This is a genomic window from Mycobacterium sp. C31M (assembly GCF_053345865.1).
Window position 1 is genome coordinate 113979 of the sequence record NZ_JBKFAX010000001.1, and the last position, 230686, is coordinate 344664.

208 protein-coding genes and 2 pseudogenes (2 of these 210 only partly in view) are annotated in these 230686 nt (G+C 67.7%); 105 read left to right on the plus strand and 105 right to left on the minus strand.

The window, feature by feature from the left end; translation table 11 throughout:
- The 4 genes in view from ACLBYA_RS00560 to ACLBYA_RS00575 are tightly spaced (at most 11 nt apart) and all read left to right on the plus strand, a layout consistent with a single transcriptional unit that may run on beyond the window.
- Nucleotides 1-521 carry the 3' portion of an ABC transporter permease gene (locus ACLBYA_RS00560; RefSeq protein WP_447707409.1) on the plus strand. 457 nt of this gene lie to the left of the window's left edge, so the window shows 521 of its 978 coding nt (coding positions 458-978); its start codon lies off the left edge, out of view; it ends in the stop codon at nt 519-521.
- The gene (locus ACLBYA_RS00565; RefSeq protein ID WP_447707410.1) at nt 518-1396 is read left to right on the plus strand and encodes an ABC transporter permease; all 879 of its coding nucleotides are present in this window, start codon (nt 518-520) and stop codon (nt 1394-1396) included. The genes ACLBYA_RS00560 and ACLBYA_RS00565 overlap by 4 nt, the downstream gene beginning before the upstream one ends.
- On the plus strand, nt 1393-3225 hold the full coding sequence (locus ACLBYA_RS00570) for a dipeptide ABC transporter ATP-binding protein (RefSeq protein WP_447707411.1): 1833 nt from the start codon (nt 1393-1395) through the stop codon (nt 3223-3225). The genes ACLBYA_RS00565 and ACLBYA_RS00570 overlap by 4 nt, the downstream gene beginning before the upstream one ends.
- Nucleotides 3226-3236: 11 nt before the next feature.
- On the plus strand, nt 3237-4901 hold the full coding sequence (locus tag ACLBYA_RS00575) for an ABC transporter family substrate-binding protein (protein WP_447707412.1): 1665 nt from the start codon (nt 3237-3239) through the stop codon (nt 4899-4901).
- Here ACLBYA_RS00575 and ACLBYA_RS00580 read toward each other — a convergent pair.
- A complete protein-coding gene (locus ACLBYA_RS00580) occupies nt 4891-6129 on the minus strand; it encodes an alpha/beta fold hydrolase (protein WP_447707413.1) in 1239 nt (412 codons plus the stop codon). The two genes, ACLBYA_RS00575 and ACLBYA_RS00580, sit on opposite strands and share 11 nt — an antisense overlap.
- A gap of 113 nt (nt 6130-6242) precedes the next feature.
- Between ACLBYA_RS00580 and ACLBYA_RS00585 the strand changes: the two genes are divergently transcribed.
- Together ACLBYA_RS00585 and ACLBYA_RS00590 are read left to right on the plus strand one after the other, a co-directional pair.
- On the plus strand, nt 6243-7445 hold the full coding sequence (locus ACLBYA_RS00585; RefSeq protein WP_447707414.1) for an acyl-CoA dehydrogenase family protein: 1203 nt from the start codon (nt 6243-6245) through the stop codon (nt 7443-7445).
- A gap of 75 nt (nt 7446-7520) precedes the next feature.
- Nucleotides 7521-8873 carry an LLM class flavin-dependent oxidoreductase gene (locus ACLBYA_RS00590; RefSeq protein WP_447707415.1) on the plus strand — a complete coding sequence of 451 codons (1353 nt, stop codon included), beginning with the start codon at nt 7521-7523 and terminating at the stop codon, nt 8871-8873.
- On the opposite strand, the gene ACLBYA_RS00595 is transcribed toward ACLBYA_RS00590, so the two are convergent.
- Together ACLBYA_RS00595 and ACLBYA_RS00600 are read right to left on the minus strand one after the other, a co-directional pair.
- Nucleotides 8870-11488 (minus strand): AAA family ATPase, encoded by a 2619-nt coding sequence (locus ACLBYA_RS00595; protein WP_447707416.1) that lies wholly within the window; start codon nt 11486-11488, stop codon nt 8870-8872. The two genes, ACLBYA_RS00590 and ACLBYA_RS00595, sit on opposite strands and share 4 nt — an antisense overlap.
- Nucleotides 11485-12642, minus strand: a complete 1158-nt coding sequence (locus tag ACLBYA_RS00600; protein WP_447707417.1) for a metallophosphoesterase family protein — start codon at nt 12640-12642, stop codon at nt 11485-11487. Before ACLBYA_RS00600 ends, ACLBYA_RS00595 begins: the two co-directional genes overlap by 4 nt.
- A 92-nt stretch (nt 12643-12734) precedes the next feature.
- Between ACLBYA_RS00600 and ACLBYA_RS00605 the strand changes: the two genes are divergently transcribed.
- On the plus strand, nt 12735-13235 hold the full coding sequence (locus ACLBYA_RS00605; RefSeq protein WP_447707758.1) for a SixA phosphatase family protein: 501 nt from the start codon (nt 12735-12737) through the stop codon (nt 13233-13235).
- A gap of 4 nt (nt 13236-13239) precedes the next feature.
- Here the strand turns inward: ACLBYA_RS00605 and ACLBYA_RS00610 are convergent, their stop codons facing one another.
- A complete protein-coding gene (locus ACLBYA_RS00610; RefSeq protein WP_447707418.1) occupies nt 13240-13782 on the minus strand; it encodes a DUF3558 domain-containing protein in 543 nt (180 codons plus the stop codon).
- Nucleotides 13783-13787: 5 nt separating this feature from the next.
- Nucleotides 13788-14318, minus strand: coding sequence for a DUF3558 domain-containing protein (locus tag ACLBYA_RS00615; protein ID WP_447707759.1), 531 nt, complete (start codon nt 14316-14318; stop codon nt 13788-13790).
- Between the two features lie 156 nt (nt 14319-14474).
- Here ACLBYA_RS00615 and ACLBYA_RS00620 point away from each other — a divergent pair, with 156 nt between their 5' ends.
- The 3 genes from ACLBYA_RS00620 (at nt 14475) to ACLBYA_RS00630 (ending at nt 20403) form a co-directional block, all read left to right on the plus strand.
- Entirely contained in the window at nt 14475-16199 is a 1725-nt protein-coding gene (locus tag ACLBYA_RS00620) for an ABC transporter ATP-binding protein (RefSeq protein WP_447707419.1), read from the plus strand.
- 61 nt (nt 16200-16260) lie between these two features.
- Nucleotides 16261-18144, plus strand: coding sequence for an ABC transporter ATP-binding protein (locus tag ACLBYA_RS00625; protein WP_447707420.1), 1884 nt, complete (start codon nt 16261-16263; stop codon nt 18142-18144).
- Nucleotides 18145-18210: 66 nt separating this feature from the next.
- Complete coding sequence (locus tag ACLBYA_RS00630) at nt 18211-20403, plus strand: molybdopterin-containing oxidoreductase family protein (RefSeq protein ID WP_447707421.1); 2193 nt, start codon at nt 18211-18213, stop codon at nt 20401-20403.
- Here ACLBYA_RS00630 and ACLBYA_RS00635 read toward each other — a convergent pair.
- Both ACLBYA_RS00635 and ACLBYA_RS00640 read right to left on the minus strand, forming a co-directional pair.
- A complete protein-coding gene (locus tag ACLBYA_RS00635; protein ID WP_447707422.1) occupies nt 20377-20889 on the minus strand; it encodes a hypothetical protein in 513 nt (170 codons plus the stop codon). The genes ACLBYA_RS00630 and ACLBYA_RS00635 overlap by 27 nt on opposite strands.
- Before the next feature lie 135 nt (nt 20890-21024).
- On the minus strand, nt 21025-21225 hold the full coding sequence (locus ACLBYA_RS00640; RefSeq protein ID WP_447707423.1) for a hypothetical protein: 201 nt from the start codon (nt 21223-21225) through the stop codon (nt 21025-21027).
- 68 nt (nt 21226-21293) lie between these two features.
- Here ACLBYA_RS00640 and ACLBYA_RS00645 point away from each other — a divergent pair, with 68 nt between their 5' ends.
- Entirely contained in the window at nt 21294-22172 is an 879-nt protein-coding gene (locus ACLBYA_RS00645) for an AIM24 family protein (protein WP_447707424.1), read from the plus strand.
- Here ACLBYA_RS00645 and ACLBYA_RS00650 read toward each other — a convergent pair whose 3' ends face one another.
- Nucleotides 22173-22805: a DUF305 domain-containing protein gene (locus ACLBYA_RS00650; RefSeq protein WP_447707425.1), complete on the minus strand. Its 633-nt coding sequence runs from the start codon at nt 22803-22805 to the stop codon at nt 22173-22175. It abuts the gene before it with no gap.
- Nucleotides 22806-22866: 61 nt separating this feature from the next.
- Here ACLBYA_RS00650 and ACLBYA_RS00655 point away from each other — a divergent pair, with 61 nt between their 5' ends.
- Complete coding sequence (locus tag ACLBYA_RS00655) at nt 22867-23076, plus strand: copper ion binding protein (RefSeq protein ID WP_447707426.1); 210 nt, start codon at nt 22867-22869, stop codon at nt 23074-23076.
- A 73-nt stretch (nt 23077-23149) separates the two neighbouring features.
- A complete protein-coding gene (locus tag ACLBYA_RS00660; protein WP_447707427.1) occupies nt 23150-25357 on the plus strand; it encodes a heavy metal translocating P-type ATPase in 2208 nt (735 codons plus the stop codon).
- Here ACLBYA_RS00660 and ACLBYA_RS00665 read toward each other — a convergent pair.
- Nucleotides 25354-26472, minus strand: a complete 1119-nt coding sequence (locus ACLBYA_RS00665; RefSeq protein WP_447707428.1) for an adenylate cyclase regulatory domain-containing protein — start codon at nt 26470-26472, stop codon at nt 25354-25356. The two genes, ACLBYA_RS00660 and ACLBYA_RS00665, sit on opposite strands and share 4 nt — an antisense overlap.
- A gap of 38 nt (nt 26473-26510) precedes the next feature.
- Here ACLBYA_RS00665 and ACLBYA_RS00670 point away from each other — a divergent pair, with 38 nt between their 5' ends.
- On the plus strand, nt 26511-26999 hold the full coding sequence (locus ACLBYA_RS00670; protein ID WP_447707429.1) for a DNA-deoxyinosine glycosylase: 489 nt from the start codon (nt 26511-26513) through the stop codon (nt 26997-26999).
- On the opposite strand, the gene ACLBYA_RS00675 is transcribed toward ACLBYA_RS00670, so the two are convergent.
- Together ACLBYA_RS00675 and ACLBYA_RS00680 are read right to left on the minus strand one after the other, a co-directional pair.
- Nucleotides 26996-27259: a ribosomal protein L7/L12 gene (locus tag ACLBYA_RS00675; protein ID WP_447707430.1), complete on the minus strand. Its 264-nt coding sequence runs from the start codon at nt 27257-27259 to the stop codon at nt 26996-26998. The two genes, ACLBYA_RS00670 and ACLBYA_RS00675, sit on opposite strands and share 4 nt — an antisense overlap.
- Before the next feature lie 10 nt (nt 27260-27269).
- Nucleotides 27270-28643: an amidase gene (locus tag ACLBYA_RS00680; protein WP_447707431.1), complete on the minus strand. Its 1374-nt coding sequence runs from the start codon at nt 28641-28643 to the stop codon at nt 27270-27272.
- 42 nt (nt 28644-28685) lie between these two features.
- Between ACLBYA_RS00680 and ACLBYA_RS00685 the strand changes: the two genes are divergently transcribed.
- Both ACLBYA_RS00685 and ACLBYA_RS00690 read left to right on the plus strand, forming a co-directional pair.
- The gene (locus ACLBYA_RS00685; protein ID WP_447707432.1) at nt 28686-29123 is read left to right on the plus strand and encodes an HIT family protein; all 438 of its coding nucleotides are present in this window, start codon (nt 28686-28688) and stop codon (nt 29121-29123) included.
- Between the two features lie 3 nt (nt 29124-29126).
- Entirely contained in the window at nt 29127-29576 is a 450-nt protein-coding gene (locus tag ACLBYA_RS00690; RefSeq protein ID WP_447707433.1) for a nitroreductase family deazaflavin-dependent oxidoreductase, read from the plus strand.
- Here the strand turns inward: ACLBYA_RS00690 and ACLBYA_RS00695 are convergent.
- Nucleotides 29573-30625 (minus strand): LLM class flavin-dependent oxidoreductase, encoded by a 1053-nt coding sequence (locus ACLBYA_RS00695; RefSeq protein WP_447707434.1) that lies wholly within the window; start codon nt 30623-30625, stop codon nt 29573-29575. The genes ACLBYA_RS00690 and ACLBYA_RS00695 overlap by 4 nt on opposite strands.
- Before the next feature lie 78 nt (nt 30626-30703).
- Nucleotides 30704-31525, minus strand: coding sequence for a uracil-DNA glycosylase (locus tag ACLBYA_RS00700; RefSeq protein ID WP_447707435.1), 822 nt, complete (start codon nt 31523-31525; stop codon nt 30704-30706).
- 76 nt (nt 31526-31601) lie between these two features.
- On the opposite strand from ACLBYA_RS00700, the gene ACLBYA_RS00705 reads away from it, so the two are divergent.
- From ACLBYA_RS00705 to ACLBYA_RS00720, 4 genes are all read left to right on the plus strand, one after another.
- The gene (locus ACLBYA_RS00705) at nt 31602-32837 is read left to right on the plus strand and encodes an MFS transporter (protein ID WP_447707436.1); all 1236 of its coding nucleotides are present in this window, start codon (nt 31602-31604) and stop codon (nt 32835-32837) included.
- Nucleotides 32838-32962: 125 nt separating this feature from the next.
- Nucleotides 32963-35500: a LuxR C-terminal-related transcriptional regulator gene (locus ACLBYA_RS00710; protein ID WP_447707437.1), complete on the plus strand. Its 2538-nt coding sequence runs from the start codon at nt 32963-32965 to the stop codon at nt 35498-35500.
- A gap of 10 nt (nt 35501-35510) precedes the next feature.
- On the plus strand, nt 35511-36875 hold the full coding sequence (locus tag ACLBYA_RS00715; protein ID WP_447707438.1) for an FAD-binding oxidoreductase: 1365 nt from the start codon (nt 35511-35513) through the stop codon (nt 36873-36875).
- A 20-nt stretch (nt 36876-36895) separates the two neighbouring features.
- Nucleotides 36896-39232, plus strand: a complete 2337-nt coding sequence (locus tag ACLBYA_RS00720) for an arylsulfatase (RefSeq protein WP_447707439.1) — start codon at nt 36896-36898, stop codon at nt 39230-39232.
- A 4-nt stretch (nt 39233-39236) separates the two neighbouring features.
- Here the strand turns inward: ACLBYA_RS00720 and ACLBYA_RS00725 are convergent, their stop codons facing one another.
- Nucleotides 39237-40664, minus strand: coding sequence for an aldehyde dehydrogenase family protein (locus ACLBYA_RS00725; RefSeq protein WP_447707440.1), 1428 nt, complete (start codon nt 40662-40664; stop codon nt 39237-39239).
- A 202-nt stretch (nt 40665-40866) separates the two neighbouring features.
- Between ACLBYA_RS00725 and ACLBYA_RS00730 the strand changes: the two genes are divergently transcribed.
- Nucleotides 40867-41544, plus strand: a complete 678-nt coding sequence (locus tag ACLBYA_RS00730; RefSeq protein WP_447707441.1) for a histidine phosphatase family protein — start codon at nt 40867-40869, stop codon at nt 41542-41544.
- A 4-nt stretch (nt 41545-41548) separates the two neighbouring features.
- Here the strand turns inward: ACLBYA_RS00730 and ACLBYA_RS00735 are convergent, their stop codons facing one another.
- From ACLBYA_RS00735 to ACLBYA_RS00750, 4 genes are all read right to left on the minus strand, one after another.
- Complete coding sequence (locus ACLBYA_RS00735; RefSeq protein ID WP_447707442.1) at nt 41549-43306, minus strand: metallophosphoesterase family protein; 1758 nt, start codon at nt 43304-43306, stop codon at nt 41549-41551.
- Nucleotides 43307-43358: 52 nt separating this feature from the next.
- Complete coding sequence (locus tag ACLBYA_RS00740) at nt 43359-45095, minus strand: ABC transporter ATP-binding protein (RefSeq protein ID WP_447707443.1); 1737 nt, start codon at nt 45093-45095, stop codon at nt 43359-43361.
- Nucleotides 45092-47698 carry an ABC transporter ATP-binding protein/permease gene (locus tag ACLBYA_RS00745; protein ID WP_447707444.1) on the minus strand — a complete coding sequence of 869 codons (2607 nt, stop codon included), beginning with the start codon at nt 47696-47698 and terminating at the stop codon, nt 45092-45094. Before ACLBYA_RS00745 ends, ACLBYA_RS00740 begins: the two co-directional genes overlap by 4 nt.
- Before the next feature lie 96 nt (nt 47699-47794).
- Complete coding sequence (locus tag ACLBYA_RS00750) at nt 47795-48562, minus strand: carbon-nitrogen hydrolase family protein (RefSeq protein WP_447707445.1); 768 nt, start codon at nt 48560-48562, stop codon at nt 47795-47797.
- 83 nt (nt 48563-48645) lie between these two features.
- Here ACLBYA_RS00750 and ACLBYA_RS00755 point away from each other — a divergent pair, with 83 nt between their 5' ends.
- Genes ACLBYA_RS00755 through ACLBYA_RS00765 form a run of 3 tightly spaced genes read left to right on the plus strand, consistent with a single transcriptional unit; the run spans nt 48646 to nt 51709 of the window.
- Nucleotides 48646-49863: a hypothetical protein gene (locus ACLBYA_RS00755; RefSeq protein ID WP_447707446.1), complete on the plus strand. Its 1218-nt coding sequence runs from the start codon at nt 48646-48648 to the stop codon at nt 49861-49863.
- 32 nt (nt 49864-49895) lie between these two features.
- The gene (locus ACLBYA_RS00760; RefSeq protein ID WP_447707447.1) at nt 49896-51125 is read left to right on the plus strand and encodes a cytochrome P450; all 1230 of its coding nucleotides are present in this window, start codon (nt 49896-49898) and stop codon (nt 51123-51125) included.
- Complete coding sequence (locus ACLBYA_RS00765) at nt 51122-51709, plus strand: TetR/AcrR family transcriptional regulator (RefSeq protein ID WP_447707448.1); 588 nt, start codon at nt 51122-51124, stop codon at nt 51707-51709. The genes ACLBYA_RS00760 and ACLBYA_RS00765 overlap by 4 nt, the downstream gene beginning before the upstream one ends.
- Here ACLBYA_RS00765 and ACLBYA_RS00770 read toward each other — a convergent pair.
- From ACLBYA_RS00770 to ACLBYA_RS00780, 3 genes are read right to left on the minus strand one after another with little or no spacing between them, the layout of a single operon-like run.
- Entirely contained in the window at nt 51681-52400 is a 720-nt protein-coding gene (locus ACLBYA_RS00770) for a siderophore-interacting protein (RefSeq protein ID WP_447707449.1), read from the minus strand. The genes ACLBYA_RS00765 and ACLBYA_RS00770 overlap by 29 nt on opposite strands.
- Nucleotides 52401-52439: 39 nt before the next feature.
- Nucleotides 52440-53600: an acyltransferase family protein gene (locus ACLBYA_RS00775; RefSeq protein ID WP_447707450.1), complete on the minus strand. Its 1161-nt coding sequence runs from the start codon at nt 53598-53600 to the stop codon at nt 52440-52442.
- A complete protein-coding gene (locus ACLBYA_RS00780) occupies nt 53597-55288 on the minus strand; it encodes a DEAD/DEAH box helicase (RefSeq protein ID WP_447707451.1) in 1692 nt (563 codons plus the stop codon). The genes ACLBYA_RS00775 and ACLBYA_RS00780 overlap by 4 nt, the downstream gene beginning before the upstream one ends.
- A gap of 80 nt (nt 55289-55368) precedes the next feature.
- Here ACLBYA_RS00780 and ACLBYA_RS00785 point away from each other — a divergent pair, with 80 nt between their 5' ends.
- Nucleotides 55369-55908 (plus strand): LppP/LprE family lipoprotein, encoded by a 540-nt coding sequence (locus tag ACLBYA_RS00785; RefSeq protein WP_447707760.1) that lies wholly within the window; start codon nt 55369-55371, stop codon nt 55906-55908.
- Nucleotides 55909-56071: 163 nt separating this feature from the next.
- Nucleotides 56072-59479: a TM0106 family RecB-like putative nuclease gene (locus ACLBYA_RS00790; protein WP_447707452.1), complete on the plus strand. Its 3408-nt coding sequence runs from the start codon at nt 56072-56074 to the stop codon at nt 59477-59479.
- Here the strand turns inward: ACLBYA_RS00790 and ACLBYA_RS00795 are convergent.
- Together ACLBYA_RS00795 and ACLBYA_RS00800 are read right to left on the minus strand one after the other, a co-directional pair.
- Nucleotides 59476-61311 carry an MFS transporter gene (locus ACLBYA_RS00795; protein ID WP_447707761.1) on the minus strand — a complete coding sequence of 612 codons (1836 nt, stop codon included), beginning with the start codon at nt 61309-61311 and terminating at the stop codon, nt 59476-59478. The two genes, ACLBYA_RS00790 and ACLBYA_RS00795, sit on opposite strands and share 4 nt — an antisense overlap.
- A gap of 108 nt (nt 61312-61419) precedes the next feature.
- On the minus strand, nt 61420-62604 hold the full coding sequence (locus tag ACLBYA_RS00800; protein WP_447707762.1) for a multidrug effflux MFS transporter: 1185 nt from the start codon (nt 62602-62604) through the stop codon (nt 61420-61422).
- 287 nt (nt 62605-62891) lie between these two features.
- Here ACLBYA_RS00800 and ACLBYA_RS00805 point away from each other — a divergent pair, with 287 nt between their 5' ends.
- The gene (locus ACLBYA_RS00805) at nt 62892-63644 is read left to right on the plus strand and encodes a hypothetical protein (protein WP_447707453.1); all 753 of its coding nucleotides are present in this window, start codon (nt 62892-62894) and stop codon (nt 63642-63644) included.
- A gap of 117 nt (nt 63645-63761) precedes the next feature.
- Entirely contained in the window at nt 63762-67541 is a 3780-nt protein-coding gene (locus ACLBYA_RS00810; RefSeq protein WP_447707763.1) for a multifunctional oxoglutarate decarboxylase/oxoglutarate dehydrogenase thiamine pyrophosphate-binding subunit/dihydrolipoyllysine-residue succinyltransferase subunit, read from the plus strand.
- Nucleotides 67542-67614: 73 nt separating this feature from the next.
- Here ACLBYA_RS00810 and ACLBYA_RS00815 read toward each other — a convergent pair whose 3' ends face one another.
- The gene (locus ACLBYA_RS00815) at nt 67615-67971 is read right to left on the minus strand and encodes a DUF732 domain-containing protein (protein WP_447707454.1); all 357 of its coding nucleotides are present in this window, start codon (nt 67969-67971) and stop codon (nt 67615-67617) included.
- 157 nt (nt 67972-68128) lie between these two features.
- Here ACLBYA_RS00815 and ACLBYA_RS00820 point away from each other — a divergent pair, with 157 nt between their 5' ends.
- Complete coding sequence (locus ACLBYA_RS00820; RefSeq protein WP_447707455.1) at nt 68129-68953, plus strand: SDR family NAD(P)-dependent oxidoreductase; 825 nt, start codon at nt 68129-68131, stop codon at nt 68951-68953.
- Here the strand turns inward: ACLBYA_RS00820 and ACLBYA_RS00825 are convergent.
- Both ACLBYA_RS00825 and ACLBYA_RS00830 read right to left on the minus strand, forming a co-directional pair.
- Nucleotides 68950-69783: a hypothetical protein gene (locus ACLBYA_RS00825; protein WP_447707456.1), complete on the minus strand. Its 834-nt coding sequence runs from the start codon at nt 69781-69783 to the stop codon at nt 68950-68952. The two genes, ACLBYA_RS00820 and ACLBYA_RS00825, sit on opposite strands and share 4 nt — an antisense overlap.
- Before the next feature lie 5 nt (nt 69784-69788).
- Entirely contained in the window at nt 69789-70958 is a 1170-nt protein-coding gene (locus ACLBYA_RS00830) for an NAD(P)-dependent malic enzyme (protein ID WP_447707457.1), read from the minus strand.
- A gap of 122 nt (nt 70959-71080) precedes the next feature.
- Here ACLBYA_RS00830 and corA point away from each other — a divergent pair, with 122 nt between their 5' ends.
- Nucleotides 71081-72190, plus strand: coding sequence for a magnesium/cobalt transporter CorA (corA, locus tag ACLBYA_RS00835; protein ID WP_447707458.1), 1110 nt, complete (start codon nt 71081-71083; stop codon nt 72188-72190).
- Nucleotides 72191-72255: 65 nt separating this feature from the next.
- On the opposite strand, the gene ACLBYA_RS00840 is transcribed toward corA, so the two are convergent.
- The 6 genes from ACLBYA_RS00840 to ACLBYA_RS00865 form a co-directional block, all read right to left on the minus strand.
- Nucleotides 72256-72849, minus strand: coding sequence for a suppressor of fused domain protein (locus tag ACLBYA_RS00840; protein WP_447707459.1), 594 nt, complete (start codon nt 72847-72849; stop codon nt 72256-72258).
- Complete coding sequence (locus ACLBYA_RS00845) at nt 72849-74021, minus strand: ABC transporter ATP-binding protein (RefSeq protein WP_447707460.1); 1173 nt, start codon at nt 74019-74021, stop codon at nt 72849-72851. Before ACLBYA_RS00845 ends, ACLBYA_RS00840 begins: the two co-directional genes overlap by 1 nt.
- 3 nt (nt 74022-74024) lie before the next feature.
- Entirely contained in the window at nt 74025-74849 is an 825-nt protein-coding gene (locus ACLBYA_RS00850; protein ID WP_447707764.1) for a carbohydrate ABC transporter permease, read from the minus strand.
- Nucleotides 74850-74861: 12 nt separating this feature from the next.
- Nucleotides 74862-75758, minus strand: a complete 897-nt coding sequence (locus ACLBYA_RS00855) for a carbohydrate ABC transporter permease (RefSeq protein ID WP_447707461.1) — start codon at nt 75756-75758, stop codon at nt 74862-74864.
- Nucleotides 75755-77122 (minus strand): ABC transporter substrate-binding protein, encoded by a 1368-nt coding sequence (locus ACLBYA_RS00860; RefSeq protein WP_447707462.1) that lies wholly within the window; start codon nt 77120-77122, stop codon nt 75755-75757. The genes ACLBYA_RS00855 and ACLBYA_RS00860 overlap by 4 nt, the downstream gene beginning before the upstream one ends.
- 176 nt (nt 77123-77298) lie before the next feature.
- On the minus strand, nt 77299-77811 hold the full coding sequence (locus ACLBYA_RS00865; RefSeq protein ID WP_447707463.1) for a general stress protein: 513 nt from the start codon (nt 77809-77811) through the stop codon (nt 77299-77301).
- Nucleotides 77812-77960: 149 nt separating this feature from the next.
- Between ACLBYA_RS00865 and ACLBYA_RS00870 the strand changes: the two genes are divergently transcribed.
- Together ACLBYA_RS00870 and ACLBYA_RS00875 are read left to right on the plus strand one after the other, a co-directional pair.
- A complete protein-coding gene (locus ACLBYA_RS00870) occupies nt 77961-78725 on the plus strand; it encodes a DUF4190 domain-containing protein (protein ID WP_447707464.1) in 765 nt (254 codons plus the stop codon).
- Nucleotides 78722-79096, plus strand: a complete 375-nt coding sequence (locus ACLBYA_RS00875) for a DUF4190 domain-containing protein (protein WP_447707465.1) — start codon at nt 78722-78724, stop codon at nt 79094-79096. Before ACLBYA_RS00870 ends, ACLBYA_RS00875 begins: the two co-directional genes overlap by 4 nt.
- Here ACLBYA_RS00875 and ACLBYA_RS00880 read toward each other — a convergent pair.
- Complete coding sequence (locus ACLBYA_RS00880; RefSeq protein ID WP_447707466.1) at nt 79093-80049, minus strand: HpcH/HpaI aldolase/citrate lyase family protein; 957 nt, start codon at nt 80047-80049, stop codon at nt 79093-79095. The two genes, ACLBYA_RS00875 and ACLBYA_RS00880, sit on opposite strands and share 4 nt — an antisense overlap.
- Nucleotides 80050-80074: 25 nt before the next feature.
- Between ACLBYA_RS00880 and ACLBYA_RS00885 the strand changes: the two genes are divergently transcribed.
- The 4 genes from ACLBYA_RS00885 to ACLBYA_RS00900 all read left to right on the plus strand — a co-directional run bounded on the left by ACLBYA_RS00885 (nt 80075) and on the right by ACLBYA_RS00900 (nt 84742).
- A complete protein-coding gene (locus ACLBYA_RS00885) occupies nt 80075-81373 on the plus strand; it encodes a magnesium transporter MgtE N-terminal domain-containing protein (RefSeq protein ID WP_447707467.1) in 1299 nt (432 codons plus the stop codon).
- 143 nt (nt 81374-81516) lie between these two features.
- Nucleotides 81517-82080, plus strand: coding sequence for a DUF1003 domain-containing protein (locus tag ACLBYA_RS00890; RefSeq protein WP_447707468.1), 564 nt, complete (start codon nt 81517-81519; stop codon nt 82078-82080).
- An 83-nt stretch (nt 82081-82163) separates the two neighbouring features.
- Nucleotides 82164-83498 (plus strand): lytic transglycosylase domain-containing protein, encoded by a 1335-nt coding sequence (locus ACLBYA_RS00895; RefSeq protein WP_447707469.1) that lies wholly within the window; start codon nt 82164-82166, stop codon nt 83496-83498.
- A gap of 101 nt (nt 83499-83599) precedes the next feature.
- Complete coding sequence (locus tag ACLBYA_RS00900) at nt 83600-84742, plus strand: Mrp/NBP35 family ATP-binding protein (RefSeq protein ID WP_447707470.1); 1143 nt, start codon at nt 83600-83602, stop codon at nt 84740-84742.
- Here the strand turns inward: ACLBYA_RS00900 and tatB are convergent.
- The 4 genes from tatB to sigE form a co-directional block, all read right to left on the minus strand.
- Nucleotides 84739-85137 (minus strand): Sec-independent protein translocase protein TatB, encoded by a 399-nt coding sequence (tatB, locus tag ACLBYA_RS00905; RefSeq protein ID WP_447707471.1) that lies wholly within the window; start codon nt 85135-85137, stop codon nt 84739-84741. The two genes, ACLBYA_RS00900 and tatB, sit on opposite strands and share 4 nt — an antisense overlap.
- Nucleotides 85138-85139: 2 nt before the next feature.
- Nucleotides 85140-86630 carry a serine protease HtrA gene (gene htrA / locus ACLBYA_RS00910; RefSeq protein ID WP_447707472.1) on the minus strand — a complete coding sequence of 497 codons (1491 nt, stop codon included), beginning with the start codon at nt 86628-86630 and terminating at the stop codon, nt 85140-85142.
- Between the two features lie 70 nt (nt 86631-86700).
- Nucleotides 86701-87096, minus strand: coding sequence for an anti-sigma E factor RseA (rseA, locus tag ACLBYA_RS00915; protein ID WP_447707473.1), 396 nt, complete (start codon nt 87094-87096; stop codon nt 86701-86703).
- An 89-nt stretch (nt 87097-87185) separates the two neighbouring features.
- Entirely contained in the window at nt 87186-87860 is a 675-nt protein-coding gene (gene sigE, locus ACLBYA_RS00920) for an RNA polymerase sigma factor SigE (RefSeq protein ID WP_447707474.1), read from the minus strand.
- A gap of 269 nt (nt 87861-88129) precedes the next feature.
- Here sigE and ACLBYA_RS00925 point away from each other — a divergent pair, with 269 nt between their 5' ends.
- The 6 genes and pseudogenes from ACLBYA_RS00925 to ACLBYA_RS00950 all read left to right on the plus strand — a co-directional run bounded on the left by ACLBYA_RS00925 (nt 88130) and on the right by ACLBYA_RS00950 (nt 93760).
- Complete coding sequence (locus ACLBYA_RS00925; RefSeq protein WP_447707475.1) at nt 88130-88771, plus strand: O-methyltransferase; 642 nt, start codon at nt 88130-88132, stop codon at nt 88769-88771.
- A 180-nt stretch (nt 88772-88951) separates the two neighbouring features.
- Nucleotides 88952-89832, plus strand: a pseudogene (locus ACLBYA_RS00930) (hypothetical protein).
- A gap of 103 nt (nt 89833-89935) precedes the next feature.
- Entirely contained in the window at nt 89936-90598 is a 663-nt protein-coding gene (locus ACLBYA_RS00935) for a TetR family transcriptional regulator (protein ID WP_447707476.1), read from the plus strand.
- Nucleotides 90595-91485 carry an ATP-binding cassette domain-containing protein gene (locus ACLBYA_RS00940; RefSeq protein ID WP_447707477.1) on the plus strand — a complete coding sequence of 297 codons (891 nt, stop codon included), beginning with the start codon at nt 90595-90597 and terminating at the stop codon, nt 91483-91485. Before ACLBYA_RS00935 ends, ACLBYA_RS00940 begins: the two co-directional genes overlap by 4 nt.
- Nucleotides 91485-93101: an ABC transporter permease gene (locus ACLBYA_RS00945; RefSeq protein ID WP_447707478.1), complete on the plus strand. Its 1617-nt coding sequence runs from the start codon at nt 91485-91487 to the stop codon at nt 93099-93101. Before ACLBYA_RS00940 ends, ACLBYA_RS00945 begins: the two co-directional genes overlap by 1 nt.
- The gene (locus tag ACLBYA_RS00950; protein ID WP_447707479.1) at nt 93098-93760 is read left to right on the plus strand and encodes a methyltransferase family protein; all 663 of its coding nucleotides are present in this window, start codon (nt 93098-93100) and stop codon (nt 93758-93760) included. Before ACLBYA_RS00945 ends, ACLBYA_RS00950 begins: the two co-directional genes overlap by 4 nt.
- Here the strand turns inward: ACLBYA_RS00950 and ACLBYA_RS00955 are convergent.
- On the minus strand, nt 93748-95277 hold the full coding sequence (locus ACLBYA_RS00955) for a GMC family oxidoreductase (RefSeq protein ID WP_447707480.1): 1530 nt from the start codon (nt 95275-95277) through the stop codon (nt 93748-93750). The two genes, ACLBYA_RS00950 and ACLBYA_RS00955, sit on opposite strands and share 13 nt — an antisense overlap.
- Before the next feature lie 96 nt (nt 95278-95373).
- On the opposite strand from ACLBYA_RS00955, the gene ACLBYA_RS00960 reads away from it, so the two are divergent.
- A complete protein-coding gene (locus tag ACLBYA_RS00960) occupies nt 95374-96261 on the plus strand; it encodes a MerR family transcriptional regulator (RefSeq protein ID WP_447707481.1) in 888 nt (295 codons plus the stop codon).
- Here the strand turns inward: ACLBYA_RS00960 and ACLBYA_RS00965 are convergent.
- On the minus strand, nt 96204-97025 hold the full coding sequence (locus ACLBYA_RS00965; protein ID WP_447707482.1) for an alpha/beta fold hydrolase: 822 nt from the start codon (nt 97023-97025) through the stop codon (nt 96204-96206). The two genes, ACLBYA_RS00960 and ACLBYA_RS00965, sit on opposite strands and share 58 nt — an antisense overlap.
- A 65-nt stretch (nt 97026-97090) precedes the next feature.
- Between ACLBYA_RS00965 and ACLBYA_RS00970 the strand changes: the two genes are divergently transcribed.
- On the plus strand, nt 97091-97690 hold the full coding sequence (locus ACLBYA_RS00970; RefSeq protein ID WP_447707483.1) for a DUF4126 domain-containing protein: 600 nt from the start codon (nt 97091-97093) through the stop codon (nt 97688-97690).
- On the opposite strand, the gene ACLBYA_RS00975 is transcribed toward ACLBYA_RS00970, so the two are convergent.
- Together ACLBYA_RS00975 and glgC are read right to left on the minus strand one after the other, a co-directional pair.
- Nucleotides 97663-98847, minus strand: coding sequence for a diguanylate cyclase domain-containing protein (locus ACLBYA_RS00975; RefSeq protein WP_447707484.1), 1185 nt, complete (start codon nt 98845-98847; stop codon nt 97663-97665). The genes ACLBYA_RS00970 and ACLBYA_RS00975 overlap by 28 nt on opposite strands.
- The gene (gene glgC / locus ACLBYA_RS00980; protein WP_447707485.1) at nt 98838-100052 is read right to left on the minus strand and encodes a glucose-1-phosphate adenylyltransferase; all 1215 of its coding nucleotides are present in this window, start codon (nt 100050-100052) and stop codon (nt 98838-98840) included. Before glgC ends, ACLBYA_RS00975 begins: the two co-directional genes overlap by 10 nt.
- 142 nt (nt 100053-100194) lie before the next feature.
- Between glgC and glgA the strand changes: the two genes are divergently transcribed.
- Nucleotides 100195-101358, plus strand: coding sequence for a glycogen synthase (gene glgA, locus ACLBYA_RS00985; RefSeq protein WP_447707765.1), 1164 nt, complete (start codon nt 100195-100197; stop codon nt 101356-101358).
- A gap of 35 nt (nt 101359-101393) precedes the next feature.
- Here the strand turns inward: glgA and ACLBYA_RS00990 are convergent, their stop codons facing one another.
- The 5 genes from ACLBYA_RS00990 to folP form a co-directional block, all read right to left on the minus strand.
- Nucleotides 101394-101561, minus strand: coding sequence for a DUF3117 domain-containing protein (locus tag ACLBYA_RS00990; RefSeq protein ID WP_003406247.1), 168 nt, complete (start codon nt 101559-101561; stop codon nt 101394-101396).
- Nucleotides 101562-101726: 165 nt separating this feature from the next.
- Entirely contained in the window at nt 101727-102308 is a 582-nt protein-coding gene (locus ACLBYA_RS00995) for a DNA-3-methyladenine glycosylase I (RefSeq protein ID WP_447707486.1), read from the minus strand.
- Nucleotides 102305-102661 carry a DivIVA domain-containing protein gene (locus ACLBYA_RS01000; RefSeq protein ID WP_447707487.1) on the minus strand — a complete coding sequence of 119 codons (357 nt, stop codon included), beginning with the start codon at nt 102659-102661 and terminating at the stop codon, nt 102305-102307. Before ACLBYA_RS01000 ends, ACLBYA_RS00995 begins: the two co-directional genes overlap by 4 nt.
- A 67-nt stretch (nt 102662-102728) precedes the next feature.
- On the minus strand, nt 102729-103640 hold the full coding sequence (locus ACLBYA_RS01005) for a glucosyl-3-phosphoglycerate synthase (RefSeq protein WP_447707766.1): 912 nt from the start codon (nt 103638-103640) through the stop codon (nt 102729-102731).
- Between the two features lie 56 nt (nt 103641-103696).
- Complete coding sequence (gene folP, locus ACLBYA_RS01010; RefSeq protein ID WP_447707767.1) at nt 103697-104521, minus strand: dihydropteroate synthase; 825 nt, start codon at nt 104519-104521, stop codon at nt 103697-103699.
- 250 nt (nt 104522-104771) lie between these two features.
- Here folP and ACLBYA_RS01015 point away from each other — a divergent pair, with 250 nt between their 5' ends.
- A complete protein-coding gene (locus ACLBYA_RS01015; protein WP_447707488.1) occupies nt 104772-105842 on the plus strand; it encodes an NAD(P)-dependent alcohol dehydrogenase in 1071 nt (356 codons plus the stop codon).
- 72 nt (nt 105843-105914) lie between these two features.
- Here the strand turns inward: ACLBYA_RS01015 and fadD6 are convergent, their stop codons facing one another.
- Together fadD6 and ACLBYA_RS01025 are read right to left on the minus strand one after the other, a co-directional pair.
- Nucleotides 105915-107687, minus strand: a complete 1773-nt coding sequence (gene fadD6 / locus ACLBYA_RS01020) for a long-chain-acyl-CoA synthetase FadD6 (RefSeq protein WP_447707489.1) — start codon at nt 107685-107687, stop codon at nt 105915-105917.
- Nucleotides 107688-107698: 11 nt separating this feature from the next.
- Nucleotides 107699-108253, minus strand: a complete 555-nt coding sequence (locus ACLBYA_RS01025; protein WP_447707490.1) for an LOG family protein — start codon at nt 108251-108253, stop codon at nt 107699-107701.
- A gap of 346 nt (nt 108254-108599) precedes the next feature.
- On the opposite strand from ACLBYA_RS01025, the gene ACLBYA_RS01030 reads away from it, so the two are divergent.
- The 3 genes and pseudogenes from ACLBYA_RS01030 (at nt 108600) to ACLBYA_RS01040 (ending at nt 110981) form a co-directional block, all read left to right on the plus strand.
- Nucleotides 108600-108860 carry a hypothetical protein gene (locus tag ACLBYA_RS01030; RefSeq protein ID WP_447707491.1) on the plus strand — a complete coding sequence of 87 codons (261 nt, stop codon included), beginning with the start codon at nt 108600-108602 and terminating at the stop codon, nt 108858-108860.
- Nucleotides 108861-108928: 68 nt separating this feature from the next.
- Nucleotides 108929-110146, plus strand: a pseudogene (locus tag ACLBYA_RS01035) (AAA family ATPase); the annotation flags it as partial.
- A 73-nt stretch (nt 110147-110219) separates the two neighbouring features.
- Complete coding sequence (locus ACLBYA_RS01040; RefSeq protein WP_447707492.1) at nt 110220-110981, plus strand: ESX-1 secretion-associated protein; 762 nt, start codon at nt 110220-110222, stop codon at nt 110979-110981.
- Here ACLBYA_RS01040 and ACLBYA_RS01045 read toward each other — a convergent pair.
- Together ACLBYA_RS01045 and dapE are read right to left on the minus strand one after the other, a co-directional pair.
- Nucleotides 110978-112579: an ABC-F family ATP-binding cassette domain-containing protein gene (locus ACLBYA_RS01045; RefSeq protein WP_447707493.1), complete on the minus strand. Its 1602-nt coding sequence runs from the start codon at nt 112577-112579 to the stop codon at nt 110978-110980. The genes ACLBYA_RS01040 and ACLBYA_RS01045 overlap by 4 nt on opposite strands.
- A gap of 106 nt (nt 112580-112685) precedes the next feature.
- Complete coding sequence (gene dapE / locus ACLBYA_RS01050; protein ID WP_447707494.1) at nt 112686-113753, minus strand: succinyl-diaminopimelate desuccinylase; 1068 nt, start codon at nt 113751-113753, stop codon at nt 112686-112688.
- 34 nt (nt 113754-113787) lie between these two features.
- On the opposite strand from dapE, the gene dapD reads away from it, so the two are divergent.
- Nucleotides 113788-114732 carry a 2,3,4,5-tetrahydropyridine-2,6-dicarboxylate N-succinyltransferase gene (gene dapD / locus ACLBYA_RS01055; protein ID WP_447707495.1) on the plus strand — a complete coding sequence of 315 codons (945 nt, stop codon included), beginning with the start codon at nt 113788-113790 and terminating at the stop codon, nt 114730-114732.
- Between the two features lie 13 nt (nt 114733-114745).
- Here the strand turns inward: dapD and ACLBYA_RS01060 are convergent, their stop codons facing one another.
- Entirely contained in the window at nt 114746-115084 is a 339-nt protein-coding gene (locus tag ACLBYA_RS01060; protein WP_447707496.1) for a VOC family protein, read from the minus strand.
- A 150-nt stretch (nt 115085-115234) separates the two neighbouring features.
- Nucleotides 115235-116635: an acyl-CoA synthetase gene (locus ACLBYA_RS01065; RefSeq protein ID WP_447707497.1), complete on the minus strand. Its 1401-nt coding sequence runs from the start codon at nt 116633-116635 to the stop codon at nt 115235-115237.
- Between the two features lie 23 nt (nt 116636-116658).
- On the opposite strand from ACLBYA_RS01065, the gene ACLBYA_RS01070 reads away from it, so the two are divergent.
- From ACLBYA_RS01070 to ACLBYA_RS01085, 4 genes are all read left to right on the plus strand, one after another.
- Nucleotides 116659-117198: an NUDIX domain-containing protein gene (locus ACLBYA_RS01070; RefSeq protein WP_447707498.1), complete on the plus strand. Its 540-nt coding sequence runs from the start codon at nt 116659-116661 to the stop codon at nt 117196-117198.
- Between the two features lie 122 nt (nt 117199-117320).
- Nucleotides 117321-117812, plus strand: coding sequence for an Rv2253 family sensor-like surface protein (locus tag ACLBYA_RS01075; protein ID WP_447707499.1), 492 nt, complete (start codon nt 117321-117323; stop codon nt 117810-117812).
- Nucleotides 117813-117876: 64 nt separating this feature from the next.
- Nucleotides 117877-119517, plus strand: a complete 1641-nt coding sequence (locus ACLBYA_RS01080) for a nucleobase:cation symporter-2 family protein (RefSeq protein WP_447707500.1) — start codon at nt 117877-117879, stop codon at nt 119515-119517.
- A gap of 123 nt (nt 119518-119640) precedes the next feature.
- A complete protein-coding gene (locus ACLBYA_RS01085) occupies nt 119641-120036 on the plus strand; it encodes a YybH family protein (protein WP_447707501.1) in 396 nt (131 codons plus the stop codon).
- On the opposite strand, the gene ACLBYA_RS01090 is transcribed toward ACLBYA_RS01085, so the two are convergent.
- Complete coding sequence (locus ACLBYA_RS01090; protein ID WP_447707502.1) at nt 120033-120707, minus strand: GntR family transcriptional regulator; 675 nt, start codon at nt 120705-120707, stop codon at nt 120033-120035. The two genes, ACLBYA_RS01085 and ACLBYA_RS01090, sit on opposite strands and share 4 nt — an antisense overlap.
- A gap of 129 nt (nt 120708-120836) precedes the next feature.
- On the opposite strand from ACLBYA_RS01090, the gene ACLBYA_RS01095 reads away from it, so the two are divergent.
- Genes ACLBYA_RS01095 through ACLBYA_RS01105 form a run of 3 tightly spaced genes read left to right on the plus strand, consistent with a single transcriptional unit; the run spans nt 120837 to nt 125851 of the window.
- Nucleotides 120837-122489: an L-lactate permease gene (locus tag ACLBYA_RS01095; RefSeq protein ID WP_447707503.1), complete on the plus strand. Its 1653-nt coding sequence runs from the start codon at nt 120837-120839 to the stop codon at nt 122487-122489.
- Nucleotides 122489-125314 (plus strand): FAD-binding and (Fe-S)-binding domain-containing protein, encoded by a 2826-nt coding sequence (locus ACLBYA_RS01100; RefSeq protein WP_447707504.1) that lies wholly within the window; start codon nt 122489-122491, stop codon nt 125312-125314. The genes ACLBYA_RS01095 and ACLBYA_RS01100 overlap by 1 nt, the downstream gene beginning before the upstream one ends.
- Nucleotides 125315-125329: 15 nt before the next feature.
- Nucleotides 125330-125851 (plus strand): pyridoxamine 5'-phosphate oxidase family protein, encoded by a 522-nt coding sequence (locus ACLBYA_RS01105; protein WP_447707505.1) that lies wholly within the window; start codon nt 125330-125332, stop codon nt 125849-125851.
- Here the strand turns inward: ACLBYA_RS01105 and rfbD are convergent.
- Nucleotides 125824-126705 carry a dTDP-4-dehydrorhamnose reductase gene (gene rfbD, locus ACLBYA_RS01110; RefSeq protein ID WP_447707506.1) on the minus strand — a complete coding sequence of 294 codons (882 nt, stop codon included), beginning with the start codon at nt 126703-126705 and terminating at the stop codon, nt 125824-125826. The genes ACLBYA_RS01105 and rfbD overlap by 28 nt on opposite strands.
- A gap of 578 nt (nt 126706-127283) precedes the next feature.
- Here rfbD and ACLBYA_RS01115 point away from each other — a divergent pair.
- Entirely contained in the window at nt 127284-129635 is a 2352-nt protein-coding gene (locus ACLBYA_RS01115; protein ID WP_447707507.1) for a polysaccharide lyase, read from the plus strand.
- On the opposite strand, the gene ACLBYA_RS01120 is transcribed toward ACLBYA_RS01115, so the two are convergent.
- Entirely contained in the window at nt 129630-130178 is a 549-nt protein-coding gene (locus ACLBYA_RS01120) for a dTDP-4-dehydrorhamnose 3,5-epimerase family protein (RefSeq protein ID WP_447707508.1), read from the minus strand. The genes ACLBYA_RS01115 and ACLBYA_RS01120 overlap by 6 nt on opposite strands.
- Nucleotides 130179-130245: 67 nt before the next feature.
- Here ACLBYA_RS01120 and rfbB point away from each other — a divergent pair, with 67 nt between their 5' ends.
- The 5 genes from rfbB (at nt 130246) to ACLBYA_RS01145 (ending at nt 135319) form a co-directional block, all read left to right on the plus strand.
- Nucleotides 130246-131238: a dTDP-glucose 4,6-dehydratase gene (gene rfbB, locus ACLBYA_RS01125; protein WP_447707509.1), complete on the plus strand. Its 993-nt coding sequence runs from the start codon at nt 130246-130248 to the stop codon at nt 131236-131238.
- Nucleotides 131235-131843: a dTDP-4-dehydrorhamnose 3,5-epimerase gene (rfbC, locus tag ACLBYA_RS01130; protein WP_447707510.1), complete on the plus strand. Its 609-nt coding sequence runs from the start codon at nt 131235-131237 to the stop codon at nt 131841-131843. The genes rfbB and rfbC overlap by 4 nt, the downstream gene beginning before the upstream one ends.
- A 398-nt stretch (nt 131844-132241) precedes the next feature.
- On the plus strand, nt 132242-133270 hold the full coding sequence (locus ACLBYA_RS01135) for an NAD-dependent epimerase/dehydratase family protein (RefSeq protein WP_447707511.1): 1029 nt from the start codon (nt 132242-132244) through the stop codon (nt 133268-133270).
- The gene (locus ACLBYA_RS01140) at nt 133263-134345 is read left to right on the plus strand and encodes a transferase (RefSeq protein ID WP_447707512.1); all 1083 of its coding nucleotides are present in this window, start codon (nt 133263-133265) and stop codon (nt 134343-134345) included. The genes ACLBYA_RS01135 and ACLBYA_RS01140 overlap by 8 nt, the downstream gene beginning before the upstream one ends.
- A complete protein-coding gene (locus tag ACLBYA_RS01145; protein ID WP_447707513.1) occupies nt 134342-135319 on the plus strand; it encodes a TIGR03621 family F420-dependent LLM class oxidoreductase in 978 nt (325 codons plus the stop codon). The genes ACLBYA_RS01140 and ACLBYA_RS01145 overlap by 4 nt, the downstream gene beginning before the upstream one ends.
- A gap of 100 nt (nt 135320-135419) precedes the next feature.
- On the opposite strand, the gene ACLBYA_RS01150 is transcribed toward ACLBYA_RS01145, so the two are convergent.
- Nucleotides 135420-136772 carry a polysaccharide biosynthesis tyrosine autokinase gene (locus tag ACLBYA_RS01150; RefSeq protein WP_447707514.1) on the minus strand — a complete coding sequence of 451 codons (1353 nt, stop codon included), beginning with the start codon at nt 136770-136772 and terminating at the stop codon, nt 135420-135422.
- Between the two features lie 206 nt (nt 136773-136978).
- Here ACLBYA_RS01150 and ACLBYA_RS01155 point away from each other — a divergent pair, with 206 nt between their 5' ends.
- The gene (locus ACLBYA_RS01155) at nt 136979-138310 is read left to right on the plus strand and encodes a glycoside hydrolase family 140 protein (protein WP_447707515.1); all 1332 of its coding nucleotides are present in this window, start codon (nt 136979-136981) and stop codon (nt 138308-138310) included.
- A gap of 7 nt (nt 138311-138317) precedes the next feature.
- Here ACLBYA_RS01155 and ACLBYA_RS01160 read toward each other — a convergent pair whose 3' ends face one another.
- From ACLBYA_RS01160 to ACLBYA_RS01220, 13 genes are all read right to left on the minus strand, one after another.
- Entirely contained in the window at nt 138318-139775 is a 1458-nt protein-coding gene (locus tag ACLBYA_RS01160) for a glycosyl hydrolase family 28-related protein (protein WP_447707516.1), read from the minus strand.
- The gene (locus tag ACLBYA_RS01165; protein WP_447707517.1) at nt 139768-141117 is read right to left on the minus strand and encodes an O-antigen ligase family protein; all 1350 of its coding nucleotides are present in this window, start codon (nt 141115-141117) and stop codon (nt 139768-139770) included. The genes ACLBYA_RS01160 and ACLBYA_RS01165 overlap by 8 nt, the downstream gene beginning before the upstream one ends.
- Entirely contained in the window at nt 141117-141818 is a 702-nt protein-coding gene (locus tag ACLBYA_RS01170; protein ID WP_447707518.1) for an SGNH/GDSL hydrolase family protein, read from the minus strand. The genes ACLBYA_RS01165 and ACLBYA_RS01170 overlap by 1 nt, the downstream gene beginning before the upstream one ends.
- Nucleotides 141818-142495, minus strand: a complete 678-nt coding sequence (locus tag ACLBYA_RS01175) for an acyltransferase (protein ID WP_447707519.1) — start codon at nt 142493-142495, stop codon at nt 141818-141820. The genes ACLBYA_RS01170 and ACLBYA_RS01175 overlap by 1 nt, the downstream gene beginning before the upstream one ends.
- 1 nt (nt 142496) lies before the next feature.
- Nucleotides 142497-143747, minus strand: a complete 1251-nt coding sequence (locus ACLBYA_RS01180; RefSeq protein ID WP_447707520.1) for a hypothetical protein — start codon at nt 143745-143747, stop codon at nt 142497-142499.
- Nucleotides 143725-144711: a glycosyltransferase gene (locus ACLBYA_RS01185; RefSeq protein ID WP_447707521.1), complete on the minus strand. Its 987-nt coding sequence runs from the start codon at nt 144709-144711 to the stop codon at nt 143725-143727. The genes ACLBYA_RS01180 and ACLBYA_RS01185 overlap by 23 nt, the downstream gene beginning before the upstream one ends.
- Nucleotides 144708-145853 (minus strand): glycosyltransferase family 4 protein, encoded by a 1146-nt coding sequence (locus ACLBYA_RS01190; protein ID WP_447707522.1) that lies wholly within the window; start codon nt 145851-145853, stop codon nt 144708-144710. Before ACLBYA_RS01190 ends, ACLBYA_RS01185 begins: the two co-directional genes overlap by 4 nt.
- Entirely contained in the window at nt 145850-146992 is a 1143-nt protein-coding gene (locus ACLBYA_RS01195; RefSeq protein WP_447707523.1) for a glycosyltransferase, read from the minus strand. Before ACLBYA_RS01195 ends, ACLBYA_RS01190 begins: the two co-directional genes overlap by 4 nt.
- A 17-nt stretch (nt 146993-147009) precedes the next feature.
- Nucleotides 147010-148245, minus strand: coding sequence for a methyltransferase domain-containing protein (locus tag ACLBYA_RS01200; RefSeq protein WP_447707524.1), 1236 nt, complete (start codon nt 148243-148245; stop codon nt 147010-147012).
- Nucleotides 148246-148248: 3 nt separating this feature from the next.
- On the minus strand, nt 148249-149016 hold the full coding sequence (gene rfbF / locus ACLBYA_RS01205; protein WP_447707525.1) for a glucose-1-phosphate cytidylyltransferase: 768 nt from the start codon (nt 149014-149016) through the stop codon (nt 148249-148251).
- 55 nt (nt 149017-149071) lie between these two features.
- Nucleotides 149072-149968, minus strand: a complete 897-nt coding sequence (rfbA, locus tag ACLBYA_RS01210) for a glucose-1-phosphate thymidylyltransferase RfbA (RefSeq protein ID WP_447707526.1) — start codon at nt 149966-149968, stop codon at nt 149072-149074.
- On the minus strand, nt 149968-151455 hold the full coding sequence (locus ACLBYA_RS01215) for a sugar transferase (RefSeq protein ID WP_447707768.1): 1488 nt from the start codon (nt 151453-151455) through the stop codon (nt 149968-149970). Before ACLBYA_RS01215 ends, rfbA begins: the two co-directional genes overlap by 1 nt.
- 1050 nt (nt 151456-152505) lie before the next feature.
- Nucleotides 152506-155937 (minus strand): bifunctional proline dehydrogenase/L-glutamate gamma-semialdehyde dehydrogenase, encoded by a 3432-nt coding sequence (locus tag ACLBYA_RS01220; protein ID WP_447707527.1) that lies wholly within the window; start codon nt 155935-155937, stop codon nt 152506-152508.
- Nucleotides 155938-156006: 69 nt separating this feature from the next.
- Here ACLBYA_RS01220 and ACLBYA_RS01225 point away from each other — a divergent pair, with 69 nt between their 5' ends.
- The 5 genes from ACLBYA_RS01225 (at nt 156007) to ACLBYA_RS01245 (ending at nt 161138) form a co-directional block, all read left to right on the plus strand.
- Entirely contained in the window at nt 156007-156933 is a 927-nt protein-coding gene (locus ACLBYA_RS01225) for a LysR substrate-binding domain-containing protein (RefSeq protein ID WP_447707528.1), read from the plus strand.
- Between the two features lie 85 nt (nt 156934-157018).
- Nucleotides 157019-158482: a carotenoid oxygenase family protein gene (locus ACLBYA_RS01230; RefSeq protein WP_447707529.1), complete on the plus strand. Its 1464-nt coding sequence runs from the start codon at nt 157019-157021 to the stop codon at nt 158480-158482.
- 10 nt (nt 158483-158492) lie between these two features.
- A complete protein-coding gene (locus ACLBYA_RS01235; RefSeq protein ID WP_447707530.1) occupies nt 158493-159662 on the plus strand; it encodes a sensor histidine kinase in 1170 nt (389 codons plus the stop codon).
- A 61-nt stretch (nt 159663-159723) separates the two neighbouring features.
- A complete protein-coding gene (locus ACLBYA_RS01240; protein ID WP_447707531.1) occupies nt 159724-160347 on the plus strand; it encodes a response regulator in 624 nt (207 codons plus the stop codon).
- 20 nt (nt 160348-160367) lie between these two features.
- Nucleotides 160368-161138 (plus strand): endo alpha-1,4 polygalactosaminidase, encoded by a 771-nt coding sequence (locus tag ACLBYA_RS01245; protein ID WP_447707532.1) that lies wholly within the window; start codon nt 160368-160370, stop codon nt 161136-161138.
- Nucleotide 161139: 1 nt separating this feature from the next.
- On the opposite strand, the gene dapC is transcribed toward ACLBYA_RS01245, so the two are convergent.
- Nucleotides 161140-162240: a succinyldiaminopimelate transaminase gene (gene dapC / locus ACLBYA_RS01250; protein ID WP_447707769.1), complete on the minus strand. Its 1101-nt coding sequence runs from the start codon at nt 162238-162240 to the stop codon at nt 161140-161142.
- 5 nt (nt 162241-162245) lie between these two features.
- On the minus strand, nt 162246-162566 hold the full coding sequence (gene fdxA, locus ACLBYA_RS01255) for a ferredoxin (RefSeq protein ID WP_447707533.1): 321 nt from the start codon (nt 162564-162566) through the stop codon (nt 162246-162248).
- A gap of 267 nt (nt 162567-162833) precedes the next feature.
- Here fdxA and ACLBYA_RS01260 point away from each other — a divergent pair, with 267 nt between their 5' ends.
- The gene (locus tag ACLBYA_RS01260; RefSeq protein ID WP_447707534.1) at nt 162834-163379 is read left to right on the plus strand and encodes a PadR family transcriptional regulator; all 546 of its coding nucleotides are present in this window, start codon (nt 162834-162836) and stop codon (nt 163377-163379) included.
- Nucleotides 163376-165394: an FAD-dependent oxidoreductase gene (locus ACLBYA_RS01265; protein ID WP_447707535.1), complete on the plus strand. Its 2019-nt coding sequence runs from the start codon at nt 163376-163378 to the stop codon at nt 165392-165394. The genes ACLBYA_RS01260 and ACLBYA_RS01265 overlap by 4 nt, the downstream gene beginning before the upstream one ends.
- A 20-nt stretch (nt 165395-165414) precedes the next feature.
- On the opposite strand, the gene ACLBYA_RS01270 is transcribed toward ACLBYA_RS01265, so the two are convergent.
- The 3 genes from ACLBYA_RS01270 to ACLBYA_RS01280 form a co-directional block, all read right to left on the minus strand.
- Nucleotides 165415-165963: a YceI family protein gene (locus tag ACLBYA_RS01270; RefSeq protein WP_447707536.1), complete on the minus strand. Its 549-nt coding sequence runs from the start codon at nt 165961-165963 to the stop codon at nt 165415-165417.
- 82 nt (nt 165964-166045) lie between these two features.
- Nucleotides 166046-168814 carry an AAA family ATPase gene (locus ACLBYA_RS01275; protein WP_447707537.1) on the minus strand — a complete coding sequence of 923 codons (2769 nt, stop codon included), beginning with the start codon at nt 168812-168814 and terminating at the stop codon, nt 166046-166048.
- A gap of 33 nt (nt 168815-168847) precedes the next feature.
- Nucleotides 168848-171415: a bifunctional FO biosynthesis protein CofGH gene (locus ACLBYA_RS01280; protein WP_447707538.1), complete on the minus strand. Its 2568-nt coding sequence runs from the start codon at nt 171413-171415 to the stop codon at nt 168848-168850.
- Between the two features lie 186 nt (nt 171416-171601).
- On the opposite strand from ACLBYA_RS01280, the gene ACLBYA_RS01285 reads away from it, so the two are divergent.
- Entirely contained in the window at nt 171602-172738 is a 1137-nt protein-coding gene (locus ACLBYA_RS01285) for a hypothetical protein (RefSeq protein WP_447707539.1), read from the plus strand.
- A 68-nt stretch (nt 172739-172806) separates the two neighbouring features.
- On the opposite strand, the gene ACLBYA_RS01290 is transcribed toward ACLBYA_RS01285, so the two are convergent.
- Complete coding sequence (locus ACLBYA_RS01290) at nt 172807-173154, minus strand: hypothetical protein (protein ID WP_447707540.1); 348 nt, start codon at nt 173152-173154, stop codon at nt 172807-172809.
- Between the two features lie 163 nt (nt 173155-173317).
- Complete coding sequence (gene mshB, locus ACLBYA_RS01295; protein ID WP_447707541.1) at nt 173318-174181, minus strand: N-acetyl-1-D-myo-inositol-2-amino-2-deoxy-alpha-D-glucopyranoside deacetylase; 864 nt, start codon at nt 174179-174181, stop codon at nt 173318-173320.
- Between the two features lie 17 nt (nt 174182-174198).
- Here mshB and ACLBYA_RS01300 point away from each other — a divergent pair, with 17 nt between their 5' ends.
- Nucleotides 174199-175434 (plus strand): chloride channel protein, encoded by a 1236-nt coding sequence (locus tag ACLBYA_RS01300; protein ID WP_447707542.1) that lies wholly within the window; start codon nt 174199-174201, stop codon nt 175432-175434.
- Nucleotides 175435-175480: 46 nt separating this feature from the next.
- The gene (locus ACLBYA_RS01305; RefSeq protein ID WP_447707543.1) at nt 175481-177172 is read left to right on the plus strand and encodes a dihydroxyacetone kinase subunit DhaK; all 1692 of its coding nucleotides are present in this window, start codon (nt 175481-175483) and stop codon (nt 177170-177172) included.
- Between the two features lie 2 nt (nt 177173-177174).
- On the opposite strand, the gene ACLBYA_RS01310 is transcribed toward ACLBYA_RS01305, so the two are convergent.
- The gene (locus tag ACLBYA_RS01310; RefSeq protein WP_447707770.1) at nt 177175-179022 is read right to left on the minus strand and encodes an ABC transporter family substrate-binding protein; all 1848 of its coding nucleotides are present in this window, start codon (nt 179020-179022) and stop codon (nt 177175-177177) included.
- 59 nt (nt 179023-179081) lie between these two features.
- Complete coding sequence (gene typA / locus ACLBYA_RS01315) at nt 179082-180989, minus strand: translational GTPase TypA (RefSeq protein WP_447707544.1); 1908 nt, start codon at nt 180987-180989, stop codon at nt 179082-179084.
- A 64-nt stretch (nt 180990-181053) separates the two neighbouring features.
- Between typA and ACLBYA_RS01320 the strand changes: the two genes are divergently transcribed.
- On the plus strand, nt 181054-181215 hold the full coding sequence (locus tag ACLBYA_RS01320; RefSeq protein WP_447707545.1) for a hypothetical protein: 162 nt from the start codon (nt 181054-181056) through the stop codon (nt 181213-181215).
- 82 nt (nt 181216-181297) lie between these two features.
- Complete coding sequence (locus ACLBYA_RS01325) at nt 181298-181564, plus strand: hypothetical protein (RefSeq protein WP_447707546.1); 267 nt, start codon at nt 181298-181300, stop codon at nt 181562-181564.
- Nucleotides 181565-181620: 56 nt separating this feature from the next.
- On the opposite strand, the gene ACLBYA_RS01330 is transcribed toward ACLBYA_RS01325, so the two are convergent.
- Complete coding sequence (locus tag ACLBYA_RS01330) at nt 181621-182025, minus strand: hypothetical protein (protein WP_447707547.1); 405 nt, start codon at nt 182023-182025, stop codon at nt 181621-181623.
- On the opposite strand from ACLBYA_RS01330, the gene ACLBYA_RS01335 reads away from it, so the two are divergent.
- Both ACLBYA_RS01335 and ACLBYA_RS01340 read left to right on the plus strand, forming a co-directional pair.
- A complete protein-coding gene (locus tag ACLBYA_RS01335) occupies nt 182020-182202 on the plus strand; it encodes a DUF6745 domain-containing protein (RefSeq protein ID WP_447707548.1) in 183 nt (60 codons plus the stop codon). The genes ACLBYA_RS01330 and ACLBYA_RS01335 overlap by 6 nt on opposite strands.
- A gap of 182 nt (nt 182203-182384) precedes the next feature.
- Nucleotides 182385-182768 (plus strand): hypothetical protein, encoded by a 384-nt coding sequence (locus tag ACLBYA_RS01340; RefSeq protein WP_447707549.1) that lies wholly within the window; start codon nt 182385-182387, stop codon nt 182766-182768.
- A 555-nt stretch (nt 182769-183323) separates the two neighbouring features.
- Here ACLBYA_RS01340 and ACLBYA_RS01345 read toward each other — a convergent pair.
- Nucleotides 183324-183713 (minus strand): (deoxy)nucleoside triphosphate pyrophosphohydrolase, encoded by a 390-nt coding sequence (locus tag ACLBYA_RS01345; RefSeq protein WP_447707550.1) that lies wholly within the window; start codon nt 183711-183713, stop codon nt 183324-183326.
- A gap of 27 nt (nt 183714-183740) precedes the next feature.
- Here ACLBYA_RS01345 and ACLBYA_RS01350 point away from each other — a divergent pair, with 27 nt between their 5' ends.
- Complete coding sequence (locus ACLBYA_RS01350; protein ID WP_447707551.1) at nt 183741-184025, plus strand: 4a-hydroxytetrahydrobiopterin dehydratase; 285 nt, start codon at nt 183741-183743, stop codon at nt 184023-184025.
- Here ACLBYA_RS01350 and ACLBYA_RS01355 read toward each other — a convergent pair.
- Nucleotides 183970-185217, minus strand: coding sequence for a mannosyltransferase (locus ACLBYA_RS01355; protein WP_447707771.1), 1248 nt, complete (start codon nt 185215-185217; stop codon nt 183970-183972). The genes ACLBYA_RS01350 and ACLBYA_RS01355 overlap by 56 nt on opposite strands.
- Before the next feature lie 172 nt (nt 185218-185389).
- Here ACLBYA_RS01355 and ACLBYA_RS01360 point away from each other — a divergent pair, with 172 nt between their 5' ends.
- Complete coding sequence (locus tag ACLBYA_RS01360; protein ID WP_447707552.1) at nt 185390-185944, plus strand: hypothetical protein; 555 nt, start codon at nt 185390-185392, stop codon at nt 185942-185944.
- Nucleotides 185945-185988: 44 nt separating this feature from the next.
- A complete protein-coding gene (locus ACLBYA_RS01365) occupies nt 185989-186966 on the plus strand; it encodes an Rv1157c family protein (RefSeq protein WP_447707553.1) in 978 nt (325 codons plus the stop codon).
- Between the two features lie 9 nt (nt 186967-186975).
- Here the strand turns inward: ACLBYA_RS01365 and ACLBYA_RS01370 are convergent, their stop codons facing one another.
- The gene (locus ACLBYA_RS01370) at nt 186976-187125 is read right to left on the minus strand and encodes a DUF1059 domain-containing protein (protein ID WP_447707554.1); all 150 of its coding nucleotides are present in this window, start codon (nt 187123-187125) and stop codon (nt 186976-186978) included.
- 35 nt (nt 187126-187160) lie between these two features.
- Here ACLBYA_RS01370 and ACLBYA_RS01375 point away from each other — a divergent pair, with 35 nt between their 5' ends.
- A complete protein-coding gene (locus tag ACLBYA_RS01375) occupies nt 187161-187814 on the plus strand; it encodes a nitroreductase family protein (protein ID WP_447707555.1) in 654 nt (217 codons plus the stop codon).
- A gap of 23 nt (nt 187815-187837) precedes the next feature.
- On the opposite strand, the gene ACLBYA_RS01380 is transcribed toward ACLBYA_RS01375, so the two are convergent.
- Nucleotides 187838-188416, minus strand: coding sequence for an HhH-GPD-type base excision DNA repair protein (locus ACLBYA_RS01380; RefSeq protein ID WP_447707556.1), 579 nt, complete (start codon nt 188414-188416; stop codon nt 187838-187840).
- A 91-nt stretch (nt 188417-188507) separates the two neighbouring features.
- Between ACLBYA_RS01380 and ACLBYA_RS01385 the strand changes: the two genes are divergently transcribed.
- The 10 genes from ACLBYA_RS01385 to ACLBYA_RS01430 all read left to right on the plus strand — a co-directional run bounded on the left by ACLBYA_RS01385 (nt 188508) and on the right by ACLBYA_RS01430 (nt 197748).
- Nucleotides 188508-188804 carry a DUF732 domain-containing protein gene (locus tag ACLBYA_RS01385; protein WP_447707557.1) on the plus strand — a complete coding sequence of 99 codons (297 nt, stop codon included), beginning with the start codon at nt 188508-188510 and terminating at the stop codon, nt 188802-188804.
- A 27-nt stretch (nt 188805-188831) separates the two neighbouring features.
- The gene (locus ACLBYA_RS01390; protein WP_447707558.1) at nt 188832-190067 is read left to right on the plus strand and encodes a sensor histidine kinase; all 1236 of its coding nucleotides are present in this window, start codon (nt 188832-188834) and stop codon (nt 190065-190067) included.
- Nucleotides 190064-190840 carry a LytR/AlgR family response regulator transcription factor gene (locus tag ACLBYA_RS01395; protein WP_447707559.1) on the plus strand — a complete coding sequence of 259 codons (777 nt, stop codon included), beginning with the start codon at nt 190064-190066 and terminating at the stop codon, nt 190838-190840. Before ACLBYA_RS01390 ends, ACLBYA_RS01395 begins: the two co-directional genes overlap by 4 nt.
- The gene (locus ACLBYA_RS01400) at nt 190833-191192 is read left to right on the plus strand and encodes a hypothetical protein (protein WP_447707560.1); all 360 of its coding nucleotides are present in this window, start codon (nt 190833-190835) and stop codon (nt 191190-191192) included. Before ACLBYA_RS01395 ends, ACLBYA_RS01400 begins: the two co-directional genes overlap by 8 nt.
- Nucleotides 191189-192931 carry a sodium/solute symporter gene (locus ACLBYA_RS01405; RefSeq protein ID WP_447707561.1) on the plus strand — a complete coding sequence of 581 codons (1743 nt, stop codon included), beginning with the start codon at nt 191189-191191 and terminating at the stop codon, nt 192929-192931. The genes ACLBYA_RS01400 and ACLBYA_RS01405 overlap by 4 nt, the downstream gene beginning before the upstream one ends.
- Before the next feature lie 35 nt (nt 192932-192966).
- Nucleotides 192967-193560 (plus strand): TetR/AcrR family transcriptional regulator, encoded by a 594-nt coding sequence (locus ACLBYA_RS01410; RefSeq protein ID WP_447707562.1) that lies wholly within the window; start codon nt 192967-192969, stop codon nt 193558-193560.
- Between the two features lie 55 nt (nt 193561-193615).
- Nucleotides 193616-194332: a DUF2306 domain-containing protein gene (locus ACLBYA_RS01415; RefSeq protein ID WP_447707563.1), complete on the plus strand. Its 717-nt coding sequence runs from the start codon at nt 193616-193618 to the stop codon at nt 194330-194332.
- Between the two features lie 174 nt (nt 194333-194506).
- Nucleotides 194507-194797, plus strand: a complete 291-nt coding sequence (locus tag ACLBYA_RS01420; protein ID WP_447707772.1) for a DUF485 domain-containing protein — start codon at nt 194507-194509, stop codon at nt 194795-194797.
- Nucleotides 194798-194844: 47 nt separating this feature from the next.
- Nucleotides 194845-196425, plus strand: coding sequence for a solute symporter family protein (locus ACLBYA_RS01425; protein ID WP_447707773.1), 1581 nt, complete (start codon nt 194845-194847; stop codon nt 196423-196425).
- A 114-nt stretch (nt 196426-196539) separates the two neighbouring features.
- Nucleotides 196540-197748 carry an MFS transporter gene (locus tag ACLBYA_RS01430; RefSeq protein WP_447707564.1) on the plus strand — a complete coding sequence of 403 codons (1209 nt, stop codon included), beginning with the start codon at nt 196540-196542 and terminating at the stop codon, nt 197746-197748.
- Between the two features lie 55 nt (nt 197749-197803).
- On the opposite strand, the gene ACLBYA_RS01435 is transcribed toward ACLBYA_RS01430, so the two are convergent.
- Both ACLBYA_RS01435 and ACLBYA_RS01440 read right to left on the minus strand, forming a co-directional pair.
- Complete coding sequence (locus tag ACLBYA_RS01435) at nt 197804-197974, minus strand: DUF5302 domain-containing protein (protein WP_447707565.1); 171 nt, start codon at nt 197972-197974, stop codon at nt 197804-197806.
- Between the two features lie 19 nt (nt 197975-197993).
- Entirely contained in the window at nt 197994-198437 is a 444-nt protein-coding gene (locus ACLBYA_RS01440; protein ID WP_447707566.1) for a PPOX class F420-dependent oxidoreductase, read from the minus strand.
- Nucleotides 198438-198468: 31 nt separating this feature from the next.
- Between ACLBYA_RS01440 and ACLBYA_RS01445 the strand changes: the two genes are divergently transcribed.
- On the plus strand, nt 198469-199299 hold the full coding sequence (locus ACLBYA_RS01445) for a class I SAM-dependent methyltransferase (protein WP_447707567.1): 831 nt from the start codon (nt 198469-198471) through the stop codon (nt 199297-199299).
- A gap of 10 nt (nt 199300-199309) precedes the next feature.
- Nucleotides 199310-200143, plus strand: coding sequence for a class I SAM-dependent methyltransferase (locus ACLBYA_RS01450; protein ID WP_447707568.1), 834 nt, complete (start codon nt 199310-199312; stop codon nt 200141-200143).
- Here ACLBYA_RS01450 and ACLBYA_RS01455 read toward each other — a convergent pair.
- Nucleotides 200061-201575: a flavin-containing monooxygenase gene (locus ACLBYA_RS01455; RefSeq protein ID WP_447707569.1), complete on the minus strand. Its 1515-nt coding sequence runs from the start codon at nt 201573-201575 to the stop codon at nt 200061-200063. The two genes, ACLBYA_RS01450 and ACLBYA_RS01455, sit on opposite strands and share 83 nt — an antisense overlap.
- Before the next feature lie 100 nt (nt 201576-201675).
- Between ACLBYA_RS01455 and ACLBYA_RS01460 the strand changes: the two genes are divergently transcribed.
- Both ACLBYA_RS01460 and ACLBYA_RS01465 read left to right on the plus strand, forming a co-directional pair.
- A complete protein-coding gene (locus ACLBYA_RS01460; protein WP_447707570.1) occupies nt 201676-202863 on the plus strand; it encodes a PucR family transcriptional regulator in 1188 nt (395 codons plus the stop codon).
- Nucleotides 202864-203244: 381 nt separating this feature from the next.
- Nucleotides 203245-204402 carry a heme-binding protein gene (locus tag ACLBYA_RS01465; protein ID WP_447707571.1) on the plus strand — a complete coding sequence of 386 codons (1158 nt, stop codon included), beginning with the start codon at nt 203245-203247 and terminating at the stop codon, nt 204400-204402.
- Here ACLBYA_RS01465 and ACLBYA_RS01470 read toward each other — a convergent pair.
- A complete protein-coding gene (locus ACLBYA_RS01470) occupies nt 204399-204764 on the minus strand; it encodes a GntR family transcriptional regulator (RefSeq protein WP_447707774.1) in 366 nt (121 codons plus the stop codon). The genes ACLBYA_RS01465 and ACLBYA_RS01470 overlap by 4 nt on opposite strands.
- 36 nt (nt 204765-204800) lie before the next feature.
- On the opposite strand from ACLBYA_RS01470, the gene ACLBYA_RS01475 reads away from it, so the two are divergent.
- Nucleotides 204801-205514 carry an NAD-dependent deacylase gene (locus ACLBYA_RS01475; RefSeq protein ID WP_447707572.1) on the plus strand — a complete coding sequence of 238 codons (714 nt, stop codon included), beginning with the start codon at nt 204801-204803 and terminating at the stop codon, nt 205512-205514.
- A 5-nt stretch (nt 205515-205519) separates the two neighbouring features.
- Here ACLBYA_RS01475 and ACLBYA_RS01480 read toward each other — a convergent pair whose 3' ends face one another.
- Genes ACLBYA_RS01480 through ACLBYA_RS01490 form a run of 3 tightly spaced genes read right to left on the minus strand, consistent with a single transcriptional unit; the run spans nt 205520 to nt 209095 of the window.
- Nucleotides 205520-206149: a class I SAM-dependent methyltransferase gene (locus ACLBYA_RS01480; protein WP_447707573.1), complete on the minus strand. Its 630-nt coding sequence runs from the start codon at nt 206147-206149 to the stop codon at nt 205520-205522.
- A complete protein-coding gene (locus ACLBYA_RS01485; protein WP_447707574.1) occupies nt 206146-206823 on the minus strand; it encodes a TetR/AcrR family transcriptional regulator in 678 nt (225 codons plus the stop codon). The genes ACLBYA_RS01480 and ACLBYA_RS01485 overlap by 4 nt, the downstream gene beginning before the upstream one ends.
- A gap of 1 nt (nt 206824) precedes the next feature.
- On the minus strand, nt 206825-209095 hold the full coding sequence (locus ACLBYA_RS01490) for an MMPL family transporter (protein ID WP_447707575.1): 2271 nt from the start codon (nt 209093-209095) through the stop codon (nt 206825-206827).
- Between the two features lie 425 nt (nt 209096-209520).
- Here ACLBYA_RS01490 and ACLBYA_RS01495 point away from each other — a divergent pair, with 425 nt between their 5' ends.
- Nucleotides 209521-209643 carry a hypothetical protein gene (locus tag ACLBYA_RS01495; RefSeq protein WP_090363461.1) on the plus strand — a complete coding sequence of 41 codons (123 nt, stop codon included), beginning with the start codon at nt 209521-209523 and terminating at the stop codon, nt 209641-209643.
- Between the two features lie 191 nt (nt 209644-209834).
- On the opposite strand, the gene ACLBYA_RS01500 is transcribed toward ACLBYA_RS01495, so the two are convergent.
- The 3 genes from ACLBYA_RS01500 to ACLBYA_RS01510 are packed head-to-tail and all read right to left on the minus strand — an operon-like array spanning nt 209835 to nt 212723.
- Nucleotides 209835-210836: an NAD(P)H-dependent flavin oxidoreductase gene (locus tag ACLBYA_RS01500; protein ID WP_447707576.1), complete on the minus strand. Its 1002-nt coding sequence runs from the start codon at nt 210834-210836 to the stop codon at nt 209835-209837.
- A 22-nt stretch (nt 210837-210858) separates the two neighbouring features.
- Complete coding sequence (locus tag ACLBYA_RS01505) at nt 210859-211614, minus strand: 3-hydroxyacyl-CoA dehydrogenase (RefSeq protein ID WP_447707577.1); 756 nt, start codon at nt 211612-211614, stop codon at nt 210859-210861.
- 26 nt (nt 211615-211640) lie between these two features.
- Nucleotides 211641-212723: a CaiB/BaiF CoA transferase family protein gene (locus tag ACLBYA_RS01510; protein ID WP_447707578.1), complete on the minus strand. Its 1083-nt coding sequence runs from the start codon at nt 212721-212723 to the stop codon at nt 211641-211643.
- Between the two features lie 114 nt (nt 212724-212837).
- On the opposite strand from ACLBYA_RS01510, the gene ACLBYA_RS01515 reads away from it, so the two are divergent.
- Both ACLBYA_RS01515 and tet(V) read left to right on the plus strand, forming a co-directional pair.
- The gene (locus ACLBYA_RS01515) at nt 212838-213632 is read left to right on the plus strand and encodes an enoyl-CoA hydratase (protein WP_447707579.1); all 795 of its coding nucleotides are present in this window, start codon (nt 212838-212840) and stop codon (nt 213630-213632) included.
- A gap of 48 nt (nt 213633-213680) precedes the next feature.
- On the plus strand, nt 213681-214940 hold the full coding sequence (gene tet(V), locus ACLBYA_RS01520) for a tetracycline efflux MFS transporter Tet(V) (protein ID WP_447707775.1): 1260 nt from the start codon (nt 213681-213683) through the stop codon (nt 214938-214940).
- Between the two features lie 55 nt (nt 214941-214995).
- On the opposite strand, the gene ACLBYA_RS01525 is transcribed toward tet(V), so the two are convergent.
- Genes ACLBYA_RS01525 through ACLBYA_RS01535 form a run of 3 tightly spaced genes read right to left on the minus strand, consistent with a single transcriptional unit; the run spans nt 214996 to nt 217798 of the window.
- On the minus strand, nt 214996-215676 hold the full coding sequence (locus ACLBYA_RS01525; protein WP_447707580.1) for a CPBP family intramembrane glutamic endopeptidase: 681 nt from the start codon (nt 215674-215676) through the stop codon (nt 214996-214998).
- Entirely contained in the window at nt 215673-216785 is a 1113-nt protein-coding gene (locus ACLBYA_RS01530) for an NAD(P)H-binding protein (protein ID WP_447707581.1), read from the minus strand. Before ACLBYA_RS01530 ends, ACLBYA_RS01525 begins: the two co-directional genes overlap by 4 nt.
- Nucleotides 216786-216841: 56 nt before the next feature.
- Nucleotides 216842-217798, minus strand: coding sequence for a GlxA family transcriptional regulator (locus ACLBYA_RS01535; protein WP_447707582.1), 957 nt, complete (start codon nt 217796-217798; stop codon nt 216842-216844).
- Between the two features lie 82 nt (nt 217799-217880).
- Here ACLBYA_RS01535 and ACLBYA_RS01540 point away from each other — a divergent pair, with 82 nt between their 5' ends.
- Entirely contained in the window at nt 217881-219128 is a 1248-nt protein-coding gene (locus ACLBYA_RS01540) for an MFS transporter (protein ID WP_447707583.1), read from the plus strand.
- Between the two features lie 181 nt (nt 219129-219309).
- Nucleotides 219310-220071 carry a fasciclin domain-containing protein gene (locus ACLBYA_RS01545; protein WP_447707584.1) on the plus strand — a complete coding sequence of 254 codons (762 nt, stop codon included), beginning with the start codon at nt 219310-219312 and terminating at the stop codon, nt 220069-220071.
- A 92-nt stretch (nt 220072-220163) separates the two neighbouring features.
- Here ACLBYA_RS01545 and ACLBYA_RS01550 read toward each other — a convergent pair whose 3' ends face one another.
- Genes ACLBYA_RS01550 through ACLBYA_RS01560 form a run of 3 tightly spaced genes read right to left on the minus strand, consistent with a single transcriptional unit; the run spans nt 220164 to nt 223263 of the window.
- The gene (locus tag ACLBYA_RS01550; protein ID WP_447707585.1) at nt 220164-221306 is read right to left on the minus strand and encodes an acyl-CoA dehydrogenase family protein; all 1143 of its coding nucleotides are present in this window, start codon (nt 221304-221306) and stop codon (nt 220164-220166) included.
- 11 nt (nt 221307-221317) lie between these two features.
- Nucleotides 221318-222106: an enoyl-CoA hydratase-related protein gene (locus ACLBYA_RS01555; protein ID WP_447707586.1), complete on the minus strand. Its 789-nt coding sequence runs from the start codon at nt 222104-222106 to the stop codon at nt 221318-221320.
- Nucleotides 222103-223263 (minus strand): thiolase family protein, encoded by a 1161-nt coding sequence (locus tag ACLBYA_RS01560; RefSeq protein ID WP_447707587.1) that lies wholly within the window; start codon nt 223261-223263, stop codon nt 222103-222105. The genes ACLBYA_RS01555 and ACLBYA_RS01560 overlap by 4 nt, the downstream gene beginning before the upstream one ends.
- A 237-nt stretch (nt 223264-223500) precedes the next feature.
- On the opposite strand from ACLBYA_RS01560, the gene ACLBYA_RS01565 reads away from it, so the two are divergent.
- Nucleotides 223501-224298 carry a FadR/GntR family transcriptional regulator gene (locus ACLBYA_RS01565; protein WP_447707588.1) on the plus strand — a complete coding sequence of 266 codons (798 nt, stop codon included), beginning with the start codon at nt 223501-223503 and terminating at the stop codon, nt 224296-224298.
- Here ACLBYA_RS01565 and ACLBYA_RS01570 read toward each other — a convergent pair.
- The 3 genes from ACLBYA_RS01570 to ACLBYA_RS01580 form a co-directional block, all read right to left on the minus strand.
- Nucleotides 224273-226018, minus strand: a complete 1746-nt coding sequence (locus ACLBYA_RS01570) for a DUF3556 domain-containing protein (protein ID WP_447707589.1) — start codon at nt 226016-226018, stop codon at nt 224273-224275. The genes ACLBYA_RS01565 and ACLBYA_RS01570 overlap by 26 nt on opposite strands.
- Before the next feature lie 98 nt (nt 226019-226116).
- The gene (locus ACLBYA_RS01575; protein ID WP_447707590.1) at nt 226117-226632 is read right to left on the minus strand and encodes a DoxX family protein; all 516 of its coding nucleotides are present in this window, start codon (nt 226630-226632) and stop codon (nt 226117-226119) included.
- 22 nt (nt 226633-226654) lie between these two features.
- Complete coding sequence (locus ACLBYA_RS01580) at nt 226655-227404, minus strand: SDR family NAD(P)-dependent oxidoreductase (protein WP_447707591.1); 750 nt, start codon at nt 227402-227404, stop codon at nt 226655-226657.
- Nucleotides 227405-227428: 24 nt separating this feature from the next.
- On the opposite strand from ACLBYA_RS01580, the gene ACLBYA_RS01585 reads away from it, so the two are divergent.
- Together ACLBYA_RS01585 and ACLBYA_RS01590 are read left to right on the plus strand one after the other, a co-directional pair.
- A complete protein-coding gene (locus ACLBYA_RS01585; protein WP_447707592.1) occupies nt 227429-228031 on the plus strand; it encodes a TetR/AcrR family transcriptional regulator in 603 nt (200 codons plus the stop codon).
- Nucleotides 228031-228429: a RidA family protein gene (locus tag ACLBYA_RS01590; RefSeq protein WP_447707593.1), complete on the plus strand. Its 399-nt coding sequence runs from the start codon at nt 228031-228033 to the stop codon at nt 228427-228429. The genes ACLBYA_RS01585 and ACLBYA_RS01590 overlap by 1 nt, the downstream gene beginning before the upstream one ends.
- A 40-nt stretch (nt 228430-228469) precedes the next feature.
- Here ACLBYA_RS01590 and ACLBYA_RS01595 read toward each other — a convergent pair whose 3' ends face one another.
- The 3 genes in view from ACLBYA_RS01595 to ACLBYA_RS01605 are tightly spaced (at most 4 nt apart) and all read right to left on the minus strand, a layout consistent with a single transcriptional unit that may run on beyond the window.
- Complete coding sequence (locus ACLBYA_RS01595; RefSeq protein ID WP_447707594.1) at nt 228470-229723, minus strand: WS/DGAT domain-containing protein; 1254 nt, start codon at nt 229721-229723, stop codon at nt 228470-228472.
- Complete coding sequence (locus ACLBYA_RS01600) at nt 229713-230615, minus strand: alpha/beta fold hydrolase (RefSeq protein ID WP_447707595.1); 903 nt, start codon at nt 230613-230615, stop codon at nt 229713-229715. Before ACLBYA_RS01600 ends, ACLBYA_RS01595 begins: the two co-directional genes overlap by 11 nt.
- Before the next feature lie 4 nt (nt 230616-230619).
- A protein-coding gene (locus ACLBYA_RS01605) for a hypothetical protein (RefSeq protein WP_447707596.1) crosses the window boundary here: on the minus strand, nt 230620-230686 show its 3' portion. Its footprint extends 554 nt past the window's final position; the window shows 67 of its 621 coding nt (coding positions 555-621); the start codon falls outside the window, past its right edge; its stop codon occupies nt 230620-230622.

Below are 230686 nucleotides of genomic sequence, written 5' to 3' on the forward strand. Positions count from 1 at the left end.
TCGGTGCCCTGAAGGTCAACGCGGTGCTCGGCGTGCAATTGTTCGAATACACCGGGGAAACCTCCCCCGATGCCGTCGGTGGAGTCTGGAACCAGCTGGTCGACCGACTACAGCATCTGGTGCTGCCCACCTTCACGCTCGCGCTGGGGGCGATCGCCGGGTTCAGTCGATATCAACGCAACGCGATGCTCGACGTGCTCGGACAGGACTTCATCCGCACGGCACGGGCCAAGGGCCTGACGCGGCGACGAGCGCTGTTCAAACACGGGCTACGGACCGCGTTGATCCCGATGGCCACCCTGTTCGCGTACGGTGTCGGCGGCCTGTTCACCGGTTCGGTTTTCGTGGAACGGATCTTCGGCTGGCACGGAATCGGTGAATGGTTCGTCCAGGGGATCACCAGCCAGGACACCAACATCGTCGTCGCCGTCGTCCTGTTCTCCGGGTTGACGATCCTGCTCGCCGGTCTGCTGTCGGACATCTTCTATGCCGCGCTCGACCCCCGGGTGCGGGTCTCATGACCGACTATCAGTTCGTCTCGCGCCGCACGCTCGTCGCGCGACGCTTTGTGCGCAATACCCCCGCGGTGCTGTCGCTGGTGGTGCTGACCCTGCTGTTCGTCAGCGCCTGGGCACTGCCCCCGCTGCTGCCCTACTCGCACACCGACCTGGACTACTACGCACTGCAACAGCCGCCGAACACCGCACATTGGTTCGGCACCAACGCGATCGGACAGGATCTGTTGGCCCAGACCCTGCGCGGGATGCAGAAGTCGCTGCTGATCGGGTTGGCGGTCGCCTTCATCTCCACCATCATCGCCGCCACCGTCGGCACCATCGCCGGCTATTTCGGCGGCTGGCGCGACCGCACCCTGATGTGGCTGGTCGACCTGCTGCTGGTGGTACCGAGCTTCCTGCTGATCGCGATCGTCACACCACGTACCCGCGAGTCCGGCTCCATCCTGTGGCTGATCCTGCTGCTGTCGGCGTTCAGTTGGATGATCAGCTCACGCATCGTGCGCGGTATGACGATGAGCCTGCGTGAACGCGAATTCGTCTCGGCCGCACGCTACATGGGGGTATCCAACTGGCGGATCATCGTCCGCCACATCGTGCCCAACGTCGCGTCGATCCTGATCATCGACACCGCACTGAACGTCGGGTTGGCCGTCCTTGCCGAAACCGGCTTGAGCTTCCTGGGATTCGGCGTGCAGCCACCCGACGTGTCGCTGGGCACCCTGATCGCCGACGGCACCCGCTCGGTGACGACGTTCCCGTGGGTGTTCCTGTTCCCGGCGGGTGTGCTGGTGCTGATCGTGTTGTGCGCCAACCTGGTCGGTGACGGCCTGCGTGACGCGCTGGATCCGGCCGCACGACCGGGAAGGCGGCGCAAGTGACGTTGCTCGAGGTGTCCGACCTGCGGGTCGACTTCCCCGGCGAGACCGAGACCGTCGCCGCGGTGCGGGGACTGAACTACACCGTCGCCGCGGGTGAGGTGGTGGCCCTGGTCGGGGAATCCGGAGCGGGCAAATCCGCCGGCGCGATGGCCGTCGTCGGATTGCTGCCCGAGTTCGCCGAGGTGTCCGGGTCGGTGAAGTTGTCCGGTGAGGAACTGATCGGGCTGCCCGATACAGCGATGTCCCGGATTCGCGGCGCCCGGATCGGCACCGTGTTCCAGGATCCGATGTCGGCGCTGACCCCGGTCTACACAGTGGGAGACCAGATCGCCGAGGCCATCCGGATCCACCACCGCGATGTCGGTGCGCGGCAGGCCCGTACCCGTGCGATCGAACTCCTCGAGCTTGTCGGCATCCGGCAACCCGAACAGCGGGCCCGCGCCTTCCCGCACGAACTGTCCGGTGGTGAGCGGCAACGGGTCGTCATCGCCATCGCCATCGCCAACGACCCGGATCTGCTGATCTGCGACGAGCCGACCACCGCACTGGATGTCACGGTGCAGGCCCAGATCCTCAATGTGCTGCGCACCGCCCGCGATGTCACCGGCGCCGGCGTACTGATCATCACCCACGACCTGGGGGTGGTCGCCGAGTTCGCCGACCGCGCACTGGTCATGTACGCGGGCCGGGCGGTGGAGACCGCGCCGGTGGGTGAGCTGTACCGGCATCGCCGGATGCCTTATACGGCCGGACTACTCGGCTCGGTACCGCGTCTGGACGCCCCCCGCGGCGAACGTCTGGTGCCCATCCCCGGCGCTCCCCCGTCGCTGGCTTCGCTGCCCCCGGGATGCCCGTTCACCCCGCGCTGCCCCCTGGCGATCGACGCCTGCCACACGGGAGAACCGGAACTGGTGTCCGTCGGCCCGGGCCACCAGGTGGCGTGCATCAGGCATACCCACGTGAGCGGACGCAGCGCGGCCGAGATCTACGGCGTGTCGACCGCGGCGGAGAGTGCCGGCACCGATTCCGGCGATGTGGTGCTGCGGGTCTCCGAGCTGTCCAAGACCTACACGTTGACCAAGGGGGTGGTGTTGCGCCGCCGGATCGGCGAGGTCCGCGCGGTCGACGGCGTCAGCTTCGAATTGGAGGCGGGCCGCACGCTGGGCATCGTCGGGGAATCCGGTTCCGGCAAGTCGACCACGCTGCACCAGATCCTGGATCTGGCCGCACCCGAGTCCGGCAGCATCGAGGTGCTCGGCACCGATGTGGCCACCCTGGACCGGCAGCGCCGACGTGCGCTGCGTGGCAACCTGCAGGTGGTGTTCCAGGATCCGGTGGCCTCGCTGGACCCGCGGCTCCCGGTGTTCGATGTGTTGGCAGAGCCGCTGCGCGCCAACGGTTTCAACCGCAGCGATACCGAGTCACGGGTCGCCGAACTGCTCGAACTGGTCGGGTTGCGCCGCGAATACGCCGGCCGCTATCCGGCCGAGTTCTCCGGCGGGCAGAAGCAGCGCATCGGCATCGCCCGGGCGTTGGCGCTGCAGCCCAAGATCCTGGCACTCGACGAACCGGTGTCCGCGCTGGATGTGTCGATCCAGGCCGGCATCATCAACCTGCTGCTTGATCTGCAGGAGCGATTCGGACTGGCGTATCTGTTCGTCAGCCACGACCTGTCGGTGGTGCGGCACCTCGCGCACCGCGTCGCGGTCATGCACAAGGGCAGCATCGTCGAGCAGGGCGAAAGCGAGCAGATCTTCGAGCACCCGCAGCACGAGTACACCCGCCGTCTGCTGGCGGCGGTACCACGCCCCTCACCCGATCCCGATTAGAGTCGGATCGCATGAGTGCGATTTCGCGTCTGCTGGCCGCCGCGTCGGTCACGGTGCTGGCCCTGACCGGTTGTTCGTCCCCGGACACCTCGGTGCCGTCGGCCGGCGGTAATGCCGAGATCGGCGCGACCGCCGATATCAACCCGCAGGACCCGACCACACTTCAGCAGGGCGGGAATCTGCGACTCGCACTGAGCGGATTCCCACCCAATTTCAACTACCTGCATGTCGACGGCAATCTCGGCGAGTTGGGGCGGATGCTGCGGGCCACCTTGCCGCGCGCATTCTTCATCAAACCCGACGGTGAGATGACGGTGAACAACGACTATTTCACCGACGTCGAACTCACCAGCACCGAACCGCAGGTGGTGACCTACACGATCAATCCCAAGGCGGTCTGGTCGGACGGCACGCCGATCACCTGGGAGGACATGGCCGCCCAGATCAACGCGACCAGCGGGAAGGACGACCGGTTCCTGTTCGCCTCGCCCAACGGCAGCGAGCGGGTGGCCTCGGTGACCAAGGGCGTCGACGACCGGCAGGCGGTCATCACCTTCGACAGGCACTTCGCCGACTGGCGCGGGATGTTCGCCGGTAACGCCATGCTGGCGCCCAAGGCCGTCACGTCCGACCCGGAGGCGTTCAACCGGGGCTTCCTGAACGGTCCGTCGGTCTCGGCCGGCCCGTTCATGATCAGCTCCGTCGACCGGGCTGCGCAGCGGATCGTGTTGACCCGCAACCCGAAATGGTGGGGTACACCGCCACTGCTGGACTCGATCACCTACACCGTCCTCGATGACGCCGCGGTGATCCCGGCCCTGCAGAACAATGCGCTCGACTCGGTCGGGCTGGCCTCGCTGGACGATCTGGAAAATGCGCGGCGCACACCGGGTGTCACCATCCGCCGGGCGCCGGCACCCAACTGGTACCACTTCACCATCAACGGCAACAAGGGCGCCATCCTGAGCGATCCCGGGCTGCGCACCGCCATCGCCAAGGGGCTGGACCGCCAAGCCATCGCCGCGGTCACCCAGCGCGGATTGGCCGACACCCCGACGGCGCTGAACAACCACATCTACCTGGCCGGCCAGGAGGGCTACCAGGACAACAGCATCGCCTTCGATCCGGAGGCGGCCAAGGCCGAACTCGACGCCCTGGGCTGGACGCTCAACGGGCAGTTCCGCGAGAAGGACGGTCGCCAGCTCAAGATCCGCAACGTCTTCTACGACGGTCAGAGCACCCGCGCGGTCGCCCAGATCGCGCAGAACCAGTTGGCGCAGATCGGGGTCAACCTGGAACTGGTGCCCGCCGCCGGTGGCGACCTGTTCCCCAAGTACGTCACCGTCAGCAACTTCGACATGGCGCAATTCGCCTGGGGTGGTGACGCTTTCCCGTTGGCCAGCCTGACCCAGATCTACGCGGCCCAGGGCGAGAGCAATTACGGCAAGATCGGCAGCCCCGAGATCGACGCCAAGATCGAGGAGACGCTGTCCGAGCTCGACCCGGCCAAGGCCCGCGATCTGGCCAACGAACTGGACAAGATGATCTGGGCCGAGGGCCACGGTCTGCCGCTGTTCCAGGCACCGGGCAATGTCGCCGTACGCAGCAATCTGGCCAACTACGGGCCGACCGGCATCGGCGATATCAACTACTCGACGATCGGCTTCATGAAGTAGCCAGCCGCGGCACCCCGTCGGGCACCACCGCCTCGGCCTTGGCGGCCAGCGCGACGCTGCGGACCAGTAGCCGGATCGTCAGGTTGGCCGGCAGCCGGTCCAGTTCGGCTGCCCGCGCGGCGAGTTCACCGATGCGGCCGTCGGCGACGGCCGCACAGATCTGCAGCGCGGCGTGTTCGCGGGTGTCCAGGATGCTGTGCCCGGCGGTCGGCAGCTCGACGAGCGTGGCGTCGGGCAACAGGTTGGCGATCTGATGGGCCACCGCGGGTGGTGTGGTCAGATCGCGACCGCCGGACAGCACTGCCGTCGGCCAGTCGAAACGCGGCATCGCGGCAACCAGGTCGTACGGTTCGGCGACGAATTCGACATCGCCGGAGGCGATCTCACGCAGCGCAACGGCCGGATCGATCGGGCCGCCGTCCGGGGTGGCACCGTAGTTCAGTTCGCGGTAGGCGATGCGCTCCACCAGATCGGGCTCATGGTGGAACGACGTCTCGCGTTCCAGCAGCAACCGGGTGCCCAGTCCGACCGCCGACCACAACCAGTCATGGCCGGCCAGCAGCAGATCCAGCTGCCTGCGCAAGACCTCAGGGCCGGCCAGTTCGTAGAGCCCGACGGCCCGCAGCACCGCGGTGGGACCGAAGCTGCCCCGCTCGACGAGGCGACGCACCTTGTCCGCCAGGTCGGCGGTGCCGGGTTCACCGTCCCAGAGCACCTGCCGGATGTGGGTCCGTGATTCGGCGATGTCGTCGGCCGACAGCAGCGGCGAGTCCAGCACCATGCCGGCGACCCGGCCAGGGTGCCGGACACCCATACCGGCCGCCAGGTAGGTGCCGTAGGACGTGCCGTAGATGTGTGCGGTGTCGACCCCGGCGTCGTCGAGGACTGCGGCGATATCGTCGACGGCGGCGTCCACGGTCAGCGCCTCTGCGGGCAGGTCGCGGCCGTCGTCGTCCTGGCGGGACAGCCCGACCCCGCGGTGCTCGACCATGATCAGGTCCAGGCCGGCGGTGGCGGCGTGACGGCGGAACGCGCGGTACAGGGCCACCGACGCGGCGCCCGGACCACCCGGGATGACGACGATCGGGTGTCCCGATTTGCGGCCGGACCGCACGTAGAAGACATCGAACTGCTGGTCACCACCGGGGCACATCGGGCGGCGCACCGGCCGTACACCGGGGAGAGCGGCGAGCCTGTCGTGGGCCCGGCGGCGCCTGGTCGTGGTCATCACCGTCCATTCTGCCCCGCTGTGAGGTGCGGGGGCGGCGAGGGCAGATTCTCAGGATCGCGGTGATCGCAAGCGGTGCGTCCTTCCGCGTGACCTCGGTACTACTTGTTGACATGACGACCGTCGCGAACAGCAACCGCATACTGCCCGGGTCCGCCGCATGGAAGGATCTGCTGAGCGGTATCGCCGCCGGGTCCCGGGACCGAGACCTCAACGACGAGAACCCTTTTGACCAGGTAGCCGCCCTGAAGCGGGCCGGTTTCGGCACCCTGCGGCTGCCGGTGGCGCTCGGCGGGGCAGGCCTGACTGTGCCGCAACTGTTCTCGGCCGTGATCGATGTAGCCCAGGCCGATCCGATTGTCGCCCATATCTTCCGGGCGCATTTCTGGTTCGTCGAGGAGCGGCTGCGGTCGCAGGCAGGCAAGTGGCTGGACCTGGCGGCGCAGGGCAAGATCTTCGGCAACGCATTCAGCGAGAAGGGCAGCAACGCCGTCGGCAGCCTGGTCTTCAACACCCGCCTGCTGCCCGCTCCCGACGGCGGATTCCGGCTCGACGGTGAGAAGTACTACAGCACCGGCACGCTGTTCTCCGACTTTCTGACCACCACCGCGACCACCGATCACGACTCGGTGGCCACCGTGGTGGTGCCCGCGGACCGCGCCGGGGTACAGATCATCGACGACTGGGACGGCTTCGGACAGCGCCGCACCGGTACCGGCACCACGACGTTCACCGGGGTCGCGGTGGCCGCCGACGAGGTGCTCAGCGACAGCCCCTATGACGCCGCGCCGGTGCCGACGGTGCAGTACGCGTCGCTGCAGCTTTATATCCATGCGGTGGTGGCCGGTGTGCTGGCCAATGTCGTCGACGACGGGGTCGCGCTGCTGCGGTCCCGGGAGCGCAGTTTCAGCCATGCCCTGGCCGAGAACCCGGCCGATGACCCGCTGCTGCAACGGCAGCTGGGCGAGCTGGCATCGGTGGCCTATATCGCCCGCGCCGCGGTGCTCGACGCCGCCGAGGCGATCGCCGCGGCCACCGAGAGCGAAGTCGACGGGGTGCCCGACGCCGCGTTGGCAACCGAGGCCCAGCTACGGGTGGCCAAGGTCAAGGTGCACCTCGACGATGTCGCCCCGGTGGCCGCGACCCGGCTGCTGGAGCTGGGCGGGGCCAGCGCGTCGAGCCGACAGCGCAACCTGGACCGGCACTGGCGCAACATCCGCACCATCACCCTGCACAACCCGGTCGGACTCAAGGCCCGGGTGATCGGACAGAACCTGCTGCACGACACCCCGGTCCCGGCCAACGCCTACTTCTAGACACGCGATTTCGGCGCGGTTTCGTACGGCATGCGTACGCGACCGCGCCGAAATCACAAAGAAAGGTGACCAATCATGCCCAAGCAACTGCACCTCGGCGGATTCCAGATCGCGTCCCAGGTCACCCACAGCCACGCCGCGTGGCGTCACCCCGGCAGCGACACCGACTTCACCACACCCGAGTACTACCACCGCATCGGGCGGATCCTGGAGCGCGGCAAGTTCGACTTCGTCTTCTTCGCCGACCTGTTGGCCGCGCCGGCACAGTACGGCCGCGATATCACCGAACCGCTGCGGCGGGGTACGCAGGCCACCGCGACACTGGACCCGTCGATCGTGGCGGCCAGCATCGGCGCGGTCACCTCGAAGCTCGGTGTGGCGATCACGAAGTCTGCGACCTTCTTCCATCCCTATGAGCTGGCCCGCATCTTCGCCAGCCTCGATCACATCACCCGGGGTCGGGTGGCGTGGAACATCGTCACCTCGCTGACGGCCAGTGAGGCGCAGAACTTCGGCCAGGACAGCCATCTGGATCACGAGTTCCGCTATGAGCGGGCCGAGGAGTTCGTCCGCACCGCGGTCGAACTGTGGTCGTCCTGGGAACCGGACGCCCTCGTGGCGGACAAGGCCAGCGGGGTGTTCGCCGACCCGGACAAGATCCGCCGGGTCGAGCATGACGGCACCTATTTCCGCACCCGTGGCCCGCTGAATGTGCCGCGGTCACCGCAGGGCCGGCCGGTGCTGATCCAGGCCGGGTCCTCGAACACCGGCCGCGATTTCGCCGCGCGGTGGGCCGAGGCGATCTTCGAGATCGACCCCACACCGGAGGGCCGGCGCGCCTACTACGACGACATCAAGTCGCGGGCAAGCAATTTCGGACGGAACCCGGACGAGGTGCTGATTTTCCCGGCGTTCATCCCGTTCATCGGCGAGACCGAGTCGATCGCCCGGGAGAAGCAGGCCTTCCACAACGAATTGGCCGACCCGATCTCCGGGCTGATCACCCTGTCCGTGCACACCGACCACGACTTCTCCCAGTACGACCTGGACGCGCCGGTCGAGGATGTCCAGGTGACCGGCACGCAGGGACTGTTCGACACCGCCCGCCGGGTGGCCAACCGGGACAACCTGACCTTGCGCGATATCGGCAAGTGGTACGCCCAGGGGGTGCTGCTGCCCCAGTTCGTGGGCACCGCGGTGCAGGTCGCCGATCAGATCGAGGCATCGTTCACCGCGGGCGAGGCCGACGGATTCATGGTGTCGGCCGCCCAGAGCCCGGGCACCTTCAACGATTTCGTCGATTACGTGGTGCCGGAACTGCAGCGGCGCAGGCTGTTCCGCACCGAGTACACCGGTGACACGTTGCGCGATCACCTGGGTCTGAGCGCACTGCCCGCCGGGGCCGGCCGGGTGGAGGCCGTCGCTTAGGCGGTCAGCTCGATCAGCTGGGCCTCGCCGATACCGGCGTAGCGGTCCGGGCTGCAGGTCAGCACGATGACCTGACCGTCACCACCGACGGAGTCGAACACCGAGGCCATCTTGGTCAGCCGGTCGGGGTCGGTGAACCCGAGCGCGTCGTCGATGACGACCGGCACGGTGTCCTCCTTGGCGACCAGTGATGCGCAGGCCAGCCGAGCGACGATGCCGATCTGTTCCTTGGCGCCGCCGGAGAGCGATTCATAGGAGACGGTGGTGCCGTCGAGGGTGCGGCTGCGGATGGTGAGATCGGTGTCGATATCCACCTCGAAGTCCGCGCCGAACACCAGCCGGCCCAGGCGTTCGATCTCGGTGCGGAACGGCTCGACGTACCGCTGCCGGGCGGATTCGCGGTGTCGCAGCATGACGGTGCGCAGCAGCGCCGCCGCACGGGCGCGCCGACCGACCCGCAGGAATTCGCCGTGGGCGTGCTCGCGTTCGGTCTCGGCGTCATCGAGCGCACCGCGGCGGCCTTGACTGCCATAGACCTTGAGTTGGGCCGAGAGCTCGGTCAGCGCGGTCTGGGCGTCTGACCGCTCGGTGTGCAACCGCTGCACAGCCGTTGTCGCCGAGGCCAGTTCGGCCGCGACCACCTCGGGGTTCGCCTGGGCCAGCTCGGCCTCTACCTGTGCCAGCTCGGCGGCGGCCACGGCGGCGCGTTCACCGTCGACCTCGCTCTGCAGGCTCAGCTGGTCGTCGGCGGCGGTCAGCCGGGCCGCGGCGAGTCGCTGGGTGGCCCCGGCCAGTTCGGACTGAGCGGTCTGCAGCTTCTCACGCAGCACCCCGGCCGCGACGGCCGCTTCGTTGCACTGTCCGGCCGCCGAGGCGGCGAGCTCACGCAGGATGTTGGCCTGCTGCACCGCCGCGCCGTGCGCATCGACGGCGGCGGCGAGTGCGGCACGCGCGGTGTCGGTGTCACCGGTGATTTCAGCCTGGCCGGCGGTCAGTGCGGCATGCCGGGCGCGCAGTTGTTCCGCGCTCTCCTCACCGGTCAGTGCGGACACGGTGGCGCGCAGCGTATCGCCGGTGGCGCGCAGCTCTCGGCGCCGCTCGTCGAGGGCACGGGCCGCGTCGATGTCCGTTACCCCGACCTCCGACAGTGCCGCGGCCAGGTTGCTTTGGGCGGTTTCGAGTTCGGCGTGGGTCTGCAGCGCATCGACACCCGGGACCACCCGGGCCCGCAGCACCCCGGGCACCTCGACGGTGGTCGGCTCCGCGACGGCGATCCCCCAGTCCTGTCCGGGTGCCAGGTCGGCGGTGCTATCGGTACAGCGCACCTGGACGTCGGCGAGCGCCACGAGTTCCAGTCGCGCCGAGGCCAGTTCGGCACGACCGGCGGCGCGTTCGACCACCCGTGCGGTCGATTCGATACCTTTCATCAGCGCATCGGTCATCGGGTTGCCGGCCGCCTCGCGGTCGACCTCGGCGAGTTCGGCGGCGGCGGTGTCCAGCTTGCCGATCCGGACCGCCAGTCGCGCCGCCTCGTCGCGCGCGACCCGCGCGGCGACATCCGCACGGGCGGCCTCGACGGTGGTGGCCGCCGCGGTGACGACCTCGCGAGCCCGCCCGGCCGCCTCCTCGGCGGCCTCGGCGGCGTGGCGGGCACTGGTGTGCGTTTGAGCGGATTCGGCCGCGGTGGTCACCAGTTCGGCGGCGGCGGTGGAGCGTTCGTCGATGGTGATGCGCAACCGGCGACGCTCGGTGACCGCGGCGACGGCGGCCGCGTGGGTGGCTGCGGCCGCATCGGCGATGACCTTGGCGGTATCGCGACGTTGCACCAGCTGCTCGACCGCGCCGGCGGCCTCGCGTGCTGCGGCACAACGGGTCTCGGCACCGTCCACCGCGCCGGCCAGAGTGGCCAGTTCGACGCTCAGCGACGCGTGTCGTGCCACGGCGCGCTCCACCTCCCCCAGGGCCGCGGTGCACTGGGTGACAGCGTCACCGGCTGCACGCAAGCGACTGTTGGCGGCGGCCCAGACCCCGGTGGGGCGGCCGGTGGCGGTGAAGTAGCTCAGGTATTCGCCCTCGATCTTGTCGATCAACAGCGGGTCGTGATCACCGCGGTCCACGGCGTCATCGGCGGCTCCGGCGGCCACATCAAGTGCCCGCGACAGCGCATCGCACCCGGACAGGTCGACCGGTGCGGTGGCCGAGGACTGCAGCACACGCTGGGCCTGCCACAGCGCGGTGTCGACCGTCTCGTCCAGGATCGCCAGCACCCGGTCGTGCGCCTCGTCGCCGGTCAGCTGGCGACGCGTCGGCGCCAGCTCGGTGAGCACGGTCTCCGCCTTCTTGTGGAAGCGCTTGCGGTAGATGAACTGGTAAGGGCCGGTGGAGATTTCGGCCTGCACCTCGGCACCGACATCGGCGTGGGTGGGCTTGACCGCCTTGACCTCCTTCTTCGAGGAGCGGTCCTTGACGGTCAGCAACAGATCGAGCGCCTCGATCATCGAGGACTTGCCGATCTCGTTGGCGCCGCTGATCACCACGACACCGCGGTCGGGGAACTCGATGTCGCGGTGCGCCACCCCGCGGTAGTTGGTCAGGACGAGCCGGTGCAATCTCATGCCACGCTCCCCTCGGTCAGTCGCAGCAGCAGCGCCAGCGCCGAGCGGGCATCGTCGGCGTCGGCCCCATCGGTACGGGCGGCGGCGACCAGTTCGGCCACCGCGTCGGTGGCGAAACCGCCGATCGGCAGGTCGTCGAACTCACCGTCGGCAGGCAGCACCACCACATCGCAGTGTCGATCCCAGGTCCGCAGCGAGGCGAACAGTCGGGTGTAACGGTCCAGGCAGGCATCGAGTTTGGCCTTGTCGCCGACGGTCAGCGAACCGGTGAGCACCAGCCGCACGACGGTGCGCTCCTTGTCGGCCAGCTGATCCAGGTTGATGTCCAACCCGGCGATATCGCGATCGTCGTTCACGTCGTGGCGCAGGGTGACGAACCGCCACCTGCCCACCCGGCGGGCCGTGACCTCGACCGGGTGCGCGGGGTCGTCCTCGTCGATATCGACCACCAGGACATGACCGGGGTCGGTCTCGATATCGTCGTAGTTGGTGACCTCCGGTGAACCGGAGTACCACACCCGGCCGCTGTCTCCGACCTGCGTGCGGGAATGCTTGTCCCCCAAGGCCACATAGTGCACCGCGCCGTCGTCCAGCGCCTGCTCGACACCGGCGAGCCGGATCAGCGACGGCTTGGCCGGATCGGGGTCGAGCACGTCGACACCGCCGTGCGCGACGAGCACCCGCAGTGTGCCGTCGGCCGGGACGCCGGCGGTGACCGCGGCGGCCAGATCGGTGGTCGGCATCTTGGAACGCCAAGGGGCGGCGAGGATCTGCACCCCGGGACGGACATCGACGGCGCCGTCGCGGTCCAGCACGATCACATTGTCGGGCTTTTCGGCGAGGAACAGCGCGCTGGTGTACACCGAACCGGCATCGAGCTGATCGTGATTGCCGGGCAGCAGGTAGACCGGGACCTCGATGGCGCGCATGGCCTCCAGCGCGAGGCTGACCTCACGCGGGGCCAACTGGTTGTCCTCGAAGACATCACCGGCGACGACCACGAACTCGGCGCCGACCTCGGCGGCCACCGCGCCCAGCCCGGCCACGACCTCCCGGCGGGCCGCGGCGTACCGCGACTGTGCTTCTCCGCCACCGGCGCTGAGGAAGTGCCGCGTCATCCCGAGCTGCCAGTCGGCGGTGTGCAGAAAGCGCATCGGTGCACTCCTTTCCAAGTCGTCCCACGTGCTGCAGCGAGTCTAGGTCCGGTGTCCGACAAGTCCCGGGACCTGCACCGGCATGGCCTAACCTGGATGCGATGAAGACCCTGTTGCTGCTGCGTCACGCCAAATCGGATTACCCGTCCGGGGTCGGGGATCACGAGCGGCCACTGGCGCCGCGCGGGGTCCGGGAAGCCGCACTGGCCGGGGACTGGTTGCGTGCCAGTGCACCGGCGGTCGACGCGGTGCTGTGCTCGACGGCGACCCGGACCCGACAGACCTTGGAGCGCAGCGGGATCGATGCCCCGGTGCGCTTCGTCGAGCGGATCTACGACTCGACGCCGGGCATCGTGCTGGCCGAGGTCAACGGTGTCGACGATGCCGTCGAGACATTGCTGGTGATCGGTCACGAGCCGGTGATGTCGGGGTTGACACTCGGGCTGGCCGGTCCCGGCAGCGACCCGGCGGCCGTCGCCGAGGTCGAGTCGAAGTACCCGACGTCGGCGATGGCCATGTTGACGGTGCCGGGCTCATGGCGCGACCTGCAGTTGGGCGCGGCCCAGCTGGCCGCGTTCCATATTCCGCGGTAGTGGCCTAGGAGTTGGTGGCCAGCGTCAGCTCCATGAGCTTGACCGCCATACCGCACGCGTCGATGCCCGGTGCCTGCGGGTTCACCCACCAGCCGACCACGCCGCTGGCGTCGCTGGCCACGCCGCAGGCGTTGTTGTCGTTGGGGTTGCGCATCACGATCGACTGCACGCCGGCGATGCGGCGTTCCTCGACGGGGAACTTCAGCTCGTCGGCGACCTGACGTTCGTAGTCCAGGCTGCCGGTCTCGAACCAGAACCGGGTGATGTCGACGAGGCCTGCCGGGTTGGCGGCCTGCCAGCGGCAAACCGCGCCGACGAAGGTGCTCTGGATGTCCAGCGGATCGGCCCCCACCGTCTCGGCGAGGATGTCCGTGGTGAGGACATCACACTCCTTCAGCAGGTTCGGGTAGGTCCGCTCGGAATCGTTGTTACGCGGCCCGGCGCCGGACGACTTGATGGCCGTACCGTCGACAGCTCGCGAACAACCACCGAGCACCATGGTCAGGGCCGCGAGCACCGCAAGGACCACCGTCAGGGGACGTTTCATCCGGGTCATCCTCCGGCATTCACGATCGACTGGCGGGTCAGCTCCTTGGCGACCTCGCACGCATCCGGGAACGGTTTCTGGGTATAGCTGACCGACCATTCGATGAAGTCGTCACCGAAGCCGATGCCGATCTCACACAGGTTCTGGCCCAGCACCAGGTCCTCGCCGATGCCGATGAAGCCGTCGTGACCCTCGATGCTGATGTCCTCCACACTGGCGCGGGACAGCTCCATGGTCTTGCGTTCGCGCCCCATCGGGCTGCCCCGGAAGTGGGTGAACGAAAAGTGCGGGCCGATGATCCCGCCGCCGACGAGCCACTGGCAACCCACCGAGGTACGGGCGGTGTTGACCAGTCCACGAACCTCGGTCAGCTGGGCCACGGTCTCGTCGCTCAGCCCGCCGCATTCCGGGAACACCGGACCGTGCTGGGCCTCGGGGGCGGCCTCGGCGGTCGAAGACACCGCAGGTGAAGCCGGGTCATCGGAACTGGAGCACGCGGCGACGACGGGCAGCAGCGCAGTGGCGGCAACCAGCATCTTCGCCGCACTACTGAGTCGGCCGTCACCGTGTCGGAAGGTCACGACATGCACTGTAGCGGCCACCCGGACGTACGCCGTCGACATACGGACTGACCTGCTTTGACGTGTCTCGCCCTCCCCGGACCGTGCGCCGGGGTGTGCGACAGTAGCCAGATGCTGCTGGCCTTGGTACGCCGCTATGTGCGGCCCTACCGCGGGCTGCTCGGCATCGTCGCGGCACTGCAGGTCATCAGCACGCTGGCGTCGCTGTACCTTCCGACCGTCAACGCCGCGATCATCGACGAGGGTGTCGCCAAGGGTGACACCGATCGGATCGTGCACCTCGGTCTGGTGATGCTGGGGGTCACCGCACTGCAGGTGGTGTGCGCGGTGGGCGCGGTGTTCTTCGGGTCCCGGGCCGCGATCGGGTTCGGCCGCGATCTGCGTGGCGCCGTCTTCGGGCACGTGCTCGGTTTCTCGGCCACCGAGACCGCGCGCTTCGGCGCGCCGACCCTGCTGACCCGCACCACCAATGACGTCCAGCAGATCCAGTTGCTGGTGCAGATGACCGCCACCATGCTGATCACCGCGCCCATCATGGGAGTCGGTGGTATCGCGATGGCGGTGCACCAGGATGCCGGGCTGTCCTGGCTGTTGTTGATCAGCGTGCCGGTGCTGGCGGGCGCGAACTGGTGGGTGGTGTCCAAGCTGCTGCCGATCTTCCGGTCCATGCAAAAGCTGATCGACAACATCAACCGGGTGATGCGCGAGCAGCTGTCGGGTATCCGGGTGGTGCGGGCGTTCGCGCGTGAACCGCTGGAGCGCCGGCGGTTCGACGAGGCCAACGTGGCCCTGGCCGACACCGCGCTGACCGCCGGCCGTTGGCAGGCGCTGATGCTGCCGGCGACCACGCTGGTCATCAACATCTCCAGCGTCGCGCTGATCTGGTTCGGCGGCATGCGCATCGACGCCGGGCAGATGCAGGTCGGCTCGTTGATCGCGTTTTTGGCCTACTTCATGCAGATCCTGATGGCGGTCCTGTTGGCCACCCTGCTGCTGGTGCTGCTGCCCCGGGCCTCGGCCTGTGCCGAACGGATCACCGAGGTGCTGGCCACCGAACCGCAGGTCAAAAGCCCGGCCGACCCGACGGTGGTCGGCACCGTCCGCGGTGAAATCAGCTTGGATGCGGCGAGCTTCAGCTATCCCGGTGCGGACCGCGCTGTGGTGCAGGGTGTTTCGCTGACGGCACGTCCCGGGACGGTCACCGCGATCGTCGGCGGTACCGGATCGGGTAAGTCGACGCTGTTGGCGTTGGTCTGCCGGCTCTACGACGTCACCGGCGGCGCGGTGCGCCTGGACGGCGTCGACGTGCGCGATCACGATACCGAAGACCTCTGGGCGGCAATCGGGTTGGTGCCGCAGCGCGGGTACCTCTTCTCCGGGACAGTGGCCGAGAATCTGCGGTACGGGCGCGCCGATGCGAGCGAGACCGATATGTGGGAGGCGTTACGCATCGCCGCCGCCGACGATTTCGTGCGGGCTCATCCGGACGGTCTGCAGATGCGGGTGGCGCAGGCCGGGATCAACTTCTCCGGGGGCCAGCGCCAGCGCCTGGCCATCGCCCGCGCCGCGATCCGGCGCCCGGCGGTGTATCTGTTCGACGATGCGTTCTCGGCGTTGGATGTTCGTACCGATGCCCGGGTACGCGCGGCGCTGCGGGCCGCGGCGGCCGAGGCGACGGTGATCATCGTGTCGCAGCGGATATCGACCGTGGCGGAGGCCGACCAGGTGATCGTGCTCGCCGACGGTGCCGTGGTCGGAACGGGCACCCACGAGTCGCTGCAGCGGGACTGCCCGACCTATGTGGAGTTCGTGGACTCGCAGGCGGTGCGGTCATGAGCGCAGCTTGCAAGCGAATCATCGGCCGATCATGTGAGGCCCGAACTTGTGAGGGGCTCGCATGACCAGGGCGATGCGCGGGATGGAACCGCCCACGAGGCGCTCCCGGGATTTCACCGGCTCGGCGATTCGGCTGGTGAAACGCCTGACCCCACAACGGAGTCTGACCGCGCTGGTCATCGCGCTGGCGGTCGGCGGGATCGCGATCGGCGTCATCGGACCGCGAATTCTGGGGCATGCCACCGATCTGCTGTTCAACGGCGTGATCGGGCGCGGCCTGCCGGCCGGGCTGAGCAAGGAGCAGGCCATCGAGGCGGCCCGGGCCCGCGGTGATGACAGTTTGGCCGACCTGCTGTCCGGGATGAACGTGATCCCGGGCCAGGGTGTCGATTTCGCCGCGGTGGCGCGCACCCTGCTGTTGGCGCTGGGTTTGTATCTTCTTGCCGCGCTGCTGGTATGGCTGCAGGCACGGATCCTGAACGTGGTGATCCAGCGGACCATGATGGGCATCCGCACGGAGATCCAGCACAAGGTGCACCGGCTGCCGTTGTCGTATGTCGACGGCCGCCAGCGCGGCGAACTGCTCAGCCGGGTCACCAATGATGTCGACAATGTGCAGTCCTCGCTGGGCATGGCGATCAGCCAGTTGCTGACCTCGATGATCACCGTCGTAGCCGTGTTGGTGATGATGTTGACGATCTCACCGCTGCTGACGTTGATCACGGTGCTGACTGTTCCGCTGTCGTTGTTGGCGACCCGGGCCATCACCCACCGGTCGGCCAAGCTGTTCGCCGAGCAGTGGGCCAATACCGGCCGGCTGAACGCCCATATCGAGGAGACCTACAGCGGTTTCACGGTGGTGAAGACCTACGGGCATCGGGCGTCCGCCGCCGAGCAGTTCGACCGGCTCAACGCCGAGGTGCACCGGACCAGCCTCGGGGCCCAGTTCCTGTCGGGGCTGGTCGGGCCCGCCACCACGTTCATCGGCAATCTCAGTTACGTCGCGGTCGCCGTCGTCGGCGGTATCCAGGTCGCGACCGGACAGATCACGCTGGGCAGCATCCAGGCGTTCATCCAGTATGTGCGGCAGTTCAACCAGCCGCTGACCCAGGTGGCGGCGATGTACAACGCGCTGCAGTCCGGGATCGCCAGCGCCGAACGCATCTTCGAACTGCTCGATGCCCCCGAGGAATCCCCCGACCCGGTCGGCGAGGTGCCCCGCGATGGGCCGGGCCGGGTGGAGTTCGAACGGGTGTCCTTCGGCTACCGACCCGACACCCCGGTCATCCACGAGTTGTCGCTGGTCGCCGAACCCGGGTCGACGGTGGCGATCGTCGGGCCGACCGGGGCGGGCAAGACCACCCTGGTGAATCTGTTGATGCGGTTCTACGACGTCGACACCGGCCGGATCACCATCGACGGTGTCGACATCGCGTCGATGCCCCGAGCGACGCTGCGATCACGCATCGGCATGGTGCTGCAGGACACCTGGTTGTTCGGGGGCACCATCTACGACAACATCGCCTATGGCCGGCCGGAGGCCACCGAGTCCGAGGTGCACGCCGCCGCCCGCGCCGCATATGTCGACCGGTTCGTGCAGGCACTGCCCGAGGGTTACCAGACCCGCGTCGGCGATGACGGTGGGGCGATCAGTGCCGGCGAGAAGCAGCTCATCACCATCGCCCGAGCGGTGCTGGCCAGGCCGCAGCTGCTGATCCTGGACGAGGCGACCAGTTCGGTGGACACCCGCACCGAACTGTCGATCCAGCAGGCGATGGCCGAGCTGCGCAGGGACCGGACCAGTTTCATCATCGCGCATCGCCTGTCCACCATCCGCGACGCGGACCAGATCGTGGTGGTGGAGGCGGGCCGGATCATCGAGCGCGGTACCCATGACGAGCTGCTGGCACGGCACGGGGAGTACTGGGCGATGGCACGGGCCTGAGATTCAAGCGGTCTGCTCAATCGGATTCGCCGGACAACTGCGGAACCCGTTGAGCACTATGGGGATATGCCCCACACCGTGCACACCTTCTGCCGGTACTGCCTGGCGTCGTGCGGGGTGACGGTTACCGTCGAGGACAACCGCGTCCACAAGATCGCCGCCGACAAGGACAACCCGCACAGTTGGCGGGACTTCTGCGCCAAGGGACGCACCGCCGCCGAGGTCGTCGAACATCCACGGCGCCTGCTCACCCCGATGCGGCGGGTCGGCGAGCGGTACGTCGAGGCCTCCTGGGACGAGGCGATCGCCGATATCGCGGACCGGATGAACCGGCTGATCGCCGCCGACGGCCCCGACGCGGTGGGCGCCTACTACGGCAACCCGGCCGGCTACTCGGCCTCCAATCTGGTGTTCATGAACGGGTGGCTGGACGCCGTCGGCACCTACAACCGCTACGCCGTCGGATCGGTCGATCAGAACGCCGTCCACGTGGTGGCCGAGGCGATGTACGGATCATCGCTGCTGGTGCCGGTGTCCGATGTCGACAATTGCGATTTCTTCCTGCTGATCGGCGCGAATCCGGCTGTCAGCGCCTGGAACTGGCTTGAATCGGTGCCGGGTGGGTGGCGTCGGGCGCTGGACCGGCAGCGTGGCGGCGCCCGGGTCGTGGTGGTCGATCCGGTGCACACGGAGACTGCGGACCGGGCCGACCTGCATCTGGCCATCCGGCCGGGTCAGGATTGGGCGCTGCTGCTGGGGATGGTCAAGACCATCCTCGACGAGGGTCTGGAACACCGCGGTGACTGCGCCGATCTGGCGGCCGGAATGCCCGCGCTGCGGGCACTGGTCACCGGGCTGGACTACGACGAGCTTGCCGCCCGCTGCGACCTGCCCCGCACACAGATCGAGCAGTTGGCAAGGGATTTCGCGGGTGCCGAGGCCGCGATGGCGATCACCCGCACCGGGGTCTCCCTGCAGGAGGCGGGCACCGTCGCCGAATGGCTGGGGCAGGTGCTCAATGTGATCACCGGACGGATGGACCGGCCCGGCGGGCGGCGTTTCGAGCGTGGTTACGTCGACACCCTGCGGCTGGCCGGTCTGGCCGCGACGAAACCACACCGCAGCCGGGTCGCCGGGCGGGATCTGGTGGCCGGGGCGCATGCTTTGGCGGAGCTTCCCGACGAGATCCGCACACCCGGGCCGGGCCGTGTCCGGGCGCTGCTCATCAACGCAGGAAACCCGGTCATCTCCGGGCCGGACGGCGCCAAACTCGATGCCGCCCTTGCCGAATTGGATCTGCTGGTGGCCATCGACTTCGTGCAGCGCGAGAGCCACCGGCACGCGCACTGGCTGCTGCCCGCGGTGCACTGGCTCGAACGCGATGACCTGTTGGCCCTGACCAGCGGGATGCGTGACGAACCGTTTGTACAGTACGGGCGCCGGGCTGTCGATCCGCCGCCGCAGGCCCGTGAGGAGTGGCAGATCTTCGTCGATCTGGCACTGGCCATGAAGCGGCCGCTGTTCGGCGCCCGCGGGCTGAACAGGTTCGTCGCGGCCAGTCGCCGGGTGGCCCGATTGACCGGCCGGCCCGGGTGGGCGTTCAGCCCGCGGTGGCTGGACCGGCTGATGGTCGCGTCGGCACGCCGGGTGAACGGCCGCCGGCTGCGCTGGCGCGACGTGCGGGATCACCCGCACGGCCTGGTGCTGGGCCCGCCCGAGTACGGGCATTTTCGCAGCGCCTTGCGCACCCCCGACCGCCGGGTCCACGTCGCGCCACCGGAGTTCGTCACGCGGGCAAATGAATTGCTCGCCGCGCCGCGCACCGAGCCGACCTCGGATTACCCGCTGCTGCTGGGCAACCGACGGGATCGGCACGGGATGAACTCCTGGCTCAACGAGCTGCCCGGCCTGCACCCCGCGGGTCGACACAATGTCGCCCACATCCACCCCGAGGATGCCGCGGCACTGGGTATTGCCGACGGGGATCGTGTCAGGGTGTGCTCGCCGTTGGCTGCGGTCGAGACGGTCGCGGCACTGTCGGACCGGCCGCGTCGCGGCCTTGTGGTGCTGGAACATGGCTGGGGTTCAAGGGTTTTCGATCCACGCTGCGATGCGGCACCGGTGTCCCACGGCGTCAACCGCAATCTGCTGGTCGACGGCGCCGCGATGGATCCGCTGTCGCAGACCTCGGCACTCGGTGGCGCGCACGTCCGACTGGAGCGGTGCGCAGGGTTAGAGCCCGGGGCCTTCGGCGCGTAGATCGTCGACGGCGGTCATCGCGTCACGCAGCTTGGCCAGCCATTCATCGGCATGCTCGCCGACCAGCTTCACCGACCAGGCCAGCGCGTCGGAACGCGAGCGTGCGACGCCGGCGTCGACCAGCGTGTCGAGCACCTGGCGTTCGGGTTGACGCAGCCGGGTCATCACCGGCACGGCGATGTGGGTGAACAGCGTGCGGTCGGCACCGGCCTGCACACCCCAGGACACCTTGCGACCGAACCGGTCCTGGGCTTCCTCGGCGATGCGGATGCGCTCACCGCGGCTGTCCTCGCGGAACTTGGCGACCCGCCCGGAGCGCCGGGAGCTGGTCTCGTCCTCGCCAACAGCGGGCAGCGTTCCGATCACGGTGATCTCTTCACGGTCGACGACGACCTCGGGGTCGCCGTCGAACCAGCCGTCGGGCAGCCGCCCGGCGAACCACTCTGCGGCCTCCTCGGCGGGCCGCGCGCGATGATGGTGTCTCATGATTACATGATTACACCGTTACAAAGGTGTGGGCACACCGTTCGCCGACAGCGAAGCCACCTGCCGAGCGACCGCAAAATGTCATCCATCGCGGCGTGTCGGCGTACCGACACGGTCACTCGCGACCGGAAGAGCTCAGCGCCGCAGCAACGCGACCCCGCCGCCGAGCACCAGGGCCACCAGCAGCAGCGCCGCCCACCCCGCACCGGCCAGCCACCACACCGCGATCAGTCCAATGATCGCGGGCGAGGCCAGGAAGAGCACCATCCCCGGATGCTCCTTGACCACTGCCAGAGCGCTCTTGGCCCGTACCCGGTCGATCTCGTCACCTGCCATACACCTAAGAATGCCAGCCTGAAGTGATTTGATACTGGTCAAATCGACCGAACGTTGAGGAGTGCACGGTGAGTGGTCAGTGGTTACGGGATCCGGAGGGTCGTTTCGAGTACCGCTGGTACGACGGCCAGAACTGGACCGATCAGGTTTCCCATCAGGGTCAGGTGTTCCCCGCCCCGCTGGGCCCCCCGCCCGGTGGCGGTGCACCCGCCCCCGCCCAGCAGGCCGAACCGCACCCCGAGGCGGCGCAGGCCCAGCCGCAGCCCCAGGGTGACGGCTTCTCCGGTATCAGTGGCGATCTCATCGACGGGCGCTTCAGCGAGAAGGAAAACGTCGCGATCGCCAACCAGAACGAGAAGCTGCTCCGGGTGCGCCTGGGCGAGCCGTTCATGGCGCGGCAGGGTTCGATGGTTGCCTACCAGGGCAATGTCGACTTCGCGTTCGAGGGCGGCGGTGCGGGCAAGTTCCTCAAGAAGGCGCTGACCGGTGATGGGCTGCCGCTGATGCGTGTCCAGGGTCAGGGCGACGTGTTCCTGGCCGACCAGGCCAACTACGTGCACATCCTGAAGCTGAGCAACGCCGGCCTGTCCATCAGCGGGAAGAACGTACTGGCGTTCTCCGCGGGTCTGGACTGGAACATCGAACGGGTCAAGGGTGGCAGCATCGCCGCCGGCGGCCTGTTCAACACCACCCTGCGCGGCAGCGGGTGGGTGGCGCTGACCACGGACGGCCCGCCGGTGGTGCTCAACGCCGCCGAGGCCCCCACCTTCGCCGACACCAATGCGGTGGTGGCGTGGTCGGCGAGTCTGCAGACCCAGCTCAAGACGAGCTTCAAGGCGGGGGCGCTGATCGGGCGCGGTTCCGGCGAGGCCGTCCAGGTCGGTTTCCACGGCCAGGGTTTCGTGATCGTGCAGCCCTCGGAGGGCATCACGATCCCGGTGCAGTAACTAACTGCCCGCCAGGATCGAGCGCATCTCCTCGATCTCCTTCTGCTGGCTGTCGATGATGGCGTGCGCCATCTCGATGGCCGCAGGATAGGCGCCCCCGTCGATCTCGGCCTGCGCCATGGTGACCGCGCCCTCGTGGTGGGCGATCATCTGGTTCAGGAACAGCTCGGCGGCCTCCGGACCGGGCGCCTGCCGCAGTTTCTCGATATCGGCGGGGGCGACCATGCCGTCCATCGATCCGTGATCCATGGCAGGCATCGGCGGGTTGCCCCACTCGTCGAGCCAGCCCTGCATCTGTTCGATCTCGGGCGCCTGGGCGGCCCGGATCTGCTCGGCGAGGGTGACCACCCGGGCGTCCACATCGGACTTGGCGAGCAGAATGTCCACCATTTCCACCGCCTGGCTGTGATGCGGAATCATGTGCTGCGCGAACGCCACATCCTCGGCGTTGTGCGATTCGGCACCGTCAGCCGCCGGACCCGGATCCGCGCCGCTGCCGGTGTGGCTGGTGCCGTGGCTGTGGTCGGTGTGACCGTCGCCGGCCTGGCCCGACTCCTCCGGTTGACTCGTACAGCCCGCCAGTAGCAGGACGGCGGCCGCACCCGTTGCGATCGCCATCGCCGACTTCCTCATGTGATCCTCCTTGCCGGACGTGGATGTTTACCCATACCCCCTACCGGTATATCATGGCGGTATGAACACGGTCCTACAGGTACAAGGTATGAGCTGCGATCACTGCGTTAAGGCCATCACCGCGGCGGTCGGCCCGCTCCCGGGCGTGACCTCGGTGGATGTCGACATCGCCGCGAGCCAGGTCACGGTCGGCGGGATCGCCGATGCGGAGACCATCGCGGCCGCCATCGAGGACGCCGGCTACGACGTGAGCTCCTCGGTTTCGCCTTGAGCCCGCGTAGACGAGCGATCGTGAGGATCGCAGCGAGGCACGAGCGAGGACCGGAGCGATCAAGAGGCAAGCCATGAGCACGGTCACCCTCGACGTCGGCGGTATGACCTGTGCGTCGTGTGCCGCTCGGATCGAGAAGCGGCTCAATCGGATCGAGGGTGTCGAAGCGAGCGTGAACTTCGCCACCGAACAGGCGAAGGTCGACTTCCCGGACACCGTCACACCCGCGGAGCTGGTGGCCGCCGTCGAGGCCACCGGGTACAGCGCCACGCTGCCCACCCCCGAAGCAGCGGCCGAGGAGACCACCGAGCCCGACGAGTCCGCCCCCTGGCGACAGCGCCTGCTGATCTCGACCGCGCTGACGTTGCCGGTGGTCGCCCTGTCGATGATCCCGGTACTGCAGTTCGACAACTGGCAGTGGTTGACGCTGACGCTCGCCTCGCCGGTGGTGGTGTGGGGCGCCTGGCCGTTCCACCGCGCCGCGTGGACCAACCTGCGCCACGGCGCCGCGACCATGGACACCCTGATCTCGGTGGGCGTCATCGCGGCGTACCTGTGGTCGCTGTGGGCGCTGTTCTTCACCCACGCCGGGATGCCCGGGATGAAGATGCCGTTCGAGTTCATCTCGCGCAGCGACGACCCGCACATCTACCTGGAGGTGGCCGCCGCAGTCACCACCTTCCTGCTCGCCGGGCGGTATTTCGAGGCGCGGGCCAAACGGCAGTCCGGGGCCGCGCTGCGGGCGCTGTTGCAGATGGGCGCCAAGGATGTCGCCGTCCTGCGTGACGGACACGAAACCAGACTTCCGATAAGCCAACTCGCCGTCGGCGACATCTTCGTGGTGCGCCCCGGCGAGAAGATCGCCACCGACGGTGTGGTGACCGCGGGCGCCTCCGCGGTGGACGCGTCGATGCTCACCGGCGAACCGGTGCCGGTCGAGGTCACCACGGGTGACACCGTCGTCGGCGCCACCGTCAACGTGAGCGGACGCCTCGAGGTCCGTGCCACCCATATCGGCGCCGACACCCAGCTGGCCCAGATGGCCCAGATGGTCAGCGACGCGCAGAACGGCAAGGCCGAGGTGCAGCGGCTGGCGGATCGGGTGTCGGCGGTGTTCGTGCCGACCGTGCTGGTGCTGTCGGTGCTGACGCTGTTCGGCTGGTTGCTGTCCGGTGGTTCGCCCGCCGCGGCTTTCACCGCCGCGGTCGCGGTACTGATCATCGCCTGCCCGTGCGCCCTGGGCCTGGCCACCCCGACCGCACTGCTGGTGGGGACCGGCCGGGGTGCGCAGCTGGGCATCCTGATCAAGGGCCCGCAGGTGCTGGAGTCCACCCGCCGCGTCGACACCGTCGTGCTGGACAAGACCGGCACGGTGACCACCGGCCGGATGTCGGTGGTCGACGTGCACGTCCCCGACGGCGAGTCGGTCGACGAGATCGTCGCGCTGGTCGGTGCGCTGGAACACGGATCGGAGCATCCGATCGCGCGCGCCATCGCCGAATACGCTGCCCAGCGCGGCCCGCTCCCGGCGGTGGACGGCTTCGAGAATCACGGTGGGCTCGGTGTCACCGGAGTGGTCGACGGGCACGCCGTCGCGGCGGGCCGGGCCGGCTGGCTGCGCCAGGACTGGTCGCTGGACACCCCACCGGACCTGGTGGCACTCGCGGATGCGGCCGCCACCCAGGGGCACACCCCGATCTGGTTTGCTGCCGATGGCCGGATCCGTGCCGTCATCGTCGTGGCCGACACCATCAAGGACACTGCCGCCCAAGCCATTTCCGGCTTCCGCGAGCTGGGACTGACCCCGGTGCTGCTGACCGGCGACAACAAGCGCGCCGCCGAGTCGGTTGCCGCTCAACTCGGTATCGAGACCGTGGTCGCCGAGGTACTCCCCGCGGGCAAGGTGTTCGTCATCCAGGCGCTGCAGGCCGACGGCAAGGTCGTCGCCATGGTGGGCGACGGGGTCAACGACGCACCGGCACTGGCGCAGGCCGACCTGGGGCTGGCCATGGGCACCGGTACCGATGTCGCCATCGAGGCCTCGGATCTGACGCTGGTGCGCGGGGATCTGCGGGCCGCCGTCGATGCGATCCGGTTGTCGCGCGCCACCTTACGCACCATCAAGGGCAACCTTTTCTGGGCGTTCGCCTATAACGTGGCGGCCCTGCCGCTGGCGGCCGCCGGGCTGCTGAACCCGTTGATCGCCGGTGCGGCGATGGCTTTCAGTTCGGTTTTCGTGGTGACCAACAGCCTACGGCTGCGCCGTTTTCGGGCGGCCTAGGTCTGCACGTAGCGCGCCCGGAACACCTTCACGTCATCTTTGATGCCCTTGAGCCGCTTGGCGCCCGCGAACGACCATTCGATACCGGCGTCCTCGCCGATCGCGTCGCGCACGGGTTCGGTGACCAGCACCGCGCCCGAGCGCGCGGCACCGGTGACCCGGCTGGCCAGGTTGACCGGGCTGCCGAACCAGTCACCGCCTCGGTTGACCGCCATCCCGGAGGCCAAACCCACCCGCAGCCGCGGAAACTCGTCATCGGCACCGGCGGCCTCCAACAACGCCAGCATCGATGTCAGCAGCGCGACGGGTTCCGGGCTGACCAGCATGACGGCGTCGCCGATCGATTTGATGAACCGCACCGGTGACGCCACCACCTCGTGGGTGGCCTCGACGAGTCGGTTCGCCAGTCCCTCCAACTCCTCCGGCGGTACCGCCTCGCCCAGTTTGGTGAAGCCGACCAGATCCGCGAATGCGATGGTCACCTCCCGCGCACCCGGCAGCGGCCGGCCCTCGGCCCGCTCCCCCGCGGTCACCGCGTCGGTCTCCATGGTGCGCCGCAACTCCAGGCGCAACATGTCCTCGATCATCGGCCCGAGTAGCGGATTCACCTGGCGCAGCAATGCTTCGGAGGCGACCGCGACATCGAGTTCACTGACCCCAGGCGCCATCACCGCCGACATGGAGGTGAAGCGCATGGCCTCGGCGGTCTTGGACAGCCCGTCGGCCAACGCCCGGACGACCAGCACGATGTTGTCCTCGTCGATGCCCATATCGGCGAACCGCTTTGCGTACCGGGCGATCTCGCCGTCCACCCGAAGATGCGCGGCCTCGGCCGGGTCGTCCACCCGCGGCACGCCGAGCGCACGCTGGATGCGTTGCAACAACGCCAGGTCGATACCGGTGCTGTCACAGATATCGCGTGCGGACACGAAATCACCGTCGTCACCGAGCATGCGCCGCGACGCCAACAGCACCGGTGCGTCGGCGTCCCGGATCTGCTCGACCGTCACGCCCTGGTCCAACAGCCACGGGATCAGTTCGGCCCGATCGGTGCGGGCCCTGCCCGTCAGGCCGTCGAGCAGGCCGGACGCCTCCACATCGAAGTCGTTACCCACCGTGCCAACCTATACCGGCTGCGGGCATCATTTGGGCGGTGAGCGAATTGCTGCACGGCTTGGCGCCGATCATCGGCCCTGCACCCCGGGTGTTGGTGCTCGGCAACATGCCGAGCGTGATCTCGCTGGCGACCCGGCAGTACTACGGCAACCCGCGTAACAGCTTCTGGCGGATCTGCGCGGACCTGTTCGATGTCGACGCCGACGCGCCGTACGAGCAGCGCACGGCGGCGCTGGTCGCCGAGCGAGTCGCGGTCTGGGACGTGCTGCGTGAGTGCCGCCGCATCGGCAGCCTGGATGCGGCGGTGGAACCGGACAGCATGGTGCCCAATGCCATCGGTGCGCTCCTACAGGACAATCGGAGTATCGAACTCATCGCATTCAACGGCGGTGCGGCGGCCCGCAACCATCACAAACTGGTCCACGATGCACCCGATGTGCCCACCGTGACGCTGCCGTCGACCAGCCCGGCGCACACCATCGCGTACGGCACGAAACTGGCCGCCTGGCGGGCGGCGCTCGGTTAGGCCAGTCGGTCGACGATGTTCTTGGCCTCGCGCAGTGACAGCCCGGACTCGTCGCGCAGCAGTTTGACCGCCGCTATCTTGTTGCCGCCGAGCGCGAGTCGCCGCACCATCTCACTGACCTGCCCCTCGGTGCCCGAGGACATGGTGATCTCACCCGGCGGCGGCCCGGCCCCCAGTGCCCGCTCCAGGGCAGCCACCCGTCGTTCGAGTTCGTCGACCCGACGCTGCAGGTCACCCTCGGAGCCGCCGAACAGTCCCATACCCGCCAATCTAGGACACCCGGGGGCGCCGGTGTGCCCACGGCCGGGCAGTCTCGATCTGAGCCGCCAGCGACAACAGGGTCGACTCGTCGAAGGGGCGCCCCATCAGCTGGATCGAGGTGGGGATGCCGTCGGTGTCGAGATCCCAGGGCACGGTCGCGGCCGGCTGCCCGGTCACATTGCACATCGCCTGGAACGGCACCCGTGCGGCCACCATCGCCAGTGTCGAGACGGCGCCACGACGCTGATAGGCACCCACCCGGGACGGGCCGGTGGCGGTTCCCGGGGTCAGCACCACGTCGACATCGTCGAAGATGGCCAGCGCCCGGGCCGACAGCGCCGGCTCGGCGGCCCGGATCGCGGCCAGTCGGCGCTCGCTGATCAGTCCACCGATCCGGGCGAACGCCCGGGTGCGGGCGTCGAGGCGGTCGGGGTGTGGCAGTGCGCGGACGTCGTCGTAGACGCCACGGAAATACCGCGGCAGGGCATGGCCGTAGACCGCACCCGCCGGGTAGTCGGGGTCGCGACGCACCACCTGATGGCCCAGTTCGCGCAGTAGTGCGGCCGCACCTTCGACAGCGGCGCGCTGCGCGGCACCGACGCGGGCGGTGAGCAGCGGCGGGATCTTGGTGCTGACCGCGATCCGCAACCGGCCGGGTTCGCGGGCCGCCGCGCCCGTGAAATCCGCACCCTCGGTGGTGGCGTCGAGGAACAGGGCGGCATCCTCGACGGTCCGCGCGATGGGCCCGTAGGCAACCAGGCCGCACCAGGCCCCGTCGTGTGGCGCCATCGGCACCCGGTCTTTTTGCGGTTTGATGCCGAACAACCCGCCCCAGGCCGCCGGGATCCGGATCGAGCCCATCCCGTCGGAACCCAGCGCGAGCGCCGCCAACCCGGCGGCGACCGCGGCACCGCTGCCGCCACTGCTGCCGCCCGGGGCGTACTCCGGATTCCACGGGTTGCGGGTGGACCCGAAGGTCAGCGTCTCGGTGAAGGGCCAGATCATCAGCTCGGGCACCGCGGTCTTGCCGAGAAACACCGCACCGGCCGCCCGCAACCGGCGCACCACCTCGGCATCGACGGTCGCGGACGGGCCGTGCGCGCTGCTGCCGAAACAGGTCAGCTCGCCGGCGATATCGGTGTCATCCTTGATCGCGACGGGCACACCCAGCAGCGGTGCGCGTTCCCCGGCATCGATGCGGGCCTGCGCCGCGACGGCCTGCGCACGCGCCGCATCGGCGAGAACGATTCGGTAGGTACGTAATTCGGGATCGATCCGGGTGATCCGGTCCAGGTACATCTCGACCAGCTCGGGCGCGGTCACCTGCCCGGCAGCCAACGCCCTGGCCTGTGCGGCGGCGCCGGCGAACGCGATATCGGTCATGACCGGCCACCGTAGCCGCAACGGCCGGGTTACGGTGGCGACATGTCCTGCGTGTTCTGCGCCATCGTGGCCGGCGAGGCCCCCGCCATCCGCATCCACGAGGATGCCGACCTGCTCGCGATCCTCGATATCCGGCCGTTCACCCGCGGCCACACCCTGGTGATCCCGAAACAGCACACGGTGGATCTGACCGACACCCCGGCCGACACGGTCGCGGCGATGTCCGCGCTGGGTCAGCGGATCGCCCAGGCCGCCCGGGTGTCCGGGCTGCATGCCGACGGCAACAACATCGCGATCAACGACGGCAAGGCGGCGTTCCAGAGCGTGTTCCACATCCACCTGCACGTCGTGCCGCGCCGCAGTGGCGACAAGCTGTCGTTCGCCAAGGGCATGTTGGTGCGCCGCGACCCCGATCGCGAGGAATCCGGCAGACTGCTGCGCGCGGCACTGGCGCAATCAGATGACGCCAGCCACGATTGACCCATGGGTATGCCTGCCTGGGAGCGCTATATCGGTCTCCCCCTCCTGATGCTGCACGACAAGCTCTACAAGGCCACCGACGGCAAGATCGGACGCACCATCCCGTTCGGTCCGCCGGCGCTGATCCTGCACACCGTCGGCGCCAAGACCGGTCTGGCGCGGGCGAATTCGCTGACCTACGCCCGCGACGGCGCCGACTACCTGGTGGTCGCGTCCAAGGGCGGTGAGCCCACCGCACCCGGCTGGTATCACAACCTGAAGGCCAACCCGGCCGTCGAGATCAACGTCGGCCCCAAACGCATTCCGGTGACCGCCCGGGCGGTGTTCCCCGACGATCCCGACTTCGACCGGCTGTGGAAGATCGCCAACAATATGCTCGGGAACAAGGACCGCTACATCGGCTACCAGAAGCGCACGTCGCGCCCGATCCCGGTCGTGGTGCTGAGCCCTTAGAGCAGTTCCTTCGCCAACAACTCCAGGGTGCGTTCGCGGGCCGGTGCCGTCACGGCATCGGTGCCGCGCAGCGCCGAGCCGACGGGGTTGACCATCACCTCGTCGACATCGAATTCGGCTGCCATGGCGCGGATCTGGTCGGCTGCCTGCCCTGGGTCTCCGACGATGGTGCGGGCCCGGCCCGAGTCGACGATCAGCTGCTCCTGCGGGGACAGATCGGCGGCCTCGGCGTCCTCGACCAGGTCGAGCGGGCCCAGCGGGCGGCCGGTGCGCAGCCGCGCCATCATCTGCAGGTTGGGCAGCAGCAGCCGGTGCGCCTCGTCGCCGCTGTCGGCGACCGACGCATTCACGGTCAGGAAGGTCACCGGCCGGGCCAGTAACGGACTGGGCCGGAACTCGGCGCGGTAGGTGGCCAACGCCTCTGCGGTGCCCTGCCCGGAGAAATGGTTGGCAAAGACATACGGCAGCCCCTTGGCCGCGGCCAGGTGCGCCGAATACATCGACGAGCCCAGCAGCCACAGGGTGCACTCACCGATGGCGGCCGGGGTGGCCTTCAAGGTGTAGTCCTGCTGGGCGAGCATGCCGCGGGACAGCTCGACCCGGGCGCCCTGGGCGCTCATCAGCGCCGCCACGTGGTCGAGGTATTCGGGGAAGCGTTCGATGTCCTCGTCGTTGTGGGCGCGCGAGCCGCGCAGCGCCATCGAGGTCACCGGGTCCGAACCCGGGGCGCGGCCGATCCCGAGGTCGACGCGGCCCGGGGCCACGGCCTCCAGCAGTGCGAACTGTTCGGCGACGGCCAGCGGCGCGTGGTTGGGCAGCATCACCCCACCCGAGCCCAGCCTGATGCGCGCGGTCTGGTTGGCCAGATAGGCCAGCAGCACGGGCGGGCTGGTCGCCGCGACGGCGGGCATGTTGTGGTGTTCGGCCACCCAGTACCGGGTGTATCCCAACCGGTCGGCGGTCTGAGCGACCCGCACCGTAGCCGCCACCGCGTCCGCGGTGCTCTGATCGGTGCGGACAGGGACCAGGTCGAGGACAGAAAGACGCATTGAACACACAACGCCACCGGTCACCCGTTTCGTTCCCGCCCGCCCCGGCGATTTGTGCACATCCAGTAACGGAGCGCGTTACTCGATGTGCGCAAGTTCCGCGGCGGTGGTGCACACGTCGTCGAGCATCGCCGGGGTCAGCCGGCCGGTGAACATGTTCTGCTGGCTCGGGTGATAGCAGCCCAGTAGCACCGCGCCCGAAGCCAACCGCACCGCGGCGCCGTGCTCGAACACCGGTTTGGGCTGCCCGGTCAGCTCGTCGGCCAGTAACCCGAGCGCCACCTGCCAGGCGAAGGTGCCCAGTGCCACCACCACCCGGACATGCCGGGCCACCAGCTGCCATTCCGCGGCCAACCACGGCGCACAGGTCTCCCGTTCGGCCGGGGTCGGTTTGTTGGCCGGCGGCGCGCAGCGCACCGGTGCCACGATGCGGACCGTGCTGCTGCGCAACCCGTCGGCGGCGTCGACGCTGACGCCCGCGTTGACCAGACCGGCCCGGTGCAGCGCCGCGAACAGCTGGTCACCGGACCGGTCACCGGTGAACACCCGGCCGGTGCGGTTGGCGCCGTGCGCCGCAGGCGCCAACCCGACGATCAGCACCCGCGGGCGACGCGCACCCCAGCCCGGGACCGGACGCCCCCAGTAGGGCTCGTCGGCATAGGCCCGGCGCTTGGTGACGGCGACGTCCTCACGCCAGTCGACCAGCCGCGGGCAGGCCCGGCACACACTCACCGCGGCATCGAGGGCCGCAAGGGTCTGCGCGGCGGCTGCCAGCGCCACCACCTCGGCGGTGTCATGTGCCACCGGCGTGGTCGGGGTGGCCGGATCGCCGGGCCAGCCCGTGCCCGGCGGCACCGGCGAGACGAACGGCCGCCGGTTCCGGGGATGGCGGTCAGGCATGATGCCATCCTGCAACGCCCGCGCGAAAATCGATCGCCCGGCGGTCGATTCCGCGCTAGATTCGCCGCGATATCTGATGAGCACCCGTAGCCGTGGCCCGGCGTTCCTGATCCTGTTCGCCGCGCTGACGGCCGGTGCCGGCAACGGCATCTCGATGGTCGCGTTCCCCTGGCTGGTGCTGCAGCGCAACGGTTCGGCGTTCGAGGCCTCCCTGGTGGCGATGGCGGGCACGCTGCCACTGCTGGCCTCGACGGTGATCGCCGGGGCGGCGGTCGACTACATCGGCCGGCGCCGGGTGTCGATGATCTCCGATCTGCTGTCGGGGCTGTCGGTCGCGGCGGTCCCGGTGATCGCGCTGGCGTTCGGCGCGGATGCCGTCAACGTCGCCGTGCTGGCCGCGCTGGCCGCCCTCGGTGCGGCGTTCGACCCGGCCGGGATGACCGCGCGCGAGACGATGCTGCCCGAGGCCGCCAAACGGGCCCGCTGGACCCTGGATCACGCCAACAGCGTCTACGAGGCGGTGTTCAACCTCGCCTACATCGTCGGGCCCGGTATCGGCGGCATGCTGATCGCCACCATCGGCGGTATCGAGACCATGTGGGTCACCGCGGCCCTGTTCGGCTGCTCGATCGTGGCGATCTCGGTGCTGCGTCTGGAGGGTGCCGGCAAGCCGGACCGCACCGAACTGCCCGACCGGGTGTGGGCCGGTGTGGTGGAGGGCCTGTCGTTCGTATGGAACCTGAAGGTGCTGCGGACGCTGGCCCTGATCGATCTGACCGTCACCGGCCTCTACGTGCCGATGGAGGCCGTGCTGTTCCCCAAGTACTTCACCGACCGCAACGAGCCGGCCCAGCTGGGCTGGGTGCTGATGGCGCTGTCGGTGGGCGGGTTGATCGGCGCGCTGAGCTACGCGGTGCTCTCGAGATACGTCAAGCGGCGCACCACCATGCTGATCGCCGTCATCACCCTGGGGGTGGCGATGACGATCATCGCGTTCCTGCCGCCGCTGCCGCTGATTCTGGCGCTCTCGGCCGTCGTCGGCTTCGTCTACGGACCGATCCAGCCGATCTACAACTACGTCATGCAGACCCGGGCACCGGCCCATCTGCGTGGCCGGGTGGTCGGGGTGATGGGGTCGTTGGCCTACGCCGCGGGTCCGCTGGGCCTGCTGTTGGCCGGCCCACTGGCCGATACCGCGGGTCTGCACATCACCTTCCTGGCGCTGTCGGTGCCGATGCTGCTTATGGGTCTGGTGGCCATCGGGCTGCCCTCGTTGCGCGAGCTGGACCGCGACCCGGGACCCGGTCGGTAGTCCACCCCGCGCCGAAACCATGCGTTTGTCCTGCACAGCGCCGGTTGGGCTCCTACGCTGTGCGCGTGCGGTTTAGGTGGCCACTGGTCGGGAGAACGGCAGAAACACAGATCATTCGGCATGCGGTGACGGCACCGGACCTGCGCGGCATCGTGGTGTCCGGCCCGGCCGGGGTAGGTAAGAGCCGTGTCGTGCGCGAGGCGCTGCACGGTGCCCGTCCGCAGTGGATCGTCGGCACCACCGCCGCCCGGGAACTGCCGCTGGGTGCGTTCGCTGCGTGGGCGCCCGACCCCGACGGGGACCGTCTGCAGCTGGTCCGGGGCGTGATCGACGCGGTGACCGCCACACCCAACGGTGCGCCCGCACTCATCGGTGTCGACGACGCGCAACTGCTCGACGATCTGTCCGCGTTCGTGCTGCACCAGATCGTGCAGCGCGGTGCCGGCCGGGTGGTGCTGACGGTGCGTGACGGTGAGCCCGTGCCGGACCCGGTCCGCGAGATCTGGAAGGACCACCCGTTCGACCGCCTGGAGCTGCGCCCGCTGCGCCAGACCGAGAGCGCCGAACTGCTCAGCGCGGCGCTCGACGGGCCGGTGGATCCCGATGCCGCGCAACGACTCTGGGATCTGACCCGGGGCAATGCGCTGTACCTGCGCAATATCGTCGAGCAGGAGCTCTCCGACGGTCGTCTCGAGATGCGCGACGGTCGCTGGCAGTGGGTGGGCCAGCCGGTGCTGCCGACCAATCTGGTCGAGTTGATCGAATCCCGCTTCCGGGACCTGGCGCCGGCCGTCGGCGAGGTGATCGACGCGCTCGCGGTTGCCGAACCGCTGGAACTGTCCGTCCTGCAACGGATCACCTCGGTCGACGCGGTGGAAGAGGCCAACGTCCGCGAGCTGGTCGTCTTGGGTGACACCGCCGGTGGTGTGGAGGCGCGCATCTCGCATCCGCTGTACGGCGAGCTACGCCGGACCCGGACCCCGGTGGCCAGCCTGCGCCGGTTGCGCGGGCGCATCGCGACCGAACTCGCCACCGGCGACGGCGACGATATGCGGCTGACGGTGCGGCGCGCGACGCTGAGCGTCGATTCCGACCTCGCCCCGGACCCGGAGATGCTGGTGACCGCCGCCCGCGGCGCCATCCGGCTGGCCGACCTGACGCTGGCCGAACGGTTGGCGACCGCCGCCGAACACGCCGGCGCCGGGCCCGAGGCCGCCTACCTGCGGGCCCATGCCCTGTCCTGGCTGTTCCGCGGCCAGCAGGCCGAGGATGTACTCGCCGGTACCGATGACGCGGGACTGCCCGATGCCGAACGGGCCCGGTTCGCGCATCTGCGCGCCTCGAATCTCCTGTGGGCGCTGCAGCGGCCGACCGAAGCCAAGGCGCATATCGACTCGGTGTCCGCGGACTTGGACATCCACGGCACCCACCTGCTCGACGCGTTCCGCACCGTGTACTGGTGGGCGATGGACCAGCCCGCGAAGGCCGAATCTGTCGCGGAATCGGTTGATCTGGAATCACTTCCCGAAGTCGTCGCCGCGGAGACCGCGTGGGCGCTGGCCACCATCGCCGCCGATGCCGGGCGCACCGGCGCGGCGCTGAACCTGGTCAGCGCCGGGCTGCGGACTTCCACACACGCCGTCGACACCCCGCACATCCGGTTCAACCTGGCCGATTCGGCGTTGACGGCGTTCATCCTGTCCGGCCTGCTCGCCGATGCCGAGCGAGCTGCCGTGCGCGCTCAGGCCGAGGCCACCGACCTGCCCGGCGTCGCGCATTCACTGGGGCCCGCGATCGCGGCGCGCGCCGCCCTGGCCTGCGGCCAGATCACCTCGTCCACCGCACTTTTCGATCAGGTGTCCGTCGTCCTGGCCGGGCACGCGACGGGCTGGGGCTTCCGCTACAACATCGCCCGGGCGACCGCGCTGGCGATGCGCGGATCGGGCAACGAGGCCGCCGAAATCCTCGACCGACTCGACACGCTGCCACGTAGCTTCCGCCAACTGGACTACGAGCGCAGCCTGGGCAGGGCGTGGGTATCGGCGAGCCAGGGTGCCCTGCACGAAGCGATCGGGATCCTGTGGGCGGCGGCCGACGCCGCCGCCGGGAAGAACCAGTTCGCCGCCGAGGTGCTGCTGCGGCAGACCGCGACACAGTTCGGCGACCGCACCCAGGGCGACCGGCTCGGCGAACTGGCCACCTTGGTGGAGGGCCCGCGGGCGCCGTTGGCGGCCCGGTTCGCCGCCGCACTGCATGCCGGGGACACCGACGAACTGACCTCGGTGTCCGAGGAATTCGAGCAGATGGGCGACCGGGTGGCCGCCGTCGATGCCGCCGCGCACGCGGCCATCGTGCACCGCAACGCGGACCGTAAGGGCTCGGCGTTGACATGCTCGGGCCGGGCCGACACGCTGGCCGCCGAATGCGGGGTCAGCACACCCGCCCAGGAACAGGCCAGCGAGCGGATTCCGCTGACCGCCCGGGAACGTGAGGTGGTGGCCGTGCTCGCCTCGATGACCCCGATGCCGAGCAACCGGGTGATCGCCGATCGGTTGACGCTGTCGGTGCGCACCGTGGAGGGCCATATCCTGCGGGCGATGGCCAAGACCGGAACCACCACCCGGGCCGAACTGGCCGAACTGTTCCGTCGACGCCGCCCCTAGACTTGCGCCCGTGAGTTCCGCGTTGGACGGCCTGATCGCCGCATTGCCCGAGGGCACCGTCGTCACCGATCCCGATATCGTCGCCTCCTACCGGCAGGACCGCGCCGCCGACCCGGATGCCGGGACCGCACTGGCGGTGCTGCGGCCCCGCGGCACGGCCGAGGTACAGACCATCGTGCGGTGGGCGGCGCAGCACGGTGTCGCCGTCATCCCGCGCGGGGCGGGCACCGGTCTGTCCGGCGGGGCGACCGCCCAGGACGGCAGCGTGGTGCTGTCCACCGAGCGGATGCGCGATATCAGCGTCGACACCGCGACCCGCACCGCGGTGGCCCAACCCGGCCTACTCAACGCCGAGGTGAAGAAGGTCGTCGCCGAACACGGCCTGTGGTACCCGCCGGACCCGTCCTCGTTCGAGATCTGCAGCATCGGCGGCAACATCGCCACCAACGCCGGCGGTCTGTGCTGCGTCAAATACGGAGTCACCACCGACTATGTGCTGGGCCTGGAAGTGGTGCTGGCCGACGGCACCGCGGTGCGCCTCGGCGGTCCGCGCCTGAAAGATGTTGCCGGACTGAGCCTGACCAAGCTGTTCGTCGGCAGTGAGGGCACGCTCGGCATCATCACCGAGGTCACGTTGCGACTGCTGCCGCCCCAGCACACCCCGTGCACCGTGGTGGCGACCTTCGACTCGGTGGAAGCTGCCACTGAAGCTGTTGTTGCGGTGACCGCACGTATCCGGCCGTCGATGCTGGAGTTCATGGACGCCGCGGCGATCAACGCCGTCGAGGACAAACTGAAGATGGGCCTGGACCGCAGCGCGGCCGCGATGATGGTGGCCGCCTCCGACGACCGTGGCCCGGCCGGCGCCGAGGATGCCGAGTTCATGGCCCGGGTGTTCTCCGAAGCCGGTGCGACGGAGGTGTTCTCGACATCGGATCCGGCCGAGGGCGAGGCCTTCGTGGTGGCCCGCCGCTACGCCATCCCCGCGGTGGAGGCCAAGGGCTCGCTGCTCTTGGAGGATGTCGGGGTTCCGCTACCCGCGCTCTCGCACCTGGTCGCCGGGATCGAGAAGATCGCCGCCCAGCACGACCTACTGATCTCGGTGATCGCCCATGCCGGTGACGGCAACACCCACCCGCTCATCGTGTTCGATCCCGCCGACGCCGGTATGGCGCGACGGGCCGAGGTCGCCTTCGGCGAGATCATGGACCTGGCGGTGTCGCTGGGTGGCACCATCACCGGCGAGCACGGTGTGGGACGGCTCAAGAAACCTTGGTTGGCAGGATATCTGGGGCCTGAAGCCATGGACCTGAACCGTCGGATCAAGGCGGCGCTGGACCCGGCAGGCATACTGAATCCGGGGGCCGGAATCTAGACGGGAGCATCGTGGAGCCTGTGCACTTCCAAGGCGCGGTCGAGGCCGACATCAGGGACTCCACCCCGGACTGGGGGCCGTACCGCACCGCGACGGCGCCGGCGGGCGCACCCAATGTGCTCTATCTGCTGTTCGACGATATCGGCATCGCCACCTGGGATTGTTTCGGCGGCCTGGTCGAGATGCCGAACATCACCCGGATTGCCGAGCGCGGGATCCGGTTGAGCCAGTTCCACACCACCGCGCTGTGTTCGCCCACCCGCGCCGCGCTGTTGACCGGGCGTAACCCGACGAGCGTCGGGGTGGCCTCGGTGCTCAACATGGCCGACGGGTACCCGGGACATCACGGCCGCATCCCGCCGGAATCGGCGATGATCTCGGAGGTGTTGAGCGAACGCGGCTGGTCCACCTATGCCGTCGGGAAATGGCACCTGGCCCCGATCGAGGACTGCCATGCCGCAGGGTCGCGTCGGTACTGGCCACTGCGCCGGGGCTTCGACCGCTTCTACGGATTCCTCGACGGGATGACCGACCAGTGGTATCCCAGCCTGGTCCGCGACAATCAGCCGATCGATCCGCCGGCCACGCCGGAAGAGGGCTACCACCTGTCCAAGGACCTCGCCGACAACGCCATCGAGTTCCTGCGCGACCACCGCGCCGGTGCACCCGACAAACCCTGGTTCATGTACCTGTGCCCCGGTGCCGGGCACTCACCCCATCAGGTGGACAGTACCTGGGCCGACCGGTACCGCGGCACGTTCGACATGGGCTATGAACGCTACCGCGAGATCGTGTTGGCCAACCAGCACCGGCTCGGCCTGCTCCCACCGGAAACTGGCCTGTCCCCGATGAATCCGTACGCCGATGCCCACAGCCCGGACGGTATCGAGTGGCCGGCCGGTGAGAACGTCACCCCGTGGGACTCGCTCACCGACGACGAGAAGCGCGTGTCATGCCGGATGGCCGAGGTGTTCGCCGGGTTCCTGAGCTACACCGATGCGCAGATCGGGCGCATCCTGGATCATCTGGAAACCACCGGGGCACTGGACAATACGATCGTGGTCATCATGTCGGACAACGGAGCCAGCGGCGAGGGCGGACCGGACGGCACACTGGCCGAGTCGGTGCCGATGTTCGGCGGTACCGACACCACCGCGGAGCGGGTGCGGCGGTTACCCGAATTCGGTGGCCCGGCAACGCAGATGAACTACTCCAATGGCTGGGCGATGGCCTTCAACACGCCCTACAAGCTCTACAAGCGTTATGCCTCGCACGAGGGGGGCATCGCTGACCCGTGTGTGATCTCCTGGCCGGCCGGACTGGCGGCCCGCGGGCTGACATCCGATCGGTACACCCATGTCAGCGATGTCACGCCCACGCTCTATGACCTGTTGGGCATCGGTGCGGTCGACACCGTCGGCGGTATCGCCCAGACACCGCTGGAGGGCACCAGTTTTGCGGCCGCACTGCATGATCCGTCGGCCGAAACCGGCAAAAGCACGCAGTTCTACTCGATGTTGGGCACCCGCGGCCTCTGGCATGACGGCTGGTTCGCCAACACCGTGCACCCGCCCACGGCGGCCGGTCCGCGCGGCTGGTCGGCGTTCGACCGCGACCGTTGGGAACTGTTCCACATCGCCGCCGACCGCAGCCAGTGCCACGACCTCGCCGCCGAACACCCCGCGAAACTGGCCGAGCTGCAGGCGTTGTGGCACGAGCAGGCAGTCGCCCACCACGCCTACCCGCTCAGCGACCTGAGCGTCGGGGAGATCATCGGCCGCGCGCTCGCGGAGATCGGCGAACCACCTCGGCAGGCGATCCTGCTGCCGGGCGCTCCGGCCGGGCACACCGCATTCCGCGGCCTCGTCCGGGGGCGTTCCTTCACGTTGCACACCGCGGTGGCCGTGTCCGACGATGCCGAGGGCGTCCTGTTCTCTCAGGGATCGCGTCATGGTGGCCAGGCGCTGTTCGTCGCCGACTCCCGGCCGACCTACGTGTGCAACCACGCGGGAACCGAGCAGACCGTCGTCTCCGCTGCGCCGATCCCGGCCGGCACGCACGTTCTCGCGGTCACGTTCACCCGTACCGGCAGCGTGGACGGCACGCCGGACGTGATCGGCGATGTCACCATGACGGTGGACGACCATGTTGTCGGAACTGCGGAGGGCCTCCGGATGGCCGGGATGGACATCCTGCAAAGGATCTGCGCGGGGCGCAGTGTCGCCTATTCGGTATCGGCGCAGTACAGCTCGCCGTTCCCGTTCCGCGGCGGCAGCTTCGACGAGATCGTCCTCGACTTCCACGATGCGGACCACAGCGCGGGACCGCCCACCGAGACCGTCTTCGCGGCGGACTGAGGGGCTAGGGAGCCGGCGTGTAACCGACGGCAGCCTTCACCTCGAGATACTCGTGGAAGCCGAAATCGCCCCGCTCGCGCCCATTTCCGCTCGATTTGTACCCGCCGAACGGGGCGTTGATATCGAAGGCATGATTGATCGCGACAGAGCCCGCCCGGATGCGCCGGGCCACCGCCCGGGCAGCCTCGATATCGGCGGCCCAGACATAGCCGGCCAGCCCGTACTCGGTGTCGTTGGCGATCGCGATCGCCTCGTCGAGATCGTCGTAGCCCAGGATGCACAGCACCGGTCCGAAGATCTCCTCGCGGGCGATGGTCATATCGTTGGAGACCCGGGCGAACACCGTCGGCTTCACGTAGTAGCCGGTGCTCAGACCGTCAGGGCGGCCCAACCCGCCGACCACGAGTTCGGCCCCGGCGTCGATGCCCTGAGAGATCAGGCCCTGGATCTTGTCGAACTGCACCTTCGAGGCGACCGGACCGATGGCCTTGTCGTCGGCCAGATCCCCGACGACGACGGATGCGCCGACCTCGCGGGCAATGGCGATCGCCTCGTCCATCCGAGAATTCGGGACCAGCATGCGCGACGGCGCATTACAACTCTGCCCGCTGTTGAGCATCATCGCCGACACCCCGGCACCGACACCGGTCGCGAACGAGTCGTCGTCGAGCACGATGTTGGGGCTCTTGCCGCCGAGTTCCTGACTGACGCGTTTCACCGTCGGTGCTGCGTTGCGCGCGACCTCGATACCTGCGCGGGTCGATCCGGTGAAGGACACCATGTCGATATCGGGGTGGCTGGACAGAGCCGCACCGACGCCGGGTCCGTCGCCGTGCACAAGATTGAACACACCCGCGGGAACGCCTGCGGCGTCCACGATCTCGGCGAAGATCTGCCCCGAGTACGGCGCCACCTCGGAGGGTTTGAGCACCATGGTGCAGCCGGCCGCCAGCGCCGGATAAACCTTGGCCGCGATCTGGTTGAGCGGCCAGTTCCACGGGGTGATCAGTCCGCAGACACCGATGGGCTCCTTGATCACCCGGGTGCTGCCGCGGTCGGTTTCGAACTCGAACCCGGTGAGCGCCTCGATGGCCGACGCGAGATGACCGAGGCCCAGATTGACCTGCAGTCCGCCGGATAGTCCGGGAGGGGCACCCATCTCCTCGGCGACCGCGTCGGCGAGGTCGGGCAGCCGGCTCTGGTACTCGGCGAGGATCGCACCCAGCACCGCCAGCCGCTCCTCCCGACTGGTCTGTGACCAGTCCGCGAACGCGCGACGTGCCGTGGTGACGGCCTTGTCCACATCGGCCGCCGAGCCGAGCGCGATACGGCCCGAGACCTCTTCGGTACGCGGATTGTCGACCTCGAGGGTCGCCGAGCCGACGGGATCGACCCACTGACCGTCGATATAGAACCGGAGGTATTCACGCATGGGGACAGCCTTCCTTGTCGGCGCGGCACGCGGGGCCGGTTCGGGACAGGATGTGCGCGCAGATGTCGCGTTCAAGTCGCGCTCCGACGGCGCGGCCGCGGGCCGTTTGGCCTCGTAGAGCGCCGCCGCCGGGCGGGCTGTCCGGCGGCCTCCGGCCGAGGTCGCAAACATCCGCATCCAGTCACCGCCCTAGACTCATGCCATGGGTGTCGTCTATCTGGTCCGGCACGGGCAGGCCAATCCGGCGGCGTACGGCATGGCGTCCCGGGAGGCCGGTACCGGCGGCCTGACCGAGAAGGGTCGGGCACAGGCCAAGAGCACCGGCGTGTGGCTGGCCGAACGCACCGGCACGGTCACCGCGGCGGTCTCGGGTGCGCTCGCCCGGCAACGTGAGACGTTGGAGTTGATCCTGCCCGCCCTGGACGTCGACACCGGGCCTACCGGCGTCCGCTGCGACCCGGGCTGGGACGAATACGATATGGACGCCATCCTGGGCGGAGGTGAACGGGCTGCCACCGGGGTCGGTAAGGATCTACAGCGCGAGATCGACGCGGCGTTGGTCGACTGGGTGGCCGGAGCGCCGGTTCCCGGCGGAGAAACCTACGGACAGTACCGGGATCGCTGCGCCGCGGCGTTCGAGGCGGTGCGCTCCGACTCCGGTAGCGGGCGCACCGTGGTGGTCGCGTCGTCGGCGGGCACCATCTGTCAGGTGCTCGCCGCGCAGTTGGGTCTCGACGGCGCCGGCTGGATCCGGCTGTCCCGCACGATGATCAACGCATCGATCACCAAACTGATCGTCGGTGGCCGCGGCGCGTCGGTGGTGTCGATCAACGAACACGGTCATCTCGAGGGCGGCGCGGACCTGATGACCTTCCGCTGAGCGGTCACAGCGCGAACTCGTCGAACCGGATCGCGCCGGCCGCGGTATCGGTCATGTCGACGTACCAACTGGTGACCGTTCCGGTGCCGGTGTGCAGCGCCTGGAACACGATCAGATCGTTGTTGCCGATGTATGGTTCGCCGCGCCGTGGCGCACGGGTCGGCAGCACCGGCATGAGGCCACCCGGATTACCCTGGGCCAGATAGTTCTTCGCATTCCACGGTGACGGTGGAACGGTGCGTTGTGCCCCCGAGATCGGCAGGAAAGCGCCATAGCTGTTGCCGGTGTTGGACGCCTCCAGATAGTTGACGCCGCCGGGTGAGACGAACCGGTTCCACAGGTGGCTGTGGCCGTTGTACACCAGATCTACGCCGGCGTCCTCGAACAGCGGCGCCACGTCGCGGACCAGGATGTTCTGTTCTGCCGGGTACTCGTAGCGGATACCGGTCAGTCGGCCGGCGTCATCGTGTTCCTCGATGCGCTGGGGATGGGCGAACGGCGGCATGGCGTTCTCGCCGAGGCTGTTCGGCCCCTCGTGCAGCATCACCACGGTGTAGCGGGCCGCCCGGAACTCCGGCGAGTCCAGTTCTGCCTTCAGCCAACGATATTGCGCCGAGCCGACTCTCAGATCCTCGAAGACGAACTCGCCGTACCCCTGCGCCAGCGGGTCGCTCAGGTTGCTCGTCGCCTCCCGGTAGCGCGTGCTGCCGGCGGCGTCGACACTATCGGCGCGCCAGATGCGGGTGGCGAACAGGGTCACCAGCCGGATGTCGCCCACCGTGGTGGCGTAATACCGTTGCCCGCAGGGCAGCGTGAAGATCTCCTCGAAAGTGGTCGTCGACCACGAATTATCGTGCACCCATTGCACTTTGCCCGCTGCCCCGCCGCGGTAGGCCGCTTCGGCCACCGCCCGGGGCACCGGATTGCCGAAGGAGTCGTCCAGCGAACTGTGCCCGGCGCGGCGGCCCTGTACCTCGTGGTTGCCGACGGCCGGGTACAGCGGCGCATTCTGCAGGATCGCCGCACCGCGGTACACGGTGCCGTCGGTGGCCTCACGGCCGCCGCGACCCTGCATCGCCGGGAAGAACGCCGAGCCGCGTTGATCGTCGAACCATTCCGAGGCACGGTCGGGGACGTTGACCAGATCACCGGGCATGAACACCGCGTCGATGGGCCCGAGTTCGGCGGCGATGGTGCGCTCGGCCCACTCCAGGTTGGCCGGGGTGTTGACCATCAGCTGGTGATCTGAGGTCAGCATGATCACCGCGGGCTCGCCCGCCACCAGCGGCCCACGGGCACTGTGCGTTCCCGATACCGCCGCGGTGTCACCGTGCACGCTGACCACCCGGTAGGGCAGCCGCGCACCGGCGGGCACCGCGATCCTCGCGCTGTGCCGGAACACATCCCGGTCGGCGATGCCGGTCACCGGTTTGCGGTCGGCCGGCAGTCGTGAATCGGCGTCCTCGCCGACCTGGGACAGCTTCGTCGTCGACGCGGTGTACACCTCGACATCGGGTGCCCCGGCGTCGAGTGCCTGCCGGATCTGCCTGTCGGACAGCGCACCGACCCCGGGCCCCACCAGGACATGGTGCGCATCACCGCCGAATTCGGTGAACCAGGCGACCTCGGTGACCTCCGGAGCGGGGCGCTGCAGGAACGGATCGGTCAGCAGGACAGCCGTTTTCTGTGCCTGCACCGGTGCCACCCCCGTCACCGCACAGATCGCCACACACCCGAGTATCACGCAGGTCCGCAGGTTCACGCATCCCAGCGTGGGCCACCGGGGTGAACAGCCGGTGGACGGGACGGGTTTGTCAGGAGTTCTGCGCGACGATCTGCCAGTCCGAGGCGGAGCGCTGCTGCGCCCAGAACTGGGCGAAACGACCGCCGGTGGCGAGCAGTTCGTCGATGGTGCCGTCCTCGACGATGCGACCGGCATCGACAAACAGCACCCGGTCGGCGCGGCGGATGCTGGCCAGCCGGTGCGCCACGATCACCCGGGTGCGGGGGCGGACATCGGCGGTCAGCGCATCGACAACGGCCGCCTCGTTCTCGGTGTCCAACGCGCTGGTGGCCTCGTCGACGAGCAGCACCGGCGCCGGCTTGACCAGTGCCCGGGCGATGCTGACCCGCTGCCGCTCGCCGCCGGACAACGCCGACCCGGCCTCCCCCACCGAGGTCTGCTCGCCGTCGGGCAGCCGCGCCGACAGCTCGTCGACCCGCGCCAGTCTGGTTGCCGCCGCCAGGGTTTGCGCATCGGCCGCCGGATCACCGACCAGGATGTTGTCGCGCAGCGAACCGTCGAACAGGTACGGGTGCTGGAACACCACACTGACCGCGGCGCGGCGCGCCACCGGATCCAGGTCGGCCAGGTCGACACCGTCGAAGCGCACCCGGCCGGTGTCCGGACCGTGCAGACCGGCGATCAGCGCCAGGATGGTGCTCTTACCGGATCCGGAGGGGCCCACGATGGCCGTCGTGCTCCCCGGTTCCAGGGCGAAGCTGACATCGTCGAGCACGGGTGCGCCGCCGTAACCGAAGGTGACGCCCTCGAATTCAATACGCGGTGCGGTGTCACCGGCGCGGACACCGGTCCCGCCCGACTGCGCCGGCGCGTCGAGCACCTGCTGGATCCGGCCGAGGGTCGCGCGGGTGGACTCCAGCGCCCCGGACAGTTCGCTGAGGATCGTGAACGGTTCGAGATAGCGGGCGATGACGACGATGAGCGCGATGGCCTCGGGGACCGACAGGTCGCCGCGCACGGTGAGCAGCGTTGTCGCCGTGGCGAACACGATCAATGCCAGTTGCGAGGCCAGACTGAACAGCAGCTGGCCGGGCACCTGCATGGTGAGCAACTTCAGACTGGCGCCGTGCTGTGCCTCCAGCGCAGAGCCGACCAGGCTGCGGGCCGGCTCGACGCGGCGGGCGGCCCGCAAGGCCTGCTGGGTGCGGGCGAACTCGATGATGCGTTCGGTGAAGGCGGTGTTCGCAGCCGACGCCACCCGGTCGGCGGTCCGGGTCAACCGTCCGGCCAGCCACAGCGCGCCGAGCAGCACCACGACACCGATCAGCGCCGCCAGGCCCAGCGGTACCGAGATCGCCAGCAGCGCCACCGCGATCGCGGCCGGCAGCAGCACGGCACCGATCAGCGGGGTCAACAGGTTGACCACGAGCCCGACCAGTTCGGGCCCGGTCGCGGCGATGGCCTGGCGGGTGGCGGCGGTGTTGTCGTGCGAGAACCAGTCCAGCTTGATATCCGGCAGCCGGTCGGCCATATCGTGCTGGGTGCTGTCGAGCACCGCGAAGCCGATGTCGAAACCCAGCTTGGCGGTGGCGGTGTCGACGATCCACCCGGCCACGGTCAGCGCGGTCAACCAGCCCAGCCAGACCCACGCGTCGGCCGGCGTCGGGCTGAACAGCGCGGCCACCAGTGGCACCAGCAGCACCACGCCGACCGCACGCAGCAGCACCGACAGGACCGTCAGCACCGTGTACAGCCCCACCTTGGACCGTCGGTCGCCTGGGATAAGGGCCAGCAGGGTACGGATCATCGGGTGGCCTCCTGTCCCACGGGCACGGCACGACCGGAATCCCACAGCGATTTGTAGCGTCCCCCGGCGGCGAGCAGCTCGTCATGGGTTCCGGATTCGGCGACCGCGCCGTCGTCGAGCACCACGATCTGATCGGCATGAGTGATGGTGTGCAACCGGTGCGCGATGACGAGCACGGTGCGGTCCCTGGTCAATCGGTTGAGCGCCTGCTGGACAAGGTATTCCGATTCCGGATCGGCGAAGGCGGTGGCCTCGTCCAGGATCAGCACCGGGGTATCGGCCAGGATGGCCCGGGCGATGGTGAGGCGCTGGCGCTCACCGCCGGAGAGTCCCGATCCGGCTCCGAGCACGGTGTCATAACCCTCCGGCATCCGTTCGATCCGATCGTGGATCTGGGCGTCCCGGGCGGCCGCGGTGACCCGGTCCGGGTCGGCATCTGGTACCGCCAGGGCGATGTTCTCGGCGGCGGTGCCGTGCACCAGCTGGGTCTCCTGCAGCACGAAGCCGATCCGCCGGTACAGCTCGTCGGCCGCCAGGGTGCGGATATCGTCGCCGCCGATGCTGATGGTGCCCTGCTGCACATCGTGGAAACGCGCCAACAGCGCGGCCAGTGTGGACTTCCCGGATCCGGACGGGCCGACCAATGCGGTGACCGTGCCGGGTTTCAGGGTCAGGGTGAGGTCCTTGATGACGGGCACCTCGGGCCGGTAGCCGAAGGTGACCCGGTCGAAGACCACCGTCTGCCCGGCGCTCGCGCCGGTGGTGCCGGCGGGCTGTGCGGTCACCGGTGCGTCATCGCGGACGGTGAGTTCGGTTTCGTCGAGCACGCTCTGCACCCGTCGGGCGGCCAGCATGCCGCCCTGGATCCCGGCCAGCCCATACCCGATGCCCAGCAGCCGGGCGCCGAAGGTCGTGCCCAGCAACAAGAATGGCAGCAGGTTGACCGGGTCCAGACGACCGCTGACCACCAGCGGGGTGCCGACGGCCATGATCAGCCAGAGGAAGGTGGTGGGCCGGGTCACCAGGTCCATCAATGTTTTCTTGCCGATGAACGGCCGCTGCCAGTCGACGAGGAAGCCGATGTAGTCGTCGAGGCGGTTGCGGAAGCTGGAAGACGCGGCGCCACCGAAGATCCGGACCACCGGCTGGCCCTCCAGGTAGGCGCCGGCCTCGCCGCTCATCCGTTCGGCCCATTTGGGAGCCTGCACGATCTTGTTGCCGGACTGGATCGTCATGACCGACATCAGCACCAGGTAGACCAGCACCGGACCGAACAGCACCAATGCGATGCGCCAGTCCACGACGAACAGGTAGACCAGCACGGCGACCGGCGCGATGACAGCGGCCACCGCATCGGGAATGGCATGGGTGATCAGGTAGTGCAACGACAACGTGTCATCCTGCACCAACTGTTTGACCGAGCCCGATCCGCGGGCGGTGAACCAACCCAGCGGCAGCCGGGACAGCTTGGTCAACAGTTGGCCACGCAGCTCACGGGCGAATTGGGCGTCGACGCGGTGCAGCCACAGCGCCAGCGCCGCGGTCAGCACGGTGCCGGTACCCAACAACACGACCGCGGCAATGCCCAAGTCCCACAACCGGTCCGCGTCGGCGCCGGTGAGCAGCAGCCGGGCCAGTTCCACCAGCAGCACAAACGGGGCTAGTTCGATCAGGGTGATCAGCGCCTGCAGCACACCGGAGATGATCAGCTTGGACTTCAGCGGTGCGAGCAGTCGACCGGCGGCTTGCGCCTTCCAGGTGCCTCCGGCAGGCGCCGCCGCAGTGGCCTGCGCCGCGACGCGCTTGGGTGCCTGCGTCGGGGTGGTCCTGGACGTCGCTGGCTGCTCGTCGCCGCGCTTGCTGCCCATCGCCCGGCCCTCGGTCCAGTAGGCCTGGGCGTGAATTTCCTGCTTGGGAAATCCGAACTCGTCGCGCAACCGGGTACGCAGTGCCTTGAGGGCGCCGGCCTCCGGGCCGGCCCAGGCGTACCAGTTGGACCAGTCCCGGGATTCGATGGCCGCGGCGAGTGCCTCGGCGTCCTCGCGGGAAACCCGATGGACACGCAGCCGCGGGTGTTCGGCGAGCGGGATCAGCAGATCGTCGTCGTGGTGCTGTTCCAGATACAGCTCGATCGGAATATCGTGCGGGACCGCACCGATGATGCCGTTGATGGCGGGCTGGGAGGCCGTGTCGCCGATCAGCAGGTAACCCGCGGGCCGGTCGACCGGATCCTCGGCGACCGAGAAGCCCTTGGATCCCATCACCATCGCGGCGATGGTGGCGCCGGGCGCGACACCGGCCGCCCAGGTCGAGGCCGGCCCGGCCGGTTCGTGCAGCACGACGTCGATGGAGAAGTGGCCGGTGGCCGGATCGGACTCCGAGATCGTGTAGGCACGCTGGAACTCGGTGTCGGTGCCGTCGGGATCGGGGAACCAGAACCGCAGCCAGGAGGTCGGCTCGGCGGCGGAGTCCTCGAACACCGTCGGCGACACCATCCGGATGCGTAGGCAGTGCGGCGCCAGCCATTCGGTGCCCAGCACGGTGACCTCGTGATCGCGTGCGCCGAATCCGCGCATCATCACGCCCTGGAATCCGCGTGCCACAGCGCTCTCCTCCCCGGCGCGATACTGCGCGCCTGTTCGGAGCAAGGCTAGCCTTACTTGCCGCCGCATCCGGGTGCACCTCGGCACCCCGGGTGCTCAGCCGTACAGTTCGGGCCTGCGCAGGCTCAGGTACTGCACCGATTCGCCCAGCGCGCTGTGCAGCGGCAGGTCCACGGTGATCACCGTGTCCTCGCGGCCGGCCTCGGCCAGCACCCGGCCGTCGGCGTCGATGGCCCGGCTGCCGCCGTTGAACCGGTGCGGGTCCTCGTCACCGCTGCGGTTGACGTAGATCAGCGGCAGCCGGTTCTCCAGGGCGCGGGCCTGGCTGGCGATCAGGTGGTCGTTGTACAGCGGGTCCATGTTGGCCGCAATGGCGATCAGGATCTCGGCCCCGGCGTCGGCCAGGGTGCGGGCCACCTCGGGGAACTCGATATCGAAGCAGATCATCAGGCCGGCCTTCAGTCCGCCGACCTTTGCCACCAACAGCTCGTCGCCGGCGGTGAAGGCGCCGGCCTCGTCGGCGAACAGGTGGGTCTTGCGGTAGTTGGCCACGATCGCGCCGGAGCTGTCGATGACCACCATCGAATTGAATCTGACGGGCTCGACGTATCCGCCGACGAAGGCCGTACCGGCCCGGGCGCAGCTCGCGGCGATCTCCGCGAAGGCCTGTTCCGCCGGGCGGGCGAGGTCGTCGAGGTCATCGGTCTGATAGCCGGTCAGGGCCAGTTCCGGGACCACCACCAGATCGGCGTCGGCGTGCTCGGAGATCAGTGCGGCCAGCCGTGCGCTGTTCTGCTCGATATCCCGCGACGCGACGTCGAGTTGCGCGAGTGCGACGCGAAGTGTGGAGCGAGTGTCGGCCATTTGAACATTGTCTCCGATCCGCGCGCAGATACGGCTGTAGCTGACTAGGCTGCGCATCGCTGGGCTTTGCTGGGGAGGCAAATATGGCACCGGATCGGCGGAGGAATTCGGAGCACGCGCGGTGGCGCATCGGGGTGCTGTTGGTGGCGCTCGGCATCGGCGCCGCCATCGCCGGCGGGGCCGGGGTCGCCCACGCCGACGAGGCCGCGGGTGCGCCGTCGACGAGCGCGTCATCGACGGAATCGCGGCCCGACACGTCGACACCGGACACGCCCACCGTCGCGCGGTCCACGGCCGGTGACGACGAGGACGCTCCCAAGCCCGGGTCGCGGCGCCACACCACCGCAGCCGAATCGCGAGAGTCCGACGAGTCCGAGGAGTCCGAGCCCGCCGCGGTCCGCCGGTCGGCGCCACGCACCGCGCGCACCGCACCCCTGACCGCGACCCGCCCCGAGGCTCCCGCAGCCGTCGTCACGGTCCAGCCGGAACCCGAACCCGCTGTCGCGCCGACGGTCCCGTCCCCCACCGACGCGGCGAGCACGCCGTACGGTGATATCGGCAAGTGGATGCTGACGTGGGGCGACCGGATCGCGAACTGGGGCGGCAAGAAATACCAGGGCCGGACACTGTTCGAGGCCGTCAACGTCATCATCGTCGACCCGAACTCCACCTCGACAGCCCAGGCCGCCGATCGACTGAACAAGGCGATGTTCCGGTCCGGGTTCCCGGCCCAGCCGTTGCACAGCTTCGGGTTCCGGGGCCGCATCGACGACGTGACCTACGGCCAGCGCCCCAAGGGGCTGCTGCTGAGCTACTCCAACGACTTCTTCCTGCGCCCCAACGATCACGGCCGCATCTTCGGGCCCGATCCGGTCCAGACCGATACGGGCTTTGTGTGGAGCGCGGCGTTCAGCACCGAGAAGGTGGGCTTCACCGGGTGGCTGCCCGGGCACGTCTACGTGTCGTCGAACCGGGCCCGGGACTCGCTGGCCACGGCGCTGGTGAACAGCGGGCAGGCCACATTCGGCGGCATGGTGCCGCTGGACAACGCGTACAACACCGCGACGACGACCACGGGTGACCATGACGGGTTCGCCGTCGTGCTGGTGCTGACCGGGATCGGTGGGCCACCCCGGCGGGAGATGCTGGTCAGCCTGCCGGGCGAGGTGGCCTCGGGGCTGACGTCGGCGTCCTCACCCGCGCGGACCTGTCCGGCGTTCCCGGCAACGGCGGTGTCGCTGCAATGTCCGACTCGGAGCGACCACACTGAGAGCGTCACATCACGATCCCGCACCTATTGACATTCAACGCCCAACTGTCGTACTCATAAGACATGACAGCCCATGTGTCTCACACGGCGCCGCCGGTCTTTCAGCTCGGCTCCGCCGAAACCTGGCCCGACCCGTGGCCGATGTACCGCGCCCTGCGCGACCACGACCCGGTCCAGCACGTCGAGCCGGGTGACTATTACGTGATGTCCCGGCACGCCGACATCTGGGCCGCCGCACGGGATCACCGCACCTTCTCCTCCGCCCAGGGCCTGACCGTGAACTACGGCGAGCTGGAGATGATCGGCCTCGCCGACAACCCGCCGATGGTCATGCAGGATCCGCCGGTGCACACCGAGTTCCGCAAGCTGGTGTCGCGCGGGTTCACCCCGCGCCAGGTCGAGGCCGTCGAGCCCAAGGTCCGCGAGTTCGTCGTCGAGCGCATCGAGGGGTTGCGCGCGAACGGCGGTGGGGACATCGTCGCCGAGTTGTTCAAGCCGCTGCCGTCGATGGTCGTCGCACACTACCTCGGGGTGCCCGAGGAAGACCGCGGCCAGTTCGACGGCTGGACCGACGCCATCGTCGCCGCCAACACCGCAGACGGCGGGATCGGCGGCGCGCTGGAGACTCTCGGTGATGCGCTCGGCGGGATGATGGCCTACTTCACCGCGCTCATCGAGAAACGCCGCGTCGAACCCGAGGACGATACGGTCTCGCATCTGGTGGCCGCCGGCCAGGAAGAAGGAGCCGCCGACGTCGTCGATCTGCTCTCGATCCTGGCCTTCACCTTCACCATGGTCACCGGCGGCAACGACACCACCACCGGGATGCTCGGCGGGTCGGTGCAGCTGCTGCACCGCCATCCCGAACAGCGCCGCCTACTGGTCGAAAACCCGAATCTGATACCGGATTCCGTCGACGAGTTCCTGCGGCTGACCTCCCCCGTCCAAGGTCTGGCACGCACCACCACTTGTGATGTCACGGTCGCGGACACCACCATCCCGGAGGGCCGCCGGGTGCTGCTGCTCTACGGCTCGGGCAATCACGATGAGCGCCAGTACGGAACGGACGCCGAGGAATTGGACGTCCGGCGTAAACCGCGCAACATCCTGACCTTCAGCCATGGCGCGCATCACTGCCTGGGCGCGGCCGCGGCCCGCATGCAGTCGCGGGTCGCGCTGGAGGAACTGCTCACCCGGATACCGGATTTTGAGGTCGATCTGGACAACGTGGTGTGGGCCGGTGGCAGCTACGTGAGACGCCCGTTGTCGGTGCCGTTTACAGTCCTACAATGAGCGATTGGCTGGCGGACCGGCGGACCGAGGCGGCGTCCGAACGCATTCTCGACGCGGCCGAGCAGTTGTTCACCCACCATGACGCGGCGGGTGTCGGGATGAACGAGATCGCCCGTGCCGCAGGATGTTCGCGCGCGACGCTGTACCGCTACTTCGAGAACCGCGATGTGCTCTACACAGCGTACGTGCACCGGGAGACGCACCGGCTGTTCGCCGAGATCGGTGCCCGCCTGGCCGAGATCAGCGGTGCGCACGACCCATTGGTCGAAGGCGCCCTGCTGGCGCTGCGCCGGGTCCGCGAAACCCCGGCGCTGGCCTCCTGGTTCGCCGCGACAGCCAGCCCGATCGGCGGCCAGATGGCCGACCGGTCGGAGGTCATCCACACCCTCGTCGAGGGATTCCTGATCGGACTCGGTGACGATCAGCCGGCTGTCACGCTGCGGGCACGCTGGCTGGTGCGGGTGCTGATCTCACTGCTGCAATTCCCCGGACACGACGACGCCGACGAGCGCACCATGCTGGCGACGTTCGTGGCGCCGACGGTCGGCGGGTTTGTCAGGCAGCCCAGTACGCGCGTGCCTTGACCGCCTTGCGGGGAATCTTGTAGTCGTCACGCAGCACCTTGGCCACCGCGCGGGTGGTGCGGTTGTCACAGGCCACCCAGCCGAAGTGGTCCGGCGCGTCGAAGGCCGCCTCGGCGACGGCCTTGACCAGTGCGGCACCGTTGCCCTCGCGATCGATCCAGGTGACATCGGCTCGGCCGGTGGGGATTTCGCGGTCATCGTCGTGCGCGGACTCCAGGAAGACCTGCGCCGGTGCATCACCGATCGCTTCCAGCAGTGAGTTGATCGCCGGCAGCGAGGCCGCATCGCCGACGATGACATACCCGGCCGGCGCGGGTTCCGGGATCGAGAAATCGCTGCCCAATACCGTCACCTCCAGGGTGTCGCCGACCGCGGCATCGCGCGCCCACCGGGTGGCGATACCCTCATGCATGGCGAAATCGATGTCCACCGTGCCGGTTTCGGGATTCGGGTTGACCAGGGTGTATCCGCGCTGGTGCGCGCGCCAACCGTCGGGGAACCAGCCCCGGACCCACATGGTCGGGTGGATCGCACGCTCGGTGAGCAATTCCGGTCCGGTGAAGTGCAGCCGCAGAAAATTCGGCGTGATCTCGGTCCGGCCGGTGACGGTCAGCGTGTAGTCGCCGCCCTGCCACAACTTGACCAGGGCACCTTCGATACCGCGTTCCGGTTTCAGATTCAGGTCGATCATCTGCCCTCCTAAGTCGATACTTAGGTAAGCATACCCTTACTATGATTCGGCGCGGTCGCGCACGCGGGTCAGTCGGTGCAGGAGCCAGGACACCGGGATGGTGACCGCCATGGTGCCGAAGAACAGCGCCCACATCGACCCGGTGTAGATGTGGAAGCCCAAGATCTCCACCATCACCAGTTCCATCAGGATCAGGTGGACCAGGAAGATCTCGTAGGAGATCTCGCCGAGGAACACCATCGGCCGACTGGCCATCAACCGGTAGTACCAGCCCGGTTTCTCGGTGCCCGAGGGCAGCGCCAGCGGTGCCACCACCAATGTCGCGATGGCCATGTAGAACACCGTCTTGACCACCGCCTCGCTCAACAACGCCGGCGAGGTGGTGGGCGCGCCGGCCAGCGGTGTCGAGGCGATCAGATAGCAGATCGCCGCGAGCGGCAGGCAGACCAGGGCGTACGCGCGGGCGTCGCCGGTGAATTCCAGCACCGTCAGCAGCATCCCGCCGACAAACCAGGCCAGATACGTCGGCAGCCACAGCGGTGCGGCGTCGGGCAGGAAGTCGGTCGTGTGCACCAGCCACAGCCAGGCCGGGCTGATCGCGAACAGCGCCGTCAACCCCGCCAGCAACAGCCCGGGCCGCCACCGCCGCCGGCACAGCACGACCAGCAACAGCCAGGCCAGCACCGGCAGCGCCAGGTAGAACGAGACCTCGACCGCAAGGCTCCACATCTGCGTCATGCCCTGGTGCAGAAAGGTGTACACGTAGTTGTCGGTGTAGATCTGGGTCAGGGTCAGGTTGCGCAGCAACCCTTCGGCGGTGTGTCCGGGGTTGGGGCCGGCCTCGCGGAAGTGGTACAGCGTGTAGGCCACCGCGACGGTGACGACGTAGGCGGGCATGATGCGTCGCACCCGGTGCCATGCGTAGCGGCGCACCGACGGCGCGGGTCCACCCGAGGCTGCGGCGCGTACCCACGGCCGGAACAACAGGAAACCGGAGAGCACAAAGAAGATCGGCACCCCGATCTCGGCGCGCGACCAGAACGAACCCCAGAAACCCTGCGGGTACTTACCGGTGGTGTACGCCGCGTGGGTCAGCACCACCAACAGCGCGGCGACCGCACGGACCCCGGTGAGCGCAGCGACCCGGCCGGTGGCCGAGACGGACTCCAGACCACCTTGGGCGGCGCGCTGCAGCGTCACGAGTCCTTGCGGCGGGGCTTGCTGTTGCCGCTCCCGCGGTCGGGTTGCAGGTTGATCAGCATCCCCTGGATGCGGGTGTTCTCCAGCTTCTTGTAGACCTCACGTGGCAGCTTGGCGGGCAGTTCCACCAGCGAGTGGTCGACCTTGATGTTGATATGACCGAAATCGCTGCGGTTCAGGCCGCCCTCGTTGGCGATGGCGCCGACGATCGCGCCCGGTGCCACCTTGTGCCGCTTACCGACCGCGATCCGGTAGGTCGCCAGATCGCTGCGGGTGCTGTGCTTCTTGCGTCCGGGCCCGTCCTCGCGCGGCGCACGCTCGGTGCGCTCCTTGCGCTTCTCCGGCGGCGGCTCGGTCATCAGGAACGCTTCGCCGTCACGGGACAGCAACGCCAGCGCGGCCGCGATATCGGCCATCGGGACGTCGTTGTCGCGCTCGTAGTCCTCGATGAGGCGACGGAACAGATCGATGCCCGGCTTGTTCAGCCCCTCGCTGATCGAGTCGCGGAACTTGTTGACCCGCTGCTCGTTGACATCGTCGACCGACGGCAACTGGATCTCGACGAGCTTCTGCCGGGTGACCCGCTCGATCGAATTGAGCAGGTGGCGTTCCCGTGGCGTCACGAACAGCAGCGCGGTGCCCGAACGCCCGGCGCGGCCGGTGCGACCGATGCGGTGCACATAGGACTCGGGGTCGTGCGGGATGTCGTAGTTCACCACGTGACTGATGCGTTCCACGTCCAGACCACGCGCCGCCACGTCGGTGGCGACCAGGATGTCGATGGCACCGCTCTTGAGCGACGCGATGGTGCGCTCACGCTGGGCCTGCGGGATGTCGCCGTTGATCGCCGCGGCGGCGAATCCGCGCGCGCGCAGCTTCTCGGCGACCTCCTCGGTGGCCTGCTTGGTACGGACGAACACGATCATCGCGTCGCCCTCCTCGACCTCCAGCAGCCGGGTCAGCGCGTCCATCTTGCGCGGGTAGGACACCTGCAGATAGCGCTGGGTGATGTTCTCGGCGGTCTGCGTCTTCGCCTTGACCGTCACCTCGACCGGGTCGTGCAGGTACTTGCTGGTGATCTTCTTGATCGCCGGCGGCATGGTGGCCGAGAACAGCGCCACCTGCTTGTACTCGGGGGTGTCGGCCAGGATGCGCTCGACGTCCTCGGCGAAGCCCATCTGCAGCATCTCGTCGGCCTCGTCGAGCACCAGGTAATCCAGGTGCGAGAGGTCCAGACTGCCCTTCTCCAGATGGTCGATCACGCGCCCCGGGGTACCGACCACGATCTGCGCGCCGCGGCGCAGCCCCGACAGCTGCGGGCCATAGGACGAACCGCCGTAGATGGGCAGCACCTGCACGCCAGGCAGGTGCGCGCCGTACCGACCGAAAGCCTCGGCGACCTGCAACGCGAGCTCACGCGTCGGCGCCAGCACCAGAGCCTGGGTGTTCTTGCTCGCGGGGTCGATCTTGGACAGGATCGGGATGGCGAACGCCGCCGTCTTACCCGTTCCGGTCTGGGCCAGGCCGACCACATCGGAGCCTTCGAGCATGGGCGGAATGGTGGCGGCCTGGATCGCCGACGGCGACTCGTAGCCGACATCGGCGACGGCCTGCAGCACCGAAGGGTGAATCTGCAGGTCAGCGAAGGTCAGTTCGGGGGCGGGGCTGGGTTCATCGTGCGACGTCATTTCATGAGCAGTCTAAAGCGTGCGAGGCGCCACACCGGGACGGACCGGGCACACCGGTACCGTGCGGTGTTGTGAGGTCGATGGTTCTGGGCGCGTCGGTGGCGGCCGCACTGCTGCTGGCGGGCTGCGGATCCAGTGATTCCACGGTCTCCAAGACCCCGGACGCCCCGGCCCCGGCGCCGCCGAGCAGCACCGTCGCCGCACCGCCGCCCGCCCCGGCCCCGGCGCCCACCCCGGCCGCCGACCCGTGTGCGGTGAACCTGGCCGCGCCCGAGGTCGTGCGCGCGGTGTCCGAGCTGCCCCGGGATCCGCGCAGCAACCAGCCGTGGAGCCCGGAACCGTTGGCAGGCAACTACAACGAGTGTGCGCAGCTGTCGGTGGTGATCGTCAAGGCCAACACCAACGCCGAGAACGCCAACACCCGCGCGGTGATGTTCCATCTGGGCAAGTTCATCCCCACCGGGGTGCCCGACACCTACGGCTTCAACGATGTGGACGCCGCGGCCAGCACCGGCGACACCGTCGCGCTGCGCTACACCGCCGGGGTTCCGGGCCTGGACAGCGTGGTGCGCTTCCGCTGGAACGGCGCCGGGGTCGAACTGATCGGCAACACCGGCTGAGCCGTTCGCCGGGCCCACTCGATTTTCCCGCCTCAGCCTGCGCGCTCACCACTGGCGAAACTCGCGTACCCGTCATGGGCAAGCGCATTCCAACAACGGGTACGCGAGTTTCGCCGGGGTGCGGGTGACCGGCGGTGTCGGGGGCCTCCCCTAGCCTGGATGCGTGTTCAGGGACCCGGGGACAGAAGGCCTTGTCATCTACAGCGCCTCCGACCTCGCAGCTGCCGCCCGCTGCGAATACGCCCTGCTGCGCGCGTTCGACGCCCACCTGGGCCGTGGCCCGAAGATCACCGGCGACGACGACCTGTTGGCCCGCGCCGCCGAACTCGGCGACGATCACGAACAACGCCACCTCGACCAGCTGCGCGAGGATGTCGAGGTCACCGTGATCGGCCGGCCGCGCTACACCGTCGCCGGGCTGACCGCGGCCGCCGAACAGACCATGGCCGCCATCGACCGTCGCGCCCCCGCGATCTATCAGGCCGCCATGTTCGACGGCCGCTTCGCCGGCTTCGCCGACTTCCTCACCCTGGACGGCGACCGGTACCGGCTGCGCGATACCAAGCTGGCCCGTTCGGTGAAGGTGGAGGCGCTGCTGCAGCTGGCCGCCTACGCCGACACCCTCGCCACCGCCGGAGTACCGGTGGCCGACGAGATCGACCTGCTGCTCGGCAACGGCGCCGTGTCCAGCTACCGGGTCGAGGAACTGCTGCCGGTGTACCGGCCCCGCCGCGACGCGCTGCAGCGACTGCTCGACGAACACCTCGCAAGTGATGCGCCGGTGTCCTGGACCGACACCGGTGTGCGGGCCTGTTTCCGGTGCGCCGAGTGCAGTGAGCAGGTCAAGACGACCGATGACCTGCTGCTGGTCGCCGGCATGCGGGTGAGCCAGCGGGCCCGGCTGCTCGACGTCGGCATCACCACCGTGCACGCCCTGGCCGCCCATGACGGGCCGGTGCCCGAGCTGTCCACCCGCACCGTCACCGCGCTGACAGCGCAGGCCCGGCTGCAGATCGCCGACCGGGTCGTCGAGAACGGAAACACCAAACCACCGTTCGAGGTGGTCGACCCGCAACCGTTGATGGTGCTGCCCGACGCCGACAAGGGTGACCTGTTCTTCGATTTCGAGGGCGACCCGCTGTGGACGGTCAACGGCACCGATTGGGGCCTGGAATACCTGTGGGGTGTGCTGACCGTCAACGACGAGTTCACGCCGTACTGGGCGCACGACCGGCCCAGCGAGAAGCAGGCCCTGCAGGACTTTCTGGCGATGGTACGCAAACGGCGCAGGCGCTACCCCAACATGCACATCTACCACTACGCGGCGTACGAGAAGAGCACGCTGCTGCGGCTGGCCGGTCGGTACGGGGTCGGCGAGGACGATGTCGACGATCTGCTGCGCAACGGTGTGCTGGTCGACCTGTACCCCTTGGTGCGCAAGAGCATTCGTGTCGGCACCGAGAGCTACAGCATCAAGTATCTGGAACCGCTGTACATGGGCAACGAGTTGCGCAGCGGCGAGGTCACCACCGCCACCGACTCGATCACCCAGTACGCCAAGTACTGCGCGCTCGCGGCCGACGACCGCGCCGACGATGCCGCGGTGGTACTCAAGGAGATCGAGGACTACAACCGCTACGACTGCCGCTCCACCCGACGGCTGCGCGACTGGCTGGTGGCCCGCGCCATCGAATCCGCGGTACCGCCGCGCGGCCCGCAACGGGTGCGCGATACCGCCGCGGCAGCCACCGTCGAGGTCGCCGATGACACCGAACGCAAGCTCATGCGTTTCGCCGGCGACGGCACCGAGGACCGCACCGTCGAGCAGACCGCGGTCGCCATGCTGTCGGCGGCCCGCGGCTACCACAAGCGCGAGGACAAACCGTTCTGGTGGGCACATTTCGACCGCGTCAACAATCCTGTCGACGAATGGTCGGACAACAGTGATGTGTTCGTCGCCGACCATGCCGAGGTCGTCGCCGACTGGCACACCCCGCCACGGGCCCGCAAACCGCAGCGGCACATCCGCCTGCGCGGCGAGTTGGCCAACGGTGGCCTCGGCGGGGAGATGTTCGCGCTGTACGACCCGCCGTCACCGGCCGGGTTGTCCGAGGACCCCGACCGGCGCGCGTTCGGCAATGTGGTCGTCAACGGATGCGACAACCCTGACGCGCCAACCGAAGTCGTCGTCGTCGAGAAACACAGCGAGCCCTTCGACCGGCTGCCGTTCGCGCTCACCCCGTCCGGCCCGATCAACACCCGACCGCTGCAGGAATCGATCGGCGACACCGCGGCACTGGTCGCGGCCGGGCTGCCGAATCTGCCCGCCGATGCCGTCACCGACATCCTGCTGCGCCGGCCACCCCGCACCGCCCGCGGCGGCCCGCTGCCGGCGACCGGCGTCATCGTCGACGATATGACCACAGCCCTACTGGATCTGGACTCCTCGTACCTGGCGGTGCACGGCCCGCCCGGCACCGGCAAGACCTACACCTCGGCCGCGGTGATCGCCCGACTTGTCGCCGAGCACGGCTGGCGGGTGGGGGTCGTCGCCCAGTCGCATGCCGTGGTGGAGAACCTGTTGGGCGGGGTGCTCGACGCCGGGATCGCGGCCGAGCGTGTCGGCAAGAAGAAGAGCCCCGACAAACCCTGGCGCGAAATCCCCGAGAAGGACTACCCGGCGTTCATCACCGAAACCGACGGCTGCGTGATCGGCGGCACCGCGTGGGATTTCGCGAATGCCGGCCGGGTCCCACGCGGCGCCCTGGACCTGCTGGTCATCGAGGAGGCCGGCCAGTACAGCCTGGCCAACACCATCGCCGTCGCGTCGGCGGCACGCAACCTGCTGCTGCTCGGCGACCCGCAGCAGCTGCCCCAGGTGAGCCAGGGCACCCACCCCGAGCCGGTCGACGAGTCCGCACTCGGCTGGCTGGTGGACGGGCACGCCACCCTGCCCGAGGAGCGCGGATACTTCCTGGACCGCTCCTACCGGATGCATCCCGACGTGTGCCGCCCGGTGTCACGGCTGTCCTATGACGGCCGGCTGCAGGCGCAGGAGCAGGTCAGCGCCGCGCGCCGGCTCGACGGGATCGACCCCGGTGTGCACACGCTGGCCATCGAGCACGCGGGCAACTCCACCGACAGCCCCGAGGAAGCGGACACGATCGTCGCCGATATCCAGGCTCGGCTGGGCAGCGCGTGGACCGACGAAAAGGGCACCGTCGCACTGGATCAGCAGCATGTGCTGGTCGTGACGCCGTACAACGCGCAGGTGGTCGCACTGCGCCGCAGACTCGACTATGCCGGGCTCGACGGTGTCGAGGTGGGCACCGTCGACAAATTCCAGGGCCGCCAGGCGCCGCTGGTGTACATCTCGATGACCGCGTCCTCGGCCGAGGACGTTCCCCGCGGAGTCGGGTTCCTGCTCAACCGGAACCGGCTCAATGTTGCGATCAGCCGGGCCAAGTACGCCGCGCTGATCGTACGGTCGTCGACGTTGACCGACTATCTGCCCTCGACCCCGGGCGGCCTGATCGAACTGGGCGCCTTCCTGGCGCTGTCGGACAACTAATCCTCGCGGGAATGCCTGCCGCGCCGCGCGTGCCGGCCGGGCGCGGGTTGCTCGGTGACATCGAGCACCAGCGGCTGCAACGTATCCAGCCGGGTGGGGGCATCGGAATGAAAACCGTTGCGGGGTAACTGATCGTCGACCGGCTCGGCGAGGAAACCGCCCCAGGACTGCAACCGTTCGGTGGGCTCCTCGAGCTCGAGTGGAACTTCCTCGATCTCGGGCTCCACGATCACCGCGGGCACCACATCCGTGGGCCGGTCATCGGGTACGGCGACCGGCGGCCAGTCCACGGTGTACTCGATGTAGTCATCGTCGTCGACCGTCCAGTCCTCGTCCAGCGAATGCTGTTCGTCGACCGGTGGTGCGTCCGGTGGCGGCAGGTCCTCGGTGGGCACGACCGGAGCGGCGCCGCGCAGGAAGATCGCCCCGACCACGCCGAACAGCGCGATGAAGGCCGGCAGCAGCAGCGACTGGGACAGCGCCGCCGAGAACGGCGCCTCCAGGAAGGACGGCAGCTCGGCGGCCTGCCCTTCGGCCGGCACGGGCTGCGCCTCGCCGCCGAGTTCGGCGCCGATCCGACTCGTCATGAACGCGGCCATCGCGGCGCTGCCCAGCACCGCCCCGATCTGGCGGGTGGCGTTGTACACACCGGACCCGGCACCGGCCGACTCGGGCGGCAGATTGCGGGTGGCGGTGGCCGCCAGCGGCGACCAGATGAAGGCCATCCCGACACCCATCACGGTGAGCGGCACCAGCAGCCGCCAGATCGGGGTCGTCGCCGTCATCTCGAAGGACAGCCAGGTGATCCCGATGGCCAGCAGCGAGAACCCGAACCCGATGATCGGTGTCGGATGGCGGCGGTCGACGATGCGCCCGACAAACGGTGCCAGCACGCCGGAGGCAATCGCCATCGGCGCGGTCAGCAGCGCCGAGCGGGTGTAAGACAAGCCCAGGACCGTCGGGGCGTAGAACATCACCGGCAGGATCATCGCGGTGACAGCGAAGCCGATGACGGCGACACCGATCGTGGACAGCGTGAAATCCCGGTCGGCGAAGATGCGCAGCGGAATCAGTGGTTCGCGGGGGTTGACCGACTGCCAGTAGACGAAGACGACCATCAGCGCCAGACCGATCGCGATCATCGCCCAGATCCACGGCTCCCAGTCGTGGGTCTGCCCCTCCTGAAGGGCGAAGACCACAAAGAACATCGCCAGTCCGGACAGCGCGACACCGATCAGGTCCAGATCGTGATTCTTGGTGGGCAGGATCGGCACCAGCCACCAGGCCAGCGCGAGCCCGATGATGCCGATCGGCACGTTGACGAAGAAGATCCACTGCCAGCCGAGCCCGTCGATCAGCACCCCACCGGCGATCGGACCGACCAGCGTGGCCACCCCGGCAGTCGCGCCCCACACACTCATCGCCACCCCCCGGCCGGCGGCCGGGAAGATCCGGGTGATCATCGACAGCGTCTGCGGTGTCAGCAGGGCCGCACCCAGACCTTGCACCACGCGGGCGGCGATCAGCATCTCGATCGAGTCGGCCAGCCCGCACCACAGCGACGCGGCGGTGAAGACCGCTAGACCGATCAGGTAGAGGTTCTTGGGTCCGTAACGGTCACCCAGTCGGCCCGCCACCAACAGCGGGACGGCGTAGGCCAGCAGGTAGGCACTGGTCACCCAGATGACACCGTCATAGTCGGTGCCCAAGGCCTCCATGATCGGCTTGTTGGCGATCGCGACGATGGTCGAATCGACCAGGATCATGAAGAAGCCGACGAGCATCGCCCACAGCGCGTGCCAGGGGTTGACCGGCCGGGCCTGCCCGGTCATCCGGGAGGCCGCCGCGGTACGTCGGTCGGTGGGGTTCTCGAACATCTACTCGTCATAGGGGAATTGGCGACCCGCCCGACGCTACGGTCCGCCCGGTGTCCCGACAAGTCAGACCGGTTCGACAGCGATTTCGTCGACGATCTCGGGCTCGTCATGCGCGGCCGCCGGCGACCCGACGGTCAGCAGGCCGGCCAGCGCCACCGCCGAACCGACCAGCATCACCAGAGCCAGCGCGAACTCACTGTTACCGAGCACCCCGACCAGTGGGGCCACCGCGGCACCGATGCCGAACTGGGCGGCGCCCAGCATTGCGGCCGCCGTACCGGCAGCCTCCGAATGCCGGGACAACGCGACCGCCGGGGCGTTGGGCAGCACCAGGCCCATCCCACCGAGGAGCACCAGCACCGGCACCAGGAAGCCGGCCAGCCCACCGACGCCGGTGAGGGCCAGCACGACGAACACGGCACCGGCGACCACCGAGACGGCGAGCGCGACGATCATGATCCGCTGCGGGGCGAACCGGCGCAGCAGCACGACATTGGACTGGGTCGACCCGATCAGGATGATCGCGCCGGCCGCAAAGACCAGGGCGAAGGCCTGCTGGTTCAGGCCGTAGTCACCCTGCAGCACAAACGGCGCGGCGGCGATATAGCCGAACAGTCCGGCCATGCCCAGCCCGGCGACGAGCACAAGGGTGACGAAGCGGGCGTCGCGCAGCAGTGCGCCGTACGTGGCGGCGATACCGCCGACCTGCAGCGGACGCCGATGCGATACCGGCAGAGTCTCCGGCAGCGCCAGCGCACCGATCAGCAGCAGGCCACCGGCGAGCACCACCAGGACCGCGAAGACCCAATGCCAGGAGGCGTGCAGCAGCACCGCCGCGCCCAGCGACGGTGCGACCACCGGGGCCACCCCGAGGACCAGGATGAGCCGTGACATCACCGTCGCGGCCGCCGAGTCGACATACAGGTCACCCACCACCGCCACGGCCACCACCGCGGCGGCCGCCGCACCGAAGCCCTGCAGCACCCGGCCGGCGCCGAGCACCGCGATGTTCGGCGCAAACAGACAGATCAGCGAGGCCACCATGTGCAACACGATGCCGACCATCAAGGGTTTGCGGCGTCCGAGGGAATCCGACAGCGGACCGATCACGAGCTGTCCGACGGCGAGACCGGCCAACGTGCCGGTCAGCGTGAGCTGCACGACCGAGGACGACACGGACAGGTCCTCGGCGATCCGCGGCAGCGCGGGCAGATACATGTCGATGGTCAACGGTCCGAGCGCCACCATCAGGCCCAGGACGGTGATCAACCGGATCCGGCTGGGCGCCTTCAGATCAGTTGTCACGCCCAGGGATGCTGTCACGACCAGACCCAGCGTCGCACCGGAGTTTTTTCTTCCCGGTCGCGCCGATAGTGACTCACATCACCCAACCGTCGGAATCGGGCACTCAGACGACCCTCCCGCACGTTGAACCACCGTTAGCCTGGGGAATCGACAGGCACCGCGGGAATCACCCGCGGTTGCGAGGGGAGTACAACTCCAATGGGAGTACAACGTCCAATGGGAGTACAACGATGAACGCCCGGTCCAGCACCAAGAACCTTCCCGCCACCCGCGACGGTGTGGACGAGGATCCCAGCGCAGCCGCCAAGGTGCTGTCGCAGATCCTGGAGCGCAGCACCCGCCTCCAGGGCCCCGCGGTCACCGCGTACGTCGACCGGATGCGCAAACAGCGCCCCGATGCGACCCCGGCCGAGATCATCACCGCATTGGAGAAGCACTACCTGGCCGCGGTGATGGCCAGTGGCGCAGCGGTCGGCTCGGCGGCGGCCTTCCCAGGGATCGGCACGCTGGCGGCGATGTCCGCGGTCGCCGGGGAGTCGCTGGTGTTCCTGGAGGCGACGGCGGTGTTCACCCTCGCAGTCGCCGAGGTGCACGGCATCCCCGCGGCGCACCGTGAACGTCGGCGCGCGCTGGTGCTCTCGGTGCTCGTCGGCGAGGACGGTAAGGGCGCCGTCGCCGATCTGATCGGCGGCGGGCGCACCAGCGGGTCGTGGATCTCCGACGGGGCGGCAACCCTGCCGCTGCCGGCGGTCTCGCAGCTGAACAACCGGCTCGTGAAATACTTCGTCAAGAAATACGCCCTCAAGCGCGGGGCCATCGCTTTCGGCAAACTGCTGCCGGTCGGGGTCGGCGCGGTCGTCGGCGGGATGGGCAACCGGTTGATGGGAAAGAAGATCGTCCGCAACGCCCAACTGGCGTTCGGCAACCCTCCGCCGCGGTGGCCGTCGACGCTGCATGTGCTGCCCTCCGCACAGACCGAGTGACAAGTCCCACTCTCGTGGTGGGGGTGTGTTCCAAGGCGTAGCCTTTAGGGCGGCAAAACGCGGGTAACCGCTATATCCAGGGGGCGGGTGACGTATGACGGTGCCTGCCGTGAGCAGATGGAATCGAGGCGAAAAGCTGCTGTGAGCAGTGCACCTTCACCCTTCGGACAAAATGAATGGCTTGTCGAAGAGATGTATCGCAAGTTCCGCGAGGATCCTTCGTCGGTCGACCCTAGTTGGCATGAGTTCCTGGTGGACTACGCCCCCGAAAAGATCGAGGCCGCCGAGCCCGCCGCACCGGCGCAGGCCAAGGCTGCGGCCGCACCTGCGGCCACCAAGCCGGTCCCCGCCCCCGCAAAGACTTCCGCCCCCGCCGCCAACGGCTCCGCCCCCGCCAAGCCGGCCGCCGCCCCCGAGCCCAAGCCCGCTGCCAAGCCTGCCGCTGCCAAGTCCGAACCCGCGAAGGCCGAACCGGCCAAGGCGAAGCCGGCTGCCCCCGCCGCCGACGGCCAGACCGCCGTCCTGCGTGGCGCGGCCGCCGCCGTCGTCAAGAACATGAACTTCTCGCTGGAGGTGCCGACGGCCACCAGCGTGCGGGCCATCCCGGCCAAGGCGATGATCGACAACCGCCTGGTCATCAACAACCACCTCAAGCGCACCCGCGGCGGCAAGATCAGCTTCACCCACCTGCTCGGCTACGCCATCGTGCAGGCGGTCAAGAAGTTCCCGAACATGAACCGGCACTTCGCCGAGGTCGACGGCAAGCCCAATGTGGTGACCCCGGCCCACACGAATCTCGGCTTGGCGATCGACCTGGCCGGCAAGGACGGCAACCGCGCGCTGGTCGTCGCCGCCATCAAGAAGTGCGAGACCATGCAGTTCGGCCAGTTCATCGCGGCCTACGAGGACATCGTCCGACGGGCCCGCGACGGCAAGCTGACCGCCGAAGACTTTGCCGGCGTGACGATTTCGCTGACCAACCCGGGCACCATCGGCACCGTGCACTCGGTGCCGCGGCTGATGCGCGGCCAGGGCGCGATCATCGGCGCCGGCGCCATGGAGTACCCGGCCGAGTTCCAAGGCGCCAGCGAGGAGCGCATCGCCGAACTCGGTGTCGGCAAGCTCATCACGTTGACCTCGACCTACGACCACCGCATCATCCAGGGTGCGGAGTCCGGCGACTTCCTGCGCACCATTCACACCTTGCTGCTGGACGACGAGTTCTACGACGAGATCTTCCGCGAGCTCGGTATCCCCTACGAGCCGGTGCGCTGGCGCACCGACAATCCGGATTCGGTGTACCACAAGAACGCCCGGATCATCGAGCTCATCGCGGCCTACCGCAACCGCGGTCACCTGATGGCCGATATCGATCCGCTGCGCCTGGACAAGAGCCGCTTCCGCAGCCACCCCGATCTCGACGTGCTGACCCACGGCCTGACGCTGTGGGATCTGGACCGCGAGTTCAAGGTCGACGGGTTCGCCGGCGCCGAGTACAAGAAGCTGCGCGACATCCTGTCGGTGCTGCGCGACGCGTACTGCCGCCACGTCGGTGTCGAGTACACCCACATCCTGGAGCCCGAGCAGCAGAAATGGATCCAGGAGCGCGTCGAGGTCAAGCACGACAAGCCGACCGTCGCCGAGCAGAAGTACATCCTGTCCAAGCTCAACGCCGCCGAGGCCTTTGAAACGTTCCTGCAGACCAAATACGTCGGGCAGAAGCGGTTCTCGCTGGAGGGCGCCGAGACCGTCATCCCGATGATGGACGCCGCGATCGACCAGGCCGCCGAACACAGCCTCGACGAGGTCGTCATCGGGATGCCGCACCGCGGCCGGCTCAACGTGCTGGCCAACATCGTCGGCAAGCCCTACAGCCAGATCTTCAGCGAGTTCGAGGGCAACCTGAACCCCTCGCAGGCGCATGGCTCCGGTGACGTGAAGTACCACCTCGGGGCGTCGGGCACCTACCTGCAGATGTTCGGGGACAACGACATTGCGGTGTCGCTGGTCGCCAACCCCAGCCACCTCGAGGCCGTCGACCCGGTCCTGGAGGGCCTGGTCCGCGCCAAGCAAGACCTCATCGACTTCAACGGGTCCGAGGGCCACGAGGCCTTCTCCGTGGTGCCGATGATGCTGCACGGTGATGCGGCGTTCGCCGGCCAGGGCGTGGTCGCCGAAACGCTGAACCTGGCGCTGCTGCGCGGGTACCGCACCGGCGGCACCATCCACATCATCGTGAACAACCAGATCGGCTTCACGACCTCACCGCACGACTCGCGGTCCTCGGAGTACTGCACCGACGTGGCGAAGATGGTCGGCGCGCCGATCTTCCACGTCAACGGTGACGATCCGGAGGCGTGTGTGTGGGTGGCCAAGCTGGCCATGGACTTCCGGCAGCAGTTCAAGAAGGACGTCGTCATCGACATGCTGTGCTACCGCCGCCGCGGGCACAACGAGGGTGACGACCCGTCGATGACCCAGCCCGGCATGTACGACGTCATCGACACCAAGCGTGGCGTCCGCAAGTCCTACACCGAGGCGCTGATCGGCCGTGGTGACATCTCGATGAAGGAGGCCGAGGACGCGCTGCGCGACTACCAGGGCCAACTGGAGCGGGTGTTCAACGAGGTCCGTGAGCTGGAGAAGCACGAGATCGAGCCGAGCGAATCGGTGGAGTCCGACCAGCAGACCCCCAAGGGCCTCAACACCGCCGTCGACAAGTCGGTGCTGGCCCGGATCGGTGACGCCCATCTGGCCGCACCGGACGGCTTCAACGTGCACCCGCGCGTGCAGCCGGTGCTCGACAAGCGTCGCGAGATGGCCTACGAGGGCAAGGTCGACTGGGCATTCGGCGAGCTGCTGGCTCTCGGATCGCTTGTGGCCGAAGGCAAGACGGTCCGCCTGACCGGTCAGGACGTCCGGCGTGGCACGTTCACCCAGCGGCATGCGGTGATCATCGACCGCAAGACGGGCGCCGAATTCACCCCGATCGATCTGTTGACCACCGACGCCGACGGTAACGCCACCGGCGGCCGGTTCATGATCTACGACTCGGCACTGTCGGAGTTCGCGGCGGTCGGCTTCGAGTACGGCTACTCGGTGGGCAACCAGCAGGCGATCGTGTTGTGGGAGGCCCAGTTCGGCGATTTCGTCAACGGCGCCCAGTCGATCATCGACGAGTTCATCTCCTCCGGTGAAGCCAAGTGGGGGCAGCTCTCCGACGTCGTGCTGCTGCTGCCGCACGGCCACGAGGGTCAGGGCCCGGACCACACCTCGGGCCGCATCGAGCGGTTCCTGCAGGTGTGCGCCGAAGGCTCGATGACGGTCGCCATGCCGTCGACGCCGGCCAACTACTTCCACCTGTTGCGCCGGCACGCACTCGACGGGATCCACCGTCCGCTCATCGTCTTCACCCCGAAGTCGATGCTGCGCAACAAGGCTGCCGTCAGTGAGGTCAAGGACTTCACCGAGATCAAGTTCCGGTCGGTCCTGGAGGAACCCACCTACGAGGAGGGTGTCGGCGACCGGTCCAAGGTGACCCGGGTGCTGCTGACCAGCGGCAAGATCTATTACGAGCTGGTGGCGCGCAAGGCCAAGGAGAAGCGCGACGATATCGCGATCGTCCGGATCGAGCAGCTCTACCCGCTGCCGCGGCGCCGGCTCAACGCCACCCTGGACGAGTACCCGAATGTGTCCCAGTACTTCTGGGTACAGGAGGAGCCGGCCAACCAGGGTGCCTGGCCGACGTTCGGCCTGTCGCTGCCGGAGCTGTTGCCGGAGAAGCTGACCGGGATCAAGCGCATCTCCCGGCGTGCCATGAGCGCCCCGTCCTCGGGGTCCTCGAAGGTGCATGCAGTGGAGCAGCAGGAGATCATCGACGAGGCCTTCGCGCCCTAGTCGTACCGACCGCCAAACTGAAGAAGATCGCGAGAATCTCCTCGATTCTCGCGATCTTCTTCAGTTTCACCGACTAAAAGCCCAGCAAGCCCAGCGGCACCGGCGACTCCCCGTTGGCGATCGAGGTGACCGCACCGGGGCAGAATGCCGAGATCGCGAAACCGGTGAACATGGTGGCCGGGCCCAAAGGACGACCGATGGTCTCGGACACCCGGCCCGCGACATCGGCGAGGTTCTGCCCGCTGTCGGCCAACATCGGGCACACCGACTGCCCCGCGGCGACGGCGTCGGCCGGATTGATGGTGCTCAGACCGGTGCCGTCCAGGGTGTTCAGGAAGTCTCCGGCCGGGTCGGCGTGGGCAGGGACCGCGGTCAGCAGAGCGGCGGACAGGGCGGCAGCGGCGGGCACCAGGAATCGCAAACGCATCATGAGTGAGAAATCGGTCGGCCGGCCGCCGACGTTACCCGGCCGCACAGAGTGCACCACCGGCTCGCTCGATCCGGTGCCACCCACCCTCCCCTGATACCGGCGGTAACGGCTATGGTCGAGGGCAATCAGCAACCAGTTGTCACACGAGGGAGTGCGCATGGAGGGCTTCGCCGGGAAAGTTGCCGTCGTCACGGGGGCAGGATCGGGTATCGGCCAGGCATTGGCCATCGAGCTGGGCCGTTCCGGCGCCAAGCTGGCGATCAGCGATGTCGACGTCGAGGGCCTGGCGGTCACCGAGGAGCGGCTCAAGGCCATCGGGGCCCCGGTCAAGGCCGATCGCCTCGACGTCACCGAACGCGAAGCCTTCGAGCTGTATGCCGACGCGGTCGCCGAACACTTCGGCAAGGTCAACCAGATCTACAACAACGCGGGCATCGCCTTCAACGGCAGCATCGAGGCCAGTTCCTACAAGGACATCGAGCGCATCATGGATGTCGACTTCTGGGGCGTCGTCAACGGCACCAAGGCCTTCCTGCCGCACCTGATCGCCTCTGGTGACGGCCACGTGGTGAACGTGTCCAGCCTCTTCGGCATCTTCTCGGTGCCCGGCCAGGCCGCCTACAACGCGGCCAAGTTCGCGGTCCGCGGTTTCACCGAGGCACTGCGCCAGGAGATGGTCGCGGCCAAGCATCCGGTCGGCGTCACCTGCGTGCACCCCGGCGGTATCAAGACCGCCATCGCCCGCAACGCCACCGCCGCCGAGGGCATCGACGTCACCGAGATGGCCAAGGCCTTCGATACCAAGCTGGCCCGCACCAGCCCGGAGAAGGCCGCGCAGATCATCCTGGAGGCCGTCCGCAAGAACCACGCCCGGGTGCTCGTCGGCGCCGACGCGAAAATCCTCGACGTGCTGGTGCGGATCACCGGATCCGGCTACCAGCGCCTGTTCGGCGCCGTCGCCTCGCGGCTGAACCCGACCTAATGCCCGAGGGGGTGGGTGCCCAGCCAGGCACCCGCCACCGCCCCCGGCTCACCGCCGGCGGCAATCTCGGCACGCATCTGCGCCAGGGCGTCGGTGTCCAGCACACCGGCCAACTCGTTGACCGAACGCTGCTGGGTCTGGCTCAGGCTGTTACGCCGGAACACCGGGACGACGTTCTCGGCACGGATCAGCGCCGTGCGGTCCGACAGCATGGTCAGATCCTCCGGCAGGCCCGGGGTGGCCGCCGAGGTCCAACCCAGATTGATCCTGCCACTGCGCAGTGCGGCGTTCAATGCCTCGGTGTCGGCGAACTCGCGCGGTGCGGACAGCGTGCACGTGCCCAACGCGCTCGGGACATCGGTGCCGTGCACGACACCCGGCTTGAGCTCACCGCACCGGTCGACGAGCGCGAGCACATCGGCGGCCCCCCAGTCCGCGGCGGTGCGCCCGGTCAGCACGACCGTCGGCTTGTCGGAGGCGCCCTCGGTGAAGTCGCCGGCGCCCAGCCCCTCCGGTAGCGAGCCGATCATGGCCCGGTACACCTGAGCCTGCGACCGGGCAGCGGCCTCGGGGTCGAACCGGGTCAGCACCTGCCCGGTCAGGGCGGGCACCACGTCCACCTCGCCGGAATCCAGTGCCGCCAACGGATCCGGCACATCCTTTACATGCGCCGGGCTGCCGTAATAGTGCAGCGCGGCGACATACAGGTGGGCCAGCAGTGCCGATTCCGCACCGGTACCGGCGCCGACCGCCACCGAGGGCGGGGCCGGCGCCTTGGTACCGCATCCGGCGATCAGCAGCGCGACCAGCGCCACCGCGAACCGCCGCATCGAACTCAGACTCCGGAGGCTTCCGCCACGGCCTTGGCCACCGCGGGCCCGACGCGCGGATCCAACGCGCTCGGCACGATGTGGTCGACCGCGAGGTCGTCGCCGACGACCGAGAAGATCGCATGCGCGGCAGCGACTTTCATCTCCTCGGTGATCCGCCGCGCGCCGGCGTCCAGTGCACCGCGGAACACACCCGGGAAAGCCAGCACATTGTTGATCTGGTTCGGGAAGTCGCTGCGTCCGGTGGCGACGACGGCGGCGTACTTGCGGGCGGCGTCGGGGTGGATCTCCGGGTCGGGGTTGGACAGCGCGAAGACGATGCCGTTGGGCGCCATGGTCGCGATGAGTTCTTCGGGGACCAGGCCGGCCGACACGCCGAGGAACACGTCGGCACCGTTCAGTGCCTCGGCGACCCCACCGGTCAGGCCGCGCGGGTTGGTGCGCTGCGCCAGTTCGGCCTTGAAGGAGTTCAAGTCGCTGCGGCCGTTCTCGACTATGCCCTTGCTGTCGAGCACCACGATGTCGCTGATGCCGCTGTTGAGCAGGATGTTGGTGCAGGCAACACCGGCGGCGCCGGCCCCCGACACCACAACCTTGAGCTCGTGCAGGTCCCGGTCGAGGACCTTGACCGCGCCCAGCAGGGCGGCCAGCGCCACGATGGCGGTGCCGTGCTGGTCGTCGTGCATCACCGGGCAGTCCAGCGCCTCGATGACACGGCGCTCGATCTCGAAGCAGCGCGGCGCCGAGATGTCCTCCAGGTTGACCGCACCGAAGGTCGGGCGCAGCCGGATGAGCGTCTCGACGATCTCGTCGGGATCCTTGGTGTCCAGCACAATCGGGATGGAGTCCAGCCCGCCGAACGTCTTGAACAGCGCGCTCTTGCCCTCCATGACCGGCAGCGACGCGGCGGCGCCGATGTCGCCCAGGCCCAGCACGGCGCTGCCGTCGCTGACCACGGCGACCAGCCGGTTGGCCCAGGTGTACTTCTTGGCCAGCGTCACGTCCGCCGCGATGGCGCGGCTGACCTGAGCGACGCCTGGCGTGTAGGCGATGGACAGTGCCCGCTGGGTATCCAGCGGCGCTTTCAGATCGATCGAGAGTTTTCCACCCTCGTGGGCCGCAAAGATCTCGGCGTCATCGACGACAACCTGTGGAGTTCGCACCAGTTCGGACATGAGCTCGACGCTACTTCATACCCGGAACTCACCGGCACCCCAACCCCGCTGGTGAGAGGTTGGAAATGCGACTGACGAGTAACATTCGCACTCGGGTATCCACCCGAGGACAGGAGGTAGTGATGCCGACGTTCCGAGCCCTTCCACCGTCCAAGCTGCGCCCGACCGGGCGCCGCACCGCCGTCGTCGAACCCGACGCCGCCAGCATCCACGTCCCGGTCTCCCAGGCCATGGTCGACTGCGGCGTCTACAGCGACGGCACCCGGCTGCCTGGCAAGTACACCCATGCCGCGGCGCTGAACAGGGTCCGCGAGATCGAGGCCACGGGCACCCGTGCCTTCGTCTGGATCGGCCTGCACGAGCCCGACGAACATCAGATGCAGGCCGTCGCCGATGTGTTCGGGTTACACGAGCTGGCCGTCGAGGACGCGGTGCATGCCCACCAACGTCCCAAGCTGGAACGCTACGACGACACCCTGTTCCTGGTCCTCAAGACCGTCAACTATGTCGAGCACGAGTCGGTGGCCAGCGCCCCCGAGATCGTCGAGACCGGCGAGATCATGATCTTCGTCGGCGCCGACTTCGTGGTGACGGTCCGACATGGCGATCACAGCGGTCTGGCCGGGGTGCGCCGCAAGATGGACACCACACCGGCCAGCTGCGCGCTGGGGCCCTATGCCGTGATGCATGCGATCTCCGACCATGTCGTCGACTCGTACCTGGATGTCACGGATCTGGTCGAGACCGATATCGACGCCATGGAGGAGAACGTCTTCTCCCCCGACGTCGCCACTGATATCGAACACATCTACATGCTCAAACGCGAGATCGTGGAACTGCGTCGTGCGGTCAGCCCGTTGACGATGGCGTTCCAGCGGCTGGGGACCGACCACAACGACCTGATCTCCAAGGAGGTCCGTCGCTACATGCGCGATGTGCTCGACCACAACATCTCGGCCTCGGACCGGATCGCGAGCTACGACGAGGTGCTCAGCTCACTGGTGCAGGCCGCGGTCGGCAAGGTGTCGATGCAGCAGAGCACCGATATGCGCAAGATCTCGGCGTGGGTGGCCATCGCCGCGGTGCCGACCGCGATGGCCGGTATCTACGGGATGAACTTCGAGCACATGCCGGAGTTGAAGGCGACCTGGGGATATCCGGCGGTGCTGTTGACCATGCTGACGATCTGCCTGCTGCTATACCGGACGTTCCGCCGCAACCACTGGCTCTGACGTTATTGCGATTTGTGGAGTCCTACCCGTAATGGTTACGGCTGCGGCTCCACAAATCGCAACAGTCAGGAGGGTTCGGACGCCCGGCGGTTCGCGTCGAACACGTCCACCCCGTCGGTGCGCCAGGCTTCGCGCATCGCCTCGGCGCCTTTGAGTCGCACCCAGGCGGCCTCGGTCGGGGTGATCGGGGTTGCCTGCAGCACGGTCACCGGCGATAGCGGTTCCGGCAGCGTCACACTCTCGATTGCACTGGGGCCCAGCAGGAAAGCGGTGAACGGTGCACCCTCGAACAACGGTGCGCTCAGGTCGATCAGCGCGTCCGGTTCCAGGACCAGCCCCTCGACAGCCGGAGCAGCCGCCAGCACTGCGATGGATTTCGCCAGACCGCTCGGACTCGGCGGGCGCAACGACACCACCACCTCAGCCCGTGGGCCGCGCACCCCGTCGGCGACCAGATCAGTCGGATCGGCCATCGGGTACCGCGAACATCCAAGCGACACAAAGTGATTGACCCCAGCACCGTCTGGGCCGAAGCGCAGCACGTCGATCCGGTCGGCACCCAGGAAGGTGATGCTGGCCTCGCCCGGCTCACCGAGCACGCCGGCATCGGCGAAGTGCGCGCGCAGCGCGGCGCGTACCTCGCCGGTGACGTCTGCCACTAGCCGACGGGCGGGATCGTCAGGTTCGCCCCGGAGTCGGCATCGAAGATCACCAGCTTCGAGGTGTCCACCGCCAACTCGGCCTTGCTGCCCGCGACCACCTTGGAATCGGCGGAAACCCGTGCCACGAACTCGTTCTCACCGACCCCGGACTCGGCGGCCAACTGTTCGAGCTGGGCGGACTTGGCGCCGGCACCGCCGGTACGGAAGTGGAGGTACTTGTCGGCGCCCAGGGACTCCACCAGGTCCACCGTTACCTCGAAGGTGACCGCGCGGATGCGCGAGTAGGTGTCGATCAGCGACGCATCGTCAAAATGCTCGGGTCGGATACCGGCAATCACTCCTGCAGGCCGGGGATGCCGGCCGATCGCCTGCTGCACCTCGTCGGAGAGCATCACCTCACCGAACGGCAGTTTCACCCCACCGTCGGTCAGCGAGGCCGGGAAGAAGTTCATCGCGGGCGACCCGATGAATCCGGCCACGAACAGATTCGTCGGCGTGTGGTAGAGCTCCTCCGGGGTACCGATCTGCTGCGCGACACCGGCCAGCATCACCACGACCCGGTCGCCGAGCGTCATCGCCTCGGTCTGATCGTGGGTGACGTAGACGGTGGTGGTACCCAGCCGGTCCTGCAGGCGGGCGATCTCTGTGCGCATCTGCACCCGCAGCTTCGCGTCCAGATTCGACAGCGGCTCGTCCATCAGGAACGCCTTGGGGTTACGGACGATGGCCCGCCCCATGGCAACTCGCTGCCGCTGCCCGCCGGACAGCTGTGCCGGTTTGCGGTCCAACAGCGCCGCCAGATCCAGGATCTTGGCGGTCTCCTCCACCTTGGCGTTGATCTCGGCCTTGCCCACCTTGGCCAGCGTCAGCGGGAACGCGATGTTCTGCCGCACCGTCAGGTGCGGGTACAGCGCATAGGACTGGAACACCATGGCGATGTCGCGGTCCTTGGGCTGCTTGTCGTTGACCCGTTCACCGCCGATGCGCAGCTCACCGGAGGAGATGTCCTCCAGGCCCGCAATCATGTTCAGCGTCGTGGACTTCCCGCAGCCCGACGGGCCGACCAGGATGATGAACTCGCCGTCGGCGATGGTCAGCGACAGCTCCTTGACCGCCGTCGCACCGTTGGCGTAGCTCTTGGAGACCTTGTCCAGCACGATTTCGGCCATGGATTACCCCTTCACCGCACCGGAGGTCAAGCCGGCCACGATCCGTCTTTGGAAGATGAGTACGAAGATGATGATCGGGATTGTGATGACCATAGCGCCCGCGGCGATGGATCCGGTCGGCTCCTCGAATTGCGAACTGCCCGTGAAGTTCGCGATCGCCACCGGCGCGGTGATGGCCCGCTCGGTCGCGGTGAGCGACAGGGCCAGCAGCAGGTCGTTCCAGGCGAAGATGAACACCAGGATGGCGGCCGTCACGATGCCCGGCGCGGCCAGCGGGGCGATCACCTTGCGGAAGGCCTGCCCGGGTGTGGCACCGTCCATCTTGGCCGCCTTCTCCAGATCCCACGGGATCTCCTTGAAGAAGGCCGACATGGTGTAGATCGCCAGCGGCAGCGCGAAGGTGATGTAGGGGATGATCAGGCCGGGCCAGGTATCGAACAGCCCGAGTCGGCGCTCGATATTGAAAATCGGTGTCACCAGCGAGATCTGCGGGAACATCGCGATCAGCAGCGCGACACCGACCAGCAGCTTCTTGCCCGGGAAGGCCAGCCGTGCAATGGCGTAGGCGGCCATCCCGCCGATCGTCACCGCGATCAGAGTGGTGATCAGCCCGATACCGATCGAGTTGATCAGCGCCGAGGTGAACATGTTGCCCTGGAAGATCGCCTTGTAGTTGTCGAAGGTGATCTCGGCGGGGATGAACTTGCCGTCCTTGACCGACGAGGTCGGCTTCAGCGACAGCGACAGGATCCACAGCACCGGAATCAGTGCGTACAGCACCACGATGACATTGACGACGGCCCAACCGGTCGCGCGCCGGGCACCCACGGGTTCTGCCATCTAGCGGCCCTCCTCGTCACTGCCGGGCGCGGCCGCACCGAACACCTTGATGAAGACGAAGGCGATGATCGCGACGCACAGGAAGATCAGCACGCTGATGGCCGAACCCAATCCGAGGTTGAACGCCTTGAACAGGTTGTCGTAACCCAGGATCGACACCGAACCGGTGTCGTTGGCCCCGCCGGTCAGCACGTAGATGTTGTCGAAGATCCGGAACGCGTCCAGGGTGCGGAACAGCAGCGCCACCAGGATCGCCGGTTTGATCAGCGGCAGGATCACCTTCGTCAGCCGCTTCCAGCCTCCGGCACCGTCCACCTGCGCGGCGTTCAGCAGGTCCTGGGGCACCAGCGCCAGGCCGGCCAGCAGCAACAGCGCCATGAACGGTGTGGTCTTCCAGACCTCGGCGAGCACCACGATCGCCAGCGACGGAAGCTGTTCGGTCAGTGGCGCGCTGCCCGTCGGTAGCAGGTTGGCCAGATAACCGGTACCCGGCGTCCAGGCGTAGTACCAGCTGTAGGAGGCCGCGACGGTGACGATGCCGTAGGGCACCAGGATCGCGGTGCGGACCGTGCCCTTGCCGAAGATGGTGCGGTGCATGACCAGAGCCAGCGCCATGCCCAATACGAACTCGATGGCAACCGACACGATGGTGATGCCCAGTGTCACCGCGAATGCCGTCCACCAGTACCGGTCGGTGAGGATGGTCGCGTAGTTGCTCAGGCCGACGAACTCGACGTCATCGGGGGCGGCCAGGTTGTAGCGCTGCAGGCTGAGCCAGACGGCGTAACCGATCGGATAGGCCGTCACCGCCAGCATCAGGAAGACGGCCGGGCTGATCAGCCAGTAGGCCAGCCGCCGCTGCGCGGCAAGGTCGTCCGTGCCTGTCTTTGCGCTCACGGAATGAGCCCCTTACCGTCGATCGCCTTCTGCACCTGCTCGGTCAACTCGTCGGCCATCGCCTCCGGGTCGATCTCGGTGATCGGCGCCAGGGTCGCCGAGATCCGGGTCGACAGCGCCTGATACACCGGGGTGGCCGGGCGTACCGCGGCATTGGTCAACTGCTGCCGGATGATCTCGTACTGCGGGTACTTCTCCTGGAACGCCGGGTCGTCGTACAGCGAGGCCCGCACCGCGGGCAGTCCGCCCTCCACCGAGGTGTAGCGCTGGTTGTCGACATTGCGCAGGCAGCGGATCGCCTCGAAGGCCTCGGCCTTGTGCTGGGTGTTCTTGCCGACGGCCAGGTTCAGCCCACCGAGGGTCACCTTGGCCTGCTCCCCCTCGATGACGCTGGGGAAGCGCGCGAACCCGAACACCTTCTTGCTGGCGTCGTAGGCGATGTCGAACTGCTCGTCGGTCGGCGAGAAACTACCGGCCTCGTTGATCGCGCTCGCCAATGCCGGATCCTCGTTGAGCGGAAGGAACGGCACGCCGCCCTTGACGGCGTTCTCCAGCATCGACGGCAGCACGAACGGCCAGTTGACCTCGAGCGCAGCGTTGCCCTGCTCGAGAGCGAGTCGCGCGGTGCCCTCGTCGGTCTGGGTGATCGACGGGTCCGCACCCGGCGCGGTGGCAACGTCTTTGATGATCTGCAGCGCCTTGACGGTGGCGGCCCGGTGCTCGGGGGTGTCGGTCAGCGTCACGGTCTGGCCGTCGTCGGAGAGCACCTGTCCCCCGGCGCTTTCCAGCAAGGTGTTGAACCACACCACCAGACCCTCGTACTGCTTGCCCTGCACGGCGATCCAACTGGGGCCGCCTGCGGCGTGCTGCCGGGTGGCCTCAGCCACCATCTGGTCCCATGTCGCGGGCGGCGCGGACATCAGATCTGTCCGGTACCAAAGCATTTGGGTGTTGGTGCTGATGGGCGCGGCATAGAGCTTGTCCTGCCACCTCGCGGTCTCCAGCGGCCCGGGCAGGGTGTTCTCCTGCGCGTCGGCCTCGGCCAGCCCGGCCGGATCGTCGGAAAGCGGAAGCGCCCAACCGGCCTCGGCGAATTCCGCCGTCCAGACCACGTCCAACGCCATCACGTCGAGCGTTTTGTCGTTGCCGGTGAGCCGGCGTGCCAGCTGCAGGCGCTGATCGTCGGCGCCCTTGGGCAACGAAACCTGTTCGATCCTGAAGCGCCCACCGAGCTGCTCGTTGCATTTCTGCGCGACCGCGGTGAACGTGGCCATCTCGTTGGCGGGGGTGTAGTAGCTGATGACGATGCCGTTCTCGGCGGAACCACACGCCGCCACCGTCGTCCCGGCCGTCAGGGCAGCCATCACCGCCGCACAAAGCCGTCGTGTGCGCACTACCGGCCTCCGTCTGCGTCGACGTCGCCGCGGGGCGGCGCCTCCACAGAGGTCACCGGAGCGGCTCCGGGCGGGAATATCCCGCGGGGCCAAACGTAGAGCCAGAGACGCGTATTATGCAAACACTTCCGTGGCGCGTCGGGCGATCAGATCGTCAAGCGCGCCAGCAGATCCCGCCCCTGCTCCGCGCTCTGCGGGTCGCAGAGCACGTCGTAGCGGCCTGCGACCAGCTGCATGGTCGAGCTGAAATCCCTTGTCCCGCGTGCCATCGCGTAGGGAATCGCACTGGTGATCAGACCGAAGAACACACCGGCGATCAGGCCCGTGGCCAGCGCACCCCAGGGGCTCGGGCTGAAGAAGCCCAGGATCAACCCGATGAACAGGCCGAGCCAGGCGCCGGACAGCACGCCCCCGCCGAGCACCTTGGGCCACGACAGTCGACCGGTGACCCGCTCCACCTGCATCAGGTCGACACCGACGATGGTCACCTGCTGTACCGGAAACTGTTGATCGGAGAGGTAATCCACCGCCCGCTGCGCCTCGGCATAGGTCGGATACGAACCGATGGGCCATCCCTTGGGTGGGGTGGGCAAAGCAGCGGGCACTCGAGCGCCCGGACGTCCCACCGGGTCTTGGCCTGGTCGAAGGGGACCCGTCATGCGTCTACTCTCCTCGCGTCTCATCGGATCTGGTCGGCGGTGTGTCACCTGACCCTATTCCTCACCCTATTCCTCAACGTGCCGACGTGGGGATCGGTGCCCGGATCGTGAATCATCGCGGGGACCAGCACGTACGCTAGGTTTGGGATATGACCAATCCGGGTGAGGACGCAGCCGCAACGCCGCCGTCGGAGTCGGGTTCGGGCCCCGAGTCGGCGCCCGAACCGACCGCAACCGGGTACGAGGCCCCACCGATCGAGCGGTCTCCCGCAGAACCGGCCCCGTCGTTCCCCGCGGACTACACCCCGCCGCCCGCCTACGGCTACGTCGATCCGCCCACCCCGCCCAGCTTCCCGCAGCCGGGGTTCCCCGACTACGCGTCGACCGGCTATCCACCGCCGCCGCCGGGCTTCGGCGCCCCGCAGGATCTCGGCGCGCCCTACCCGCCACCGCAGCAGTTCGGCGGCCCGCCGCCTCAGCAGTACGGCGGTCCGCCGCCTCAGCAGCCGCCCGGATTCGGTGCTCCGCCCGCCCCGTTCGGTGCACCGCCGCCGTATCCGGGTGCACCCGGGTTCGGCGGTCCGCCGCCCTACGGCGCCCCGGGTTATCCGCCGGCCCCCGGTTATCCGGCGCCCTACGGAGGTCCGCCCGGCGGTCCGCAGAACAGCATGGCGATCGCTTCACTGGTGTGCTCCGGGATCGCGGTGCCGTTGTTCTTCTTCTGCTTCATCGTGGGCCCGCCGGCCGCCATCGCGGGCATCGTGTTGGGCATCGTCGCGCTCAACCAGATCAAGAAGACCGGCCAGCGCGGCAAGGAACTCGCCATCTCCGGCATCGTTCTGGGTGGCCTGATCCTGGCCGGCGGGATCGCGCTCGGCATCCTCATCGGGACCATCGCCAGCGTCTCACCATGACCGAGGACCGGCCGCTGGACTATCCCGAGGACGCCGGACTGCCGCCGCCGGTCTACCCACCGCCGCCGCCATATCCGGCCTATCCCGGCTATCCGCCGTACCCGTATCAGCCGTCGAAACCGCTGGGCACCAACGGCAAGGCCATCGGGGCGCTGGTGTGCGCCCTGGTCGGCTTTGTGTTCTGCGGGCTGCCGTCGGTGGCCGGCCTGATCCTGGGTGTCATCGCCATGCGCGAGACCAAGCGCACCGGCCAGGACGGTTACGGGCTCGCCCTGGCCGGCGCCATCATCGGCGGCGCGATCACGGCCTTCATGGTGCTCGGGCTGCTGCTGTGGATCGGCGTGTTCGCCAGCGGCTTCAGTCTGGTCTAGGCCGGCGGCCGGTACGGCTCACCGGTGCGCGACATCCCGGCGGCGCGCCCCTTACCGGCGACCACCAACGCCATCTTGCGACTGGCCTCGTCGATCATCTCGTCACCGAGCATCACCGCGCCGCGGGCACCGCCGGCCGTCGAGGTGTGCCATTCGTAGGCCTCCAGGATCAGCTCGGCCTGGTCGTAGTCGGCCTGGCGCGGACTGAAGATCTCATTGCCCGCGGTGATCTGGTCCGGGTGCAGCACCCATTTCCCGTCATAACCCAGCGCCGCCGACCGGCCGGCCACCCGTCGGAACCCGTCGACGTCACGCACCTTCACATACGGCCCGTCGACCGCATTGATACCGCGGGCGCGGGCGGCGATCAGGATCCGCATCAGCACGTGGTGGTGGGCGTCGCCGATGTCGTACCCCTCGGGCTGACCGCCGACCTCCAGGGTGCGCATGTTCAGGCTGGCCGCCATGTCGCCGGGCCCGAGCACCAGCGCCTGCACCCGCGGGGCAGAGGCGATGGCGTCGATATTGGTCAGCCCCTGCGCGTTCTCGATCTGCGGTTCGATGCCGATGCGTCCCACCGGCAACCCGTGGGTCATCTCGAGCTGGGTGAGCAGCATGTCGAGGGCGTGCACGTGGGTGGCGTCGGGCACCTTGGGCAACACGATGATGTCCAGGTGCGCACCGGCACGTGCCACCACCTCGATGACATCGGCATGCGTCCACGGCGTGGTCCAGTCGTTGACCCGCACTCCGCGCAGCTGCCCGGACCACCCGTCCTCGGCCAGTGCCTGCGCCACCCGCGCGCGTGCGTTGTCCTTGGCATCGGCGGCGACGGCGTCCTCCAGATCCAGGAACACCTGGTCGGCGGGCAGCGCCTTGGCCTTCTCGATCATCTTGTCGCTGCTACCCGGCACCGAGAGGCAGGTTCGGCGGGGGCGATACAGGTTGTCCACGCCCTAAGTCTCTACGCTTTGTCTCATGGTGGCGGTAACCCGGGTCTATGCAGCCCGCCTCGCGGGCATGGTGGTCCTGGGCCCCGATGGCGAGTCCGTGGGTCGGGTCCGCGACATCGTGGTGAGTATCAGCATCGTCCGCCAGCAGCCACGGGTGCTCGGCCTGGTGGTCGAACTGCTCACCCGCAGAAGGATTTTCGTTCCCATCCTGCGCGTCACCGCGATCGATCCGGGCACCGTGACGCTGTCCACCGGAAACGTGTCACTACGCCGGTTCGCCCAGCGGCCCGGTGAGGTGCTGGCGTTGGGACAGATTCTGGAGACCCGGGTACGCGTCGACGACCCGGATCTGGAACAACTCAGTGGCCTCGACGTCATCGTCGTCGACCTCGGCATCGAGCAGACCCGCACCCGGGACTGGATGGTGACCAAGGTGGCGGTGCGCCCGCAGCGACGGCTCGGCCGGCGCAGCAACGTCCACTCGGTGGACTGGAAACACGTGCACGGGCTCACCCCGTCCGGGCTGGCCATGCCCGACCAGGGGGTGGCCCAGCTGCTCGAGCAGTTCCAGGGGCAGCGCGCGGTCGAGGTCGCCGACGCCATCCGCGATCTGCCGGCCAAGCGGCGCTTCGAGGTCGTCAACGCCCTCGATGACGAGCGGCTGGCCGACGTGCTGCAGGAGCTTCCCGAAGAGGAGCAGGCGGCCGTGCTGCGGCAGTTGAAGACCGAACGCGCCGCCGACGTCCTGGAGGCGATGGACCCCGACGACGCGGCCGATCTGCTGGGGTCGATGGCCCCGGCCGATGCCGAACAGTTCCTGCGCCGGATGGATCCCGAGGACTCCGAAGACGTCCGGCGTCTGCTGAGCCACTCGCCGAACACCGCGGGCGGTCTGATGACCTCCGAGCCGGTGGTGCTGGCACCCGACACCACCGTCGCCGAGGCCCTGGCCCGGGTTCGTGATCCCGATCTGACGCCGGCGCTGGCGTCGCTGGTGTTCGTGGTGCGCCCGCCCACGGCCACCCCGACCGGCCGCTATCTGGGTTGTGTGCACCTGCAGCGACTACTGCGCGAACCGCCGTATGTCCTGGTGAGCGGCATTCTGGACAAGGATCTGCCGCACCTTCGCCCGGACGAGACCCTCGGCGCCCTGACCCGCTACTTCGCCGCCTACAACCTGGTCTGCGGGCCGGTGGTCGACGAGGAGAACCACCTGCTGGGCGCGGTATCGGTCGACGACGTGCTCGATCACCTGCTGCCCGACGACTGGCGTGAACGGGAAGCCGCCGAGCCCGTGATCGTGTCCCAGGAGACGGCCCGATGAGCGGGAGTCGCGCATGAGCGAGGCTTGCCGAGCGAATCGACGGGTCACATGCGAGGACCGAGCTTGCGAGGGGGTCGCATGAGCGAGGCTTGCCGAGCGAATCGACGGGTCACATGCGAGGACCGAGCTTGCGAGGGGGTCGCATGAGCGACCGCATCGACACCCCGCGGGCCGGCCGGCGGCGCCTCACACCACGGTTCGATGTCGAGGCGGCCGGCCGCTTCGGCGAATCCTTCGCACGCTTTCTGGGCACCGGGCGATACCTGGCGATCCAGACCATCGTGGTGGTCGTCTGGATCCTGCTGAACATCGGCGCCTTCGCCTGGCAGTGGGATCCGTACCCGTTCATCCTGCTCAACCTCGCCTTTTCCACCCAGGCCGCGTACGCGGCGCCGCTGATCCTGCTGGCCCAGAACCGGCAGGAGAACCGGGACCGGGTCGCACTCGAAGAGGACCGTCGGCGCGCCGAACAGACCAAGGCCGATACCGAATTCCTGGCCCGCGAATTGGCGGCACTGCGATTGGCCGTCGGCGAGGTCGCCACCCGCGACTACATGCGCCGCGAGCTCGAGGAACTGCGCGACATGCTGGTCGAACTGGTGCCGCCGAAGCCCAAGAAGGGCAAAGCCAAGCGCGCCGCCGCCGCAGCTACCGAGAACGCCGAGCCGGAATCCGATCCGATCGACGAATCCGAAGTAGGCGGGTAACCCCATTGCCGCACCACAACCGCAGACCACTGGGTATGGTGACCTGGTTCACAACGGTCGGGTAACGGATCTAGGACGGTTGAGTGGCAATACTGACAGGCGCCGCCCTCGCGGCGGCGCGGCGCCGCGCTGAACAGGCGATCCGCACCGCAGCCGATTCTGTTCCCAGTTCCCGCGGGGTGCTCGGTATCGCCGTGCTGACCCCGTTGGTCCTGACCCTCGGGGTCGGTGCGTCCGCTCCGATGTTCAAGCCGGTGCTGGAAGCCACCGTCACCCCGTTGGCCGCCGTCGTCGAAACACCGTCCGGTGATTCGGGTGCGACGGTGGTCGCCGCCCGCAAGGCACCGCGCCCGTTCCAGACCGCGGGCACCGCCCTCTCCGCGCCGCCGCCCACCGCGGTGGTGAGTTCGCCTGGCAGCCTTCGCATTCCGACGGTCGCACTGAACGCCTACCGCAATGCCGAACGCATGATGGCCGGCGCGGCGCCGAACTGCGGGATGAGCTGGAATCTGCTCGCCGGGATCGGCCGGATCGAATCCATGCACGCCAGCGGCGGCGCCACCGATGTCAACGGCACCGCGGTGAAGCCGATCCTCGGGCCCGCGCTGGACGGCACACTGCCGGGCAACGAGGTCATCGTGCAGAGCCGCAACAACGACCGGGTGACCTACGCCCGCGCGATGGGCCCGATGCAGTTCCTGCCGGGCACCTGGTCGCGGTACGCCTCGGACGGCAACGGTGACGGCAAGGCCGAGGTGCAGAACCTGTTCGACGCCACCCTTGCCGCGGCGCGCTATCTGTGCAGCGGTGGGCTCAGCATGCGCGATCAGGGTCAGGTGATGACTGCGATCCTGCGCTACAACAACTCCGTCGCCTATGCCCGCAACGTGCTCGGGTGGGCCGCGGCGTATGCGACCGGGGTGGTCCCGGTGGATCTGCCGCCGATCACCGGGTCGGTGCCGCAGCTCAGAGACGCCAACGTGCATCTGAACACCAATGCCGAGGGTCTCGGGCCCGGCCTGCCGCTGAATGCGTTGGGGCTGCCGGCCACCGACCCGATGTCGATGATGCAGATCTTCGACGTGGGACGCGCCAATGTGGCCGACCGCCTGCCGGTGCCGCCGGGACCGGATACCCCGGCGATGATGCCGAACTGCGCGGTGTTCTGCATCGGCGAGAACACCCCGGCTCCGCAGGCGCCGTTCAACCCGTTCGCGCCCCCGCCGCCGGCCGCGCCGTTCAACCCGTTCGCGCCCCCACCGCCGGCCGCACCCTTCAACCCATTCGCGCCACCGCCACCGGTCGCGGCACCTGCACCGCCGGCACCGTTCAACCCGTTCGCGCCGCCTCCCCCGCCCGCACCGGCGGTCCCGGCGCTGCCCGCACCGCTGGGTCCGGCACCCGGCCCCGCGGCCTGAGCGTTCCACCCGGCCCCGCGGCCTGAGCGTTCCACCCGGCCCAACCGGCTAGTCGGCCCGGCGGTCCGGCCATCGGCCGGCGCGGCCTAGACTCGCGGGTGATGTCCTCGCCTGATAAAGACCTCGAAGCCGCGGTGCGCGCCGCGCTGAGCAAGGTCGTCGACCCCGAACTGCGCCGCCCCATCACCGAGGTCGGCATGGTCAAAGCCGTCACCGTCGAGGCCGATGCCGCCGTGCACGTCGAGATCTACCTGACCACCGCGGCCTGCCCGAAGAAGGAGGACATCGCCGCCAAGGTCACCGCGGCGGTCACCGATGTCCCGGGCACCGGCGCGGTCAAGGTCACCCTCGACGTGATGAACGACGAGCAGCGTGCCGAACTGCGCAAGCTGCTGCGCGGCGACTCCCGTGAACCGGTCATCCCGTTCGCTCAGCCCAACTCGCTGACCCGCGTCTATGCGGTGGCCTCGGGTAAGGGCGGCGTCGGCAAGTCCAGCGTTACGGTGAATCTGGCTGCCGCGCTGGCGGCGCGTGGCCTGCAGGTCGGTGTGCTCGACGCCGATATCTACGGCCACTCGGTGCCCCGGATGATGGGCATCGTGGACCGGCCCACCCAGGTCGATTCGATGATCCTGCCGCCCATCGCCCATGACGTGAAGGTCATCTCGATCGCAATGTTCACCCAGGGCAACACGCCCGTGGTGTGGCGCGGTCCGATGCTGCACCGCGCGCTGCAGCAGTTCCTGGCCGACGTCTACTGGGGCGATCTCGATGTGCTGCTGCTGGATCTGCCGCCGGGCACCGGCGATATCGCGATCTCGGTGTCGCAGCTGATCCCGGGCGCGGAGATCCTGGTCGTCACCACCCCGCAGTCGGCCGCGGCCGAGGTGGCCGAGCGGGCCGGCGCGATCGCGCTGCAGACCCGTCAGCGCATCGTCGGCGTGGTGGAGAACATGGCCGGCCTGACCTTGCCGGACGGGACCGTCATGCAGATCTTCGGTGAGGGAGGCGGGCAGCAGGTCGCCGAGTCGCTGACCCGGTCGGTCGGCGCCGAGGTGCCGCTGCTGGGTCAGGTGCCACTGGAACCGAAGCTGGTCGCGGCGGGCGATTCCGGTGTGCCGCTGGTGCTGTCGGCGCCGGATTCGGCGGCCGGCAAGGAACTTCGTAAGGTCGCCGACGCCCTGGGCGCTCGCAAGCGTGGGCTGGCCGGGATGTCGCTGGGGCTGGATCCCGCGGGGCGTTAGGTCGCGTCGACGTCGAACCGGGTGACCCCGGGCTCGGGCTTGGGCCCGTCGGGCGCCGCGGCCGGCTTGGGCGCATCCGGGGACACCGGCTTGACCGGCTTGTCGAAGTTCCCGGTCAGGAACGAATCGTCGCCGTCGAGCAGGTGTTTGGTCAGCGCCGCGCGCGGGGTCATGCCGCGAAGCTTCTGCAGTTCGCTCAGCGGTTCACGCAGATCGTCGAACTCAGGCCCCAAGTCCTGACGCAACTGGCTGGTGGCTCCGCTGAGGTATTCGCGGACCTGACGGACCGCCCCCGATGTCCACCGGATCGCGCCGGGCAGCCGTTCGGGGCCGAGGATGACGAGGCCGGCCACCACAAGTAGCAGCATCTCGCCCCAGCCGACATTCGCGAACATGACTAGGTGGTGCCGTCGCCGTCCGGGGTGACGGTCAAGGTCACCCGACGGCCGTCGCGGACGACCTCGACGGGGGCGGGCTCGCCGATCTTGAGCTGCCGGACGGCGACGACGAATTCGTCGGCGTCGGCGACCTCGCGGTTACCGATCTTGACCACCACGTCATTCTCCAGGATGCCGGCCTTCTCGGCAGGGCCGCCGGCCTTGACGTTGGCGATCTGCGCGCCGGAGGCCAGGTCGTTGCTCACCGAGCGGGCGGTCAAGCCCAGCGTAGGATGCTCGATCTTGCCCGCCTCGATCAGCTTCTGCACGACGTCCTTGACCTCGTTGACCGGGATCGCGAAGCCCAGACCGCTGGCACTGTCGGACAACGACTTTCCGGCCGTGTTGATCCCGATGACCTCGGCGTTCATGTTGATCAGCGGGCCACCGGAGTTGCCGTGGTTGATCGATGCGTCGGTCTGCACGCCGTCGATCACGGTGTCGGTGTCCGAACCGTCGCCCGACAGCGGCACCGGCCGGTGCAGCGCGCTGATGATGCCGTGTGTGACGGTGCTGCGCAGGCCCAGCGGGGCGCCGGCGGCGATCACTTCCTCACCGACCTGCAGCTTCTCGGAGTCGCCGAGCTTGGCCACACTCAGGTTGTCGACGTTGTCGACCTTCAGCACGGCCAGGTCGGTCTTGGGGTCGCGCCCGACCAGGTTGGCAGGCACCTCGGAACCGTCGTTGAAGACGACGAACATCTTGAACTTGGCCGGGTTGGTGGCCGCCTCGGAGATGACATGGTTGTTGGTGACGATGTAGCCGCGGCCGTCGATGACGACGCCGGAGCCCTGTGAACCCGCGCCGTCACTGGAGGTTTCGATGGTGACCACCGAATCGGCGACTGCCGCGGCGACCTCGGCCAGCTTCCCGAGCGGCGCGTCGGGCAGATCGCTGGTCTCCAGGGTGACCTTGGAGGTGGTGAACGCCTCGACGACCTCGGCGGTCTTACGTCCGATGACGCCACCCAGCGCACCGATGACCAGCGCCATGATGGCCAGGATCACCAGGGCGACCGCCGACACCTTGCGACCGAACAGCACGTCGCGGACGCCGAGCTTGCCCTGCGGAGCGACCACCACAGTGGGTGCGGCCGGCGCCATCGCCGGGGATCCGAGCGCCGCGGCGGCGGCAGGATCGCGCCACGGGTCGACGGTGTCGTCCTCGTCGGCCAGGCTCTCGGCCGCCAGCGCACCGGCATCGGCAGGGTGGCGTTGCAATGAGTCGCCGCCGCTGTAGGGGCGACCGAACGCCTCGGCCAGCACCGGGTCGGGCGACAGGTTCTTGGGGGTGTATTCCCCCTGGTCGCGATGCTTGTCGGCGTCCAGGAACGAGCCGGCGACACCGTCGGGACGGCCGAAGGCCCGCTGGGCGGCCGGGTCCACGGGCGGTCGCGACACGGGTCGAGGAGCCAGACGGGGGTTGCTACCTGAATCGTCCTTGTTGGTCACCCGCGCATCACTTCCCGCTCAAAGCGCGTGCCATCGGCGGCACACGCGACTGATCGTCTCCGCATCAACCCTACCGGCGCTTACGGCGGGACCTGGCCACGCCGTCGGCGACTCGCTGCGGGTCTTGTTCGGTTGCCGGTTCCGGCGGATCGCGGTCCGGGATCTGCGATAACAGGCCGAGCAGAGCCGTCGGGATCGCGATCTGGCAGGAGTCACGCAGGGCGCTGCGGGCCTGGCGCTGCGCGTCGACCTCGTTGGCGCACAGCGGGCACAGCGAAAGGTGGTGGCCGGCCCGCAGATGTGCGGTCATGCGCAGCTCACCGTCGACGAACGCGGCGATGGCCTCGGGTGAGAGATGCTCGGTCGAGCCGAACTGTCGGGGACCGACCGGTTCACTGCTCTGCGAGGCGAACTGGGTCGGCAGCCAGGAGAAGGCGCGGCGGAATACGTCGCCAGGGTCAGCCATCACCCCGCTCCTTTCGGCTCGCCGCGCGAAGATGCGCACACCACTCATTTGAATGTAGCGCGGCAAGCCGTGCCTCACATCCACGACGCTCAGGCGGTGGCGCTCAGCTCGTCGGAGTGCTTGGCCAGATGCTCCCGCAGCGCCTGCCGACCACGGTGGATGCGGCTGCGGACGGTGCCCAACTTCACCCCGAGGGTGGCGCCGATCTCCTCGTAGGACAGCCCCTCGATATCGCACAGGACAACGGCGGCGCGGAATTCCGGCGGCAGCGAGTCGAGCGCGGCCTGCAGGTCCGGGCCCAGCCGCGAGTCGTGATAGATCTGCTCGGGGTTCGGATCCTCGGCGGGCACCCGGTCGTAGTCCTCGGGCAGCGCCTCCATGCGGATGCGCGTGCGGCGCCGGACCATGTCCAGGAACAGGTTGGTGGTGATGCGGTGCAACCAGCCCTCGAAAGTGCCGGCCTGGTAATTGTGTACCGAGCGGAAGACCCGGATGAAGGTCTCCTGCGTGAGGTCCTCGGCGTCCTGCTGATTGCCGGACAGGCGGTAGGCCAGCCGATAGACCCGGTCGGCGTGCTGGCGCACCAGCTCGTCCCAGGACGGCATGGCGGCCTTGTCGCCGGTGGCATCGAACACCGCGGTGCCGGTCAGCTCGTCAGACGGCTCAACCCACTCGGCTTCGGTGAACTGCTCCAGATGGGGCATGGACACGGGACTCGGGGCGACGGTGCTTCCAGAAGCTGAAGCGGTGATCGGATCCTCCATTTCAAGGTGGCAGGCAGGCGTCTGCTCGTTGCTGATGGAAACGTGGCCGAGGCCATCGGTATTCCGTGATCGCAAGCTGTCGCCGTGTTCCATGGGTAGTACGTTCTCCCGCCGGGGTGTGCCTGACATATGAGCAAACTGAACAATTCCTGAGAAAGCAGATACCCGGCGTTCCACCAGGCAAAACCGGCGGATTTCGGCTGTGATCTGGCACGCTCGGGCGGGCGTGTCGCGGGTGCCCGGGTGGCGGATGGTTCTACGCTGCGGGCATGGCCAGCACCGACGACTCCGCCCAATCGATCGTCTCGCACGCAGAGGCGTCGATCACCGAGGACGCGGTGACCGCCGCCGCCCGGGAACGCGCGGTCGACAGTGGTGCCGGTGCGGTGACCCCGGCGGTGGGCGCGCTGCTGTCCGTGTTGGCCCGGCTGACCGGCGCGAAGGCCGTGGTCGAGGTCGGTACCGGAGCCGGCGTGAGCGGGTTGTGGCTGCTGGCCGGGATGCGTGAGGACGGCGTCCTCACCACCATCGATGTCGAGCCCGAGTATCAGCGGCTGGCCAAGCAGGCCTTCTCCGAGGCCGGCGTCGGGGCCTCGCGGACCCGGCTGATCAGCGGGCGCGCCCAGGAGGTTCTGACACGCCTCGCCGACGAGTCCTATGACCTGGTGTTCGTCGATGCCGCGCCCGCGGATCAGCCGGCCTATGTCGCCGAGGGTGTGCGGTTGCTGCGCGCGGGCGGGGCGATCGTGGTGCACCGGGCCGCGCTCGGCGGCCGGGCCGGGGATGCCACCGCCAACGATCCCGAGGTCAGCGCGGTCCGCGAGGCGGCGAGGTTGATCGCCGAGGACGAGCGGTTCACCCCGGTGCTGGTGCCGCTGGGTGACGGCCTGCTCGCCGCCGCCCGCGATTAGACCTTTTCTGGCGAGCAGGGGCACCCTCTCTCCGCGAGCAGGGAGACCTTTCCCGGCGAGCAGACACAAACTTGCGGAAAACCCGGAAAATTCCGCAGTTTTGCGTCTGCTCACCGAGTTATCCACAGGCAAAAGTCGGTCATCCTTGGCTGAGAGGCGCCATCCGCTGACCATTCCTCCATGTCCATCGATGACGTCTTCGCCGCCGACGGGGGTCTGGCGACGACCCGGCAATTACTGGAAGCGACGTCCCATCGCGGGATCGCCAACGGCGTTCGAGCCGGCGCCATCCACCGCGCCGCGCACGGCGTGTACTCCGCTACGCCTCTGACGACGACGTTGCGACTGCGGGCACTCGACCTGTCGGTGGGCACCCGCATCGTCGCCTGCCTGCACACCGCCGCGGAGTTGTATGGGTTCGACACGGACCACGACGGCAGACTGCACGTCCTCGACCCTGGTCGACGGGTCAGGCCAGGCGACGGCCTCATGGTTCATCAAAGGGTTGGTGCACCGCTGAAGGTCGTCGGCGACCGTCTGTCTACCGCTCCGGCGTGGACCGCCGTCGAGATTGCCGATCGGTACGACGTCGGCGTGTTCTCGGAGTTCTCGATGCCGCGCTGCACTCCGGGCACTGCACCCCGGCAGACCTGGCAGCGGCCGTCGATGAACAACGGGGCAGGCGCGGCATCGTCACCGTTCGCGACTTGGTTGGCCTGTCCGACCCACGACCTGAATCGCCGATGGAAAGCGAGGCACGACTCGTCTTCCACGATGGCGGCCTACCTGCACCGGAGTTGCAGCACGAGATCGTCGACCTGCACGGAAAGCTGTGGCGGGTTGACTTCGCCTGGCCCTCAGCACGATTCGTGGCCGAATACGAGAGCATGGAATGGCATACCACCCCCGAGGCGCTGCGGCATGACCGGATGAAGGTCGCACGCCTGCAGGAAGCCTGCTGGACGTCTATGCCGCTGGTGATCGACGACGTGCGGCACTACCCAGATGAACTCGTAGCCCGCGTCTTTCACCACCTCGATTCGCCCCGCCGGGCTGGGTGAACAGACACAAACTTGCAGGATATGGCCGATTTCTTGCAAGTTTTTGTCTGCTCGCGAGAAAAACCGTTGACACTCGACTGAACGCACATTTAGCGTATTGAACATGCGTTCAGCCGACGATCTGACGAGCACCGCCCGCATCCGCGACGCGGCCATCGCACAGTTCGGCGAGCACGGGTTCACCATCGGGGTTCGCGCCATCGCGACCGCCGCCGGCGTCAGCCCCGGTCTGGTCATCCACCACTTCGGCTCCAAGGACGGCCTGCGCCAGGTCTGCGACGACCACATCGCCGAGCAGATCCGCAATGCCAAATCCGAAACCATCCAATCCTCGGACCCCACCTCCTGGTTGAGCCAGATGGCCGAGATCGAGGAATACGCGCCGATGATGGCCTACCTGGTCCGCAGCATGCAGTCCGGCAGCGACCTGGCAAAAACCTTCTGGCAGCACATGGTCGATAACACCGAGATTTATCTCGAAGAGGGCGTGCAGGCCGGCACCGTCAAACCCAGCCGCGACCCCAGGGCACGGGCCAAGTACCTCGGCGTCACCGGCGGCGGCGCATTCCTGCTGTACCTGCAACTGCACGACAACCCGACCGACCTGCGCGCGGTGCTGCGCGATTATGCCGAGGACATGGTGCTGCCGGCGCTGGAGGTCTACAGCCATGGCCTGCTGACCGACTCCACGATGTACGACGCCTTCCTGGCCCAACGTGAACGGGGCGTCCCGTTCACCGCCCCGCACGAAGGAGAGCAACCATGACAGATGCAGTCGAAATACGCGGCCTGGTAAAACGATTCGGCCGGACCGCCGCACTGGACGGCCTCGATCTCACCGTCGCACCCGGCGATGTGACCGGATTCCTCGGCCCCAACGGCGCCGGTAAGTCGACGACCATCCGGGTACTGCTCGGCCTGCTGCGCGCCGACGGCGGCACCGTCCGACTGCTCGGCGGCGACCCGTGGCGCGACGCCGTCGCCCTGCACCGCCGGATCGCCTACGTACCAGGCGATGTGACGTTGTGGCCGAACCTGACCGGCGCGCAGGTCATCGACTTCCTGGCCCGACTGCGCGGCGGCACCGTCGACACCCGGCGCCGCGACGAACTGATCGACCGCTTCGAACTCGACCCGCACAAGGTCGCCCGCACCTACTCCAAGGGCAACCGGCAGAAGGTCGCCATCGTCGCCGCCTTCAGCACCGATGCCGAGCTTTACATCCTCGACGAGCCGACCTCCGGTCTGGATCCACTGATGGAGCACAACTTCCAGCAGTGTGTCGCCGAGGTCTCCGAACGCGGTGCCGCCGTCCTGTTGTCCAGCCACATCCTCGCCGAGGTCGAAAAGCTTTGCGACACCGTCACCATCGTGCGGGCCGGGCGGATCGTCCGGTCGGGCACGCTGGCCCAACTACGGCACCTGATGCGCACCACGGTGACGGCCCGGACCCGGGGCGATGCCTCCGGCCTGCGCGCCCTGCCCTTCGTCCACGATTTCGCCGAGCAGGACGGCCAGGTCAGCTTCTCGGTCGACCGCGCTGATCTCGATACCGGGATGGACCACCTCAGCAGGCTGCACATCACCGAACTGGCCGTGGCACCGGCGTCTTTGGAAGATCTTTTCCTGCGTGAGTATCGAACGGCGAGCTGATGTCCACCACCGTCGAGCACACCAGCCGCCACCGCACCACCACCGCGCAGTCGCCGCTGATCGGCACCGCCACCCTGCTGCGCCTGGCCCTGCGCCGCGACCGCATCCGGCTCACCATCTGGATCGTGGCGTTGACCGCGCTGCTGGCTTACACCCCCGGCGCTCTGCAACTCGCCTACCCGGCCACCGAACAACGTCAGGCCCGCATCGAACTGATGCAGACCCCGGCCGGAATCATGTTGAGCGGTCCCATGTTCGGCCGCAACGAGACGGGCCTGGGCGTCATGATCGCCAATGAGCTGATGCTCACCATGATCATCGCCGGCTCGATCCTGGCCATCCTGACCGTGATCCGGCACACCCGTGCCGAAGAGGAAAGCGGCGCGGCCGAATTGGCCCAGGCCTCCGCGGTCGGCCGGTACGCCCGCACCGCCGCAGCCTTGACGCTCATGACCGGCGTCAACGCGGTGCTCGCCATCACGATGTCAACAGCGCTGACCGCCAACGGTTTCGGCTTGCTCGACAGCGCAGCCTTCAGCGTCGGGATCACCGCCGCGGCCATGGTGTTCGGCGCACTGGCCGCGGTGACCGCCCAGCTGTGGCGCCAGTCGCGGGCCGCCACCGGGGCCGCAATGGGTGCACTCGGCGCGGCCGCTCTGGTACGTGGTGTCGGCGATGTGATCGACCATTCGGGCAGCGTCTTGAGCTGGTTCTCCCCCATCGCGTGGGCCCAGCAGATGCGCGCCTTCGTCGACCTGCGGTGGTGGCCGCTGATGCTGCTGATCATCCTGGCGGCCGCACTTGCCGTGCTGGCCGTCGTCGCAGAATCACAGCGACAGTACGACGCCGGCATCATCGGATCGGCAGGTGAACGCCCACAGGCCCGGGCCATCCCGAATGTCTTCGTATTGCACCTGACCCTGCAGCGCGGACAGGTCATCGGCTGGAGCATCGGGCTGTTCCTGGCCGGCCTGACCTTCGGCTCGATGACCAACGCGCTGCTCGATGCGGCCGGGGACAATGAGCTACTGGCCCGCATGTTGGCCACCGCAGGCACCGACGGCGCTTACACCACCATGACGCAGTTCCTGGCCGCCGCGGCCGGCGCATTCGTGGTGTCCGCAGTCTTGCGAGCATTCGCCGATGAGCGCAATGGGCTGGCCGAACCGGTGCTCGCCGGGGCGGTTTCGCGCTGGCGCTGGCTGCTGACCGCGGTGGCCGCGGCGCTCACCGGAGCGGCGGTCCTGTTGTTCTGTGCGGGCCTGGGCAACGGCTTGGGCGCAGGCGTCACCGTCGGCGAGCCGATGCTGATCGGGCGCCTGACCCTGGCCGCCCTGGCCTTCCTGCCCGCGATGGCGGTACTTGCCGCGGTGGCGGCGCTGGCGGTTGCCGTGCGCCGCCCCTGGATCGGCTGGGTGGCAGTGGCATTCGTGGTCCTTTCGCTGTATCTGGGTGCGCTGCTGCGACTTCCGCAATGGCTGTTGGATCTGTCTCCGGTCGGACAGACGACAGTGCCCACCGACGTCCCGTGGACCGCGTGGGTGACGATGTCGGTCATCGCCGCAGCCCTGTCCGCAGTGGCGGCCTGGATCTACCGGAACAGGGATGCGACATGAAACTCGCTGTGCAGACGCTGTTCGGACTGCTGTTCTTCGCCGCCGTGTTGTTCTGGCCTGCCGGCACCTTCGCCTACTGGCAGGCATGGCTGTTCCTGGCCGTCTTCCTCGCCACGACCATCGTGCCGAGTATCTATCTGGCCGTTCGCTACCCGGAGGCGCTGGCCCGGCGGATGAGGGCGGGGCCCACCGCGGAAACCCGTCCCGCGCAACGCATCATCATGACACTCACCCTGACCCTGGTGGTGGCGACATTCGTGTTGTCGGCGCTCGACCACCGCTTCGGCTGGTCGTCGGTCCCGGCCTGGCTCGTCGTCGTCGGTGCCGTCCTGGTCACCGTCGGGCTGAGCATCGCCCAACTGGTGGTGGTGCAGAACAACTATGCGGCGGCGACGATCCAGGTCGAGGCCGGCCAGCCGGTGGTGTCCACCGGGCTCTACGCCCTCGTGCGCCACCCGATGTATGCCGGGGCGGCCATCATGATGGTCGGCACTCCGCTGTGCCTGGACTCGCTGTGGGGACTGCTCGGTGTGTTGGCGTCGGCCCCGGTGATCGCGGCGCGCATCCGCGATGAGGAGACCATGCTGGCCGAGGACCTCCCCGGCTATCGCGAGTACATGCAGCGGGTGCGGTTCCGGTTGTGCCCCTACCTGTGGTGACCCCGGATCTCCTCGGCCGCCTTCTCGCCGATCATGATCGCGGCCGCATTGGTGTTGACCGGCGGGATCTTCGGCATGATCGACGCGTCGGCAACCCGCAGCCCGGTCAGGCCGTGTACGCGCAGGGACGGGTCGACGACGGCATCCGGTCCGATGCCCATCGCGCAACTACCGACCGGGTGGAAGTAGGTGCCGGTACCGCGGGCCACGTACTCCCGCAGCGACGCCCGGTCGGTGACATCGGGTCCCGGTAGCACCTCGCGCAGACGCCAGTCATCGAACGGCGCACGCGAAGCGATATCGCGGGCCACCTCGATACCGTGGCACATCCGCCGGATATCGGATTCCATGCCGAGGTAGTTCGGGTCGATCAGCGGCGGTGTCCGCGGATCGGGTCCCGCCAACCGGATCGACCCGCGGGCCTGCGGCACCGTCGCCACGGCGAGGGTGAAACTGTTCGCCGGCGCAGTCAGGTGCGGTGGGTGAAACGGCACGTGGATGAACATCAGCTGCATGTCGGGACCATCGAGGTCGGGGGCACTACGCCACAGCAGCGACGTCTCGGCATGATTGGTGCGTCCCGGCGGAATCGGCCGGGACGCTTCGTAGACGACCCCGCACAGTGGGTGATCGTGCAGATTGCGTCCCACCCCCGGCAGGTCGTGCACAACGTCGACACCCACGGCCTCGAGGTCGGCGGCCGCACCGACACCGGAGAGCAACAGCAGTCGTGGCGAGTCCACCGCCCCCGCACTGACAATGACCTCCTTGTTGGCCCACACCGCCTTGGGATGACCCGAATCGACAAAATCCACTCCCACGCACCGTGTTCCCGCGAGGCGCAGTCGGTGTACCCGTGATCCGGTCAGCACGGCGAGGTTCCGCCGATGCAGTACCGGATGCAGGTAGGCGGCCGCGGTGCTTTGCCGCCATCCACCGGCGATCGACAGATCGTGCCAGCCCGCGCCCTCGGCCGTGCTGGCGTTGAAGTCGGCGGTCAGACCGAAGCCGGCGACGACCGCGGCGTCGAGGAACACCTGAGACAACGGGTTGGCGTCCACCGGTGACGCCGGCGCGGGTGTCATCGGCCCACCGGTCCCGCGGTAGCGCGGGTCACCGGCCGGCACCGTCTCGATACGCCGGAAGTAAGGCAGCACCGATTCGTAATCCCAACCCACACAACCGGATTTGGCCCATCCGTCGAAGTCTCCCCGATGCCCGCGCAGGTAGACCATCGCGTTGATACTGCTGCTGCCGCCCAGGGTGTGCCCGCGCGGCCAGTTGTGGGTATACCCGGCGGTGCCGGCCTGGGGCACCGTGTCATACGCGTAGTCGACCTCGGTCCCCCACAAGGCGGGCCATGCGGGCGGCGCAGCGATCTCGGGCCGGGTGTCGGCCGGACCCGACTCCAGCAGCAGCACCGTCGTGGCCGGGTCTTCGGAGAGCCGGGCCGCGATCACGCTGCCGGCCGAACCGGCGCCGATCACGATGTAGTCGAAGGCCGGGAAGTTCACCATCTGTCAATCACTTTCGTTGTCTGATCGCACGGCCCGGCAAGCGCACCGCGCGGGGTACATTGATTTCGTCCAGCGGGACGGTCAGGAGGAACGTCGATGCACGCCAAGCTGAGCATCGGAGAATTCGCCACGTTGACGCACCTGAGCGTGCGCACGCTGCGTCGGTATCACGAGGCCGGACTGTTGGTCCCGGCGACGGTCGACCAGTTCACCGGATACCGGTACTACACCGCCGCCCAGATCCCGACCGCCCAGGTCATCCACAAACTCCGTCAACTCGACCTGCCGCTCGCCGAGGTCGAATCGATTCTGGCCACCGACGATCCGCAGCAGCGCGCCGAAGTGATCTCCGGTCACCTGCAACGCCTGGAGGCCGAGTTGAACCGGACCCAGGCCGCCGTGGTGTCCCTGCGCCGACTGCTGCGCCCAGACCCGGCCGAAATCGAGATCGAGCTACGGTCGGTGCCGGCCCGGACGGTCGTCGCGATCAGTGACCAAGCGTGTCTTGATGATTCGCTGCGCTGGTATGCCGAGGCGATGGCCGAACTCGACGCGGCCTGCCCGCCGGAGCAGCGCACCGGACCGCCCGGCGGGCTCTACGCGAACGAGCTGTTCGCCGACGGCGCCGGGATGATGACCGTCTACCGACCGGTGCGTGACCCCCGGCCGGCCGGGCGGGTTACGGTGCTGGAACTGCCCGCCACCGATCTGGCCGTGGCGGTACACCGCGGTGCGCACGATGACCTCGATGTCACCTATGGACAGCTGGGGTCCTGGGTGGTCAGCCATGCGCTGGCCGTTGCCGGACCGGTTCACGAGATCTACCTGTGCGGGCCCCAGGACACCACCGACTCGGCTGCCTGGCGGACCGAGATCGGCTGGCCGGTCTTCCCGCTGGCGCCCGGCCCGGAACACGACGGCGTAAGTCATCCGACCGTGGCCAGCGCCGACTCGGCGATCAGATCGGCGACCGCCCCGGGCTGAGACACCGTGACGGCGTGCGAGGCCTCGACCTCGACCGTCCGCGATTTCGCCCGCTCGCCCATGAACCGCATGGACTCGGCCGGGATCGCCAGGTCCTGCGTGGTGACCATGTTCCATGACGGGATGGTCTTCCAGGCCGCGGCGGTGGCCGGCTCGTTCAGTGCGGCCTCGGTGATGGGGCGCTGGGTGGCCGCCATCAACGCGGCGGTCTCCGGCGCCACATCAGCGGCGAACACTCGATGGAACTCCGGCTGCTGGATGTAGAGATCAGAACCCTTGCCACCGCCAGACGTCGGCAGCGGTACCGAGTTCAGCGCCGGGCCCAGTTGCGCGCCGGGGAACTTACCCGCCAGTTGCGACGTGGTCTCACCCGGCTCCAGGAGGAAACTGGCGATGTACACCAGGGCCTTCACATTCGGTTGGCCCGCGGCGGCCTGACTCATCACCGATCCCCCGTACGAATGGCCGGCGAGTACGACGGGACCCGGCACATCAGCGAGCACACTGCGGACGTACTCGGCGTCACTGTGCAGGCCGCGCAACGGATTTGCCACCGCGATCACCGGATAGCCGTCGTCTTCGAGTTCCTCGATGACGCCGTTCCAGCTCGACGAGTCGGCGAAGGCACCATGCACCAGTACGACGGTGGGTAGGTCGGTCGGGGGTTGCGCCGCTGCCGGCGTTTCGGTGCCGGCGCAGCCCGCGACGACGGTGGCGATGGCAGCGCAGGCGGCGACAGCGGACAGCGTTGAGATGCGTTTCATGGTCACAGGTTGGGGTCTCTCCCAAGGAGAGGGTCAAGCCCGTGCCGTGGGGCCATACTGGCAACGTGGAACTGCTCACCGGATTCGGGTTGGCGACCGCAGCGGGATTGAACGCCTACATTCCGCTACTGGCGCTGGGCGTGTTGTCGCGCTACACCGACCTCGTGTCATTGCCTGCGGGTTGGGCGTGGCTGGAGAACGGCTGGGTGATGGGCATCGTCGCCATCCTGCTGGTCATCGAGATCATCGCCGACAAGGTGCCCGCCCTGGACAGTGTCAACGACATGGTGCAGACGTTCGTCCGGCCGACGGCAGGCGGCATCGTATTCGGTTCCGGGACCGCCGCGCAGACGGCCACCGTGACCGATCCGGGTGCCTTCGCCCAGTCGGGGCAGTGGGTCCCGGTGGTCATCGGCATCGTGATCGCGCTGGTTGTGTCGTTGACGAAATCGACTGTGCGGCCCGCAGCCAACGTCGCCACCGCCGGGGTTGCCGCACCGGTGCTGAGCACCGTCGAGGACGTCACGAGCATCGGCTTGGTGTTCGTCGCCATCCTGCTACCGGTGTTCGTGCTGGTGGCCGTCGTCGTCCTGGCGTGGGCGGCGGTGACGTTGATCCGCCGGCGCCGCAAGGCCCGTCAGGCCGGCGGCCCGGCGATTCGGTAGCCGTTGCGTCCGGCCGCCTTCGCCTCGTACATCGCGCTGTCGGCGGCCCGCAACAACTCCTCGGCGGTGGTGTGCGGCCCGCCGACGGCGATCCCGATGCTGAGACCGACCATGCCGGTCCACGCCCCGATGGTCAAAGGCACCGAGGCGGTGTCGACAAGGCGGCGCGCCAGCACGGCCGCCGTCGCGGGTTCGGTGTGGATGACCACGAACTCGTCGCCGCTGCGACGCGCAACCGTATCGGTGGCCGGCACACAGGACAGCAGCCGTGCGGCCACCGCGCTGAGCACGGCGTCGCCGACACTGTGACCGAGTTCGTCGTTGACCTTCTTGAAACCGTCGAGGTCGACGCACAGCACAGCCACCTCCGCCGTCCCGTCGAGTTGCTGCTGCAACCGCTCATAGAGCAGCGCCCGGTTCGGCAGGCCGGTCAGCACATCGTGAGTCGCGTTGTGCTCCAGTCGACTTTCCAGTTCCTTGCGTCGCGAGGTATCGCGCACCGACACCACGTAGCCGTCCCGCTCGCCGGTCACGGGGTGATAGGTGACCCGGACGAACGCCTCGAGCCAGACCCACTCGCCGTTGCGGTGCCGCATGCGGTGCTCGGTGGTGAATGTGTCGACCCGGCCGTCGCCCATGGCGCGCATTTTCAGCGCGAACTCGGCCACGTCCTCCGGGTGGGTGATCTCGCTGGCGCGTTTGCCGACCAGCTCGTCGGGGTGGTAGCCGAGCAGGGTTTTGATGGAGGGTGACACATACCGGCGGATACCGTCGAGCGTGCCCCGGATCAGGGTGTCAGCAGAGTTCTCCAGCACCGTCCGGTACAGCGTCGCTTCGGTCTGCTGCGCCAGGAATATCGATGCCAGTAGTCCGAAATCGGCAAGCTGGGCACGCAGTCGGGCGCCGTCGTCGCGCGCGTGCGGGTCGGTCAGCCACAACGCCCCGCCCGGGATGGGCACCCCGGCGACGAACCGGGCGCCGGCGAACGCCGCGCCGATCGGATGTCCACTGCGCACCGCGTCCTCGACGACCAGCACCTCGGTGGGCGGCACCGGGCCGTCATGGAAGCAGACCAGCGCATCCCGACAGCCGGTCACTGCACATGCCGTGCGGCACAGCGCCTCGAAGAACGCCGACGTGCTTGCCGTCAGATCCACACACCCTTGCCGACGGCGACGACACCACCGGAGCTGATGGAGAACCGCTCACGGTCCTTGTCCAGGTCGACGCCGACCATCTCACCGGGTCCGACGACGACGTTCTTGTCCAGGATGGCGCGGCGCACCACGGCGCCGCGGCCGATCCGCACCCCGGGCATCAGCACGCTGCCCTCTACGATGGCGCCGTCATCGATGCTCACGTTGGACGACAGCACCGAATTGCGTACCGAGGCCGCGGAGATGATGCTGCCCGCGCCGACGACCGATTCCTGGGCCGAGCCGCCGTTGACGAACTTGGCCGGTGCCAGGTTCTCCGAGCCGCCGCGGATGGGCCAGCGCTTGTTGTAGAGATTGAACACCGGGTGCACCGACACCAGGTCCATGTGTGCGTCGTAGAACGCGTCCAGGGTCCCGACATCGCGCCAGTAACCGTGATCGCGTTCGGTGGCTCCGGGCACCTCGTTGTCGTCGAAGTCGTAAACACCGGCCATCCCGTCGGCCACCAAGCGCGGAATGATGTCACCGCCCATATCGTGATCGGAGGTGTCCTCGTCAGCATCGGCGCGAATGGCGTCGATGAGCACCTTGGTGGTGAAGATGTAGTTGCCCATCGATGCGAAGGTCTGCTCGGGATCGTCGGGCGTACCGGGCGGGTCGGCCGGCTTCTCGATGAAGCTGCGGATGCGGCCGGAGTCGTCGGCGTCGATGCACCCGAACGCCGAGGCTTCCGAGCGCGGAACCCGGATACCGGCGACGGTGGCGCCTGCGCCGCTCTCGATGTGGTGTTGCAGCATCTGCTCGGGATCCATCCGGTACACGTGGTCGGCACCGAAGATGACGATGTAGTCGGGATCCTCGTCATAGATCAGGTTCATCGACTGGTAGATGGCGTCGGCCGAGCCGGTGTACCAGCGCGGACCGAGCCGCTGCTGGGCTGGGACCGGGGTGATGTACTCACCGGCCAGCCCGGACAGCCGCCAGTTCTGCGAAATGTGCCGGTCCAGCGAATGCGATTTATATTGCGTGAGAACACAGATCCTGAGGAACCGCGCGTTGACCAGATTGGACAACACAAAATCGATGAGCCGGTAGGAACCGCCGAACGGCACCGCCGGCTTCGCGCGGTCTGCCGTCAGTGGGTAAAGGCGCTTACCCTCCCCTCCAGCCAGGACGATGCCCAGCACGTGTGGCGCTTCCCTCATGGTCCCAACCTATCGGGCAGACCGCAGCGCGGCTAGCCAATCGCCCGATCGAAGTGCTGCATGTCAAGGTAATTGGGCTCGACGCATGTCCACTCGGCGCACAGGGGTGCGCTCGACACCCACGCCCGATACGGTGCACACCATGCGGGTGGCGATGATGTCCCGGGAGTATCCGCCGGAGGTCTACGGCGGAGCAGGCGTACACGTGACCGAGCTCGTCTCGCAGTTACGTCACCTGTGCGAGGTCGATGTGCATTGCATGGGTGCGCCACGCGACACCGCGATCGTGGCGCAACCCGATCCGGCGCTCAAGGATGCCAACGCCGCGCTGTCCACGCTGTCGGCGGATCTGGTGATGGCCAACGCCGCGGCCGGGGCGACGGTGGCGCATTCGCACACCTGGTACACCGGGATGGCCGGCCATCTGGCCGCGCTGTTGCACGGCATCCCGCACGTGCTCACCGCACACTCGCTGGAACCGATGCGGCCATGGAAGGCCGAGCAACTCGGGGGCGGCTACCGGGTGTCGTCGTGGGTGGAGAAAACCGCGGTGGAGGCCGCCGACGCGGTGATCGCGGTGAGCTCCGGGATGCGCGGCGACGTGCTGGCCACCTACCCGGCGCTGGATCCGGCCCGGGTACATGTGGTGCGCAACGGGATCGACACCGCGGTCTGGTACCCCGCGGCACCGGATCCCGGCGCCTCGGTGCTGGCCGAGTTGGGCGTGGATCCGACCCGGCCCATCGTGGCGTTCGTCGGCCGGATCACCCGGCAGAAGGGGGTGGCCCACCTGGTGGCCGCCGCGCACCGGTTCGGTCCCGAGATCCAGCTGGTGCTGTGTGCCGGGGCACCCGACACACCCGAGATCGCCGAGGAAGTCAGTGCCGCGGTGCAGGAACTCGGCATGGCGCGCACCGGCGTGTTCTGGGTGCGCGAGATGCTGCCCGTCGAGAAGATCCGCGAAATACTCTCGGCATCAGCCGTTTTCATCTGCCCGTCGGTATACGAACCGCTCGGAATCGTGAACCTGGAGGCGATGGCCTGCGGCACCGCCGTGGTCGCCTCCGACGTCGGCGGCATCCCCGAGGTGGTTGCCGACGGCAGCACCGGACTGCTGGTGCACTACGACGCCGCGGACGCCACGGGTTTCGAGCATCGGATGGCCGACGCCGTCAATGCGTTGGTCGCCGACCCGGAACGCGCACGCACTTTCGGCGCGGCGGGACGACAGCGGTGTATCGAGGAGTTCTCCTGGGCGCAGATCGCCGAGCAGACGCTGCGCATCTACGAGTTGGTGTCACGCTGACCCGAAAGGGTCAGCCTGGCCAGCACGTATGAGACCTAGCTGGTGACGCCCTTGAGTTCGTCGCCCAGCGCGGCGGCCTCATCCGGCGTGAGTTCCACGACGAGCCGCCCACCACCTTCCAGTGGTACCCGCATCACGATGCCGCGCCCCTCCTTGGTCGCTTCCAATGGACCGTCGCCGGTCCGGGGCTTCATCGCCGCCATCGTGTGCTCCTCCCGCGTGAGCCGGCCCGCGTGATGCGAACCCGATCAAGACCGGCGTGTGCCGGCACAGAATTGCTACTGAACTAACCCTATTCTTCCCTATAGCTGGACCGCAGTGTGAAAAGACCCGGCGAAACGCACCGACCGTGACCGGATCGGTGCCGCTCAGCCCACCCGCGGCACCCAACACGACACGATGTGATCGTCGACCATGCCGGTTGCCTGCATCAACGCATACGCCGTCGTCGGTCCGACGAACCGGAATCCGCGGCGCTTCAATTCCTTGGCCATGGCCTTCGATTCCGGCGTCACCGCAGGGACATCCTTCAGCGTCGCGGGACGTTCCCGTGCCGCCGGAGCAAAGGACCACAGCAAATCGGACAGGTCGACGTCAAGTTCCTCGATCACGCGGGCGTTGTTGATGGTGGCCTCGATCTTGGCGCGGTTGCGCACGATCTCGGCATCGTCCATCAGGCGGGCAATATCGGCTTCGGTGAAGCGGGCAACCGCCTCGGTGTCGAATCCCGCGAAGGCACGGCGGAACCCGTCGCGCTTGCGCAGAATCGTCAACCAGGACAGCCCGCTCTGGAAGGCCTCCAGGCTGACTCGCTCATAGAGCGCACGGGCACCGCGCAGCGGAACACCCCATTCGGTGTCGTGATACTCCCGGTAGAGCGCCGAGTTCGGCTTGGAATCGGTTGGTACCCAACCGCACCGGGTGCGTCCGTCACCGTCGGACTCGGTCACGATTCGTCGGCGCGGGCGTGCGCCGCCTCGTGTTCACCGGCAACGACGTCCGGATCATCGATACCGTGGGCGGCTCGCAACGCGGTCAACTGCCCACGCACCGAATCGAGTTCGGCCCCGAGACGGTCCAGTACCCAGTCGACCTCGCTGGTCTTGTACCCCCGCAGGGTCTGGGTGAACTTGACCGCGTCGACATCGGCACCGGTCACCCCGGAGGCCGGCAACACCGTCGCCGTGGTGTCATGCGGCAGCGGCGGCAGCACCTCACCGCGGCCGAACAGCACACTGCCCAGGGCAAACAACACACCGCCGACGAGGACCAACACCACCAGGTACGTGAGTATCAGCGTCACGTCACCGATACTGCCCTACCGGTCCGACAAGTCGGCTTGCGGCGGGTGGTGCGCAGCGACCGGGGAATCAGAACGGCCGCAGCGTGTTCATCGGCGGACGATCGGCCAAGGACACCGTGGACGTCCGCGGCGTGTAGTCCTCGCCGTCGGCGAAGAACTGGGTCAACCCGACACCGGAGTCCTCGATACCGCAGCGATTCAGCAGCGTGGCGATCACCTGCCGGCTCATGCTGGCCAATTCGGTCAGCGGACGGTTCCGGTGGGTGCGTACGCCCAGGTTGACCTGAGCGATACCGTCCAGGCCATAACGGTTGTAGGTGTCGACCAACAGGCCGATCTCCACACCGTAGGCCGGCGCGAACGGCACCGAGGTCAGCAGTTCGCGGGTGCCCGCGTACTCGCCGCCCAGCGGCTGCAGCAGGCAGGTCAGCTCCGGTCGCAGCGCCGCCAGCAGCGGGCGTGCCACCAGTTCGGTGACGCGGCCGCCACCGTTGGCATCCTCGCTGCCGCTGACCTTGAGCGGGCGCCGGTAGAAGCCCTTCACCAGATGCACACCATCGACGGTCAACAGTGGCCCGAGCAGTTTCGGGACGAACATCGGGTCGGGGTCGATCAGATCGGAGTCGACGAAGACCACGAGGTCACCGGTGGTGGCCGCCAGCGACCGCCACAGCACCTCACCCTTACCGGGGCGCGGGGGCACCTCCGGCAGGGCTGCTTCCCGGCTGACCACCCGGGCACCGGCGGCGACCGCGCGGATCTCGGTGTCGTCGGTGGAACCGGAGTCGAGCACGATCAGCTCGTCGACCAGGCCACCGAGCAGCGGAGTGATGGTCTCCACCACCGACCCGACGGTCTCCTCCTCGTTCAGCGCCGGCAGGACCACCGAGATGGTGCGTCCCTTCTTGGCCGCGACCAGTTCCTCGATCGTCCACGATGGACGGCCGAAGCTGTGGTCTGTCAGCCACGGGTGTCCCACCACTGCGTCAGTGTCGTCGATATCGGTCAGTTCTGCTGTCAGCTCGGATATCAGAGTCATGCCAGTCCCCTCACCGTGCGCGTCGGCGGACGCGATCCCTGGATCGACGCGACCATTTCCAGTACGCGTCGAGTGGGACCGACTTCGTGCACCCGAAACATGGCAGCTCCGTCGGCGGCGGCCAGTGCCGTCGCCGCCAGGGTGCCTTCGAGGCGTTCGGTCAGTCCCACACCCAGAGTCTCCCCGACAAAATCCTTGTTGCTCAGGGCCATCAGGACGGGCCATCCCGTGTTTACAAGATCTTTTACATGGCGCAACAAACTAAGACCGTGATGAGTGTTCTTACCGAAATCATGGGTGGGATCGATCACTATCCGGTCCCGCGCGACACCCTTTGCCAGGGCCTGCTCGGCCGCGGCGGTGACCTCCGCGATGACGTCGTCGACGACACCGCGCTCGGTGATCCCGTAGTTGACCCGGAACGGCCGGGTGCGCGGCACCGCTCCGCCGGTATGTGAGCACACCAGCCCCGCGTTGAACTCCGCGGCGACCTCCGGCAGTCCGGGATCGGCGCCGGCCCAGGTGTCGTTGATCAGGTCCGCCCCGGCTGCGCAGGCCTGCTTGGCCACGCCTGCCCGCCAGGTGTCGACGCTGATCAACTGATCCGGGTAGGCGCCGCGCAGCCATTCGATGAACGGCACCACCCGGGCGATCTCCTCGTCGGCGTCGACGGTTTGACCCGGCCCCGCTTTGACCCCGCCGATGTCGATGACATCGGCCCCTTCGGCGATCTTGCGGTGGGTGGCATCCTTGGCGGCCTCATCGGTGAAGGTCGCGCCCCGGTCATAAAAGGAATCAGGGGTGCGGTTGACGATCGCCATGATCAGCGCGCGATCCCCGGAGACCGGGCGCCCGCAGAATGTTCGCGCCTGGCCCTGCGGTGTCGATTGCACACACCCAGGCTATCCCCCGCCCCGCCGGGCATCCCCCGCGACGAAACTCGCGTACCCGGGGTTTGCGCAGCCGGAAACACCCCGGGTACGCGAGTTTCGCCTGTCCAGAACGGGTGCGCGGGCCATCGCGAGGTGTCACCATGATCTTGATTTCTCGACCTCGGCACGGAGGGACAGCATGAAGATGCGCGCGGCACGCATGTACGGCTACCACCAGCCCCTGCGACTGGAAGAGGTCGACGTCCCCCAGATCGGCCCCGAGGAGATCCTGGTCAAGGTCGGCGGCGCCGGTATGTGTCGCACCGACTACCAACTCATCGACGGCTATTTCGATCGCGGGCTGGCGATGGACTACCCGATCACCCCCGGCCACGAGATCGCCGGCTGGGTGGACGGGGTCGGCGCACAGGTACCCGCCGCCGCGGCGCTGTCCGAGGGCGACCAGGTCGTGGTCTTCGGCCCGTGGGGCGACGGTGCGTGCCGGCAGTGCCATGAGGGCAACGAACAGTTGTGCGCGCACGGCACCTGGGCCGGCTTCGGTCTGCACGGTGGCTACCAGGAGTACGTCCCGGTCAACTACCGCTATGTCATCAAGGTGCCGGCCGGCGGAGGTCTGTCACCGGCCAACCTCGCACCGTTGACCGACGCCGGCCTGACGCCCTATCGCGGGCTGCAGAAGCTGCGCGCGGGCGGCCATCTGGGCCCGGGCCGGACGCTGGCCGTCACCGGCATCGGCGGCCTGGGCAGTTATGGGGTGCAGTACGCCAAGCTGCTGGGCGGCGGCGCCACCGTGGTGGCCTTCGGGCGACATGACGAGAAACTGCGCACCGCCGCGGCCACCGGCGCCGATCACGCGATCAACGTGAGCGACAGGTCGAGCGCCGCGGTGGCCGATGAACTCGAAAACCTGACCGGCCGCGGCGAACTGGACGCCGTGCTGGACTGTGCTGGCGCCGAGGAGTCGATTCAGCTCGCCTTCGGCCTGTTGGCCGTCGAGGGTGCGGTCGCATCGGTCGGGCTGATCGGCAACAGGATCGATATCCCGTTGTTCCCGTTGGTGTCCCGCGAATTCACCTACTACGGCTCGTTCTGGGGCAACTTCAACGACCTGACCGAGGTCCTGGCATTGGCCCAGGCCGGGCAGATCACCGACAGCATCACCCAGGTGCGCTGGGAGGACGTCAACGAGACCCTGAACGCCATCGGCCGCGGTGACGTGTTGGGCCGCGCCGTCATCGTCTACGACTAGGACTCTCGGCGAAACCCGCGTACCCGTGGTCGCCAACGTCGGCATCAGCCCGGGTCCGCGAGTTTCGACGCCTTACTTGGGCCGTTTCCCGTCCACGACCTCGTCGATGTACTCCGGATAGAACGGTACGTACCCCTCGCTCTTACCGGCCAGCACGTAGAGCGGATCCTTGACGTCTTCGCCGTAGCCCTGCTTGCGCAGTTCCACCTTCTGGCTCTTGAAGGTCGAGGTGTGCGCCAGTTCGGTGACGATGCGCACGAACAGCGGCACCGCGTAGACGGGCAGATGCGCGTAGGCCGACTTGGCCAGCGCGGCCCCGTCGAATTCCTGGCCCTCTTTGAGTTGTAGCGCCACCATCCCGGCGCGCCCACCGGCGCCGGGCACCTCGACACCGAATACGGTGGCCTCCTCGACCTGGGTGTCCGCCGAGATGGCTGCCTCCACCTCGGTGGTGGCGACGTTCTCGCCCTTCCAGCGGAAGGTGTCACCGAGCCGGTCGGCAAAGGCGGCGTGCCCGAACCCCTGTGACCGCATCAGGTCACCGGTGTTGAACCAGACATCACCGTCCTTGAATGCGTCACGCACCAGCTTCTTCTCCGACGCCGACTTGTCGGTATAACCGTCAAATGGCTGGAAGCTGCTGACCTTGCTCAAGAGCAAGCCCGGCTGCCCCTTTTTCACCTTGCGCAGCCGGCCGTCCGAGGCACGCGCGGGTTCGCCTGACTCCAAGTCGTATTCGACGAAGGCGACCGGGCTGGGGCAGATACCGGTGGATTTCGACACGTTGAACACGTTGACGAATGCCGTGTTTCCCTCACTGGCACCATAGAATTCGCACACCCGCGGGATGCCGAAGCGTTTGGTGAACTGATCCCAGATGGCCGGGCGCAGGCCGTTGCCGACGATCACGCGCACCTTATGCGCCTTGTCGGTGGGCTTGGGTGGCTGGTTGAGCAGGTACCCGCAGATCTCGCCGATGTAGACGAATGCGGTGGCGTCATGCTTGATGACGTCATCCCAGAATCGCGACGCCGAGAACGACTTCCCCAGGGCCAGTGCGGCTCCCGCGTTGAGTGCCGAGCCGACCGACACCGTCAACGCATTGTTGTGGTACAGCGGCAGGCAGCAGTACAGGGTGTCATTGCTGTTGAGCCGCAGGCCGAGTCCGCCGAACCCGGCCAGCGCGCGCAGCCAGCGGTAGTGCGTCATGACGCTGGCCTTCGGCATGCCGGTGGTGCCCGAGGTGAAGATGAAGAAGGCCTTGTCCTTGGCCAGCACCGCCGCGGTGGCGGGCGGGTTGGTGGTCGGCGCCGTGGTGGCGGACTGACGCAGCTCCTCCAGCGTCATCAGTCCCGTTGTCTGCACCCCACTTTCGGTGATCGGCTCGACCAGGTCGGATTCGGCGATGATGGCCTTGGCGTCCAGCAGACCGATGCTATGGGCCAGCACCTTGCCGCGCTGATGGTAGTTCAACATGCCGGCGGTCGCGCCACACTTGACGGTGGCCAGCATCAGCAGCACCGAATCCGGGGAGTTGCGCAACATGATGCCGACGACGTCGCCGTGGCCGACACCACGGGCGGCCAGCACCGCTGCATAACGGTTGACGGTCTCGTTGGCCTTGCGGTAGGTGATCTGCTCGTCTTCGAACTTGATGAACACCTTGTCGCCGTACTGGGCGGCGCGCTCCTGGAAGACTTTGCCGATGGAGGTCTTGGCCGTCGGCCGGGCGCCCATCCCGGTCAGCACACCGCGAACGATCGCGGGTGCATCGAAAATCAGGCCGGGAATCTTGGTGGCGATGTCGAGCAGGCCCACGCTGGTGCGCGTTGTGTCGTCACTCATGCCCATCAACCCTAGTGACCGGGGCTACACGCGCTGAGAGCCGTCTCAACATCGGCGGTCACCACCAGCCGATCCAGGGCGCGCTCACCCACATAGCCGCTGTCGACCAATCCACGCAGCCAGGTCAGCAAGCCGTCGTAATGGCCGAACGGGTCCAGCATGACGATCGGCTTGTCGTGCATGCCGAGGTAGCCGGCGGTCCACGCTTCGAAGAACTCCTCCAGCGTGCCGATGCCGCCGGGCAGCGCGATGAAGGCGTCGGCACGGTCCTCCATCACCTGTTTGCGTTCCCGCATGGTGTCGGTGACCACCAGCTCATCGGCTTCCACATCGGCGAGCTCACGGTGCACCAGAGCTTTGGGGATGACGCCGATGGTGCGTCCGTTGTGTTGGCGGGCGCCGCCGGCGACTGCCCCCATGGCCGAGACGTTGCCACCGCCGGACACCAGGGTCCAGCCGCGATCGGCGATGGCGCGACCCACATCGCCGGCGAGTTTGAGCAGTTCGGGATCGATGGGGCCGGACGCGCAGTAGACGCACACGGCCCACGGGCTGGTTTCGGGCACAGATAGACCGTACCGGGGTTCCGCCGTGACTCATCGCCGATCGGTTTTGCCGAGCGAAGCACCGAGAATGCGACACCCGCCCGATGCACTCGGCCAGACTTCCCCTGGCCACAATTATCGAGTCACAGCTAACTAAATTTAGTAGCTGAAAATCGTACCCAATTGCGTCGCCGAGTTCGACTCAGATCGTTTGCAGCATCTTCACAGGAGATCTGAACATACAGCTGATGAATCGGGACGACAATTGACCGGGTGCGCTATTCAATTACATAAAACGGTTCGGCGCACATTCAAGATCAAAGCGTACTCTCGAAACTGGCAAATCCTCCGCAGATTGGGCCACGCTATGAAGAAGATCATCCTCGGCGCTGCTGTCGCCGCCATCACCGCGGGCACGCTCATCACGGCACCGCTGGCTCAGGCCGAGCCGGAACCCGACCCGGAAGAACCCGGCCTGGTAAGTCCCATCCCGTTCCCGTTCCCGATACCGTTCCCGCGTCTGACGGGCGAACCGCGTTACGGACCGCAGGGAAGCAGCCTGGAGAGTCCGGGTGTCCAGTCGGTGCGGTCGGCCTACTCGATCCCGGCGTCGAACCCCACCGCCTGACGCGGTACCCGTTGTCGAACGATCGGCCCTGACCGGCCGGCCGTTCGCCATACACTGCCGCTGTGCCGGATCTGGTCGACGCCGCCGCCGATGCGCTGGGCCGTGGCGAGCTGTCGACGGCCGAAGAACAGGCCCGCCGCGCCCTCGCGGACGGCGAATCGCTGGCGGCCCGACTGACGTTGGCGCAGGCATTGGCCTGGCAGGGCCGCGGCCCGGATGCCGATGCGGTCCTCGGCGCGGTGGACCCCGCAACGCTGGCCGATGAGGACCTGATCGCCTGGGCACTGCCGCGGGCGGCCAATCAGTTCTGGATGCTCGATCAGCCCGAACGGGCGACCGCATTCCTGCGGTCGGTCCGTGGCCGGCTGTCCTCGGCCGTCACGGTTGATGCGCTGCTGTGCACCTTCGCGATGAATGCGGGCAACACCGAGCGGGCGATGGACCTCGCCGAGTCGGTGCTGGCCTCGGATACGGCCGACGATCGCGCGGTCGGCTGGGCGGCGGCCGCGGGGGCACTGTCGGCGGCCCGGATGGGCAGTTTCGCCGCGGTAGACGGATTCGCGACGCGGGCTCGGGATGCCGGGCATCCCGGTGTGCTGCGGTTCACGACGGCCTTCGGCCAGACGACGGCACTGATGCTTGCCGGACAACTCGACGGCGCGGAATCGCTGGCCCGGTCCCTGGTCGCCGACGACGGGCCGTCCCGGGCCGTCGGCCTGCTGCTGGTCGCCGATGTGCTGTTGGCCCGCGGAAACCTGGACGAGGCGATCGGCATGCTGCGCGAGTCGGCGGCGGCATTGTCGGTGACCGGATACTCGTGGGGACCGCTGGCGTGGATGCTGTCGGCACAGGCACTGGGCCAGCGCGGGTCGGCGGTGGACGCGGGAAAGGCCTTGTGGCGAGCCGAATCCCGGCATGGGTTGAAGTCGATGCTGTTCGCACCGGAGTTGTTCCTGGCCAAGGCGTGGACCGGTGCGGCACGACGCGACCCAGTGGGCGCGATCGGCGCGGCTCGGGAGGCGTCGCGAGCCGCTCTGCGTGGCGGGCAGAACGCTGTGGCGCTGCGCGCACTGCACGATGCGGTGCGACTGGGCGACACTCGGGCCGCCGAGGTGATCGCCGGACTGGATTGTGACTGCGCCTTCGGCCGACTGGCCGCCGAACATGCGCGCGCGCTGGCGGTGCACGACGGCCCCGGGCTCGACTCGGTGGCCGAACGTTTCGACCGGCTCGGCTGGGGCGCGGCGGCCCGCGATGCCGCCCGGCAGGCGCAGGACTGCAGGTGACCCCACGGAATTGCCGATCCGGCGGGCCGCTGACCGGCCATAGAATCGAGCACGTACCGAAACGGGGGCCAACATGTCGGATCCGCTCTACGTCCAGACCGACGGAGTGCGCAATTACTCGCAGATCCACTCGGATGTGCAATCCGGCCTGTCCGGGCTGACCGCACCCCAAGGCACCGGCGTCCAGAACAGCCACGGGGCCATCGCGTCGGCGGTCAGCACCGCGTTGGGCGGGGTACTCAGCGGTCGCGGTAGCACCATGGGCGTGACCTCGACGTCGGCCGCCACCATCTCCGACCTGCTGCAGAAGGCGGCACACGCCTATGCCGGTGGTGACGAGGAGGGCGGACGCCGGCTCAAGGCGGCCGCCGACGCGTTGGAGGGCAACGGCCAGTCCGGTTCGACGGGCGGCGCCGCGGGGTCGAGCGGGTCGGCAGCCGGAGCCGGTGGTGACATGGCCGGCCAGATGGGCCAGATCATGGGCCAGGTGGGCCAGCAGGTCGGCCAGCTGGCGTCTTCGATCGCCCAACCGCTACAGGGTCTCACCCAGGGCTTGCAGCAGGTTCCGCAGCAGATCATGCAGGCGGCCCAACAAGCGGCCCAGGCCGCGCAGGCGGGCAAGCTGCCCGGCGCCGAGAAGGCTGTCGAGGGTGAGCGCGACGAGCGACCCGAACGCGGCGAACGCGGCGAACGCGATGAGAAGCGCGAGAAGGACGACACCGCGACGCCGGTAGAGGCCACCGAGGCGCAGGCCGGAGAGGGCGGCTCCGGCCGGGCGCCGGTCGAGGCCGCGCCGCCGGCCCAGCCCGCGCCGACCCGACCCCAGGTCGACTAAACCGTCGCGAGTACCCCGTCGGCGAGCCGCAACCGCCGCTGGATGCCGATCTCGGCCAGAAAGGTCTCGTCGTGGCTGACCACGACGAAGGCGCCCCGATAGGCATGCAACGCCGACTCCAGCTGCTTTACGCTGGCCAGGTCGAGGTTGTTGGTCGGCTCGTCGAGCAACAGCAACTGCGGGGCGGGCTCGGCGAACAGCACGCAGGCCAGCGTCGCCCGCAGCCGCTCCCCGCCTGACAGCGCACCGACCGGCAACTCGATGCGATCCCCTCGGAACAGGAACTGCGCCAACAGATGCCGCCGCCGAGTGATCGACAGTCCGGGTGCGGCCGACGCCAGGCAGTCGGCCACCGACAGCCGCTCGTCGAGCAGGTCGAGACGCTGCGACAGGTACGCGACGCGCCCATCGCCACGCGCGACCGTGCCGGCGTCGGGCTGCAGATCGCCGGAGATGATCCGCAACAGGGTGGATTTCCCGACGCCGTTGGCACCGGTCAAGGCGATCCGCTCCGGGCCCCGGATGTCCACATCCAGATCGGCGAAAACCCTTGTCGACAAACCTGCCCCGCTGAACACGATCCGCCCCGCAGGCACCTCGGTGTCAGGCAGGTCGAGGGCCAGTAGGTCGTCGTAGCGCAGCGCCCGTTCGGCCTCATCGAGCCGATCCCGGGCGTCGCCGACGCGTCGGGCATGCACATCGTCGGTCTTGGCCGCGGACTGCTGGGCATCTCGTTTCAGCTTTCCGGCAACGATTTTCGGAAGGCCGGCGTCCTTCAGATTGCGCTTGGCCGTTGCTGCCCGCTTGTCGGCGCGCTCACGAGCCTGCTGCATCTGCTGTTTATGGCGTTTGAGATCCTGCTCGGCATTGCGGATATTGCTCTCGGCGAGTTCCTGGGCTGCCTGCACCGCGTCCTGGTAGGCCGTGAAGCCACCCCCGTAGAGGCTGATCTCACCACCGCGCAGCTCCGTGATCGCGTCCATGCGGTCCAGCAGCACCCGGTCATGACTGACCACCAACAAGGTTCCACCAAAATCGTCCAGTGCCGAGTAAAGCCGTTGCCGTGCATCGGCATCCAGATTATTGGTCGGCTCGTCGAGCAGCAGCACGTCGGGGCGGCGCAACAACTCGGCGGTCAGCCCGAGCGACACCACCTGCCCGCCGGAAAGCGTCGACAACCGGCGGTCGAGCTCGAGGTCGTTCAAGCCCAGCCGGTCGAGTTGCGCGCGGGATCGCTCGGCAATGTCCCAGTCGTCACCGATGGTGTTGAACACCGCCTCGCCGGCGTCACCGGCGGCCAGCGCATCGAGTGCCGCGACCACGGGTGTCACGCCGAGCACATCGGACACGGTGTGCTCGGCCAGAAACGGCAGATTCTGTGGCAGATAGCCGAGTACGCCGTCGACCGAAACGGTGCCCGCCGAGGGCGTCAGGTCGCCGGCGATCAACCGCAGCAACGTGCTCTTACCGGCACCGTTCGGCGCCACCAGGCCGATATGTCCCCGCCCGAAGCTGCAGGACAGGTCGGTGAACACGGCGGTGTCATCGGGCCAGGAGAACGACAGGTCAGAACAGACCACGGAAAAACGGGAAGACATGCGGGAACTCCGGAAGAAGAGAGGACGGATTCACGACAGCACAGATCTCGGGATCTACCCGGAGATGTCGTCGATTCCCAGCACGATGACCACGATACCGATCGGGTCAAGCGGTTAAATACGCCCGCAGCGTCTCGGCGGTCGCGGTGATGGCGGTGACGTCGACGTTCTCGTCCACCTTGTGCGCCAGGTTCGGGTCACCCGGACCGTAGTTGACCGCGGCGATGCCCAACGCGGCGAAGCGGGCCACATCGGTCCAGCCGTACTTGGCGCGCACCGCTCCCCCGGCCGCGGCGATCAGTGCGGCGGCCGCCGGATTGGCCAACCCCGGCAGCGCGCCGGCGGCGGCGTCGGTGGTCTCACAGGTGACGTCGAGACCGTCGAGCACCTCGTGCACATGCGCGACGGCCTGCTCGACGCTGCGGTCCGGGGCGAACCGGAAGTTCACCGTCACCGACGCCGCATCCGGGATCACATTGCCGGCGATACCACCGTCGATGCGCACCGCGGACAGGCCTTCGCGGTACACACACCCATCGATGTCCACGCTGCGAGCCTCATAACGCGACAACCGGTCGAGTACCGCCCCCAGCTTGTGTATGGCGTTGTCCCCCAGCCAGGATCGCGCCGAGTGTGCACGTGTCCCGGTCGCGCGTACGACGATCCGGATGGTGCCCTGGCAACCCGCCTCGATGAATCCGCCGGACGGCTCACCGAGGATCGCGACATCGGCGGCCAGCCAGTCCGGCAGCTCACGCTCGATGCGCCCCAGCCCGTTGGCGCTGGACTCGATCTCCTCGCAGTCGTACATGACCAGGGTCAGGTCATGGCGCGGTTCGGCAATCGTGGCGGCCAGGTGCAGGAAGACGGCGTCACCGGACTTCATGTCCGAGGTACCGCAGCCGTACATGAGCGGGCCCTCGATACGGCTGGGCAGATTGTCCGCCGCCGGGACGGTGTCGGTGTGCCCGGCCAGCAGAACCCGGGATTGCCTGCCCAGATTCGTCCGGGCCAGCACCGCGTCACCGTTACGGATCACCTCGAAGTGCGGGGCCTGTGCGCGCAGGGCGGACTCGATCTCGTCGGCGATACGCTGTTCGTGGCGCGACTCGCTGGGGATGTCCACCAGCGCCGCGGTCAGTGCGATCGGATCGGCGCGCAGGTCTAGCCCCATGACGGTCAACCGTAGTCCAGTAACGTAGGGCCACGTGACTGCCGCATCTGGCGTCGGCCTGGCCACCATCGCCGCCGACGGAACCGTCCTGGATACCTGGTTTCCGAACCCCGAACTGACCGGCGACGGCAGCACCGGCACGGTGCGCCTGTCGGTCGCCGAGCTGACCGATGCGCTGACCGCGCTGACCGGCCCCGATATCGATCGCGATGTCGAGATCGTCGCGGTGCGCACCAACATCGCCTCGCTCGACGACAAGCCCGTCGACACTTATGACGCCTACCTGCGGCTGCACCTGCTGAGCCATCGGCTGACCAAACCGCACGAGGCCAATCTGGACGGCATCTTCGGTCTGCTCGCCAATGTGGTGTGGACCAACTTCGGGCCGGCCCCGGTCGAGGGCTTCGAGCTGGTCCGGGCCAAGCTGCGCAGCCGCGGCGCCGTCGCGGTGTACGGGGTGGACAAGTTCCCCCGGATGGTCGACTACGTGCTGCCCACCGGCGTGCGAATCGCCGACGCCGACCGGGTCCGCCTCGGTGCCCATCTGGCCACCGGCACCACGGTGATGCACGAGGGTTTCGTGAACTTCAACGCCGGCACCCTGGGTAACTCCATGGTCGAGGGCCGGATTTCGGCCGGTGTGGTTGTCGACGACGGCTCCGATGTCGGCGGCGGCGCGTCCATCATGGGCACGCTGTCCGGTGGTGGCAAAGAGGTCATCTCGATCGGTAAGCGCTGCCTACTGGGCGCCAACGCCGGCGTGGGCATCTCGCTGGGCGACGACTGCGTCGTCGAGGCCGGCCTCTATGTCACCGGCGGCACCAAGGTCACCACGGCGGACGGGCAGACCGTCAAGGCCAAGGAGCTGTCCGGGTCGAACAACCTGCTGTTCCGTCGCAACTCGGTGTCCGGCGCGGTCGAGGTCGTCAAGCGTGACGGCACCGGCATAACGCTGAACGAGGCCCTGCACGCCAACTGATCGTCGCGGTCGGTCAGAGGATGCAGAACTCGTTGCCCTCCGGGTCTGCCAGCACAACCCAACTCTGCTCCCCCTGCCCTATGTCGACGCGGGTGGCGCCCAGCCCGATCAACCGTTCGACCTCGGCGGCCTGATCCTCGGGGGTGAAGTCCAGGTGCACCCGGTTCTTGACCACCTTGGCGTCGGGCACCGCGAGGAACAGCAATTCGGTGCCCTGGCCCGGTGGGGGTGTCACGAACGCGTCACCGTCGGAGTCGACGCGCGTGGGCCAGCCGAGGACCTCGGACCACCACTTGGCCAGGGCTTCGGGATCTCGCGCGTCGACGGCAATCTGACTCAAAATCAAGCTCATCGGTCGACTCCCACACTCGCTCCGGCCCTCGCTCGTCCCTCGCTGCGATCCTCACTCGCGTCCGTCTCCGGGCTCATCGGTCGACTCCCACACTCGCTCCGGCCCTCGCTCGTCCCTCGCTGCGATCCTCACTCGCGTCCGTCTCCGGGCTCACTTCGCCAGCTCCTTCTTGAGCACCTTGCCCATCGCGTTGCGCGGCAGACTGTCCACGATCCGCACCTCGCGTGGACGTTTGTGCGCCGAAAGCTGCTTTGCCACATACTGAATCAACTCATCCGGATCGGCCGAACCGACGACGAAGGCAACGATCCGCTGGCCCAGATCGGCATCGGTCACCCCGACCACCGCGACCTCGTCGACCCCGTCGTGGCCGAGCAGCACGGTCTCGATCTCTCCCGCGCCGATCCGGTACCCACCGGACTTGATCAGATCCACCGATTCGCGACCGACGATGCGGTGCATCCCGTCGGCGTCGATCACCGCGACATCGCCGGTGCGGAACCAGCCCTCGGAGTCGAAGGCCTCCGCGGTGGCATCCGGCCGGTTGAGGTAACCACCGAACACGGTGGGGCCCTTGAGCTGCAGTTGCCCGATGGTCTCACCGTCATGCGGCACCAGAGCACCATCGTCATCGACCAGGCGGGTCTGCACACCGTCGATCGGCAACCCGACCCAACCCGGGCGGCGCTCCCCATCCGCCCTGGTGCTCAACGTGATCAGCGATTCGGTGCTGCCGTATCGCTCCACCGGCGCATGACCGGTCAGCCGCACCAGGTCGTCGAACACCGGCACCGGCAGCGCCGCGCTGCCCGATACCAGCAGCCGCGCACCTGACAATGCCCGGGCGGATTCCTCATCGGCGGCCACCCGCGACCACACCGTCGGCACCCCGAAGTACAGCGAGCCACCGGCCGCGGCATAGCCGGTCGGTGACGGCTTTCCGGTGTGCACGAACCGGTTTCCGATCCGCAGCGATCCGAGCAGCCCCAGCACCAGTCCGTGCACGTGGAACAACGGCAGACCGTGCACCAGGGTGTCCTCGGCGGTCCACTGCCAGGCCTGGGCCAGCGCGTCGATATCGGCGGCGATGGCCTGGCGGCTGATCGTGACACCCTTGGGCAGCCCGGTGGTACCCGAGGTGTACATGATGATGGCGGTGGCATCGGGCGCCGGCTCGGCGTAGCGGTGCCAGGACCGGGCGTGCATACGCACCGGAATATGCGGCAGCCCTTCATCTTCGGCCGGCAGCTCGCCCAGCCAGGCCTGCGCGCCCGAATCGGTGAGCAGATGCGCACGTTCGGTGGCCCCCACATCGGGCGGCACCGGCACGAAGGGCACCCCGGCGATCAGGCAACCGACGACCGCGAGCACCGTCGTCGCGGTCGGGGTGGCCAGGATCGCCACCCGCTGCGCCCGCGCCACCCGCTCGCCGACCGAGGTGCCCGCACCCACCAGATCACTGCGGCTCAGGGTCACACCGTCGATACGCACCGCGTCGGACAGGTCGTGCCCGGCGGCGACCGCGGCCGGGTCAAGCGAGGTCAGCAACACCGTGCTGAGGCTACTCTTGGCCCATGGCCCGGATCGAACGGATGTCCAGTCGTGAGGTGTACCGCAACAACTGGATGACGGTGCGCGAGGACGCCATCCGCAGGCCCGACGGCAGCGAAGGCATCTACGGCGTCATCGACAAGCCGACCTACGCCCTGGTCGTCGCCCGCGACGGTGACCGGTTCCACCTCGTCGAACAGTTCCGTTACCCGATTGGGTTGCGGCGCTGGGAGTTCCCACAGGGCACCGCACCCGACCTGGCCGATCTGGAGCCGGCCGATCTGGCCGCTCGCGAACTGCGTGAGGAGACCGGCCTGCGGGCCGAATCCCTGGTCCGGCTGGGCCAACTCGATGTGGCCCCCGGGATGAGCAGCCAGCGGGGCTGGGTGTTCCTGGCCACCGGACTCAGCGAGGGTGAGCACGAACGTGAGCACGAAGAGCAGGACATGCACAGCGACTGGTTCACCGGCGCCCAGATCGAGCAGATGATCCGCGGCGGCCAGATCACCGATGCCCAGACGATCGCGGCCTGGGCCATGGTGTTGCTGGCCGGGCGGGATTGAAACCCTGCCGCGCGTCACAATGTGATCTCTAATTGACGCACCGGATATGACGACCCGTAGTTTTGGCGGAACCCGCAGTTACGGTTGGTTACAGCTGATTCCGCGACTGAATAGGGAAAGGGATGTTGGTCCGTCGACTCTGTGCCGCGCTGGCCGCCCTCTTGGTGGCCGGTCTCGTTCCGGCGCCCTCGGCAGCCGCGGCTACACAGCTCAACGGCCGCTATCACGTCATCAGCTACGCATCTCAGAAGAACGGCACCAGCGTGGCCGCCCGGCAGCCCGAGGGTGATCTCAGCGCCGTCTACACCTTCGCCACGGCATGCGGCAGCACCTGCGTGGCCACGGTCGTCGACGGGCCCGCGCCGACCAACCCGACCATCCCGCAGCCGCAGCGCTACACCTTCAGCGCCGGCAAGTGGACGTTCAGCTACAACTGGCAGTGGGAGTGCTTCCGCGGCGACGGTGTGCCCCGGGTGTACAGCCCGGCGCAGTCATGGGTCACCTACACCCCGCAGCCCGACGGTTCACTGCAGGGCAGTTGGTACACCGATATCCTGAGCGGGCCGTGCCGCGGCAACGTGTTGATCCCGGCGGCGGCCTTCCCCGCACCCTGACGCCGTAATCCGGCCGACACCGCGACGGAAAACTGCCGAAACTTACCTCTCCGAAGATGTGCGGATGGCAGTGCAAACGCCCCCCGCCGTCCGCCCCGTCGATGAGATCCCCCCGCTGAAACGGTTGCTGCCCCTGGGCATCCAGCACGTGCTCGCGATGTACGCCGGCGCGGTCGCGGTCCCGCTGATCGTCGGCGGTGCGATGGTCGGCGCGGGCCAATTGCAGCAGTCCGACATCGTGCACCTCATCATGGCCGACCTCTTCGTCGCCGGTATCGCGACGATCATCCAGGCCGTCGGGTTCTGGCGGTTCGGCGTCCGGCTGCCGCTGATGCAGGGTGTCACCTTCGCGGCCGTCGGCCCGATGATCACCATCGGCATCAACCACGGTGTCACCACCATCTATGGTTCGGTGATCGCCTGTGGCCTGTTCATGATGCTGCTGGCGCCAGTGTTCGGGAAGCTGATCCGGTTCTTCCCACCGCTGGTCACCGGCACGATCATCCTGATCATCGGGGTGTCGCTGATGCGGGTGGCCGCCGGTTGGTTCGGTGGCGGCACCGCCACCGGTGCAGACTTCGGCTCCCCCGCCGCCATCGGGATGGGCTTCTTCACCCTCATCGTCATTATCCTGATCGAGCGCTTCGCACCCGAGGGCCTACGCCGGGTGTCGATCCTGCTCGGCCTGCTCATCGGCACCGTGGTGGCCATCCCGTTCGGCATGACCAACTGGGAGCACATGGGTGACTACAACTGGGTCGGCTTCGTCACGCCGTTCCAGTTCGGGATGCCGGCCTTCGAGATCAGCTCCATCATCGCGTTGCTGATCGTGGGCATCGTGATCATGACCGAGACGACCGGCGACATCGTCGCCGTCGGCGAGATCGTGGACGAGAAGATCACCCCGCAGAAGCTGGCCGACGGGCTGCGTGCCGACGGGCTGGGCACCGTCATCGGCGGCGTCTTCAACACCTTCCCGTACACGGCCTTCGCACAGAATGTCGGGCTGGTCGCCATCACCGGTGTGCGGACCCGGCACGTGGCGACCGTGGCCGGCATCATCCTGGTCCTGCTGGGACTGTTGCCGAAGATGGCCGCCGTGGTCGAGGGCATTCCGCTGCCCGTGCTCGGCGGCGCTGGTGTCGCGCTGTTCGGCATGGTCGCGGCCAGCGGTGTGCGCACCCTGACCAAGGTGAAGTTCACCAACACCAACATCCTGGTGGTCGCCATCTCGGTCGGTGTGGCGATGCTGACCGAAGCCAAGCTGTACTACACCAATCGCACCCTGGGCGACAGCCCGGTGAATGTCTCGCTCGACCTGTATCACCAGTTCCCGGACTGGTTCCAGACCATCTTCCACTCGGGCATCTCGGCCGGTGCGCTGACCGCCATCCTGCTGAACCTGCTGCTCAACAGCCGCGGCGGTGCGGACGACGAAGGTGATCTGGCCGCCCACGACGCTCCGCGCGGCGCGTTGCCCGATCCGCTGGACGCGCTGCGCGCGGCCGATCCGTCGACCCCGCCGGAGCGGCTGCGTCAGCTCGCCGAGGATCGACCCGAACTGCGCACCATCATCGTCACCAACCCGTCCACGGACAAGGACACCTACGCCTGGATCTGTGAGCAGGGTGACGAGCAGGTCACCGCGGTATGCCAGAAGTGGGATGAGGTCACCGAGGGCCGGTTCTCAACCCGCGGCGGCTGATACCTCCCGGCGATTAGCGCACATCCAGTAACACTCAGGGTTACTGGATGTGCGCAAATCGACGGGTGAACGATGACTTTCGGCGCCGGACCTGGTCGACACCGGTGACGAAAGGAGCAAATCGTGACCGCAGAATCCGATATCCGCGCCCTGATCACCGCATGGGTGGAGTCCATCCGGGCGTGCGACCTCGACGGTGTGACTGCTGCCCACTCCCCCGACATCGTCATGTTCGACGTCCCCCCGCCGTATGAGGGGGTGCGCGGCGCACAGGCCTACCGCGACACGTGGCCACCGTTCTTTGAATTCATCTGCAGCGGAGCGACTTTCGAGCTGCTGGAACTCGACATCGAGGCCGGCGACAACGTCGCGTTCGCCCATGGCCTGCTGCGCTGCGGGGGCGAGAAGGAGTTCGCCGAGAACCCGGACAACCGATTGCGCCTGACGATGGGGCTGCGTAGGACGAACGGGCAGTGGCTGATCGCGCACGAGCACCACTCGTTTCCCGACGCCTCCTAGGGCAGGTCGGCCTCGGGCCCGGGCTCGCCACCGAGCGCACCGACCAGGCGTTCGCGTGCGCGACTGAGGTGCGTGTCGAGTAGAGCGGCCGCGCCCGCACCGTCCCCGGCGGCCACGAAGTCGAGCAATCCGTCGTGCTCGGCGACGATCATCCGGGTGTCCAGCAGGCTGCGGCCCTGCACCTGGCTCATGCACAACGTCACCTCGGAGGCCAGCGTGCGGTAGAGCCGACTGGTGCGCTCGCTGCCCGCGCCGTCGATCAATGCGGTGTGAAAGGCCATGTCCGGCTTGACGACTGCGAATGCCGAACCGTCCGCGATCTCCCGGATGGCATTGTTGGCCTCTCGGGTTCCCTCCGGCACGAGGCGCCCGACGGCGAGCTGGCGCAGCACCGAGGACTCGATGGTGGCCCGGGTGCGGTAGATATCGCGCACATCGTCGGGCCCCAGGGTGCGCACCCGGGCGGTCTTGTGATTGGGCCGCTCCAACAGCATGTCCGCGACGAGCTTCTCGATGGCAGCCTTGGCGGTAGGCCTGGCGACCTCGTAGCGGGTGGCGACATCGGTCTCGGTGAGCGGGGTTCCGGGGCGCAGTTCGCCACCCAGGATCGCGTCGCGCAGATTGTCGGCGATGGCGTCGACCACCGACACCACCCGGATTCCGCTGGGCATTCGCCCACCATACGGACCTTTCATCAGGCAGGCCTACTTGGTATGCATGTGTACTTGCTAGACAATTGGTGGTGACGTGTGTCACGATCGTCAGCACAGTCCAGCCCTCACCGACCAGAAGGTCCTCCGATGACCCAGTTCCAACAGATCCTCGATCCGGCCGGCGGGTCGCTCGCGTTGTCGGCCATCCTCGCCGCCGTGCCCCTGACCTCCCTGTTCGTCATGCTCGGTGTACTCAAGTGGCCGGCGCACCGATCGGCACTGGTCAGCCTGGTGCTCTCGGTGGTCCTCGCGGTCGCCGTCTGGCAGATGCCGATCGGCCAGGCCGCCAGCGCCACTGCCGAAGGCGCGCTCTACGGCCTGTTCCCCATCCTGTGGATACTGATCAACGCCATCTGGGTCTACCGCTTGACGGAGGTGACCGGCTGGTTCGCCGTCCTGGGCGAGAAGATCCGGTCCATCTCCGATGACCAGCGCATCCAGGCGATCCTGATCGCTTTCTGCTTCGGCGCCCTGCTGGAGTCGCTCGCCGGGTTCGGCGCCCCGGTCGCCATCTCCGCCGCGATGCTGATGGCGGCGGGCATGAAACCCATCAAGGCTGCCGTGGTCTCGCTGCTGGCCAACACCGCGCCCGTCGCGTTCGGTGCGATGGCCGCCCCGATCATCACCCTGAGCTCGGTCACCGGCCTGGACCTGCACACGCTGTCGCAGATGGCCGGTCGCCAGACACCCTTTGTCGCGGTGTTCGTGCCGTTCATCCTGGTCTTCCTGGTCGATGGCCGCCGCGGGCTGCTCCAGACCTGGGCAGTGTGTCTGGTCGCCGGCCTGACGTTCGGCATCGCCCAGTTCGTGACGTCCAACTTCATCGCGGTGGAGATCACCGATATCGTCGCCGCCGTCGTCACCGTGGCCGCGGTCCTATTGGCCGTGCGCATCCTCAAACCCGGACGCGGACCCGTCACCGAAAACATCGATCCAGAACCGCTCTCGGGCGGCGCCGGGGGCGGCACGGCCACCAAGACGCCGACCGTTGCCCCGACCAAGCGTTCCACCCTCGGCGCACTGGCCCCCTACCTGATCATCATCGCGGTGTTCAGCATCAGCCAATTGCCCGGCGTCAAGCCATGGTTGGCCGCCAACGGCACCTGGGCTTTCCACTGGCCGGGGCTGGACGTCATCGACGCCGGCGGTAAAGCCCTTGCCGCACAGACCTTCAAGTTGGATCACCTCAAGGCGACCGGAACCCTGCTGCTGATATCGGGGCTGATCGTGATGGGCGTGTACCGGATCTCGCCGCGACAGGCCCTGCGTGTGTACGGCGAGACGCTGGCGACGCTGAAATACACCATCGTCACCGTGACCGCCGTGCTGGCACTGGCTTTCGTGATGAACCTGTCCGGCCAGACCCAGAGCCTGGGCTTCGCGCTCGCCTCGGCCGGTGGCCTGTTCGCGCTGCTCTCCCCGCTGATCGGCTGGATCGGTGTCGCGATCACCGGTTCGGACACCTCGTCGAACTCGCTGTTCGGGCTGCTACAGGCCACCGCAGCCAACCACGCCGGGCTGTCCGATGTTTTGATGGCCGCCACCAACTCATCGGCCGGTGTGATGGGCAAGATGCTCTCACCGCAGAACCTTGCGGTGGCCGCCGCCGCGGTCGGCATGGTGGGCCAGGAGGGTGTCATCTTCCGCAAGCTGATCTGGTGGAGCCTCGGAATGCTGTCGGTGTTCACGGTTTTCGTCTACCTGCAGTCCACCGATGTGCTCGGCTGGATGCTGCCCTGATGCTGCTCGACGCGCTGATCGCCGCCACCGGGGATGTCGGCCGGGTCGGCACCCGGGCACTCGACCTGCATGCCGCCGCACACGACGCATCACATTTCCTGCTCACCCCGCAGGTCGTCGTCACCGCCCGCGACGCCACCGAGGTCGGCCGACTGTTCTCCGTCAGCGCCGCACACGGGGTACCGCTGACATTGCGCTCGGGCGGTACCAGCCTGTCGGGCCAAGGTGTGAGCGACGGGATCCTGGTCGATGTCCGGCGCAACTTCCGTGCGATCACGGTGCTCGACGGCGGCGCCCGCGTACGCACCCAGCCCGGCGTCACGGTGCGTCGGCTCAATGCGGAGCTCGCCCGGTACGGCCGCAAGATCGGGCCGGACCCGGCGAGTGAGACGGCCTGCACGATCGGCGGCGTGGTCGCCAACAACTCCAGCGGGATGGCATGCGGGACGATCGAGAACACCTACCAAACACTTGATTCCGTGGTGGTGGTCCTACCGTCGGGCACCGTGGTAGACACCGGAGCCGCCGACGCCGACACGCGGCTGCGGCATGACGAACCCGGTATCCACGCCGGTCTGCTCGCGTTGCGGGACCGGGTGCGCAGCGATGCACGGTCGGTGGCCACCATCGAGCGTCAGTTCGCGATGAAGAACACCATGGGTTACGGCCTGAACGCATTCCTCGACTTCGACAGTCCCAGTGAGATTCTGGCGCACCTGATCGTCGGCAGCGAGGGCACACTGGGCTTCGTCGCCGAGGTGACGCTGCGAACGGTGCCGGTGCGCAACCACATCGCCACCACACTGCTGGTGTTCGACGACCTGCGCTCGGCCAACCGTGCGCTGCCCGCGCTGGTCGAAACCGGCGCGGCCACCGTCGAACTGATGGACGCCCGGTCGCTGCGGGTGGGCCAACAGCTGCCGGGAGCACCACCGGAGATCACCGGCTTCGAGGTCGCCGACCACGCCGCGCTGCTGGTCGAATACCAATCCACCGATCGTGACGAACTCTGCGCATTGACGGTTGCGGCCACGCCGGCGCTCACCGGCCTCGACCTGCGCCGGACACCCGAGCTGACCCAGGATTCGAAGGTCGCCGCCAAACTGTGGAAGCTTCGCAAGGGGTTGTACGCCTCGGTGGCCGGGGCTCGGCGGTCCGGTACCACCGCACTTCTGGAGGATGTGGTGGTCCCCGTCGACTTGCTGGCCGACACCTGTTCGGGGCTATCGGAACTGTTCGACCGCTACGCCTACCGCGATTCGGTCATCTTCGGCCACGCCAAGGACGGCAACATCCACTTCCTGCTGACCGACAAGTTCAGCGATGCCGAACCGCTGCAACGCTATTCCGATTTCACCGAGGACATGGTCGATCTGGTATTGGGCCAGGGCGGATCGCTCAAGGCCGAGCACGGCACCGGACGGGTGATGGCCCCATATGTACGCCGCCAGTACGGTGACGAACTGTTCGACGTCATGCTGTCGGTGAAACGGCTCATCGACCCCGCCGGGATGCTCAACCCCGGCGTGCTGCTCGACGACGATCCCACCGCACACCTGCGGCATATCAAGGTCACCCCGACCGTCGAGGACGAGGTCGACCGGTGTGTGGAGTGCGGGTACTGCGAACCGGTCTGTCCCAGCCGGGATCTCACTCTGACCCCGCGGCAGCGAATCGTGGTGCGACGGGCGATCGCGACGGCCGACGCAGACGGTGACACAGCGCTGGCCGACGAACTGACCGCAGCCTACGACTACGCCGCGGTGCAGACCTGCGCCGTGGACGGGATGTGCGGGACTGCCTGTCCCGTCCTCATCAATACCGGTGACCTTGTACGCCGGCTGCGGCAGGAGAACACTGGCCGAATCGCCGAGAAGGGTTGGCATTCGGCCGCCAAACATTGGAGCACCGCCAGCCGCGGAGCGGCCGCCGCGCTCACGGTGGCCGCCAAGGCACCGGCCGCGTTGCCGGTCGTTGCGAGCCGGGCCGCCCGCGCGGTCGCCGATGCCGACGTGGTGCCGCAATGGTCGCCCGACCTGCCCGCCGGTGGGCGCCGACGCAGGCGCCCGGCCCCGGCCGGCAACGCCGACGCGGTGTACCTGCCGGCCTGCGTCAACTCGATGTTCGGCGCCGACGGTGGCCCCGGTGTTCAGGACAGCCTCGAAACGTTATGCACCCGAGCCGGTCTCACGCTGACAGTGCCCACCGACATCGACTCGCTGTGTTGCGGCACTCCGTGGTCATCGAAAGGTATGGCGGCCGGGTACCGGACCATGAGTGACCGGACGACGGCGGCGGTCCTGAAGGCCAGCCGCGGTGGCCAGATCCCGGTGGTGTGCGATGCGTCGAGTTGCACCGAGGGGCTGATCAAGATGTTGCGCAAGTCGGCCCCTCAGGTCCGCATCATCGATGCGGTCACGCTGATCCGTGAACAGGTCCTCCCCCGACTCGGCGAACTGCTCACCATTCCGTCGATGACGGTGCACCCGACATGCTCGTCGACCCAACTGGGCAGCACCGAGGATCTGCTGGCGATCGCGCGTGCGGTGGCCGACGAAGTGGTGGTACCCACCGACTGGGGATGCTGCGGATTCGCCGGTGACCGCGGGATGCTGCATCCCGAATTGACTGCCGCGGCGACATCCCGGCAGGGGGCTCAGGTCAGGGCAAACCCGACCACCGCACATGCGTCCTGCAACCGGACCTGCGAGATGGCCATGAGCCGCGCGACCGGTGAGAGCTACCGGCACATCGTCGAAGTGCTCGCCGAAGCTGCGGATTCCGCAGCGATGAGTTCTCGGGGTCAGGTCGGTCAACACTCCTAGACGAAGGGAGTGGCCATGCCGCAGGTACGGAACCTCGACCGATACGGGAAGGCGCCCGTCGAGTGGGCGGAGGTGTCCCACCAGATCGGTACCGGCGTATCGCAGGTCGCCGGGCAGGGCGGACCGAGCCGGCACACCGCGTGGTTGGCAGCCGTGACGCCGGGCGGAGCGCCGCACGTGCGACCGCTCGGCGTCGTCGCGCATTCCGGCGCCTGGTATTTCAACTCGGGCACCAGGACGGCCAAGACGCGGCACCTGCTACGTGACGGGCGGTGCACACTGACATTGGCGACGGACCCGTTCGACCAGGTCCTGGAGGGCATTGCCGTCCGGGTCACCGCTGGCCCCGAATTGGACTCCGTGGCAGCGGTATTCGCCGAAGACTGGCCGTGCCGAGTCGAGGGTGACACGCTGACCGCCGAGTTCAGTGCGCCCTCGGGCGGCAGACCACCCTACTACCTGTTCCGGATGGACCCCGTCCGGGTGTACGCATTTGGCACGCGGGAACCCTACGGCGCCAACCGGTTCGACCTCTGACGCTCTAGTGCTTCGGTCAGCGCTTCCCGCCAGTGCCGCAGCGGGCGCAGACCGGCCTCGGCCGATTTCACACCGGACAGTGCTGAGTATGGCGGCCGGGCAGCCGGCCGCGGGAACCGATCGCTGGTCACCGGCCGGACCCTCCCCGGGTCGGCACCGACCTCTTCGAAGATCGCTCGCACCTGTTCGAATCGACTGACGGCTCCGGTGTTGGCAACGTGCAGGATCGGCGCAGTCGGCGGCTCGTCGATGATCCGCAGCAGCGCCGCGCACAGATCGACGACGTAGGTCGGTGAGCCGACCTGATCGGTCACCACGTCCACCGGATCGGATCCGGCGGCTGCGCGGCGTAAGGCAGCAACAAAATCCGAACCTGTGCCACCTTCGTATATCCAGGCGGTCCGGACCACACGTGCATCCGGCATGGCTTCGACCACGGCACGCTCACCGTCCAGTTTCGTCTTGCCGTAGACGCTGAGCGGTGCTGTCCGATCATCGATCTCATAGGGTCGCGGTTGCCCATGGGGAAACACACCGTCGAAAACGTAATCGGTCGACACGTGGATGAGCGCTGCACCGGCGCGCGCGCAGGCCTGGGCGATATGAGCCGGTCCGGTGACGTTGACCGCCCGTGCCCTTTCGGGATCAGCTTCGGCTGCGTCAACTTTGGTGTATGCGGCACAGTTGACGACGGTGTCGCCGGCCCGGACCACCTCTGCGGTGGCGGCGGGATCGGTGATGTCCCATTGTGCCGAGGTCAGTGCCACCACATTCGCGCCCTGCTCGCGGACCATGTCCGTGAGTGTCCGCCCGACTAGCCCACCTGCCCCCGAGATCACGATGCGGCCGGTCACCGATGCAGTGTCGCACAGATGACGGCCTCCCACATTGCCGAGCATCCGCTCCGCGGCCCTTATTCGTGGCCGGCGACCAATCGACCGCCTGGTGGGCATTCGCCAGAACTCCCCGCGCCGTCGAGTCAAGACGATGCCGAGCAAATCCACCTTGTTTCGAATTCAAGAATAAACTGTTTGCGCGGTAGCGAGTGGCCATTTCATCGAGATAGATCGAGTCGCCCGCGTCGACGTCGCTCCGAATCGGAATTCTTGCAGAAAGACACAGGAAACAATGGCCATCGGTGCTCCGTAGAAATTCGCCAAAATCGACCATCAAGTTCCCATAGATCCAGTTCTAGGCCGAATCATCGCTTTGTGCTTGGCATTGAATCAACACAATACCCGAGACAATAGCCGACACCTCCAGCCTTTGACCTACGGGGCGAAGTTGCCGAAAAAATGGCTCCAATAATCCCGAAAATTACGCGCAACAATTGATCGGTCCATTACAGTCGCGTTCGCCGAGTTCAAGCGGACGAGGCATTCAGCAACACAATCGACTCCATTACCGATATTCAGGTCCCCAGGAGGGCAACGTGGCGCTCCAGCTGTTCCCCCGCAGCCAACCCGACCCGGTCGATCCGGCCACCCGACGCCGTATCCGGGCCGGAACATTCGTCGCGGCACTCGGAATCGGCGCCGCTCTGGCTGCCGCACCGACCGCCGAAGCGACGACAGACGACACCTCAGGGTCATCAGCATCATCCGAGTCCGGCGGCGAGCGTTCTGAGCCGGACCGCAACAGCTCTGCCGATTCGGACCGCGACGAGTCCGAAAATGACTCGGATGCAGTGGATGACGATGACGACGAGGCTGACGAACCAGAAGACGACTCTCCCGCCACCAAACAGCGCCGATCCGCGTCGCCGCGTTCCTCGGGCCTCGATCGAGCACTCGATGACGACCAGGGTCCGGCGCCCGAACGCACCCCGACATTCGTCGAAACCACGACTGAGACAACGCTGCTGACAGCAACGGCAACCGTCCAGAGCACTGCCTCCGTCGTCATACCGCCGAAGCCGCCGGCCAAGCCCACGACAGTGTGGTCACTGCTGGCATCATGGAATCAGCAGTTCCGGCGCATCTTCTCCAATACCACTCCGGCGATCGGCTACAACGCGACGGACAACCGCGTCCTCACGAACACCGACAACATCACTGGCACAATCGACTTCACCGATCCCGACGGTGACCGCCTCGACGTCACGATCAGCGCGCCGAAGCACGGCCAGGTGACCGTCAACGCCGACGGTAGTTTCGTCTACGATCCCGTCGACGGATACGTCGGACGGGACAGCTTCGTGGTGACGGCGAGCGACGCCGCGGACCCCCGCTTCCAAGGCTTGCTCGGCTTCCTGATCCGCAACCGCGGGATGACCACGACACGGGTGATCGACATCGCCGTGGCCGCGGCGAGCACCAACCGTGCCCCGCTGCCAGGTAGCCCCGCGTTTGACATCGACGGAATCGATTCGGCCACAGGCGAGGTCACCGGAACGGTCAAGGTCACCGACCCCGACGGCGATCCGCTCGGTTACACGTCGTCAGGCGGTCCGGCTCATGCACAGGGCACGGTCCGCATCGATGCGGCCACGGCCCGTTGGAGCTTCGTGCCGACCGCCGCGGCTCGCCAGCAGGCCCTGGCCGCAGGCCGACCACTGGACAGCACGTTCGCCGTGACAGCCACCGACGGCCGCAACGGCAGCGTCACTGTCGCAGTGACCGTCGCCATCACCCCGGCGGCGGGTACCGCGCCGAGTGCGCCGACCGCCCCGGCTGCCCCCACCGTGACACCCTCGGCCACCTCCGTGGCGGTCAGCTGGACCCAGCCCGGCACCGGCGGCTCGTCGATCACCCGATACTCGGTGCGCTACCGCCCGCTCGGCGGGTCTTGGAGCCTTGCGCAGGACGTCCCGGGCAGCGCGGCATCGACCACCATCACCGGTCTGCTGGAGAACACCGACTACGAGATCGCCCTACGGGCCTCCAACGCCGTCGGCAACTCCGCCTGGTCGGCATCGCGACTGACCCATACCAGCGGCGAGATCGTGGATCCAAGGCCGGATCCGGGCACACCGCCGTCCGGGAATGTGCTGTGGAGCGACCGTCTCGACACCGCGCCCAACGGACAGCTGACCAAGGTCAGCGGTGATGCTCTGTTCGGCCCGACCGGCGCGCTGACCAGCGGGGGCACCTACGTCCACGGCAGCATCCACACCGACCCCGACGGCGGGAAGCTGCTGCGGCATTCGATTCCGGCAGGTCAGCTCGGCGCCTTCATCGTCGCCCCGAAGCTCATCCGACCCACCGACCACGCGGTGCTCAGCTACGACGTCCGATTCGACGACAACTTCGACTGGCGTTGGGGCGGAAAGATACCGGGACTCGTCGGGGTGGCGCCCGGCCACTCGATCTACGAACCCACATCGGGTAACGCGGACCGCAGTGTCGGCTTCTCGGCGCGCCTCATGTGGCACGGACGCGGCGATGACGGCACCCGCCCGTTCCAGGGCAAACTGGGCCCCATCCAGGCGGGCGCCGACATGGATCTGGTGACCTACATCTACGCCCGGCAACCGTCGTCCGGGTTCAACGGATTCGGTTGGCACACCAGCCTCGGCAATGCGTTCGGACGCGGACAATGGCACCGGGTCACCATGGAGGTGCAGCTCAACACCGTCGGCGCCCGCGATGGGGTGTTCAAGGTGTGGGTGGATGACACGCTTCGGTACAGCGCCACCGACTGGATCTACCGCGACCGACCCGACGTCATGATCGAGGCGGTGCTCTATGACATCCATCGGGGCGGCGGCACCACCCCACCGAGTTGGGTCAGCACCCGTGACACTCATGTCGACGTCCGCAACATGACCGTCACCGAGTTATAGCCGACCCAGCAGGGCCTGCCAGCTGCCGGCACCGGCGTCGCGCTCCGAAATCAGTGACACCGGTTGCGGCCAGCCGATTGCCAGGTCGGCATCGAGCGGGTCGACCGCGATGTCCTCCGTCGGATCATGTGGGCGGTCGATGCGATAGCAGACATCGGCCGTCGGTGTCAGCGCCTGGAACCCGTGCAGGAAGCCGGGCGGGATATACAGATGGTCAAAAGCATTGTCGTCCAGGATGAATGACTGGTGCCGGCCGAAGGTCGGCGAACGCTTCCGGATATCGACGACGACATCGAGAACGGCTCCGTGCGCACAGCGCACCAGCTTGGCCTCCCCTGCTCCGGACCTGCCGTGCAGCCCGCGCAACACACCCTGCCGGGACCGCGACTGCGAATCCTGGACGAAGGTGGCCGACACCGGCGCACCGAGGTGGGCATCGAAGATCAGCGCGTCGAAGGTGCGGGTGAACAGGCCACGGTCGTCACGGTGCGGTGTGGGTGTGAGCAGCAGGACGTCGCGCAACTCGGTCTGTTCGATCCGCACGGCGCGATTGTGGCATGGATTGCCCGGGGACAGCGGGGCGTAGACAACCGGATTACTCTGTTCGGCTATGCGATTGCTCGTCACTGGGGGCGCGGGCTTCATCGGCTCCAATTTTGTCCACGCGGTGGTGCGGGATGCCCGCGCCGAGGTCACCGTGCTCGATTCGCTGACCTACGCCGGGAGCGCCGAGGCGCTGCGCTCGGTCGAGACCGATATCAGATTGGTCGAGGGCGATATCAGCGATGCGGCCCTGGTAGGCCCATTGGTGGCCGAGTCCGACGCTGTTGTCCATTTCGCGGCCGAGACGCACGTCGACAACGCGCTGGCCGACCCCGAGCCGTTCCTGCACACCAATGTGGTCGGCACGTACACCATGCTGGAGGCGGTGCGCCGTCACGACGTGCGACTCCATCACATCTCGACCGACGAGGTATACGGCGACCTGGAACTCGACGTCCCGGACCGCTTCACCGAATCGACCCCGTACAACCCGTCCAGCCCCTACTCGTCGACCAAGGCTGCGGCGGACATGCTGGTCCGGGCGTGGGTGCGGTCCTATGGTGTCCGTGCCACCATCTCGAACTGTTCCAACAACTATGGGCCCTACCAGCATGTCGAGAAGTTCATCCCCCGGCAGATCACCAACATCCTGACCGGGCGCCGGCCCAAGCTGTACGGGCAGGGCCGCAATGTCCGCGACTGGATTCACGTCGACGATCACAACAGCGCGGTGTGGCGCATCCTGTCCGACGGCCAGATCGGCCGCACGTATCTGATCGGCGCGGGCGGCGAACGCGACAACCTGACGGTGATGCGGACCATTCTCCAGCTGATGGGCCACGCACCCGACGATTTCGACCATGTCACCGATCGTGCGGGTCATGACCTGCGCTACGCCATCGACGCCTCGGTACTGCGCGAAGAACTCGGATGGGTACCCGAGCACACCGATTTCGAGGCGGGGTTGCGCGCGACGATCGCCTGGTACGAGGCGAACGAGGCGTGGTGGGGGCCGTTGAAGAACGGGGTCGAGGCCGCCTATGCGGGGCGCGGACAGTGAACGTTCGCGAACTCGCCGTGCCGGGCGCATGGGAGATCACCCCGACGTTGCGTGAAGACTCCCGCGGCCTGTTCTTCGAGTGGTTCACCGAATCCGGATTTCGCGAGTTCTCCGGACACGATTTCAGCTTCGCGCAGGCCAACTGTTCGGTATCGATGGCCGGTGTGTTGCGCGGACTGCATTTTGCCGAGGTCCCACCCAGCCAGGCCAAATACGTGACCTGCGTGCGGGGAGCGGTGTTCGATGTCGCGGTCGATATCCGCATCGGGTCGCCGACCTTCGGCCACTGGGACGCGGTGCGACTCGACGACCGCACCCGCAAGACCATCTACCTGTCCGAGGGCTTGGCTCACGGATTCCTTGCGCTGGAAAATGATTCGACGGTCATGTACCTGTGCTCGGCACCGTACAACCCGACTCGCGAACACACGATCCTGGCCACCGACCCGGCGTTGGGCATCGAGTGGCCGGAGGGGCACACACCGTCGCTGTCCGAACGTGATCTTCAGGCCCCGACACTGGCCGATGTCGAGGCGGCCGGCACCCTGCCGACCTGGGCCGCGACCCGGGATTTCGTCGACGGGCTGCGCTCCCGCGTGAGCTGAGGGCCGCGACGGTCCCGACAACTCGCTGTAGCCCCGCGTTGGTCGACAGATTCGCCCTCCCACGTGCGTTTTGCACACGACACCGGATACGTCGGTGTGATGACCGGGATACCTGGCGTTCACCTGCCGGCTGCGGTATCGACGGCGATCCGCAGGTCGGCCGTTGCGCTTCCCTCGATCCTGTACAGCGAAGGGAAGAACGCCGGACCAGTAGGCGTTCACGGGCCACCGAATCCGAACTCATTGCGTAGTCAATTGCCTTGCACTACCGGCACACTCACCGGTGATCTTGATCAGATCTGAACCTGCGCACCGGCCGCGATGGGCCTACAGTGGGTGATCCACGGCTATGTCGGCGCCGGTAGCGGGGTCCGACGACACGTAGGGGGAACCTGCACATGCAAATTCTTGTCACCGGGCATCAGGGATATCTCGGAACGGTCATGACTCCCGTTCTCACCGCCGCCGGGCACGACGTCACAGGGTTGGACATCGGCTACTTCGCCGACTGCGTGCTCGGCCCGCAGCCGCACGATCCCCCGACCATCACCGTCGACCTACGCGACGTGACGCCCGAGCACCTGGCCGGTTTCGATGCGGTTGTGCACCTGGCGGCGCTGTCCAACGATCCGCTGGGCGCACTCGCCCCCGAGATCACGCACGATATCAACCACCATGCATCGGTACAGCTGGCACGGGCGACGAAGGATGCTGGGGTACAACGATTTCTGTACGCATCGACCTGTTCGGTATACGGGGCGTCGGGCGACGGGCTGGTCACCGAGGATGCCACGCTGCAACCGCTGACACCGTACGCGCAGAGTAAGGTGAAGGTCGAGGACGATGTCGCCGAGATGGCCGACGACAGCTTCTCACCGGTATTCCTGCGCAACGCCACGGCTTTCGGGTTCTCCCCCCGACTGCGGGCGGATATCGTGCTGAACAACCTGGTCGGCCACGCGGTGCTGTCCGGCGAGGTGAAGGTCCTGTCCGATGGCACACCATGGCGACCGCTCGTGCACGCCCGCGATATCGCCGAGGCATTCCTCGCCGCCCTGCACGCGCCGCGATCGGCGGTGCACTGCAAGGCCTTCAATGTGGGCAGCGAGGCCAACAACCTCACGGTCGCCGAGATCGCGCAGGCGGTCGTCGAGGTCGTGCCAGGCTCCACGCTGGCAATCACCGGCGTCACGGGCGGCGACGACCGTTCCTACCGCGTCGATTTCTCGGCCTTCCGCAATGCCGTGGGTTATGAGGCGACCTGGTCGGTGGCCGCCGGAGCCGATGAGTTGTACCAGGCATATCTGGCCGGCGGACTGGATGCCACCCGGTTCCAGAACAGCTTCACCCGGCTGGCCAAGTTGCAGGCGCTGTGCGCCGAGGGCGTCCTCGACGACACCCTGCGCAGAGTGAGTTCCAGTGTCTGAGGTGTGCCGCGGCTGCCTCGAACCGACACTGCGCAGGGTGCTCGACCTCGGATGTGTGCCGCAGGCCAAACACTTTCCGCCGGTCGACCAGCCGATCAGCGCCGACGAGTCCGACTATGCGTTGGCCATGGACCTGTGCACCGCCTGCGGTCTGGCTCAGCTCGCCGATGACGACACCATGTCCGACGAACCGGTCGGCCTCGAACCGCAGGCGCTCAAGGATCAGGCCGAGCTCGCGATCGAATTGGTCGACGCGGCAGGCTGGTTGCGCGGGAGTACCGTGCGTGAGTTCGGGAGCCCGCATGGCGGAACCTGGCTGCCGCTGCTGACCGACCGGGGCTTTGTCACCACTACCGAACCCGCCGATGTGGTGCTGGACTCCTTCGGGATCATGCATGACCCGCGCCAACACGAGGCGTTCGCCGACCGGGCGCGCACGACCGCACCCGAGGGTGTTCTGCTCGTCCACTTCCACTCACTGTTCACCATCGTTACGCAGAATCAGTGGAACTCGCTGCGCGACGGCCACTTCGCCTACTACTCGTTGACCGCGCTGTGCCGGCTGCTCGCCGATGCGGGTATGCAGGTTGTCACCGCGTGGGAGTTCGGACTGTATGGCGGCACGGTCCTGGCGGCCGCGGTGCACGGAACCGATCACGATTGTGACGAGTCGGTCAACCGGATCCTCGAGCGGGAAGCATCGTTCGGAGTGACCGATCCCCTTGTGGTACAGCGGCTCCAGCACAGTGCCGACAGCCATGTCGAGGAGCTACGTGGCTGGTTGCAGACCGAAGCGCGCGAGGGCCGTGAGGTGATGGCGTACGGCGCGGCGTCGCGGGCGGTATCGCTGTTCAGCCGGGCCGGACTGGATTCCACACTGGTGGCCGCGGTCGCCGACGCGTCGCCGGCCAAACAGGGACGCCGAATGCCCGGTACCGACATACCCATCGTTGCACCCGAGGAAATGGTTGCGGCCAAACCGGATTGGGTCGTGCTGACACTACCCGATCTGCTCCCGGAGGTCAGCTCGCAGTATCACGAACTCGAGGGGCGCTGGCGCGTCGACATCGGATGACACCGCCGGACCAGTTGCAGTTCATCGCCCCGATGCCCAGGCTGACCGCGGACGGTGCGGCGTGGGTGGCAGAACTGCGGCGCCTGGAGGACCGCGGGTTCGATAGTATCTGCGTATCCGAGCATCTGACCAACGGGTGGCAGCTGTCCGCGCTCGCGGCGATGTCCTATGCCGCGGCGAGCACCACAAGGCTGCGGATTCTGTCACTGGTTCTGCAGAACGACCTGTATCACCCGGCCCTGCTCGCCAAACACATCGCGACCATCGACGTGCTCTCCGGCGGTCGGGTCGAGCTCGGCATCGGTGCCGGCTGGCATTCCGGCGACTATCGGGCAGTCGGCTTGCCATTCGAGCCCGCCGGGATACGGGTTGCCCGGCTGGCCGAAGCGATCGACGTGATGCGGATGTACTTCGCCTGCCCGACGGTCGATTTCGCGGGCGCGTACTACCGGGTCGAGGAGATGGAGGCGCTGCCGCGGTGTGTGCAGCAGCCCGGACCACCGATCCTCATGGGCGCCGGTGGTCCGGCGATGCTCGCGTTGGCCGGCCGGCGGGCGGACATCGTGGGCATCCACGCCACGATGGGGCATGACGATATCGAGCGCGCGGTCGACGACCTGGGCGCCGGCTCCATCGCCGCCAAGATCGATCGGGTGCTCACCGCCGCCGCGGCCGTGGGGCGTCAACCACCCCGGTTGCAGTTCATGTGCTACCACGTCCGGGTCACCGACGGACCCGGCGCCGCCGGGCCGCGGTCCACCTGGGCGACGGCGATCGAGGCACGCCGAAATGAGCTCGACGGCTCGCCGGCGGTGCTGGTCGGCACGGCGTCGGAATGTGCCGATGCACTGCTGCGGTGGAGCGCCGAGTTCGGGATCACCTACTGGCATCTGGGTCAGGATGTCGAGGCCGCCGCGCTGATCATCGACGAGGTCCGCGCCCGCGAGGACAGTTGGTCTGTCGCGTCACGGTGACGGTGCCCTTGGTGGTCGGCCGGTGCGAAACTCGCGTGCCCGGGGTTCGAGAGGGGCCCCGGGTACGCGAGTTTCGCCGCACGGTGGTGTCGCACTGTCGTCATCGACGCCCCGAGCGTTTCAAGCTACGACGCAACGTATGTGACATGGGCGCGAAGGTCAGCACCGCACCCAGGAACGGCGCGTCGACCCGACTCAGTCGCGCCATGGCGGCACGCAGATCGTCGTCGTCGACCCCTGCATACCGTGCTGTCAGCAGCACACCGTCGCTGTGCGTGGCAAGCACCGCGGCATCGGTGTAGGCAAGCAGCGCCGGGGTGTCCAACAGCACGTAGTCATAGGACTCCCCGACCTGCTGGACCAGCTTCTCGGCAGCCCGGGACGCCAGCAACTCGCTGGGCTGCGACGAGATCTGTCCCGCCGGAAGGACATCCACCTTGGGATGCTCCATCGAACGGATCACCGCATGGGCCTCGGCCACACCGTCCAACGCATCGGCCAGGCCGGCGTCCTTGGACATGTCGAGCGACTGGGTCAGCCGTGCTTGCCGCAGGTCCGCGTCGATGACGAGCACCCGATGCCCGGCATCGGACAGCGCCGCCGCCACCCCGCACACCGTGGTGGTCTTGCCCTCCTCCAGGCCGGCGCTACTGACCGCCACTACGCGCGAAGACGAACTTTCCAACAGGTGAACAAGATTCGTTCTGATATCGCGGAAGCTCTCCATCAGTGCAGCATTGCCGGTGACCCGCGCGAACGCGTCGCCGCCGGACAGCTGGACCGACGGCACCGCGCCCAGCGGGGCGGCGCCGGTCACGTCTTCGAGCTCCTGCGACGTCTGCACCGTCCGGATGGCCCGCCCCCGCAGGCTCGCCGCGGCGAACCCGAGCGCCAGACCGGCGACCGCACCCAGACCGACATTGCGCGGAACGTTCGGCGACACCGGCGCAGTCGGGGTGGCCGCCGGCTTGACCAGCGTCACCTTGGGTCGAGGTGTCGACGGCGCGGTCTTGAGCTGCAGTTCGTCGACGAAGTCCGCGAACTCGAATGCGTTCGCATTCGCGATCTCTCGGGCAAGAACCGGTGAGGAGTCGGTGACCGTCAGATCGATCAGCACCGTCTCGGGTTCGACGCTGGCCTCCATCTTCTCGGCCAGTGCCGATGCCGACATGTCGAGCTGCAGGCTGTCCACCACCCGTTCGGTGACCGCCTCGGACTGGATGAGCTTCACCAGCGACAACGCGATCTGTTGCGATGCCGAAGTCTCCTGGTACGACGCATTACTCACCGGAGCACCGCCCGTCGTCGAGACGTACATGCGCGCATGTGCCTCGTACTGCGGTGTGGCCAGCATGGACAGCACCAGCGCGACGAGCGCTCCGACCAATGTCAATCCGAGCGCGATGACCCAACCCGATACTCCGGTAATCTGCTGCTTGACAGTACTTCTCACGATATCCCCGCCTTTGTGATGGTGATGTGTACCGACGACACCGTCGGTTGTTCGGACTGCCGACTCCCTGCCTGACGTGTTAGCTTCGCCGTAGTGCCGTAAACGACTGGCGGGTGGGCTGACTCACGAATACGCAAACAAGAACTGACGCGCGCGGCCGAGCCACCGCGGCCACCGCGCTGCTGTGCATCCTCGCCACGACCTTCATGGTCGCCTGCTCGTCCGGCAATCCGAAGCAGCAATGGCTGCGGGCAAGCACCGACGGGCACCACCTGGTGCTGGCCGACGGCAGCCCGTTCATCATCCAGGCCGACTCGGCATGGTGGCTGGCCGAACGGTCGTCCCGCGAGGATGTCCGCCGATACCTCGACGTCCGCAAGGAACAGGGCTTCAACACCGTGATGTTCGCGGCGACTTTGGATTTCGGCAAGGGACGCAACACCGATGGGCAGACCATCTGGTCGGAGAACGCGGGCTCGCCGAACCCCAAGTTCTTCGACCACATCGACTACATCATCGACCAGGCCGCCGAACGCCGAATGCGGGTCGTCATGGCCCCGGCGTGGCTCAAGCATGTCACTCCGCCGCACGGCGGTGGCCTGACGGTGCAGAACGCCTACCCGTTCGGTCGTTGGCTGGGCGAGCGATATCGCGACGCCCCGATCATCTGGCTGATGGGCGGTGACGATGTCGACTGGCATGAGGCGATTGCCGAGGAGCTGGCCCGCGGAATCACCAACGGAGTCACCGGATCCGATACCGGACACGATGGGGTGGTGATCACCTACCACCCGTCTTGGGCGCAGTCCTCCTCGGCCCGCTTTCACGATATCGCCTGGTTGGACTTCAACTTCATCCAGACCGGGCACTGCGGACGCACTCTTACCGCCGGATACCAACTCACCACACCGGACTTCGATCGCTGGCCGCCCAAACCCACCATGGACGGTGAGCCGTTCTACGAGGGGCATCCGCTCTGCATGGACCCGTCCCAGCCGTACTCGACGCCCCAACAGGTGCGAAACGGGCTGTACAACGGTGCATTCGGCGGCGGCGCCGGGATCGCCTATGGCCATCATTCGGTCTGGCAGATGTACCAACCCGGCCGCAAGGGCGTCAACGGTCCGCTGCGCTACTGGTACGACGCGCTCAACGACCCGGTCGCCGGCCAGGTCCGGCACCTGCGCAACCTGCTCGAATCGCGTCCGATCCTGACCCGGACCCCGGACGGTGGAACAGGTTCCGCCGCATCCGGCACACGCTCCACCCGCTCCATCGACGACTCCTACGCCATGACGTACTCCTCGGACGGCACCGCCATCACGATGGACCTCGGTCGACTGTCTGGATCGATGGCCCGCCTGTGGTGGTTCGACCCCCGCACCGGAGCCGCCACCGAGTACGGCACCTCCCCGGCGGATCGTGTCATCGAGATGGTTCCGCCGGACAACCAGGACTGGGTACTGGTCGCCGACGACGCCGACCGTGGATTCCCCACCCCCGGGGAACCGTTCGTCCAGGCGCGTGACGGCGCCTGAGCCTTCGTCAGCGCGCACCGTGCACCGCCTGCACCGCCCAGGCCGAACCGCCCTCATCATCGAACCGCATCAACGTCACCGTGCCGCCGGGCATGACCTCCAGCGGTGTAGGCAGCACACCGAAGTCGATATTGCCGCCGGATGTGAAGAAGACCGAACCCCCGGTCGCCCGGAAGACGACCGCCTCCCCCGGAAATCTGCTGGCTGACACCTCGCGGATCGGTACTGCAGACGCGGTCAACGCCACGGTGCAGGCCGCCCCCACCGCGATCGAGGCAGCCGGGTCGAGTCGTCGGGTGAGGTTACGCGTGACGATCGGCGAATCGCACATCGAGTTGCGCATCCGCACCTGCGCCGCACCGCCGTCGGTCGAGGCCATCAGCCCGTATCGACCGATGAAGACATTGGCGCTACCCGACACCATGGCACCCGATACCGCCCGGATCGAGAACGCCTCGCCCTCCCCCAGCGCGGAGTTCGCAAAATGGCATCGGTCGACCCGATTGTCGCGGGAATTGGCGAACAGGAGCCCGTTCTCCAGCCCCTCGAAGTGGCAGGTGTCGAACGAGACCGATTCGGCGGCATCGATGTACACGCCCAGCGCGGCCTGTTGGAACGTGACGTCGGCGAACAGGTGGCTGTGGCCGGTCCGGTTGGACAGGTACTCTGTCGACCCGTCGACCTCCGGTGCGTAACCACCGAGCTGACGGCAGATCTTGACATTGGCCCCCGGGTGATCGCCCTGCGAGCCGAACCCGTCGATACGTCCGTTGAGCCACAGCGTTTGGTTCACCTGCCCGGACATCAACAACGACAGCGACCGCGCCGAGTCGTTGCGCCGCTCCAGCACCACATTGGTGAAGGTGAGGAACTGGATCGGATCCAGCGCGTCCTGACCGCCGCCCTGTAACCAGAGCTGCGCCCCGCCGAAGTTGTACACCCGCACATTGCGGAAGTCGGAGTGCCACAACCCCGACGCCGAGTGACCGTTCGCCCGCCGGGCCACGATGTGGATACCGTGCTGCTCGCCGTTCCCCGCGGCCAGCAGGCCCAGCCCCTCGACCAGCACGCTGCGCACCGGCCCGGAATCGATGGTCAGCACCGCCGACGCCCGCGACCCCGGCACCGCCCGGATGATCGTCGACTCGGGTCCGGCCCCGACCATCCGGGACTGATCGCGCAAGACCAGACCGTCGGCGACGTACTCACCGGCGGGCAGGTACAGAGTCAGACCGTTGTCGCGGGCGAAGTCGATGGCGTGCTGCAGTTGCCGGGTGACGTTGACCCCCTCACCGACCACCCCGAAGTCGCGCGCGTTGACGATCAGGCCGCCCAGTTCGGAGACCACCTGCGGGGTCACCTGAACGGTCTCCGCGCTGCACCCGGCGGCGCCGACGGCGGCAGTGGCCGCCACCCCGGCGAGCAACGCATGGCGGCGGGTCAGCGCCGCGGGCAGGTCAACCATCGGTAGTCTCCCGGTCCGGAAACGCACAGCAGGCACCGAGCAGCACCGCGAGACCGAGATAGGTTGCCGGGTAACCGAACCCACCGGTGGTCACGGTGCCGACTGCCAGGGCGACCACCAACGCCAGCAGTACGCGGCGCTGCATCGACACGAATCGGCCACCGCTCCACCCGGTGGGCTTCAGCGCACGGACGGTGAGATGGACCAGGAACGCGATGTACATCAGGGCGCCGAGCACCCCGGCCTTCATCAGGAAATAGGCGTAGCCGTTGTGCAGAAAGGCCGCCTCCGTGCGGGTGAAGGTCACCTTGGTCGAGGCTGTCTCGAGGCCGAATTTCACCACACTGCCCCAGCCCTGCCCGGCCACCTGCGCAGGCCAGGGCTGTTCACCGAACTGTCGAATCGTCTGTTCGACCTCGAAGGCGCGGTAGTTGTTGGCGATCTGGGTCCGGGTCTGCAGATCGGTCGTCGAGACCTCGGTGATCGAGTTCTCCACCCGGGTGACGAAGAACTCGTCCAGGAAGGCCTGGACACCGGGTAGGAACGCCACCGTGAAGTAGTAGACGCCGAGCACCGCGGCAGCGGTGGTGAGCACGGTCAGCACCAGCCTCACCGGTTGCACAGCCACCCGCCCGAATCTGTCGATGGCCAGGCCCAGGGTGCCCAACACCACGATGATCAGCGAGATCATCAGCCCGCGTGACAATGTCAGCAGCATCGAGATGACCAGCAGGGCAGCCGATCCCATCACCATTCGGCGCCACGGCCGCGTCAGATCGCCGCTCAGCAGTAGCAGGCAGGCGCACAGAGCAACCAACTGGGTGACCGATCCGCGGCCGGCCTCCAGCCGGAACAGGTACAGATCGGTGACACCGCTGGAGATCACGGTCGCCAGTCGGACCAGATGGACGATCGAAATCGCCAGTCCGGCCGCAACCAGCGCGCCCAGCAGCAGCCGGAAGGCACCCGCCGTCCGGCCGAACGTGTATCCGATCGCGAGGAACAGCAGATAGGACAATCCGATCCCGACATCGCGCTGCACATCGATGTCCAGGGGTGTCGACCCCGCGTAGTTCGCGAGCACGGCGGTCGCCGCGCCGAGCGCCAGCACCCCGACCAACCAGTACCCGGCCGCCGGAAAGCGGATGACGGCGGACGGGATCGCGACAACCAGCGTGAAACCGCAACTGGCAAGCGCGAAGGCGATACCGAGCAATGGTCCCATGTACTCGGCGACCAGCAGCGAGGCGGCGACCGCACCCGCCAACACGATCCACCCTGCGGTGAGACGGTCGGAATCTGCCGGTGCCGTGATCCGGGTCCGCGTCGCGACGGTGGCCATCAGCTCTGCCTGTCCACGGTCACCGCACCGAGCAGGCGGTCGGCGATCGCCCGGTGCCCCTGATCGTTGGGGTGGAACGTATCCGACGGGCCGAACTCCGTCGGGACATCGGCGGGTCCCTTGAAGTCGCGGTTCTCGGACAGGTCGGCGATGCTGCGGTACGCCCCACCCCGCCCCTCGCAGATGTCCTTGATGATGACCTCGAACCGTCGGGCAGCGTCTCGTGGCCGCCACGGACCGACACACAGCAGCCCGGCCCTCGGTGACGCGTCCATCAGCCGGTCGACCAGCAGTTGGTAGTCGCGCCGGAAGGTCGTGTGGTCGGTGCGTGCCACATCATTGGTGCCGAGCTCGACGATCACCAGGTGTTGCCCGCCCGGGAGATCGGTGTTGCCCAGTGCATTCTCGGTGGTCCCTCCGAGGGAGTTCAGCGGCGTGTCCTCCACCGGTCCGCCGACCCGCCACGCCTGTACCAGCAGCGGGTGAAAACCGAGGCGCCGCTCGGTCGCATACAGCCCGGCATCGAGCGAATCGCCGATCACCGCAACGCGGAACGTGTCGCCGGCGTCGACGCGCACGTGCGCACGGGTGGTGTTCTCCGGTGCCGGGGAATCCGGGCTGAACCGGTAGGCGAGGAAGACCGTCGCGACCAGCAGCACGATCAGGGCGATGACGGCCCTGGTCCGGGTGGCCGGGGCCATCAGCAGGCATTCCGTTGTTTGATGACCTTCGCAGGCACACCGCCGATGACGCTGTAGGGCGGAAACTCGCCGCGCACCACACTTCCCGCCGCGACGATCGTGCCGCGGCGCACCCGCGCGCCGGCCAGGAACGTGACCCGGGCACCCACCCAGACGTCGTCCTCGATGACGATCTCGGCTTCCCGGGTGCCCTGACTGCGGATGGTGGTGAACAGGTTGTCGGTGATGTGTTCCTGGGAGTGGAAGGTGACATACGGCCCGGTGATCACATCGCTTCCGATGGTGACACCACCGCTGCAGCCGATATGGGCGTGATCGCCGATACCGCTGTAGTCGCCGACCGTCAGTCCCACACCGCGTTTGGACAGTTGGCTGGTGCTGGTCACGATGACCCGGCGCCCCAGCTTGGCGCCGCGGCCGAGGCGCACACCCCGGGTCCCGCTGGCGTCGATGATCGAACCCGCTCCGATGGTCGCCAACGGCGCCGGGTCCAGGTTCCGCTTGCACATGATCCGCACCCCGGCACCCCGGAACACCTTGCGGCGCAGCGTGATCATCCCGCGCAGCAACTGCACCCCCCGGCGCAGGTACTCCCCGAACAGGAAACTGCGCGGCACCTCGGGATCGATACTGTACGTGCGCCCGGCATCTTTCATGACCCGCTCGACAAGCGCCATCTCACACCACCTTCGCTCGGTATCGGATGTAGAACAGGAAGGTCACGTGCGCGATCACGACGGCCGACCACGCCGTGGCCGAGGCCAGCGCGGCGCCCGCGGCACCCATGGCGGGTACGGTGTACAACGCCGTCGGCACCAGCACGGCGGCACCGATCCCGGTGTTCACCGATGCCGCGACGTGGTGGCCGCGCAACAGCAACTGGACACCGGCCACGGCCGCCGCACAGATTGCCGCACAGGCGATCACGGCTGGGACCACCACCGCTGCGTCGAACCGGAAATCGGGCCAGACAGCGTGGCCGACCGTGAGCAGCACGGCGCCGATCGTCACACTGCCGACCACACCCAGCCCGAGCGCAAGAAACGTCAGCCGCTGCACCCGCCGGGCAGCGCCCGCGTTGTGCGCGGCCTGGATCAGTGCGACCAGCGGCAGGTACAGATAGGTGATACCGGTCAGCGGTCGCACCGCCGCCTGGTACTGACCGGCTTCGGCGACACTCACCAGGGCCGACAGCAGATAGGTCTCGGTCCAGGTCAGCGCGAACGCGGTCGCCGAAACGGCCAGGCCGGGCAACCAGATTCGCCAACTCGACTGTAGGAAAGACCATCTCGGCATCCGGGGAAACTGCGGTCGACTGACCAGCAGCGCGGTGACGATGGCCCCGGCCATCGAGGCCACCGCACTACCGCCGAAACTGCCGATGATCGAGCCGGTCTTCGGTGCGTTCTGCCAGCTGACGTTGTACCAACTGGTCGTCGTCTCCGCGCCGCGCTGAGCGGCCCCGGACGCGTGCGCACGGTCGCCGATCAGCCACACCGCGCACAGCAACGCCGCACCGCCGACCAAGGCCCAAGCCACCCCCTGGATGGCCAGCCCGGCACATACCGCGATGCCCAGGACACACACCACCGATGCGACACCGACGGCGTTGACCCGCAATTGCACTCGCAGTTCCGCGGGCAGGTCGGCGCGCAGCGAGGCGTTGATCAAGCCCAGATCGGACAGCTGCAGACCGGCCTGCAGAACGGACAGGCCGAGCACGACGTACCCGAATTCGACGGCGCCCAGGTTGTTCGGCAGGAAGTAGAACTGGGCCAGCGCAAGGGCGCCGGTGACGACCACGATGGCGCAGTACAGTCCCGGGGTGACCGGTTGCCGGGGGCGCTCCGGCCGGTCCACCAGGTCGGTGTAGACGACCGCCGACGCCAGGGTCCGGACCGGCGTGTCACTGCCAGACGGCGAGCGCATTTTTCATCAGGTGCGCGGCCTTGCGATCCTGCGGATCACGCCATCTGCGGACCGATGCGCGGAACGCGTTACCAGCGGTGAACGTCACCCGCCACGCCGTCCGGGTGGCGATCGACGGGTCGTAGGCGTTGCGGTAATAGTCGTAGAGGTTCTTGCCCCACATCGCGCTGACGTCCGGCGGCGGCACTGCCGGCGCCTCGGTGACCCGCGTGGCCACCTCGGGCAGTTCCTCCTCGACCGCGGCCACCGACGAGCTACCGACCTCGTGATAGGCGCGGGCATCGGCCAGCACCTTGATCGTCAGCCCGGCATCGCCGATGCGCTTGCAGTATTCGGTGTCCTCGCCGTAGAGGAACCAGCGTTCGTTGAGCAGCCCGACCCGGGCGATGGTCGTGCGCGGGATGTAGAGGCAGCACCCCGACGTCCACTCCACAACCTGATCGGTACCGGCGTGATGCCGCAGGAACAGGTGTCGTCCCCGCAACAGTCGCGACCCGGGCAGCATCCGGCTCAGTCCCGAATAATGCGTGAACATCGGCCACAGTCGGGGCTGCCGGCCGGCCGACATGACACTGATCTCGTTACCGCCCGACACCACCGGCGACACCGCCCCCAGCGCGGGATCGGCGTTGACGACGTCACGCATCATCGCGATGGTCTCCAGTGCGATCCGGGCATCCGGGTTCATCAACAAGATGTCATCACCACCGGAGCGGCGGATCACATCGTTGGCGCCGATCGCGAACCCCGGATCGTCCTCGGCCAGCACCAGCTCGTCGATCAGGCCCTGATCGCGCAGGCGACGCAGGATGGCCGGGGTGGAATCGGTGGAGCCGTTGTCACGGACGCGCACCCTGATATCGGCGGGCCGATCGGCGAACCACTTCAGGCAGTCCTCGATGTGCTCACGCGAGTTGTAGGTGACCATCGCGATGGTCACCGGATTGATGGTGGTGCCGATCATTTGACGCTCTCCTTCGTATCGGCCGATTCGATGAACTCGACGATCTGCCGTTGGTAGGTGTCCAGACCGAACCGTTCGTCGACATCGCACTGCCCCTGCCGGGCCAACTCGGCGGCGGCCTCCCGGTTGTCCACCACCCAGGCACAGCGCTGCGCCAGCGCCCGGTGGTCACCGGGTGGGAAGGTCAGCCCGTTGCGTTCGTTCTGGACGATCTCGGTCAGGCCCTGCACCTCGGCGACGACCGTCACCAGCCCGGCGGCCATGCTCTCGGCGGCGACCGTGCCGAACGGCTCGATCCGGGACGGCACGATCGCGATATCGGTCGCCGCCAGGATCGGCCGGATATCGTCGAGGAAGCCGATGAACTCGACCCGCTCGAGGACATCGTGCACCCGGGCCAGCGCCACAAGTTCGTGGGCGTAGTCCTCGTTACCCTCGAAGACCGAGCCGACGAGCGTGAGCGTGGCGTCATGCCCCTCGGCGAGCAGCCCGACGAGCGCCCGGATCGCGGTGTCCTGCCCTTTGCGCTGGCTCAGCCGACCGATGACCGTCAGCCGGACCCGGTCGGTTCGCTCCCGGGTGCGCGCGGGGACACGATACTTCGACCAGTCCTTCCCGTTGTAGACGACGAATGTCCGTGACGTGGGCAGGGGCACCATCGAGGTGATCTCGTCGCGGGTCGACGCGCTGTTGCACAGCACCAGATCGGCCAGCAGCAGCGGCGCGTACAGCAGTTTGCGCACCCGCGGCGGCGATTGGGGTTCGGCTTCCCGGACGTGCACGACGACCGTACGGCGCATGGCCTTACCGACGAGGATCCACCACGGCTGCACGATGGTGTTGACGTACACCACATCCGGGCGCTCGGCCCGCACGATCCGCACCATCTTCGCCAGGCCGGTGACCAGACGTCCGATCAGGCCCAGTATCCGAACCGGGTGCAGATCGGCCCGACGCAACACCGGGACATCGGCGATCACCACCGCGGTGTCGGCGTCGCGCATCTCGTCGACGAGCGGTCCGGCCACCGGCAGCACCGCGGTGACCGAGTGCCCCTTGGCGCTCAGCGCGCCGCAGGCCAAGGCCGCCATCCGGTCGCTGCCGTACAGTTCGGCCGAGGCGTGGGTCAGCAGGACTTTCATACTCCCACTCCGACTCGCGCGGTGCGCTGCAGGCTGGCCGCCTCCAGGGTGTCCGCATATCCGCGGCACACCAGCTCCCAGGTATAGGTCTGCTGCTGGCGGTGCCGGGCTTCGGCGCCAAGCCGTCGCTGCAGGGCCGTGTCCCCCAGCACACCGTGCAGGGCGATCGCGATCTTGTCGCTGCGCGGTTCGACGAAAACACCGGCCTCACCGAGAACTTCGCGATTGTACGCGGTGTCGCGGGCCACGGTCGGCGCCCCACACGCCATGGCCTGCACCAGCGCGGGGTTGGTGCCGCCGACGCTGTGTCCGTGGAAGTACACCCCGGCGTTCTGCCACAATGCGAACAGCTTGGCGTCGTCGCTGACGTGTCCGAGCCAGCGGACCCGGTCGCTGGAGGCGTCCAGTTGGCGGGCCATCTCGTCGAATTCGCCGCCATAACCGGTGGAACCGACGATCACCACATCGTGGCGCTCGGCCAGAAGTGCTGCGGCCTGGAAGAATTCACCGACGGTGTTCTCCGGGACGAAGCGGGCCACCATCAGGGCATAACTGCCCGGGATCAGGCCGTCCGGTGCCGGCAGCTGGTCCGGCTCGGAGCCGCCGTAGGGGATGAAATGGCCGTCGCGCCCGAAACCTTCCCGCCAGCGTCGCGCGATCTCGTGCGAATCGCAGACCAGGTGGTCGGCGTACGTGGCGGTCATCTGGGCGCCGCGCCGGAACACCGACTTGGCCAGCGAGCCCCATTTGGCGCGCTCCCACTCGATACCGTCCACGTTGACGACCGTCGGGATGCCTTCGCGTTGCAGCATCGGCAGCCAGAATCCGTTGGCGACGTTCATGACCAGGGCCACCGACGGCCGCTGTCGGGCGGCATGGCGTGTGGAGGTCAGTCCGTAGGACAGGGTGCTCAGCGACTTGGACTCGATACCGGGGGTCTGCATGGTCAGGATGCGCGGGTCCCGGAACGGATCGCGCTTTGCCGCCCCGCGTCGCCCGTACACCGTGACCGACCAACCGTCGTCGGCCAGGTATGGCGCCAGTCTGCGGACCAGGGTTTCGAATCCGCCGTAGTAGCTGGGGTATCCGCGGGTGCCGATGATGGCAACCGATTTGTTCATCGCTGTCCGTTCGATCATCGTTGTCCGTTCGATCATCACTGCTCGCCAACAACTTCCAGTGCCGGGATCGGCACCACGAACTGGCCGCCCCACTCGTGGATGTACGACATGTCGCGCATGATCTCGTCGCGCAGATTCCACGGCAGGATCACCACGTAATCCGGCCGGGTCTGCCGGATATGGTCGGGATCCATGATCGGCAGGTGCGTGCCGGGTAGGTAGCGGCCCTGTTTGTGCGGGCTGCGGTCCACGGTGTACTCGATCAGATCCGGCCGCACACCGCAGTAGTTGAGCAGGGTGTTGCCCTTGGCCGGTGCCCCATAGCCCACCACGGACGCACCGCGCCTGCGGGCATGGACCAGGAACTCCAACAGATCCTGCTTCACGGCGGCCACCTGCAGCGCGTAGCTGGTATGTCCGTCCATGGTGTCCAACCCGGCGGCGTTCTCCCGCAGGCGGACATCGGCGACACGCGGTGTCAGCTCATGCCGACGCGAGCCGGTATGGCAGGCGTACACCCGCAGGGACCCGCCGTGCGTCGGCAGTTCCTCGACATCGAACACCCGCAATCCGTGCCGCTCCAACACGGTCGATGCGGTGAGAAGCGTGAAATACGAGAAGTGTTCGTGATAGATGGTGTCGAACTGATTGCACCGGATCAGCTGGTACAGGTGCGGGAATTCCAGGGTGATGTGCCCCTCCGGTGCCAGCACCATCGCCATACCCGCGACGAAGTCGTTGAGATCGGGTACATGGGCGAACACGTTGTTGCCGATGAGCAGATCCGCCCGGATGCCCTGGACCACCAGGGCTGCGGCCAGTTCGGTCCCGAAGAAGCCGACCCGGGTGGGGATACCCTTGGCCACCGCGACCTCGGCCACATTGGCCGCGGGCTCGATTCCCAGCGCGGGGATCCCCATGCTGACGAAGTTCTTCAGCAGATATCCGTCGTTGCTTGCGATCTCGATGACCTGGTCGTGCTCGGTCATCTGAAACCGGGCGATGGCGTCGTAGACGTAGTCGGCGGCGTGATCCAGCCAGTACTGCGAGTAGGAGGAGAAGTACAGGTAGTCACCGAAGATCTCCTCGGGTGACTCGAAGACCGGGAGCTGTACCAGCAGGCACTCCGAGCACACGAAGGTGTGCAGCGGGTAGTACACCTCGGGCTGACTCAACTGCGCGTCGGTCAGGTAGGCGTTCGCCATCGGGGACATCCCGAGATCGCAGAAGGTCTGCTTGAGCTCGGTGCCACAAATCCTGCAATCGGTCATTTTCTAGTTCCACACTTTCCACGGGGCTTCTCCGTTGTCCCACAACCCATTCAGGACAATCTTGTCCCAGAGGGTGTCCATGCCGTACCAGTAGCCGTCATGTCGGTAGGCGGCCAGCTGCCCGTCGGCCGACAGCTGCTCCAGCGGTTCCTGCTCGAACACCGTGGACTCCCCCCCGATGTAGTCCAGGATCGAGGCGTCGGCGACGAAGTAGCCGCCGTTGATCCAGCCGCCGTCCTCGGCGGGCTTCTCCTTGAACGACGCCAGATGACCGTCGATCGCGAGCCGGCCGTAGCGCGACGGCGGCTGTACCGCGGTGACCGTCAGCTTCGACTCGTGGGAATGGTGGAAGTCGACCACCTCGCTGATGTCCAGGTCGGTGACGCCGTCACCGTAGGTGAAGCAGAAGGTGTCATCGCCGATGTAGTCCTTGGCCTGCAGCAGTCGGCCGCCGGTCATGGTGTGGATACCGGTGTCCAGTAGCGTGACCGACCAGGGCTCACAGGTGGACTTCAACGGCCGCATGGTGTCGTTGGCGAAGTCGATGACGACGTTGGCCGAGTGCAACGCGTAGTTCGCGAAGTACTCCTTGATGACGTAGCCCTTGTAGCCGAGCAGGATGATGAAGTCGGTGATACCGGCCCGCTCATAGGTCTTCATGATGTGCCAGAGGATCGGCTTGCCGCCGATCTCCACCATCGGCTTGGGCCGGGTGTCGGATTCTTCGCTGATCCGGGTTCCGCGCCCGCCGGCAAGGATGACTGCTTTCATTGTCGGGCTCCTGAGAAGTCTGTGGGATGTGGTTCGGGAGAGGGGTTCTCGGCCGTCACAACGGCACCTCCACCTCGTCGAGCAGCGTCAGTAGGTAGTCGCCGTAGCCCGACTTGTGGAGGAGTTCAGCGCGTTCGCGCAGGGTGTCGTCGTCGATGAAGCCGCGGCGCCATGCCGCCTCCTCCGGGACGCCGACCTTGAGGCCCTGTCGTTCCTCGATCGTGCGCACATAGTTGCCCGCGTCGATCAGCGAATCGAAGGTCCCGGTGTCCAGCCACGCGGTGCCGCGGGCCAGTACCTCGACCGAGAGCCGGTTCTTTTCCATGTAGATCCGGTTGACATCGGTGATCTCGTACTCACCTCGTTCCGAGGGCTGCAGTCCGGCGGCGATGTCGACGACATCGTTGTCGTAGAAGTACAACCCCGGGACCGCGTAGTGCGAGCGGGGCGCCTTGGGCTTCTCCTCGATCGAGAGCACTTTGCGGGCCTCGTCGAACTCGACGACACCGTAGGCGCTCGGGTCGGCCACCCAGTAGGCGAAGATGGTGCCGCCGTCGCCGCCGGTGAAGTTGCTCAGGTGTGTACCCAACGTCGGGCCGTGAAACAGGTTGTCGCCGAGGGCCAGTGCCACCGGACGGTGTCCGATGTGGTTACGGCCGATGACAAACGCCTGCGCCAGCCCGTCCGGCGAGTGCTGCACCGAGTAGGTGATCGCGATGCCGAACTGCGAGCCGTCACCGAGCAACCGTTGGAAGGCTGCGCTGTCGGCCGGGGCGGTGATCACCAGGACGTCCCGGATGCCGGCGAGGATCAGGGTCGACAGCGGGTAGTAGATCATCGGTTTGTCGTAGACCGGCAGCAGTTGCTTGCTGGTTCCGACCGTGATCGGGTGCAACCGGGACCCGGTGCCACCGGCGAGGATGATGCCCTGGGTCGGCTGTCCCCCGGCCATCAGTAGGCCCCGTCCCGGGCCAGTACCGCACGCATGGTCTTGGCGATGATGACCAGATCGACCACCATGGACCAGTTGTCGACATAGAACAGGTCGAGTCGGACGGCCTCGTCCCACGACAGGTCCGATCGGCCACTGACCTGCCACAGCCCGCTGATGCCGGGTTTGACGACCAGTCGGTGCACAACATCGTCGCGGTAGGTGTCGACCTCCCGCCGCAGCGGCGGTCGCGGACCCACGACGCTCATATCGTTGCGCAGCACGTTGATGAACTGTGGCAGTTCGTCGATGCTGGCCCGGCGCAGGAGCTTACCCACCGGGGTGATCCGCGGATCGTCCTTGATCTTGAACAGTGCGCCGTCACTCTCGTTGAGCGACAGCAGGTCCGGCACCTGCCGATCGGCCCCGTCGACCATGGTGCGGAACTTCAGCATCGAGAACGGGCGCCCGTCCAGGCCGATCCGCTCCGATGCGTAGAACACCGGACCGCGGCTGGTCAGTTTGACGGCGACCGCCACGGCGATCATCAGGGGTGCGGTGGCAGTCAATGCCAGGGCTGCGAAGGTGATGTCGAACGCCCGCTTGCTGAATCGTTTCGCGCCGCGGTATTGCGGCTTCTCGACATGCAGCAGCGGCAGCGCTGCCGAGGGCCGCATGGTCAGCCGGGACATGGCGACGTCCACGATGCCGGTCGAGACCACCAGGTCCACGCCGAGTGGCTCCAGATCCCATGCCAGTCGCCGGATTCCACGGGCTCCGAACTGCTCGGTGGCGGTCACGGCCACGGTGTCGGCGCCGCAGATCGGGATGGCACGTAGCAGGTAGGCCTCGTCACCGACGATGGGTGTCACGCGGCCGCAGAGCGTCATCGTCTCACCCCGCGGCGGGCCGTAACCGGGAATGCACACTCCGACAACGCGGTACCCATCGGTGTTCTGTTTCGACATCTCCCGGGCGGTCTTCGTCACGACATCGCGCTCCCCGACGACCAGCACCGAGGTCAGGAATCCGCCGGCGGCCCGCTGGCGCTGCACGTATCGGCGCCACAACGCCCGGCTGAGAACCAACCCGATGGTGCCGCCGGGCAGCGCGACGGCCAGATAGCCGCGCGCGATATCGGCTTTGAGAAGCAATGAGATGATCGCGATGGCCCCGAAGATCCACAGCGATGCCGACACCACCCGCCGGTATTCTTCGATACCGGTGCCGATGATGCGCGGTGACCGGGTCCGGAAGGCGCTGAGCACGACCAGCCAGCCGACGGCGAAGACGATCGAGAAGGCCAGGATGTAGTTCTGTTGGCGGGGCGCCAGAGTCGCGTCGACGCCGAATCGTACGTACTGGGCCAGGGCGACCGCTCCGCACACCACGACGGCATCGGTGAACGCCAGACCGGCGCTGTAGCGCGCCTGCCACTTCGCTCGGCCGAGCGGTGACGGGCGCGCTGCGCCCGCCTCGACGGGTCCGCCTGCATGCGGCCCGTGCACCTGGTCGGCCGGGACCGACCGATCAGCCGAATCGACCGTCGAACCCACTATCGGATCAACACGAAAATTCACTCCCCACCCCCATGTGCGGTAAACCCCACGCCGCCGCCGGTGGCCTCACATCGCAAACATGTCGTTGTTCGCTATGGCCCCTCGAACGCACCGTCAGCCTGCTGGACTCGCCGAAAGTAGCACCCGTCTCCGCGCCCGACAAGCGCGCGCGTACGGGCCGTTTCCGGCTGACGCAGACCCCTTGCGACCCGCCGCCGAGCTGCCGGCCTCCGCCGCGTTGCCAGACCAACAAATAGTGTTTGAACTGCATAGATGAGTTGGCCAAAGATGATTTCGGTAACACCGCGGTTAATGCGGTATGTCCACAGGACAGTAAGAGGTGTCTGTCGCGTTACACGGCGCCGTTGGTGCCGGCCGTGCGGTGAAGCTGGCACCCAGGTTCCCATTTGTTTCGGATGCAATCTTTGCCGTGACTTGAGTGTGCAATACAATTCTCAAACAATTGACGTAGGTGAATATTTGCTTCTCTGGCAACTACCTGAGAACACCCACCAAGTGCGCTGTTCGCCGGTAACACGTTCGTAACCTCGCCCGCGATGCCCGTCAGCAATCGCCAATTGGTATCCGCCCGTACCGGATTCCGGCCGCGATGGGCGAAACATGCTGGATAGCAGCATGTTTGAAAGGAACCACACGATCTCGACCTGCGGTGCCGGGGCCACCCGAGCGGAGCCCATGCACAGGCCTGCGGTATTCGGACAGGACCAGGTCAGCAACCCGGCGTTGCCGGCCACTCAAAGGTGTTGCGCAGCGCCGGATTCGCCGACCACCAACGATTTGCGTGACACGCCGGGGGAACTGGTCAGCACAGCTCAGACTGCGTGGTACAAGCAAACATCCTGCGTTGATCATGATGCACCGCGCCGGGGCCGCCGGGATCAAACGTCACCGGGCACTTCGTTAGCAAATCGTTATCACCCGGTAGCTGCGACTTCGCGGAGCGGACCGCGTACTGCGGCGCTTGGACGTGCAGGCACGTCAACCGAACAGTCCCTGCACGAGTGCGGTCGGTGAACCGAACCGATGGGCGGTGACCGTAACCGCTTGCTCCCGCAAGAAGGTCAACAGCTCGATCCGTCCGGCCTCGACGACGGGTTGGGCATACAGCGCGATATCCGCCCGGCCCGCGCTGTCCCGGGCGAACGTCGCCCGGCTACCGCCGAGCAGCCGAACCCTGGCGGGTGCGTCGGCGCGTGACAACACATCCCGCCAGGCGGCCGAGCCGTCGACCCGATACCGGATGTCGTGAGACCGCAGCAGTTCGACGATGACCGGGTCCAGCGCCTCGGCGGCCGAGACAGTGACCGCAGCCCTGGCCACCAGCCCCGCGCCCACCACCCGCAGCAACGCGGCGGTGTCGATGTCCTCCACACGGACTGTTACCGGCAGCGGACGGTACCGCAGCACGTTCTTCTCGGCCGTCAGGCCGGAGACGTCACGGGCGACACCGAACTCCTGTTGCCAGGTATGTGCATCGGATCCGTAGGCCCGGCGCAGAAACGCCAGCGTATCCTCGTCGAGGCCGACGTGCCCGGCAGTATCGAGCAGCCGCATCGCCACCGAACCGAGCGGGGCCACGGCCGTCGCCGGGGCCGTGACCCAATCGCTCAGCCCGATCAGGTAATTGGGGCCGCCGGCCTTGGTACCGGGGCCCACGGCCGACTTCTTCCACCCGCCGAACGGCTGGCGCGCCACGATCGCCCCGACCGTCGACCGGTTCACATAGGCGTTGCCTGCCTCGACCCGCTCGATCCACCGCTCGATCTCGGCACGATCCAGGGTGTGCAGCCCCGCGGTCAGCCCGTAGTCGACCTCGTTCTGGATCTCGATCGCCTGCTCGAAACTCTCGGCTTCGATGAGCCCGAGGACCGGACCGAAATACTCGGTGAGGTGGAATTCCGAGCCACGGCGGACGCCGGTCCTGACCCCCGGCGACCACAACCGGCCGGTGTCGTCGAGGCGGCGCGGTGTCACCAGCCAGGACTCCCCCGGCCCCAACTCGGTCAGAGCCCGCAGGAGTTTTCCCTGGGCGGGCTCGATGATCGGCCCCATCTGCGTGGTCGGGTCCGACGGATAGCCGACCCTCAGCGAAGCCACCGCGTCCACCAGTTGATCTCGGAACCGCGCCGACCGGGCCACCGAGCCGACGAGAATGCCCAGCGAGGCGGCCGAACACTTCTGCCCGGCGTGCCCGAAGGCCGAGTACACCAGATCCTTCACCGCCAGATCGATATCGGCATGCGGGGTGATCACGATGGAGTTCTTGCCGCTGGTCTCGGCGAGCAGCGGTAGGTCGGGCCGGAAGCTGCGGAACAGCGCAGCGGTGTCGAAGGCCCCGGTGAGGATCACCCGCCCGACCCGCGGGTCGGCGACCAATCGGCTGCCGAGGTCACGCTCGTCGATGTGTACCAGTTGCAGGACGTCGCGTGGCACGCCGGCGTCCCAGAGTGCCTGCACCAGTACCGAACCGCAGCGCCGGGCCTGGGTGGCGGGTTTGATGATCACCGGGCTTCCCGCCGCCAGCGCCGACAGTACGGAACCGGCGGGTATCGCCACCGGGAAGTTCCACGGCGGTGTCACCACCGTGAGGCCCACCGGGACCGCGGTGGCACCGTCGATACGGTCCAACTTCTCCGCCGAGGTCGCGTAGTAGTTCGCGAAGTCGATCGCCTCGGATACCTCCGGATCACCCTGATCCAGCGTCTTCCCGCATTCGGCGGCCATCACTTCGAGCAAGATCGGGCGGGCGGCCTCCAGCCTGCCGGCTGCGTGACGCAGGATCGCCGCGCGTCCGGTTCCGGTCAGTGCCGACCAGCCGGCCCCGGCCGCGAGACCCTCGGCGAGCACCATGTCGAGATCCGAAGCGCTGCTGACCATATGCTCCTCGACCAGGTCGCGCCCCGCCGAGGAGTCGGCGATCTGTCCGGTGATGGCGCGCCCCCACTCCCGGTTACCCGGCAGCGACGGATCGGTGTCGGCGACGTTGACGAACGCGCCGGCCGCACCGATGGCCGCGGCGGGATCGTCGGTCCGGCGATCCTGGGTGCGGTTGGGTTGCGGGACCACATCGTCGAGTGCGGCCAGCGATCGCACGAACCGTTCCTTCTCCCGCTCGTACAATGTGTTGTCACTGTGCAGTTCGAAGACCGCCGACATGAAGTTCTCCCGGCTCGCCCCCTCCTCGAGCCTGCGCACCAGGTACGCGATCGCCACGTCGAAATCTTCTGGGTGCACCACCGGTACGTACAGCAGCAACCCGCCCACGGTGCGGCGGACCGCCTCGGCCTGGGCTTCGGCCATCCCGAGCAGCATCTCGAACTCGACCCGGTCCCGGACCCCGCGGCGGCCGGCCAGTGTCCATGCATAGGCGATGTCGAACAGGTTGTGCCCGGCGACACCGACCCGGATGTTGCGGACGCGGTCGGGATGCAGCGCGTAGTCGAGGACACGTTTGTAGTTGGTATCGGTGTCCTGCTTGGACGGGTAGGTCGCCACCGGCCAACCGTGCAACTCGGCCTCCACCTGTTCCATCGGCAGGTTCGCGCCCTTGACCAGACGGACCTTGACCCCCGCGCCGCCACGGGTCCGGCGCTCGGCCGTCCACTCCTGCAGACGCATCATGGCGCCCAGCGCATCCGGCAGGTATGCCTGCAGGACGATTCCGGCCTCCAGACCCAGCAGTTCCGGCCGGTCCAACAGCCGCGTGAACACCGAGGTGGTCAGCGCCAGGTCGCGGTACTCCTCCATGTCCAGGTTGATGAACTTGGTCGTCGGCGAGTTCGCGGCCATGGTGAACAGCGGCAACAGACGCTGCGCGATATGGTCGACGGCCTCGTCGAAGGCCCAGGGCGAGTGCGGCGGAACCGTCGCGGAGACCTTGATGGACACATAGTCGACATCCGGGCGGGCCAGCAGCCGTTCGGTACCGCGCAGCCGTCGGTCGGCCTCGGCCCGGCCCAGCACCGCCTCGCCCAACAGGTTGACGTTGAGACCGACCCCGCGCCGCCGGATCCGCGCGATCGATCGGCCCAGACGCGCATCGGAGGCATCCACCAGAAGGTGAGACACCATGGTGCGCAAGGCCTTCTGCGCGACGGGAATGACGATTCCCGGTGTCGGCACCGACAGCGCCGCCCCGAGCTTGATCGCCAGGCGCAGATGGCGCGGCAGGAAACCCGGCGCGGACCTGGCGAGTTCACGCAGATGGGCGGCGGCCACCCGATTGTCCTCGGGCCGGATCACCCGGTCGACGAATCCGATGGTGAAGTCGAGACCCTGCGGATCGCGCAGCACGTCGGCCAGGCGTCGCGCCGCGGGTGCCACCGGCTGCCCGGCTGCGTCGTCCAGCCAGCCCCGGACCAGTGTCTCGACCTCGCTCAGCACGTGCTGTTCGGTGCCCAGATGTGTCATGCACTCCATCATCGGCCGAGCGAACACTAGAACAAAGTGATGAATACTGACGACAAAGGGTAAGTACCAATGATCAGTCAGCGGCCTGACCTGCTCGATATCCGCCGGCTTCGGCTACTGCATGAACTGAGCTTGCGCGGCACCCTCGCCGAGGTGGCCGACGCGCTGCATCAGAGCCCTTCCTCGGTATCGCAGTCGCTGTCCCAATTGGAGCGCGAAGTCGGTGTCCCCCTGTTGGAAAAGGTCGGGCGCCGGGTTCGCCTGACGCCGGCCGCCGAGGTTCTGGTCGAACACACCACCGCCATCCTCGGCCGGCTCGAACTGGCCGCCTCCGAGGTGGCCACCCGCAGCGACGAGGCCTCCGGCACCGTGCGGCTGGCGGTGTTCCAGTCGGCAGCTTCGGCGTTCATGCCGCAGATGCTCACCGAGCTGGCGCAGCGCCACCCGCGCCTGCGCGTCACGATGTCCCAGCGCGAACCCGAACAGGCGCTGTACGAGACGTGGATGCGCGAGTTCGATCTGGTGATCGCCGAGGAGTATCCGGGGCATGCCGCCCGGGTGTATCCGGACCTGGACCGTGAACCCCTGACCACCGATCTGCTGCGCCTGGCCGTCCCACCCACCGGCGAGCGCTGGGACCGGGTGACCTCGGTGCAGCACGCCGCGCACCTGCCCTGGACCATGGAACCGACCGGCACCGCATCCCGGCACTGGGCCGAACAACTCTGCAGGCAGGCCGGTTTCGAACCCGACGTCCGCTTCGAGACCGACGACCTCGAGGCACAGATCGCACTCATCGAGAGCGGTAACGCCGTCGCGATCCTGCCCGACCTGATGCGGGTCCGCAGACGTCCCGCCGTGCGTGTCATCGACGTCGATCCGCGGCGACGTGCCGTGTTCACCGCCACCCGGTCGGCCATCAGCGCGACTCCGGCCATCCGTGCGTGCCGGGCGGCGCTGGCGGCGGTGGCGCCCCGGGCCGTCACGGTCGGCTGACGGGCCGGGGTCCACCTTTCGGTTGACCCCGGATTCGACCGCACGGTCGTCGCCGACCCCGCCGACACCGGCGCAGGATCGAATCATGACCTTCGACACCGAGACAGCAGCACCGCTCCGGCCCTCGGCCAACCCGTTCCTCGCCGGCAACTATGCGCCGGTGGGCGAAGAGATCACCGCCACCGAGCTGCAGATCACCGGCACCGTCCCGGATTTCCTGGACGGCCGCTACCTGCGGACCGGTCCCAACCCGATGGGCGACCCCGACCCGGCGAGCTATCACTGGTTCCTCGGCGACGGCATGGCCCACGGCCTGCGATTGGCCGATGGCACCGCGCACTGGTACCGCAACCGGTGGGTCCGCTCGGCCGCGGTGTCGCGCGCCCTGGGTGAGGGGTGGAAGCCCGGCGGGCGCGGCGCCGGATTCGATTTCGCGGGCAACACCAACATCATCGGGCACGCCGGGCGGACCTTGGTGCTCACCGAGGCGGGTGTGCGCCCCTACGAACTGACCGAGGAACTCGACACCGTGGGCGGGTCCGACTTCTACGGCACCCTCGCCTACGGCTATACAGCGCACCCGAAACGCGATCCCGACACCGGGGAACTGCACGCGGTGTCTTATCACCCCATGCGCGGCAATCACATTCGTTACACCGTCACCGGGACCGATGGCCGAGTGCGGCACGCGGTGGACATCAGAATCGGTGAGCAGACCATGATGCACGATTTCTCGCTGACCGAGCGTCACGTCGTCATCTACGACCTGCCCGTCGTGCTGGACTTCGGGGCAGGCATCGGGCGGAAGGCGATGAGCCGCTTCGTCGCGACACATTCCGCACCGGACCCGGTGATCCGCGCGATCATGCGGGGGTCGGAGCGGTCCCGCGGCGGGATCAGCGGGATGCCATACCGATGGGCGCCGGAGAAACCTGCCCGCATCGGCGTACTGTCACGCGACGGCGCGGCGACGGACATCCGCTGGTTCGATGTGCCGCAGTGTTATGTGTTCCATCCCCTCAACGCGTACGAGGACGGCGACCGACTGGTGCTCGATGTCGTCGCGCACCCCACCGTATTCGCCTCCGGCCCAAAGATGTTCGAACCACCCACCCTCGACCGGTGGACCGTCGACCTGGCGACCGGCCGGGTGCGCTCCGAACGCCTCGACGACCATCCCCAGGAGTTCCCCCGCGTCGACGAGCGGCTTGTCGGCAGGCGGCATCGCTTCGGCTACAGCGTCGGTAGTGTCCCGACACCGGATGGTTCGGTACCGCAGGCCCTGCTGCGCCACGATCTGCACACCGGCGCCACCCGCCGGGTCATCTTCGCCGACGACGGTGAACCCGGCGAGTTCGTCTTCGTCCCCCGCGATGCGACGGCCGCCGAGGACGATGGTGTCGTGATGGGTTTTGTGTACCACCGGGCGACCGACCGCAGCGATCTGGTGCTGCTCGACGGCCAGACGTTGGAGACCACCGCCGTCGTGCATCTGCCGTGCCGCGTGCCGCACGGATTTCACGGCAACTGGGTTCCCCGGACCGGATAGCATCGGCCGAATGGAAGACGGCGGGTCCGAGTACCCGACCTGGCACTGGCTGTGGGACCTCTACCTGGCCGGCATGTGCGCCGTGGCGATCGGTGCGGTGCATCTGCTCGACGACCGGGTGCCGGGCCCGTCCCCCGCCGGCGCCACGGTGCTGCTGGCGCTGCTGGCCGGGTGGTTGATCCTCGCCGGGCGGCAGGTGCCGCGACTGGGCACCTTGGGCTGGCGTCCACTGGTCTATGTCGTCGGGGCGGTCGTGCTGTGGGCCGCGGCGATGGTGTGTGCACCGGCCGCCGTGGCGGCGGTCCCGGCGCTGTTTCCGGTGGTGTTCTCGACGCTGCCGTTGCGCGCGGCGGTAGGGGCGGCGGTGCTGGTCACCCTGTTGCCACTGGGCGTCGAGTTCGCGATGACGGGAGCGCGCTCCCCCTATTTCCCGGTGGCCGTGGCGATGACGTTGATCGGCCTGGTGGCCGGCCCGATCATCGGCATCATGATCGTCACCTCGGTCCGGCAGCGCATCGCGCTGGCCGGGCTGGTCGCCGAACTGCGCGACAGCCGGGCCGAAACGGCAAGGCTGTCAAGGCAAGCCGGTGTCGCCGCGGAGCGCGAACGACTGGCCCGCGAGATCCACGACACGCTGGCCCAGGGCTTCACCAGCATCGTGACGTTGTGCCAGGCCATCGAGGCCGAGCTGGGCACCGACCGCGATGCCGCGGTGCGGCATCTGACGCTGATCGAATCCACCGCGCGGGACAACCTCGCCGAGTCCCGGACCATGGTGGCCGAGTTGACTCCGACAGCACTGGAGGGCGCGACGTTGCCGGCCGCGATCCTGCGGCTGTGCCAGGCCTTCGAGAACGAGACCGGGACGGCCGTGGACCGCCGCATCGCCGGGGACACCCCGTCGGCCGGCATGGCCGGTGATGTCGTGCTGTTACGCGCCGCCCAGGAGGCACTGTCCAACATCCGGCGCCATTCCGGGGCCGGCGCCGCCACCGTCACCCTGGAGCGCCGGCTGGATTCGGTGCGATTGACGGTGTCCGACAACGGGATCGGGCTGGGCCCGGGGCATGCCGACGGCTTCGGCCTGCGCGGTATGCGCTCCCGGGTGGCCCAGGTCGGCGGGACGGTGTCGGTCGATTCACCCGACGGTGTCCGGCTGCAGATCGAGGTGCCGGTATGAGCGACGCTTGCGGAGCGAATCGACAGGTGACTTGCGGAACCCGAGCCTGCGAGGGAGCCGCATGACGTGCACCGTGCTGCTGGTCGATGACCATCCGGTGGTCCGGGAAGGGTTGCGCGGCATGATCGACGCCGAACCTGACCTGACCGTCGTCGGCGAGGCCGGGTCCGGGCGCGAGGCCGTGGCCCTGGCCGCGGCTTTGCGACCGACCGTCATCCTGATGGACCTGCGGATGCCCGACGGTGACGGTGTCAGCACCACCGAACGCATCCTGGCCGATCTGCCACAGACCCGGATCGTGATCGTCACCACCTACGAATCCGATGCCGACATCCTGCGGGCCGTCGAGGCGGGCGCGGCCGGCTACCTTCTCAAGGACGCCTCACGCGTCGAGCTGGCCGCGGCCGTCCGCGACGCCGCCGCCGGTAAGACGGTCCTGGCGCCCGCGGTCGCGGGCCGGCTGATGGGCCTGATGCGCGCCCCCGTTCCGACAACTCTCACCCCGCGTGAGATCGAGGTGCTGGCGCTGGTCGCCCAGGGCCACACCAACTCCGAGATCGGGAAGGCGCTGCACATCAGCGAGGCGACGGTGAAAACGCACCTGCTGCGGGTGTTCGGCAAGCTCGACGTCTCCGACCGTACGGCCGCCGTCACCACGGCGATGTCGTTGGGGTTGTTGCCGTGAGGCGTGGCGCTGCTGTCGTAGTGACGGCACTCGTCGTCCTCGGGTGTCCGCCGCCACCGGCGGGCGCGGTCACCCTGCCACCGACCACCGGGGGTTTCGACTACCAACTCGGCGGGGTGTCCGACGATCCGGGACTGACGGTGGTGGCCCGTGATTCCACCGCGACCCCGCTCGCCGGCGCCTACAACATCTGTTATGTCAACGGTTTTCAGACGCAGCCGGAGCAGGACTGGCTGGGCCGGCATGGCGCGGCGGTCCTGCGGGACGGTGCCGGGGTGCCCGTCGTCGACCCCGACTGGCCAGATGAGTACATCCTCGATCCGTCGACCCCGCAGCAGCGCGCGATGATCATGGCGGTGCTGACCTCGGACCTCGATCGCTGCGCCGACACCGGTTTCTCGGCCATCGAAATCGACAACCTGGACACCTTCACCCGTTTCCCCGAGATCGACCGGGCGGGCGCACTGGAACTGGCGCGCGAGTTTGTCACCTTCGCCCATCGACGCGGTCTGGCGATCGGGCAGAAGAACGCGGCCGAACTCGCCGGGATCGGACGCGACGAGCTGGGTTTCGACTTCGCGGTCGCCGAGGAGTGCGCCGCCTATGACGAATGTGGCGCCTACACAGAGGTATACGGCAACCACGTTCTGCAGATCGAGTATGTCGACAATCTGCCCACGCCGTTCGCCGACGTCTGCGCCTCAGGCAACCGCGCGCCGCAGACCATCCTGCGTGACCGCGACCTGACCGCCGTGGGCACACCGGGGCATGTCTACGACCAGTGCCGGTGACTCAGTCGGCCAGCCGCGCGACCGCCGCGGCGATCCGTCCGTCGGTCGCCGTCAGCGCCACCCGCACATGCTGCGCACCGGCGGGGCCGTAGAACTCGCCGGGCGCCACCAGGATTCCGCGCTGCGCCAGCCAGGCCAGGGTGTCGCGGCACGGCTCGCCTCGGGTCGCCCACAGGTACAGACCCGCCTCGGAGTGGTCGATGGTGAAACCGGTCTTCTGCAGCGCGGGCAGTAGCACCTCGCGCCGGCGCGCGTACTTCTCGCGCTGCACGGCCACATGCTCGTCATCTTCCAGGCCCGCCACCATGGCGGCCTGGATCGGTCCGGGCACCATCATCCCGGCGTGCTTGCGCACGGCCAGCAGTTCGGCCACCACCGCGGGATCCCCCGCGACGAACCCGGCGCGGTAGCCCGCCAGCGAGGACGTCTTGGACAACGAGTGGATGGCCAACAGGCCGGTGTGGTCGCCGTCGCAGACAGCCGGGTGCAGCACCGACAGCGGCTCGGCATCCCAGGCCAGGCCCAGATAACACTCGTCGGAGGCGATCAGCACGCCGCGCTCGCGGGCCCACCCGACGACCTTTCGCAGGTGATCGAGACCCAGCACCTTGCCCGACGGGTTGCTCGGGGAGTTCAAGAAGATCAGCGCCGGTTTCTGCGGCCCGATCTGGGTCAACGAGTCGGCCGCCAGCACCTGCGCTCCGGCCAACCGCGCCCCGACGTCATAGGTCGGGTAGGCCAACTCCGGGATCACCACGGTGTCCTGTGGCCCCAACCCCAGCAGGGTCGGCAGCCAGGCGATCAGTTCCTTGGTGCCGATCACCGGCAGCACGGCGTCCGGCGCGATGCCGGTGATGCCGAACCGCCGTTCCAGGGCGGCCCGCATGGCCGTCCGCAGCGCCGGGGTACCCGCTGTCGTCGGGTACCCCGGTACACCGCTGGCCTGGTCGAGGGCAGTTCGGATGACCGGGGCGACCTCGTCCACGGGTGTACCGACCGACAGGTCGACGATCCCGTCCGGGTGGGCCCGGGCAGTGGCGGTGACATCGGCCAGGGTGTCCCAGGGGAACACCGGTAGTAGGGCCGATTTGGCCGTTCGCAGCGAGTTCACTCGCCCTTGGGCTCGAGATCCTTGATCGCCTGCGGATCGTTGTCGGTCTGGCCGACCTTCGACGCACCGCCGGGCGAGCCCAGTTCACTGAAGAAGTCCGCGTTGCTCTGCGCGTAGCTGCTCCAGTCGTCGGGCACGTCATCTTCGTAGTAGATGGCCTCGACGGGGCACACCGGCTCGCAGGCGCCGCAGTCGACGCACTCATCGGGGTGGATGTAGAGCATCCGGCCACCCTCGTAGATGCAGTCGACAGGGCACTCTTCGATGCAGGCCTTGTCCTTGACGTCGACGCAGGGCTCGGCAATGACGTACGTCACTGATATTTCTCCTGTCCAGTGGGCTGCTGGTCGGGTTTCAGTTCTGGGTCGGGACCCGCTGAGCGAGCGCCCTGCGGGCCAGTATGAACGGCCCGTAACTGGACGTGCGTCTCAGTGTGTCCTAACTTCACACGCCGCCCGTTTCGAGGCGGCGTGTAGTTACTGATACTAGACGTCGCATATACAAAAGGCCTACTTACACGCGCTACCCAATTCGTCCTCTGCAACTTGTTGCATAGGACCATGGGTACCGCATAACCTCGGGCCATGGCACTACCGCACGCCATCCTGGTGTCGCTCTGCGAACAGGCCGGTTCGGGTTACGAACTGGCGCATCGCTTCGACCGGTCCATCGGATACTTCTGGTCGGCCACTCATCAGCAGATCTACCGCACCCTGCGCACCATGCAGACCGACGGCTGGGTGCAGGTGCGTGAGGTCGCCCAGAGCGGACGACCGGACAAGAAGGTCTACAGCGTCACCGCCGGCGGGCGCGCCGAGCTGGCCCGCTGGATCGCCGAGCCACTCGCCGGCCGCGGTTCGACGGTGGCCGACAACCGCACCCGCGACCTCGCGGTCAAGATCCGCGCCATCGAATACGGTTCGGTCGACGATGTCCGCGAGCAAGCGGACACGCTGCGGGCCGACCGCGCCGCCCTGCTGGACACCTACCGCGGTTTCGAGAAGCGCCAATTCCCCGATCCGGCCCGACTCACCGGCGCCGACCTACATCAGTATCTGGTGCTGCGGGGCGGCATTCGCGCCGAGGAGGGCGCGATCGAGTGGTTGACCGAAGTGTTGGAGGCATTGTGAATTATCCAAATCTGCTGTCCCCATTGGATCTCGGGTTCACCACGCTGCGCAATCGGGTGATCATGGGCTCGATGCACACCGGGCTGGAGGACCGCGCCCGCGATACCGACAAGCTGGCGGCCTACTTCGCCGAACGCGCCCGCGGCGGCGTCGGCCTGATCATCACCGGCGGATACGCACCCAACCGGACCGGATGGCTGCTGCCGTTCGCCGCCGAGATGCGCTCGGAGGCCGATGCCCGCCGCCACCGGCGGATCACCGCGGCCGTGCACGACGAGGGCGGCAGGATTGCGCTGCAGCTCCTGCACGCCGGACGTTATGCATATCACCCGTTTTCGGTGAGCGCCTCCTCGATCAAGGCGCCGATCAATCCGTTCCGCCCGCGGGCGCTGCGCGATGTCGACGGAACCATCGACGATTTTGTCCGCGCCGCACTCCTGGCCCGCGCGGGCGGATACGACGGGGTGGAGATCATGGGCAGCGAGGGCTATCTGCTCAACCAGTTCCTGGCCCCGCGGACGAACAAGCGCACCGACGACTGGGGCGGGACGCCGGAGAAGCGGCGCCGTTTTCCGGTCGAGATCGTGCGCCGGGTGCGCGAGGCGGTCGGCCCCGATTTCATCGTGATCTACCGGCTTTCGATGGCAGATTTTGTCGAAGACGGTCAGACCTGGGATGAGATCACAGCGCTGGCAACCGAAGTCGAGGCCGCCGGGGCCACCATCATCAACACCGGCATCGGCTGGCACGAGGCCCGCATCCCGACGATCGTCACCTCGGTTCCATCCGGGGCGTTCGTCCCCACCAGTAGCGCACTTGCCGAGCACGTCTCGATTCCGGTGGTGGCCTCCAATCGGATCAACATGCCCGAGGCCGCCGAGCAGATCCTCGCCGACAGCCACGTCCAGCTGATCTCGATGGCCCGTCCGCTGCTGAGCGACCCAGACTGGGTCCAAAAGGCCGCCGCCGATGCCGCCGATCAGATCAACACGTGCATCGCGTGCAACCAGGCCTGCCTGGACCACGCATTCGTGCACAAGACCGTGTCATGTCTGCTCAATCCCCGCGCCGGACACGAGACGTCGTTGGTGCTCGGACCGACGCGGCGCGCTCGTGCGGTGGCTGTCGTCGGGGCCGGGCCGGCTGGGCTGTCCGCCGCGGTCACCGCCGCCGAACGCGGGCATCGGGTCACCTTGTTCGAGGCGGGTCCGACCATCGGCGGCCAGTTCGATCTGGCCCGAAGGGTTCCCGGCAAAGAGGAGTTCAACGAGACCGTTCGGTACTACACCCGGATGCTGGAGGTGCACGGTGTCGACGTGCGACTCGGCACGCGTGCGACGGTCGACACGCTGGCCGGGTACGACGATGTCGTCCTGGCCACCGGGGTGACCGCCCGGATGCCGGCGATCCCCGGTATCGAGCATCCGATGGTGCTGTCCTACGCCGAGACGCTCTCTGGCGCACCGGTGGGGCGCTCGGTCGCCGTGATCGGCGCCGGCGGTATCGGTTTCGACGTCAGCGAGTTCCTGGTGACGGAGACGTCGCCGACGTTGAACGTCAAGGAGTGGAAGGCTGAATGGGGCGCCCTGGACCCCCAGGACGCCCCGTCCGTACGCGGTGCACTGACCGCGCCGTTGCCGCTGCCGGCCGCCCGTGAGGTGTTCCTGCTGCAGCGGACCAAGGGACCGCAGGGCCGCGGGCTGGGCAAAACCTCGGGCTGGGTGCACCGCGCTTCGCTGAAAGCGAAAGGTGTGCAACAGCTCTCCGGAGTGAACTACGAACGCATCGACGATGCCGGCCTGCACATCAGCTTCGGGTCCGATCACTCGCGCCCCCGGGTGCTGGCCGTCGACAATGTGATCATCTGCGCCGGCCAGGAGTCGGTGCGCGATCTGGAGGACGGTCTGCGCGCCCGCGGGATCGAGCCACACGTCATCGGCGGCGCCCTGCTGGCGGGCGAACTCGATGCCAAGCGGGCGATCCGCCAGGGCACCGAGCTCGCCGCGCGGCTCTAGTTTTGCCTCGAGCAGACGGGTCAGGCCTGCTTGAGCGCCTCGATCTCCAGGGTGATGGTGACCTTGTCGCCGACGACGGCGCCACCGGTCTCCAGCGGGGCATCGAAGTTGATGCCGAAGTCCTTGCGGTTCAACACCACCGAGGCCTCGAAGCCGGCGACCTCGCCGTGGCCCATACCCGGGTTCACGCCGTTGAACTCCAGCTTCAGCGACACCGGCTTGGTCACACCCTTGAGGGTGAAGTCGCCGTCGAGCACATAGTCGTCACCGTCCGCGCGCACCGAGGTCGAGGCGAAAGTCGCGATGCCGAACTGCTCGGCGTCGAAGAAGTCGGCTGCCTTGAGGTGGGCGTCGCGCTGCTCGTTGCGGGTGTTGATCGAGTTGATGTCGATGGTGGCGGTGACCGACGGGGTGCCATCCTCGGTGACGACGATGGCGCCGGAGAACGTGTCGAACGTGCCGCGGACCTTGCTCACCACCAGATGGCGGACCGAGAAGTTGACCGACGAATGTACAGGGTCGATGGCCCAGGTACCGGCGGTCAGGGCGGTGGCTACAGCAGCGGACATGGTCACTCCTCGTTCGGTGGGGCCGGCCGTCCCGACACCCTCACCGAGATCAAACGGACCATGGTCCGATTTCATTCCGGGACTAGTCGGACCAGGTCACCGACCGCAGTTGGCGCCGCGAGGTGATGCCGAGCTTGACGAACACCTTGCGCAGGTGCCACTCGACGGTGTGGGTGCTGATGAACAGCTGCGCGCCGATCTCAGGGTTGGTGAGCCCGTCGCGGGCCAACCCGGCGATCTGCGCCTCCTGGGCCGTCAACCCGTCACCGGAGCGGACCGGCTGCTTACGCACCTTCTCACCGGTGGCGACCAGTTCGCGGCGTGCTCGTTCGGCGAACCCCTGCGCGCCCATCTCGGTGAACGTCTGGTGCGCGACGCCGAGCTGATGGCGGGCCTCGTTGCGGCGGTTGGTGCGACGCAACCATTCCCCGTAGGCGAGTTGCGCGCGCGACAGATGCAGGGTGACATCGGCGCGGCCCAACCGTTCGATCGCCTCGGCGAACTTGGCCTCGGCGTCGGAATTGTCGGCGAGCAACGCCTCGGCCGCCGCCACCAGTCCCAGCCCCCAGTCCGAACCGCTCGATCCCGCGCGTTCGGAGAACCTCCGCAAATCATCCTCCGCCGAGTCACGTTCGCCGGCATGGGTCGCCGCCTCGATCAGCTCGTAGAGGCACCAGCTGTGGAAGCCGAGATCCTCGTATTCACAACAGCGGCGGGCGGCAGCGAGCGCCTCCTCGTACCGACCGAGCCCGTTGTACAGGACCGCGCTGCAGAACGCGGTCAGGCCGAGCAGTCGGCCCTCACCCCGGGCCGCGCCGTCGGCGGCCGCAGCCTCGATGATGTCGACCGCCTCGTCGGCGACACCGCGCCAGGCCGCGAGATTCAGCGAGTGGTAGCGCACCGGCGCATCACCCATGGCCGCGGTGATCGACGCGGACTCTTCGATGAGACGTGCCGCAGAACTGAATTGGCCACGGTAGAAGTGGACGCCGGCCCGATATCCCAACGCAGGTGGCAGCGCCGCCAGCGCCCCGGCGTCACGCGCCCGCCCGAGGATCCCGGTAGCGATACGTTCCAGGACCTGGTCATCCCACATCTCGTGCGCCGCCGATTCCTGGGCGATCGGAAACGGCCAGAACAGCTGCCGCGTCGGACTCTGCCGCGCTTCGGCGTTCCACAACTCCAGGGCCGCACGCAGATCCGCGGATCCGGCACCGGGCCCGTCGATGATGCGCGCCGTCATCCCGCGTAGCAGCAGATCGGCCGGGCGGGCGGGATCGGTGACCTTGCCCACCGCGGCCGCACCGGCGGTGGCCACCTCCGAGAGCAGGGTGGGCGCGCCGAGTCGCCCGGCGTACATGGCCGCCGTCAACGCCTCCAAATAGGTGTCACGCGCCAGCTCATCATCGAGCCCGTCCAGAGTTGTTGCCGCACTCAGCAGTTGCGCGCCGGCCGCACCGACGGTGGGGGCCGCGGCAGCCCCGGCGCGGCTGCGCACAAAATCCATCTGGGCACGCATCCGCGCCACCTGGGCCTGCTGCAGTGCTGTCAACGGCGCAGTGTCCGCGATGGCCAGCAGCGCGTACGCCGCGTCGGGAGCGGCGGCCTCACGTTTGGCCTGGGCCGCCGCGATCGCGCGGGATGCCCGCAACTGCGGATCCAATGTCAAGACGGCCGATCGCTCCAAAAAGGCTGCCGCAGCCGCGATACCGCCGCGCTTCTGTGCCCGGCCGGCCGACACCTCCAACTCGGCGGCGACGGTGTCATCGGGTCCCGCCGCGGCGCTGGCAGCGTGCCAGGCCCGACGGTCGGGATCAACCTGCGAATCAGTGACCGCGGCCAAGGCCTGATGGACGGTCCGCCGTTCGACCAGGCCGGCCGCTCGGTAGGCGGCCGACCGCATCAACGGATGCCGAAACCGCATCCGGGGGCCGAATTCGATGACACCGGCGGCCTCGGCCGGGGCCAGTGCATCGACGGGGACCCCCAGCCAGCCGGCGGCACGCAGGAACAGCGCGGCATCGCCGATCGGTTCGGCCGCGGCGACCAGCAGCAGCTTCCGGGTGTCGGTCGGCATGGCCTGAATCCGCTCGACGAAGCTCTCCTCGATCGCCGCCGTCGTCGATCGCCGTCCGGAAATCCAGAAGCCACCGGCCAGTTCGGTGGCCGAGACGCTACGCGGCACATCAAGAATCGCCAGCGGCAGGCCCCGGGTCTCGGCGACGATGCGGTCGCGCACCAACGGATCGATGCCGCCGATCATCACGGATTCCAGCAGCTCGCGTGCCGCGGAGTCGGAAAGCCCGGTCACGGTGTGCACGGGCAGACCTGCCAGCACATCCGGGTGGCCGTCGCGAACCGCGAACACCAGGGCCACCCGTTCGGCCAGCAACCGCCGCGCCACGAACGCCAGCGTCTGCACCGATACCTGGTCCAGCCACTGTGCATCATCGACGATGCAGAGCAGGGGCTGTTCGGCCGAGGCGGCGTCCATCAGACTCAGCACCGCCAGACCCACCAGGAACCGGTCGGGCACCGGTCCGTTGCCGTAGCCGAAGGCAACCTCCAGGGCCGCGCGCTGGGGCGCCGGCAGGGCGTGGACGTGACCCATCAGCGGCGCGCACAGCTGCTGCAGTCCGGCGAAGGCCAGCTCCATATCGGCCTGGACGCCGGCCACCCGGGCGGTGGTGAATCCGTCGGCCTGCTCGGATACGTACTCCAACAGGGCGGTCTTGCCGACACCCGCTTCACCGCGCAGCACCAGAACCTGACTACGGCCCGCCCGCGCTTCGGTCGTCAAGGTGTCCAGCGCCAGGCGGTCCGTTTCACGCCCGCGGAGCTGGATCGACATAGCCAGGATCGTAGCGACCCTGGCAGCGGCGGGTCAGGCGGCCAGCGGGGTGTAGTCGGTGGAGCGCTGCCGGGCCGGGCGGCCGATGCCTTCGGCGATGGCGACCAGTTCGGCGACCGTTTTCGCCGAGCCGTTCTCCGAACCGGCCATCCGGGAGATGGTCTCCTCCATCAGCGTGCCGCCCAGATCGTTGGCTCCGCCGTTGAGCATCACTTGAGTGCGCTCGATGCCGAGCTTCACCCAACTGGTCTGGATGCTCGGGATCCTGCCGTGCAACATGATTCGCGCCAGCGCGTGCACCGCCCGATTATCCCGGTGCGTCGGGCCGGGCCGGGCCCCACCGGCCAGATACAGCGGCGAGGACTGGTGCACGAACGGCAACGGCACGAACTCGGTGAACCCACCCGTGCGGTCCTGGATGCCGCGCAACACATTCAGATGCCCGACCCAATGCTTGGGGGTGTCGACATGGCCGTACATCATCGTCGAGGACGATCGCAGCCCCACCTCATGAGCGGTGGTGACAACCTCGATCCACTCCGAGGTGGGCAACTTGCCCTTGGTCAGCACCCAGCGCACCTCGTCGTCGAGGATCTCGGCGGCGGTGCCCGGAATCGAGCCCAGCCCGGCCGCGCGCAGTTCGGTCAGCCACTCCCGCACCGAGATTCCGCTGCGGGTCACCCCGTTGGCGATCTCCATCGGAGAGAAGGCGTGTACGTGCATCGAGGGCACCCGGGCCTTGACCGCGCGCACCAGATCGGCGTATCCGGTGACCGGCAACTCCGGATCTATACCGCCCTGCATGCACACCTCGGTGGCCCCGGCGACATGCGCCTCCCAGGCGCGGTCGGCCACCTCGTCATACGACAGCGAAAAGGCATCCGCATCACCCTTACGCTGGGCGAAAGCACAGAATCGGCAGCCGGTGTAGCAGATGTTGGTGAAGTTGATATTGCGGTTGATGACGAACGTCACGTCATCGCCGATGACCTCGCGGCGCAGCGAATCTGCCAGCGCGGCAACGGCATCCAGCGCTGGGCCATCCGCGGTAGCCAGCGCCAGGTATTCGTCGTCGGAGCAGCCGCCCGGATCGCGCTCGGCCGAGCGCAACGCGGCCAGCACATCGGTGTCGATGCGCTCGGGGGCGCGGGCGGCCAGCTCGGAAACCTTCTCCCGGATGGACTCCCAGTCGCCGAACGCACTGTCCAGATCCGACCGGGTCTCGGTCAACCGGCCCGCCGAGTCGATGGCGGTGTGCAGATCGGTGCGACCCAACGATTCGGCCGCCTCATCCGGCTCCTGCCACGGCCGGCCCACCGGATTGACGTCGAGAGCCAATCCGTCATCAGAGGCCAGCGCATCGACATGGCCGCGCACCCGCGGATCGATCCACGCCGCACCGGCCTGGACGTACTGCGGTTGCGCGGTCAGGCGCTGCACCAGGTCATAACCCGCGTCGGAGGTCACCGCGGCCAGATCGTCCAGATTCGGCCAGGGCCGCTCGGGGTTGACGTGATCGGGTGTCAGCGGCGACACCCCACCCCAGTCGTCGACACCGGCACCGATGAGTGCCAGGCATTCCGCCGGGGAGACCAGGTTCGGCGGGGCCTGGATGCGCATCTTGGGTCCGAGCACCAGCCGGGTCACCGCGATGGTCGCCAGGAAATCGTCGATCCCGGCATCGGGCGCGCCGGCCATGGCGGTGTGATCCTTGGCCCGGAAGTTCTGCACGATGACTTCCTGGACGTGCCCGAACTCCTTGTGCGACTTACGGATCGCATGCATTGTCTCGGCACGCTCGGTCAGCGTCTCGCCGATACCCACGAGCAGGCCGGTGGTGAACGGCACCGACAACCGGCCGGCATCGTCGAGGGTGCGCAGCCGCACCGCCGGATCCTTGTCCGGGCTGCCGTAGTGTGCCAGTCCCTTGGTCTCGTACAACCGACGCGACGTGGTCTCCAGCATCATGCCCATCGAGGGCGCCACCGGCTTGAGCCGAGACAACTCGGTCCAGCTCATCACGCCCGGGTTCAGGTGCGGCAGCAGACCGGTCTCCTCCAGCACCCGGATCGCCATCGCGCGCACATAATCCAGCGTCGAGTCATACCCGCGCTCATCGAGCCACTGCGCGGCCTCGGGCCAGCGCGCCTCGGGCCGGTCCCCCAGGGTGAAAAGGGCCTCCTTGCAACCGAGCTCGGCCCCCCGGCGCGCGACATCGAGGATCTCGTCGGGCTCCATGAACATGCCCTTGCCCTGCGCCCGCAACTTGCCGGGCACCGTGACGAAGGTGCAGTAGTGGCATTTGTCGCGGCATAGGTGCGTGACCGGGATGAAGACCTTTCGCGAATAGCTGACCGGCAACCGTCCCGTCGCGCCCCGTCGGCCTGCCGATTCCAGGCCGGCATCGCGGACCCGGGCCGCGCTGGCGCACAGATCGGCCAGATCGTCGCCGCGGGCGGTCATCGCGATCGCCGCCTCGTCGACATTGAGGGCCACGCCGTCACGCGCACGACGCAGCACGCGCCGTAACGCGGACGGGCTGGACTTCGGCGGGACCACCGGGCTGGGCAGATCGGAGCCGTGCTGGGGGTTCAGAGCCACTCCCGCATAACCCCGGAGCCGACGCGGATCATCCGCGCGTCTCACTATCTGAAACAGCTGCCGCTGACATAGGGGTCACCATAGTCGCCGACCACACACCGCGGCGCGACCCGTCCGCCGAATGCCGCCCAGGGCGCTGACGAGGGCGTAAGTTAACCGGCGTCGGGACTGATCACAGGAGCTTTCATGCGGTTGCGCGTTCGTCCTTATCTGATGGCCGGCGTCGCCGTGGTGGCTGCCGGCGGCATCTCCCTACCCTCGACGGTCACGCCGCATGCCGTCCCGGCGGCACGGCATGACAGCGTCGCGCTGACCGCCCAGAACAGTGCGTTCGATGTGCTGCCGAGCGCGTTGATCACGGTGCGGCCCCCGGCCCCGAGCGACGGCCCGACCGAGTTGCCCAAGCTGCTCTCCGAGGCACTGGCCGCGGCGCCCGCCGCGACACCGACGGTGCAGGCGAGTGCCCTGGCGTTTCCGGGGCTCAGCAACGCGATCATCGGCGCTTACGACGTGATCATGCCGTGGGTGGACTGGGGCGTGAACACCGCGGTGTACGCGGTCGGCTGGATCCCGGTGGTCAACTGGTTCACCCCGCAGATCGACATCTTCTACTACGACCTGATCCGCCCGATCATCACCAGCGCGGTGTTCAACATCGCGTACTGGGTCGGCGGAATCCAGAGCTTTGGCCAGGGCCTGACCAACTTCTTCAACGACACCGTCGCCGCCGGCGGCCTGTTCATCGACGCGCAGATCGACTGGTTGCTCAGTTTCCTGCCGCCGCTGCCGCCGTTCTTCCCGTTCGCGGCCGCCTCCGAGGCGGTGATGGCGGTGCAGGGTGCGCGCACCGCGGTGCAGATCCCGGCGCCCGAGAAGCCCGCGGAATCCACGGTCGAGGAGGAGCCGACCGCCACCGAGCCGACGGAATCGACGGAGCCGGCGGTACCCGTCGAGCCGCAACCCGAACCGGAAACCGAACTCGTCCCGGAGCCGGAGGCACCGCAGCCACCCGCCGACGTCACCGACCCCGAGCCGGAGACCGCGCCGGAGGACACCACGGCTACCGACGAGAAGGACCCCGAGGAGTCGGGCACCGACGAGACCGAGGATTCCGAGACCAAGGACTCCGAGGACGCGCAGGACGCCGAGACGCCGGCCGACAAGGACGACACCGAGCCGGCCACCACCAAGCCTGCCGACAACGACAAAGACGCCGACACCAAGGACAGCGACACCAAGCCCGGCAAGCCCGCGGACAACAGCGAGAAGAACGACAAGGCCGATAAGGCAGATAAGGCCGCGAAGGCGTCGTCCGACTCCTGAGCCCCGGCGATTTCCGCACGATTTGTCATCCTCAGCGAGACAAATTGTGCGCTGATCGCACGGCGTGTTCAGGCGTACCGGCGCAACACCGCGGCCGGTGGCAGTACTCCTCCGACGATCAGCAGGATCACCGCCCCCGCCATCAGCCCGACGCCGTCGAACACCACGTCACCGCCGGGCCCGCCCAGGGTCAGCCCCAACACGGTCGCCAACCAGGCCCACATCGGCAGCGCCGCCACCCGGGGCGAGGACGTCCAGTGCAGCGCCATCCACACCAGGGCGGCGTTCACCGCACCGCTGATCACCACCGTGATCGGGAAGGGCACCGAGCCCAGCCGCAGCTGCAACAGGAACGACGACGCCACGGCCGTCAGCACACCGTCCAGCGCGAGCACCGAAAGGACGACGGGCGGCAACCAGGCCGGCCCGTCCAGACGTTCGATTGTCAGGTCGGGATGCTGTCGAGCAGTGCGACCAGCGAGCCGACGACCCACTGGAAGTTGTCGGCGCGGTCCTGCCAGTGCTGGATGTTGGGATCCAAATCCGGGTCCATGCCGGGGAGCCTACCGCGTGGCCGGCTCAACGAGACAGATTCAGCCCGGCCAGTAGATCGGTCTCCACACCGCGCTCATCGCGTTCGCCGGCGGTCCCGGCAGCCAGCACATAGTGCTCGACACCCCACAACGGGAGGGTGATCTTGTTCGACAGCGCCATCGAGTGCCCATCCGGTGCCACCATCACCTGGGTGCCGTGCGCGCGCAGCGCGGCAGCTTTGGCAGATAGGTACTCGACGGCATCGATGACGGCGTCGACCTGATCGTCGGGGAAACCGAAGGTGAAGTCCTCGGCCTTGATGGTGATCCAATCCGGCGGTGGCTCACCGATATTGCGGAACCCCTCGACGAACCCCGATACCGCCATCACCGTCCAGTAGAACTTCGGCACCGCCCAGCCCGCTTCGGCCGAGGCCCCCACCGCGGCCGTGCTGACCTCGTGCACCCGGATGTGGTCGGGGTGCCCGTACCCGCCGTTGGGGTCATAACCGACCACGACATGCGGTCGGAACTCGGTGATGACCTCGACGAGCGCGGCGACGGGCTCTGCCAGATCGGCACCGACGAAGCTTTGCCGGTGCCGTGCCGGGGTGCCCGGCATCCCGGAGTCCCGCCAGCGCCCGGCGCCCCCGAGGTAGTGCGGCGCGCCGACACCCAGGGCGGCCAGCGCGGCGGTCAACTCCGCCACCCGGTATCCGCCGAGCTGATCGGCACCGTCGACGGCCAGGCCGGCCCACTGCTCGCCGATCACCTCGCCCTCCTCGCCCATGGTGCAGGTGACCACCCGGACATCGGCGCCGGCGGCGGTGTACCGCGCGATCGTCGCGCCGGTGGTCAGCGATTCGTCGTCGGGATGCGCATGGACAAAGAGCAGCCGAGGGGTTTCCACTCCTCTAGATTTACCGCGTGCAGCCGGCCGACGCTAAGAACCGGCGCCGCCACCTCGAATACGGCTGCGCCATCATCGCGATCGGGCTGCTCGCCGGGGCCGCCGGAATCGCCACCACGGTGCTGCTTCAGGGTGTCGAGCACCTCACCTACCACTTCCGCTTCGGCGACCTGCTCGTCGGCGTCGACGACAGCGACCACCTGCGCCGCGCGCTGGGACCGATGATCGGCGGCGCGTTGGCCGGACTGGGGTGGTGGCTACTACGTCGGCGCACAACCGTGCCGAAACTGTCCGCCGCCATCGCCGACCATCGCCGACTGCCGCGGACCCCGATGGCCCTCGACGCCGGCCTTCAGGTCCTCGTCGTCGGGTCCGGTGCCTCACTCGGCCGGGAGGGCGCACCCCGCCAGTTGGCCGCCGTGCTGGGTGACGCGGCGATTACGCGGCTGGCGTTGACCGAGCGCGACCGCGAGGTCCTGTTGTGCTGCGCCGCGGGCGCCGGACTCGGCGCGGTGTACGGCGTCCCGATGGGCGGTGCCCTGTTCACGGTCACCATCCTGTTGCGCAGCTGGCATCCGCGGGTCGTCGGGACAGCGCTGATCACCTCCAGCCTGGCCGTCGCGATCGCCGCCCCGGTAACCCACCTGCAGCACCCGCTGCACTGGCCGGATGCCGAACTGTCCTACCTGTTCGCCGGTCTGGCCGTGCTCATCGCGCCGCTCTCGGTCGTAATCGGGTTGGCGTTCAACCGCATCACGGCGACCACGGGTGCGCCGTCGGCGTCGTGGCGGATCATCCCGGCCATCGCCGGGGCCGGGCTGCTGACCGGGATCTGCTCGATCTGGTGGCCGCAGCTGCCGGGTAACGGTGAGAGCATCCTGGTCGTCAGTGTCGACACCGAACTGACCATCACCGCGGCGCTGGCGATCCTGGCGCTGAAACCGGTGCTGACAGCGCTGTTCCTGCGCGCGGGTGCGGTCGGCGGGCTGCTGACGCCGGCCCTGGCCACCGGCGCCGCCGCCGGGTCGCTGGCCGCCTTGACGATCAATGAGTTCAGCAGCGTCCAGGTGAACACCGCGGCACTCGCATTGACTTGTGCCGCAGGCATTTTGGCGATTACCCAGCGCGCCCCGGCATTCGCGGCGCTGTTCGTCTGGGAACTCGCTCATCCGCCGGTGTGGCTGCTGGCGGTGTTCGCCCTGGCGGCGTATTCGGCGCACGAACTCTGGCGCCGTACCACCAGCAGCACGTGATCGGTACGGTCGACAGCGTCGCGGAAACACCGGAAGGGACCATTCGATGCCGACCAACTTCTACTCGACGGTGCCGTCCGCGTCCAAGCACGCACTGGCCGCGCTCGCCCTGACCGGCGGCGGCCGCATCGGGGTGCACCGCGATCCGGTGTACGTCCGGGCACTGGACCCGGCACCCTCCCGGCGAGTAGCGCTGGTCAGTGGCGGCGGCGCCGGACACGAGCCGATGCATGCGGGTTTCCTGGGCCGGGGCGGCTTGGATGCGGTATGCCCCGGCGAAGTGTTCACCTCGCCCCACAATCGCCAGATCCATGCCGCCAGCACCGAAGTCGCCCGCGACGGCGGTGTGCTGCACATCGTGAAGAACTACACCGGCGACGTGCTGAACTTCGCGATCGCAGCCGAACGGTTACGCGGTGACGGGATCGAAGTGGACCGGGTACTCGTCGACGATGATCTCGGTTCCGAGGGACAGGAGGTCGGCCGGCGCGGGACCGGTGCCACCGTGGTGGTCGAGAAGATCCTCGGCGCCGCGGCCGATCGCGGGCTGTCGCTGGCGCAGCTCGTCGAGCTCGGGCGGGAGGTGGTCGGGGCGTCCCGCTCACTGGCGGTCGCGCACCGCGCCGCCACCACACCCGGTGCGGACCAACCGGCCTTCGATGTCGAGCCGGGCGCCCTGGAGTACGGCGTCGGTATCCACGGTGAGGCGGCCCGCGAATCGATCCCGCGCCCCGCCCTCGACGAACTGGTCACCCGGATGGTCGGCGAGCTGCTCGACAGTCTCGGTCCGACCGATGCCGGTGTACTGGTCCTCGCCAACGGGCTCGGCGGAACCGGCGACCTGGAGCTACTGCACATCCTCGCCGAGACCGAGCGGGCCCTGTCCGAACGTGGTGTGGCACTGCGCAGCGCGGTATCGGGAACCTATGTCTCCGCCCTGGACATGGCCGGTTTCTCGATCACCATCACCGCGGTCGGTGCCGAGCAGTGGCTCGACGACTGGTGCGCGCCGCACGCGACCGCTGCACTGCCGTCACCGGTGCCGGCAGACACCACCTTCACCGGCACCGAGGCCGCGCCCACCACAGGTGAGCCGTCGGCGTGGCTGCGTGAGCTGGCCGCCGACGTCGCCGAACTCCGGGAGCAGCTCAACGATCTCGACCGGCGCGCCGGTGACGGGGATATCGGCACCAACCTCGACAATGCGCTGCAGGCCGCCGTGCGCCGGGGCGCCGGGGCCGACGCGGATCTGGCCGCCGATCTACAGGCGCTCGGATCGGCGTTCTCCGAGGACGTCGGCGGTTCCAGCGGCCCGCTGTTCGGGCTGGTCCTGACCCGGGTCGCAGCACAGGTCGGATCGAATGACCAAACTGCACATGCCGATTCGGCGGCGCGCGGGCTGCGCGACGGGGTCGAGGCGATCAGCCGTGCCGGCGGGGCGCGGGTCGGCGATCGCACCATGGTCGACGCACTGCACCCGGCCGGTTGGCAGGATGACGCACCGCGCACCGCACTCGACGATGACGCGCTGGAGGCGGCGTTGGCCGGTGCCATCGCCACCAGCACCATGGTCGGTAAACGCGGCCGGTCCAGTTACATCGGCGAAAAGGTGCTCGGCACACCCGATCCCGGCGCACTCGCAGTGGTGTCGGTACTCATCGCAATCGTCGAACGGATCGACGGCGGCACCCGCCGCGATACTTTGCGCTCCCGGCTCACAGACCAGTTGCGCGGCTGATATCAGGGCTGTTTGACCCATTTCCCGGCATCGCCGACGATGCCTACCGGGACCGCGCCGCTCAGGCTCACCCCGGCGACCCGCGGACCGGCGGCCACGATCGTGGTGTCCTGCAGGATCGGTAGCACGGTGGACAGCTCCCAGAGCCGCGGCTCGACGGCGTCGATCACCTTGCCGATCTCTTCGGTACCGCGTAGCGCTGCGTCGATCCTGGGCTGGATGCTGCGGTCGCAGATTCCGGTCAGGTTACTCGGCGCCTGCACCAATTCCCCTGGGCCGCCTGGCGGTTCGGGTGTCGCCGTGCCCGTCGTGGTCGTGGTGGTTGCTGTCGGGGTGGGTGTCGGGGTCGGCGAGGACGACGCCTTGGGCATCGTCGTGGTGACCGTGACACTCGGGGTGGGCGTGACGGTGGAGATGGCGGTGGCCTCCAGCGCCGGGCAGCCGTACCGCGAGGCCAGGGCGGTGGCCAGATCGCCGCCGGCATGATGCCAGCCGACGATCGCGTCCACCGAATTGTCCACCAGCGCTTCGCCGTAGAGCACCACCGGATCCATTGCCGACACCGACGCCGCGATCCCGACGCTGCGCAACTGGTCGGCAGCGGTGTTGGCGACCGCGATCGAGGTGGGGTCGTTGGCGGCCACACCGAGCACCATGGTCAGTGGTTCGCCGTCCTTGGTGAGCTGGCCGCGCGCCTCATCGGGGGCCGGGGTGCCCGGCGCCGAGATGGCCGTCGGCGAGACCGGCACGACCTGATAGCCGGCGTCGGCCAGCAGCCCGAGCGCATCCTCACGGGACATCGCCCGAGGTGCGGTCGGTACGTAACCGGGGTCCGACGGTGAACGCACCTGCGCCTGCGCCAATGTCACCGTGTTGTCCGACCCGGCGCCGACCGCGGCCAGCAGATCGACATCGATCAACCCGAACAGCGCCTTGCGTACCCGCAGATCGGTCAGCGCCGGCTGCTGCGCGCGCAGCGTCAGCTGCATGACCCGCGGTGTCACGATGCGCGCGGTCCGCACATCCGGGATCGCCGACAACTGCGCGAAGGCGGCCTGCCCGCCGTGCACCTGTGCCACCTGGGTGTCCCCGTTGCGGATCGAATCAGCAAGGGCCGCAGGCGAACCGCCGCGACGGAAGAGGATCTCATCGGGTGCGGCGGGTTGGCCCCAGTACCGGTCGTTGCGAGCCAGCAGGATCTCGTCGCGCTGCGGGTCGATGCTCTCGACCCGGAACTGCCCGCCGGTCACCGGCATGGCCCGCGCCAGCCCGGCGCCGAAGCTGCCGGGCATGTCCTTGACGATGTGGGCGGGCAGGATGTCGTTGAACAGTTCGCGCCACGCCGGGTAGGGCTGGGCGAACGTCACGACCGCGGTCTTGCCACCCTCGACCGACTGGACACCGGTGATCAGGTCGTAGCCGGCCGGGTCGACGACACCGGGCACGCTGACCATCTGCCGCCACAGGTACCAGAAGTCGTCGGCGCCGATCGGTGCGTTGTCGGTCCACGCCGCCTCGGGCCGGATCTTGTAGGTGACGGTGAACGGCTCCTCACTGGTCACCTCCGCCGACACCAACAGCGTGCGGTCCATCTCCCACCGCGACCCGGTCGGGGTCGTCGGATCTTCGATCGGCCGGAACGCACTCGGCAGCACCAGCGCGGCGACCGCGGCGTTCACCGAGGACTGATCCGAGAGCAGGTGCGGGTTGAACCCGGCGCCGACCGCGTCGATGGCCATGATGATCTGCATGGCCTTGGCCGGTGGTGGCGGTGTGCTCTGGGTCGTCTCGGTGCTCTGCGGCGCCGGCGGCGGGCTGACGGTGCAGCCCGCCAGGACCAGCGCCGACATCACGGCCACGAGCACACTGAATCGGTGTCGGGCTGTCGGCACGAGATTCAGAGTATCGGCTAGCTGTTCGCCTGCTGCTTGGCGCGCGACTTTGCCCTGGCCCGCAGGCTCGCGGTGAGTTCGACCTTGCGCACCCGCACGATCTCGGGGGTGACCTCGACGCACTCGTCCTCGGCGCAGAACTCCATGGCCTTTTCCAGGTCGAGTTCCAGCGGCCGGGCCAGCGTCTCCATCACGTCGGCGGTCGAGCTGCGCATGTTGGTCAGCTTCTTCTCACGGGTGATGTTGATGTCGAGGTCCTCGGCGCGCGGGTTGATGCCGACCACCTGACCCTCGTAGGTTTCCTCACCCGGCTCCACGAAGAACTGGCCGCGGTCGGCGAGCTGGATCATCGCGAACGGAGTGATCTGACCGCTGCGATCGGAGACCAGCGAGCCGGTGTGGCGGGCCCGGATCTCGCCGGCCCATGGCCGGTACCCGTCGAACACGGCGTTGGCGATGCCGGTGCCGCGAGTCAGCGTCAGGAAGTCGGTGCGGAACCCGATCAGGCCACGGCTGGGCACGATGAAGTCCATCCGCACCCATCCGGCGGCGTGGTTGGTCATCTGCTCCATGCGGCCCTTGCGGGCGGCCATCAACTGGGTGATGGCGCCCAGGTGCTCTTCCGGGCTGTCGATGGTCAGCGCCTCGAACGGCTCGTGCAGCTTGCCGTCGATGGTCTGGGTGACCACCTGCGGTTTGCCGACGGTCAGCTCGAACCCTTCGCGGCGCATCTGCTCGACCAGGATGGCCAGCGCCAGCTCACCGCGGCCCTGCACCTCCCAGGCGTCCGGGCGACCGATGTCGACGACCTTGATCGACACGTTGCCTACCAGCTCGGAGTCCAGCCGGTTCTTGACCATGCGCGCGGTCAGCTTGTGCCCGGACACCTTGCCGGCCAGCGGCGAGGTGTTCGTGCCGACGGTCACCGAGATGGCCGGCTCGTCGACGGTGATGCGCGGCAGCGCGTGCGCGTGGTCGGGATGCGCGAGGGTGTCACCGATCATGATGTCGGGCATGCCCGCGACGGCGACGATGTCCCCGGCCACGGCCTCATCGGTCGGGGTGCGTTCGACGCCGACAGTGACCAGCAGTTCGGTGATCTTGGCGTTGGTGATGACGGGATGCCCGTCCACCTCACGCATCCAGGCGACCTGCTGGCCCTTCTTGATCTTGCCGTTGTAGATGCGGACCAGGGCCAGTCGGCCCAGGAACGCCGACGCGTCGAGGTTGGTCACCAGCGCCTGCAGCGGGGCCTCGGGATCACCCTGCGGCGGCGGGATGTGCTCCATCAGCACGTCGAACAGCGGATCCAGGTTCTCGCCGTCCGGGTTCTCGCCGTTGGCGGGTTCGGTGGTGCTGGCGATGCCGGCGCGACCCGAGGCGTACAGCGTCGGCAGGTCCAGGGCCTTCTCGGCCGCCGCCTGGGCGGCCTCGTCCAGGTCGGAAGCGACGTCGAGCAGCAGGTCGTGGCTTTCCTCGACGACCTCGGCGATGCGGGCGTCCGGCCGGTCGGTCTTGTTGACCACCAGGATCACCGGCAGGTGCGCGGACAGCGCCTTGCGCAGCACGAAGCGGGTCTGCGGCAGCGGTCCCTCGGAGGCGTCGACCAGCAGCACCACACCGTCGACCATCGACAGGCCGCGTTCGACCTCGCCACCGAAGTCGGCGTGGCCAGGGGTGTCGATCACGTTGATGACGGTGACGGTGCCGTCGGCGTTGTGCCGGTGCACCGCGGTGTTCTTGGCCAGGATGGTGATCCCTTTTTCTTTTTCGAGGTCACCGGAGTCCATGATGCGTTCGGTCGAGTCGTCGCCGCGGTGCGACAACGCACCGGACTGCCGCAGCATGGCGTCGACCAGGGTTGTCTTACCGTGGTCGACGTGCGCGACGATGGCTACGTTGCGAAAGTTCGGGCGAGAATCCACGTAGGTGATTGTCGCAGTGCGGGTACCCGATCACGAAAACGACCGGGTTCATCGGAAGGCGTGCGTGAAGAAGCTGTTGTCGGCCAAGCCGAAGAAGAAGTGCTGTCGCAGCAAGCCGCGCTGCAAGAAATGCCCCCTGGTGCTGCACAAGGTGCAGAAGGCCGCCCACAACGGGATGCGCGGCAAGGAACTGGAGAAGGTGTACAAGCTCGCCAGAAAGGCGTAGTGAGCTGGGCTGATACCTGTTTCAACCAGCGCGACCGGCGTACCGTGTAGGTATCCGTCCTGGTGTATTGGAGGTATCCGATATGACGGTTTACGCGGCCCTCACCGTGGCCCTGATCGCGGTGCTGGCACTGGCCACCACCGCGGCGATCTACATCGGTCTGTTCAACTGGTTCGGCAGTGCCTTCGTGGTGCGGTGTGCCGCATGTCACCATCTGACACTGTCGTCGAGGCGGTCGCCGCAGGGTTCCTGCCCACACTGCCGGCATCCGGCGCTGCTGCACCCGATCTATACGGCCGGGCACCGCGGCGAGGCGGTGCGGGTGGTCGGCGACCGACTGCACTACTGAGCGATTTGTGGCGTCTTACCCGGACACACTCCGGGTAGAACGCCACAAATCACACGTCACGGGTACTCCATCAGCAGCATGACGCGGCCCGCGGCGGGCGGGTCACCGATCGTCTTCTTCAGCACGCCGACCAGATCGGGCACCGACAGCGCCTCGGCGAGAGGCAGTGCGTCGCCCCCGGTTTCGAGGTCGACGAGCACGCCGGCACCAGCATGGTTGTCAGCACTGCGCCCGGTCCCGCGCGGCGCCCAGTACACCGGTTCGGATGCCAGACGGTCCCGCACCCGGAAGAACTCCCCCTCGTGCCCGTAGGCGTCGTCGGCGGTGACCACGGGCAACTTGTCAATGGTCCGCAGTTCGTCCCACCACAGGTAGGCGATGGGGATACCGCCGATCGCGTAGATCATCACCACCGGCTTCCAGGCGGGCGGGGGGCGTTGGCGCAGCTCGACGCCATGCATGTTCTCGACGATGTCGACACCTCCGCCTTCGACGGGTTGCGCCGGGTCGCGCAGACGTGCGGCTGGTGGTGGCCCTACCGCGTCGGGGCGGCGCTCTGCGATCCGTCGACGCGCTTCGAGGTCGACGGGCGGCGTGTGACGCTCGAGTTCGCCGACGGTCGGACGGTGCGGACCTGAGATTCTTGGCAAACTCTCAGTATTATCCAATTAACTTATACGTCAATACATCTCGGCGCCCGGATGCGCAGGTGAGAATGGAAACGCCTGTTGCACTCGAAACCAGTTGGTAACGTTCGCAAATCCTGCGCGATGTAACTCAGCGACCAGAGCGGTCCGATTGTGACGAAGGGTTTGTGCCGATGACTGTGACCACCCGAAGCCTGCGGCGAATGGCCACCAAGCTGACTGTTCTCGGCATCGGAACCGCCGCCGTCGCTGCGGCGTTCGTGACCATCGGTACTGCCACCGCCACGACCGCCGGCGCCGAGGTCACCGAGGTCAAGCCGCGTCCGATCGTGACCAGTCGGCAGGCCGTCCTCATCGACAAGAATGCCCTGCGTCGTTCCGGGCAGGGTGTGGCTCGTGGGGCGCTCGCCGAGAACCGGCGCGCCGGGGCCGGTGGCGTGCACGCCCAGGGCGAGGTCCGCGACAGTGTGATCGCCGTGCCGGGCACCTCGTCGGCACCGTTCGGGGTGGGCCGCGACGCCCAGTTCCGCCAGGGCGCGCCCATCGGCAGCTGGTGAACCAACCCTGACCGACGATCCACGGCGCACCTGGATCGGCCACGGTCTCTCCACGGCCCCGGCCGATCGTGATCGTGCCGAGCTCGGGTCCTGGGAAGCCGTCGAACTCGCCGGCGCCCGGATGACCGGGCAGGTCCCCATCTGGGTGCAGTCCCCGCTGGCCGGGGCGCTGGCCGGATTTCGACCGGCTACGCGATGAGATCCGGATGTACGCGTGGAATCGGGCCTGGGAGGTCATCGGCGACCCGGTCTATTCGCAGGGCTGGGAGCCGAAGTCGGTGCGCTCGGGCGGATTTGTTCGAGGAGAACCTGCCGCACTGGGAAGACGCGCTGTTGGAGGGGTAGTTCGGTGCGGGTGTCATGGCCGCGTTCGATTCGCTCGACGGTGTGGACACCGCACCGTTCAACGGGATCCGCCGCGCCGCGGACAGCTGCAGCTGGTGGTGGTCGCGGAAGTCGTGTGCGGGCTTCTGCGAGCGGCCGTCGGTCATCGAGGTACGCGGCGAGCGGGTGCACGTCGAATTCCCCGACGGCTGGACCGTCGACGCCTCGGTATCAGGCGTTCAATGCCGCGGCCAGCGCCGGCACCCAGGCCCGGTCGGCGGGCACCCAGGCCAACCCGTCGAGATCCGCGGCACGCACCCAGCGCAACGCGCGATGGTCGTGTGGGTGCGGACTGCCCGATGCCAGCGTCACCAGGTAGGCGCGCAAGATCGTCGTCACGCTGAGCGACACGTCCGCACCGAGGCGGGCACCGACGGCGACCTCAACCCCGAGCTCCTCGTGTAGCTCGCGTGCCAGCGCCTCGGCGTCGCTCTCCCCCGCCGCGACCTTACCGCCGGGCAGCTCCCACAGCCCGGCCAGCTCAGGCGGGCGTTTTCGCTGTGCCACCAGCAGCGCGCCATCCGAAATCAGTGCCCCCGCAACGACAATCTGCCCGGTCATCGCGCTCGACGGTATACCGTCGGATGTATGGCTGTATTGACGAACGACCAAGTGGACGCCGCACTACCCGGTCTGAGCGGCTGGGAACGGGTCGACGGCGCGCTGCGCCGCTCGGTGAAGTTCCCGGCGTTCCTGACCGGGATCGATGCCGTCGGCCGGGTGGCCGAGCTGGCGGAAAGCAAGGACCACCACCCCGATATCGACATCCGTTGGCGGACGGTAACTTTCACCCTGGTGACACACTCCGAGTGCGGTATCACCGACAAGGATGTGGAGATGGCCTCGGAGATCGATCAGCTGCTCGACGGGTAGCCACCATCCAGCCCAAGGTGGCCAGCGTGGCCACCGGGTAGACCAGTCCCGCCCACGCCAGCTGCCACGGCCGGCCGATCTCCCAGATGGTCGGCTGCGCGAAGCTGAGCAACCACGGCACCCCGACCAGCGTCAGCGCCAGCCAGCCCCAGCCAAGGACGCGTGCGCCCAGCAGACCCCGCAGCGGGCCGTGCAGCAGCCAGATCATCAACGGGATCAGCCACACCCAGTGATGCGTCCAGGAGATCGGCGACAGCAGCAACCCGAACAGTTGGACCGTCACGATGCCGCCGAGCCGGTCATCGGTGCCGATGGCCCGCCAGGCCAACACCGCCAGTACCGCGGTGAGCGCCAGCGCGATCAACACCACCGGTCCGTAACCGGCGTCGTGGCCGAGAATGCGTGAGATGGCGCCACGCCAGGATTGGTTGAACGAGGTGCCGATCGGCCCGACCCGGCGCGCATCGCCGAGCAGATCGGTGAAGTAATAGCGCGCCTGCTCCCCGACCACGAGGGCAGACAGCCCGATCGTGGCGAAGAAGACGACGGCCGAGAACACCGCCACACCCCAGCGCCGCACCCCGACGAAGTACAAGCCCGCCACCGCCGGGGTGAGTTTGACCCCGGCCGCCAGTCCGACCAGGAGCCCCGAGAGCCACCATCGGGTGCTCTGCACCGCCCACAGGACGGCCAGCACCAGCAGCACGTTGATCTGGCCGTAGTCGAAGGTGCTGCGCAGCGGTTCGGTCCAGATCCCGACGGCGGTCCAGACCATCGCCGGGCGGGTGTCCTTGCAGCCGAGGAGATTCAGACTGATCCGCACCACGCCGTACAGCGCGGCGAAGATCCCCAACTGCCAGACGAGAGCCACCACGTCGAACGGCAGCAGGCTCAGCGGATAGATCACCACCGCCGCGAACGGCGGATAGGTGAACGGCAGCGGGAAATCCGGGGTCTGCTCGGCGTAGACGTAGTCGTACAGGGCGCCCGGGGTTTCCAGGGTCTCGGCACCACCGACGTAGACGTGCAGGTCGACGAAGTTGGCACCGTTGGGCACCAGGTAGGTCCAGGCGAGCCGGGCGGCCACGCTGACCACCAGGAGCAACGGCGCCCAGCGGTAGAGCTGCGCCGTACGTGAGGGCTCGCGGTTCGTGTTTACCGGCCTGACTCTATCGACCGCGCGCGCCGGCACCCGCCACCCGGTGAGCACCGAGAACTCGATCAGGTCACGGTCACGGGGTCGGCGATCACCATCGGCACACGCCTCCGTAACGGTTGAATAAACCACACTCCTGTCACTTGAGTAACACCAGTAACTCGCTACCTTCGGTTTCAGACCTGCCGCCAACGAAACGGGGAGAACCGTGTCATCCATCAGAAAACTGTTCGCCACCAGCATGATTGCCGGTGCCGGTGCGGCCGTGGCCGCCCTGACCCTGAGCCCGGCCGCTGCCGCCGAGCCCGCACCGGCAGTGCCCAACCCGCCGGCCATCCCCGGCGCGCCGAATGTGCCGTTCGCGCCGCAACTGGCGGGTCTGCAGACCGTCGCGCCGCAGATCATCCAGGGTGTGGCGTCGGTGCTCACCGGTGGTGGGCAAGCCACCAGCACGCTGCCCGTCGACCCGATCACGCCGGTCGGCGCGCCGCTGGATCCGACTGCCGCGCTGCCGGCCGCCGCCGCTCCGGCCGCTGCTGCCGCCCCCGCCGCGGCGATGGCCGGTGTGCAGAACCTGGTGCCGGGCCTGGCCGGGCTGATGCCGGCCGGAACCCCGCTGGCGGGTCTGCTGCCGCAGACCGGTGCCGCCACCCCGGCCGCCGCACCCGCCGCGCCGGGCGCACCCGCGGCCGGTATGCCGACGCCGTCGGATGCCGCCCAGTCGATCGTGCCGATGTTCGTCCCGCTGTCCGGCCTGCCCTGATCGACAACCAGCCGACCGAAATCATCACCTAGCCAGGGGGAGTCATGCCATCGATCCGGACCACACTGACCAGCACCACGGCCGCCGCGCTGGTGGTGCTGGGCGGGGGCTCCGTGATTCCAGCCCACGCCGAACCGGCGGCTCCGTTGCCGGCGCCGATCAACGGCCTGCAGGCACCCGGGCTACCGGCGATGGAGACTCTCGGACCCGCCATCCAGCAGGCTGCCGCCAATCCCGGTGACGCAGCCTCGATGTTGATGGCGGCCGCCGCCGCATTCGCGGGAAATGCGGCGGCTCCGGCTGATTCGCAGAACATCTCGATGGCGGTCAACCAGTTCGCGTCCGCGCCGCAGGAGCACATTCCTGCGGCCGGCGCGGGCGCCCAGGCGCATCTGCCCGCCGGAATCAACCCGGCCTACTCGGTGGGCCCGGTGCCCGAGGCCGCGGTCGGTGGCGTCGACGCGCCGGCCCCCGAGGCCGTGGTCGCCGCACCCGTCGAACCGCCCGTCGTACCCGCACCCGAGGTCGTGCCGCCCGCGCCGGAACCGGCGCCGCTGGCTGCCGCCCCCGCGCCCGCCCCGGCGCCCGGTGCCGTTCCGGACTACGGCCCGGACGCGCCCACCACCCAGGACTTCATGTACCCGTCGATCAGCAACGGCTGCGGCGTCGACGGCGGCAATGTGCTGGCCACCGCCATCTCGGTGGCGGGCCCGGCGAAGATCCCGGCACCCGGTCCCGTTGCGGGCCAGACCGCCTACGTGTTCACCGCGATCGGCACCCCCGGCCCGGCAGCCGAGCAGAAGCTGCCGCTCAACGTCACGTGGGTGAACCTGACCACCGGAAAGTCGGGCACCGCGACGCTCAAGCCGCAGGCCGATATCAACCCGGCCGGGCCGACCACGCTGACCGTGATCGCCGATACCGGCTCGGGCAGCATCATGTCGACGATCTTCGGTCAGGTCTCCACGACCGAGAAGCAGTGCCAGTTCATGCCCACCATCGGGTCGACGGTGGTGCCGTAGTTCGTCGGCCTAGTAGGCCATGAACAGGATCATCTCCCGGTCGTATTCACGTCCGGGATGCGATTCCGACAGGTGTGCCTGTGCCTTGGTCACGAGGTCGTCCTCGTCGGTGCCCTGAATAGCCTCGCCGCAGGGGCAGTTCAGATGTGTCTTCGCCATATGTCCACAATCGCATACCCGTAAGGATGGTGAGCATGGATATCTACGACGTCATGCGGACCACCGGTGCGGTGCGGCAGTTCACCGGGGACCCGCTGCCCGACGAGACGCTGAACCGGATCCTGGACAATGCCCGGTTCGCCCCGAGCGGCGGCAACCGCCAGGGCACCCGGGTGGTGGCGATCCGGGACCAGGCGACCAAGGAGGCGCTGGCCGATCTGAGCGCCACCGGGTCCCGGCGTTATATCGCGCAACAGCGCAACGGCGAGAGCCCGTGGAATCCGTTGCACCCCATGGGCGTGTCGGACGCCGACCTGGCCGCAGTGAAGGTGCCGCGGGCCGCGCAGCTGCTCGACGCCGAGGTGGTGCTGGTGGTCTGCGTGGACCTCGGGGTGGTGGCCGCATTCGACCAGAACCTGGACCGTATCGGCGTGGTGCCGGGTGCGTCGGTGTACCCGCTGGTGTGGAACATCCTGCTGGCCGCCCGTAACGAAGGTTTCGGCGGTGTGCTGACCACGATGGCGATCGCCGAAGAGCCCGCGGTCAAGGAACTGCTGGGCATTCCCGACGACTACGCGGTGGCCGCGGTGCTACCGCTGGGCAAACCGGTCAAGCAGGTGCGCAAGCTGACCCGGAAACCGGTCGAGGAGTTCGTCACCCGGGAGCGGTTCGACGGCCCGGCGTTCTAAGCCTCACCGCGACGGTGCCGTAATCAGGCCTTCGCGGCCTTGGCGGCAGCCTTCATCTTCTTCTTGTACGCCCGCACTTCTTGAAGCGACCCGGCGTCGACGACATCGGCCACCGACATGTGGGTGCCGGCCTTGCCGTAATCGCCTGCCGCGGCCCGCCAACCCTTCGGGGTGACGCCGTACTGCTTGCCCAGCAGCGCCAGGAAGATCCTGGCCTTCTGGTCCCCGAACCCGGGCAGTCGCTTGAGCCGACGCAGCACCTCGGCACCGTCGGGGTCACCCGCGGTCCACAGCCCGGTGACGTCCCCGGCGTACTCGTCGACGACGGCCTGGGCCAGCGCCTGCACCCGCTTGGACATCGAACCCGGGAAGCGATGGATGGCCGGGGTTTCCGAGCACAGCGCGGTGAACTCGTCGGGGTTGTAGTCGGCGATCACCCGGGCGTCGACCTCACCGATGCGGTCGGCGATCTTCTTCGGCCCGGCAAACGCCACCTCCATCGGGATCTGCTGATCCAGCATCATCCCCAGCAGCAACGCGAACGGGTTGGCCTCGAGCAGGGCGTCGGCGGCCGGGTCTTGGACCAATTGCAGGGTGGGCACCCGGCCAGTCTAGAACCGCGAATCGGCCGACGGTGTCGGTGCAGTGTGCGAACGTAGTCCTCTGACCAGCAGGAGCCCGGAGGAGAACGTCATGAAACGCGTGATCGCACCACTTGTCGCGGCGGTGGCCGCCTCGATCGCGTTCGCCGGAGTCGCCCAGGCGATCCCCGAGCAGGGCACCCCGGAGTTCAACGAGTACATCGCCGGCCTGCAGCGCAACGGCTACAACCTGAACCCCGACACCGCCTGGCGCGCCATGCACCAGGCCTGCGTCGGTGGCCTGCCGGGATACATCGGACTGGAACTGGCCGCCCAGGGCGTCATCGGCCCCGGCGCGCAGGAGCGGGTGTTCGACGTGGCCAGGAAGTACGCCTGCCCGGTGCAGTAGCCGCGCCAGCATAGGGTTGGCGCCACGATGTCGGGTCAGTTCGCATGGGCGCTGGCGGCGGCGCTGCTGTTGGCGGCGGCCGCGGCCGTGGTCGTGGTGCGCACCCGGCGCGTTGTCGCGACACCCACCGAACGCGCCGTGCACGCGGCCCTGCACACCGCCTCGCTGGCCGCCCGGGCACTGCGCCGTGGCCTGGACACCGAATCCGCCGCCACCGCAGCGCCGTTCCTGCGCGATCTCACCGGTACCGACGGCCTCGGCCTGTTCGACGGTGACGGCGTGTTGCTGGCCACCGATCCCGCCGACAAGTTCATCTGGCGGCCGGAGATCGCCGATATCTGCGCCACCACCGCCGCCGACTCGATCGGTGGTGAACGCCGGGTGCTCAGCAGTGCGGGCCCGCACACCGTCATCGCCCAGCCACTGCTCGCCGAGTCCGGTGATGTCCTGGGGGTCCTGGTGGTGGTCACCACCGGCACCCCCGGCCCGGGCATGCTCGGCGCCATCGGTGAGGTCGCCCGCTACGCGGCCAGTCAGATCGAACTCGCCGAACTCGACGCCTCCCGCGCCCGTCTGGACAAGGCCGAGGTGCTGGCGCTGCGCGCCCAGATCAGCCCGCACTTCATCTACAACGCGCTCAACACCATCGCGTCGTTCGTGCGGACCGATCCCACCCGGGCCCGTGAATTGATCCTGGAATTCGCCGATTTCACCCGCTACTCGTTCCGGGCAGCCGGGCAGTACACGACGCTGGCCGACGAACTGCGCAATATCGACCGGTACCTGACGCTGGAACGGGCCCGGTTCGGCACGGCGCTCACGGTGCGCCTGCAGGTCGCCCCCGAGGTGCTCAACGTGGTGGTGCCGTTCCTGGCACTGCAGCCGCTGGTGGAGAACGCCGTGCGGCACGGACTGGCCGGCCAAGGCGGCGGCTCGGTCGAGATCATCGCCAACGACGCCGGTTCCGACTGCGTCATCACCGTCGAGGACGACGGCGCCGGAATGGATCCCGACACCCTGCGCGCCGGGCACGGCGACGCGCTGGCCGCCCCACCCGATCCCCCGGTCGCTTCGCTCCAGCCCGCCGGAACCGACCAGTCCGCCCACGTCGGCTTGACCAATGTCGACCATCGGCTGCGGGCGGCCTTCGGCAACGATTACGGTCTGGTGGTCGAGACGGCGATCGGGGCAGGAACGAAGGTCATCATGCGGGTACCGAAATTCCGTTCCGGGGTGCGCGCCGACGGGGGCTTCCCCGCATGACCAAGCTGACCGTGCTCGCCGTCGACGACGAGGCCCCTGCCCTCGACGAACTCGCCTATCTCCTGGGCGAGCATCCCTGTATTGGCACCGTGTACACCGCCGGTGACGCCACCTCCGCGCTGCGCGAACTCAACCAGCACAGCATTGATGCGGTATTCCTGGACATCAACATGCCCGGCCTGTCCGGGATCGAACTGGCCGGGGTGCTGACCAACTTCGCCAGCCGACCGGCGGTGGTGTTCGTGACGGCCCACGATGACAAGGCCGTGGCGGCCTTCGATGTCGGCGCGGTGGACTATCTGCTCAAACCGATCCGGCAGAACCGCCTCGACGAGGCGGTCCGGCGGGTGGTGACGGCCCGCACCAATGAACCACCGGCGGAGGACGTTCCGGACTCCGATGTCGTACCCGCCGAACTGGGCGGGATCACCCATCTGGTGCCGCGGGACAGCATCGGCTGGGTCGAAGCCGAGGGCGACTACGCTCGCCTACACTCCGCGACCGGCGCGCATCTGGTGCGAATACCGTTGAGCACCTTGGAAACCCGCTGGCGCGATCACGGATTCCAGCGCATCCACCGGTCGTATCTGGTGTCGCTGCGGCTGGTCACCGGACTGCGGACCGCAGACGGCGCGGTACTGGTGCGACTGCGCGCCAACGGCTCGTCGGCCGCCGTCGAGCTGCCGGTGAGCCGACGCCAGGCCCGCGAACTGCGCGACCGCCTGGTCCGCGACCCGATGCGCAACCTCAAACCCGCGGGCACCGATGAATGACCGCCCGCCCAGGCAGCGCGTGGTGCTCGCCCATCGGCGCGGTGCCCGGATGGTCCGCACCCGGGTCGAGGTCCAGGAACAGACCCAGGTCGGCGACGCCCTGGTGCGGGGCCTGGTGCGCGCGCAACTCGGCCTGGCCCTGCGCCTGTCCGTGGTGGTCGTCTGCGCCGTCGCGGGCATCCTGGCGCTCACCTCGACGGTGCCCGACCTGACGGTCCTGGGCATGCGGCTGAACTGGTTGCTGCTGGCGGTGATGTCCTTTCCGATGCTCTACGGGGTGGGCAGCCTGTACGTGCGGCTCGCCGAACAGGCCGAGCGCGATTTCGTCCGCGTCGTCGACAGCGAACCGTGACCGGCTCCCCGCTGACCGCGGCCGCGCTGCTGGCCGCGGCGATCGCCACCGTGGTGATCGGCAGTTGGGGGGTGCGCCTGTCGCGCACCACCTCAGATTTCCTGGTGGCCTCGCGCAGCGTGGGCCCGCGCTGGAATGCCGCCGCGATCTCCGGTGAATATCTCTCCGCGGCATCGTTTCTCGGTGTCGCCGGGCTGATCGCCAAGTACGGCGCCGACGCCCTGTGGTACCCCGTCGGGTTCACCGCGGGCTATCTGGGCCTGCTGTTGTTCGTCGCCGCGCCACTGCGCCGCTCCGGCGCCTACACCGTCCCGGATTTCGCCGAGTTCCGGCTCGGCTCACCGCGACTGCGCAAGGTCGCCATGCTCGTGGTGGTGGTGGTCTGCCTGTTCTATCTGGCCCCGCAGTATCAGGGCGCCGGACTGGCGCTGAAAACCCTTCTCGGCATGCCGGTCTGGATCGGTCCGGTACTCGTCGGCGGCATCGTCATCACCAATGTGGTGGGCGGCGGCATGCGGTCGATCACGTTCGTGCAGGCCTTCCAGTACTGGTTGAAGCTGACCGCGGTCGCCATCCCCGCCCTGGCCCTGCTGGGGCTGTTCATCAGCGACCGCGGCGATCTGGGCGGGCCGCTGCCACCGAGTGTCGAGCTGCGGACCACCGTGCAGATCGAGACCGATGTTGTGGTGCAGGTGCTCGACCCGGCCGGTATCACGGTGACCGGACAGTTGGACGGAACAGCGGTGCACGACAGCAGCTTCGGCTCACCCGGCGAGCACACGTTGGGTGCGGGCACCAGCCTGATGCTGGAAGCTGGGGCGGCGACACCGGTGGTCGCCGGGACACCGAGCACCGGAAGCGAGTGGATCACCTCGGGCACCGGACTGGGCGGCGGGCATCCGCTGTATCAGGTGCTCTCGATCATCATCGCGACATTCCTGGGCACCATGGGGCTGCCGCACGTGCTGGTGCGGTTCTACACCAATCCCGACGGCCGGGCCGCGCGCCGGACCGCGCTGGCGGTCATCGCCTTGCTCTCGCTGTTCTATCTGTTCCCCATCATGCTGGGCGTGTTCGCCCGGCTGTATGTCCCGCAGTTGCTGATCACCGGAACCGCCGATGCCGCAGTGCTGTTGGCGCCGGGATCGGCGATCGGCGGGATCTTCGGCCAGCTGCTGGCGGCGCTGGTCGCCGCCGGTGCCATCGCGGCATTCCTGGCCACCTCATCGGGACTGCTGGTCAGTATCGCCGGCGCGCTGGCCACCGATGTGCTGCGCGGGCGGGTCCGTGATTTCCGGGTGGCCGCGGTGATCGGCGGGCTGATCCCGATCCCGTTGTCGCTCATGGTGTCCGATCTGGAGCTGTCCCGCACCGTCGGCCTGGCGTTTGCCGTCGCCGCCTCAACCCTGTGCCCCCTGCTGGTGCTCGGCATCTGGTGGCGCGGGCTCACGGCGGCCGGCGCGGCCTGCGGACTGGTGGTCGGCGGGCTGGTCTGCGGCGGCGCGGTTCTGGTGGCCATCACCGGTGGCGTCGACGAGAGCGTGCTCGGCGGGTGGCCGGCGGTGATGGTGGGCTACCCGGCGGCGGTCAGCGTGCCGGTGGCGTTCGCCACGATGATCGGCGTCAGTCGGTTCACCCGGGCCACCCCCGAGGTCGCGCAGATCTTCGCCCGCATGCACGTGCCCGAACGTCTCGGCATGGGCCTGGAGCGCCTGCCCCGCGAATCCCCCGAGGTGTAACCTTACGGCCGTTTACCTATACCGAAGGGGTGCCGATGGCGGGACGACGACGTAATGCCCGGGGCGAAGGCGCGCTGCTGCGGGACGAGCTACTGGCCGGCGCCCAGCGCATCCTGGAGCGCACCGGCAACGAGGACGATGTCACCTTGCGGGCCGTCGCACGCGAGGTCGGCATCTCGGCACCGTCGATCTACGCGCACTTCGCCGACGGTCAGGCGATCGTCGACGCCCTGGTGCAGCAGACGTTCGCCGAACTGACCGAACTGCTGGAGAAGGCCCGCGACGAGGCTCCCACCGAGGACCGGCTGTTCGCCGTCTGCCTGGCCTACATCCGCTTCGGACTGGACCAGCCCGAACGCTATCTGACGCTGTTCGAGCGACGCCGCAGCCTGGAACGCGCGCGTCAGCTTGTTGACACCGGCCACGATTTCGCCACCACCAAGGGCGCGGCGGCGTTCGCAATCCTGGTCGACGAGCTCCCGGGTTCCGAGGCAACCTTCGAGCGCGCCACCCTGTTGTGGACCGGCATGCACGGTTACGTCACCTTGCGCGCCAGCTCCCCGCTGTTCCCCTGGTTCGCCGACGACGACACCGTCTGCCGTGAGTTGATCAACCGCATGGCGGAATAAACTTACATCTGTATAGTTACATCCGTAAGGTTACTAACCTTCCGGAGGGATCCCAATGCCCACAGCCCGTCGCTCGATCCCATGGCTCGCCGTGCTGCTGACCAGCCTTGCCGTGGCCGTCTACGCCCCCAGCCAGTACTTCACCGACACCCTGGCCGCACTGGCCGACAACGACACCGGACTCGCCTCGACCTACGCCGATCGGCCGGTCGCCATCCAGGTGGCCTTCTACATCCACATCGTGTTCGCGGGCCTGGCCCTGCTGATCGGCGGCTTCCAGTTCTCCAAGCGCCTGCGCCGCCGCACACCGCGGCTACACCGCTGGATCGGACGGACCTATGTCGGCGCGGTGGCGATCGGCGGGGTATCCGCGTTCGCCATGTCGTTCTTCAGCTCGGTCGCCCTACTCGGCTTCTTCGGCTTCGGAACCCTTGCGGTGCTGTGGATCTGGACCACCTACCGCGGCTACCGCAGCGCCCGTGACGGTGACTTCGCCGCCCACCAAGCGTGGATGATCCGCAGCTACGCACTCAGTTATGCCGCGCCGACACTGCGGATGTGGCTGCTGATCCTGCTGGTCATCCAACTCCCGTTCGGCGTGGACCCGGCCACCGCCGCGGTCAACGCCTACGCCCCGGTGCCGTTCCTGTGCTGGCTGCCCAACATCGTGATCGCCGAGATCCTCATCCACCGCCGCGGGCTGCCCGGGTTGGATCTCGGCGCCCTGGCGCGCAACGCAAAAACGCCGCGACCGCTCATCGCCGCCGACTGACCGTTCACCGCACCGCGACCCCGTTTCAGCATGTTCACCTGGGGGAACACTTCGGTTGTGACGTGAGTCTCAATACGCTCTCACCTAGTTGCGGTTCACACTCGAAGAGTCAGGAGCATCGCGGTGCCCACCACCGAAAGCCGGCCGGCCCCTACCGGTCAAGAATTCATCGCCATGCAGGCGAGCCCCGAATTCCAAGAGCTACGTAGCAGATTGCGCCGGTTCGTCTTTCCGATGACGGCGTTCTTCCTCATCTGGTACGGCCTCTACGTTCTACTCGGCGCGTTCGCCCACGATTTCATGGCCACCAAGGTGTTCGGCGATGTCAACGTCGGCCTGATCATCGGCCTCGGCCAGTTCCTGACGACCTTCGTCATCACCGGCCTGTACGTCCGGTTCGCCAACCGCGAGCTGGACCCGCGCGCCGCCGCCATCCGCGAAGAGCTGGAAGGACCGGCCCAGTGACCACTTACCTCGCCGCCACCGAGGCGGTCGGCAACCCCGTCGCCAACATGGCCATCTTCGGCCTCTTTGTCATCGTGACGATGGTCGTGGTGATCCGGGCGAGCAAGAAGAACGCCACCGCCGCCGAGTTCTTCACCGGCGGCCGTGGATTCTCCGGCACGCAGAACGGGGTCGCCATCGCCGGCGACTACCTGTCCGCGGCCAGCTTCCTGGGCATCGCCGGCGCCATCGCCGTCTACGGATACGACGGCTTCCTCTACTCCATCGGGTTCTTGGTCGCCTGGCTGGTGGCACTGCTGCTGGTCGCCGAATTGCTGCGCAACACCGGCAAATTCACCATGGCCGACGTGTTGAGCTTCCGGCTCAAGCAGAAGCCGGTCCGGGTCGCGGCGGCCACCTCGACGCTGACGGTGTCGCTGTTCTACCTGCTGGCCCAGATGGCCGGTGCCGGCGGTCTGGTCGCGCTGCTGATGAACATCAACAGCAAGAGCGGGCAGGCGATCGTCATTGCCGTCGTCGGTCTGCTGATGATCGTCTACGTCCTGGTCGGCGGCATGAAGGGCACCACCTGGGTGCAGATCATCAAGGCCGTGCTGCTGATCGCCGGTGCCGGCTTCATGACCGTGCTGGTGCTGACCAAGTTCGGGATGAACTTCTCCGAGATCCTGGGTTCCGCCCAGACCGCCATCTCCGGAGCCACCACCGAGGGTGTCGCCAGCCGCGATGTGCTGGCCCCCGGCGCCCAGTACGGCGGCTCGCTGACCAGCCAGATCAACTTCATCTCCCTGGCCCTGGCGCTGGTGCTCGGCACCGCGGGTCTGCCGCACGTGCTGATGCGCTTCTACACGGTGCCCACCGCCAAGGAAGCTCGCCGCAGCGTGGTGTGGGCGATCGGCCTGATCGGCGCGTTCTACCTGTTCACCCTGGTGCTCGGGTACGGCGCGGCGGCCCTGGTCGGCCCGGACCGCATCCTCGGCGCCGCCGGTGGCGTGAACTCCGCGGCCCCATTGCTGGCACTGGAACTCGGCGGTGTGGTGTTACTCGGCATCATCTCCGCGGTCGCGTTCGCCACCATCCTGGCGGTGGTGGCCGGCCTGACCATCACCGCATCCGCGTCCTTCGCCCACGACATCTATGCCTCAGTGTTGAAGTCGCACAAGGTGACCGAGGACGAGCAGGTGAAGGTGTCGCGCATCACCGCGGTGGTGCTGGGCATCCTGGCGATCGGACTGGGCATCCTGGCCAACGGACAGAATGTCGCCTTCCTGGTGGCGCTGGCCTTCGCCGTCGCCGCCTCGGCCAACCTGCCGACCATCGTGTACTCGCTGTACTGGAAGCGGTTCAACACCCGCGGCGCGCTATGGAGCATGTACGGCGGCCTGATCTCGTGCATCGTGTTGATCGTCTTCTCGCCCGCCGTGTCGGGCAGCAAGACCTCGATGATCCCCGGCGCGGATTTCGCCTGGTTCCCGTTGGCCAACCCCGGCATCGTCTCGATCCCGCTGGCGTTCGCGCTCGGCATCATCGGCACGCTGACGTCCAAGGACACCGGTGACCCGGCCATCGACGCCGAAATGGAGGTCCGCTCCCTGACCGGAGTGGGCGCCGAGAAGGCGGTCGCACACTGACATCGCTGAACCCGTAGGCACGGGGCAGACCCATAGGGGTCTGCCCCGTCCTTCGTTTCTGTGGATGTACTGTGCCCTGGAAGCCAGACGCGGACCACCGCGTTGTGTGACATCGTGACGACCCTGCAGAACGCGAACCCCGACATCAACAGCCCCGCTCCCACCCGACGCTACGGGTTCGCCCTGCTCACCTACGCGCTGATGGTCGTGATGTTGGGTGCCACCATGCCCACCCCGATGTACGAGCTGTACTCCGAGCGGATGCACTTCACGGTGCTGACCACCACCGTCATCTTCGCCACCTACGCCGGCGCGGTGCTGGCCGCGCTGCTGCTCTTCGGCCGGTGGTCCGATGTCCTGGGGCGCCGGCCCCTGCTGTTCGCCGGTGCGCTGCTCGCGATCGTCAGTTCGGCGGTGTTCCTGTTCGCCGACTCGGTGCCGGTCCTGTTGGTCGGCCGGGTGCTGTCCGGTCTGTCGGCGGGCATCTTCACCGGTACCGCGACGGCGGCGATCATCGAAGCTGCCGCCCCGGCCTGGCGGCCCCGGGCCGCCGCGGTGGCCACCATCGCGAACCTCGGTGGCCTCGGGCTGGGCCCGTTGGTCGCCGGAATTCTCATCGAGTACGCCCCCGCCCCGCTGGAGCTGAGCTTCATCGTGCACATCGTGCTGGTCACCGTCGCCGCCGCCGCGGTGTTGCTGGCACCGGAAACGTCGGAACGACAAGGGCGGCTGTGCATTCAACGGCTGTCGATTCCGCCGCAGACCCGCGCGGTGTTCGCCGTCGCCGCCACCGCCGCGTTCGCCGCCTTCGCGGTCAACGCCCTGTTCGCCTCGGTCATGCCGACGTTCGTGGCGCACCTGATGGGGGTGCACAATCACGCCGCGGCGGGCGCCATCGCCGGATTGATGGTGCTGGCCGCCGCCGCCACCCAGCCCGTCTCCCTGCTGATCGCGCCGCCCCGTGCCATCGCGGCGGGCAGCGCCACCCTGGTGGTGGCGATGGTGATGATGGTTGCGGCCCTGGTCTTCTCGTCGCTGTGGGGGCTCATCGTGGCGGCGGTGGTCGCGGGCATCGGCCAGGGACTGAGCTTCGGCCGCGGGCTGGCCGCCATCCAGGACAAAACCCCGCCGGAGCGCCGCGCCGAAGTCAGCTCGTCCTATTTCCTGGTGGCCTACGTCGCGCTGTCGGTGCCGGTGATCAGCTTCGGCGCCGCGGCCCAGCATTGGGGCCTGCAGGTGGCCGGCGAGGTGTTCGCGGGCATCGTCGGCCTGCTCGCCGTCGCCTGCCTGGCGGCGGTGCTGGTCCAGGAGAAGCGCGCGTGATCTGTGGAGTGTGCGTAGGAATCATTCCTACGCACACTCCACAAATCGCAGGTTCTCAGCCGCTCTTGCGCCGGAACTCCCGCCGGTTCTCGGCCACCCCATGGGCCTTGGACTGCTTGCGGCCGCCGTCGGCGTGTGAGGTGCCGCCGGCCGCCTGCGCCTTCTTGCGCTCCAGCGCCTCCCGGAACTTGCGCTTGGTGTCGTCTTCGGGAGTCTCGTCGGCCATGGGAGTCAGCCTAGACCTGTCACCTACGTCCGGGCGGCATCCCGTACAGATGGCTGATCGGCAAGGTCAGCAGCACCCGCCGGTCATCGACCATCGCGCGGCGGTAGTCATCCCAGTCCGGGTGCTCCCCGGCGATGTTGCGGTACAAGGCAATCAACCCCTCGACCGTGTCATCGGCCGGATTCGCAGCCGGCGGGGTCAACACGGCCTCCCCTTCGGCCACGGCGTAGGACCAGCCGTCGTCGGCAGACACGTGCACCGATGCCCGCGGGTCGCGGCGCAGGTTGCGGGTCTTGGCCCGCGGTTCGGTGATCGACACCTGGATCTCGCCGTTGCGGGCGTCGAACCAGTAGGAGACGTTGGACAGTTGCGGCCGGCCGTCGCGTTTGATCGTGGCGAGCACGCCGAGAGAGTTACCGCTGATCAGTGCCAACAGCTTGTCGTCGAAAACGAGGCGCCCCATACGACGAGCGTACGACTCTACGATCGATGACATGAGTCGGATCGACGGAACCAGTCTGGAAGGGGTGTCCGCGACGACGTTGTGGACGCTGCACAACCGCGGCACCGAGGCCAAGCGATCCGACGGGGTGATCCGCGACCCGTGGGCGGTCAGCCTGTTCGACGCCATCGACTACGACTACCGCAAGTTCGGCAAGCCCAACCAGTCGCACGCGCTGCGCGCCCGCGCGTTCGATGCTGCCGCCACCGATTACCTGACCGCGCACCCGAAGGCATCGGTGGTGGCGCTCGCCGAAGGCCTGCAGAGCAGCTTCTGGCGGTTGGCCAGGGCCGGCGTTGCCGACGAATTGACCTGGTATTCCATAGATCTGGAGCCGGTCATGGAGTTGCGCCGCAAGTTGCTGCCCCGTGACGACCGGATCGTCGAGTTGGCCCAGTCCGCGCTGGACCGCAGCTGGATGGACCGGGTCGACAGTTCCGAGGGGGTGTTCATCACCGCCGAGGGTCTGCTGATGTACCTGGAGCCAGAGGATTCGCTGGGTCTGATCGCCGACTGCGCCGCGCGGTTCCCCGGCGGCCAGTTCATGTTCGACTCGATTCCGCACTGGTTCAGCCGCAAGACGTTGACCGGGTTACGCCTGTCCGACCGCTACCTCACCCCGGCGATGCCGTTCGCGTTGTCCGCCGACGAGGCGCTGGCGCTGGCCGGCACCATCGACGGGGTGCGCTCGGCACGCGACATCACCCTGCCGCCCGGTCGTGGCCTGTGGCGGGTGGCCGGTCTGTCCGCCCTGGACCGGATCGGTGCCATCCGACGGTCGCGCCCCAGCGTGACGCTGCTGGAGTTCGGCGCCACTCGGTAGGGTCGGTGGGGTGACCTCGCCGCGCGCCGATGCCAGCGCCCTGACCGGAGTATCCGAGACCGCGTTGCTGACGCTGAAGGTGCGCGCCACCGAAGCCCGCCGCGACGACCGCATCATCAACGACCCGGTCGCCGTCGAACTGGTCGACGCCATCGACTTCGATTTCGCCAAGTTCGGTTTTGTCGGCCGTCAGGACATGGCGCTGCGCGCGCTGGCCTTTGACAGGGAAACCAAGAAATACCTACGCGACCATCCGGCGGCCACCGTCGTCGCGCTCGCCGAGGGCCTGCAGACGAGTTTCTACCGACTCGACGCCGGCGATGTCGGACACCATTTCCGTTGGCACACTGTCGACTTCCCACCGATCGTCGCGTTGCGGGAGAAGCTGCTGCCGGCCTCGGAGCGGATCTCGGTCAGCGCCCAGTCGGCGCTGGATTACGGCTGGATGGACCAGGTGGACACCGATGCAGGTGTCTTCATCACCGCCGAAGGGCTGCTGATGTATTTGCAGCCCTCCGAGGCGCTGGGCCTGATCACCGAGTGCGCCAGACGATTCCCCGGTGGGCAGATGATGTTCGACCTGCCGCCGTACTGGTTCGCCTGGTGGGCCCGGCAGGGACTGCTACGCCCGTCGCTGCGCTACAAGGTGCCGCCGATGCCGTTCAGCCTGTCGGTCTCGGATGCGGCCGAGCTGGCCGATACCGTGCCGGGCGTGCGTGCCGTGCACGACATCCCGATGCCGACCGGCCGCGGCACGGTACTCAACGCACTGCTGTGGGCTGCGCACCGGTTGCCGGTGCTCGACCCGGTGCGGCCGGTGCTGACCCGGCTGGAATTCGGCTGAACCGCAGGCAATCATCGGTGACCGGACCGTTGCGCAGCACCTCGGCGTCGACGGTGTAGTTCATCGTCATGACCCACGGCCCGTCCACACCCTGGCGGGGTATCTCGTCGATGGCCCGCTGGACGTAGCCGGCCGCGAAGTCCAGCAGCGGCCGCGTCGGCATCGCGGGATCGTCGACCTCGGGGTGCACCGCATCGAAACCGTGGGCATCCATGTAGGTCAGCAGTCGGCAGAAGTGTTCGCACAACAGACCCACCTTCAACGTCCACGACGAGTTCGTGTAGCCGAACGCGAACGCGAAGTTGGGTATCCCGGACAGCATGATGCCCTTGTACGCCACCGTGTTCGCCGGATCGACGCGCTCACCGTCGACCGTGAGCGTCATCCCGCCGAACAATTGGATGTTCAGGCCGGTGGCGGTCACGATGATGTCGGCATCGAGTTCGCGGCCCGACGCCAACCGGATGCCGGTCTCGGTGAACGTGTCGATGCGGTCGGTCACCACCGAGGCACTACCGGCACTGATCGCATCGAACAGATCGCCGTCGGGCACCGCGCACAGCCGCTGATCCCACGGGTCATAGGTGGGGTTGAAATGCTCGTCGACCGGATAACCGGCGGGCAGTTTGGCCGCGTTGATCCGGCGGATCAGCCGGCGCGCGGCGACCGGGAACTTCTGACAGAACACATACACACCGCGGGATTTGGCGATGTTCTTGCGGCGGGCCAGGGCATAACCGCGGTCCGCGCCGAGCAGCCTGATGGCCAGATTGGCGAACCGGTCCCGCGACGGTACGGGCATCACATAGGTCGGCGAGCGCTGCAGCATCGTGACATGTGCGGCGGTGGCGGCCATCGACGGCACCAAGGTCACCGCGGTGGCGCCGCTGCCGATCACCACGACCCGCTTGCCGGTGTAGTCGAGGTCCTCGGGCCAGTGCTGCGGGTGCACGATCTGACCGGTGAACCGCTCGCGGCCGGGGAACTCCGGGGTGAACCCCTGGTCGTAGCGATAGTAGCCGCCCGCGCAGAACAGCCAGTTCGCACTGAACTGGAGCAACTCGCCGTCACATTCGGCGTCGATGGTCCAGCGGGCGGTGGCGCTGTCCCAGGCGGCGCCGAGCACCTTGTGGCCGAACCTGATGTGCTGCTCGATCCCGTTCTCGGCAACCGTCTCCCGCAGATAGGCCAGGATCTTGTCTGCGGTGGCGATGGCATGCTCGTCACGCCAGGGCTTGAACTCGTAGCCGAAGGTGTGCAGATCGGAATCGGATCGAATCCCGGGATACCGGAACAGATCCCAGGTGCCACCGGTGGCGTCGCGGGCCTCCAGGATCGTGTACGTGCGGGCCGGATGCTCGCGCTGCAGGTAGTAGGCGGCGCCGATGCCGGAGATTCCCGCGCCGACGATCATGACGTCAACATGTTCCATGCTCTGATGGTGCCTGCGCGAGCCACCACTCGAATAGGGCAGAACAACCCAATTTCATCAATTGGTGGTGCCATCTGCATCAGCACTCTAGGCTACGTAGATGACCCAGCCGTCACCGCGGGTGAAGGATCTGATCCGGCAGTGCGCCCAGATCGTGGTCAACGCACGGCCCGAGTGGCTCGACGAACTCGACACCGCGGTGCTGGCCGCCAGCCCGACCATCGCGGCAGACCCGGAACTGGCGGCCGCGGTGAGCCTGAGCAACCGGGCCAATCTGTACTTCTGGGGCAGCGCCAATGTGCGCGATCCGGGCGCCCCGGTACCGCCGAACACCGGGCCCGAGCCGCTGAGCATCGCGCGCGAACTGGTCCGCCGCGGCGTCAGCGCGTTTCCGCTGGATGCCTACCGGGTCGGCGAGGCGGTGGCGTGGCGGCGGTTGATGGAGATCGCGTTCGAACTGACCTCGGATCCGACCGAACTGCACGACCTGCTGCAGACCTGCTCCCGGTCGATCAGCGCCTTCATCGATGCGACACTGGCCGGTATCGCCGCGCAGATCGACGCCGAGCGTGACGAGCTCACCCACGGCACGCATGCCGAGCGCCGCGAGACCGTGGCACTGCTGCTGGAGGGCGCACCGATCCCACGGGCCCGCGCCGAGAGTCGGCTCGGCTACACGCTGACCGGCAGTCACACCGCGGCGGTGTTGTGGATCGACGGGCATGCCGGCGATCTGGCGCGCCTGGACCGCGTCGCCGAGGCGGTCGGGCGTGCCGCCGGCGGCCGCCCGCTCAGTGTTTTGCCCAGCAGCGCGACCCGGTGGGTCTGGGTGCCTGGTCCGATCGACGCGACCGCCCTCACCGGTGCCGTCGGCGATGTGCGGGTGGCCGTCGGCACCACCGGTGCCGGTGTGGACGGGTTCCGACGCAGCCATCTCGAGGCGATCACCACCCAACAGATGGTCGCTCGGCTGCACTCCCGGCAGCAGATCGCCTGGTTCACCGATGTCGAACTGGTCGCGCTGATCACCGCCACCCCGGACCGGGCTACCGAGTTCGTCGACCGCGTGTTGGGTGACTTCGCCCGAGCTCCTGCCGAATTACAGGAAGCGGTCCGGGTTTTCGTCGCCGCGCAGTGCAATGCCGCCCGGGCGGCGACGCAGCTGTTCACCCATCGGAACACGCTGCTGCGCCGGTTGGCTCGCGCCGAGGACCTGCTGCCCACACCGTTGGCCGACAGCAGCGTCAATGTCGCGGTGGCCCTGGATGTTCTGCGCTGGACGGGATGATCCGTTGCTGGATGCCATCAGTCGATGGCATCCAGACCGGGGTACCACGTTGCTCCGCGTCGCTCAGTGTATTTTCGGCACCGAATGCGGAAATATTCGACACCGAGCGAGAATGGCAAGAAACACGCAAGGCGCCCGCTTCCCCGTCAACAAACCGCCACATTACTTTGACACTGCGACTAATTTGCCGAATTACACATGGCAATACAGTTGACTTATTCGCAGACCCAGTTGGATGTGAAATCGACTGCGTACGTTGAATAAATAGTTCGTTGACTTGACGTCCCGACGGTGTGAAACTTCGACATGACGAGGGGGGCTCGTTACGTCACACCACGCGATCGCTTTGTTTCGCGTGCAGAAATCCAGCAGGGGGAATTCATGTCCGAAGAATTTGACGATGACACCTGGAACAAATTGTTCACATTGCGTGAGGAATCGGCCAAACGGGCCGGCGCACTCGGGGTTGTCGACTACCGCGCCAAGGAAGATCGTGTCATCCGCGACGCAAAACCCTTCGAACCCAGCCTGGGACCGCTCGCCCAGCTACCGGGGAAATGGGCCAACATCCGACCCGGTGACGACCCCGACGATCCCACCGCCTCACCGTTGGCCGGCCGCGGTTGGAACATCATCGCGTTGCCGTTCGCGTCCGAGAAGGCGATCCCGCCCTTCCGCGCCGGCGAGGTGCCCAACTACCGGGTGCTGATGAACCGGTACAACGAGGAACTGGTCTTCTCGACCGTCGATGACGACGTCCCCAACCGGGGTATCAATCAGGACCGCACCAAACGTGCCGATCAACTGGTGGCCGCCCTGGACTACGAACAGACGATCAGGCAGATCAAGGCCGAAGACATCCCCAAGAGCGGTGACGCCGGACCCAAAGGTCTACCGATCCACCACGAGCCGGGACTGTTTCTGTACATGCAGGTTCAGGTCGTCGAGGGCTTCGACATCTGTCGCCTGGGCTCGATTCCGCATGGCAACTCGGTCAATGCTCTCGGCGTCGACAAACCGGTGATCACCGGGCCGCCGACGATCCCGAACCTGAGCGCCTTCCCCGAGGGGGTCACCACCAACATCGTCACGGCGGTGGACGAGGCGGACGCCACCAGTCCCACACCACGCAATCGCTACCTTTTCCCCTACAAGCATTTTGTGGATGCGCCGTTCGATGGCCTGTTCAGCCCGTCCAACGCCAATCGCCTTCTGCAGCAAGGCGTTCCCGACAACGTGCTGCGGACCACCGTGCTGGACTTCGATACCGAGGTGGCCGAGGCCGGCATTCTCAATGTGCCTTTCATCAAACGGCAGGCTGATGCCTCCCAGATGCGCTCGACGTTCTGGTTGATGGAACTCGACGAACCGGCACCGGGCGGCATGGCGGGAAATCGCCTGATACTCGCCTACTCACAGTTCATCAATCTGGACTTCTTCCCACGCTTCGACTCCAAACCGGGATTGATCCGGTGGCCGCACGTGTCGATCAACATGATGGAGAAGGTGGCGCCACCGCCGTCCAACCCGGCGATCTAGTCGAATACGGCGTCCAGATAACGCAACGCCTCGGCCTTGCCCAAGCCCAGCGTCCGGGCCACCTCGGCGAAGGCGTGGGCCGCGGCGGCCATGGCATTGTCGGCCGGGTCCACCCGGGCGACGAATGTGCCGAAGCGGCCCCGGGTTTCGAGGACACCGGCAGCTTCGAGTTCACGGTATGCCCGTGCCACCGTGTTCACCGCCAGCCCCAGCTGGCCGGCCAGTTCGCGCACGGTGGGCAACCGGGTGCCCGGTGCCAGTCGCCCGTCCCGGACACCATCGATGATCTGGGTGCGCAATTGGTCGAACAGCGGCGCGGCAGCATCCGACTCCAGCCGTACCCACTCCCCCAGACCTCCCACCAGCACAGTATCGCGCACACACGCTAGTTTGGTGAGGTGCGAGTGACGGTGCTGAGTGGAGCGGGCATGTCCGCCGAGAGCGGCGTGCCGACGTTTCGCGACGTCGAGACGGGTTTGTGGGCGCATGTGGACCCGTATGAGATCTCCAGCAGCGAGGGCTGGGAACGACACCCGGAACGGGTGTGGGCGTGGTATCTGTGGCGGCACTACATGATGCGCGCCGTGGACCCCAACGCCGGACATCTCGCGGTGGCGGCCTGGGAGGACTACGCCGAGGTGCACGTCGTCACCCAGAACGTGGACAATCTGCACGAACGCGCGGGCAGCACGCGGGTCTACCACCTGCACGGCAGTCTGTTCGAATTCCGTTGTGATCGTTGTGGTTCACCGTTCACCGGCGAGCTTCCCGCGATGCCGGACCCGGTCGAGGTCGTAGACCCGCCGCACTGCACCTGTGGCGGACTGATCCGGCCCAATGTGGTGTGGTTCGGCGAGGGACTACCCGATGACGCCTGGGACAGCTCGGTGCAGGCCGTCGCCAAGGCCGATGTGGTGATCGTGGTCGGCACCTCCTCGGTGGTCTACCCGGCCGCGGGTCTGCCCGAGGCGGCGGTGGCCAACGGAATCCCGGTCATCGAGGTCAATCCGCAGCCCACCCCGCTGTCGGCGGCCTGCACGGCAGTGGTGCGGGAGAACTCGGCCACCGCGCTGCCCACCCTGCTGCAGCGGCTGCCGGAACTCATCGGCTGAGCCGCCTACCCGCGTACCGCCCGACCTATCGCGAACTCCGACACCGGCACCGGCACCCACGCCGGGAAGGTCTGCTGCCGCCGCGAACCGGCCACCGTGAACCCGGCGCCGGCGATCGCCGCCTCGGTGTTGCGGTGGGTGTGACAGTTGCCCAGCAGCCGCGGCCAGACCGTCGCGTCGGCGGCCCGCTGCAGCACCGCCCGCGGCCCGGTGCCCGCGACATGCTCCAGATAGCGCAGCTCGCCACCCGGACGGAGAACCGAAACCAGCTGGCGCAGAACACTGTCCGGATCATCGACCGAGCACAGCACCAGCGAGCACACCACCGCGTCGAACTCGGCGTCAGCCGTGAACTGCTCGATGGTCGCGGTACTGACGATCACCGGGACCGGCGCGGTGGCGGCGGCCTCACGGGCCACCTCGGCCAGTCGGCGCTCCGGCTCCAGGGCGATCACCTCGGTGACGGTGTCCGGGTAATGCGCAAAATTGGTGCCGGTGCCGGCACCGACTTCGAGCACCCGGCCCGTCAGCGCCGACAGGTTCTCGGTCCGCAATCGGCGCAGGGACTCGGGTTCGTGACCGGACAGCACGGTCCACAGCCGGGCGAAGAACGGATTGTCGACCAGATCAGTCATGACTTCAGCGTCTCCAGTTTCGCGATGGTCTCTTCCGGAGTGGCGTCGGCACCCACGATGCCATAGACGATCCGTCCGCAACAGACCGCGTTGAGCACCCGGCCGGCGAACTCCTCGACATCACCCCACGGCAGATACGGTTTGGCGATCAGCAGGGCGGCGACCCCGTGCACCGCCGTCCACAGCTCGAGCGCCGCCGTCGTCGAATCACCCTGCGGATAAATGCCTTCGGCCATCAGCGCCTCCACCGAAGTGCGCATGTGCACAAAGGCCGAACTGGCCAGTGTGACGTCGACATCGCTGCCCGGGCTGCCCTCGGACATCGTCGCGATGCGATAGAGCTCCGGAGTCTGCCGGGCGAACCGCACATAGGCCAGTCCCTGGGCGCGCAGCACCTCGATGGTGGACGTCTGACTCTGCGCCACCCGCTGCATCTCCTGGTCGAGCTTCTCGAAATAGCGGGCGCAGACCGCGTCCAGCAGCGCGTCCTTGTCGGCGAAATGCAGGTAGATCGACGGAGACGTGACGCCGACGCGCTGGGCGACGGCGCGGATCGACACCGCCTTGGCATGCCCGGTCTCCAACAACAGCTCGGTGGTGGCGTCCAGGATCTCGTCGCGCAGCTGGTCCCCGGACCCACGGGCGGCGCGGCGACGTCTCAGAGGTGTGGACACATCAATCAGTGTCCGCCACCGACACCGGAGTCCTCGGCTCAGGTTCGCCCGATTCGCTGATCCCGATCCGGTCGTGCAGCGCGACCAGCGGCTTGGGCGCCCACCAGTTCCAGCCGCCGAGTACATGCATGAAGGCCGGCACCAGCACCATCCGCACCAGGGTGGCATCGACCAAGACCGCCAGCGTCAACCCGACCCCGAACATCCGCATGAACGACACCTCGGCGGCGATCAGGGCGGCGAACGAGATGGACATGACCAGCGCGGCCGCGGTGATGACACGTCCGGTGCGCGCCAGGCCGAGGGCCACGGCCTCGTCATTGTCGGCGCGAGCCGACGATCCAGTCCCGCGGCGGTGCCCGGCCCCCTGGTCGCCGAGGGTCAGCCAGTTCTCCCGGATCCGGGCCAGCAGGAAGACCTCGTAATCCATCGACAGGCCGAAGGCGATGCAGAACAGCAGCACCGGCATATTGGCGACCAGGGTGCCGGTCGGGGTGGTGCCGAATGCCGAGAGGTGGCCGTCCTGGAATATCCAGACCAGTGCCCCGAACGCGGCGGTGAGCGAAAGCACGTTCAGCACAATGGCTTTGAGGGGCAACACCACACTGCCGGTCAGCAGGAACAGCAGCCCGAAGGTGATCACCGCGATCAGGCCGAGCACCCACGGCAACCGGTCGGTGATCGCGGTGACACTGTCCCGGTTGATCTGCGTGATACCGGTCAGCTGCACGGGTTTGCCGCCCGGCCCGGGAACCGCATGGAGCGCGTCGAGCTGATTCTCCGAGGCATCCGAGAACAGGGGCGCGGTGCTGGCGACGGTGAGGAATGCGCTGCCCTCGGCCATTCCGGTGACCGCCACCGGGGGCCCGATCTTCTGGCCGTCGACAAACCCGCCCGTCGGGCTGGACACTGACGCTACGTCCGGCACCCGCGAGAGCGCGGCGGCATAACGCTCGATGTCGTCGGGGCTCAGGCCGTCGGCGTCGGGGATGACCGCGGTGACGGCGGTGGCCGAGTTGTCGACAAAATCGTCGCGCAGTTGATCGCCGACCTGGTGCGCCGACGCCGACGCCGGTAATACCCGGTCGTCGGGGAATCCCCATCGCACGCCGAGGAAGGGCGCGCCGAGCACCAGCAGCAGAAGCACGACGGTCACCCCGAGTGGGATGGCCCGGCGCATCACACCGTGGGTCCAGCGGTACCAGAACTGTTGTGTGACGGGTCGGGGCCCGCGATCGCGACGGAACACGTTGAGCGCGTCCAGGCGGTCCCCGAGCGCCCAAATAGCGGCCGGGGTGATGACGATGGCCGCGAGGGCGGCGAAGGCGACGGTGGCGACACCGGCGTAGGCGAAGGACTTCAGGAAGTACATCGGGAAGATCAGCATCGCGGCCATCGACAGCGCGACCGTCGTCGCCGAGAACACGACGGTGCGGCCGGCGGTGACCATGGTGCGGGCCAGGGCGTGGTCGCGCGGGACACCGTCGGCGAGCTCGTCGCGGTAGCGGCTGATGATCAGCAGCGTGTAGTCGATGGCCAACGCCAGGCCCATCGCGATGGACAGGTTCAGCGCGAAGATCGACACGTCGGTGGTGAAGGCGATCAGGCGCAGTACCGACATCGAGCCGACGATGGCGAAGACGCCGACGAACATCGGTAGCGCGGCGGCCACCAGCCCGCCGAACACCCACACCAGCACCAGGAAGCTCAGCGGGATGGCGATGGCCTCCATCCGCAGCAGGTCTTTTTCGGTCTGCGCGTTGATCTGGGCGTAGACCATCGCGGTTCCGCCGGAGCGCACGGTGACACCGGGCCGGTCGTGGGCGAGCTCGCCGGAGAGCGCCTTGGCGTACTTCTGCGCATCGTTCTCGCCGCCGGTGATCCCGGCGACGATAAGGCCGGCGGTCTGATCCTTGCTGAGCAGCTCGGCGGCGGCTCCGGGCGGGGCCGTCCACGCCGAGGTCACCTGGGCGACATGCGGTGAGCGGTCCAGCCGGTCGACGATCTCGCGGGCAGTCGCGGTGGCGGCAGGGCTCCGGGCGCCCTCGGGCGAGCTCACGGTGAACAGCAACTGCATATCGCCCTGGTCGAACTTCTCGGTGAGCAGCGCGGTGGCCGCCGACGATTCCGAGGTCGGGTCCTGGAATCCGCCCGCGGACAGTGTCTTGGCGACGGGTACGCCGAAGATCGCCGCGGCCACCAACACCAGGGCGGCGATGGCCAACACCCGGCGCGGCGCGGCCATCGTGAGCGACCCGACTCGATTCAGCACGTGATTCCCTCCCGATTTCACTATCGTCGTTAAGTTAACAACGATAAGTCAGAATCGCCAACCGGGGTCGACGCCGTGGACACGAGGCAACCGACCACGCGGTTCACGGCCCGCGCCTCGAGTCACTCCAGACCCATCAGTTACCAAAAGTAACGTGCGTCACAGCTCCACGGACAGTCAGACCTACTCGCGAGTAAGGATTTGCTGAGACACCTGCCGAAACCCACGGTTCCGGCAAACGCCGGAATCCGATGTTTAGAACGGCGAAGCATGGCAGACACACAGTTCAATAGCTATTTTCCGGTCAACAAAACTCGAGGTTTAGAAACTGCCAGCAGCGTCAACCTACCCGGCGGTAAGAATTGCCAAGAATTTCCGAATCTGGCCTCAATGAACCCTTAGACACCGGTCATAAGCTTTGTGCCATGTGGATCGACGACACCAGTGCCGATGTCATCAAGGTTGATTTTGACGCCCTGTACCACGGGGACGTCCTGGTCGAGGGTGACACCTCCGAGCAGTTCCCAGATCTCGCTGCCGCAGTCTGACAGCGAGGCCTGACGCGGCCCATCCGGAGACGTCAGGTACCAAAAAGACCGCCCGACCGAACCTCACGGTTCGACCGGGCGGTCTTTTGTGTTTCAGGGGTGCCGGCCCGCCGATGCCGCGAGATTGCGGCTATGGACCGAACGTCCGACGAGTGGACTCCTCGATAACCGCAATCTCGCGGGTCTGCGAACTAAGCGGTGGCCTGCTCCGGCTCGTCCAGGTTGACCATGTCGCCCAGACGCGCGGTGATGATGTCCTCGGCCTCATCCACGATGCGGCTGATCAGCTCATCGCAGGTCGGGATGTCGTGGATCAGGCCCATCACGGTGCCCACGGTCCAGATACCGGCGTCGACGTCACCCTCGTCGAACACCCGACGGCCGCGCACACCGGCCACCAGATCCTTGACGTCCTCGAACTGACCGCCGTCCTTGAGGATCTGCACCACCTCACGCGAGACGACGTTGGACGCCACCCGCGCGGTGTTGTGCAGGCTGCGGAAGATCAGCTCCGTGCCACGCTCATTGCCCTCGACGATCGCATCCTTGACGTTCTGGTGGATGCAGGACTCCACGGTGCACATGAACCGAGTGCCCATGTTGATCCCGTCCGCACCCAGCGCCAACGCCGCCACCAGACCACGCGCGTCGCCGAAACCACCCGAGGCGATCATCGGGATCTCGATCTCCTTGGCGGCGGCCGGAATCAGCACCAGGCCCGGCACATCGTCCTCACCGGGATGCCCGGCGCATTCAAAACCGTCGATGCTGATGCCGTCCACACCCAGGGTCTGCGCCTTCACGGCGTGACGCACCGAGGTGCACTTGTGCAGCACCTTGATGCCGTTGTCGTGGAACATCGGCAGGTGCGGGCCGGGGTTGGAGCCGGCCGTCTCGACGATCTTGATGCCGGAGTCGACGATCACCTGGCGGTACTCGTCATACGGCGGCGGGTTGATCGACGGCAGGATCGTCAGGTTCACCCCGAACGGCTTGTCGGTCAGTTCCCGGGTCCGGGCGATCTCATTGGCAAGATCGGCCGGGGTCGGCTGGGTCAGCGCGGTGATGAAACCCAGCCCACCCGCGTTCGCGACCGCCGCGACCAGCTCAGCGCGACCCACCCACTGCATACCGCCCTGGGCGATGGGGTGCTCGACACCGAAGGCCTCGGTGAACTTGGTTACCAGAGCCATGTATTTCTCCTGACTTACCGGACTAGCGGGGAGCCATACGGATGGCGCCATCCAGGCGGATGACCTCACCGTTGAGCATCGGGTTTTCCACGATATGCACGGCCAGCGCGCCGTACTCGTCCGGGTCACCCAGTCGCGCCGGGTGCGGCACCTGCTGACCGAGGGACTTCTGCGCCTCCTCGGGCAACGAACCGAGCAGCGGGGTCTTGAACAGGCCCGGCGCGATGGTGCAGACGCGGATCAGGCTGCGCGACAGGTCACGCGCGACCGGCAGGGTCAGGCCGACGACGCCGCCCTTGGACGCCGAGTAGGCGGCCTGGCCGATCTGCCCGTCGAACGCGGCGACCGAGGCAGTGTTGATGATGACGCCACGCTCCTCACCCGCCAGCGGCTCGGTCTTGGCGATCCGCTCGGCGGCCAGCCGCAGCACGTTGAAGGTGCCGATCAGGTTGACCTCGACGACCTTGCGGAAACCGTCCAGCGGGAACGGGCCTTCCTTGCCGAGGGTCTTGATGGCGTTACCGATGCCGGCGCAGTTGACGTTGATGCGCACCGGGCCCAGCGACTCGGCGACGTCGAGAGCCTTGGCGACCGACTCCTCGTCGGTGACGTTGGCGGCGACGAACTTGGCGCGCTCACCCAGTTCGGCGACGGCCTCCTCACCCTTGAGGTCGATGACGACGACCGACGCTCCCGCGTCGAGCAGTCGCTTGGTGGTGGCCAGGCCGAGCCCGGAGGCCCCACCGGTGACGATCGCTACCGAATCCTTGATTTCCACGAGTAGTGCTCCTTTGTTGAAGGGGTTTAGGTCCAGTCCTTGAGGATGGTGTCGTTGTCGGAGCCGACCACCACCGGAGCGGTCGGCACATCGGGCTGGGTGCGCGAAAACCGCGGCGCCGGCATCGGCTGCAGGCCGTTCGGGGTCTCGTAGAAGGTGGAGCGGGCGGTGACATGCGGTTCATCGAGCACCTCACCGAAGGCCAGCACCGGTGTCGCGCAGGCATCGGTGCCGTCGAACACCGCCGTCCACTCGTCGCGGCTCTTGGTCTTGAACACCGCCGTGAACGTGGCGCGCAGTTCCTCCCACCGGGCGGTGTCGTTCTGGTCGGGCAGCGTGGCCGGGTCCAGATTCAGACCAGCCAGCAGCTGGGCGTAGAACTGCGGTTCGATCGCGCCGACCGCGAAGTACTTGCCGTCGGCCGTCTCGTAGGTGTCGTAGTACGGCGCACCGGTGTCGAGCATGTTGGTACCGCGTTCGTCGGTCCAGAGACCCTGGGCACGGAAACCCCACATCATCTGGATCAGCACGCTGGACCCGTCGATCATCGCCGCGTCGACCACCTGGCCCCTGCCCGAGGTCTGCCGCTCCCACAGCGCCGACAGGATGCCCAGCAGCAGGAACATCGACCCGCCGCCGAAGTCGCCGGCCAGATTCAGCGGCGGCACCGGCTTGTCACCCTTGCGCCCGACCGCGTGCAGCACGCCGTTGAGCGAGATGTAGTTGATGTCGTGGCCAGCCTGCAACGCGCGCGGGCCGTCCTGGCCCCAGCCGGTCATCCGGGCGTAGATCAACTTCTCGTTGACCTCGGCGCAGTCCTCGGGTCCCAGCCCCAGCCGTTCGGTCACCCCCGGCCGGAATCCCTCGATGAACACATCGGCTTTGGCCACCAGGTCGAGGATGAACTTGCGGCCCTCCTCGGATTTCAGATCGGCGGTGACGCTGCGTCGGTTGCGCACGGTGGAGTCCTTGGACGCCACGGGTTTGGCCGTCGGGCGGTCCACCCGCACGACGTCCGCACCCAGATCGCCCAGAATCATCGACGCGTGCGGAGCCGGGCCGAGACCGGCCAACTCGACAACTCGCAAACCGTGCAGTGGTCCCGCCATGCCTACCGTCCTTCGTCGTTGAGTACTGAGTAGTTGACCGCCGACATAGCTTACTTGTATAACCAAGTCGACCGGCCGCGGGCAACTCCGTCCGCCATACCTGAGGGCGTACCCATGACGTATAGCAGCACCGATCAGCTGACCGTTGACCTTGCCGATGGCGTGCTGTCAGTGACCCTCAACCGCCCGGAGACGCTGAACTCGCTGTCGGAGGGCATGCTCACCGGTATCGCCGAGGCTCTCGAGGAGGCCGCCAAGGATGCGGAAGTCCGCGTCGTGAAACTGGCCGGCGCGGGCCGCGGCTTCAGTTCCGGCGCCGGGATCAGCGCCGAGGACTTGTCGGCCAAATCCGCCAACGGCCCCGAGGTGGTGCTCGACGCCGCCAACCGCGCGGTGCGGGCCATCGTCGCGCTGCCCAAGCCGGTCGTCTCGGTGGTGCAGGGCCCGGCCGCCGGTGTCGGGGTGTCGCTGGCCATCGCCGCCGATGTCGTCATCGCCTCGGAGAAGGCGTTTTTCATGTTGGCGTTCACCAAGATCGGGCTCATGCCCGACGGCGGCGCCTCGGCCCTGATCGCCGCCGCGGTCGGCCGGATCCGCGCGCAGCGCATGGCCCTGCTGGCCGAGCGGATCACCGCCACCGAGGCCTACGACTGGGGTCTGGTCACCTCGGTGCACGCGCCCGAGGATATGGACGGCGCCGTGGCCAAGGTGATCACCACCCTGTCCGGTGGACCGGCCGTCGCGCTGCGCAAGACCAAGCAGGCCATCAACGATGCCACCCTGACCGAACTTGAGGCGGCGCTGGAGCGCGAACGCAAGGGGCAGCGGATCCTGCTGGCCTCCAAGGACTTCGCCGAGGGCACCAAGGCCTTCCAGGAAGGCCGACAGGCCACCTTCGCCGACTCGTAAAACCGTTGGACTGAACGCCGCCGATCGGCGACCATCGATTGCGTGAGTATGCAATTGGAGGGTGCCGGCTGGCGGGTACTCGCACCCTTCAAGGTGCGTGACTACCGCCTGCTGATCGCCGCCGTCGCGTGCTCGATCTTCGCCACCGGCATGTGGACGGTGGTGATGGCCCTGCAGGTCATCGCCCTCAGCAACGATCCGGCGGCGCTGTCGCTGGTCGCCACCTGCCTGGCCGCCGGCCTGGTCACCTTCGTACTGGTCGGCGGTATCGCCGCCGACCGGTTCCCGCAGCGCCGCATCATCATCCTGGTCGAGTCGGTCAACACCGTCGCGGTGACCGCTGTCGCGGTGCTCGGTGTCCTCGATGCGCTGCGGTTGTGGCATATGGCTGTCGCGTCGGCGGCCCTCGGTATCGCCGCGGCGTTCTTCTTTCCCGCCTACAGTGCCATCCTGCCCCGCCTGCTTCCGCCGGAACAACTGTTGGCGGCCAACGGGATCGAGGGTGTCATGCGCCCGACGCTGCAGCAGGCCGTCGGTCCCGCCGTGGCCGGCCTGCTGATCGGAGCCACCTTCCCCACCGTCGGCGCCGTCCTGTGCGCTGCGCTCTACGGTGTCGGACTCGCCCTGCTGATCGCCACCCGGCCGGTGGCACCTCCGGTCACCGAATCCCACGAAAAGACGCACGTGCTGGCGGATCTGCGCGACGGGTTCCTGTTCATGGCGCGCACCCCCTGGCTGCTGGCCACCCTGCTGTTCGCCAGCGGATTCGTCATGCTCATCATGGGACCGATCGAGGTCCTGTTGCCGTTCATCACCAACGCCCGCTTCGACCACGGCGAACTGATCTTCGGATTCGTGCTGGCCGCGTTCGGCCTCGGCAGCGCGGTCGGCGCGTTGGCGGTCTCCTCACTGCGGCTGCCGCGGCGCTATCTGACGGTGATGATGGTGTGCTGGACCGTGGGCAATCTGCCGCTCATCGCGATCGGCTACACCACCTCGTTCCTGATCATGGCCGTCGCGTCGTTTGTCGTCGGCATGACCAGCGGCGCCGCGATGGTCATCTGGGACACGCTGCTGCAACGGCGGGTACCGCCGGAGATGCTCGGCCGGGTATCCAGTCTGGACTTCTTCGTGTCCCTGGTGTTCATGCCGATATCGATGGCGGTGGTGGGGCCGTTGTCGAAGGTGATCTCCATCGAGACCATCTACCTGGCCGCCGGATTGGGCCCCGTCCTGCTCGGCGCGGCGGCCTACCTGCTGGCGCGGATGGACCGCGACGAGATCGCGCACCCGCTCGACACGTCGTGATTTCGGCGCGTTTTCGTACGGCGACCGTATGCAAGCGCGCCGAAATCCCCAGGGATCACACCCCGAATATCGGAGGCAGCGCCAGCACCATCACCAGTCCCCAGCAGAAGTGGGTCAGCACCGGCGCCAACACCCCTCCGGTCATCCGGCGCTCGATCGCGCAGACGCTGCCGAGCAGCACCGCGGCGAACCCCAGCATCGGGTTACCCGAAGCCAGAGTGGAGATGACGTAGATGGCCGTCGAGACGACCACCGGGTAGTAGGTGCCCAACGCGGTGTAGAGCGCGCCGCGGAAGAACAACTCCTCGGCGACACCGTTGACCACGGTGATGAACACCACCAGCCACAACGCGCCCTGGTTGGCGAAAACCAAGACGTCGGTGATGTATTCACGTATCCCCGGGATCTCGCGGGCCACCAGACCGCCCACGACGAAGGCCGCACCGACCGCCGCCCCGACCGCGATTCCGAGCAGCGCCGGGTTGTGGTCGCGTCCCCGGAACGGCACGCTGCCCACCCGCAGGGGGCCGGAGGTGAAGGCACCCCCGACCCACACCGCGGCCATCACAAGGGTCAGGATGTAGAAGGCTGGCTCCCCCGGCTCACGGGTGAGGGAAAAGCCGAGCAGCACAGCGCCGATAACCAGCACCACGGCAACCGTCACACGTCGGCGCAGCACCACCTTCGGTGTTTCCTCGACACCTTCAGCGCGGGTGCGAAACAGCTGCAGGTTCATGGCGTGAGCGCCACCAATGTGTCCAGCCCGGTGCGCAGGGTCGCGGTCACCGGGCCCGGCAGGGGTGCGAGCACACCGAGCGCGGGCCGGGCGATCCGCGGCGTCAACTGTCGGATGCGCGCGGTATCACCACCGGCCCAATCGGGATCGGTATCGGCAAGATGGTGCGGGTCGGCCAGATCGTTGACCGGGCGGCGCCGGTGCCTGCCCAGCGCGCGGCGGATCGATTCGTCGACACCGAGCAGCCCGCCGGGCGGGTCGGCCACCAGGTCACGCAGGCCGGCACCACTGGCGATCATCGGATAGTCAAGGGAGGCAGTTAGATCCGCGGTCAGACCACCCGGCACGGGCAGCGCCAGCGACGAAACCTTGGAGGCCAGTCCGGTCGGGACCGGTCCGACCGGCACCTCCACCTGCCAATTACCGGACAGCCGTGCGTAACTGGCCAGCAGTTTCCGGTAGGTGGTGGTTTCCGGACCGCAGATGTCATAGGCGCCGGCCGGCACCCAGTCCGGGTCACCAGCGACGACAAGGTAATAGAGCACATCGCGGATCGAGATCGGGTCGATCGGGTTGCTCATCCAACTGGGGATCGGCAGTACCGGGAATCGATCGCTCACGTACCGCAGGATCTCGAAGGATGTCGATCCAGCACCGAAGATCAGGGCCGCACCGAGCCACACCACCTCGGCACCACCGGTGACCGTCAGCGCTTCGGCGACCTCGGCGCGCCCGGCGAGGTGCTCGGACAGGTCGTCACCGCCCGGGACGAAACCGCCCAGGTAGACGATGCGTCGCACCCCGCCATCCTTGGCTGTTTCGGCGACATTGGCCGCGGCCCGGTTGTCGGCCTCCCGGAAACCGGGGTCGCCGATACCGTGCACCAGATAGTAGACCGCGTCGATCTGCCCTGCGGTGGCGAAAGCCTGTGCCGTCGATGCCTTTTCGCGGGCATCCAGCGGCACCACCGAGACGTCGTCGAACCAGCCGTAGGCGGCCAACCGTTCCGGGTTCCGGCTGGTGACCACCACGTCGTGGCCCGCGTTCAGCAGTTCGGAGACCAGCCGGGACCCGATGTAGCCGGACGCACCGGTCATCAAGATCCGCATACGCCCCAACGTACCCACGAGGTGGCGAAGTTATGCCGGTTAGCGACGCAACTCTCTCAGGCCCCCTGATACACCTTGCGATAGCTCGACGGTGACATCCCCACCCCGCGTCGCAGATGGTGCCGCAGATTGCCGCCGGTACCCAGTCCGGCGCGGCGTGCGACCTCGTCGATCGGCAGATCGTGCGATTCGAGCAGTTCCCGGGCATGGTCGAGGCGCCGGTTGCGGATCCAACTCGCCGGTGCCTCACCGGTTTCCGCGCGGAAACGGCGGTTGAAGGTGCGCGGGCTCATGTGTGCGTGCCGGGCCAGCGCCACGACCGTCAGTTCCTCGTTCAGGTGATCGAGTACCCATTGCCGGGTGGCCGCAGTGGACGCCTCGTCGGCGACCGGGACGTGGCGGTCGATGAACTGCGCCTGCCCGCCCTCCCGCCACGGTGGCACCACGCAGTAGCGAGCGACATCATTGGCCACCTGCACGCCGTGGTCGGAGCGGATGATGTGCAGGCACAGGTCGATCCCGGCAGCCAACCCCGCCGAGGTGAGCACCTCGCCGTCGTCGACGAACAACACGTTCTCGTCGACGCGGACCGTCGGGTAGAGATCGCGCAGCGCGTCGGCAAACCGCCAGTGGGTGGTCGCGGGCCGTCCGTCGAGCAACCCGGCCGCGGCCAGTACGAAGGCACCGGTGCAGATCGACACCAGGCGGGTACCGGGCCTGATCGCCGCGAACGCCGCCTGCACCTCGGGTTCCAGCACACCGTCCACCCGCGCCGGCGTATACCGGGTGCCGGGGATGACGACGGTGTCGGCGGCGGTCAGCGCCTCGGGACCCGCGGTCGGCAGCAGCGCGAAACCGTTGGTGGCCTGCACCGGGCCGGGGACAGCCGCACAGGTGGTGACCTCATACAAGGGCGCACCGTCGGGACCGACGGCGCTGCCGAACAGGGTCGGCGCGATGGTGGCGTCGAACCCCACCACCGGCGGCAACAGCAGCACGGCGACCTGATGCATGCCACCAGTTTGGCATGTTTTTGATGACTGATGTCATTTATGCCACTGGTTTGGGGGCGGTTCGGCCCGTCAGAGTCGACGCATGACAGTTCTGCGCGCGCCCGGCCGGGTGCACTGGGCCTGGGTGGTGGCCGGCGTCAGCTTCGTCGCGCTGCTGGCCTCTGCCGCCTTCCGCTCCGTGCCCGGCGTGTTCATGGTTCCGCTGCACGAGGAGTTCGGCTGGAGCCACGGCACGATCGGGCTCGCCATGTCGGTCAACATGACGCTGTTCGGCGTCACCGCCCCGTTCGCGGCCGCGCTGATGGACCGGTTCGGGGTGCGACCGGTGCTGTCGGCCGCCCTCACCCTCATCGCGGCCGGTTCCGCGCTGAGCATCACGATGACCGCGGGCTGGCAGTTGGTGCTGCTGTGGGGTGTGCTGGTCGGCATCGGCACCGGCGCCATCTCGATGGGGTTCGTCGCGACGGTGGCCACTCGGTGGTTCGACGAGAAGCGCGGACTGGTGACCGGGGTGCTGACGGCGGCCAGCGCGACCGGGCAGCTGATCTTCCTGCCGGTGGTGGCCCAGGTGACCACCACGCACGGCTGGCGGTGGGCATCGGTGATCGTGGCCGTGGCCGCACTGGCGGTGGTGCCGCTGGTCGCGCTGTTCATGCGCAACCGGCCGCAGGACATCGGCCTGACCGCCTACGGGGCCACCACCGAAGAACCCGCCGTGCTACCAACCGGCACCTTCAGCGCCGCCTTCGAGGGGCTGCGGATCGGGCTGCGATCGCGGGCGTTCTGGCTGTTGGCGGCCAGCTTCGCGATCTGCGGGATGACCACCAACGGACTGATCGGCACCCATTTCATCCCGGCCGCCCACGATCACGGCATGCCGACCACCCTGGCGGCCGGGCTGCTGGCCACCATCGGCGTGCTCGACGTCGTCGGCACCATCTTCTCCGGGTGGCTGACCGACCGGGTCGACCCACGGATCCTGCTGTGCATCTACTACGCCGGCCGGGGTCTGTCGCTGATGCTGCTGCCCTCGCTGCTCTCCCCGCATGCCGAACCCAGTACCTGGGTGTTCGTCATCTTCTATGGGCTGGACTGGGTGGCGACCGTGCCGCCGACAATCGTGTTGTGCCGCGATTTCTTCGGCACCCGCGCGCCGATCGTGTTCGGGTGGGTGTTCGCGGCGCATCAGCTGGGTGCCGCGCTCGCAGCGGCCGGCGCCGGCTGGATCCGCGACCTGCAGGGTGGGTACGACCTGGCGTTTTACCTGGCGGCAGGGTTGTGTTTCGTTGCCACCCTGCTGTGCGCCGGAGTGCGCCGCCCGTCACAGTGATGTCTGCGCATTTGGCCTGACCGGCGGTGCCGCATACGATTCAACCGGCGCTGCGGGGACGCCGAGGCTCGTCAACATAAGTTAGCTGACGGTGAGCAACGCTGGAGATTGCAGAGTTTCAGCTGATGCGCGCCGACATCCCAGGGAATCAGACACCCTGTCTTGAGCGGAGGAAAAACACGTGCACGCTCGCACCGGCAAACTCTTCGGCGTCGCGGTCGCATCGGCGGCCATCGTCTTCGCGGGGACCGCAGTCACGGCCCAGGCCGAGGAACCGACCACCCCGAACATGGTGATCCCCGAACCCAAGGGACCGCAGTGCGACCCGGTCAAGGACGGACCGACCTCGCTGGCCGTGCTGTCCAAGGCCCAGTCCTCCACCGCGCTGGCGAGCATCCCGGAGATCTCGACGTTCAGCCAGTTGGTGTCCGGACAGCTGAACCCAGCCGTGAACGTCGCCGCTGTGCTCGACAACGGTCCCTACATCGTGTTCGCGCCGTCGAACGAGGCCTTCGCCAAGCTGACCCCAGAGCAGCTCGAGACGCTGAAGACCGATCCGGTCGCCGCCACCGCCGCCGTGTACTACCACATGGCGCTCGGCATCCTGGGCCCCAAGGACATCGAGGGCATCATCTACACCCAGCAGGGCAAGCCCGTCGTCGTCAAGGGTGGCGAGAGCGACCTGACGGTCAACGATCAGGCCAAGGTGACCTGCGGCGGGGTCGGTGCCGATCACATGCGCGTGTACATCATCGACACCGTGCTGGACCCGGCGACCGCTCCCGCGAGCATCACGCCGACCGGCACGTCGGCCACCGAGACCACCACCACGTCCACCTCGGCCCCGGAGACCACCACCTCGGCTGCCGAGACGCCCGCGCCGGAGTCCGGTGCCGCCGAGACCCCGGTGACCGTGACGGTCACCGAGACCTCGACCGGCTAGGTCTTCACCCGCTGGACACAGAAACGGCGCCCACCTCCCCCGAGGATGGGCGCCGTTCTTGTCGGGCTTACTGGCCACGTCGGCGGTGCCGACTACAGGCCTAAGTCGCGGCCGATGATCTCCTTCATGATCTCGGTGGTGCCACCGTAGATCGTCTGGATGCGCACATCGACGTAGTCCTTGGCGACACGGTATTCGTTCATGTAGCCGTAGCCGCCGTGCAACTGCAGGCAGGCGTCGATGACCTTCTTGCCGAGCTCGGTGCACCACCACTTGGCCTTGGCCGCCTCGACGGCGGTCAGTTCCCCGTCGACGACGGCGCGCAGGCACCGGTCCACATACTGCTCGGCGATATCCAGCTCGGTCTCCAGCTCGGCCATCACGAAGCGGCTGTGCTGGAAGCTTCCGATCGGCTGTCCGAAGGCCTTGCGGTCCTTGACGTACTGCAGGGTCTCGTCGAATGTGGCCCGCGCCCCGGCGACACCGGCGATGGCGATCGAAAGCCGTTCGGAGGGGAGGTTCTTCATCAGGTGGTAGAAGCCATGACCCTCGGTACCGAGCAGGTTGGTCGACGGCACCCGCACATTCTCGAAGTTGAGCTCGGAGGTGTCGGCGGCATGCTGGCCCATCTTGTCGAGCTTGCGTCCGCGGGTGAAACCCTCCATATCGCGCTCCACCACCAGCAGCGAGAAACCCTTGTGGCCGGCCTCCGGATCGGTGCGGGCCACCACGATCACCAGGTCGGAGTTGATACCGGCCGAGATGAAGGTCTTGGAGCCGTTGATGATCCAGTCGTCGCCGTCGCGGACCGCGGTGGTGCGGAGACCCGCGAGGTCGCTTCCGGCGCCGGGCTCAGTCATCGCGATCGCGCCGATCAGCTCGCCACTGGTGTAGCCGGGCAGCCAGCGTTCCTTCTGCTCATCGGTGGACAGCGACCGGAAATACGGCCCGACGATATCGTTCTGCAGGCCCAGAAAGGGAGCGGCCTGGCCGAACCTGGCGATCTCCTCGGCGATGACGGCGTTGAACCGGAAGTCGTCAACCCCTCCGCCGCCGTACTCCTCGGGCATGTTGAACCCGATCAGCCCGTAATTGCCCGCCGCCACATAGGCTTCGCGGTCGACGAGGCGGTTCGCTTCCCACTTCTCGACATTGGGCAGACATTCCTTCTCCAGGAACTGCCTTGCAGTCTCCCGGAACTGCTCGTGCTCAGACTCGAATACCAGTCGTTTCATGATTCTTTCGCTTACCTAGCCTTCCATACCGGCTCGCGCTTCTGCGCGAAGGCCAACGGTCCTTCTTGTGCATCCTCGGTCTTGAGCAGGGTCGCGAACTCGCCGAAGGTCTGCTTCCAGAACGGTTCGTCGGCGGCGACGATGCCGTCGATGGCGCCATAGGACACCCGTTTGCTGGCACTCACCGCCAGCGGTGCGTTCACCGTGATCCGTTCGGCCAGCGCCAGAGCCGCATCCAGCACCGTGCCGTCGGGCACGACCTGGTTGATCAGGCCCCACCTGAGTGCGTCGGCCGACGAGAGCGGTTCCCCGGTCAACACGAGTTGCAACGCCACCTTCTTCGGTAGTTGCTCGACGATGCGGAAAACCCCACCGGCACCGGCGATCAGACCCCGCTTCACCTCGGGCAGACCAAATTTGGCGCTTTCCTCGGCGACGATCAAGTCGCTGGCCAGAGCCAGCTCGGTACCACCACCCAGGGCGGTACCGTTGACCGCCGCGATGGTGGGCTTGTCGATGAAATGACGCGCATACCCGGCGAAGTTCCACTCCGGGTGATCGGGGTGGAAGACACTTTCCCCACGAGAAATCGCCTTGAGATCCGCACCGGCACAAAATGATTTGTCGCCCGCACCGGTGAGGATGACGGCCCGCACCTCCGGGTTGTCCTGGGCGGCGGCCATCGCGTCACCGACCGCAATGGACACTGCCGCGTTGACGGCGTTGCGGGCGTCTGGCCGGTTGATCGTGATGATCTGGACATTTCCGCGCTGCTCTACCAGCGCACCCGGCTCGGTCACAGCAACTCGAGGATGGTCGCGTTCGCCTGGCCGCCGCCCTCGCACATGGTCTGCAGACCGTACTGGATGTTGTTGTCCCGCATGTGATATAGCAGCGTGGTCAGGATGCGGGCGCCGGAGCCACCAAGCGGATGGCCCAGCGCGATGGCGCCCCCGTTCGGGTTCAGCTTGCTCTCGTCGGCACCGATATCCTTGAGCCAGGCCATCGGAACCGGGGCGAACGCCTCGTTGACCTCGAATACACCGATCTGGTCGACGCTCAGACCGGATTTGGCCAGCGCCTTCTGGGTGGCCGGGATCGGCGCGGTCAGCATGATGACCGGGTCGGCACCGGCGAGCACCGCGGTGTGCACCTTCGCAATGGGCTTGAGGCCCAGTTCTTTTGCCTTCTCGGCCGAGGTGATCAGCAGCGCAGCCGAACCGTCGGAGATCTGGCTGGAGTTACCGGCGTGGATCACGCCGTCCTCCTTGAAGGCGGGCTTGATACCGGCCATGGACTCGACCGTGCCGCCGCGGCGGATACCGCCGTCTTCGAGAACCGTGGCCTTGTTGCCGTCTGCGTCGGCGACATTGATTCCCACGATCTGGTCCTTGAACACGCCGGAATCCTGTGCAGCAGCTGCCTTTTCGTGCGAGTATAGGGAGAACTCGTCAAGTTCGGTACGCGACAGACCCCACTGCGAGGCGATCATCTCGGCGCCGATACCCTGGTTGGGCACCGTGTTGTCGTAGCGGGCCAGGAACTCCCCGGGGAACGGGTTCCCGCCGGTGGACACCGAGGCTCCCATCGGAACCCGCGACATGCTCTCGACCCCACCGGCCACGACGGCGTCGTAATGACCCGCGACGACACCGGCCACCGCGAAGTGCAGAGCCTGCTGGCTGGAGCCGCACTGGCGATCGATCGTGACACCGGTGACCGTCTCGGGCCAGCCCGCCGTCAGCGCGGCGGTGCGGGCGATATCCATGGTCTGTTCGCCGACCTGCCCGACACAGCCCCAGATGACATCGTCGACGAGCGCGGGATCGATCCCGGCGCGCTGCACCAGGCCGTTGAGCACCTGGGCGGACAGCTCGGACGGGTGCACACCGGACAGTGCTCCGTTGCGCTTGCCGACTGGTGAGCGAACTGCCTCGACGATGACCGCTTCAGCCATGAACTTCTCCTTCAAAGGTCGTTTGGGGCTATATATAGGTGAAGGTAGAGCAGAAGGTTTACTAGGTCAACCTACTGGTTGGTAGATGGTGGGCGAAACTCGCGTACCCGGGGTTCGCGCGGCACGGATAGCCCCGGGTACGCGGGTTTCGTCGACACAGATGCAGACCAGCGGTTTGCCAACATGGTTTACTGAGTTGAATACCTGTTCACCGTTCAGTCTTCGAGGAGCCCCACCGTGGCCGGCAGCACCCCGCTCTCACCGATGATCGGCCGCAATGCCGTGCCCTCGGTGGCCGGTGCGCCCATCCGCTCCCCCAAGACCGCCGAACTGGTGGCCGGCACCCTGCGCCGGATGGTCGTCGACGGCCAGCTCAAAGAGGGTGACTTCCTGCCCAACGAGGCCGAGCTGATGGCGCACTTCGGGGTCAGCCGGCCGACGCTGCGCGAGGCGGTCCGGGTGCTGGAGTCCGAGCGACTGGTCGAGGTGCGCCGCGGGTCGCGCACCGGTGCCCGGGTCCGCGTGCCCGGCCCGGAGATCGTGGCCCGCCCGGCCGGCCTGCTGCTGGAATTGTCCGGCGCGACCATCGCCGATGTGATGACTGCCCGCGCCGGGATCGAGCCGATGGCCGTGCGGCTGCTCACCGAGTCGGGCAGTACCGAGGCGTTCGACGAGCTCGACACGATGATCGCCGAGCATGTCCCCTCGGGCCGGGGGACCGGCCGGATGGCCGAGACCACCGGCGACTTCCATCAACGCGTCGTGGAGCTGTCCGGCAACGCGACGCTGACGATCATGGCCGGAATGCTGCATGAGATCACGGTGCGCCACACAGCCTTCGCCATGAAGGAGAACCGGCCGTTGTCCAAGTCGGACTACGACCTGCTGATGCGCTCCTACCGCCGGCTGATGACGCTGATGCGCTCGGGTGACGGCGAGGCCGCCGAGGCACACTGGCGCCGGCATCTGGACACCGCCCGCGAACTGCTGCTGAAGGGTATGGAGTCGGTCAAGGTGCGCGACGTGATGGGTTAGCGACCACGTCGTACACCGGGACCGTGTCATCCCAGGGCTGGCGGGTCACCATGTCGGCGACCTTGACGTAACCCCGCTCGAACTCGCCGGTGGCCGCGTCGACGAGGCGGTACTGCTGGGTCTGTCGGTGGATGGGCTGCGCGTCGAGCATGACGATGCGCACCTCACCCGGCTCGAAATGACAGCGCGACTGCAGCGCCGCGACCAACTGCTCGTTGCTCATGTGCCCGTCGCCGAAGTTCCAGCCGATCGCGGTGGACACGATGCGCTCGCCGTCGGTCAGCGTGTAGCCGTCCTCGTTGCACCCGGCCATCGCGCGGTGCGCGAGGGTGAACAGCGCGCGACCGTGGGTGTTGAAGGAGCGGAAGGCGTAGCCCATGTACATCGGGATCTGCGCGGCCTCCTTGCTGCCGTAGAACTTCTCCAGCTGGGCGGCGGGCATGCTAGCGATCGCGACGACACCCGCGGCGATCTTCGCGTCCGCCGACGGTTTGATGCACCACAGCGAGGTGTCCCAGTTACCCGCGTAGTAGCGCATGCCGGGCAGGAAGGACACCTTGCGCGGGAACAGGTTTCCCAGCACGACAGTGCCTGCGACGACGGCGAACAACAGCAGCGGCCACGGGCTGTTGAGATCAGCCAGACCGATCTGGGCCTGCCCGACGAACAGCGTCAACACGCTGAACATCATGAAGACGTTCCACTCCAGCGGCACACCCATCGGGATGGAGCTCAGGATACCGAAGTGGAACACCAGCATGATGAACGCGGCGATGGCACCGACCGTGCCGCCGTGGCTGAAGAACAACACCAGCGGCACCAATCCCTCGACGGCGGTGGAGAAGTGCCCGATGAAGCGGGACCGCCATCCGGGCCGCAGGTCCTCGGGGAAGTGCTCGAAGAACTTCCGTTTGATCGCGGGTGATCGGAAGATCGGGTTGTTGCTCATCATCGTGGAGATGACGAACGGGAAGTGCTTGTTCAGCTTTGAGGTCGCCGCGCCCAACCAGATGACCAGGCACACCAGTTTGGCGGCGATGACGATGTCGGCGCCGCTGAACAGAAAGCAGAACGCCAGCGAACCGTAGACCTCGCCGCGGGCCGCCAAGAAGATGACCTTGTCGCGCAGGCCGGCCAATGCCAACAGGGCCAGGATGGTCGCGGTCTGCCAGACCGGCAGGACGCCGACGTCGGTGCCCAGTTCGGGGATGGGGCCGGTGCCCTGGGAGAACAGGGCGATGACGAGCATCACCAGCAGCGCGCCGTAGAGCGCGACGTCAACCGGCCCGCGGGTGTCTCCCTTGGTCAGCGGGATCCGGTTGGGCCAGGGTGGCAGCCGAATCGTCTTGGGCCGCAACCAGTACAGGATGGAACCCATCGGCGGGAAGAACCGGTTGTTCAGTGGCCCGAACCCGCAGCCGAGGCCGACGACCTCGAACAGCATCGTGTAAAAGACGACCTTCTGATAGAGGATCGGCTCGGCGTACCAGGCGCCGACGTCGGTGAACCCGCCGAGGCCGTCGGTGGTGGCGAGCACCAGCACCCAGGCCACCACGATGTAGGCGAGGATCTTGAGGACGTAGAACAGGTGCAGCGCGACCGGGGTGCCGAAGCCGACCTCGGCCCAGTGCCGCGCCATCGGCCGGATCCGCTCGGCGCGGGTGCCCTTGCTCCACTCCTCGAAATCGATCACGGGAGTGTTCTGCTTGAGGAATCCCATCCGATCAGACTAGAACGTGTTCTAACTCCCCTTGCGCGAACAGACGCAAAACTGCCGGATTTACGTCGAAATCTGCAGTTTTGCGTCTGCTCGCCGAACTACGAGGTCTTGGCGGGCGGCCGGAAGAAGATGACCAGCTGGCCGATGCCGCCGGCCAGACCCAGACCGACCGCGATGGCCAGACCGCACCAGCCCGACAGCCAGGTGACATCGGGGAACAGCAGGTGATCCAGGCTGTAGCGGCCCGGGCCGGTGCCGGCGATGGCCACCGCGGCGACGGCTAGCACCAGGTTGTACTCCCAGCCCTCCTTGACGATGAAGAAACCGTTGTGCCGGTGCACCGTCCAGGCGGCCACCAGCATGAGCGCGACGAATCCGGCGGCCGGGACCGGGGTCAGCAGGCCGAGGGCCAGGCCCAGGCCGGCGGCGATCTCGGTGCTGGCCGCCACCCGGGCGTGGAACAGGCCGGGCTTCATGCCGATGCTGTCGAACCAGCCCGCGGTGCCGGGGATGCGCCCGCCACCGAAGAACTTGTTGTAGCCGTGAGCGGCCATGGTCAGGCCGAGGACGACCCGCAGGATGAGGAGCGCAATATCTTGAGAAGGATCAGCCACGTGACAGAACTTAGGCCATATGTCATGTCGCCGCCCACCCCCCGTCCACGCTGAGCACCGCACCATGGATATTGGCGGCGTCATCACCCGCCAGGAAGACGACGGCGGCGGCCACCTCTTCGGGGGTGCTCATGCGTCGGGACGGGATGCGGGCCAGCACGGGAGCGACGTGGTCGGCGGACTCGGCGGCGCGTTCGGTGGCGATCGGGCCGGGCGCGACGGCGTTGACGCGGACCCCGAAGGGGCCGTACTCGGCGGCCCAGGATTTGGTCAGCGAGTGCACCGCGGCCTTGGTGGAGTTGTACAGCGCCGATTTGTCACCGCCGATCAGTCCGGTGATGGACCCGATGTTCACGATGGCTCCGCGCCCCCGGTCGGCCATGCCCGGGGCCAGTGCCCCGGCCAGCAGGAAGGGCGCGATGACGTTGGCCTGATAGGACTCGAGCAGTGTCTCTTCGGAGATGTCGGCAGTGGGTTCCGGAGTGGACCAGATGCCGGCGTTGTTGACCAGGATGTCGACCGGGCCCGCCGCCGCGGCCATGGCGCGCACGGCACCCTCCCCGGCACCCAGGTCGGCCGCGATGAAGACGGCGCTGCCACCGGCGGTGGCGATATCCGCAACGACGGCTTCACCGCGTTCGGCGCTTCGACCGGTGACGATGACGTGCGCGCTCTCGGCGGCCAACGCATGGGCGATGGCGACACCGAGACCGCCGGTGGATCCGGTGACCAGTGCTGTGCGGCCTGCAAACCGCGTACTCTTTGGACTCATGAGTCCATATGTAGGCCGATAAAAATGGACCTGCAAGTCCAAAAATTGACCCGCAAGGGCGCGGCCACCCGACAGCGCATCGTCGAGGGCGCCGCCGCCGAGATCCGCGACCGCGGCATCGCGGCCACCACCCTCGATGACATCCGGGCCCGCACCACCACGTCCAAGAGCCAGCTGTTCCACTACTTCCCCGGCGGGAAGGAACAACTGTTGCTGGAGGTGGCCCGTCATGAGGCCGACCAGGTGCTGGCCGATCAGCAGCCCCATCTGGGCGCGCTCACCTCCTGGGCGGCCTGGCAGCGCTGGCGGGACGCGGTGATCGACCGGTATCGCCGACAGGGCCAGAGCTGCCCGCTGAGCACCTTGATGTCCGAGATCGGGCGCAGCACCCCGGGCGCGCAGGCCGTCACCGACACCTTGCTGCGCCGCTGGCATGGTGAGCTCACCGCCGGTGTGCGGGCTATGCAGGGCCAAGGCAAGGTCGATGCCCGTATTGATGCGGCACACGCGGCGGCCGCGCTGCTGGCCGGCGTCCAGGGTGGTGTCGGGATCCTGGTGGCGACCGGCGACATCGGGTATCTTCAGGCGGCATTGGACGTCGGCATCGCGAACCTGCGGGCCGGCTGATGGGCGAGATCATCCGGTCGACGCCCGAGATCGGTTATCTGACACCCGAATTGTTCGCCGATCTCGGCATCTCGCAGACGGTCACCGCCGGGGCCACCGTGTACGTCTCCGGGATCGCGCCGCTCACCGCCGAACTGGACGTGGTGAGTACAGACCTCGCCGAGCAGCTGGCCTTCGTGCTCGACGTGCTGGACCGTTCGCTGATCGCCGCCGGCACCGACCGGACCCGCTTGGTGGCCTGGACCATCTACGCGACCGATCTGCAGGCACTGTCGGGATGCCTGCCCCTGCTGCGTGATTGGGTCGGCGAACACCGGCCCACCAGCACCTGGATCGGCTGCGCGGGATTCATCCACCCCCAGCAACTTCTGGAGCTCACCGCCACCGCACACCTGTGATTTGTGGAGTTCCCGTAGGAAGGAGTCCGACAAAAACTCCTCAAATCGCGCGTGAGAATCGCCCGATGTACTCATCGATATCGCCGATCGCCGACTCGGCCGCGAACACACTGATGCTGACCGTGTCGCCCACGCCGGTCACACAATGTGTCAATCCCACCATCGGCGAGAGCCCGGGGAAGGCCGCGGCCATCCGGACCGGTGCACCGCCGAAGGAAAAGTCCGCCGCCCCGCAGTTCACGCTCGAGACCACCGCGTTGCCGGTCACCTCGGCCGGCCGGACCGACGGATCGAACTGGCCTATCCCCCAGCGCAACAACGGCGCCGGGGTGGCCGCGAACGCCCGTTCGGCGGCGAGCATCGCCGGGTGCGCGGCCCGTGCGCGCCGGTCGGCCAGATCCGCGGCGATCGCCTCCCGGCGCTGCGGCACCGCGAGTTCCGGGCGCAGGCCGATGCCGACGGTTCCGAAGTGGTTGTAGGCCCGCCGCGGGCCGGCCTTGGCCATGGTGACCTCAGCACCCAGCGTCGACGTGTCCTCACCGAGCGCGGTCAACTGCGCGGCCAACGCCGCGGAGATCGCCGCCAACGCGCTCACCGTCACCGTCGCACCGGCCAGTTGAGCCCGGTCCAGCACGATGGTCCGCATGGTGCGCGTCCCGGTCGGCTCGTCATTGGTCCGCAACGGCCGTCGCGGCGGCGTCGCGGCCGGCACTCGACCGGTCTCGGTGTCGTGCAGCAGGTTCCGGTGCGCGCGGGCGGCCTGCACACTGCGCCATGCCAGCAGCACCGGGTGGCCGTACATCGGGGTCACCGGCGCCACCTGCACGGCACCACCGAACATCATGGCGGCCGGGCCGCAGGTCCGACCACCGCCGCCGAGCGCATGGGTGATCTGCAACACCGCCACCGTCGCCGGTCCCACCACGCCGGGCACACCGTCGACACCGGGAAATACGTAGAGCCGCCAGGGAATCTCACGCGGATCGAGTTGATGGTCGACCAGCCCGGTCACAGCGGCAAGACAGTCGGCCCACGACAGCCCCGCATCGTGCACGGTGAACCCGGCAGCGTCGACCCGGAACGGCACCCACGCCGGGTACCGCCACCGGGACTCGTCGCCGATGCGCTGCGAAAGATCCGGGCTGGTGCGCGCATTGGTGATCAGTTGGGCGATGGCCGCATCGAGGTCGGCCGGTACCCCCTCGAAGGCATACAGCAGGAAGGTGTCATTGGGCATCTTGGCCGACATCCAGAACATCTGGGCGTCGGCCGCGGTCAGCCGGTTAGCGGGCACTTCCGATGAAGTCCAGGATGCGTGCCGCGGTGGCCTCCGGTCGGTCGAGCTGCAGAAAGTGTCCGCCACCGTCCACCACATGGGCCGCACTGCCGTCGGGCAGCACCCGGCGCACCCATTCGAGGTAATCCGATGACGCGCAGCCATCTGCGCTGCCGTGCAGGTAGAGCGTCGGCAACACCGGGGACTGCAACCACAGTTCGTGCAGGTCGGCGTAACGCTGCGGTGGTGCGCTGTTGCGGACCGTGGCCCGGTAGTAGCCCAGCGCGGCCGCCCAGTTCGCCGGGGTACCGATGGCGTCCAGCACCCGTCGCGCGTCGTCGGCACCGTCGTACCCCGGCGACCAGTCGCGCCACAGCTTCGGGACGATCCGCGCTGCGGATTGCTCCGGGAGCCAGGGCAATTGGAAGAACATGATGTACCAGCTGCGCAGCAACTGCCGCGGCAATCGGGCAGCCAACCGGCCGGCCTGCGGCACGCGGCCCAGCGGCTGGAACGCGGCAGGCAACGGCACCGACATGACGACCGCCTTGCTGAACGGATTATCCGGCAGCGCAGCGATACCGGCGCCGGCGATCGCGCCCCAGTCGTGACCGATGAACACATCGCGTCCGGTGGGCCCGGCGGCCTCCAGTACCCGCAGCGCGTCATCCATCAGAGCTCCGACGTGATAGCTGCCCGTGGCCGACAGCGATGACGGCGCGTAACCCCGCATGAACGGTGCCACCACCCGCCAGCCGGCGTCGGCCAGCCGCGGTGCCACCTCACGCCAGCCGTGCGCGGTATCGGGAAAACCGTGCAGACACACCGCGATCGGCGCGTCGACGTTGTCCCAGTCACCCCAGGTCAGGGTGCGCAGCGTGACATCGTCGGTGACGACCTCGATGGCCATCGGGTTACACCGGGTCGAAACCGGAGATCAACCAACGGTCGCCGTGGCGCTCCATCGTCACCCGCACGCTG

What these genes read in the sequence shown, in the direction of transcription:
- ACLBYA_RS00660 (WP_447707427.1), top strand. Translation starts at nt 23,150, where the DNA reads ATGAGCACGGTCACCCTCGACGTCGGCGGTATGACCTGTGCGTCGTGT.
- ACLBYA_RS01425 (WP_447707773.1), top strand. Translation starts at nt 194,845, where the DNA reads ATGGCCATCTTCGGCCTCTTTGTCATCGTGACGATGGTCGTGGTGATC.
- ACLBYA_RS01040 (WP_447707492.1), top strand. Translation starts at nt 110,220, where the DNA reads ATGTCGGATCCGCTCTACGTCCAGACCGACGGAGTGCGCAATTACTCG.
- ACLBYA_RS00655 (WP_447707426.1), top strand. Translation starts at nt 22,867, where the DNA reads ATGAACACGGTCCTACAGGTACAAGGTATGAGCTGCGATCACTGCGTT.
- ACLBYA_RS01415 (WP_447707563.1), top strand. Translation starts at nt 193,616, where the DNA reads ATGCCCACAGCCCGTCGCTCGATCCCATGGCTCGCCGTGCTGCTGACC.
- ACLBYA_RS01410 (WP_447707562.1), top strand. Translation starts at nt 192,967, where the DNA reads ATGGCGGGACGACGACGTAATGCCCGGGGCGAAGGCGCGCTGCTGCGG.
- ACLBYA_RS00705 (WP_447707436.1), top strand. Translation starts at nt 31,602, where the DNA reads ATGAGCACCCGTAGCCGTGGCCCGGCGTTCCTGATCCTGTTCGCCGCG.
- ACLBYA_RS01155 (WP_447707515.1), top strand. Translation starts at nt 136,979, where the DNA reads ATGGTCGCCTGCTCGTCCGGCAATCCGAAGCAGCAATGGCTGCGGGCA.
- glgA (WP_447707765.1), top strand. Translation starts at nt 100,195, where the DNA reads ATGCGGGTGGCGATGATGTCCCGGGAGTATCCGCCGGAGGTCTACGGC.
- fadD6 (WP_447707489.1), bottom strand. Translation starts at nt 107,687, where the DNA reads ATGAGTGACGACACAACGCGCACCAGCGTGGGCCTGCTCGACATCGCC.
- ACLBYA_RS00885 (WP_447707467.1), top strand. Translation starts at nt 80,075, where the DNA reads ATGGTGGCGGTAACCCGGGTCTATGCAGCCCGCCTCGCGGGCATGGTG.
- ACLBYA_RS00750 (WP_447707445.1), bottom strand. Translation starts at nt 48,562, where the DNA reads ATGGCCGACACTCGCTCCACACTTCGCGTCGCACTCGCGCAACTCGAC.
- ACLBYA_RS01350 (WP_447707551.1), top strand. Translation starts at nt 183,741, where the DNA reads ATGGCTGTATTGACGAACGACCAAGTGGACGCCGCACTACCCGGTCTG.
- ACLBYA_RS00780 (WP_447707451.1), bottom strand. Translation starts at nt 55,288, where the DNA reads ATGACGTCGCACGATGAACCCAGCCCCGCCCCCGAACTGACCTTCGCT.
- ACLBYA_RS01370 (WP_447707554.1), bottom strand. Translation starts at nt 187,125, where the DNA reads ATGGCGAAGACACATCTGAACTGCCCCTGCGGCGAGGCTATTCAGGGC.
- ACLBYA_RS01135 (WP_447707511.1), top strand. Translation starts at nt 132,242, where the DNA reads ATGCAAATTCTTGTCACCGGGCATCAGGGATATCTCGGAACGGTCATG.
- ACLBYA_RS00695 (WP_447707434.1), bottom strand. Translation starts at nt 30,625, where the DNA reads ATGCGTCTTTCTGTCCTCGACCTGGTCCCTGTCCGCACCGATCAGAGC.
- ACLBYA_RS01460 (WP_447707570.1), top strand. Translation starts at nt 201,676, where the DNA reads ATGACCCAGCCGTCACCGCGGGTGAAGGATCTGATCCGGCAGTGCGCC.
- ACLBYA_RS00795 (WP_447707761.1), bottom strand. Translation starts at nt 61,311, where the DNA reads ATGACCGGGCAGGCCCGGCCGGTCAACCCCTGGCACGCGCTGTGGGCG.
- ACLBYA_RS00630 (WP_447707421.1), top strand. Translation starts at nt 18,211, where the DNA reads ATGCCCCACACCGTGCACACCTTCTGCCGGTACTGCCTGGCGTCGTGC.
- ACLBYA_RS00610 (WP_447707418.1), bottom strand. Translation starts at nt 13,782, where the DNA reads ATGAAACGTCCCCTGACGGTGGTCCTTGCGGTGCTCGCGGCCCTGACC.
- ACLBYA_RS01600 (WP_447707595.1), bottom strand. Translation starts at nt 230,615, where the DNA reads ATGGCCATCGAGGTCGTCACCGACGATGTCACGCTGCGCACCCTGACC.
- corA (WP_447707458.1), top strand. Translation starts at nt 71,081, where the DNA reads ATGCCGACGTTCCGAGCCCTTCCACCGTCCAAGCTGCGCCCGACCGGG.
- ACLBYA_RS00640 (WP_447707423.1), bottom strand. Translation starts at nt 21,225, where the DNA reads ATGGCAGGTGACGAGATCGACCGGGTACGGGCCAAGAGCGCTCTGGCA.
- ACLBYA_RS00935 (WP_447707476.1), top strand. Translation starts at nt 89,936, where the DNA reads ATGCGTTCAGCCGACGATCTGACGAGCACCGCCCGCATCCGCGACGCG.
- ACLBYA_RS01225 (WP_447707528.1), top strand. Translation starts at nt 156,007, where the DNA reads ATGATCAGTCAGCGGCCTGACCTGCTCGATATCCGCCGGCTTCGGCTA.
- ACLBYA_RS00760 (WP_447707447.1), top strand. Translation starts at nt 49,896, where the DNA reads ATGACAGCCCATGTGTCTCACACGGCGCCGCCGGTCTTTCAGCTCGGC.
- ACLBYA_RS01585 (WP_447707592.1), top strand. Translation starts at nt 227,429, where the DNA reads ATGGACCTGCAAGTCCAAAAATTGACCCGCAAGGGCGCGGCCACCCGA.
- ACLBYA_RS00650 (WP_447707425.1), bottom strand. Translation starts at nt 22,805, where the DNA reads ATGAGGAAGTCGGCGATGGCGATCGCAACGGGTGCGGCCGCCGTCCTG.
- folP (WP_447707767.1), bottom strand. Translation starts at nt 104,521, where the DNA reads ATGGCGATCGTCAACCGCACCCCTGATTCCTTTTATGACCGGGGCGCG.
- ACLBYA_RS00740 (WP_447707443.1), bottom strand. Translation starts at nt 45,095, where the DNA reads ATGATCCGTACCCTGCTGGCCCTTATCCCAGGCGACCGACGGTCCAAG.
- ACLBYA_RS00580 (WP_447707413.1), bottom strand. Translation starts at nt 6,129, where the DNA reads ATGACCACGACCAGGCGCCGCCGGGCCCACGACAGGCTCGCCGCTCTC.
- ACLBYA_RS01240 (WP_447707531.1), top strand. Translation starts at nt 159,724, where the DNA reads ATGACGTGCACCGTGCTGCTGGTCGATGACCATCCGGTGGTCCGGGAA.
- ACLBYA_RS01095 (WP_447707503.1), top strand. Translation starts at nt 120,837, where the DNA reads ATGACCCAGTTCCAACAGATCCTCGATCCGGCCGGCGGGTCGCTCGCG.
- ACLBYA_RS00820 (WP_447707455.1), top strand. Translation starts at nt 68,129, where the DNA reads ATGGAGGGCTTCGCCGGGAAAGTTGCCGTCGTCACGGGGGCAGGATCG.
- ACLBYA_RS00890 (WP_447707468.1), top strand. Translation starts at nt 81,517, where the DNA reads ATGAGCGACCGCATCGACACCCCGCGGGCCGGCCGGCGGCGCCTCACA.
- ACLBYA_RS01515 (WP_447707579.1), top strand. Translation starts at nt 212,838, where the DNA reads ATGACGTATAGCAGCACCGATCAGCTGACCGTTGACCTTGCCGATGGC.
- ACLBYA_RS01015 (WP_447707488.1), top strand. Translation starts at nt 104,772, where the DNA reads ATGAAGATGCGCGCGGCACGCATGTACGGCTACCACCAGCCCCTGCGA.
- ACLBYA_RS00860 (WP_447707462.1), bottom strand. Translation starts at nt 77,122, where the DNA reads ATGGCTGCCCTGACGGCCGGGACGACGGTGGCGGCGTGTGGTTCCGCC.
- ACLBYA_RS01220 (WP_447707527.1), bottom strand. Translation starts at nt 155,937, where the DNA reads ATGACACATCTGGGCACCGAACAGCACGTGCTGAGCGAGGTCGAGACA.
- ACLBYA_RS00925 (WP_447707475.1), top strand. Translation starts at nt 88,130, where the DNA reads ATGGCCAGCACCGACGACTCCGCCCAATCGATCGTCTCGCACGCAGAG.
- ACLBYA_RS01275 (WP_447707537.1), bottom strand. Translation starts at nt 168,814, where the DNA reads ATGTCGATCCAGCTCCGCGGGCGTGAAACGGACCGCCTGGCGCTGGAC.
- ACLBYA_RS00600 (WP_447707417.1), bottom strand. Translation starts at nt 12,642, where the DNA reads ATGCGCTTTCTGCACACCGCCGACTGGCAGCTCGGGATGACGCGGCAC.
- ACLBYA_RS01145 (WP_447707513.1), top strand. Translation starts at nt 134,342, where the DNA reads ATGACACCGCCGGACCAGTTGCAGTTCATCGCCCCGATGCCCAGGCTG.
- ACLBYA_RS01465 (WP_447707571.1), top strand. Translation starts at nt 203,245, where the DNA reads ATGTCCGAAGAATTTGACGATGACACCTGGAACAAATTGTTCACATTG.
- ACLBYA_RS00800 (WP_447707762.1), bottom strand. Translation starts at nt 62,604, where the DNA reads ATGGTGGCGCTCGGACCGTTGACCATCGACATGTATCTGCCCGCGCTG.
- ACLBYA_RS01090 (WP_447707502.1), bottom strand. Translation starts at nt 120,707, where the DNA reads ATGCCCAGCGGAATCCGGGTGGTGTCGGTGGTCGACGCCATCGCCGAC.
- ACLBYA_RS01310 (WP_447707770.1), bottom strand. Translation starts at nt 179,022, where the DNA reads ATGTCGGCGCTGGTCCTGGCGGGCTGCACCGTCAGCCCGCCGCCGGCG.
- ACLBYA_RS01580 (WP_447707591.1), bottom strand. Translation starts at nt 227,404, where the DNA reads ATGAGTCCAAAGAGTACGCGGTTTGCAGGCCGCACAGCACTGGTCACC.
- ACLBYA_RS00585 (WP_447707414.1), top strand. Translation starts at nt 6,243, where the DNA reads ATGACGACCGTCGCGAACAGCAACCGCATACTGCCCGGGTCCGCCGCA.
- ACLBYA_RS01500 (WP_447707576.1), bottom strand. Translation starts at nt 210,836, where the DNA reads ATGGCTCTGGTAACCAAGTTCACCGAGGCCTTCGGTGTCGAGCACCCC.
- ACLBYA_RS01270 (WP_447707536.1), bottom strand. Translation starts at nt 165,963, where the DNA reads ATGTCCGCTGCTGTAGCCACCGCCCTGACCGCCGGTACCTGGGCCATC.
- ACLBYA_RS01495 (WP_090363461.1), top strand. Translation starts at nt 209,521, where the DNA reads ATGTGGATCGACGACACCAGTGCCGATGTCATCAAGGTTGATTTTGAC.
- ACLBYA_RS00575 (WP_447707412.1), top strand. Translation starts at nt 3,237, where the DNA reads ATGAGTGCGATTTCGCGTCTGCTGGCCGCCGCGTCGGTCACGGTGCTG.
- ACLBYA_RS01070 (WP_447707498.1), top strand. Translation starts at nt 116,659, where the DNA reads ATGGCCCGGATCGAACGGATGTCCAGTCGTGAGGTGTACCGCAACAAC.
- ACLBYA_RS00690 (WP_447707433.1), top strand. Translation starts at nt 29,127, where the DNA reads ATGGGTATGCCTGCCTGGGAGCGCTATATCGGTCTCCCCCTCCTGATG.
- ACLBYA_RS00955 (WP_447707480.1), bottom strand. Translation starts at nt 95,277, where the DNA reads ATGGTGAACTTCCCGGCCTTCGACTACATCGTGATCGGCGCCGGTTCG.
- ACLBYA_RS01590 (WP_447707593.1), top strand. Translation starts at nt 228,031, where the DNA reads ATGGGCGAGATCATCCGGTCGACGCCCGAGATCGGTTATCTGACACCC.
- ACLBYA_RS00770 (WP_447707449.1), bottom strand. Translation starts at nt 52,400, where the DNA reads ATGATCGACCTGAATCTGAAACCGGAACGCGGTATCGAAGGTGCCCTG.
- ACLBYA_RS00700 (WP_447707435.1), bottom strand. Translation starts at nt 31,525, where the DNA reads ATGCCTGACCGCCATCCCCGGAACCGGCGGCCGTTCGTCTCGCCGGTG.
- ACLBYA_RS00805 (WP_447707453.1), top strand. Translation starts at nt 62,892, where the DNA reads ATGAACGCCCGGTCCAGCACCAAGAACCTTCCCGCCACCCGCGACGGT.
- ACLBYA_RS00845 (WP_447707460.1), bottom strand. Translation starts at nt 74,021, where the DNA reads ATGGCCGAAATCGTGCTGGACAAGGTCTCCAAGAGCTACGCCAACGGT.
- ACLBYA_RS01530 (WP_447707581.1), bottom strand. Translation starts at nt 216,785, where the DNA reads ATGCGGATCTTGATGACCGGTGCGTCCGGCTACATCGGGTCCCGGCTG.
- ACLBYA_RS00595 (WP_447707416.1), bottom strand. Translation starts at nt 11,488, where the DNA reads ATGAGATTGCACCGGCTCGTCCTGACCAACTACCGCGGGGTGGCGCAC.
- ACLBYA_RS01560 (WP_447707587.1), bottom strand. Translation starts at nt 223,263, where the DNA reads ATGGCTGAAGCGGTCATCGTCGAGGCAGTTCGCTCACCAGTCGGCAAG.
- rfbA (WP_447707526.1), bottom strand. Translation starts at nt 149,968, where the DNA reads ATGGCCGGGGGACAGCCGACCCAGGGCATCATCCTCGCCGGTGGCACC.
- ACLBYA_RS00900 (WP_447707470.1), top strand. Translation starts at nt 83,600, where the DNA reads ATGTCCTCGCCTGATAAAGACCTCGAAGCCGCGGTGCGCGCCGCGCTG.
- rseA (WP_447707473.1), bottom strand. Translation starts at nt 87,096, where the DNA reads ATGGCTGACCCTGGCGACGTATTCCGCCGCGCCTTCTCCTGGCTGCCG.
- ACLBYA_RS01445 (WP_447707567.1), top strand. Translation starts at nt 198,469, where the DNA reads ATGAGTCGGATCGACGGAACCAGTCTGGAAGGGGTGTCCGCGACGACG.
- ACLBYA_RS00625 (WP_447707420.1), top strand. Translation starts at nt 16,261, where the DNA reads ATGACCAGGGCGATGCGCGGGATGGAACCGCCCACGAGGCGCTCCCGG.
- ACLBYA_RS01550 (WP_447707585.1), bottom strand. Translation starts at nt 221,306, where the DNA reads ATGAAACGACTGGTATTCGAGTCTGAGCACGAGCAGTTCCGGGAGACT.
- ACLBYA_RS01080 (WP_447707500.1), top strand. Translation starts at nt 117,877, where the DNA reads ATGGCAGTGCAAACGCCCCCCGCCGTCCGCCCCGTCGATGAGATCCCC.
- ACLBYA_RS00810 (WP_447707763.1), top strand. Translation starts at nt 63,762, where the DNA reads ATGGAATCGAGGCGAAAAGCTGCTGTGAGCAGTGCACCTTCACCCTTC.
- ACLBYA_RS01060 (WP_447707496.1), bottom strand. Translation starts at nt 115,084, where the DNA reads ATGAGCTTGATTTTGAGTCAGATTGCCGTCGACGCGCGAGATCCCGAA.
- ACLBYA_RS00785 (WP_447707760.1), top strand. Translation starts at nt 55,369, where the DNA reads ATGGTTCTGGGCGCGTCGGTGGCGGCCGCACTGCTGCTGGCGGGCTGC.
- ACLBYA_RS00685 (WP_447707432.1), top strand. Translation starts at nt 28,686, where the DNA reads ATGTCCTGCGTGTTCTGCGCCATCGTGGCCGGCGAGGCCCCCGCCATC.
- ACLBYA_RS00615 (WP_447707759.1), bottom strand. Translation starts at nt 14,318, where the DNA reads ATGCTGGTTGCCGCCACTGCGCTGCTGCCCGTCGTCGCCGCGTGCTCC.
- ACLBYA_RS01390 (WP_447707558.1), top strand. Translation starts at nt 188,832, where the DNA reads ATGTCGGGTCAGTTCGCATGGGCGCTGGCGGCGGCGCTGCTGTTGGCG.
- ACLBYA_RS01170 (WP_447707518.1), bottom strand. Translation starts at nt 141,818, where the DNA reads ATGGCCCCGGCCACCCGGACCAGGGCCGTCATCGCCCTGATCGTGCTG.
- rfbF (WP_447707525.1), bottom strand. Translation starts at nt 149,016, where the DNA reads ATGAAAGCAGTCATCCTTGCCGGCGGGCGCGGAACCCGGATCAGCGAA.
- ACLBYA_RS01230 (WP_447707529.1), top strand. Translation starts at nt 157,019, where the DNA reads ATGACCTTCGACACCGAGACAGCAGCACCGCTCCGGCCCTCGGCCAAC.
- ACLBYA_RS00765 (WP_447707448.1), top strand. Translation starts at nt 51,122, where the DNA reads ATGAGCGATTGGCTGGCGGACCGGCGGACCGAGGCGGCGTCCGAACGC.
- ACLBYA_RS01335 (WP_447707548.1), top strand. Translation starts at nt 182,020, where the DNA reads ATGCATGTTCTCGACGATGTCGACACCTCCGCCTTCGACGGGTTGCGC.
- ACLBYA_RS00825 (WP_447707456.1), bottom strand. Translation starts at nt 69,783, where the DNA reads ATGCGGCGGTTCGCGGTGGCGCTGGTCGCGCTGCTGATCGCCGGATGC.
- ACLBYA_RS01345 (WP_447707550.1), bottom strand. Translation starts at nt 183,713, where the DNA reads ATGACCGGGCAGATTGTCGTTGCGGGGGCACTGATTTCGGATGGCGCG.
- ACLBYA_RS01395 (WP_447707559.1), top strand. Translation starts at nt 190,064, where the DNA reads ATGACCAAGCTGACCGTGCTCGCCGTCGACGACGAGGCCCCTGCCCTC.
- ACLBYA_RS01435 (WP_447707565.1), bottom strand. Translation starts at nt 197,974, where the DNA reads ATGGCCGACGAGACTCCCGAAGACGACACCAAGCGCAAGTTCCGGGAG.
- ACLBYA_RS00755 (WP_447707446.1), top strand. Translation starts at nt 48,646, where the DNA reads ATGGCACCGGATCGGCGGAGGAATTCGGAGCACGCGCGGTGGCGCATC.
- ACLBYA_RS00620 (WP_447707419.1), top strand. Translation starts at nt 14,475, where the DNA reads ATGCTGCTGGCCTTGGTACGCCGCTATGTGCGGCCCTACCGCGGGCTG.
- ACLBYA_RS00945 (WP_447707478.1), top strand. Translation starts at nt 91,485, where the DNA reads ATGTCCACCACCGTCGAGCACACCAGCCGCCACCGCACCACCACCGCG.
- ACLBYA_RS01325 (WP_447707546.1), top strand. Translation starts at nt 181,298, where the DNA reads ATGACGGTTTACGCGGCCCTCACCGTGGCCCTGATCGCGGTGCTGGCA.
- ACLBYA_RS01045 (WP_447707493.1), bottom strand. Translation starts at nt 112,579, where the DNA reads ATGTCTTCCCGTTTTTCCGTGGTCTGTTCTGACCTGTCGTTCTCCTGG.
- ACLBYA_RS01525 (WP_447707580.1), bottom strand. Translation starts at nt 215,676, where the DNA reads ATGAACCTGCAGCTGTTTCGCACCCGCGCTGAAGGTGTCGAGGAAACA.
- ACLBYA_RS01200 (WP_447707524.1), bottom strand. Translation starts at nt 148,245, where the DNA reads ATGACCGATTGCAGGATTTGTGGCACCGAGCTCAAGCAGACCTTCTGC.
- ACLBYA_RS01365 (WP_447707553.1), top strand. Translation starts at nt 185,989, where the DNA reads ATGCCATCGATCCGGACCACACTGACCAGCACCACGGCCGCCGCGCTG.
- ACLBYA_RS00865 (WP_447707463.1), bottom strand. Translation starts at nt 77,811, where the DNA reads ATGACGGGTCCCCTTCGACCAGGCCAAGACCCGGTGGGACGTCCGGGC.
- ACLBYA_RS01305 (WP_447707543.1), top strand. Translation starts at nt 175,481, where the DNA reads ATGCCGACCAACTTCTACTCGACGGTGCCGTCCGCGTCCAAGCACGCA.
- ACLBYA_RS01175 (WP_447707519.1), bottom strand. Translation starts at nt 142,495, where the DNA reads ATGGCGCTTGTCGAGCGGGTCATGAAAGATGCCGGGCGCACGTACAGT.
- tatB (WP_447707471.1), bottom strand. Translation starts at nt 85,137, where the DNA reads ATGTTCGCGAATGTCGGCTGGGGCGAGATGCTGCTACTTGTGGTGGCC.
- glgC (WP_447707485.1), bottom strand. Translation starts at nt 100,052, where the DNA reads ATGAGGGAAGCGCCACACGTGCTGGGCATCGTCCTGGCTGGAGGGGAG.
- ACLBYA_RS00590 (WP_447707415.1), top strand. Translation starts at nt 7,521, where the DNA reads ATGCCCAAGCAACTGCACCTCGGCGGATTCCAGATCGCGTCCCAGGTC.
- ACLBYA_RS01385 (WP_447707557.1), top strand. Translation starts at nt 188,508, where the DNA reads ATGAAACGCGTGATCGCACCACTTGTCGCGGCGGTGGCCGCCTCGATC.
- ACLBYA_RS01075 (WP_447707499.1), top strand. Translation starts at nt 117,321, where the DNA reads ATGTTGGTCCGTCGACTCTGTGCCGCGCTGGCCGCCCTCTTGGTGGCC.
- ACLBYA_RS00565 (WP_447707410.1), top strand. Translation starts at nt 518, where the DNA reads ATGACCGACTATCAGTTCGTCTCGCGCCGCACGCTCGTCGCGCGACGC.
- ACLBYA_RS00680 (WP_447707431.1), bottom strand. Translation starts at nt 28,643, where the DNA reads ATGACCGATATCGCGTTCGCCGGCGCCGCCGCACAGGCCAGGGCGTTG.
- ACLBYA_RS01165 (WP_447707517.1), bottom strand. Translation starts at nt 141,117, where the DNA reads ATGGCCACCGTCGCGACGCGGACCCGGATCACGGCACCGGCAGATTCC.
- ACLBYA_RS00830 (WP_447707457.1), bottom strand. Translation starts at nt 70,958, where the DNA reads ATGTCCGAACTGGTGCGAACTCCACAGGTTGTCGTCGATGACGCCGAG.
- ACLBYA_RS01180 (WP_447707520.1), bottom strand. Translation starts at nt 143,747, where the DNA reads ATGCGCTCGCCGTCTGGCAGTGACACGCCGGTCCGGACCCTGGCGTCG.
- ACLBYA_RS01540 (WP_447707583.1), top strand. Translation starts at nt 217,881, where the DNA reads ATGACAGTTCTGCGCGCGCCCGGCCGGGTGCACTGGGCCTGGGTGGTG.
- ACLBYA_RS01330 (WP_447707547.1), bottom strand. Translation starts at nt 182,025, where the DNA reads ATGCATGGCGTCGAGCTGCGCCAACGCCCCCCGCCCGCCTGGAAGCCG.
- ACLBYA_RS01190 (WP_447707522.1), bottom strand. Translation starts at nt 145,853, where the DNA reads ATGAAAGTCCTGCTGACCCACGCCTCGGCCGAACTGTACGGCAGCGAC.
- ACLBYA_RS01260 (WP_447707534.1), top strand. Translation starts at nt 162,834, where the DNA reads ATGGCACTACCGCACGCCATCCTGGTGTCGCTCTGCGAACAGGCCGGT.
- ACLBYA_RS01535 (WP_447707582.1), bottom strand. Translation starts at nt 217,798, where the DNA reads ATGCATCAGGTCGCCGTGCTGCTGTTGCCGCCGGTGGTGGGGTTCGAC.
- ACLBYA_RS00965 (WP_447707482.1), bottom strand. Translation starts at nt 97,025, where the DNA reads ATGAAACGCATCTCAACGCTGTCCGCTGTCGCCGCCTGCGCTGCCATC.
- ACLBYA_RS01510 (WP_447707578.1), bottom strand. Translation starts at nt 212,723, where the DNA reads ATGGCGGGACCACTGCACGGTTTGCGAGTTGTCGAGTTGGCCGGTCTC.
- ACLBYA_RS01455 (WP_447707569.1), bottom strand. Translation starts at nt 201,575, where the DNA reads ATGGAACATGTTGACGTCATGATCGTCGGCGCGGGAATCTCCGGCATC.
- ACLBYA_RS00675 (WP_447707430.1), bottom strand. Translation starts at nt 27,259, where the DNA reads ATGGGACTGTTCGGCGGCTCCGAGGGTGACCTGCAGCGTCGGGTCGAC.
- rfbB (WP_447707509.1), top strand. Translation starts at nt 130,246, where the DNA reads ATGCGATTGCTCGTCACTGGGGGCGCGGGCTTCATCGGCTCCAATTTT.
- ACLBYA_RS00815 (WP_447707454.1), bottom strand. Translation starts at nt 67,971, where the DNA reads ATGATGCGTTTGCGATTCCTGGTGCCCGCCGCTGCCGCCCTGTCCGCC.
- ACLBYA_RS01235 (WP_447707530.1), top strand. Translation starts at nt 158,493, where the DNA reads ATGGAAGACGGCGGGTCCGAGTACCCGACCTGGCACTGGCTGTGGGAC.
- ACLBYA_RS01195 (WP_447707523.1), bottom strand. Translation starts at nt 146,992, where the DNA reads ATGATCGAACGGACAGCGATGAACAAATCGGTTGCCATCATCGGCACC.
- ACLBYA_RS00725 (WP_447707440.1), bottom strand. Translation starts at nt 40,664, where the DNA reads ATGCGTGAATACCTCCGGTTCTATATCGACGGTCAGTGGGTCGATCCC.
- sigE (WP_447707474.1), bottom strand. Translation starts at nt 87,860, where the DNA reads ATGGAGGATCCGATCACCGCTTCAGCTTCTGGAAGCACCGTCGCCCCG.
- ACLBYA_RS01105 (WP_447707505.1), top strand. Translation starts at nt 125,330, where the DNA reads ATGCCGCAGGTACGGAACCTCGACCGATACGGGAAGGCGCCCGTCGAG.
- ACLBYA_RS00730 (WP_447707441.1), top strand. Translation starts at nt 40,867, where the DNA reads ATGGGTGTCGTCTATCTGGTCCGGCACGGGCAGGCCAATCCGGCGGCG.
- ACLBYA_RS01100 (WP_447707504.1), top strand. Translation starts at nt 122,489, where the DNA reads ATGCTGCTCGACGCGCTGATCGCCGCCACCGGGGATGTCGGCCGGGTC.
- ACLBYA_RS01400 (WP_447707560.1), top strand. Translation starts at nt 190,833, where the DNA reads ATGAATGACCGCCCGCCCAGGCAGCGCGTGGTGCTCGCCCATCGGCGC.
- ACLBYA_RS01340 (WP_447707549.1), top strand. Translation starts at nt 182,385, where the DNA reads ATGACTGTGACCACCCGAAGCCTGCGGCGAATGGCCACCAAGCTGACT.
- ACLBYA_RS01285 (WP_447707539.1), top strand. Translation starts at nt 171,602, where the DNA reads ATGCGGTTGCGCGTTCGTCCTTATCTGATGGCCGGCGTCGCCGTGGTG.
- ACLBYA_RS00940 (WP_447707477.1), top strand. Translation starts at nt 90,595, where the DNA reads ATGACAGATGCAGTCGAAATACGCGGCCTGGTAAAACGATTCGGCCGG.
- ACLBYA_RS00960 (WP_447707481.1), top strand. Translation starts at nt 95,374, where the DNA reads ATGCACGCCAAGCTGAGCATCGGAGAATTCGCCACGTTGACGCACCTG.
- ACLBYA_RS01030 (WP_447707491.1), top strand. Translation starts at nt 108,600, where the DNA reads ATGAAGAAGATCATCCTCGGCGCTGCTGTCGCCGCCATCACCGCGGGC.
- ACLBYA_RS01480 (WP_447707573.1), bottom strand. Translation starts at nt 206,149, where the DNA reads ATGACTGATCTGGTCGACAATCCGTTCTTCGCCCGGCTGTGGACCGTG.
- ACLBYA_RS01420 (WP_447707772.1), top strand. Translation starts at nt 194,507, where the DNA reads ATGCAGGCGAGCCCCGAATTCCAAGAGCTACGTAGCAGATTGCGCCGG.
- ACLBYA_RS00875 (WP_447707465.1), top strand. Translation starts at nt 78,722, where the DNA reads ATGACCGAGGACCGGCCGCTGGACTATCCCGAGGACGCCGGACTGCCG.
- ACLBYA_RS01160 (WP_447707516.1), bottom strand. Translation starts at nt 139,775, where the DNA reads ATGGTTGACCTGCCCGCGGCGCTGACCCGCCGCCATGCGTTGCTCGCC.
- ACLBYA_RS00950 (WP_447707479.1), top strand. Translation starts at nt 93,098, where the DNA reads ATGAAACTCGCTGTGCAGACGCTGTTCGGACTGCTGTTCTTCGCCGCC.
- ACLBYA_RS00870 (WP_447707464.1), top strand. Translation starts at nt 77,961, where the DNA reads ATGACCAATCCGGGTGAGGACGCAGCCGCAACGCCGCCGTCGGAGTCG.
- dapE (WP_447707494.1), bottom strand. Translation starts at nt 113,753, where the DNA reads ATGGGGCTAGACCTGCGCGCCGATCCGATCGCACTGACCGCGGCGCTG.
- ACLBYA_RS01570 (WP_447707589.1), bottom strand. Translation starts at nt 226,018, where the DNA reads ATGGGATTCCTCAAGCAGAACACTCCCGTGATCGATTTCGAGGAGTGG.
- ACLBYA_RS01440 (WP_447707566.1), bottom strand. Translation starts at nt 198,437, where the DNA reads ATGGGGCGCCTCGTTTTCGACGACAAGCTGTTGGCACTGATCAGCGGT.
- ACLBYA_RS01185 (WP_447707521.1), bottom strand. Translation starts at nt 144,711, where the DNA reads ATGATCGGCACCACCATCAATCCGGTGACCATCGCGATGGTCACCTAC.
- ACLBYA_RS00635 (WP_447707422.1), bottom strand. Translation starts at nt 20,889, where the DNA reads ATGAGACACCATCATCGCGCGCGGCCCGCCGAGGAGGCCGCAGAGTGG.
- ACLBYA_RS01375 (WP_447707555.1), top strand. Translation starts at nt 187,161, where the DNA reads ATGGATATCTACGACGTCATGCGGACCACCGGTGCGGTGCGGCAGTTC.
- ACLBYA_RS00990 (WP_003406247.1), bottom strand. Translation starts at nt 101,561, where the DNA reads ATGGCGGCGATGAAGCCCCGGACCGGCGACGGTCCATTGGAAGCGACC.